At 38.0% G+C, this 230,686-nt stretch carries 208 protein-coding genes, 6 tRNA genes, 1 other RNA gene and 3 pseudogenes (2 of these 218 only partly in view); 111 read left to right on the plus strand and 107 right to left on the minus strand.

From position 1 onward, the window contains the following. Window positions 1–2,220: the 5' portion of a TonB-dependent receptor gene (locus BN8061_RS06015; protein WP_068597362.1), read on the minus strand. It extends 345 nt beyond the left edge of the window; the window shows 2,220 of its 2,565 coding nt (coding positions 1–2,220); it begins with the start codon at window positions 2,218–2,220; its stop codon lies beyond the left edge, outside the window. Between the two features lie 137 nt (window positions 2,221–2,357). On the opposite strand from BN8061_RS06015, the gene BN8061_RS06020 reads away from it, so the two are divergent. Further along, window positions 2,358–2,669, plus strand: coding sequence for a hypothetical protein (locus tag BN8061_RS06020; RefSeq protein ID WP_068597364.1), 312 nt, complete (start codon window positions 2,358–2,360; stop codon window positions 2,667–2,669). A 68-nt stretch (window positions 2,670–2,737) separates the two neighbouring features. Here BN8061_RS06020 and tpx read toward each other — a convergent pair whose 3' ends face one another. After that, window positions 2,738–3,271: a thiol peroxidase gene (tpx, locus tag BN8061_RS06025; protein WP_235802693.1), complete on the minus strand. Its 534-nt coding sequence runs from the start codon at window positions 3,269–3,271 to the stop codon at window positions 2,738–2,740. A 168-nt stretch (window positions 3,272–3,439) separates the two neighbouring features. On the opposite strand from tpx, the gene BN8061_RS06030 reads away from it, so the two are divergent. Next, on the plus strand, window positions 3,440–4,624 hold the full coding sequence (locus BN8061_RS06030) for a pyridoxal phosphate-dependent aminotransferase (RefSeq protein ID WP_068597367.1): 1,185 nt from the start codon (window positions 3,440–3,442) through the stop codon (window positions 4,622–4,624). Between the two features lie 194 nt (window positions 4,625–4,818). Then, window positions 4,819–4,892 (plus strand) — tRNA-Met (locus BN8061_RS06035). Window positions 4,893–5,058: 166 nt separating this feature from the next. On the opposite strand, the gene BN8061_RS06040 is transcribed toward BN8061_RS06035, so the two are convergent. The 5 genes from BN8061_RS06040 to BN8061_RS06060 all read right to left on the minus strand — a co-directional run bounded on the left by BN8061_RS06040 (window position 5,059) and on the right by BN8061_RS06060 (window position 7,863). Further along, window positions 5,059–5,526, minus strand: a complete 468-nt coding sequence (locus tag BN8061_RS06040; RefSeq protein ID WP_094745872.1) for a S24 family peptidase — start codon at window positions 5,524–5,526, stop codon at window positions 5,059–5,061. After that, a complete protein-coding gene (locus BN8061_RS11760) occupies window positions 5,523–5,672 on the minus strand; it encodes a DUF4113 domain-containing protein (protein ID WP_094745873.1) in 150 nt (49 codons plus the stop codon). Before BN8061_RS11760 ends, BN8061_RS06040 begins: the two co-directional genes overlap by 4 nt. A 90-nt stretch (window positions 5,673–5,762) precedes the next feature. Further along, window positions 5,763–6,677, minus strand: coding sequence for a Y-family DNA polymerase (locus tag BN8061_RS06045; RefSeq protein ID WP_154662268.1), 915 nt, complete (start codon window positions 6,675–6,677; stop codon window positions 5,763–5,765). A gap of 103 nt (window positions 6,678–6,780) precedes the next feature. Then, window positions 6,781–7,446, minus strand: a complete 666-nt coding sequence (locus BN8061_RS06055; protein WP_068597372.1) for a hypothetical protein — start codon at window positions 7,444–7,446, stop codon at window positions 6,781–6,783. A 57-nt stretch (window positions 7,447–7,503) separates the two neighbouring features. Then, the gene (locus BN8061_RS06060) at window positions 7,504–7,863 is read right to left on the minus strand and encodes a hypothetical protein (protein WP_068597374.1); all 360 of its coding nucleotides are present in this window, start codon (window positions 7,861–7,863) and stop codon (window positions 7,504–7,506) included. Between the two features lie 867 nt (window positions 7,864–8,730). On the opposite strand from BN8061_RS06060, the gene BN8061_RS06065 reads away from it, so the two are divergent. The 6 genes from BN8061_RS06065 to BN8061_RS11880 all read left to right on the plus strand — a co-directional run bounded on the left by BN8061_RS06065 (window position 8,731) and on the right by BN8061_RS11880 (window position 12,108). Beyond that, window positions 8,731–8,997 carry a hypothetical protein gene (locus tag BN8061_RS06065; protein WP_068597376.1) on the plus strand — a complete coding sequence of 89 codons (267 nt, stop codon included), beginning with the start codon at window positions 8,731–8,733 and terminating at the stop codon, window positions 8,995–8,997. Between the two features lie 53 nt (window positions 8,998–9,050). Further along, on the plus strand, window positions 9,051–9,296 hold the full coding sequence (locus BN8061_RS06070) for a hypothetical protein (RefSeq protein ID WP_068597378.1): 246 nt from the start codon (window positions 9,051–9,053) through the stop codon (window positions 9,294–9,296). 11 nt (window positions 9,297–9,307) lie between these two features. Beyond that, window positions 9,308–9,709, plus strand: coding sequence for a hypothetical protein (locus BN8061_RS06075; RefSeq protein ID WP_068597380.1), 402 nt, complete (start codon window positions 9,308–9,310; stop codon window positions 9,707–9,709). A 494-nt stretch (window positions 9,710–10,203) separates the two neighbouring features. Then, entirely contained in the window at window positions 10,204–11,544 is a 1,341-nt protein-coding gene (locus BN8061_RS06080; protein ID WP_068597382.1) for an RHS repeat domain-containing protein, read from the plus strand. Beyond that, window positions 11,541–11,945: a hypothetical protein gene (locus BN8061_RS06085; RefSeq protein WP_068597384.1), complete on the plus strand. Its 405-nt coding sequence runs from the start codon at window positions 11,541–11,543 to the stop codon at window positions 11,943–11,945. Before BN8061_RS06080 ends, BN8061_RS06085 begins: the two co-directional genes overlap by 4 nt. Window positions 11,946–11,955: 10 nt before the next feature. Further along, complete coding sequence (locus BN8061_RS11880; protein WP_154662269.1) at window positions 11,956–12,108, plus strand: hypothetical protein; 153 nt, start codon at window positions 11,956–11,958, stop codon at window positions 12,106–12,108. A gap of 1,004 nt (window positions 12,109–13,112) precedes the next feature. Here the strand turns inward: BN8061_RS11880 and BN8061_RS06095 are convergent. The 7 genes and pseudogenes from BN8061_RS06095 to BN8061_RS06125 all read right to left on the minus strand — a co-directional run bounded on the left by BN8061_RS06095 (window position 13,113) and on the right by BN8061_RS06125 (window position 20,133). Further along, window positions 13,113–14,006: pseudogene (locus BN8061_RS06095) on the minus strand (transposase). A 120-nt stretch (window positions 14,007–14,126) separates the two neighbouring features. Then, a complete protein-coding gene (locus tag BN8061_RS06100) occupies window positions 14,127–14,444 on the minus strand; it encodes a hypothetical protein (RefSeq protein ID WP_068597388.1) in 318 nt (105 codons plus the stop codon). 3 nt (window positions 14,445–14,447) lie between these two features. Beyond that, window positions 14,448–15,533, minus strand: a complete 1,086-nt coding sequence (locus BN8061_RS12355) for an RHS repeat-associated core domain-containing protein (protein ID WP_068597390.1) — start codon at window positions 15,531–15,533, stop codon at window positions 14,448–14,450. 6 nt (window positions 15,534–15,539) lie between these two features. After that, window positions 15,540–15,821 (minus strand): hypothetical protein, encoded by a 282-nt coding sequence (locus BN8061_RS06110; protein ID WP_068597391.1) that lies wholly within the window; start codon window positions 15,819–15,821, stop codon window positions 15,540–15,542. A gap of 522 nt (window positions 15,822–16,343) precedes the next feature. Then, window positions 16,344–16,754 (minus strand): hypothetical protein, encoded by a 411-nt coding sequence (locus BN8061_RS06115; protein ID WP_068597393.1) that lies wholly within the window; start codon window positions 16,752–16,754, stop codon window positions 16,344–16,346. Then, window positions 16,735–17,802 (minus strand): RHS repeat-associated core domain-containing protein, encoded by a 1,068-nt coding sequence (locus BN8061_RS12360; protein WP_068597395.1) that lies wholly within the window; start codon window positions 17,800–17,802, stop codon window positions 16,735–16,737. The genes BN8061_RS06115 and BN8061_RS12360 overlap by 20 nt, the downstream gene beginning before the upstream one ends. A gap of 6 nt (window positions 17,803–17,808) precedes the next feature. Further along, window positions 17,809–20,133: a DUF6443 domain-containing protein gene (locus BN8061_RS06125; RefSeq protein WP_154662271.1), complete on the minus strand. Its 2,325-nt coding sequence runs from the start codon at window positions 20,131–20,133 to the stop codon at window positions 17,809–17,811. A 117-nt stretch (window positions 20,134–20,250) separates the two neighbouring features. Between BN8061_RS06125 and BN8061_RS06130 the strand changes: the two genes are divergently transcribed. The 3 genes from BN8061_RS06130 to polA all read left to right on the plus strand — a co-directional run bounded on the left by BN8061_RS06130 (window position 20,251) and on the right by polA (window position 24,655). After that, window positions 20,251–21,303, plus strand: coding sequence for an NAD(P)/FAD-dependent oxidoreductase (locus BN8061_RS06130; protein ID WP_068597399.1), 1,053 nt, complete (start codon window positions 20,251–20,253; stop codon window positions 21,301–21,303). A 122-nt stretch (window positions 21,304–21,425) separates the two neighbouring features. Then, entirely contained in the window at window positions 21,426–21,758 is a 333-nt protein-coding gene (locus tag BN8061_RS06135; RefSeq protein ID WP_068597401.1) for a 2Fe-2S iron-sulfur cluster-binding family protein, read from the plus strand. A gap of 71 nt (window positions 21,759–21,829) precedes the next feature. Next, window positions 21,830–24,655, plus strand: a complete 2,826-nt coding sequence (gene polA, locus BN8061_RS06140) for a DNA polymerase I (protein ID WP_068597403.1) — start codon at window positions 21,830–21,832, stop codon at window positions 24,653–24,655. Window positions 24,656–24,658: 3 nt separating this feature from the next. Here polA and BN8061_RS06145 read toward each other — a convergent pair whose 3' ends face one another. The 4 genes from BN8061_RS06145 to BN8061_RS06160 form a co-directional block, all read right to left on the minus strand. Continuing rightward, window positions 24,659–25,099 carry an OsmC family protein gene (locus BN8061_RS06145; RefSeq protein WP_068597405.1) on the minus strand — a complete coding sequence of 147 codons (441 nt, stop codon included), beginning with the start codon at window positions 25,097–25,099 and terminating at the stop codon, window positions 24,659–24,661. Window positions 25,100–25,332: 233 nt separating this feature from the next. Continuing rightward, the gene (gene gyrB / locus BN8061_RS06150; RefSeq protein ID WP_068597983.1) at window positions 25,333–27,270 is read right to left on the minus strand and encodes a DNA topoisomerase (ATP-hydrolyzing) subunit B; all 1,938 of its coding nucleotides are present in this window, start codon (window positions 27,268–27,270) and stop codon (window positions 25,333–25,335) included. Between the two features lie 151 nt (window positions 27,271–27,421). Next, entirely contained in the window at window positions 27,422–28,051 is a 630-nt protein-coding gene (rsmG, locus tag BN8061_RS06155) for a 16S rRNA (guanine(527)-N(7))-methyltransferase RsmG (RefSeq protein WP_068597407.1), read from the minus strand. A gap of 5 nt (window positions 28,052–28,056) precedes the next feature. After that, entirely contained in the window at window positions 28,057–28,503 is a 447-nt protein-coding gene (locus BN8061_RS06160; RefSeq protein ID WP_068597409.1) for a GAF domain-containing protein, read from the minus strand. 90 nt (window positions 28,504–28,593) lie between these two features. Here BN8061_RS06160 and xrtF point away from each other — a divergent pair, with 90 nt between their 5' ends. Both xrtF and BN8061_RS06170 read left to right on the plus strand, forming a co-directional pair. After that, the gene (gene xrtF, locus BN8061_RS06165; protein WP_235802694.1) at window positions 28,594–29,142 is read left to right on the plus strand and encodes an exosortase family protein XrtF; all 549 of its coding nucleotides are present in this window, start codon (window positions 28,594–28,596) and stop codon (window positions 29,140–29,142) included. Further along, window positions 29,126–29,569, plus strand: a complete 444-nt coding sequence (locus BN8061_RS06170; protein ID WP_068597411.1) for an exosortase F system-associated membrane protein — start codon at window positions 29,126–29,128, stop codon at window positions 29,567–29,569. Before xrtF ends, BN8061_RS06170 begins: the two co-directional genes overlap by 17 nt. Here BN8061_RS06170 and BN8061_RS06175 read toward each other — a convergent pair. Together BN8061_RS06175 and rlmB are read right to left on the minus strand one after the other, a co-directional pair. Continuing rightward, entirely contained in the window at window positions 29,561–29,821 is a 261-nt protein-coding gene (locus BN8061_RS06175) for a hypothetical protein (protein WP_068597413.1), read from the minus strand. The two genes, BN8061_RS06170 and BN8061_RS06175, sit on opposite strands and share 9 nt — an antisense overlap. A 1-nt stretch (window position 29,822) precedes the next feature. Next, window positions 29,823–30,572 carry a 23S rRNA (guanosine(2251)-2'-O)-methyltransferase RlmB gene (gene rlmB / locus BN8061_RS06180; protein ID WP_068597415.1) on the minus strand — a complete coding sequence of 250 codons (750 nt, stop codon included), beginning with the start codon at window positions 30,570–30,572 and terminating at the stop codon, window positions 29,823–29,825. 150 nt (window positions 30,573–30,722) lie between these two features. Between rlmB and BN8061_RS06185 the strand changes: the two genes are divergently transcribed. Together BN8061_RS06185 and BN8061_RS06190 are read left to right on the plus strand one after the other, a co-directional pair. Beyond that, window positions 30,723–31,517, plus strand: coding sequence for a thymidylate synthase (locus BN8061_RS06185; RefSeq protein ID WP_068597417.1), 795 nt, complete (start codon window positions 30,723–30,725; stop codon window positions 31,515–31,517). A 73-nt stretch (window positions 31,518–31,590) separates the two neighbouring features. Further along, window positions 31,591–34,122: a M1 family metallopeptidase gene (locus BN8061_RS06190; RefSeq protein ID WP_068597419.1), complete on the plus strand. Its 2,532-nt coding sequence runs from the start codon at window positions 31,591–31,593 to the stop codon at window positions 34,120–34,122. A 96-nt stretch (window positions 34,123–34,218) separates the two neighbouring features. Here the strand turns inward: BN8061_RS06190 and proS are convergent, their stop codons facing one another. Beyond that, window positions 34,219–35,697 carry a proline--tRNA ligase gene (proS, locus tag BN8061_RS06195; RefSeq protein ID WP_068597421.1) on the minus strand — a complete coding sequence of 493 codons (1,479 nt, stop codon included), beginning with the start codon at window positions 35,695–35,697 and terminating at the stop codon, window positions 34,219–34,221. A 102-nt stretch (window positions 35,698–35,799) separates the two neighbouring features. On the opposite strand from proS, the gene BN8061_RS06200 reads away from it, so the two are divergent. Both BN8061_RS06200 and BN8061_RS06205 read left to right on the plus strand, forming a co-directional pair. Further along, window positions 35,800–37,017, plus strand: a complete 1,218-nt coding sequence (locus BN8061_RS06200) for a hypothetical protein (protein WP_154662272.1) — start codon at window positions 35,800–35,802, stop codon at window positions 37,015–37,017. Between the two features lie 21 nt (window positions 37,018–37,038). Beyond that, complete coding sequence (locus BN8061_RS06205) at window positions 37,039–38,415, plus strand: OmpP1/FadL family transporter (protein WP_154662273.1); 1,377 nt, start codon at window positions 37,039–37,041, stop codon at window positions 38,413–38,415. 244 nt (window positions 38,416–38,659) lie between these two features. Here BN8061_RS06205 and mscL read toward each other — a convergent pair whose 3' ends face one another. The 5 genes from mscL to BN8061_RS06230 form a co-directional block, all read right to left on the minus strand. Next, window positions 38,660–39,028 carry a large conductance mechanosensitive channel protein MscL gene (mscL, locus tag BN8061_RS06210; RefSeq protein WP_068597426.1) on the minus strand — a complete coding sequence of 123 codons (369 nt, stop codon included), beginning with the start codon at window positions 39,026–39,028 and terminating at the stop codon, window positions 38,660–38,662. A gap of 68 nt (window positions 39,029–39,096) precedes the next feature. After that, the gene (lgt, locus tag BN8061_RS06215; protein ID WP_068597429.1) at window positions 39,097–39,984 is read right to left on the minus strand and encodes a prolipoprotein diacylglyceryl transferase; all 888 of its coding nucleotides are present in this window, start codon (window positions 39,982–39,984) and stop codon (window positions 39,097–39,099) included. Window positions 39,985–39,987: 3 nt separating this feature from the next. Continuing rightward, entirely contained in the window at window positions 39,988–40,215 is a 228-nt protein-coding gene (gene yidD, locus BN8061_RS06220; RefSeq protein WP_068597431.1) for a membrane protein insertion efficiency factor YidD, read from the minus strand. 4 nt (window positions 40,216–40,219) lie between these two features. Beyond that, window positions 40,220–40,726 (minus strand): thioredoxin family protein, encoded by a 507-nt coding sequence (locus BN8061_RS06225; RefSeq protein ID WP_068597433.1) that lies wholly within the window; start codon window positions 40,724–40,726, stop codon window positions 40,220–40,222. A 56-nt stretch (window positions 40,727–40,782) separates the two neighbouring features. Continuing rightward, a complete protein-coding gene (locus tag BN8061_RS06230; protein WP_068597435.1) occupies window positions 40,783–41,127 on the minus strand; it encodes a hypothetical protein in 345 nt (114 codons plus the stop codon). A gap of 101 nt (window positions 41,128–41,228) precedes the next feature. Here BN8061_RS06230 and BN8061_RS06235 point away from each other — a divergent pair, with 101 nt between their 5' ends. From BN8061_RS06235 to BN8061_RS06250, 4 genes are all read left to right on the plus strand, one after another. Next, entirely contained in the window at window positions 41,229–42,503 is a 1,275-nt protein-coding gene (locus BN8061_RS06235) for a replication-associated recombination protein A (RefSeq protein WP_068597437.1), read from the plus strand. Between the two features lie 175 nt (window positions 42,504–42,678). Beyond that, window positions 42,679–44,799, plus strand: coding sequence for a TonB-dependent receptor plug domain-containing protein (locus BN8061_RS06240; protein WP_068597439.1), 2,121 nt, complete (start codon window positions 42,679–42,681; stop codon window positions 44,797–44,799). A gap of 2 nt (window positions 44,800–44,801) precedes the next feature. Further along, complete coding sequence (locus BN8061_RS06245) at window positions 44,802–46,202, plus strand: HmuY family protein (RefSeq protein ID WP_068597441.1); 1,401 nt, start codon at window positions 44,802–44,804, stop codon at window positions 46,200–46,202. Between the two features lie 39 nt (window positions 46,203–46,241). Then, window positions 46,242–47,483 carry a T9SS type A sorting domain-containing protein gene (locus BN8061_RS06250; RefSeq protein WP_068597443.1) on the plus strand — a complete coding sequence of 414 codons (1,242 nt, stop codon included), beginning with the start codon at window positions 46,242–46,244 and terminating at the stop codon, window positions 47,481–47,483. A gap of 154 nt (window positions 47,484–47,637) precedes the next feature. Here the strand turns inward: BN8061_RS06250 and BN8061_RS06255 are convergent, their stop codons facing one another. Genes BN8061_RS06255 through BN8061_RS06270 form a run of 4 tightly spaced genes read right to left on the minus strand, consistent with a single transcriptional unit; the run spans window position 47,638 to window position 51,394 of the window. Beyond that, entirely contained in the window at window positions 47,638–48,672 is a 1,035-nt protein-coding gene (locus BN8061_RS06255; RefSeq protein ID WP_068597985.1) for a hemin-degrading factor, read from the minus strand. 13 nt (window positions 48,673–48,685) lie between these two features. Further along, the gene (locus BN8061_RS06260) at window positions 48,686–49,459 is read right to left on the minus strand and encodes a heme ABC transporter ATP-binding protein (RefSeq protein ID WP_068597445.1); all 774 of its coding nucleotides are present in this window, start codon (window positions 49,457–49,459) and stop codon (window positions 48,686–48,688) included. Next, window positions 49,456–50,490, minus strand: coding sequence for a FecCD family ABC transporter permease (locus tag BN8061_RS06265; protein ID WP_068597447.1), 1,035 nt, complete (start codon window positions 50,488–50,490; stop codon window positions 49,456–49,458). The genes BN8061_RS06260 and BN8061_RS06265 overlap by 4 nt, the downstream gene beginning before the upstream one ends. A 28-nt stretch (window positions 50,491–50,518) precedes the next feature. Further along, window positions 50,519–51,394 carry a heme/hemin ABC transporter substrate-binding protein gene (locus BN8061_RS06270; protein ID WP_068597448.1) on the minus strand — a complete coding sequence of 292 codons (876 nt, stop codon included), beginning with the start codon at window positions 51,392–51,394 and terminating at the stop codon, window positions 50,519–50,521. Between the two features lie 140 nt (window positions 51,395–51,534). Between BN8061_RS06270 and BN8061_RS06275 the strand changes: the two genes are divergently transcribed. After that, window positions 51,535–51,960 carry a type II 3-dehydroquinate dehydratase gene (locus BN8061_RS06275; protein ID WP_068597450.1) on the plus strand — a complete coding sequence of 142 codons (426 nt, stop codon included), beginning with the start codon at window positions 51,535–51,537 and terminating at the stop codon, window positions 51,958–51,960. Here the strand turns inward: BN8061_RS06275 and yihA are convergent. Further along, on the minus strand, window positions 51,957–52,568 hold the full coding sequence (gene yihA / locus BN8061_RS06280) for a ribosome biogenesis GTP-binding protein YihA/YsxC (protein WP_094745901.1): 612 nt from the start codon (window positions 52,566–52,568) through the stop codon (window positions 51,957–51,959). The two genes, BN8061_RS06275 and yihA, sit on opposite strands and share 4 nt — an antisense overlap. 4 nt (window positions 52,569–52,572) lie before the next feature. Then, entirely contained in the window at window positions 52,573–53,355 is a 783-nt protein-coding gene (locus tag BN8061_RS06285) for an alpha/beta fold hydrolase (RefSeq protein WP_068597452.1), read from the minus strand. A 393-nt stretch (window positions 53,356–53,748) separates the two neighbouring features. Here BN8061_RS06285 and mraZ point away from each other — a divergent pair, with 393 nt between their 5' ends. The 14 genes from mraZ to BN8061_RS06355 all read left to right on the plus strand — a co-directional run bounded on the left by mraZ (window position 53,749) and on the right by BN8061_RS06355 (window position 69,692). Further along, entirely contained in the window at window positions 53,749–54,216 is a 468-nt protein-coding gene (gene mraZ / locus BN8061_RS06290; RefSeq protein WP_068597454.1) for a division/cell wall cluster transcriptional repressor MraZ, read from the plus strand. After that, window positions 54,203–55,099 carry a 16S rRNA (cytosine(1402)-N(4))-methyltransferase RsmH gene (rsmH, locus tag BN8061_RS06295; RefSeq protein ID WP_068597456.1) on the plus strand — a complete coding sequence of 299 codons (897 nt, stop codon included), beginning with the start codon at window positions 54,203–54,205 and terminating at the stop codon, window positions 55,097–55,099. Before mraZ ends, rsmH begins: the two co-directional genes overlap by 14 nt. Before the next feature lie 3 nt (window positions 55,100–55,102). Continuing rightward, a complete protein-coding gene (locus BN8061_RS06300) occupies window positions 55,103–55,456 on the plus strand; it encodes an FtsL-like putative cell division protein (RefSeq protein ID WP_068597458.1) in 354 nt (117 codons plus the stop codon). Further along, window positions 55,443–57,413 (plus strand): penicillin-binding protein, encoded by a 1,971-nt coding sequence (locus BN8061_RS06305; protein ID WP_068597460.1) that lies wholly within the window; start codon window positions 55,443–55,445, stop codon window positions 57,411–57,413. Before BN8061_RS06300 ends, BN8061_RS06305 begins: the two co-directional genes overlap by 14 nt. Before the next feature lie 2 nt (window positions 57,414–57,415). Further along, window positions 57,416–58,882 (plus strand): UDP-N-acetylmuramoyl-L-alanyl-D-glutamate--2,6-diaminopimelate ligase, encoded by a 1,467-nt coding sequence (locus BN8061_RS06310; RefSeq protein WP_068597462.1) that lies wholly within the window; start codon window positions 57,416–57,418, stop codon window positions 58,880–58,882. 1 nt (window position 58,883) lies between these two features. Beyond that, window positions 58,884–60,119 (plus strand): phospho-N-acetylmuramoyl-pentapeptide-transferase, encoded by a 1,236-nt coding sequence (mraY, locus tag BN8061_RS06315; RefSeq protein ID WP_068597464.1) that lies wholly within the window; start codon window positions 58,884–58,886, stop codon window positions 60,117–60,119. Beyond that, window positions 60,119–61,450 carry a UDP-N-acetylmuramoyl-L-alanine--D-glutamate ligase gene (gene murD / locus BN8061_RS06320; RefSeq protein WP_068597466.1) on the plus strand — a complete coding sequence of 444 codons (1,332 nt, stop codon included), beginning with the start codon at window positions 60,119–60,121 and terminating at the stop codon, window positions 61,448–61,450. The genes mraY and murD overlap by 1 nt, the downstream gene beginning before the upstream one ends. A gap of 4 nt (window positions 61,451–61,454) precedes the next feature. Continuing rightward, complete coding sequence (locus BN8061_RS06325; RefSeq protein WP_068597468.1) at window positions 61,455–62,654, plus strand: FtsW/RodA/SpoVE family cell cycle protein; 1,200 nt, start codon at window positions 61,455–61,457, stop codon at window positions 62,652–62,654. Then, a complete protein-coding gene (murG, locus tag BN8061_RS06330) occupies window positions 62,629–63,735 on the plus strand; it encodes an undecaprenyldiphospho-muramoylpentapeptide beta-N-acetylglucosaminyltransferase (RefSeq protein ID WP_068597470.1) in 1,107 nt (368 codons plus the stop codon). Before BN8061_RS06325 ends, murG begins: the two co-directional genes overlap by 26 nt. 2 nt (window positions 63,736–63,737) lie before the next feature. Then, window positions 63,738–65,078, plus strand: coding sequence for a UDP-N-acetylmuramate--L-alanine ligase (murC, locus tag BN8061_RS06335; RefSeq protein ID WP_068597472.1), 1,341 nt, complete (start codon window positions 63,738–63,740; stop codon window positions 65,076–65,078). Beyond that, window positions 65,068–65,805 (plus strand): cell division protein FtsQ/DivIB, encoded by a 738-nt coding sequence (locus BN8061_RS06340; protein ID WP_068597474.1) that lies wholly within the window; start codon window positions 65,068–65,070, stop codon window positions 65,803–65,805. Before murC ends, BN8061_RS06340 begins: the two co-directional genes overlap by 11 nt. Continuing rightward, window positions 65,798–67,225 carry a cell division protein FtsA gene (ftsA, locus tag BN8061_RS06345; RefSeq protein ID WP_068597476.1) on the plus strand — a complete coding sequence of 476 codons (1,428 nt, stop codon included), beginning with the start codon at window positions 65,798–65,800 and terminating at the stop codon, window positions 67,223–67,225. The genes BN8061_RS06340 and ftsA overlap by 8 nt, the downstream gene beginning before the upstream one ends. Window positions 67,226–67,261: 36 nt before the next feature. Then, window positions 67,262–69,058, plus strand: coding sequence for a cell division protein FtsZ (ftsZ, locus tag BN8061_RS06350; RefSeq protein WP_068597478.1), 1,797 nt, complete (start codon window positions 67,262–67,264; stop codon window positions 69,056–69,058). 178 nt (window positions 69,059–69,236) lie between these two features. Beyond that, window positions 69,237–69,692, plus strand: coding sequence for a GatB/YqeY domain-containing protein (locus BN8061_RS06355; protein ID WP_068597480.1), 456 nt, complete (start codon window positions 69,237–69,239; stop codon window positions 69,690–69,692). Between the two features lie 69 nt (window positions 69,693–69,761). Here the strand turns inward: BN8061_RS06355 and BN8061_RS06360 are convergent. Beyond that, window positions 69,762–71,276: pseudogene (locus BN8061_RS06360) on the minus strand (catalase). A 225-nt stretch (window positions 71,277–71,501) separates the two neighbouring features. Further along, window positions 71,502–74,039: an ATP-dependent Clp protease ATP-binding subunit gene (locus tag BN8061_RS06365; protein ID WP_068597988.1), complete on the minus strand. Its 2,538-nt coding sequence runs from the start codon at window positions 74,037–74,039 to the stop codon at window positions 71,502–71,504. Between the two features lie 197 nt (window positions 74,040–74,236). Here BN8061_RS06365 and BN8061_RS06370 point away from each other — a divergent pair, with 197 nt between their 5' ends. Together BN8061_RS06370 and BN8061_RS06375 are read left to right on the plus strand one after the other, a co-directional pair. After that, entirely contained in the window at window positions 74,237–75,220 is a 984-nt protein-coding gene (locus BN8061_RS06370) for an ATP-grasp domain-containing protein (RefSeq protein ID WP_068597482.1), read from the plus strand. Between the two features lie 68 nt (window positions 75,221–75,288). Beyond that, entirely contained in the window at window positions 75,289–76,080 is a 792-nt protein-coding gene (locus BN8061_RS06375) for a rhomboid family intramembrane serine protease (protein WP_068597484.1), read from the plus strand. 15 nt (window positions 76,081–76,095) lie between these two features. Here BN8061_RS06375 and BN8061_RS06380 read toward each other — a convergent pair whose 3' ends face one another. From BN8061_RS06380 to BN8061_RS06395, 4 genes are read right to left on the minus strand one after another with little or no spacing between them, the layout of a single operon-like run. Continuing rightward, window positions 76,096–77,244, minus strand: coding sequence for a cytochrome-c peroxidase (locus BN8061_RS06380; protein WP_068597486.1), 1,149 nt, complete (start codon window positions 77,242–77,244; stop codon window positions 76,096–76,098). 4 nt (window positions 77,245–77,248) lie between these two features. Beyond that, a complete protein-coding gene (locus tag BN8061_RS06385; protein ID WP_141743552.1) occupies window positions 77,249–78,751 on the minus strand; it encodes a DUF6850 family outer membrane beta-barrel protein in 1,503 nt (500 codons plus the stop codon). Between the two features lie 13 nt (window positions 78,752–78,764). Next, window positions 78,765–79,976 (minus strand): DUF4876 domain-containing protein, encoded by a 1,212-nt coding sequence (locus BN8061_RS06390; protein ID WP_068597491.1) that lies wholly within the window; start codon window positions 79,974–79,976, stop codon window positions 78,765–78,767. 36 nt (window positions 79,977–80,012) lie between these two features. Then, a complete protein-coding gene (locus BN8061_RS06395) occupies window positions 80,013–82,772 on the minus strand; it encodes a TonB-dependent receptor (RefSeq protein ID WP_068597493.1) in 2,760 nt (919 codons plus the stop codon). Window positions 82,773–82,974: 202 nt separating this feature from the next. Here BN8061_RS06395 and rnpB point away from each other — a divergent pair. Beyond that, window positions 82,975–83,296: RNase P RNA component class A (rnpB, locus tag BN8061_RS06400), an RNA gene on the plus strand. 4 nt (window positions 83,297–83,300) lie between these two features. Here the strand turns inward: rnpB and BN8061_RS06405 are convergent. Then, window positions 83,301–84,332, minus strand: a complete 1,032-nt coding sequence (locus BN8061_RS06405; protein WP_068597494.1) for a quinone-dependent dihydroorotate dehydrogenase — start codon at window positions 84,330–84,332, stop codon at window positions 83,301–83,303. Window positions 84,333–84,436: 104 nt separating this feature from the next. On the opposite strand from BN8061_RS06405, the gene obgE reads away from it, so the two are divergent. Both obgE and BN8061_RS06415 read left to right on the plus strand, forming a co-directional pair. Continuing rightward, window positions 84,437–85,423 carry a GTPase ObgE gene (obgE, locus tag BN8061_RS06410; RefSeq protein ID WP_068597496.1) on the plus strand — a complete coding sequence of 329 codons (987 nt, stop codon included), beginning with the start codon at window positions 84,437–84,439 and terminating at the stop codon, window positions 85,421–85,423. Between the two features lie 11 nt (window positions 85,424–85,434). After that, the gene (locus tag BN8061_RS06415; RefSeq protein ID WP_068597498.1) at window positions 85,435–85,746 is read left to right on the plus strand and encodes a YbaB/EbfC family nucleoid-associated protein; all 312 of its coding nucleotides are present in this window, start codon (window positions 85,435–85,437) and stop codon (window positions 85,744–85,746) included. A gap of 118 nt (window positions 85,747–85,864) precedes the next feature. On the opposite strand, the gene BN8061_RS06420 is transcribed toward BN8061_RS06415, so the two are convergent. Continuing rightward, window positions 85,865–87,394, minus strand: a complete 1,530-nt coding sequence (locus tag BN8061_RS06420) for an IS1182 family transposase (protein ID WP_068597500.1) — start codon at window positions 87,392–87,394, stop codon at window positions 85,865–85,867. Window positions 87,395–88,099: 705 nt separating this feature from the next. Between BN8061_RS06420 and BN8061_RS06425 the strand changes: the two genes are divergently transcribed. The 4 genes and pseudogenes from BN8061_RS06425 to BN8061_RS12180 all read left to right on the plus strand — a co-directional run. Continuing rightward, the gene (locus tag BN8061_RS06425) at window positions 88,100–88,657 is read left to right on the plus strand and encodes a transposase (RefSeq protein ID WP_154662274.1); all 558 of its coding nucleotides are present in this window, start codon (window positions 88,100–88,102) and stop codon (window positions 88,655–88,657) included. Between the two features lie 102 nt (window positions 88,658–88,759). Further along, on the plus strand, window positions 88,760–88,930 hold the full coding sequence (locus BN8061_RS11890) for a hypothetical protein (protein ID WP_154662275.1): 171 nt from the start codon (window positions 88,760–88,762) through the stop codon (window positions 88,928–88,930). Window positions 88,931–89,094: 164 nt separating this feature from the next. Next, window positions 89,095–89,481 (plus strand): hypothetical protein, encoded by a 387-nt coding sequence (locus BN8061_RS06435; RefSeq protein WP_162270408.1) that lies wholly within the window; start codon window positions 89,095–89,097, stop codon window positions 89,479–89,481. A gap of 153 nt (window positions 89,482–89,634) precedes the next feature. Continuing rightward, a pseudogene (locus BN8061_RS12180) lies at window positions 89,635–89,985 on the plus strand (transposase); the annotation flags it as partial. Between the two features lie 434 nt (window positions 89,986–90,419). Here BN8061_RS12180 and BN8061_RS06450 read toward each other — a convergent pair. Next, window positions 90,420–91,532, minus strand: a complete 1,113-nt coding sequence (locus BN8061_RS06450; RefSeq protein ID WP_068597509.1) for an ABC transporter permease — start codon at window positions 91,530–91,532, stop codon at window positions 90,420–90,422. A gap of 4 nt (window positions 91,533–91,536) precedes the next feature. Then, complete coding sequence (locus BN8061_RS06455) at window positions 91,537–93,690, minus strand: carboxy terminal-processing peptidase (protein ID WP_094745877.1); 2,154 nt, start codon at window positions 93,688–93,690, stop codon at window positions 91,537–91,539. Window positions 93,691–93,820: 130 nt separating this feature from the next. Here BN8061_RS06455 and surE point away from each other — a divergent pair, with 130 nt between their 5' ends. After that, window positions 93,821–94,588, plus strand: a complete 768-nt coding sequence (gene surE / locus BN8061_RS06460; protein ID WP_068597511.1) for a 5'/3'-nucleotidase SurE — start codon at window positions 93,821–93,823, stop codon at window positions 94,586–94,588. A gap of 116 nt (window positions 94,589–94,704) precedes the next feature. Here the strand turns inward: surE and BN8061_RS06465 are convergent, their stop codons facing one another. Both BN8061_RS06465 and gyrA read right to left on the minus strand, forming a co-directional pair. Next, window positions 94,705–95,889, minus strand: coding sequence for a tetratricopeptide repeat protein (locus BN8061_RS06465; protein ID WP_068597514.1), 1,185 nt, complete (start codon window positions 95,887–95,889; stop codon window positions 94,705–94,707). A gap of 17 nt (window positions 95,890–95,906) precedes the next feature. Next, window positions 95,907–98,471 carry a DNA gyrase subunit A gene (gene gyrA, locus BN8061_RS06470; protein ID WP_394330294.1) on the minus strand — a complete coding sequence of 855 codons (2,565 nt, stop codon included), beginning with the start codon at window positions 98,469–98,471 and terminating at the stop codon, window positions 95,907–95,909. A 291-nt stretch (window positions 98,472–98,762) separates the two neighbouring features. On the opposite strand from gyrA, the gene rpmH reads away from it, so the two are divergent. Together rpmH and BN8061_RS06475 are read left to right on the plus strand one after the other, a co-directional pair. Continuing rightward, entirely contained in the window at window positions 98,763–98,921 is a 159-nt protein-coding gene (gene rpmH / locus BN8061_RS11770) for a 50S ribosomal protein L34 (RefSeq protein ID WP_094745878.1), read from the plus strand. Between the two features lie 83 nt (window positions 98,922–99,004). Then, window positions 99,005–99,703: a cell division ATP-binding protein FtsE gene (locus BN8061_RS06475; RefSeq protein ID WP_068597518.1), complete on the plus strand. Its 699-nt coding sequence runs from the start codon at window positions 99,005–99,007 to the stop codon at window positions 99,701–99,703. Between the two features lie 94 nt (window positions 99,704–99,797). Here the strand turns inward: BN8061_RS06475 and BN8061_RS06480 are convergent, their stop codons facing one another. Continuing rightward, on the minus strand, window positions 99,798–100,916 hold the full coding sequence (locus BN8061_RS06480; protein WP_068597519.1) for a glycosyltransferase: 1,119 nt from the start codon (window positions 100,914–100,916) through the stop codon (window positions 99,798–99,800). 245 nt (window positions 100,917–101,161) lie between these two features. Between BN8061_RS06480 and kdsA the strand changes: the two genes are divergently transcribed. The 4 genes from kdsA to BN8061_RS06505 all read left to right on the plus strand — a co-directional run bounded on the left by kdsA (window position 101,162) and on the right by BN8061_RS06505 (window position 104,727). Further along, complete coding sequence (gene kdsA, locus BN8061_RS06490; RefSeq protein WP_068597523.1) at window positions 101,162–101,971, plus strand: 3-deoxy-8-phosphooctulonate synthase; 810 nt, start codon at window positions 101,162–101,164, stop codon at window positions 101,969–101,971. A 189-nt stretch (window positions 101,972–102,160) separates the two neighbouring features. Then, a complete protein-coding gene (gene hemN, locus BN8061_RS06495) occupies window positions 102,161–103,522 on the plus strand; it encodes an oxygen-independent coproporphyrinogen III oxidase (RefSeq protein ID WP_068597526.1) in 1,362 nt (453 codons plus the stop codon). Window positions 103,523–103,585: 63 nt separating this feature from the next. After that, complete coding sequence (gene hpt / locus BN8061_RS06500; RefSeq protein WP_068597528.1) at window positions 103,586–104,125, plus strand: hypoxanthine phosphoribosyltransferase; 540 nt, start codon at window positions 103,586–103,588, stop codon at window positions 104,123–104,125. A 14-nt stretch (window positions 104,126–104,139) separates the two neighbouring features. Then, the gene (locus BN8061_RS06505) at window positions 104,140–104,727 is read left to right on the plus strand and encodes an adenylate kinase (protein ID WP_068597530.1); all 588 of its coding nucleotides are present in this window, start codon (window positions 104,140–104,142) and stop codon (window positions 104,725–104,727) included. A 62-nt stretch (window positions 104,728–104,789) separates the two neighbouring features. Here the strand turns inward: BN8061_RS06505 and BN8061_RS06510 are convergent, their stop codons facing one another. The 3 genes from BN8061_RS06510 to BN8061_RS06520 form a co-directional block, all read right to left on the minus strand. Beyond that, complete coding sequence (locus BN8061_RS06510; RefSeq protein WP_068597532.1) at window positions 104,790–105,509, minus strand: hypothetical protein; 720 nt, start codon at window positions 105,507–105,509, stop codon at window positions 104,790–104,792. Between the two features lie 50 nt (window positions 105,510–105,559). Next, window positions 105,560–106,750: a C1 family peptidase gene (locus BN8061_RS06515; protein WP_068597534.1), complete on the minus strand. Its 1,191-nt coding sequence runs from the start codon at window positions 106,748–106,750 to the stop codon at window positions 105,560–105,562. Between the two features lie 79 nt (window positions 106,751–106,829). Then, window positions 106,830–108,464: a BamA/TamA family outer membrane protein gene (locus BN8061_RS06520; protein ID WP_068597536.1), complete on the minus strand. Its 1,635-nt coding sequence runs from the start codon at window positions 108,462–108,464 to the stop codon at window positions 106,830–106,832. 119 nt (window positions 108,465–108,583) lie between these two features. On the opposite strand from BN8061_RS06520, the gene BN8061_RS06525 reads away from it, so the two are divergent. Beyond that, window positions 108,584–108,892 carry a DUF3817 domain-containing protein gene (locus tag BN8061_RS06525; protein WP_068597538.1) on the plus strand — a complete coding sequence of 103 codons (309 nt, stop codon included), beginning with the start codon at window positions 108,584–108,586 and terminating at the stop codon, window positions 108,890–108,892. Between the two features lie 28 nt (window positions 108,893–108,920). Here the strand turns inward: BN8061_RS06525 and BN8061_RS06530 are convergent, their stop codons facing one another. From BN8061_RS06530 to BN8061_RS06540, 3 genes are read right to left on the minus strand one after another with little or no spacing between them, the layout of a single operon-like run. Further along, the gene (locus BN8061_RS06530; RefSeq protein ID WP_068597540.1) at window positions 108,921–111,761 is read right to left on the minus strand and encodes a M16 family metallopeptidase; all 2,841 of its coding nucleotides are present in this window, start codon (window positions 111,759–111,761) and stop codon (window positions 108,921–108,923) included. A 1-nt stretch (window position 111,762) separates the two neighbouring features. Next, window positions 111,763–112,128, minus strand: coding sequence for a fluoride efflux transporter CrcB (gene crcB, locus BN8061_RS06535; protein ID WP_068597542.1), 366 nt, complete (start codon window positions 112,126–112,128; stop codon window positions 111,763–111,765). Window positions 112,129–112,131: 3 nt separating this feature from the next. After that, window positions 112,132–113,700 (minus strand): NAD(P)/FAD-dependent oxidoreductase, encoded by a 1,569-nt coding sequence (locus tag BN8061_RS06540; protein WP_068597544.1) that lies wholly within the window; start codon window positions 113,698–113,700, stop codon window positions 112,132–112,134. 216 nt (window positions 113,701–113,916) lie between these two features. Here BN8061_RS06540 and prfA point away from each other — a divergent pair, with 216 nt between their 5' ends. The 4 genes from prfA (at window position 113,917) to BN8061_RS06560 (ending at window position 117,680) form a co-directional block, all read left to right on the plus strand. Beyond that, window positions 113,917–115,008, plus strand: a complete 1,092-nt coding sequence (gene prfA / locus BN8061_RS06545; protein WP_068597546.1) for a peptide chain release factor 1 — start codon at window positions 113,917–113,919, stop codon at window positions 115,006–115,008. 99 nt (window positions 115,009–115,107) lie between these two features. Beyond that, window positions 115,108–116,394: a DUF2851 family protein gene (locus tag BN8061_RS06550; RefSeq protein ID WP_094745879.1), complete on the plus strand. Its 1,287-nt coding sequence runs from the start codon at window positions 115,108–115,110 to the stop codon at window positions 116,392–116,394. Beyond that, window positions 116,384–116,605, plus strand: coding sequence for a PspC domain-containing protein (locus tag BN8061_RS06555; protein WP_068597548.1), 222 nt, complete (start codon window positions 116,384–116,386; stop codon window positions 116,603–116,605). The genes BN8061_RS06550 and BN8061_RS06555 overlap by 11 nt, the downstream gene beginning before the upstream one ends. Window positions 116,606–116,699: 94 nt before the next feature. After that, on the plus strand, window positions 116,700–117,680 hold the full coding sequence (locus tag BN8061_RS06560; protein ID WP_068597550.1) for a helix-hairpin-helix domain-containing protein: 981 nt from the start codon (window positions 116,700–116,702) through the stop codon (window positions 117,678–117,680). A gap of 41 nt (window positions 117,681–117,721) precedes the next feature. On the opposite strand, the gene BN8061_RS06565 is transcribed toward BN8061_RS06560, so the two are convergent. The 8 genes from BN8061_RS06565 to tamL all read right to left on the minus strand — a co-directional run bounded on the left by BN8061_RS06565 (window position 117,722) and on the right by tamL (window position 123,150). After that, a tRNA-Gly gene (locus BN8061_RS06565) sits at window positions 117,722–117,794 on the minus strand. A gap of 263 nt (window positions 117,795–118,057) precedes the next feature. Next, window positions 118,058–118,141 (minus strand) — tRNA-Leu (locus BN8061_RS06570). 21 nt (window positions 118,142–118,162) lie between these two features. Then, a tRNA-Gly gene (locus tag BN8061_RS06575) sits at window positions 118,163–118,235 on the minus strand. 28 nt (window positions 118,236–118,263) lie between these two features. Continuing rightward, window positions 118,264–118,347, minus strand: a tRNA-Leu gene (locus tag BN8061_RS06580). A 32-nt stretch (window positions 118,348–118,379) separates the two neighbouring features. Continuing rightward, window positions 118,380–118,452: transfer RNA gene (locus BN8061_RS06585), tRNA-Gly, on the minus strand. 88 nt (window positions 118,453–118,540) lie between these two features. Then, window positions 118,541–119,389: an acetyl-CoA carboxylase, carboxyltransferase subunit beta gene (gene accD / locus BN8061_RS06590; RefSeq protein WP_068597551.1), complete on the minus strand. Its 849-nt coding sequence runs from the start codon at window positions 119,387–119,389 to the stop codon at window positions 118,541–118,543. Window positions 119,390–119,413: 24 nt separating this feature from the next. Beyond that, window positions 119,414–120,481 (minus strand): class II fructose-bisphosphate aldolase, encoded by a 1,068-nt coding sequence (gene fbaA / locus BN8061_RS06595; protein WP_068597553.1) that lies wholly within the window; start codon window positions 120,479–120,481, stop codon window positions 119,414–119,416. Between the two features lie 41 nt (window positions 120,482–120,522). Then, the gene (gene tamL, locus BN8061_RS06600; RefSeq protein ID WP_068597555.1) at window positions 120,523–123,150 is read right to left on the minus strand and encodes a translocation and assembly module lipoprotein TamL; all 2,628 of its coding nucleotides are present in this window, start codon (window positions 123,148–123,150) and stop codon (window positions 120,523–120,525) included. A 6-nt stretch (window positions 123,151–123,156) separates the two neighbouring features. Between tamL and BN8061_RS06605 the strand changes: the two genes are divergently transcribed. After that, on the plus strand, window positions 123,157–123,891 hold the full coding sequence (locus BN8061_RS06605) for a TrmH family RNA methyltransferase (RefSeq protein WP_068597557.1): 735 nt from the start codon (window positions 123,157–123,159) through the stop codon (window positions 123,889–123,891). Between the two features lie 88 nt (window positions 123,892–123,979). Beyond that, complete coding sequence (locus BN8061_RS06610) at window positions 123,980–125,251, plus strand: serine hydrolase domain-containing protein (protein WP_068597559.1); 1,272 nt, start codon at window positions 123,980–123,982, stop codon at window positions 125,249–125,251. Between the two features lie 54 nt (window positions 125,252–125,305). Here BN8061_RS06610 and BN8061_RS06615 read toward each other — a convergent pair whose 3' ends face one another. The 4 genes from BN8061_RS06615 to sucC form a co-directional block, all read right to left on the minus strand. Then, the gene (locus BN8061_RS06615) at window positions 125,306–126,004 is read right to left on the minus strand and encodes a response regulator transcription factor (RefSeq protein ID WP_068597560.1); all 699 of its coding nucleotides are present in this window, start codon (window positions 126,002–126,004) and stop codon (window positions 125,306–125,308) included. Window positions 126,005–126,006: 2 nt separating this feature from the next. Then, window positions 126,007–127,563, minus strand: a complete 1,557-nt coding sequence (locus BN8061_RS06620; RefSeq protein ID WP_068597562.1) for a sensor histidine kinase — start codon at window positions 127,561–127,563, stop codon at window positions 126,007–126,009. Window positions 127,564–127,567: 4 nt separating this feature from the next. Then, window positions 127,568–128,176, minus strand: coding sequence for a dephospho-CoA kinase (coaE, locus tag BN8061_RS06625; protein ID WP_068597564.1), 609 nt, complete (start codon window positions 128,174–128,176; stop codon window positions 127,568–127,570). A 93-nt stretch (window positions 128,177–128,269) separates the two neighbouring features. Continuing rightward, window positions 128,270–129,460: an ADP-forming succinate--CoA ligase subunit beta gene (sucC, locus tag BN8061_RS06630; RefSeq protein WP_068597566.1), complete on the minus strand. Its 1,191-nt coding sequence runs from the start codon at window positions 129,458–129,460 to the stop codon at window positions 128,270–128,272. 146 nt (window positions 129,461–129,606) lie between these two features. Here sucC and BN8061_RS06635 point away from each other — a divergent pair, with 146 nt between their 5' ends. The 3 genes from BN8061_RS06635 (at window position 129,607) to BN8061_RS06645 (ending at window position 132,793) form a co-directional block, all read left to right on the plus strand. Further along, entirely contained in the window at window positions 129,607–131,241 is a 1,635-nt protein-coding gene (locus BN8061_RS06635; RefSeq protein WP_162270409.1) for an ArnT family glycosyltransferase, read from the plus strand. A 17-nt stretch (window positions 131,242–131,258) separates the two neighbouring features. Beyond that, a complete protein-coding gene (locus BN8061_RS06640; protein ID WP_068597570.1) occupies window positions 131,259–131,939 on the plus strand; it encodes an ABC transporter ATP-binding protein in 681 nt (226 codons plus the stop codon). A gap of 95 nt (window positions 131,940–132,034) precedes the next feature. Continuing rightward, a complete protein-coding gene (locus BN8061_RS06645) occupies window positions 132,035–132,793 on the plus strand; it encodes a TIGR02757 family protein (RefSeq protein WP_068597572.1) in 759 nt (252 codons plus the stop codon). A 27-nt stretch (window positions 132,794–132,820) separates the two neighbouring features. Here the strand turns inward: BN8061_RS06645 and BN8061_RS06650 are convergent, their stop codons facing one another. The 4 genes from BN8061_RS06650 to BN8061_RS06665 are packed head-to-tail and all read right to left on the minus strand — an operon-like array spanning window position 132,821 to window position 135,034. Then, window positions 132,821–133,414 (minus strand): TlpA family protein disulfide reductase, encoded by a 594-nt coding sequence (locus BN8061_RS06650; RefSeq protein WP_068597574.1) that lies wholly within the window; start codon window positions 133,412–133,414, stop codon window positions 132,821–132,823. A gap of 22 nt (window positions 133,415–133,436) precedes the next feature. Further along, on the minus strand, window positions 133,437–134,066 hold the full coding sequence (locus BN8061_RS06655; RefSeq protein WP_068597576.1) for a Crp/Fnr family transcriptional regulator: 630 nt from the start codon (window positions 134,064–134,066) through the stop codon (window positions 133,437–133,439). A 1-nt stretch (window position 134,067) separates the two neighbouring features. Further along, on the minus strand, window positions 134,068–134,481 hold the full coding sequence (locus tag BN8061_RS06660; protein ID WP_068597578.1) for a DUF6691 family protein: 414 nt from the start codon (window positions 134,479–134,481) through the stop codon (window positions 134,068–134,070). Window positions 134,482–134,485: 4 nt separating this feature from the next. After that, window positions 134,486–135,034: a YeeE/YedE family protein gene (locus tag BN8061_RS06665; RefSeq protein WP_068597581.1), complete on the minus strand. Its 549-nt coding sequence runs from the start codon at window positions 135,032–135,034 to the stop codon at window positions 134,486–134,488. 257 nt (window positions 135,035–135,291) lie between these two features. On the opposite strand from BN8061_RS06665, the gene BN8061_RS06670 reads away from it, so the two are divergent. Beyond that, window positions 135,292–135,969, plus strand: coding sequence for an alpha/beta hydrolase (locus BN8061_RS06670; protein WP_235802695.1), 678 nt, complete (start codon window positions 135,292–135,294; stop codon window positions 135,967–135,969). 25 nt (window positions 135,970–135,994) lie between these two features. Here BN8061_RS06670 and BN8061_RS06675 read toward each other — a convergent pair whose 3' ends face one another. Continuing rightward, complete coding sequence (locus BN8061_RS06675) at window positions 135,995–136,510, minus strand: hypothetical protein (RefSeq protein ID WP_068597586.1); 516 nt, start codon at window positions 136,508–136,510, stop codon at window positions 135,995–135,997. Window positions 136,511–136,816: 306 nt separating this feature from the next. On the opposite strand from BN8061_RS06675, the gene BN8061_RS06680 reads away from it, so the two are divergent. Together BN8061_RS06680 and BN8061_RS12290 are read left to right on the plus strand one after the other, a co-directional pair. Next, on the plus strand, window positions 136,817–137,968 hold the full coding sequence (locus BN8061_RS06680) for a glycosyltransferase (RefSeq protein WP_068597588.1): 1,152 nt from the start codon (window positions 136,817–136,819) through the stop codon (window positions 137,966–137,968). 289 nt (window positions 137,969–138,257) lie between these two features. After that, on the plus strand, window positions 138,258–138,785 hold the full coding sequence (locus tag BN8061_RS12290) for a septal ring lytic transglycosylase RlpA family protein (RefSeq protein ID WP_068597589.1): 528 nt from the start codon (window positions 138,258–138,260) through the stop codon (window positions 138,783–138,785). Between the two features lie 78 nt (window positions 138,786–138,863). On the opposite strand, the gene mqo is transcribed toward BN8061_RS12290, so the two are convergent. From mqo to miaB, 9 genes are all read right to left on the minus strand, one after another. Next, on the minus strand, window positions 138,864–140,339 hold the full coding sequence (gene mqo, locus BN8061_RS06690) for a malate dehydrogenase (quinone) (RefSeq protein ID WP_068597591.1): 1,476 nt from the start codon (window positions 140,337–140,339) through the stop codon (window positions 138,864–138,866). 271 nt (window positions 140,340–140,610) lie between these two features. Beyond that, on the minus strand, window positions 140,611–142,239 hold the full coding sequence (groL, locus tag BN8061_RS06695; protein ID WP_068597594.1) for a chaperonin GroEL: 1,629 nt from the start codon (window positions 142,237–142,239) through the stop codon (window positions 140,611–140,613). Between the two features lie 31 nt (window positions 142,240–142,270). Further along, window positions 142,271–142,549: a co-chaperone GroES gene (locus tag BN8061_RS06700; protein ID WP_068597596.1), complete on the minus strand. Its 279-nt coding sequence runs from the start codon at window positions 142,547–142,549 to the stop codon at window positions 142,271–142,273. Window positions 142,550–142,707: 158 nt separating this feature from the next. Further along, entirely contained in the window at window positions 142,708–144,966 is a 2,259-nt protein-coding gene (locus tag BN8061_RS06705) for a reprolysin-like metallopeptidase (protein ID WP_068597598.1), read from the minus strand. 81 nt (window positions 144,967–145,047) lie between these two features. Then, entirely contained in the window at window positions 145,048–145,371 is a 324-nt protein-coding gene (gene secG, locus BN8061_RS06710; protein WP_068597600.1) for a preprotein translocase subunit SecG, read from the minus strand. A gap of 1 nt (window position 145,372) precedes the next feature. After that, window positions 145,373–146,335 (minus strand): hypothetical protein, encoded by a 963-nt coding sequence (locus tag BN8061_RS06715; protein ID WP_068597602.1) that lies wholly within the window; start codon window positions 146,333–146,335, stop codon window positions 145,373–145,375. 2 nt (window positions 146,336–146,337) lie between these two features. Further along, on the minus strand, window positions 146,338–146,850 hold the full coding sequence (lptE, locus tag BN8061_RS06720; protein WP_068597604.1) for an LPS assembly lipoprotein LptE: 513 nt from the start codon (window positions 146,848–146,850) through the stop codon (window positions 146,338–146,340). Next, window positions 146,850–148,112, minus strand: a complete 1,263-nt coding sequence (locus tag BN8061_RS06725) for a sigma-54 interaction domain-containing protein (protein WP_068597606.1) — start codon at window positions 148,110–148,112, stop codon at window positions 146,850–146,852. The genes lptE and BN8061_RS06725 overlap by 1 nt, the downstream gene beginning before the upstream one ends. Before the next feature lie 61 nt (window positions 148,113–148,173). Then, window positions 148,174–149,619, minus strand: a complete 1,446-nt coding sequence (gene miaB, locus BN8061_RS06730) for a tRNA (N6-isopentenyl adenosine(37)-C2)-methylthiotransferase MiaB (protein WP_068597608.1) — start codon at window positions 149,617–149,619, stop codon at window positions 148,174–148,176. Window positions 149,620–149,739: 120 nt separating this feature from the next. On the opposite strand from miaB, the gene BN8061_RS06735 reads away from it, so the two are divergent. From BN8061_RS06735 to BN8061_RS06825, 18 genes are all read left to right on the plus strand, one after another. Further along, entirely contained in the window at window positions 149,740–150,546 is an 807-nt protein-coding gene (locus BN8061_RS06735; protein WP_068597610.1) for a YciC family protein, read from the plus strand. Window positions 150,547–150,636: 90 nt separating this feature from the next. Further along, window positions 150,637–153,159, plus strand: a complete 2,523-nt coding sequence (gene topA / locus BN8061_RS06740; RefSeq protein WP_068597613.1) for a type I DNA topoisomerase — start codon at window positions 150,637–150,639, stop codon at window positions 153,157–153,159. Further along, window positions 153,159–154,292 (plus strand): arginase family protein, encoded by a 1,134-nt coding sequence (locus BN8061_RS06745; protein ID WP_068597615.1) that lies wholly within the window; start codon window positions 153,159–153,161, stop codon window positions 154,290–154,292. Before topA ends, BN8061_RS06745 begins: the two co-directional genes overlap by 1 nt. Before the next feature lie 110 nt (window positions 154,293–154,402). Next, window positions 154,403–155,863: a T9SS ring complex lipoprotein PorK/GldK gene (gene porK / locus BN8061_RS06750; RefSeq protein WP_068597616.1), complete on the plus strand. Its 1,461-nt coding sequence runs from the start codon at window positions 154,403–154,405 to the stop codon at window positions 155,861–155,863. A 45-nt stretch (window positions 155,864–155,908) separates the two neighbouring features. After that, window positions 155,909–156,586, plus strand: a complete 678-nt coding sequence (gene porL, locus BN8061_RS06755; RefSeq protein WP_068597619.1) for a type IX secretion system motor protein PorL/GldL — start codon at window positions 155,909–155,911, stop codon at window positions 156,584–156,586. Window positions 156,587–156,635: 49 nt separating this feature from the next. Beyond that, entirely contained in the window at window positions 156,636–158,192 is a 1,557-nt protein-coding gene (gene porM, locus BN8061_RS06760; protein ID WP_068597621.1) for a type IX secretion system motor protein PorM/GldM, read from the plus strand. Between the two features lie 40 nt (window positions 158,193–158,232). Next, window positions 158,233–159,111: a type IX secretion system ring subunit PorN/GldN gene (porN, locus tag BN8061_RS06765; RefSeq protein WP_235802696.1), complete on the plus strand. Its 879-nt coding sequence runs from the start codon at window positions 158,233–158,235 to the stop codon at window positions 159,109–159,111. A gap of 498 nt (window positions 159,112–159,609) precedes the next feature. Beyond that, window positions 159,610–160,659 carry an acyltransferase family protein gene (locus BN8061_RS06775; RefSeq protein ID WP_068597626.1) on the plus strand — a complete coding sequence of 350 codons (1,050 nt, stop codon included), beginning with the start codon at window positions 159,610–159,612 and terminating at the stop codon, window positions 160,657–160,659. Then, window positions 160,656–161,450: a hypothetical protein gene (locus tag BN8061_RS06780; protein ID WP_068597628.1), complete on the plus strand. Its 795-nt coding sequence runs from the start codon at window positions 160,656–160,658 to the stop codon at window positions 161,448–161,450. The genes BN8061_RS06775 and BN8061_RS06780 overlap by 4 nt, the downstream gene beginning before the upstream one ends. A 5-nt stretch (window positions 161,451–161,455) precedes the next feature. After that, the gene (locus tag BN8061_RS06785; protein WP_083299071.1) at window positions 161,456–162,079 is read left to right on the plus strand and encodes a T9SS type A sorting domain-containing protein; all 624 of its coding nucleotides are present in this window, start codon (window positions 161,456–161,458) and stop codon (window positions 162,077–162,079) included. Between the two features lie 27 nt (window positions 162,080–162,106). Further along, a complete protein-coding gene (locus tag BN8061_RS06790) occupies window positions 162,107–168,733 on the plus strand; it encodes an RHS repeat-associated core domain-containing protein (RefSeq protein WP_068597632.1) in 6,627 nt (2,208 codons plus the stop codon). After that, a complete protein-coding gene (locus BN8061_RS06795) occupies window positions 168,717–169,460 on the plus strand; it encodes a hypothetical protein (protein WP_068597634.1) in 744 nt (247 codons plus the stop codon). The genes BN8061_RS06790 and BN8061_RS06795 overlap by 17 nt, the downstream gene beginning before the upstream one ends. Before the next feature lie 754 nt (window positions 169,461–170,214). Next, the gene (locus tag BN8061_RS06800) at window positions 170,215–170,772 is read left to right on the plus strand and encodes a hypothetical protein (RefSeq protein WP_068597635.1); all 558 of its coding nucleotides are present in this window, start codon (window positions 170,215–170,217) and stop codon (window positions 170,770–170,772) included. Then, on the plus strand, window positions 170,773–171,318 hold the full coding sequence (locus BN8061_RS06805; RefSeq protein WP_068597637.1) for a hypothetical protein: 546 nt from the start codon (window positions 170,773–170,775) through the stop codon (window positions 171,316–171,318). Then, the gene (locus BN8061_RS06810; protein WP_154662277.1) at window positions 171,302–172,024 is read left to right on the plus strand and encodes a hypothetical protein; all 723 of its coding nucleotides are present in this window, start codon (window positions 171,302–171,304) and stop codon (window positions 172,022–172,024) included. The genes BN8061_RS06805 and BN8061_RS06810 overlap by 17 nt, the downstream gene beginning before the upstream one ends. After that, window positions 172,021–172,587, plus strand: a complete 567-nt coding sequence (locus BN8061_RS06815; protein ID WP_068597642.1) for a hypothetical protein — start codon at window positions 172,021–172,023, stop codon at window positions 172,585–172,587. Before BN8061_RS06810 ends, BN8061_RS06815 begins: the two co-directional genes overlap by 4 nt. 27 nt (window positions 172,588–172,614) lie before the next feature. Continuing rightward, window positions 172,615–173,394, plus strand: coding sequence for a hypothetical protein (locus BN8061_RS06820; protein ID WP_068597644.1), 780 nt, complete (start codon window positions 172,615–172,617; stop codon window positions 173,392–173,394). After that, window positions 173,391–173,786 carry a hypothetical protein gene (locus BN8061_RS06825; RefSeq protein ID WP_068597646.1) on the plus strand — a complete coding sequence of 132 codons (396 nt, stop codon included), beginning with the start codon at window positions 173,391–173,393 and terminating at the stop codon, window positions 173,784–173,786. The genes BN8061_RS06820 and BN8061_RS06825 overlap by 4 nt, the downstream gene beginning before the upstream one ends. A gap of 473 nt (window positions 173,787–174,259) precedes the next feature. Here BN8061_RS06825 and deoD read toward each other — a convergent pair whose 3' ends face one another. The 6 genes from deoD to BN8061_RS06855 form a co-directional block, all read right to left on the minus strand. Continuing rightward, the gene (deoD, locus tag BN8061_RS06830; RefSeq protein ID WP_068597648.1) at window positions 174,260–174,967 is read right to left on the minus strand and encodes a purine-nucleoside phosphorylase; all 708 of its coding nucleotides are present in this window, start codon (window positions 174,965–174,967) and stop codon (window positions 174,260–174,262) included. Window positions 174,968–175,076: 109 nt separating this feature from the next. Continuing rightward, on the minus strand, window positions 175,077–176,024 hold the full coding sequence (locus tag BN8061_RS06835) for a transketolase family protein (protein WP_068597650.1): 948 nt from the start codon (window positions 176,022–176,024) through the stop codon (window positions 175,077–175,079). A gap of 69 nt (window positions 176,025–176,093) precedes the next feature. Beyond that, window positions 176,094–176,966, minus strand: a complete 873-nt coding sequence (locus BN8061_RS06840) for a transketolase (protein WP_262509370.1) — start codon at window positions 176,964–176,966, stop codon at window positions 176,094–176,096. Window positions 176,967–177,045: 79 nt separating this feature from the next. Then, the gene (locus BN8061_RS06845) at window positions 177,046–177,288 is read right to left on the minus strand and encodes a hypothetical protein (protein WP_068597654.1); all 243 of its coding nucleotides are present in this window, start codon (window positions 177,286–177,288) and stop codon (window positions 177,046–177,048) included. A 61-nt stretch (window positions 177,289–177,349) separates the two neighbouring features. Beyond that, a complete protein-coding gene (locus BN8061_RS06850; protein ID WP_068597656.1) occupies window positions 177,350–177,772 on the minus strand; it encodes a CBS domain-containing protein in 423 nt (140 codons plus the stop codon). A 123-nt stretch (window positions 177,773–177,895) separates the two neighbouring features. After that, window positions 177,896–179,422 carry a sodium:solute symporter gene (locus BN8061_RS06855; protein WP_068597657.1) on the minus strand — a complete coding sequence of 509 codons (1,527 nt, stop codon included), beginning with the start codon at window positions 179,420–179,422 and terminating at the stop codon, window positions 177,896–177,898. Between the two features lie 54 nt (window positions 179,423–179,476). On the opposite strand from BN8061_RS06855, the gene recR reads away from it, so the two are divergent. The 3 genes from recR to BN8061_RS06870 are packed head-to-tail and all read left to right on the plus strand — an operon-like array spanning window position 179,477 to window position 182,376. After that, window positions 179,477–180,094 (plus strand): recombination mediator RecR, encoded by a 618-nt coding sequence (recR, locus tag BN8061_RS06860; RefSeq protein ID WP_068597659.1) that lies wholly within the window; start codon window positions 179,477–179,479, stop codon window positions 180,092–180,094. 20 nt (window positions 180,095–180,114) lie between these two features. Further along, a complete protein-coding gene (locus BN8061_RS06865; RefSeq protein ID WP_068597661.1) occupies window positions 180,115–181,317 on the plus strand; it encodes a glycosyltransferase in 1,203 nt (400 codons plus the stop codon). A gap of 6 nt (window positions 181,318–181,323) precedes the next feature. Further along, complete coding sequence (locus tag BN8061_RS06870) at window positions 181,324–182,376, plus strand: glycosyltransferase family 2 protein (protein ID WP_068597663.1); 1,053 nt, start codon at window positions 181,324–181,326, stop codon at window positions 182,374–182,376. 14 nt (window positions 182,377–182,390) lie between these two features. Here BN8061_RS06870 and BN8061_RS06875 read toward each other — a convergent pair whose 3' ends face one another. The 6 genes from BN8061_RS06875 to rsfS all read right to left on the minus strand — a co-directional run bounded on the left by BN8061_RS06875 (window position 182,391) and on the right by rsfS (window position 187,294). Beyond that, window positions 182,391–182,636, minus strand: a complete 246-nt coding sequence (locus BN8061_RS06875; protein WP_068597664.1) for a hypothetical protein — start codon at window positions 182,634–182,636, stop codon at window positions 182,391–182,393. A gap of 81 nt (window positions 182,637–182,717) precedes the next feature. Continuing rightward, the gene (locus tag BN8061_RS06880; RefSeq protein WP_068597666.1) at window positions 182,718–183,371 is read right to left on the minus strand and encodes a phosphatidylserine decarboxylase family protein; all 654 of its coding nucleotides are present in this window, start codon (window positions 183,369–183,371) and stop codon (window positions 182,718–182,720) included. Beyond that, on the minus strand, window positions 183,368–184,225 hold the full coding sequence (locus BN8061_RS06885; protein WP_068597668.1) for a phosphatidate cytidylyltransferase: 858 nt from the start codon (window positions 184,223–184,225) through the stop codon (window positions 183,368–183,370). The genes BN8061_RS06880 and BN8061_RS06885 overlap by 4 nt, the downstream gene beginning before the upstream one ends. A gap of 3 nt (window positions 184,226–184,228) precedes the next feature. Continuing rightward, a complete protein-coding gene (locus BN8061_RS06890) occupies window positions 184,229–184,879 on the minus strand; it encodes a hypothetical protein (RefSeq protein WP_235802698.1) in 651 nt (216 codons plus the stop codon). A gap of 15 nt (window positions 184,880–184,894) precedes the next feature. Continuing rightward, window positions 184,895–186,865: an ATP-dependent zinc metalloprotease FtsH gene (ftsH, locus tag BN8061_RS06895; RefSeq protein WP_094745903.1), complete on the minus strand. Its 1,971-nt coding sequence runs from the start codon at window positions 186,863–186,865 to the stop codon at window positions 184,895–184,897. 66 nt (window positions 186,866–186,931) lie between these two features. After that, window positions 186,932–187,294, minus strand: coding sequence for a ribosome silencing factor (gene rsfS / locus BN8061_RS06900; RefSeq protein ID WP_068597674.1), 363 nt, complete (start codon window positions 187,292–187,294; stop codon window positions 186,932–186,934). Between the two features lie 104 nt (window positions 187,295–187,398). On the opposite strand from rsfS, the gene BN8061_RS06905 reads away from it, so the two are divergent. From BN8061_RS06905 to BN8061_RS06920, 4 genes are read left to right on the plus strand one after another with little or no spacing between them, the layout of a single operon-like run. Next, the gene (locus BN8061_RS06905; RefSeq protein WP_068597676.1) at window positions 187,399–188,121 is read left to right on the plus strand and encodes a biotin--[acetyl-CoA-carboxylase] ligase; all 723 of its coding nucleotides are present in this window, start codon (window positions 187,399–187,401) and stop codon (window positions 188,119–188,121) included. A 20-nt stretch (window positions 188,122–188,141) separates the two neighbouring features. Next, entirely contained in the window at window positions 188,142–188,663 is a 522-nt protein-coding gene (gene idi, locus BN8061_RS06910; protein WP_068597678.1) for an isopentenyl-diphosphate Delta-isomerase, read from the plus strand. Window positions 188,664–188,672: 9 nt separating this feature from the next. Next, the gene (locus tag BN8061_RS06915) at window positions 188,673–189,083 is read left to right on the plus strand and encodes a 6-pyruvoyl trahydropterin synthase family protein (RefSeq protein WP_068597681.1); all 411 of its coding nucleotides are present in this window, start codon (window positions 188,673–188,675) and stop codon (window positions 189,081–189,083) included. A 3-nt stretch (window positions 189,084–189,086) separates the two neighbouring features. Next, entirely contained in the window at window positions 189,087–189,533 is a 447-nt protein-coding gene (locus BN8061_RS06920; protein ID WP_068597682.1) for a peroxiredoxin, read from the plus strand. A gap of 5 nt (window positions 189,534–189,538) precedes the next feature. On the opposite strand, the gene BN8061_RS11975 is transcribed toward BN8061_RS06920, so the two are convergent. Beyond that, window positions 189,539–189,700: a hypothetical protein gene (locus BN8061_RS11975; RefSeq protein WP_162270410.1), complete on the minus strand. Its 162-nt coding sequence runs from the start codon at window positions 189,698–189,700 to the stop codon at window positions 189,539–189,541. A 16-nt stretch (window positions 189,701–189,716) separates the two neighbouring features. Beyond that, the gene (locus tag BN8061_RS06925) at window positions 189,717–190,415 is read right to left on the minus strand and encodes a YiiX/YebB-like N1pC/P60 family cysteine hydrolase (protein ID WP_094745881.1); all 699 of its coding nucleotides are present in this window, start codon (window positions 190,413–190,415) and stop codon (window positions 189,717–189,719) included. 103 nt (window positions 190,416–190,518) lie between these two features. On the opposite strand from BN8061_RS06925, the gene gcvT reads away from it, so the two are divergent. Continuing rightward, a complete protein-coding gene (gene gcvT, locus BN8061_RS06930; protein ID WP_068597997.1) occupies window positions 190,519–191,595 on the plus strand; it encodes a glycine cleavage system aminomethyltransferase GcvT in 1,077 nt (358 codons plus the stop codon). 65 nt (window positions 191,596–191,660) lie between these two features. Here gcvT and BN8061_RS06935 read toward each other — a convergent pair whose 3' ends face one another. After that, window positions 191,661–192,257 (minus strand): ribonuclease HII, encoded by a 597-nt coding sequence (locus BN8061_RS06935; protein WP_068597684.1) that lies wholly within the window; start codon window positions 192,255–192,257, stop codon window positions 191,661–191,663. A gap of 382 nt (window positions 192,258–192,639) precedes the next feature. Between BN8061_RS06935 and BN8061_RS06940 the strand changes: the two genes are divergently transcribed. From BN8061_RS06940 to BN8061_RS06960, 5 genes are all read left to right on the plus strand, one after another. Further along, the gene (locus tag BN8061_RS06940) at window positions 192,640–193,419 is read left to right on the plus strand and encodes an SDR family NAD(P)-dependent oxidoreductase (protein ID WP_068597686.1); all 780 of its coding nucleotides are present in this window, start codon (window positions 192,640–192,642) and stop codon (window positions 193,417–193,419) included. A 281-nt stretch (window positions 193,420–193,700) separates the two neighbouring features. Beyond that, window positions 193,701–196,904 (plus strand): SusC/RagA family TonB-linked outer membrane protein, encoded by a 3,204-nt coding sequence (locus tag BN8061_RS06945; RefSeq protein ID WP_068597688.1) that lies wholly within the window; start codon window positions 193,701–193,703, stop codon window positions 196,902–196,904. An 11-nt stretch (window positions 196,905–196,915) separates the two neighbouring features. Further along, a complete protein-coding gene (locus BN8061_RS06950) occupies window positions 196,916–198,526 on the plus strand; it encodes a SusD/RagB family nutrient-binding outer membrane lipoprotein (protein ID WP_068597690.1) in 1,611 nt (536 codons plus the stop codon). A gap of 121 nt (window positions 198,527–198,647) precedes the next feature. Beyond that, window positions 198,648–201,704 (plus strand): SusC/RagA family TonB-linked outer membrane protein, encoded by a 3,057-nt coding sequence (locus tag BN8061_RS06955; RefSeq protein WP_068597693.1) that lies wholly within the window; start codon window positions 198,648–198,650, stop codon window positions 201,702–201,704. Window positions 201,705–201,708: 4 nt separating this feature from the next. Continuing rightward, the gene (locus BN8061_RS06960) at window positions 201,709–203,172 is read left to right on the plus strand and encodes a RagB/SusD family nutrient uptake outer membrane protein (protein ID WP_094745882.1); all 1,464 of its coding nucleotides are present in this window, start codon (window positions 201,709–201,711) and stop codon (window positions 203,170–203,172) included. 112 nt (window positions 203,173–203,284) lie between these two features. Here BN8061_RS06960 and BN8061_RS06965 read toward each other — a convergent pair whose 3' ends face one another. The 9 genes from BN8061_RS06965 to BN8061_RS07000 form a co-directional block, all read right to left on the minus strand. Beyond that, entirely contained in the window at window positions 203,285–203,722 is a 438-nt protein-coding gene (locus BN8061_RS06965; RefSeq protein WP_068597696.1) for a hypothetical protein, read from the minus strand. Continuing rightward, the gene (uvrC, locus tag BN8061_RS06970) at window positions 203,700–205,508 is read right to left on the minus strand and encodes an excinuclease ABC subunit UvrC (RefSeq protein WP_068597698.1); all 1,809 of its coding nucleotides are present in this window, start codon (window positions 205,506–205,508) and stop codon (window positions 203,700–203,702) included. The genes BN8061_RS06965 and uvrC overlap by 23 nt, the downstream gene beginning before the upstream one ends. Next, window positions 205,508–208,600: a UvrD-helicase domain-containing protein gene (locus BN8061_RS06975; RefSeq protein ID WP_068597699.1), complete on the minus strand. Its 3,093-nt coding sequence runs from the start codon at window positions 208,598–208,600 to the stop codon at window positions 205,508–205,510. The genes uvrC and BN8061_RS06975 overlap by 1 nt, the downstream gene beginning before the upstream one ends. Before the next feature lie 78 nt (window positions 208,601–208,678). Continuing rightward, window positions 208,679–208,819: a hypothetical protein gene (locus tag BN8061_RS11895; protein ID WP_154662278.1), complete on the minus strand. Its 141-nt coding sequence runs from the start codon at window positions 208,817–208,819 to the stop codon at window positions 208,679–208,681. Window positions 208,820–208,845: 26 nt separating this feature from the next. Further along, on the minus strand, window positions 208,846–209,889 hold the full coding sequence (locus BN8061_RS06980; protein WP_068597700.1) for a M56 family metallopeptidase: 1,044 nt from the start codon (window positions 209,887–209,889) through the stop codon (window positions 208,846–208,848). After that, the gene (locus tag BN8061_RS06985; RefSeq protein ID WP_068597702.1) at window positions 209,825–210,289 is read right to left on the minus strand and encodes a hypothetical protein; all 465 of its coding nucleotides are present in this window, start codon (window positions 210,287–210,289) and stop codon (window positions 209,825–209,827) included. The genes BN8061_RS06980 and BN8061_RS06985 overlap by 65 nt, the downstream gene beginning before the upstream one ends. 2 nt (window positions 210,290–210,291) lie before the next feature. Next, window positions 210,292–210,663 carry a BlaI/MecI/CopY family transcriptional regulator gene (locus BN8061_RS06990; protein WP_068597704.1) on the minus strand — a complete coding sequence of 124 codons (372 nt, stop codon included), beginning with the start codon at window positions 210,661–210,663 and terminating at the stop codon, window positions 210,292–210,294. 107 nt (window positions 210,664–210,770) lie between these two features. Further along, the gene (locus tag BN8061_RS06995) at window positions 210,771–211,385 is read right to left on the minus strand and encodes an outer membrane beta-barrel protein (protein ID WP_068598002.1); all 615 of its coding nucleotides are present in this window, start codon (window positions 211,383–211,385) and stop codon (window positions 210,771–210,773) included. Window positions 211,386–211,522: 137 nt separating this feature from the next. Then, complete coding sequence (locus BN8061_RS07000; protein WP_068597706.1) at window positions 211,523–212,761, minus strand: 3-deoxy-D-manno-octulosonic acid transferase; 1,239 nt, start codon at window positions 212,759–212,761, stop codon at window positions 211,523–211,525. Window positions 212,762–212,834: 73 nt separating this feature from the next. Between BN8061_RS07000 and BN8061_RS07005 the strand changes: the two genes are divergently transcribed. Together BN8061_RS07005 and galE are read left to right on the plus strand one after the other, a co-directional pair. Continuing rightward, window positions 212,835–213,950, plus strand: coding sequence for a DegT/DnrJ/EryC1/StrS family aminotransferase (locus BN8061_RS07005; protein WP_068597708.1), 1,116 nt, complete (start codon window positions 212,835–212,837; stop codon window positions 213,948–213,950). Between the two features lie 68 nt (window positions 213,951–214,018). After that, window positions 214,019–215,044, plus strand: coding sequence for a UDP-glucose 4-epimerase GalE (galE, locus tag BN8061_RS07010; protein ID WP_068597710.1), 1,026 nt, complete (start codon window positions 214,019–214,021; stop codon window positions 215,042–215,044). Between the two features lie 104 nt (window positions 215,045–215,148). On the opposite strand, the gene BN8061_RS07015 is transcribed toward galE, so the two are convergent. After that, window positions 215,149–215,616, minus strand: a complete 468-nt coding sequence (locus BN8061_RS07015; protein ID WP_068598004.1) for a copper resistance protein NlpE — start codon at window positions 215,614–215,616, stop codon at window positions 215,149–215,151. 113 nt (window positions 215,617–215,729) lie between these two features. Between BN8061_RS07015 and lipA the strand changes: the two genes are divergently transcribed. The 3 genes from lipA (at window position 215,730) to BN8061_RS07030 (ending at window position 218,341) form a co-directional block, all read left to right on the plus strand. Further along, window positions 215,730–216,599, plus strand: a complete 870-nt coding sequence (gene lipA, locus BN8061_RS07020; RefSeq protein WP_068597712.1) for a lipoyl synthase — start codon at window positions 215,730–215,732, stop codon at window positions 216,597–216,599. Between the two features lie 71 nt (window positions 216,600–216,670). Further along, entirely contained in the window at window positions 216,671–217,030 is a 360-nt protein-coding gene (locus BN8061_RS07025; protein ID WP_154662279.1) for a hypothetical protein, read from the plus strand. A gap of 57 nt (window positions 217,031–217,087) precedes the next feature. Beyond that, window positions 217,088–218,341, plus strand: coding sequence for a CinA family nicotinamide mononucleotide deamidase-related protein (locus tag BN8061_RS07030; protein WP_068597717.1), 1,254 nt, complete (start codon window positions 217,088–217,090; stop codon window positions 218,339–218,341). 29 nt (window positions 218,342–218,370) lie between these two features. Here BN8061_RS07030 and BN8061_RS07035 read toward each other — a convergent pair whose 3' ends face one another. Beyond that, complete coding sequence (locus BN8061_RS07035) at window positions 218,371–219,462, minus strand: RluA family pseudouridine synthase (RefSeq protein WP_068597719.1); 1,092 nt, start codon at window positions 219,460–219,462, stop codon at window positions 218,371–218,373. A gap of 1 nt (window position 219,463) precedes the next feature. After that, window positions 219,464–220,423, minus strand: a complete 960-nt coding sequence (locus BN8061_RS07040) for a PASTA domain-containing protein (RefSeq protein ID WP_068597721.1) — start codon at window positions 220,421–220,423, stop codon at window positions 219,464–219,466. 90 nt (window positions 220,424–220,513) lie between these two features. On the opposite strand from BN8061_RS07040, the gene BN8061_RS07045 reads away from it, so the two are divergent. The 7 genes from BN8061_RS07045 (at window position 220,514) to ftsY (ending at window position 225,502) form a co-directional block, all read left to right on the plus strand. Beyond that, window positions 220,514–221,503 (plus strand): D-alanine--D-alanine ligase, encoded by a 990-nt coding sequence (locus BN8061_RS07045; protein WP_068597723.1) that lies wholly within the window; start codon window positions 220,514–220,516, stop codon window positions 221,501–221,503. Then, window positions 221,491–221,961 (plus strand): pantetheine-phosphate adenylyltransferase, encoded by a 471-nt coding sequence (coaD, locus tag BN8061_RS07050; RefSeq protein WP_068597725.1) that lies wholly within the window; start codon window positions 221,491–221,493, stop codon window positions 221,959–221,961. The genes BN8061_RS07045 and coaD overlap by 13 nt, the downstream gene beginning before the upstream one ends. Before the next feature lie 146 nt (window positions 221,962–222,107). Next, a complete protein-coding gene (lnt, locus tag BN8061_RS07055) occupies window positions 222,108–223,754 on the plus strand; it encodes an apolipoprotein N-acyltransferase (RefSeq protein WP_068598006.1) in 1,647 nt (548 codons plus the stop codon). A gap of 90 nt (window positions 223,755–223,844) precedes the next feature. Next, on the plus strand, window positions 223,845–224,081 hold the full coding sequence (rpmB, locus tag BN8061_RS07060) for a 50S ribosomal protein L28 (RefSeq protein ID WP_068597727.1): 237 nt from the start codon (window positions 223,845–223,847) through the stop codon (window positions 224,079–224,081). Window positions 224,082–224,093: 12 nt separating this feature from the next. Further along, window positions 224,094–224,276, plus strand: a complete 183-nt coding sequence (gene rpmG, locus BN8061_RS07065) for a 50S ribosomal protein L33 (protein ID WP_068597729.1) — start codon at window positions 224,094–224,096, stop codon at window positions 224,274–224,276. Window positions 224,277–224,290: 14 nt separating this feature from the next. Then, window positions 224,291–224,440 carry a DUF4295 domain-containing protein gene (locus tag BN8061_RS07070; protein WP_068597732.1) on the plus strand — a complete coding sequence of 50 codons (150 nt, stop codon included), beginning with the start codon at window positions 224,291–224,293 and terminating at the stop codon, window positions 224,438–224,440. A gap of 99 nt (window positions 224,441–224,539) precedes the next feature. Further along, window positions 224,540–225,502: a signal recognition particle-docking protein FtsY gene (gene ftsY / locus BN8061_RS07075; RefSeq protein WP_068597734.1), complete on the plus strand. Its 963-nt coding sequence runs from the start codon at window positions 224,540–224,542 to the stop codon at window positions 225,500–225,502. A 105-nt stretch (window positions 225,503–225,607) separates the two neighbouring features. Here the strand turns inward: ftsY and BN8061_RS07080 are convergent, their stop codons facing one another. After that, window positions 225,608–226,666 carry an acyl-CoA reductase gene (locus tag BN8061_RS07080; protein ID WP_068597736.1) on the minus strand — a complete coding sequence of 353 codons (1,059 nt, stop codon included), beginning with the start codon at window positions 226,664–226,666 and terminating at the stop codon, window positions 225,608–225,610. A gap of 59 nt (window positions 226,667–226,725) precedes the next feature. Between BN8061_RS07080 and BN8061_RS07085 the strand changes: the two genes are divergently transcribed. After that, a complete protein-coding gene (locus BN8061_RS07085; protein ID WP_068597738.1) occupies window positions 226,726–227,076 on the plus strand; it encodes a 4Fe-4S dicluster domain-containing protein in 351 nt (116 codons plus the stop codon). A 111-nt stretch (window positions 227,077–227,187) separates the two neighbouring features. Next, window positions 227,188–228,717: an IS1182 family transposase gene (locus BN8061_RS07090; RefSeq protein ID WP_068597740.1), complete on the plus strand. Its 1,530-nt coding sequence runs from the start codon at window positions 227,188–227,190 to the stop codon at window positions 228,715–228,717. Between the two features lie 153 nt (window positions 228,718–228,870). On the opposite strand, the gene gldG is transcribed toward BN8061_RS07090, so the two are convergent. Both gldG and BN8061_RS07100 read right to left on the minus strand, forming a co-directional pair. Beyond that, window positions 228,871–230,538, minus strand: a complete 1,668-nt coding sequence (gene gldG, locus BN8061_RS07095; protein WP_068597742.1) for a gliding motility-associated ABC transporter substrate-binding protein GldG — start codon at window positions 230,536–230,538, stop codon at window positions 228,871–228,873. Next, a protein-coding gene (locus tag BN8061_RS07100) for an ABC transporter permease subunit (protein ID WP_068597744.1) crosses the window boundary here: on the minus strand, window positions 230,538–230,686 show its final stretch. Its footprint extends 586 nt past the window's final position; the window shows 149 of its 735 coding nt (coding positions 587–735); its start codon lies off the right edge, out of view; it ends in the stop codon at window positions 230,538–230,540. Before BN8061_RS07100 ends, gldG begins: the two co-directional genes overlap by 1 nt.

The following is a 230,686-nucleotide window of genomic DNA, read 5'->3' on the forward strand; positions in this document are numbered from 1 at the left end:
CAATTGCGTTTTGAAATCTTTTGGCAATGTGAAATTAGAAGATAAACGCCCTCTCATGCTGAATCCGTCCCCAGAAAAATCTTGAGAATCGGTGATGCTCTCTAAGTTGTTAAGGGCAGGATGATAGGTGTTGGGGTTTACATAATCGTTGTTGACCTCTGTCCAAGTTCCCGATCTTTTGTACCCAAAAAGATTCACATTCATCATCAAATTCCACCATCTGAATGGTCGATACGTCGCAGTAAGATCTAGACCGTACTTGTCTTCTTCGCCAGCATTTACAGGTCTTGTAATGTAGATGCTTTGGAAATCTGTTTCTGGATTTGGCGATTGCGTTGTCGGCATATTTTTGTCTCCGCTGAAAACATTTCCTCTACGTTGAAACTGATTGATCATATCGGTTGTTTTTTGGTAAAAAATACTCGGCGTGATCATCAATCGACCAATATTGGTGATGTAAGATAGTTCTAATGAATTGGTGTAGGTAGGATTCAGATCTGGATTTCCGTAGCGGATGTTTCGGTCATCGGTACTGTTGAAAAACGGCATCAACATAAAGCCCATCGGACGGCGAATTCTTCGCGAATAGCTCAATTGTATTTGATTCTTATCGGTAAACGAATAATTCAACGTAGCAGAAGGGAAGAAGTCGGTGTACGATTTTTTGATTTTATTATTTAGCGTAAAATTTTCGATATTAATGTCGGAATGCTCTACCCGAGCACCTAAGAAATATTGGAAATTTCCGATGGCGTTACCGTATTGGGTATAAGCCGCAAAAATATTTTGCTGATTATCGACATTGGCAAAATAACGCTCATTTGGTGTAAGTGAACCATCAGTATTGATGATGTGGTTTTTACTATCCGTTTTGGTGTCGGCAAAATCTGAACGAAGTCCAGCTTCAAACTTACCTTTTTCGCCAATAGGTCTTACATAGTCGGCAGTGAAAACCGCTGTTGTTTGTTTTTCTAAGCTCAATTCTTGTTCGTTCAGTCCGTTCAAACGATCGGTAAAGATAAATCCGTCTTCGTCTTCTTTTTGATAAGAAAAACGACCAGTAAAACTAAATTCGTGACCTTTCTTGTCGAATTCGTGTTTATAATTCAGGTCCAAATCGAAGTTATTTTCCAATTCCTTTTCCGACTGATGACGACCTTCGCGCGATAGAAAATTCATTTGCTGATCGAAATTTTCGTAAATGATCGAGCTGTAATTATTTCCGTTGTTGTAACGATATCCGGCAGATAAGCCAATGGTATTAAAATCGTCGATATAATATTCTGTTCCTAATCTGATGTTGTAATTTCTACGGATTCGCTCGCTATTTCTGTTGGTTGCTCGGTTGTTTCCGCCTGGCACATAAGAGGTTTCGAATGCCGAGTTTTCTCCTTCGCGATTTGTATATCGCCAACCCAAATTCGTAAACCAATTGAATTTTCTAGTTTTATAATTCAGGTTTGCATTGATACCCAACATTTCGGGTATGCCGCCATTGGCGGTAATAGAACCGTTGAAACCTGTATTGGCTCCTTTTTTCAAAACAATATTGATGATTCCTGCCGATCCAGATGCTTCGTAGCGAGAAGACGGATTGGTGATGACCTCGATTCGCTCTACGTTCTCTGCCGGAATGTTTTTTAGTGCTTCGGCTGGGTCAGAGATTCCGAGCATTCCAGAAGGTTTCCCATCGACCAAGAATTTCACGTTTTCGTTTCCGCGCAAAGAAACATTTCCTTCTGCATCCACTTCTACAGATGGTACATTAGACAAAGCGTCTGATAGCGATAAACCTTGCGACATGGGATCGTTTGCCATGTCGTAAACTTTTTTGTCGAGCTCTACTTTGTAGATGGGTTTTTCTGCAACAATTGTAGCTCCTAGTAAGGCAATTACGGCTTCTTTTTCGAGTGCGATTTTTCCGAGATTGGTATTCGTCTCTTGTATATTAAAGGTCTTCTCGGCAGAGGTATAGCCCAATGCTTCGAAAATGAAAACCAAATTGCCATTAGGCGTTTCGATCGAAAAATTTCCATTTTCATCTGTGATAGCTTCGCCTATGAAGCCGTCGGTGTCGTTTTCTACCATTACTGAAGCATATTGTATGGCTTGCTCACTTTCCGAGTCGGTAACTTGTCCGGTTACTTTTATGTCATTCTGAGCCAGTACATTAATTGTGAAAAGACTCAAAATCATTAAACCTAAATTTTTCAAACTCATTTCTGTTATATTTATCTTGAATCTTTTAGACAATGAAAAGCAATAAAGGTTTAACCACATTAAAAATAATTTTTTATAAATTAAACCTTTCGAGTGGCAAAATGTCTAATGTATACGAACACATAAAATAAGTGAATATGAAAACGATAGGAAAAGTAATTTTGGTGTTGGGGTTTGCGATCGGAAGTGTTTCTTTGAAGGCGCAGCACAACGACCACGGAAAGAACGTTCTAGAGCGAATGAAAAAAGAGCTGAGATTGACAGATGATCAAGTTGCGAAAATACAAGCGGTGCATGATTCTTATGCGAATGATAAGATGGAGTTGAGAAAAAGAATGGACGATATTCGTGCAAAAGAGAAAGCTGAGATAAAGAAAATTCTTACCGACGAACAGTTGAAAAAACTGAAAGCTTTGAAAGAAAAAAACAGAGCGGTAAAACCAAGATGATAGATTATAGATAATATAAATAGTGTAAAAGCCCTTTCGAACTCGAAAGGGCTTTTAAGTTTTTTAGCTTATTCAATTTCCTTTAAAACCGCTAAAGCTTTCTCATAATCGGGTTCTTGCTCTATTTTTGGTACCACCTCTTGATGAAAAATTTCGTGTCGACGGTTGAGCACAATCACCACGCGGGCAAACAAACCTTCTAACGGTTCGGTGGTTATGCCCACACCATAGTTCAGCTCGAAATCGTTATCATTCGCAGCAGAAAGCGTATAGACATTATCGATGCCTTCTGCGGCACAGAAATTTGCAATTTCTTCTTGCGAGTCTTTCGAAATGTTGATGACAACAGTATCGGTTAGTTTCGTTGCTTCTTCGTTGAATTTTCGTACAGATGCCGCACAAACAGGCGTGTTGATTTTCGGAAATATGTTCAGCACTACTTTTTTACCTTTGAAATCAGACAGCGAAATCATTTTTCCGTTGCTATCTGGCAAGCTAAAGTCATGAGCAAAGGCTCCTACTCGTGTAAAAATACCTTTGGTTCTTACCTCTTCTCCTTTGAAGGTGATTTGCACATCGATTGGTTGTTCCATTTCTTCCATGTTCGTTTTGTTTTTTTACGTTTTATATAAAAGTACTAAATCTTGAAAGAAGTAGGCGCATTGCCGTCGATAAATTTTTAATTAAATTTAGATAAGGGATAAAAAACTAAAATCCTCGCATAAAAATACACAAATTCCTATCTTCGCAAGAAATATGCAACTACACACATGGAACAATTATCGAATCGTTTGAAAAACTTGAAGCCTTCGGCAACCATTGCAATGACGCAAAAAGCTCGTGAATTGAAGTCTCAAGGTTTAGACATCATCAGCCTAAGTATTGGCGAACCAGATTTCAATACACCAGATTTTATAAAAGAAGCAGCCAAAAAGGCAATCGACGAAAATTGGTCGGCATACACGCCAATTGCAGGTTATCAAGAGTTGCGAGAAGCCATTGCAACAAAATTCAGACGCGATAATCATATCGATTACAAACCCTCGCAAATTGTGGTTTCTACAGGGGCAAAGCAGTCGATCTATAATGTGTTGCAATCGATTGTATCGAAAGGCGATGAGGTATTGGTGCCTACGCCTTATTGGGTGAGTTATTCTGATATTATCGAGTTGTCTGAGGGCGTTCCGGTTTTCATCAATACCACAATCGAGAACGATTTCAAGGTTACGGCAAGTCAAATCGAGGCAGCAATTACACCAAAAACCAAGGCGATAATTTTCAGTTCGCCCTGCAATCCTTCGGGGAGCGTGTATACTGCCGAGGAGCTGAAAGCAATTGCGCAGGTGTTGGCAAAACACAAAAATATTGTCATCATTTCAGACGAAATTTATGAACATATTGTCTACGGAGATAAGATTGCCAGCATGGCATCTTTTCCAGAAGTTTACGACCAAACGGTAACCGTAAACGGATTGGCCAAAGGATTTGCGATGACGGGTTGGCGAATCGGATTTATTGGAGCGCCAGAATGGATTGCCAAAGCATGCGAGACTTTACAAGGGCAGGTTACCTCTGGGGCCAACTCAATCGCACAGCGAGCTGCCATTACAGCCTTGTTGGCAGACCCCAAAGAAATTCGTTATATGGTGGATGCTTTTGCAGAGCGTCGGGCAAAGATGATTCAATGGGCAAATGAAATAGCCGGTTTCAAGGTGAATGAGCCCCAAGGAGCATTTTATTTGTTTCCTGATGTTTCGGCGCTTTTTGGTAAAACCTTTCAAGGGATTACGTTGCACAATGCCGATGATGTTGCCATGTATTTGCTCGAGAAAGCATTGGTTGCGGTGGTTTCTGGGACGTCTTTTGGTTCGCCCAATTGCATACGCATTTCGTATGCGGCAGCTCTTGATGAATTAGAAGAAGCGATGAAACGAATAAAAAAGGCGTTGGAATAAAAATGAGCTTCATAAGGCTCGAGTTACAGTATTGATATGCCCTGGCAAGAAGTATTACTTTTGCTTTGGGCATTTTTTATTGTAATAATTGTCCAGTTATCAATTGGTTAGATTTACGTTACGAAATTGGACGATTTTTTTTAATTTTTTTCTTGTATTAGTTCAAAATAAGTTTTTATATTTGCACTCCAAACGGCGAGGTAGCTCAGATGGTTAGAGCGCAGGATTCATAACCCTGAGGTCGGCAGTTCGATTCTGCTCTTCGCTACAAAATAATTGATAATCGATAGATTATTGATTTAATGGACTAAAAAAGGGACTAAATCATTATGTTAGTCCCTTTTTTTTATGTAATAAACCTCAAATTAATTAAATTCTTTATAACCGAAATATTGAAAAATTTTAGCTTCAATTACTCTTTAGATCATTGTAATTTACAACCTTCTCAAATCGTTTCTTACAATGGCAACCCACTTACCTAGAGAAACAACTGTGTCTTCATCTGAAAGTTGAATTTTTGGGAAATCCTTATTGTCTGAAATTAAAGAATTGGATTTCAAGTCTAATCTTCTGGTGGTGAATTTTGAATTATTTACAGAAAACACCCCTAATTCATCGTGGTCAATATTAAGATCTGATCGAATGATTAATAAATCTCCTGTAACGATTGTTGGATAATTTGAATTTCCTTTCGCTTTTGCAATGTAAGTACATTCGGGTTTGCTTAGAAATCGTTCGTCTAAACTTAATTTTTCACCCACAAAATCCGAAGCAGGAGAGGGAAAACCATTCTCTACACTTTCGTGAATTTCGACATAAAATATTTCGCCATCATTTTTGATGTCTAATAATTCCAAATCTTCAAATTTTAGTTTGGTATCTAACTTAGTTATCTTCATCATTCTATTTCTAAAAGTTCGTTCCAATTCGTTGTATATCGAGGAGATAAGTGTTCTTGCTTCATTTTTTCTCGTCTGCCAAAATCTTGACTTCCCAATTTTACAACGGGATTAGGCAAAGATCGGTTCAATTTATCCATTGTTTTCATCAAGGCTTTATGTTTTTCATCTTCCTTATAAAATAAATTTAATTGCTTGAATGGTTCGGGTGATATTTTACCCAAAATTACACCTGCTTTTTAATATTCATAACCCTCTCTATAAATTAAATTTAAAGCATATGTTGCTGTTTTAGATAGTGTTATACTTGAATTTGTAGGTTCGGGTAAATCTATTGTGATTGAATTGTTATACTGCGGTTTATGTTGAGTGAAAAAATTAGTTCTAATGAAAACCGTTATTTGCTGACAATATGATTGTTGATTTCTTAACTTTTCGGCACATCGACTTGAAAACGTACTTATCCTTTCATTTAGTTCAGATTTTTTAATAAAACTTTTATCAAAACTTCGGGTTGTAGCAATGTTTTTTTTCTTTTGTACCGCTTCTAGTTCAAGACATTCAAGCCCTAAAAGTTCTTTTTTTATTCTTAATCCTACGATACTCATTTCGGTTTGAATAAAAGAATCGGGAAGTTGTTTGAAATCAAATGCAGTTTTCACACCTATGTTTTCTAATCGTGTACGATGTTGTCTTCCAATACCCCAAACATCACCGATTTTTAACCATTTGAGTGCTTTGATTCTTTTTTCATCTGAATCAATACTATATACACCATCTAATTCTTGGGAAAATTTTTTGGCAATACGATTGGCTACTTTTGCCAATGTTTTATTGGGTCCAAAACCTACCGATACAGGAATCAACGTTTTTTTTAGTACATCGGCTTTCATTTTTAGACCATATTCTTTCAAATTATAGTTTTCAAATCCATTGAATTTTAAAAATATTTCATCAATAGAATACACTTCAATTTCGGGTGTATAATTAGATAAAATCGTCATTACACGCCAACTCATATCACCATACAAAGCAAAATTGGTTGAAAAGATTTCCACCTTCGTTATTTTGAAAACTAAAAAAACCATTATCGTTAACAGAATATTTACTTTCATTGGCTTTAAAAAAGAAATCCCTTCCTTTTTTGGTTTCAAATTTTACTTTTCCTTTTTGTTCAAGATATAAGAAGTGATCTAAGACAGAAACACTGTTTGAAATTCGGTCGACTTCTTCTTTCGTGTATGAATGGTTCATGTTTTATTTTACTTTTTTTGCATAATCGTTGTAATTGAAAAATTCTTCGGCTTCATCATCCCAATTCTTTCTTGGAATTATCTGAAGAGTGACAAATACATCTGTGTTTTTATTATAGGTGTCAATTCTTTCTAATCGACCTTCATAATCTTTTTCAACATGTTTGTACAGCGAATAAGGCAAAATTGTATCGGTTTGATAGATGTAAAAACGTGAGTACAAATCGGGAGAATTTATCTCGAATCGTTTGTATTTTTTTTTGAAAAGAATAGTATCAGGTAAAGGTCTTCTATGGTCGTAATTCGGAATTTCTTCATTGGTATAAATAGCACCATTTTCTTTTTGAAAAACCGAATAAGCTTTGCTTTCTAATAAATCTGAGATTAAGGTTTGTTCAGCATTGGTACTTATTGGATAATAAGCGGTATCTAAAATAAAATTACTTTCAATATTGATTGATGGAAAATTAATGTCTGGAATCAATTCTAAAATGGAATCATTCGAATAATTGATTTTTGTAACATAATATGTTTGAATTTCATCCAAACCTTTTGAAGCGTTAAAATAGACGTTTGAAATCATGTCTATTCCGCCTTTGGATGATTTTATTTTGTTGTCACAAGAAATTAATGCAGAAAGAAAAACAGGTATTAAAATTAGCTTTTTCATATTTATTTGATTGATTAAAAAAAACGGCAACTTTCGAGTAGTGCCGTTTATAAAGTTTTAGATGCCTCTTGAAGCACTTTGTTGTCTGACATTGGCTTTATCCTGTCCGTTGTCTTGTTCTAATCCTTGAATGGGTTTATTTGTGTTGATACGATTCATATCTGCATCATATAAATTAAGCGTTTTGTATTGAGGGTTCAGAAATGCTTTACCTTCGATTACATTATCATCCAATTCAAACTTCACTTTGACAATATTTCCTTTTTCAAGCGATTTGATTGCATCATCTTTCCATTCGGGTTTATCAAAAATCAAATTTGAATTTTCTACAATTTTTTGAGTATCGACTCCGTAATTTTTATAAAATGTTTGATAGTTATAATTCCCAAATTCATTTTTTTCTTCTTTGAGATTCAACTTTACAAATGCATCTTCTTTCAGTTCTGTTTTAGGGTTGACAAATTCTATTTTAACTGACCTACCTTCTAGTAGATTAACTGCTTCTTTTGCCGTAAAAGTGTTTTCTTTGCTGACTTTGAAATTCTGCGTTACCTCTTCCCCTTTTTGATTGTGTAGTTTTGCTTCGTTAGAATTAAAAAAAAACTCCGCCCTGTTCTGATTTGCTAAATTTCAACGTAAAATCGACCATATTCCAAGGCAACGCTTTGTCTGATTTAGTTTGAATTTCAAACTTTTGATCTGTTGAGTTGATCCCAGCTTCTAAATCGTGATGAAGTTTTTCATCTTCTCCAAACCCTCAATATTTTAATTGGTCTTTTAAATATTTTAACTGGTCAAATTCTTGGTTGTTTACCATGTTGTTGGTGTTTTGATTTTCTTCCATATTGCTTAGTTTTAAAGTCTAAAACAAATTTGACAAATGGAATGCCTTAAAACAAGATAACAAGCTGTGGTAAAACTAATTACTATCAATCTGGACTAAAAACTACATGTGCAGTTTTTAACTTTTTTAATATTTTAATTTTATGCAATAGTCAAACAACGCTGTGATAAAATGTCGGAACAGAATTTTAGCACTGTGTTGTAGAAAAGTGCGGATATCAAAATGAAAAGCCACAATCCAGCTGCAAGAAACTAAATGAATTGTGGCGATTGTGAAATGAATTTTTGAAATTGGCAAAGGAAATTTGGAAACTAATGGATGTATTGTCTAAAACAATAAGCTACACAATATTAATTACATGTAAATAAATTTGACAATAGTTTTTTATTTAAGAAAAACTTAATAATTTTAACGCAAATTAACACTAAAATCTATTTTTGATGAAAAGAATATTTCTACTTCTTTTCTCTGTTGGTACGTTTTTGCAGGCACAAGAATATGCGTATGATGTTATTCTTTGGCAAAAAAATATTTGTCGAAATGATAATTACGGAGTTGATGTACTTGTAAATACTGTTGAGAATGCAATGACAGACCAGCTTAAAGAAGGCGATTATGATTTTTGGAAGTCTTTGACAGGAGGGTTGATAGAAGCTGGGGTTGGAAAAATAATTCCAATGAAATATGTGGATAAATTGGAAAATTAATTAATGAGGAAGATGAATGTCAGTGCCAATAAAATGAACAAGTACAAAAACGAATGGCGGATAAAAACAGAAGTAAAAAGACAAGGCAAAGAAATAAAAACAAATATCAGGAAGCTAAGAAAGAACATGACAGTTATAAAAATGCTTACCAAGGCGTGAAAACTGTAAACGATGCTTTTAAAGCTGGGGGAACAAGTGCTTTGACAGATTCATTATTTAAAAAAGACTCTGCACCGGCTGAAGACAAACCAAAAGGAACTATTACTACAGGTGAATTAGAAGTAATTGGGGTTGAGTAAATTTATAAGGTATGCGTGATTATTATTATAAAAACCAATGGTTTTATTTACTTGTAGCAATGGGCTTTTTCATATATGCTTTATTTTTTTTCATCCAAAATAATAACACTGAAAAGAATTTTATAATTGAGCATCATGTCATTACACAAAAGCGCTGTAGTGCAGCACCTCGCATAAACTCCTTTATACAAGTGGAAAAAAAAGGGAAAACATATACGGTTAATTTGCCAGAAAAAGAGTGTATCAATTATTCTATTGGAGATAAAATTAAAATTTATTATAACTATAAATACGATTATTTTCATCTACTCAATAGAAATCAAGCTGAAATATCTCGTGTTACAATATCAGGAATAGCTTTTATATTACTACTACTTCCTTGGAAGTATATTAAACGAAAAATATCAAAATAAGGTACAAGTTTACATCAGAAAAATGTCCGCCTCCTAGCGGGCATTTTTATATTTATAGTGTTGCTACATTTTTCTGAAAGAAGTCTTTAAATTTTTTCTTAGTCAGCATAGTTTCAATCATACCAAAAACAATCGTTTTGTCTTTTTCTTCAAGCTCAGAAATAAGTCAAACCTGTTCGTTTGCAGTTTTATCTTCAAGCGTTATTTCTGTAGGAACTTCATTACCCATGTGTACAATTTGGTCAATCGTAATTCCATAAAATTTAGCGAGTTTATCTAACAAATCAACAGCGAGGGATTTACCGATGGCACGAACGCCGGTGATGACTATACGTACGATGAAAACGATTTTCGAGAAAAAGTTTTAATAAAAGTTTTTAGAAGAAACCGAACGAAGTTCTTTAATACAAGATTTAAACAAAAACATTTCCGAAATCAAATACAATCACTTAAATTTACCTACAGAAGTTCTTTGGACAAATGGTAACAAAATCGTGTACACCTATGATGCCAGTGGTAGTAAACTAAATAAAACGGTAACTGAGGGAAGTAAAACTACTACCACAGAATATATAGGTGGGTTTCAGTATGAACAAAACAAACTACAATTCTTTCCTCATGCAGAGGGGTATGTGAATGTTTTAGGCAATTTATTGAATGACAACAAAACCTTTCATTATGTGTATAACTATGCAGATCACTTAGGGAATGTACGGGTGAGTTACGCTTGGGATGAAAGGGGAAAATTAGAAATTCTAGAAGAGAACCACTACTACCCTTTTGGATTGAAACACAGAGGTTATACCGATTTGGTACAAGTACCTGTGGAAATAGGTGTGGGTGTAGGAGTTGAACCTGGAGGCATAGGTGTTATATCTACCGACTATTCGGGGTCTCGTTCTTATAATTATAAATACAATGGTAAAGAGTTAGAAGATGACCTTGGTTTAGATTGGTACGCCATGGATATGCGTATGTACGACCCTACAATTGCTCGGTGGATGGTGCATGACCCTGTGGTGCATCATAATATGTCGCCTTACAATGCTTTTGACAACAACCCTGTCTATTGGGCAGACCCGAGTGGGGCGGATTCACAAGGAGGTGGTGATGAGAGTAATATAGGAGATACCAAAATAGCTTTTGGTGTTACTTTAGGACAGTTAGGACAAGTATCTAAAATAGAATACTGGTCTGCCTCTGGTGATACAAGTAGTGGGAATGGGAATAATTCTAAAAAAAATGACAATAAAGGAGGTAGTAATAATAAAAAAGGAAGTAATACTAGTTCAACAGAAAATGATATACCCCCATTTGAAGGATTTGTCGAATTAGAGGAAATTGTTATTACAGCACTAAGCCAATTAGAAAGTAAATTAGAAGAGGCTACAAGTTTTTTATGGGAAGGATCGTTAGATAAATTTGTTAATTCTAACTTTGTAAAAGGTTCAACTATAACAGGATCTCTAATAAGCGAAAGTGGTAGGCAATTACAAAAAGCAGTAGAAAAAAGAGAAGGGATTTATCTAACAGATGGAAAATCGAAATTACAAAAAGGTAAGTTAAGTATTCGAGAACTTAACGGTACAACATACCGTAATATTAAATTAATTAGTAGGGGGCTAACTGTTGTTGGTTATGGTGTAACAGTCGCTACCATTTATAATGATTTTAACAATGGCAATGTTTATACAGGAATGACACGTCTTGCAGTCAATGGTATTATAGTAGGAGTTTCTGTAGCGTGTCCTGTTTGTGGTTTGGGATTGTCCATAGCAGAAGCAACTATGGGTAATTATTTGTATAATTATGTAGAAAATAATTTTGATAAATGATGATAGTTTTTGATTTTGTAGCCTATAAGGTTTATAAATGGGTCGTAAAATATAAACAATATGAGGGGATAGAATATTTACCAACCGCAGGTGCTATGGGATTTGCGATTATACCACTAATCATGTTGATTGTAACAAAAATAGAGCAATATTTTTCTGATAAAAGTATTGTTAGTAAAATAGTGGATTTAGGTAAAATCCCTGCTTTTATAATTATAACATTACCTCTTATGGTTCTTATCTACTACTATTTAAGAGCAAATCTCTACAAAATAGAAGATAAAATAGCTAAGAGTAAGATCCTCCAAATTTTAGATAGAATCCCAAATTTTATAGTATATTATATCTTTCTAATGTTTAATTGTGCTTTAATGATTTTTGTTGTAAAAATAATAGTTTAATAGTAGTAACATGTTGGTAATTTTTGATTTTGTAGCATATAAAATGTATAAGATGGTTGTAAAATATAAACAATATGAGGGGATAGAATATTTACCAACAGCAGGTGCTATGGGATACCCTGTTGCTATTCTCATTGCAATAATACTAACGGAAATAGAGTAACATTATTTTTGCAAAAGTATTATAAGCAATATAGCAGATATGGGGAAAATTCCTTTTTTCTTAATAATTACTTTACCAATCATGGTCATTATTTACTTTTATTTAAGATCTAATCTCTAAAAAAATGCTTTTCAAAACTTATTTCGTGTAGCAGTAACAATGATGCACGAAATACAACACGTTAGAGATTACAATTCGGGTTACTACACTAAAATTTATCAAAATTATAAAAATCATCCTCAGCACGAACAAATCGTAGATCATCTTATGGAAATGAGAGGATATATGATGGGTATAATAATGGGTGATTCACGACAAGAGCTAGGTTTTATTAATAATAAACGACTTTTATACAGAATATTTGGATTATGAAAAGATTCGTTATATTAAGTTTTTTAATCATTTTTATTTCTTGTAAAAGAGAGAAATGTACAACTGTTTATGATTTTGTGATTGGCGATAGTCTTAGCTATCAATATTAGTTCTTTAACTGGCTATCTATATTATTTCAATATGGAAAAACAAAATGAAGATTCTATTTATATTTTTTTGGAATGTTCTGATTTTAAAGAGTTAGATAGTGTATTTTTTCTCTCTCGGATTTAGGCAATTTATCTCCAAAAAAAAATAATCAACAAGCTTATTCAGGTAATCCATTCATAAGGTATATCATATTAAATCATAAAGATTCAACCTCTATTTATAAAATGTCTAAAAATGAATATTATGGTATAAATAATGATGAGTCACAAAGATTTAAAAAAGTATATGAATATGTTGTTAATCAAAAGATATTAAAAAGCAAAAAAACACGGAAAAAACTAGAAGAGGAAGTGTTTTGGTAAACTTCCCCATTTTTGTAGCCTTCCCTATTTTCAGACAGTGAATAAATATAATTTTACCACTCCTTTAAATCTAACTCACAAATAGAAGAATTATTTGTGAGTTAGATAATTTTGACACTATCCTATAAAGTGTGTAAGTTAAAAAGTTGGGCTTAGATTTTATAATCTGAGCCTTTTTTCAAAAATAAGCATAAATTGGTTAAGAACAATACCCCAATTATGAATAGGCATTGTCCATTTTTTAGTTGATTCCTTGAGTGCTAAATAAACAGACTTCAATACCGCATCGTCAGTAGGAAAAGACATTTTGTTTTTGGTATATTTTCTGATTTTTCCGTTCAGATTTTCAATGAGATTAGTCGTATAAATGATTTTACGGATTTCCATTGGGAAGTCAAAAAACACAGTTAATTCGTCCTAGTTGTTTCTCCAGGATTGGATTGCGTAAAGATATTTCCCTTCCCATTTTGTGGCAAAATCTTCTAAAGCGGCTTTGGCAGCGTCTTTGTTGGGTGCAGTATAAATATGTTTCATATCGGCAGAAAACTCTTTTCTATCCATCCAAACAATCAGATAAACATCGTCTAACGGTCGATTCTACCAAGCTACAACTTCACTGGCTACTGCGTTTGTTATTCTGGAAATTGTCGAAGTGGAAACATCAAAATCATACATTTCTTTAATCTGCTCTTCAATGTCCGAAACACTCATTCCTTTGGCATAAAACGAGATGATGATGTTTTCTAAACCATCAATGATGTTGTGCCTTTTCGGAACCAATGCAGGCTCAAAACTACCTTCACGATCTCTTGGAACTTTTATCTCGGATTCACCGAATGAGGATTTTATCTTTTTGGTTCCATGTCCGTTTCGATAATTACCATCGATGCTTTTATCATGTTTTTCGTTGTCCAGATGGCTATCCAGTTCGGCATCAAGCATGTGTTCTACGGCCTTCTTGTGGAGTTATTTGAAGAAAGATGTTAAATCATCTCCATTCTTAAAGGATTTGAAAAAATCCTTGTTGTTTAATAAATCTTCTTTGTTAATCATAACTGTATAATGTTTAAAAATAATAAAAAGTTAGTGGGATACTACCAACCTCGTTTGCCTTTTATTGTATTTTGAATGTTGGGTTTTTTAACAACACATTTGGAACACTACCCTATTTCTTTATAGTTTATAAAAAAATGATTTTTCATAAATATATTTATTCTTCTGTTTTTTATATATTTTTAATTCTTCACTTTTTTTTTCTTTGAAAACAGAATCTCCTATTTCTAAATAATGTGAATATCTATTTTCAAAATATTCGTCATCTGTAAAATATTTATTCTTATCATAATAATAGTGATTTCCTCCTCTTCCTTCTTTTATTTGAAAAATAATTCCTGCAATATTTTCCTCTTCATTATTAAAATAACGATCTATAGTAAATATTGAAAGTATAATACTAGAAATTAGAAAAAATGATATAGTCGTCTTTTTCATTTATTATTTTTTTAAAGCATCAGAATAATTTATTTTCCCAGTTCCTGTATGGATATTTAACCAATTATAATTAACAAATCCTTTGATATTTGCTGCTGTAGCTCCAACTTCTAAACCTAATCCTACCCCTGCGTTCACTTGATGCCACCCATATTTACCATCATTAGAGTATGAATAGCCAATATCTCCTCCTACAATTATTTTTCCACCAATACTAACTCCATATTCTGGACCAGGTAATGAAGATGCTCTTACATCATTAACTCCTCCTGAGTGCCTTGCTTTTGAAAAAGTTAAATCTACTGAACCGTTTACACCATCAACTATATTTGCTGAAGTATTGATTCCTAGATAGGGGAAAAATGATTTGTCGGAACCTTTAGTTATCCAATCAAAACTTATTGAAAAAGATGATCCAACAACTGCTGTACCATCAACACCTATAGAACAACCAAATTTATCTCCTGTAAGATTTCTTCTTAAGTCACTATTCCATGCATAGCTAGCACCACTTTCTGTAGCAGCATCGCCTATTAATGCTTCTTTATAATAATCTTCTGTTGTAGTATCATAAACTTGTGAAGTATCTCCAACAATATTTACATATGAATTATCAATATTATTAGCATACTTCATATAAATACCAGAAGTATCAATCCACAAATTACCATTAAAATCTCTTGGCGGTTCCGCCATCATCCCATCGGGATCTATGAAGAAAACAGGATTATTAAAAGCGTAGTTGTAAGGAGAGTGGCGTCTCATTTGTTCCGCCAACGGATCTACATTCATCCATCTACCAATAGCAGGGTCATAATTTCTTGCACCATAGTCGTATAAGTTGATGTTGAATTCCTCTTGTAATTCTTTACCATTGTACTTATAATTATAAGAATGAGACCCCGAATAGTCGGTAGATATAACACCTATTCCTCCAGGTTCAACTCCCACACCCACACCTATTTCCACAGGCACTTGTACCAAATCGGTATAACCTCTGTGTTTCAATCCAAAAGGACGAGTGAGATTTTGGAAATTGAGAATTTCCAAATCGAAACTTGCCAGCGTAGCTGTGTGGTTTTGCCTCATATCACTTTATTTTTTATTGGTATTCGGCGAACCTCGTTCCTCGGTTTCTTCTATTACTTTTAGTTTACTTTCGGTATCATCCCAAGCGTAGCTTACCCGCACGTTCCCTAAGTGATCGGTGTAATTGTAAACATAATTATAAGTTCTGCCGCCACTAACTTTATTGGTCACCACATTTACATAGCCTTCCGATGTTGGGAAAAATTGTAAATCATTGTTTTTGTATTGAAATCCACCTAAATAATCTGTGGTGGTCACTTTGGTACCATCGGTTACAATTTTTCTCAACTTTACACCGCTTGCATCGTAGGCGTAATGTATCCTTTTGTTGCTGTTCCAAATAACTTCTGTAGGTAAATTTAGGTGATTGTATTTTATTTCGGAAATTCCTTTGTTGATATCTTTTGTTAAAGAACTTCGTTCGGTTTCTTCTAAAAACTTTTATTAAAACTTTTTCTCGAAAATCGTTTTCATCGTACGTATAGTCATCACCGGCGTTCGTGCCATCGGTAAATCCCTCGCTGTTGATTTGTTAGATAAACTTGCTAAATTTTATGGAATTACGATTGACCAAATTGTACACATGGGTAATGAAGTTCCTACAGAAATAACGCTTGAAGATAAAACTGCAAACGAACAGGTTTGACTTATTTCTGAGCTTGAAGAAAAAGACAAAACGATTGTTTTTGGTATGAGTGAAACTATGCTGACTAAGAAAAAATTTAAGGATTTCTTTAATAAAAATGTGGCAACCTTATGAAATTACAAAAGGCAAACAAACATTTGCCTTTTGTGGTATTGTGAATTTATTTATTTTGCCCAAGTAGGTAATTCTTTCCACCCTTCTGATGGAGCTTCTTTTATACTATCTGGAACAGGTTTATTAGCATATAATTTATAAGTGAAAAATATTCTATTAACCCAATGTTTATCACTCATTTTTACTAAAAATTTATTTCCTACTTGTGATTCGTAGTACCTTGAGCTATCATTTGGAAAATTATATCTGCCAATGTTTATTTCGGAGTTATAATTGTAAGTAAACATAGCTCTATTAGTAGCACTTCTCCCTACATATTCAACTTTAGTTAAAGTTGCTATAGAATATTTATACTTTGTTTTAAAATTTGTTCTATAGATATATCCAACTATAAAATAAGATATAAATATGCTTATAAAAATACTTATAAATAGTTTAGTTTTATTTATTTCGATATTCATTATATGATTTATTAGCTTGTTGTTCTATTATTGCAGTTGGTAAACTGATCATTGCTTCAGTAGCTGCTTGTGTTGTAGTTGGCATTTGAGATACAGCCGAATTAAATCTTGAACCCATACCTCCTGAAATTAAACTTGTTCCACTATTGATAATGATGGTATTAGTATCTGTGTTGAATTTAAATTGCATTTCAGAAGCTTTAAAATCTACAGCCCCACCAACAGCCCCTGACACTCCTGGTATAAGAAAAGAATCTGCGATTACATCTATGGCATCCACATCTTGATTTATTGCAATTTGTGCAGTTGTACTGACAATCGCTTTTGCAGCAACAACTTTAATAGATCCGTAGACAACAACTTCTCCTAATACCGCAGGTGCAGCCATTACTCCAAAGAAAGCTACTACAGCTTTTTCTCCATCTCTTTTAGCTTTCTGCATTTTACCATATTTTTCTCTACCATCTTCTGTAGATAGTATACGTTTATAAGCACCATCGACATGGTTACCAAAAAAAGCAGATTTTATATCAATTTGAGGAATATTAATGCTGATTGGAAAAAAGCTAGAGCTTTTAGATTTTGACCCCAAAACTAGTGCTTCATGAAGTTCTATAGGATCTTCCTCTGTGCCAGTCCCATCACCAGGACCAGCAATTTGCTTACCGTCAGGATCTATAAAGTAAACTGGATTATTAACAGCATACGAATAAGGAGAATCCATTAAATACTTCTCCGTCAACGGATCCACAACGACCCATCTACCAATAGCAGGGTCATAATTCCTTGCGCCGTAATCATACCAATCTAATCCCAACTCATCTTGAAGTTCTTTTCCATTGTATTTATACTTATAACTATCACTACCCGAGGTTTGCATATTTATTACACCTATACCCACACGAACATCACTACTATTTACAATTTCTACACCCAAGGTCAAATCATTGTAACCTGTATGTTTCAAACCAAAAGGACGAGTGAGATTTTGGAAATTGAGAATTTCCAAATCGAAACTTGCCAGCGTAGCTGTGTGGTTTTGCCTCATATCACTTTATTTTTTATTGGAATTCGGCGAACCTCGTTCCTCGGTTTCTTCCAATATTTTTAATTTGTTTTCGGTGTCATCCCAAGCATAACTCAATCTTACGTTACCCAAATGATCCGTGTAATTGTAAACATAATTATAAGTTCTGCCGCCACTAACTTTATTGGTCACCACATTTACATACCCTTCCGATGTTGGGAAAAATTGTAAATCATTGTTTTTGTATTGAAATCCACCTAAATAATCTGTGGTGGTCACTTTGGTACCATCTATAACTATTTTTCTTAGCTTTACACCGTTTGCATCGTAGGCGTAATGTATCCTTTTGTTGCTGTTCCAAATAACTTCTGTAGGTAAATTTAGGTGATTGTATTTTATTTCGGAAATTCCTTTGTTGAAATCTTTTGTTAAATTTCCGTTTTCATCGTAAGCATAATCATTCCCCGTGTTTGTTCCGTCTTTGAAACCGCTTGCATGCGAGACTTGGTCTTTTACTTTCAGCAATTTGTTGGAGTTGGCTTGATAGGTATATTCCAAATCATCAATGTAAACCGTGTTATTGTTAAGATCTTGATTGCCAGAACGTAAGACGCTTTTGATGTTACCGTTGTGGTCATATTGCAATCTCTCGTTATAGGCATTTACCACTTGGTAATTTCCTTTGGTGTAAGCAACATCCAATAATCGGTTGAGTCCATCGTAAGCATAATCATAGCTTCTCACCGTTGGATTGTTGGCTGATTTCCATCTGGTTTCGGAAATGTTTCCGTTGTAGAGAAACTTCTTACCATAAGATTCATCCGTATAAAGGTCTTTTTTATCATACCCAATTTTGAAGGCAAACAAATCTTTGTATGTGCCTGTTTGGTTTTCTGTAATATTGTTGATGTCGGTTAACCAACCTCTGATGTTATAGGTATAATCTACCGTTTGGTAAGGCGTTGATGTACTGTTGCCCACTTTTTTCTGACTGAGTTGTCCAATCGCATTGTAGGTGTTTTGCGCAATGACTTCGACCTTACCGTTGTTTACTTGATGGGTCTGATTTTTCAATCGTTCGAAATGATCGTAGCTAAAGGTTTTTTTGACCGTGATTTCGGTATCTGTGCTTTTTCGTTTGTGTTTGGTAATGGTTTGGAGAGGTTTACCTCTGAAGTCTAATTGGTTTTCGACAATGGTATGACCGCCCAAATAGTTTACCTTGTGGCTTTTAACGACATAGAGGTATTGGGCATCGTACAGGGTATAGGCATATTCAAAATTCCATGTGTTGTTTTCCCAGGTATCTAAACTACGGGTCACGGTAAGAGTTGGTAATCCTTTGAGTTTTGTACCCTTTGCCAACGCATGCCCTTGTACATCGGCAGTGGTGTTTACACCCAAAGGATAGCTCGGATAATCGTCGTAATAATGAACGCTTAGAACATGATTATTTGCTCCAAAACCGTCTGTATTGTAATAAATTTGAATATTATCTTGTTGATATCCAGACCCCCTTGAGACGTTGTTGCTGCCTAATTGGTTGATGTAATTTTGAACATCAGTTCGTGTGCCTGGATCCCATGCCTTACCCGTAACGGCAATTCTACCAAACTTATCGTATTTGGTAAACAGCCAAACCCCTTCGGTTCTTTGGTTGGCATCTTGTGTGCCCACCAATCGGTCTTGGTTGTCATAGACCATATACTCCCATCCTTTACCAGGTAGTTTTTTCTCGACCAAACGGTTTTTGTCATCGTATTTGTATTGATAACCTAATTCATTCAATCGGTTGATGTACGAAGATGCCGTGCTGCTATTGTTGGCATTTTTTATCAATAGAGGAGGTAACACAAAAGTCAGATTCCCATACACATCATAGACATAATAAGTATCGTGATTTCCGTTAGAATTATTGCTCCCTGTACTGACAATATGGATGCGTTTGAGCAGTACTTTTCCTTCTTTGTCTTTGAACTCTTGGATGGGTTGCCCGTTCTCATCGGTGGTCACCGTTTTATAAAGTTGATTGGCAGCATATTTACCACTCAAGGTAAGGGTAGGTGTTGTGGTAGGATTGCTAACACCAAATTTCAGCACCTCACTTGCTGTATTGGTTTGGTAATCGAACTTAATTTCGTGTCCACTTCCTAATTTCCAACTGTTTCCTGGTGCAGCTTGTTTCAATACCCGATTTAGCGGTGAGTTTTCGTATTCCTTCTGCGAATAGGCATTGCTAGCTTCTGGTCCATATGCAGAAAGAATGGGTTCCCCAAAATTGCAGGGCCTTTTTTGTCCCGCTCTCTCAGATTTACAAACCATGAACAAAACTCGGTTTGGGATATTTTGCAAGCCAAGCAATTTTCAAAATCGTTTTTTCTAAACACTTCTGATGTTAATCATCAATTATTCTGTCCGAATTTCCTAAATTTGTAATCCTATTTAGGTTTAATCTAAATTTATAATCTCATGATCGAAACAGATATTGTAATTATTGGGGCTGGTCCAACAGGATTATTCGCGGTTTTTGAAGCAGGTTTGCTCAAAATGCGTTGTCACTTGATCGATGCTTTGCCACAACCAGGCGGACAGTTGACAGAGTTGTACCCCAAAAAACCAATATTCGATATACCAGGATATCCATCTGTTGGCGCAGGTGAATTGATAGACAATTTGATGGAGCAGATCAAACAATTCGAGCCTACATTTTCTCTCAACGAAGTTGCAACAACCATCGATAAACAAGAAGACGGTAGTTTTGTGGTAGGAACAAATCGCGGTACCCAAGTCCATGCAAAAGCAGTAGCAATTGCTGGTGGTTTGGGATCTTTCGAGCCGCGCAAACCGCTCATCGAAAACATTGCACAATACGAAGAAAACGGCGTGGAATACTTTGTTCGAAATCCCGAGATGTTCCGAGACAAACGCATTGTAATTGCAGGCGGAGGAGATTCTGCACTGGATTGGTCGATTTTCTTGGTCGATGTTGCTGCCGAAGTAACCTTGGTGCACCGTCGTAATGAATTCCGTGGAGCATTGGATTCGGTAGATAAAGTAATCGAACTAAAAAAGCAAGGAAAAATAAACCTCATCACACCTGCTGAAGTTGTCGGTATTTCTGGTGATGAAAAAGTAGAACGTTTGACCATAGAAAAAGAAGGCGAAACCTTCGAAATCGAAACAGATTTCTTTATACCACTGTTCGGTTTGACCCCAAAATTAGGACCAATTGCCGAATGGGGATTAGAAATCGAAAAGAATGCTGTAAAAGTCAACAATGCATTAGACTACCAAACCAACATCGAAGGGATTTACGCAATTGGCGACATCAATACCTACCCAGGAAAACTGAAGCTGATTTTATGCGGTTTTCATGAAGCAACGCTTATGTGCCAATCGATTTACAATAAATTGAATCCGGGTAAAAAATTCGTACTCAAATACACCACCGTTTCTGGAGTAGACGGTTTCGATGGCTCGCGCAAAGAAGCCGAAAAAGCTGTTGTAAAAGCAATTGATTAGAACCGTAATAATAAAAAAAATACAAAGCGTTTCTTTGAGAGACGCTTTTTTTGACTCAAATGAAGAGGATAATTTCTGATAAAGATTAATATTTAGTAAATTCGTATATCATATAGAATAGTATGTCAGATATCAAAATTACCATTATAGACCGCGAAGGGGTACATCACGAAGTCGATGCGCCAACCGATATGAATATGAATCTGATGGAAGTGGTTCGAGCTTACGAATTGGCGCCAGAAGGGACAATTGGTGTTTGTGGCGGCATGGCAATGTGTGCATCTTGCCAATGCTATGTTTTGACGCCCGAGATTCCGCTACCCGAAATGTTGCCCGATGAAGATGCCATGTTGGCCGAAGCTTTCAACGTTCGAGAAAACTCGAGATTGAGCTGCCAACTCGTGATCAATCCAGAAATGGAAGGACTGATGGTAGAATTGGCACCAGAATATTAATTGAGTTTTCGTGCGCGAAATGATCATCATAAATCAAACTGCGTAAAACTTAGAACCTTAGATCCATCAAAATGAATCAAGATAAAAGACTTTTCTTGCTCGATGCTTACGCCCTCATTTTCAGAGGTTATTATGCATTCATCAAAAATCCAAGAATCAATTCCAAAGGTTTCAATACCTCGGCAATTATGGGCTTTATGAACTCCTTGTTCGATGTCATCAAACGCGAGCAACCAACGCATTTGGCAGTAGTTTTCGATGTCGGACAAGCAACGGTGCGTACCGTGGATTATGAAGCCTACAAAGCAAATCGCGACGAAACACCAGAAGCGATAAGAGAGGGAGTGCCTTACATTCAAGAAATTTTGCGAGCGTTGTGCATACCGGTTTTGTATGCAGAAGGCTATGAGGCAGACGATGTTATCGGAACTTTGGCAAAAAAAGCAGAAAAAGAAGGATTCACCACCTATATGGTGACGCCAGATAAGGATTTTGGACAATTGGTTACAGAGCATATCAAAATCTATCGCCCAGCTGCCAATGGTAAAGGAGTCGAAATTTGGGGCGTAGAAGAGGTGAAAGAAAAGTTTGGTGTCGACGATCCTATACAGGTGATAGATTATTTGGGGATGATGGGTGATACAGTCGATAATATTCCAGGTTTGCCAGGTGTTGGTGCAAAAACCGCAAGCAAGTACATCAAAGAATTTGGTTCGTTGGAAGGTTTGTACGAAAACCTCGATAAACTCAAAGGAAAAACTAAAGAAAAAATCGAACAAAACAAAGAGTTGGGGATTTTGTCGAAAAAACTCGCCACAATTCTTTTGGATGCGCCTGTCGAATTTGACGAAGAAGAACTCACGGTTTGTGCACCGAATTTGCAGAAGGTCACCGAACTTTTTGATGAGTTGGAGTTTCGTCGAATGTTGGAAACAGTATATAGAATTTACGGTCTAGACGCCTCTGGCATTATCCAAGAAGCTCAAGCAGAATTGTCAAACGCTAGCGCTTCGGCTACAGAAACTGCGCAACAATCGTTGTTCGATTTTAGTAGTGATGAAGAAATTTTACCTACACAATCTATATATCAAACCATCGAAAATACCCCACATTTTTACCAGTTGATAGAAACGCCAAAAGCGAGAGAAATGCTCATCCAAAAACTGAATCAGCTCGCAAGTTTCACCTTCGATACCGAAACCACTGGGCTAGATGCATTAGAAGCCGAATTGGTAGGGATTTCATTTTCGTGGGAAAAAGGGAAGGGCTATTATATTCCGTTTCCCGATGATTTCGAAGCAGCCAAAAACATTATTCAAGAATTTAAATCGGCTTTAGAAAATGAAAATATTGTAAAAATCGGTCAGAATTTAAAGTATGACATCAAAGTGTTGCACAAATATGGAGTAGCGGTAAAAGGTCAAAACTTCGACACCATGATTGCGCATTACCTGATCAATCCAGATATGCGTCACAATATGGAGGTGTTGAGTGAAACTTACTTGCGTTATCAGCCAATTTCTATCGAAAAATTAATCGGTAAAAAAGGTAAAAATCAAAAGAATTTTCGAGAGGTAGACCAACTGCAACAAACCGAATATGCGGTAGAAGATGCCGATGTAACCCAGCAATTAAAAGAACTCTTCGAGCCAGAACTCCAAAAAACCAATACCTACAATTTGTTTCGGAATCTCGAAATGCCTTTGATGCAAGTTTTGGCAGAAATGGAGTTGGAAGGGATTAACCTCGATATTCCTTTTCTCAACGAATTGTCGATTCGCCACGATGCAAAAATTCGAGAATTGGAGCAACAGATTTACCAAGATGCAGGAGTAGAATTCAACCTGAATTCGCCTAAACAATTGGGCGAAGTTTTGTTCGAAAAATTACAATTGGATCCTAAAGCTAAAAAAACAAAAACTGGACAATATGCCACAGGTGAGGAAGTTTTGTCGAAACTGAAAGACAAACATCCCATCATTTCCGATATTTTAGAGTACCGTCAATTACAAAAACTAAAATCAACCTACATCGATGCTTTGCCAGTTTTGGTGAATCAGAAAACCAAGCGTTTGCACACCACATTTGCCCAAACCGTAGCAGCAACAGGGAGATTATCGTCGGTAAATCCTAATTTGCAAAACATCCCAATCCGGTCAGAAGAAGGACAATTGATCAGAAAAGCTTTCATTGCCAGAGATCAGAATCATCAAATCATTTCGGCAGATTATTCGCAAATCGAACTCAGGTTAATCGCCCAAATGTCTCAAGACCCGATCATGGTCGAGGCGTTTCGAAATGGCGAAGATATTCACGCATCGACGGCTGCAAAAGTGTTCAACGTTCCTTTGGAAGAGGTTACTCGCGAACAGCGTTCGCATGCCAAAACAGTGAATTTTGGGATTATTTACGGAGTTTCTTCGTTTGGATTGAGCGAACAAACCGGATTGTCGCGTTCGGAAGCCAAAAAATTGATTGATGCGTATTATGAAACCTATCCGACCTTGAAAAAATATATCGAAAATCAGATAGAAATTGCGCGCAAGCAAGGATATGTAGAAACGATAATGGGCAGAAGGCGCTACTTGAAAGACATCAACTCGAGCAATGCCGTCGTGAGAAGTCATGCCGAGCGTAACGCCGTCAATGCGCCTATACAAGGCTCTGTAGCAGATATTGTGAAAATGGCAATGATTCAAATTCAGAAAGAATTGAAAAAGAATTTCGAAACCAAAATGCTCTTGCAAGTACACGACGAACTGATTTTTGATGCGCCAAAAAGTGAAGTTTCAGAAGTGTCTGAAATGATCAAAAACATCATGGAATCGGTGATGCAAAAAGAAGTTCCGCTCGTAGCCGAAGTTGGCGTAGGAGACAATTGGTTAGAAGCCCATTAATGCCTATTTTTTGTTGATGAATACTTCATACGCTACCTGCGCGCCAGCTCTGCGTAAAGTCTCGAGTACCGAACAGTATTTCTCGATCGAGAGTTTTGCTGCTCGTTCTGCTTTTTCGGGATCAAAATCTCCAGTCAAATAGTATTCAACTTTTATGCGTTCCCAAACAGCAGGCGTTTTGTCTTTTTCACGTTCACCAAAAACTTTGATGCGTAAACTGTCAAAGGTCTGGCGTTGCTTGTCCAAGATCATCACAATGTCGATTCCGCTGCATGCGCCGCAGGCCATTAGCAAACTCAGCATTGGGCCAAGGCATTTTCCTTTTGATTCTTGCGCAACTTCATTGTTCTCACGATCTGCTTTGTAAGTGATGATGTTGCCATTCAAATCATCGGCGATATACGTATCGCTCGCTTTATGATAATCAATAATTACTTCTACCATTTTCGGTTTTTAGTTGCAATTTAGCCATTCTATTTCATATATGATGAATGATTCAAGATATTAAAGTCTGATTTTTTTTCGTTTCACGCTTGTGGTTTTTGTCTAATTTTTATCTGAATTAGAAATCATTTATGTTAAAATTTGAACAAACTTTTGTTTATAACCAACGAGCTGAATTATTTTAATAAAAAAATCCGTTCGAACGAACGGATTTTCTATTGAAGTGTAATTATTTATGCATCGATATTAGCATATACCGCATTCTTCTCGATGAATTCTCGTCTTGGTGGAACGTCGTCTCCCATCAACATCGAGAAAACTCGGTCGGCTTCTGCTGCATTGTCGATGGTTACTTGGCGCAAGGTGCGCTGAGCAGGGTTGAGGGTGGTGTCCCAAAGTTGTTCTGCGTTCATTTCTCCCAAACCTTTGTAGCGTTGTACCGAAACACCTTTGCCATCGGTTGCGAATTCTTCCGTAATTCTTTCGCGCTCTTCATCGTTCCATGCGTATTCAGATTTGTTTCCTTTCTTTACCAAATACAATGGCGGCGTCGCGATGTAGATGTGCTTGTTTTCGATCAATTCTTTCATATAGCGGAAGAAGAAAGTCAAAATCAAGGTGGCGATATGCGATCCATCGACATCGGCATCGGTCATGATGACAATTTTATGGTAGCGTAATTTCGATAAATTTAGTGCTTTTGAGTCTTCTTCAGTACCTATTGTTACCCCTAAAGCGGTGTAGATGTTTTTGATTTCTTCGCTATCCAAAACTTTGTGCGCCATTGCTTTTTCTACGTTCAAGATTTTACCACGCAACGGTAGAATTGCTTGGAAGTGGCGATCGCGTCCTTGTTTAGCCGTTCCGCCTGCCGAGTCACCCTCGACCAAGAATAGTTCTGATTCTTCTGGATTTTTTGAAGAACAATCCGCCAATTTTCCTGGTAAACCGCTACCGCCCATCGGGCTTTTGCGTTGCACCATTTCGCGCGCTTTTTTTGCAGCCTGTCGAGCTTTTGCAGCCAAAATTACTTTGTCTACAATGAGTTTGGCTTCGTTCGGATTTTCTTCTAAGAAATTCGTCAGCATCTCTGCTACGATTTTGTCCACCGCTGGGGATACCTCAGAGTTTCCTAATTTGGTTTTGGTTTGCCCTTCGAATTGTGGCTCCATCACTTTTACCGAGACGATAGCCGTGAGTCCTTCGCGGAAGTCATCGCCTACGATTTCTACTTTTTCTTTTGCAAGATTGAAGTTTTCTTCTGCGTATTTTTTCAAAGTGCGTGTCAAAGCTCTACGAAAACCGGTGAGATGTGTCCCACCTTCGTGCGTGTTGATGTTGTTTACGTACGAATGCACATTTTCGTTGTACGAGGTGTTGTAGCGCATGGCTACTTCAACCGGAATTCCATCGCGTTCACCTTCCATGAAAATTACATTGTCCATAATCGATTCGCGGCTACCGTCGATGAATTCTACGAATTCCTTCAAACCTTCTTCCGAATGGAAGTTTTCTTGTATGGGATTGCCTTCTTCGTCTTTTTCGCGATTATCAATCAGGGTGATGTTGATTCCTTTATTCAAGAAAGCCAATTCTCGTAAACGGTTGGCTAGCGTTTGATAGCTGTAAACCCTCACTTCTTGGAAGATGGTATCGTCTGGCGTAAAAGTAACGGTTGTTCCTTGTTTGTCTGTTACTCCAACCTCTTTTACATCGTACAATGGTTTTCCTTTAGAATATTCTTGGATGTATTTTTTCCCGTTTTTGAAAACTTCAGCGGTCAAATGCTCAGACAAGGCATTCACACAAGATACGCCAACACCGTGTAGACCTCCAGATACTTTGTAGGTGTCTTTGTCGAATTTACCTCCAGCACCAATTTTGGTCATGACAACCTCTAGAGCCGATTTCCCTTCTTTTTTATGAAAATCTACTGGAATTCCTCGTCCATTATCTTCTACTCTGATCGAGTTGTTTTCTAAAATTGTAACCTTTATGGTGTCGCAATAACCAGCCAATGCCTCATCGATCGAGTTGTCGACCACCTCGTAAACCAAATGGTGTAACCCTCTCACTCCCACATCTCCGATGTACATAGACGGACGAAGACGTACGTGCTCCATACCTTCTAATGCCTGGATATTGTCTGCTGTATAGTTGTTCTGACTCATCATATATTTTTCTTCTTCTTTTTGATCTGAAATAACTTTCAAATATACGAAAAATAAATGACTTGTTTGTGTTGGGATGGCTATAAAACAAAAGAGTTTTCAACATTTGAAAGAGGAAAACTCTTGAACATTTATCTTGATTGACAGGGAACTAGAGGTCTTTTTGGTCGAGGTAAACGACTTTTTTGGTTTCGAAAAAATCTTCTTCAAAATAGTCTGAAATATCGAAGAGTTTTGCTTTCGGAAAATTGGTCAGCTCTTCGGTGAGATCTCCACCTTTGAGGTACAAAACGCCATTAGGGAATGGATTTTTGTTTTCTTTTTCGAATTTTCCTTTTATCCATTCTACAAACCTTGGCATTGCCGTAACGGCTCTCGAAACTACAAAGTCATATTTTGATGTGATTTCTTCTGCGCGTTTTTGTTCTCCTTTTACATTGTTCAGCCCTAAGGCTGAAGCGATTTCGTTAACAACTTTAATTTTTTTTCCGATCGAATCGACCAAGTGGAAATCAACCTCGGGATACAAAATTGCCAACGGCAAACCCGGCAAACCTCCGCCAGTTCCTACATCCAAAATTTTCGAACCAGGCGCAAACTCCATTACTTTGGCAATGGCAAGAGAATGCAAAATGTGGTTGGTGTATATTTCGTCGATGTCTTTGCGTGATACCACATTGATTCGGGCATTCCACTCCTTGTACAAATCGCCGATTTGGGCAAATTGTTCTTGTTGTTTGGTGGTAAGCGCTGGGAAATAGTTGAAAATGATTTGATGCATGTGGTTTAAAGAATTTCTGAAACCCGTTCACAAACGTAGTTCAACAACTGCGTGTCTTTTTCGGTAAATGGGTCGATATGATGACTATCGATGTCGATTTGTCCTATATTATTTCCTTCTTTGAAGATGGGAACTACAATTTCGGCTTTTGTCTCGATCGAACATGCCAAATAATTGTCTTGATTGCTAACGTCGGGCACCACAAAAGTTTCGTTCGATACAGCAACTTGTCCGCAAATTCCTTTGCCATAAGGTATAATGGTATGATCGGTTTCTGCTCCAACGTATGGCCCTAGCTTCAATTCTGGGCGATCTCCATTTTTGAAATAAAATCCAACCCAATTGTAATGCTCGATTTCGTCGGATAGCAATTGACAGATTTTTTGAAGTTTTGCGTTGGTTTCGATGCTACTATCAATAATCACATCGATGCGCTTATGTAAATCTTCCATTGTTCAATTGTTTAGAGGGCAAAGTTAAGAAAGTTTTTCGGCATCCAATATTTAATAGAAAGCGAGTATATTTGTTTTACTAATTTTACCATGATGAAGGATTACAAACCATTGCTCTTGTTTCTACTAAAATTTCTAGGTACCTACATTGTGCTGATTTTGCTGTACAATCTATACCTACAACAGTATTTGCCGCATGATGTGGCAGATCCTTTCACCGCGTTTACATCAGATTCGACCAAAGTTTTACTCGATGCTTTGGGGTTTGAGACCAAAAGTTACCAAAGCCTCAATATGCCTTATTATCATTTTTGGATGGAAGGGCAAAACACCTCGATTGTGAACGAAGGTTGCAATGCGCTTTCGATCATGATTATTTTTGTTGCTTTTATTGTTGCTTTTAGCACAACGTTCAAGCAAACATTGCTTTATATTTTTGGTGGTTTACTCGTGATTTTTATCATGAATATTGCTCGTATTGCTTTGCTCAATTGGATTTTTCGATATCATTTTGAATACGGTAAAATGGCTCACGATTATCTGTTTCCTGCGATTATCTACGGTACCATTGTCGTGTTGTGGGTGATATGGATTCGAAAATTTGTGGTAAAAAAGAAATCCAATGAACAAGTGGCTTAAATTTGGAATTGTTTCGGTTTTAATCTTAGGATTAATTCTGGTTCGTAAATACGAAGAAGTTTTGTTTTACGATCCATTTTTGTGGTACTTCAAACATTCGGAGCGCACCATCTTCCCGGTTGTCGATTTTCCTCGTTTATATGCTTCGCTATCATTTCGTTATGCGCTCAATGCTTTGTTGTCTGTCTTGATCATCGCCGTGTGGTTCCAGAACAAACAATACACCAAATTCACCATTGTTACGCTTATTGCGGGTTTTGTGGTTTTATTGCCGCTTTATCATTTGGCAATCCTCGACAAGTTCGAGCTTGGAGCGAATATTGGGTTTTACATTCGTCGATTTCTCATCCAACCGATGTTTGTATTGATTTTGATTCCGGCTTTTCTCTACCAGAACTATCAAACAAAAAACTCCGAATTACAGTAATCCAGAATCATCAACTTCTTGATTGATATCGCGAGCTTGTTGCGATTCTTTGGCAATCTGCCGTTGTATTTTTCGTCTTTTGTACATCCAACCAAGGATTCCGCCAAATATCATCCCAAAGCCCAATCCACAAAAAACTCCGACCAAGAATTCTTTATCCAAAGTCAAGCGATCGAGTTCTAAATTGGTGAAATAAAAAATCGAAACTCCGATTGCGAAAAGTAATATGCCGATGACCGTTGTGTATTTCATATTAAAAAAGATTTGCGTTGATTCTTTGTCTTACGGCTTCGTACAAAATTGCGCCACATGCAACCGAAACGTTGAGCGATGCTGTTTGCCCAGCCATTGGTAATTTAATAATATTATCCGAGATTTTCAATAAATTATCAGAAATTCCGTCTTCTTCGCTTCCCATAATAATCGCGACCGGATTCGTAAAATCTGCTTCGTACAAATAAGTGTCCGATTTTTCTGAGGCTGCAATCGCAACGATACCAGATTGTTGCAGGTATTCTACTGTCTTTCTGAGGTTGTGTTCTTTGCAAACGGGAATATTGTATAAGGCTCCAGTAGAGGTTTTTATAGCGTCGGCATTTACCGAAGCCGAGCCTTTACTCGGGATGATGATGGCGTCTATGCCCACGCATTCTGCTGTACGAGCAATGGCGCCAAAATTTCTGACATCGCTTACACGATCCAAAATCAATAGAAACGGAGTTTTTCCTTTTTCATAAATTTGAGGTAAAACATTTTCGATCGAATCGAAATCGATGGGTGAAAGAAAAGCATAGACTCCTTGGTGGTTTTTACCAGTCAAACGATTCATTTTTTCGACCGGAACGTAACTCGTTGGAATATCATATTCGGAAATCAATTTTCTAAGTTGAGCAAAAATTTCGCCTTGTAAACCCTTTTGTACAAAGAGTTTGTCTATCGTTTTTCCAGATTCTATTGCTTCGATTACAGGACGAAGTCCAAAAATTCCACCTTCTCTTTTCATAATTACAAAGATACATTTGTTATGAAATATTGTTTAAATTTTATGATGGATTATTTAATAGATTGCAATAGAAGTTCTAATTTCGTAACTTCAAGACGTGAATAATGGATAATTATTCGACATAAGTATAACTCAATTTTCTAAACAATCATGCAACAATATCTCGAATTATGTAAAAAGGTAATGATCGAAGGTAGGATGAAAGAAGACCGCACGGGCACAGGAACCAAGAGTGTTTTTGGGCATCAAATGCGTTTTGATTTGAATGAAGGTTTTCCTTTGGTGACGACCAAAAAATTGCATCTGAAATCGATCATTTACGAATTGTTGTGGTTTCTGAAAGGGGATACCAACGTGCAATATTTACAAGAAAATGGAGTGCGAATCTGGAATGAATGGGCAGATGAAAATGGCGATCTTGGTCCCGTGTATGGTCATCAATGGCGGAGTTGGGGAAAACCAAATGGCGAGGTCGTAGACCAAATTTCCGATGTCATTCATCAAATCAAAACCAATCCAGATTCAAGACGATTGATTGTTTCAGCTTGGAATGTTGGTGAACTCGATCAAATGGCGTTGGCGCCTTGTCATGCCTTTTTTCAGTTTTATGTAGCCGATGGTAAATTGTCTTTGCAACTGTATCAGCGCAGCGCCGATATCTTTTTGGGTGTGCCGTTCAACATGGCTTCGTATGCATTGCTTCAGATGATGGTTGCGCAGGTTTGTGGTTTAGAGTTGGGAGATTTTATCCATACCTTTGGCGATGCCCATATCTATAAAAATCATTTCGAACAAATAGAATTGCAGCTTTCGCGCACGCCATATCCGTTACCAAAAATGAAAATCAACCCAGCGGTGAACGATATTTTCGATTTTCGATTCGAAGATTTCGAACTCGTCGATTATCAAGCACATCCGCATATTAAAGGAATTGTTGCGGTATAAATCGCACTACGACAGTTAGAAGATTGTAACATTTGAAACTTTAATATCGACCTATTTCGAAAATAAATTCAGCATGAAAAAAAGCATTTTTTTACTGGCTTCTGTTTTTCTTTTGAACCATTCATTAGAAGCACAAGTTCAAACTCTTCCACCAAGTTATCGAGAAGATCAAACCAATAAAATGGATATTTATCGTGCCGAGGCAGAAAAAATAAATGCTTTGGTGCACACCAAATTGGATTTGAAATTCGATTATGCCAAACAACATGTTTTAGGAGAGGCTTGGCTTACCCTAAAACCCTATTTCTATCCGACCAATCGATTGGTGTTGGATGCAAAAGCTATGGTGATTCACGAAGTGAGTTTGGTGAGTGGAAATAGCAAAAAGAAACTAAAATTTACCAACAACGACTTTCAATTGTTTATCGATTTGGATAAGGAATACCATCGAAATCAGGAATATACTTTATACATCAACTATACCGCTCGCCCGAATGAAGTGAAACAAGAAGGAAGCGCCGCGATATCTGATGCAAAAGGCTTGTATTTCATCAATCCTGACGGAAGCGATGCGACCAAACCTACTCAGATTTGGACACAAGGTGAAACCGAATCCTCGTCTTGTTGGTTCCCGACCATCGATAAACCAAACCAAAAAACATCGCAAGAGATTTATTTGACCTATCCAGAAAAATACGTTTCGCTGTCGAACGGTTTGCTAAAATCGACTAAAAAAAATAACGACGGAACCAAAACAGATTATTGGAAATTCGATTACAAACACGCACCTTATCTATTCTTTATCGGCATTGGCGATTACGCCATCATCAAAGACAAATGGAAAAACGTTGAGGTTAACTACTATGTAGAGCCAGAATATAAAGATTATGCAAAAGATATTTTTGGCAATACGCCAGAGATGATTGAGTTTTTCTCGAACAAATTAGACTATCCTTTCCCGTGGGACAAGTACCACCAAATCACCGCGCGCGATTATGTTTCGGGAGCAATGGAAAATACAGGTGCGGTTTTGTTTTTAGAGCAAATTCAGCAAAAACCTGGACAATTGATCGATGAGAATAAATTCGAATACATCATAGCACACGAATTATTTCATCATTGGTTTGGAGATTTGGTCACCACCGAAAGTTGGTCTCATCTCACGGTAAACGAATCGTTTGCAAACTATTCTGAATATTTGTGGTACGAGCACAAATACGGAAAAGAAAAAGCAGAAGAACACCGATGGGGTGAAATAGAAGGGTATAACACACCAGAAAACTTCGATAAAATTTTGGTTCGAATGCACTACAATTCGCGCGAAGATATGTTCGACGGCGTTTCGTACAACAAAGGTGGAGCAATCATACACATGTTGCGAAATTATTTGGGAGATGAAGCGTTTTTCAAAGGTTTGAATCTGTATCTGAACGAAAACAAATTTGGAACAGCAGAGGCTGTGCAATTGCGTTTGGCTCTGGAAAAAGTTTCGGGTCGCGACCTGAATTGGTTCTTCAATCAATGGTACAACGACAGCGGTCATCCGAAACTAAATTTAGCTTATGATTATAATCAATCGACCAAGAAAATAAGTGTGAACGTAAAACAAGAAGGAACAAAATTTTTCGAATTTCCTTTTGCGATCGATGTCGTTGTCAATGGAAAGGCAACTCGTCATCAGGTATGGGTCAGCAAAAAAGCCATCAACACTTTCACTTTCGACGCTTCTCAGAAACCAGATGTCGTGATTCCGAATGCAGATGAAGTTCTGCTTTGCGACCTGAAAGATAACAAATCGATAGAAGAATTTATTGCTCAATACAAAGCCGGCACTGGAAATTACGGTGTGAGAAGACGCGCGATAGAAGCCTTGGCAGACGCACAAAACACCAACGACAAAGCTTTGGATGCGTTGCTTGCTGCTACCGCAGATTCGTTCGACGGTTTACGAATGGTTGCCCTCAACAATTTAGACGCTCAAAGTCTGAAGATAAAAGAAAAGGCAATTCCGGTACTGAAAAATTTGGTTCAAAACGAAGCAAAAACAAAAGTGCAAGCACTAGCTGTTGAGATGCTGAATTTTATGGATGCAGTAGACGCTCCGATGTACGAAAAATTAACGAAAAGTAAATCGTATGCCGTACAAGCAGCAGCGATAAACGGAATCTTGAAAAATAATCCGAATCGTGTCGCAGAATTTACCCAAGTAGATGATGAGGTAATCGCCTCTAGTAATGCTTTGGTGGTTGCCATGTTGCCGAGTTGGATTGCCCAAAACGATTTGAAAAAATCGAATTTAGTTGCAGAAAGTGTTGCATTTTATGAATTTGCAAAATTTCAGAATCCAGCACAAGCTGAGGTTTTAGAAAAAGGATTCAATTGGGTGATGAGCCACGATACCCCATCGGCTACCAAGAAAATCGCTCAACTTTACTCGAGTTATTATACCTATTTGCAAAATAATCAGCCACAAGCGGCTCCTTTTATCAAACGAATGGCAGAAAATGCTTTGCGATTGAAATCGGATGCTTTTGCCTCTACCAAAAGTTCGGCTTTGGAAAAACAAATGAAAGATTTGCAAAATGTAATCGATAAGATGAAATAAGCAGAGAATTATTTGGATGAAAAACGAAACGCTTCTCAAGGCAAGCGTTTCGTTTTTTTTTACATTCGAACAAACGTTGTTTGCAATTGCTCAACATCAATAGGCTTTTGCGTAAAGCACACGGAATTTTGCTGGTTTGCCCGAATAGAAATCAACTCCCTCGGTAACCTGGTCAAAATGTTGCGGTATACAACGAATGGTGGCTTTGGTTTCGTTTTTTATAGCTTCTTCTGTTTCTTCTGTTCCATCCCAAAGAGCCGAGACGAAGCCGCCTTTATTTTCTATAATATCTTTGAATTCGTCGTAACTTGTAACCGTTGTGGTATGTTCGTCACGGAATTTTTTTGCACGGTCGAACAAATTCTTCTGAATTGCATCCAACAAGTTTTCTAGGTGAGCTGCAGCACCTTCCATCGGAATGCTGTTTTTCTCCAAGGTATCGCGACGAGCAACTTCGAGTTGTTTGTTTTCGAGATCTTTCGGTCCGATGGCAATACGTACAGGAACGCCCTTCAGTTCGTATTCAGCAAACTTCCATCCTGGTTTGGTAGTTTTGTCATCGTCAAATTTTACAGCAATGCCTTTGGCAGTCAGTTCTTTTTGAAGATTTTCGGCCACGACTCGTATTTCGTTCAGTTGTTCGTCGGTTTTATGAATTGGCACAATTACGACCTGTATAGGCGCGATTTTTGGCGGCAGAACCAAGCCAAAATCATCAGAATGTGTCATGATCAGTGCACCCATCAAGCGTGTAGATACGCCCCAAGACGTAGCCCAAACGAATTCCTGTTTACCTTCGTTGGTAGTGAATTTCACATCGAATGCTTTGGCGAAATTCTGGCCTAAGAAATGCGAAGTTCCAGCTTGTAGAGCTTTTCCGTCTTGCATCAATGCTTCTATGGTATAGGTTTCGTCTGCGCCGGCAAATCGTTCGCTTGGTGTTTTGTATCCTTTCACAACAGGAATTGCCATGAAATTTTCTACCACATCTCGATAAACTTCTTGCATCTGAATTGCTTCTTGTTCTGCCTCTTCTTTTGTTGCGTGTGCTGTGTGACCTTCTTGCCATAAGAATTCGGCAGTTCTTAAGAAAAGTCGGGTGCGCATCTCCCAGCGAACAACATTGGCCCATTGATTGATCAAAATTGGTAAATCGCGGTAAGATTGAATCCAATTTTTATAGGTACTCCAAATGATGGCTTCTGAGGTTGGTCGTACGATCAATTCTTCTTCCAATTTTGCGTCTGGATCTACCATTAGTTTTCCAGGCGCGTCTGGATCGTTTTTCAGGCGATAATGCGTAACCACGGCGCATTCTTTTGCAAAACCTTCTGCGTTTTTTTCTTCAGCTTCAAAATAACTTTTGGGTACGAAAAGTGGGAAATAAGCATTTTGATGCCCAGTTTCTTTGAATCTTTTGTCCAGTTCTGCTTGTAGTTTTTCCCAAATTGCATATCCGTATGGTTTTATTACCATACAGCCTCTCACACCAGAGTTCTCTGCTAAGTTTGCTTTCACTACTAACTCATTGTACCACTTAGAGTAGTCTTCTGATCTTGAAGTAAGTTTTGCCATAAAAATTTTGTATATTTGTGTTACATAATGTTATTTCGATTGGTATAAATTTTGCCAATAGAAATACAAAAATAGAACAACATTAATTTATTAAAAATAAAAATGATGAAACTTTATACAATATCACAAACTATCCTAAAAGTTTCTGCCTCGCTCTTGGTGGTTTCAGGCTTAGTTTCTTGTGCATCTACCCAGACTGCAACTGGGGTGGAGACAGATGGGATATATTATAATCCTTCGACAGATAAAACCATTGCGCAGGCCGAGACCGAGGAGCAAGTAAATGACGGAATGATTCGAATTGGAGGGGCTTATTTTGACGCGAATGGTAATGGAGCAGAAGATATGTTTTATGCTGATGCAACCGAAACTTCTAAAGCAGAAAGTAGCAAACCTACCAATGTTTATATTCATCCTGGATATACATCGCAATCGATTTCTTTAGAACCAACCACCGATTGGGGGCGATACGATGGGGTAAATATCAATGTGAATTATTTTGGTAGTTCGTTTTACGATCCATGGTATTGGGGGTACGGCAGAGGGTTCTACTCTTGGTATAGACCTTGGGGTTGGAATCCATGGTATAGCCCATACTATTCTATCGGATGGGGATGGAATTCTTGGGGTTGGAACCCATGGTATAGTCCGTACTATGCTTATGGTTGGGGATATCCATACTATTACGGATCATATTACGGTTATGGAGGATGGTATAACGGTTGGTACAACGGCTATTACTATACACCGCGTTACCTACAAAGAGCTACTCCAGGTACACGACCAGGTGTTATGACTTCTCGTAATGCAGTGTTCGATCGTAATAGATCTACTTTGGTTCGTGAATCAAATGCAGTGCGCAATACGACGATTAGATCGAATACCGACCGAAACGTCAGAACAAATGTGCGTTCTACCAATGCCAACAACCCAACAAACAATACACGTGTAATACGTGAAGTTCAATCGAATAACACCACCAGACCTGTTCGCGAAGTTCAAGGCAATGATTCGAGAACCATGCGTGAGGTACAAACTAATGACACAAGAGTGGTGCGTCCTACAGTAGACCGCACACAAATCCGTACCAATGCACCGTCTACGCCAAACGTAAGACCATCTAACAACTCTCGTGTGAATCAAAATTCGAATACACAACGTTCTACGCCAACCCGTACGAACACAAGATATAGTCAACCAACGCGAACCAATTCGAGCTATTCTCAACCAACACGTTCGTCGATGAGCACTGGTAGCATGAGCAGTGGCGCAGGTCGAAGTTCAGGAATTTCGGGAGGATCTCGCGGTACAAGAAGATAAAAAGTAAAATCATAATACTGAATGAAAAGGATAACTTTAAGCCTATTTGTATTAATAGGCTTTTCAAATGTTTGGGGTCAAGATTATAATTTGCAATACCCAACCAACGCCGTGAAACTTTATGGACAAAGTATCGATGCTGGGTCTGCACGGTATACAGCAATGGCTGGAGCATTGGGTGGATTGGGCGGAAACCTAAATTCTACCGAGCAAAATCCGGCAGGTCTAGGAGTAGCAGTAGCATCCGAAGTGGCGTTCACAGCATCTGTTGATGGCTATAAAAATCTGTCTGAATTTGGAGCTTCTGCCAAAGCAAAAGATAATTTTTTTGATGTAAAACAGGCAGGAGGTAGCTTTGTTTTCGATAAGGAAGGTTCGAATTGGAATCGTTTTGTGATTGGAGTAAACTTTCTGAACGAACAATTGGATGATCATGCATTGATCGGAGCCAACGAAAATGTATTTACAACCGATCAAGATAATAATCGTTATACGATGAATGGTTTTTCGAACTATTATAACGGTTATAAAACAAAATTTTCGGTGAATTTTGCCACATCTTATGCCGATAAAATTTACCTCGGTGCAAATGTGAACTTCCATGAGACCAATTACACCAACGAAATTCTATACAGTGACCGCAGTCCAAGTGGAATGACTCATGTCTACGATTTAGAGGGTTCACCGTATGCAGAAATCGGTCAAGGTTTCTCTTTTGGCTTAGGGGTAATAGGTAAAGTAAATCAAAATGTTCGATTAGGAGCCGCTTTCCATAGTCCCGTTTGGTATAAGGTAGATGAAGAATTTCATGCCCTCAACAACAACGGAAATTACGAACTGTATGCTTCTAATTACAAACTGAAATCAGGAGGGAGATTGGTTGGTTCTGCTGGGTTTGTGGTAGGAAAATCGTTGGCATTAGGTCTCGATTATACCTATCATTTGAACAAAATGACTGATTTTAGAACAAACGGTTTTGATGGACCAAACTCGTTCATAGACGATTATGTCAACAATAGCAGTGAGTTCAGAGTTGGTGGGGAATATCGCTTAGATCGCGTAAAATTGCGAGCTGGTTATAGCTTTGTAGAATCTCCGATGAAAGATGTTACCGTGATGGGATACGATTATTCTGATCCAAATGCGGTAGTGAGAGTGCCAAATTCTTTCAACGATTTTTATGTGGGCAACGTCAACAAATATAGCCTTGGTGTTGGTTACGATTTTGGTGGATTTTACCTCGATGCAGCTTACCGATTTGCTACGCAAAAATACCATATGCCGATTACGGGTTATTTCGTAGGAAGCAAAGAAAATGTAGCAATCGATAATGTGTATAATGCAGAGGTAGAACGCAAAAACAATCTGTTTTTGTTAACCTTTGGTTGGCAATTCTAAACCGTATTTCGTTGCTGAAAGAAGCAGATTTTTTCGGTTTGACTTTCTTAAAAAAGTTAAAACAGCTTAAAATTTAATTTTTTATAACCATGATAATTATGGGTTCGACCAAGTGCCGGACTCATTTTTTTGTGTTCGATTTATTCCTTCTGATGGTCATGCAAAAAAACTGCCCCAAAAGTAAGAGACTTTTGGGGCAGCGAACATTAAAATCACTTTTTTAAAAGAAGGTGAAATTCGATTATTATTTTTGTTTCAATAAATCACGGATTTCTGTTAACAACTCCTCTTGCGAAGGTCCAGCTGGCGCTGCTTCTGCTGGTTTTACAACTTTGTTAGCCGCTTTTATCAACCAAAACAATACCATTGCAATACAGAAGAAACTGATGATGGCAGACAAAAAGTTACCGTACGTTACCCCATTCCAGCTGAGTTGCGCGATATCTTCTGCACCAGCAGCTTTCAAAGTCGGATTTAATAATAATGGTGTAATCACATCTTCTACCAATGAAGATACGATGCTTCCGAATGCACCGCCGATGATAACACCGACAGCTAAATCGATTACATTCCCTTTGAATGCAAATTCTTTAAATTCTTTAATAAATCCCATAAGTTTTAAATTGTATATTTAGTTATAAACGTCAAAAATAATTTAAATTATTTAAATACAACAAAATATTATGCTTTTACAAAAATTCTTTGTTTAGAACTGATGTACAGGTAAACACCAATCAACATGAATGGGATGCTTAGAAGTTGCCCATTGTTCAATCCGACATTGAGCGCTTCGGCTACGGCTTCCTTTCCTTGGTCTTCTTTGAAAAACTCTACCACAAACCGAATGAAGAATAAGCAAAATAGAAAAACTCCAAGCAAGTTTCCAAGGCGTTTTCTGTTTTCTTCTTTGCTATATAGGATCCACATGACTATGGCCAAAATCACATACCCAATGGCTTCGTACAATTGTGCAGGATGTCGAGGCACAATATTGCCATAAGAGGCGCTTTGTTGCACAAATTTCACAGCCCAAGGCAGGTCTGATGCTTTACCAACGATTTCTGAATTGTAAAAATTTCCAACGCGCACAGCAGCTCCACCCAAAGGAACAACTACGGCAATACGGTCGAGAATCCAAAGAATGCTTCTTTTGAGGTATTTCCGACTGAAAAAATACATCGCGATAATAATTCCCAAAGCTGCACCATGACTCGCCAAACCTTGAAAGCCAACAAATTCATAACCATCGAGCCCCAAGAATGTACTTCCCGGACTTTTGGCTATGGGTAATAAAACCTCGAGTGGGCGCTCGACAAACGCCTTCGGGTCATAAAAAAGAAATTCGCCCAGTCTCGCTCCCAAAATACATCCGACAAAAACATAGAGAAACAATGGATCCAATTGGTTGTTGTTTTCATTTTCTCGTTTGTATATCGTAGACATTAAATACCAGCCCACTACAAACGCAATGATCCAACAAAGGCTGTAGATGTGAATTTTTATAAAACCTAATTCGAAAAGGATGGGATTGGGATCCCAAGTAATGAAATTGAAAATCGTATTGATCATATATTATTTTTTTGGTACAGGGTCATAACCAGATCCACCCCAGGGATGACAACGCAATATACGTTTTATCCCCAAATACAATCCCATGAAAAGCCCATGAATTTTCAATGCCTCGATCATATACTGTGAACAGGTAGGTTGATATCGACAATTGTTACCCATAAATGGCGAGATCGCCACTTGATAGAAGCGAATCATAAACAAAAAAGGCGAAATCAACAGCTTTTTCATCAATCTATTTTTTATATGAATTGGGGTCCAAAGCGGTATAAGTCCAGCCTTTCAGAAAGTCTAAAACTAATTTTGGGTCATGACCAGTTGATCCGTCTTTGTTTTCTAAGTATGCCGAGTTTTGGGTATGCAATAAATTGCCATCGCCATCAACAATCAAAAAAACAGGAAATCCAAAGCGTTGAGGATTTTTCAATTCGGCTAAAATCTCCAAATTTCGATTTTCTTTACTATGGTTGAGGTGTACGACTTCGTAATTATCACCGATAAATTTTGATAATTCCTCGTTGGTCGTGGTCAAATGGTTGAAGGTAATGCACCACGCACACCAATTGCCGCCAACTTGCACCAAAACATGTTTGTTCGATTCTTTTGCTTTTGCCACTGCATTTGCCAATTCGGTTTTGGCATCAGCCTCTGGGTTGTAGACTCTTTTGTTCATCGTCTCCTGTGCTTGCACCAACAAAGGCAAGATGCTCATCCAAAATCCAATCATCAATTTCCACTTCATCGTCATAATATTTTAGACAAAGGTAAATTTTTTTTTGATGATGAAGTTTTGTTTCGTCAATTCATTGCCTGTTTATTGAATAATTTTTTGTGTTGCGATAAAATTTTTATAGGATGTGGAGACAGTTGCCTGCGGATGATCTCCATGACGTCGATTTCCTCTTCTTCGGTATAATATTCCATCAAAAAAGTGTAAGTTTCATAAAGCGATTGATCCAAAATGATTGAAAATTTATGAGCCGTAACATCATTCAAAAATGAATTCATTTGCCGTTCGATGTTCAATTTTTGCGAAATTTTCTTTGCCTTTATGGCAGAATCGATGTGGTGAGAATTAATATCAAAAACCAATTGCGTATGCTTTTTGGTAAGAATAAGGGCTTGTTCTAATGCTTCTTTCATGATTTGTAATTTTATAAGACAAAGATCAAGGATTGGAGCGACGAATTGTGTCGCGATATTTTTTAATTAGAATCATTAACTTTGATAAAAATATATTTTAAATGATAGCACCTCTGGCCGAGCGAATGCGCCCCAAAACCTTGGAAGAATACATCAATCAAAAACATTTGGTTGGCGAAAACGCGCCCATCAAGATGATGTTGGAACACGGAATGGTATCTTCGATGATTTTTTGGGGACCTCCTGGCACAGGAAAAACAACGTTGGCTCAACTGGTTGCCGAATTGTCGGGTCGACCTTTTTATACCCTTAGCGCCATAAATGCAGGGGTGAAAGAGGTGCGCGATGTGATTGACAAAGCAAAAAGTCAGAATTTATTTTCTTCAGAAAAAAATCCTATTCTTTTTATAGATGAGATTCACCGATTCAATAAAACACAGCAAGACAGCCTATTGGGAGCGGTTGAGCGAGGTTTTATTACCCTCATTGGTGCTACAACCGAGAATCCGAGTTTCGAAGTTGTGCCTGCTTTGTTGTCGCGAGCTCAGGTTTATGTTTTGAATGAGTTGAATAAAGAAGACCTCGACGCTTTGTTGCAGCGGGCGATTAGAGAAGATGAACAATTGAAAAAACGAGAAATTGAATTAGTTCAAACCGATGCACTTTTGCGTTATTCTGGAGGTGATGCACGCAAATTGCTCAATGGCTTGGAATTGGTTGTCAACAGTTTCGCATCGAACGAATCGATCACCATTACCAATGAGGTGGTACACGAACGCATACAACAAAATATGGCTCGCTACGATAAAACGGGCGAACAACATTACGACATCATTTCAGCGTTTATCAAATCGATAAGAGGATCTGATCCCAATGCGGCGGTGTATTGGTTGGCTCGAATGCTCGAAGGTGGCGAAGATGTGAAGTTTATTGCGAGAAGATTACTGATTTTAGCATCCGAGGATATCGGCAATGCCAATCCCACAGCGCTCATTTTAGCAAATAATACGTTTCAGGCGGTAAGCGTGATTGGGCATCCAGAGAGTAGGATAATTCTTAGTCAGTGCGCCATTTATCTTGCCAATTCGCCCAAAAGCAACGCTACCTATATGGCGATAAATAAAGCCCAACAGCTCGTAAAACAAACGGGCGACTTAGCTGTGCCGCTTTGGTTGCGAAATGCTCCAACCAAATTGATGAAAGATCTGAATTATGGGCAAGATTATAAATATGCTCACGATTTTCCGAATAATTTTGTAGAACAAGAATTTTTACCTCAACAAATTTCTGGAACAAAATTTTACGTCCCAGGTGATAATAAACGAGAACAGCAGGACGAACAAATGATAAGGTATCGATGGAAGTCTAAATATTGAACTACAATCTCAAATAAAAAAGGCTTAATTACAATCTCTTAAAGCTCGGTTATTGTTAGCTGAGCTTTTTTTATGAAAAAAATCAGCTGTGATATTTTTAAAATTAATTTAGAATAAATAAAAAATAGGGATATCTTTGCGTAAATTAATATAGACTAAATATAAATAAGAATACATGAGGATTTTATTCTGGATGATAACTGCTTTCGGTTGCACACCTGCACTGGCCCAGACACAAGACTCCATTATCCTTGATACCGATCGAATAGAGTTGGAGCAGACAGTAGTTTCTGGACAATACAGTAAACAATCTGTAAAAAAATCCATCTACGAAGTCAAGGTGCTCAACCGAGATGTTTTAGAAAGATTGGCAGCAAATAATCTTGCCGATGTGCTCAATCAGACGCTAAATCTCACGGTAATAAACAACCCAAGTACTGGAAAATCGTCTATGAGCATGTTTGGCATGGGTGGACAATATTTTAAAGTTTTGGTCGATAACATTCCGCTTCTCAACGACGAAAGCTTAGGAAACCATACCGACCTCACCCAACTCAGTCTAGAAGATATAGAGCAGATCGAAATTGTGGAAGGCGCAATGGGGGTAGATTATGGCGCAAACGCTTTGGCAGGAATCATCAACATCATCACCAAGAAAAGAGGAAGAGCCAAGGTGGATATTTCGGCTTATATACAAGAAGAAACCATAAACAACGAGTACAACTTGAAAAACAAAGGGCGCCATATACAATCGCTGAAAATCGGACACGGTATCAATCCGAAATGGTATACAGAATTTAATTTTAATCATAATGATTTCAAAGGGTTTTGGGACAAAAAATTGGGGAAACACCATGCCGAAAACGATGGTAAAAGAGGTTATTCTTGGTTGCCAAAAACACAAAACAGTAGCAAGTTTTTGATGAGGCATTTCACCTCTACGCATCAGTTTTTTTATAGATTAGAATATTTTGATGAGAAGACAAATTACTACAATCCCATCGTACAGTTGAACGAGCAACCTTCTACGGCAACCAACAACGCACTCTCAGAAGACACCCAATTCAATACGCGACGCCTTTATAATTTGTTCAATGCCAACGGAAGTTTTTCTGATGCTTGGCAATACGATTTTAGTTTATCTTATCAGAACCAAAAAAGAAAGCAGAAAAATTACCAATACTATATAGCATCGCAAACCGAAGACAATGTGCGTACTTCTATCTACGATAGCAGAGAGGCATTTTATTCTAAAGCTACCATGAGCAATATTGTACGAGATTCTAAATTCAATTTTCAGTTTGGGTACGAAATCAATTCGATTTTCGGTAAGGCAGCTCAACGAAAAGATATTTATGTAGAACCCATAGATCGCCAAGTGAATTCGTACGATTTTTTTGTGTCGTCTGAAGTTAATTTCACCCCAAAATTTTCTGTCCGACCAGGCTATAGAGCCATGTTTTCTAATCTTTTTCAGACGCAACATGCGGCAAGTTTGAGTGCAAAACTGATGTTGCCACAAGATTTCGAGTTTAGAGTGATTGCTGGGACAGCGCCAAGAAATCCCGATTACGACGAACTGTTTACTTATTTTGTAGACGTTAACCACGATTTACAAGGAAATCCAGACCTGAAACCCGAAAGCGGAAATTCGGTCTTTTTACACCTGAAAAAAAATTGGTACAAAGAACACTCGTCTTATGTTCAAAAACTATCGGCATGGAAAATTCATCTGCACGATAAAATAGAACTCATGGCGGTGAGTTTGTCTCCACTCAAATACAAGTATATCAATGTGGATCAATACGATACGCAAGGTTTGACCTATAGCTCAGACTGGAATTACAAATCGTTTCAGTTGAGTGCAGGGCTTTCTGTAACCGGCATAAAACAAAGTCTTGCCGAGGAAGCCAACGTAGACGAAAAATATTTTTATACCACGAATTTCAATATCAGTGCTTCATATCTCATCCCGTCTATCGAAACTACGTTTTCTGTTTTTTATAAATTCAATGGGAAACAAGAACTCTACAGAGAAGACGGACAACTTGGGTCGCAAGTCTCTTATGTAAAAGGGATACAAGGTGCCTACAGTTGGATGGATGCGTCGATTCGTCAGAAATTTTTCGATAAAAAATTAGAATTGGTTTTAGGTGCAAGAAACCTTTTCGATGTGACAACCATTACCAATACCACGCAGGCTGCCAGCGGGCACGCCGCAGCGAGTAGCTCTATCATGCTTGGTTATGGACGATCTTACTTTTTAAAAATACTTTATAACTTGAAATTCAATTAATTATGCCTAGATATTTTTGGATATTGCCACTTTTTACCATGCTGTTGTTTTCGGCTTGTATCGATGACGAACAGCCTTTGCTAGAGCCTTTTGTGATTGCTTTTGCAGACCAATCGCTCAACTATTCGAAAATTCAGAACGAACAAATCATCAACTTAGATTTCTCTAAACCTGCCAGTAAAAGCGGAGCAGTAGTCATCGAAATCATTGAAGAAAATGCAACTTACGACAGCGATTATACGACCTCGCCAAAGGCAGAAAACTTGCAATTGCGTATACCATACGAGAAAAATACCACTAGCCTTAGTTTTTCTTTTACCAACCTTATTTATCCATTTGATAGAGCCGATAAGCGAGTTCAATTTAAAATAAAAAATGTAGAAACCGCTGAAACTTTTTCTATACAAGGGTATAACACGCTTGTCATTTCTTTCGAGGCTTCGATTGGAGCTACGTTGTCGCCAAACGTTGGCGGACCCAACGAACCCAACCAAGTTTATTTAGACCTGAGCGAAGAGCAAATGTTCGCCTTTAGACGAGACCAATGGGATTTGGGATTCTATAGCGGAGACGATTTTCGGGTTATCATCAACGGTTCTATTTATATGGCAACCAAACAGTTATCGGTTACAGATATAGATCAGGTGACCGAAAATCAGGTGAGAATTTTCTATTCAGAAGTTGCAGTAGGAACATTTGATGCGCAAAATGCCGCTTATGTCGATCATCCGTCTGGCGATCTCAGACAAACTGCTATTGCAACCATAGCAGATGAAGACGAAGAAAACAAAGTCTACCTCTTGAACTTGGGTTACGAAGTAGGAACCATTACGCCGCCATTAGGTTCTGTTGCCGTTACGGGTGACCATAGAGGTTGGATGAAAATAAGAGTGCTCAAAAGAAACGGTAATTATCTTCTGCAATATGCAAAAGTAAACGAGACCACGCATCAAGAAATTGAAATCTCTAAAGCATCTGCAACCAATTTTAGTTTTGTAAATCTCTTGACAGGAAAAATGGTTGAAGCTCAACCCGAATCTTCAAAGTGGGACCTCTGTTTCACGGTATTTACAACGGTGATAGATGGAAACGGATCGTACGGAAACTCAGATTATGTGATTCACAACCGATTGGGTGGTGCAAAAGTGTATGTGGTAAACGAAACCAACGAAATGACTTTCTCTAATTTTTCTAGAACGATGATCGACGAGTCTAAATTTTCGGAGGACGTACGAACCATTGGCAGTACCTGGCGAAATGTTTTCGATGGTACAGTGGTGAATAATAAATTCTACGTGCTGAGAGATCCTGACGGATATTATTACAAAATAAGATTCTTGAATCTGAAAAGTTCGACAGGCGAGAGAGGTTATCCGAGATTAGAATATCAACTTATACCGTAAAAAATATCAGACAGTAAACTATCATAAAATTTATAAATCATGAAAAAAAAGTATACTCTTTTTAGTGCAGCTTTTCTAATGGTTCTTAGCCTACAGGCTCAAACAGTAAATGGTGAAATTACCATGGGACAAGGCTACCAAAACGACGTATTTTTTGGATTAGAAAACCAATCAAAACTCGAGGTTAATCGCAATGATTGGGATTTAGCATTTTTCAGAAAATCGATGTTTGGCTTGGGAATCCGTGTAAACCACGGCAAAGGAATTCAGGTTTTCGAAGCCTCTAATTCTTTGTCAGACTGGGCATCCATCCAACCATCCAACGAGGGTTCTTGGGAAGAGCTTTTCAATAGTGTAGAAAACTGGGAAAACGGCGCACTCAACCAAGGATCTGCAACCTATGGTTGGGGTGAGTATGATATGACCACGCACCACGTAAACGGAAAAGTAATTTTTGTTCTGAAATACGACAATGGTGATTATGCAAAATTGCGCATCGATAAATTGGCTTATGGAACTTACACTTTCACCTTTGCTAAGTGGGAAAATGGAGCTTGGGGCGCAGACCAAACCGTAAGCATCGAACAGAATACAACGCAAAATCGTATTTTCAACTACTATAATCTTTCTACCCAAACAATTGTAAATGCCGAAGCTGAGGATAGCCAATGGGAAATGAAATTTACCAAATACCTTACGCCGATTGCTTATCAGGGAGGAACAACGATGTATCCTGTAACGGGCGTTCTACATTCAGATTTGGTGATAGTAGCCAAAACAGAAAGCGGAAATCCTGCCAATGAAGACGTTTACAAAGCGGCAATCAACACTATCGGTTACGATTGGAAAACTTTCAACGGCGCGACTTACACTTTGAGCAACGCGAATTATTTTATAAAAAATACCAAAACAAACAAAATCTATCGTTTGAAATTCACAGGATTCGAAGGAAGTTCAACTGGTAAGGTAAGTTTTGATTACGAAGATGTTACAGACGCTTTAGGTGTTTCTGATGTGCAAACTACCAATTTCGATGTGTATAGCATTCAGAACGAGCCAAAAACGATTCAGATAGCATTTAATAGTCAATTTTCATCCAATGAAAATATTTTGCTCAGCATTTTCAACATGAACGGACAAATGGTACACCAAGAAAACTATCGTCCAACTTCGCAATTTGCAACCAAGAAAATAAACCTTTCGAAGTTGCCAGCCGGAGTTTATTTGGTGAATGTAGAAAGTAACGGCATTAAAAAATCTAAGAAAATCGTTCTGCGATAATTTCTGTGTGTTTAATCTCTATTATCTTGTGAAGGTTGTCTTTCGTTGTAAAAGACAACCTTTTTTTGTGCGATTTGTTTTGATTCAATAGCATAAAAAACCCGATTCTAATTATCGATAGAATCGGGCTTGGAAAAACAATTAATATGGAAGATTACAGTTCTGCAACGGTTTGTTGCCAATCTTCCAATTCGGGAATGCCGGGTTTTCGCTGTCCGAAAAATTGAACAATAAGTTCGCCTTTTTTATTGAAAGCTTCGATAGAGGTCACCACGCCATCTTCGGTTGGTTTACGCACAATCCATGCACTTTCTATTTTGTCCATAGCCAAATGCATATTGAAGTCTGCATCCATTATATTATACCATTGTTCGTGCCACATCAATTTATTGATTTTCCCAGAATGTATTTGTATCATGCCTTTATTGCCAATGAATACCATGATTGGTATTTTTTTTTCAGCTGCTTTTTCTAAGGCATTTATAATTTTATTTGATTCAATTTTTTGAGCATGATAATCCGATGGTGCCAAGCGCATGGCTTGCGTTCTGCTGACATCAAATTTTTTCAGCATCATAAAAAAATCATGAGTATCCTTTAAATCCAACCAAGCTTTCTGAAAAGCTGCTACTTCTATTTGCTGGTCTGGTTTTTCCTCAGTAATTGTTTCTTGATAGTTTATTTTTTCTGCTGAATTTTGGTCTTCGCTTTTGAATTTTTCTACCAATTTTTCGTACGCAATCACGCTACTTTGTGGCGTGAGATAGATTTTGTGAACCGCCGAACCGTCTTTCCCGAAAAATTGTAAACTTCTTCGGTCTCCGTTTTTCGTAGCTTCTACCACAGCGAATGCGCTTTGCCAAAACGCCGGGAAAATCCTAAGGTCGATGTCTTCGCCCACAAAAAGATGTGCGTGCGGCGAGCTGAAGTCAGGGTTTAGGTAAACACCTTTTCGTTCGTGTACAGCCTCGTCGTTGCGAGTAAGTGCCATTACTTTCCCGAGGCTTTCTATCTCAAGTAAAATCTCGGAGAATTTGGGTTCTAATCGGGTAACTCCTTTGCCCAATTGCAGGCAAAGCAATTCTACTTCGCTTACGCCAAGCGCTTTTGCAACGTTTCTTATGCGTAAATTGGGTTGCTCTTTTTTCAGCAAATCCCACTGTTCTTGTAATGAAATGGTTGAGTTCATATTTTTTTTTTTTTTATCCAAAGACGATATATGGTCTGTTGGTTACAGGGTTAGCGATTATTTTACAGGGAAATTGATATACATTTTCTATATTTTCTTGCCGAAAAACTTTTTCGGGCGTATCGTACATTTTTATTTCACCGTTTTGCATGAGCACTACATCGTCGGCAAATTGTGCAGCGAGATTGAGGTCGTGCAAGACGGCAATTGCGGTGTTGTTGTTTTGGGTAAATTCTTTAATGGTTCGTAGAATTTTGAACTGATGGGCTATATCGAGGTTGTTCAACGGTTCGTCTAAGAAGACTAATTTTTCTTTGGTTTTATTTTCTACTTGTGCAAAAATTCTCGCCAAGTGTACCCGTTGTTTTTCACCACCAGAGAGCTGATTGTAGTCACGGTTTGCTAAGTGGGCAATTTCGGTTTTTTGCATCCAAAAATTGGCAGCTTCAACATCATCTTTGTTGGGTTGATGATGAAAATAAGGATAACGCCCCATGAACAAAATATCTTTCACTTTCAATGGGATGTCGTTTTGTTGCTGTTGAGAAAATTTTGCTTTCTGACACGCCAAATCGTTTATACACCATTCTTTGTAGGATTTCCCTTTGAAGCAGGTGCAGTTCATTTTCGGATCGATTTCGTTTGCCAAATAGTTGAGCAAAGAACTTTTGCCAGCTCCATTCGGGCCGATAATTGCGATCATTCTTCCTTTTGTTGCACTGAAATCTATATTTTTCAGGATAGAAGCAGTTTTAGATGGGAAACGAATATGTTCTGCTCGAATCATGATAAACTTTTTTTGTATTTAAATAATATCGACATGAAAACTGGAGCACCCATCAACGAGGTCAGGATGCCAATCGGTATCTCTGCTGGGGCAACGATAATTCTGCTCAAGGTGTCTGCGACGATTACCAATAAAGCTCCTAAAATTGCAGATAGCGGAAGCATATAAGTAAAATTGGATAGAAACTTTAGTCGTAAAATATAAGGAACAATCAGTCCTACAAAGCCTATAGTCCCTGTAAAAGACACTATACTGCCCACAATGAGTGCAGAGAATAGGATGATTTTTTTCTTAGACGATTCTATATCGATGCCAATATGCATGGCATTTTTTTCGCCCAAAAGCATGGCATTCAGTGTTTTTCCCATTGGCATAAGAAAGATGAATCCAAAAAACAAAATCGTGCTGAGGATTCCAATCGAATACCAATTGGCGGCTGCCAAACTCCCCAACGTCCAAAAAGTAAGATTTCTCAACTCGTCTTCTGTCGAAATATAGGTGAGCAATCCAGTACCAGCCCCACAAAGTGCCGAAATGGCGACTCCCGAAAGTAAAAGCAGCGAAATATTGGTTTGCCCATTTTTCGATGATATTTTATACACTAGCAAGATGGTGAGCAAAGCACCAATAAACGCCATGATACTGAGTAGAAAATAGTGTAAAACTTTGGGTAGGAAAGTATAAAGATGCTGCCCCAATACGATGGTAATTGCGGCAAACAAAATAGAGCCAGAAGTAATACCGATAAGGTCTGGAGAAGCCAACGGATTTTTGAAAATTCCTTGCAAACATGTCCCCGTTACCGCCAAGCCACTTCCTACCAAAATAGCCATCAATATGCGAGGCAATCTCAAATCGAACAAAACATAAGCGTCGCTTTCGTTTGTTATTTTCTTCATCGAAAAAAGACTTTTTATATGTTCTGTAATCGGGATATTGAACTCGTATACGCCGATGAATAGCGCGGTAATAGAAACTAGCAGCGTGATGAGACTCAAAGAAATGATGTAAAATCTTAGCTTTTGGTGCATCTTTTTTTAGCTTTTATTTTATTGGGCTTTATTTCCCTTGTAACAACTTGTTAAGTTCTAGCGTTGCTTCGCCCAATCTTGGTCCAAAACCTGATAGAAGTTGTCCGTCCATCGCAATGATATTTTGTTTTTTTCCTGCGTTTGTGGTCATTACACCTTCTATTTTCTGCACGCCTTCTTTTCCGCCTACACTTTGCAATCCGCTATCGAACATCAAAATATAATCGGGATTTGCGTTGATAAGTGCTTCTGGTGTCAACGGTTTGTATTCGTCTACATCATTTATTGCGTTTTCACCTCCCGCCATTTCGATGATGTTCTTTATCGGGGTGTTTTTTCCAGCGATCATCAGTGTTCCGGCTCCTCTTGCATAGATAAATAGCACTTTAGGTTTTTGTGCCAAAGGTGTAACTTGTTGTAATTTCTGATCGATTTCGCTAAGATATTTTTCGTAATGATCATCGTTTAAGTCTTTCGCTATCGATCTTATCATTTCTTTGGTTGTTTCTGCAGTCATTGGTTGCTCTATCAATCTCACCGTGATATTGGCTTGCTCCAGCTGCTTTTGCAGTTCTGGTTTCATTTCTTTTTTTGTAGCATACACCAAGGTTGGTTTCAGAGCGAGAACTGGCTCTGCTGTAACGCTCATCATATGACCCAAATTGGTGGTGTGAGCTTTTATCGACTCTGGGTATGTACTGGTGATGTCTACCCCAACAATGTTTTTTTCTTTGCCCAAAAGAACCAAAGTTTCTGTAATGGATCCGTTCAGCGAAACGATTCTTTCGTCACTGTTTTTTACCGATTGTTCGCTCACAACTTGGTCTGCATTTTCTGTTTTTGTTTCTTTGTTACAAGCAAACATCATGGCTAGTGTGCACCCTAAAAGAATAACTTTTTTCATATATTATTTATATTAAGACTAAATAAAGTGCAAATATTAAAAAAAATATTTAGTTGACAATACATATTTAGAATTATTTTAAATAAAATATTTTGATGCTTTTTTTTGATGGAATATGAAGTAACTTAGTCGTCAAAAAAATGAAAAGGATACAAATCATCAATGGTCCAAATCTCAATTTGCTAGGCGTTCGTGAGCCCGAAATTTATGGGTCGCAAAGCTTCGAAGATTTTTTTGAAGAGCTCCAAAAGGAAAATCAAGATTTTGAATTGCATTATTTTCAGTCGAACCACGAAGGAAGCCTGATTGATAAGTTGCACGAAGTCGGATTTAGTTTTGACGGAATTGTCTTAAATGCTGGTGCGCTCACGCATTATTCGTATGCGCTAGCCGATGCCATAAAAGCAATCGCCACACCCGTAATCGAGGTGCATATTTCTGATATTTTCGCCAGAGAAGATTTTAGAAAAATCAGCATAACGGGAGAAAATTGTCTTGAAATAATTTCGGGTAAAGGATTGCCAGGGTATCAGTTGGCAATAGACCGTTTCAGGAATATTGATTAATGAAAATGATCTTTCAGTTGTTCGTTCAAAGAATCGATATAATTCAGCAATTCTAGTTTTCCGATCTGACTGGTAGATGAGGTTGAAAAAATCATAGGCAAGTCTTCCCATTTCTTCAACAGTTCGCGTTTGTACACCATCAATTTTTTTTGGAATTCGGTACTGGTCAATTTGTCGAGTTTGGTGAAGATAATGGCAAAAGGAATGCCTTTGGTGCCCAGCCATTCAAAGAATTTTAGGTCCAGTTTTTGAGGTTCGTGTCGGCAATCGACCAACACAAAAGTGCACACCAAATTCGACCTGAATTCCAAGTAATCGTAAATCATTCTTTCGAATCCTTTGCGATTCGATTTTGACACTCTCGCATAGCCATAACCAGGCAAATCGGTCAAGAACCATTCTTCGTTGATGGCAAAGGTATTCAAAAGTTGAGTTTTCCCAGGAGTCCCAGAGGTTTTTGCCAAATCCTTCTTGTTCGTCAACATATTTATCAACGAAGATTTTCCCACGTTCGAGCGTCCGATAAAAGCATATTCTGGCTTGTTGGGCTGTGGACAATCGGTGTAGGTTTGAGAACTCTTTAGAAACTCAGCTTTTCGAATAATCATTTTTTTACTTTTTTGTGCTCGGATCGATTTCAACTTTTACCAGCCAATCTCCTAAGATCTGATTGAATAAATCGGGGTGTTCCATCATCGGAGCGTGACCGCATTTATCTATCCAATACAAGTCAGAATGTGGCAAACCTTCATGAAATTCTACGGCAACTTCGGGTGGCGTAACATGGTCTTGTTTTCCCCAGATAAGACAAACTGGCATCTCGAAATTTTGCAAATCGTCTTTCATATTGTAATGGATTGCATCTCGTGCGATGTAGAGCGTTTTTATTGCTTTGTTGCGGTCGTTTACGGTTTCGAATACATCGTCTACAATTTGTTTTGTCGCAACTTTCGGGTCGTAAAAAACTTCTTCGGTTTTACGTTTTACATAATCGTAGTCACCGCGTTTAGGGTAAGTTTCGCCAAAAGATTTTTCGTACAAACCAGAACTTCCAGTAAGGCACAGCGCTCTTACTTCCGATGGATGAAATTTACAAACGACCAATCCAACATGTCCGCCCAAAGAATTTCCGACCAATACAACTGGCTCTTGTGCAACTTCTGTAATGAATCGGTGTACAAAATCTGCAATATTCTTTACGTGGGTTTCTTCTGGCGAAAGAGAGTATAAGGGCAACTCGGGAGCAAATACTTTATAACCTCGGGTTGAGAAATATTGCGTAAGTGCATCAAAATTGCTCAATTCACCCATTAGACCATGCAATAATACAATAGGAATTCCCTCTCCAACTTCTAAATAAGAAAATTCGCCTTTCTGTTTTAAACTTATTGACATCTATTTAAACTCGATTAAGTGTGCAAATTTAAAATAAAATATTGACGCAAAGTCAATATATAATTCATTTTACACTAATATAATCCAAATTCAATTCAAAATCAACGCTTTGATGCCTCCAACCGGATGCAAATTCAGATGAATTTTCTACCGATAAGTAGAGAAAAGGTATTTTCGAAAAAAAAGATAGAAGGCTTCAATTTTAAGTGTTTGAGCAACAAAAATCTTCAGAAAATCGCTCAAGCTCTATCGTAGGTCATTATTGCAATAGATTGTATACTCAACTTAATCATGTCAATTTTGATAAAAAAGTGCAAAAAGTTTTCAACAATGTGGTAAAAAATGGTAAATTGTGGTAAAATAATTTCTAATTTTGAAAAAAAATAAGCGCTTTTGGATTCTTTGTTCGGAACATATGAGTGTAAGGTAGATACGAAAGGTCGCCTTCCGTTGCCCGCAGGTTTGAAAAAACAAATCGCAGAGGTGATGGAGGATGGATTTGTCGTAAAACGAGCAGTTTTTCAGAATTGTTTGGAGATACACCCTATGGTCCATTGGAAAAGAATCATGGCAAAATTGGCGAAGCTCAATCGCTTCAATCGCAAAAACGATGAGTTTATTCGTCGTTTTACTGCGGGAGCCAAGGAGGTAGAAGTGGATGCCAACGGACGAATCCAAATCTCTAAAGATTTGGTAACGTTTGCAGGTATAGATAAAGAAGTGGTGTTGGTGCTGAATGTCGATGTTATCGAAATTTGGGACAAACAATCGTACGAAAAGGCTATTGCTATCGATATGGATGATTTTGCAGATTTGGCCGAAGAAGTAATGGGAGATCGAGAAGAAGATGAGTTATCATAATCCAGTTTTGTTGAAAGAGAGTGTAGATGCACTGGTGCTGAATCCGTCTGGCGTCTACGTAGATTGTACCTTTGGTGGTGGCGGGCATTCTCGTGAGATTTTGTCACGCCTCGATGCAGAAGGCAGGTTGTTTGCCTTTGACCAAGACGAGGATGCAAAACAAAATCTGATTGATGATCCTCGTTTTGAGCTGATCGATCAGAATTTTCGTTACCTGAAAAATAATTTAAGAGTAAGAGGGTACAAATCGATTGATGGTGTTTTGGCAGATTTGGGTGTTTCTTCTCATCAGTTCGATACGCCAGAAAGAGGTTTTTCTACTCGATTCGATGGTGAATTGGATATGCGGATGAATGCCCATGCTAACGTTACGGCAAAGAGCGTGGTGAATTTTTATGAGGAAGAAGATTTGGTCAGAATTTTTTTCGAATACGGCGAATTGAAAAATTCGAGAAGACTGGCGTCCGAAATTGTTAAAAATCGCGCAAATCAACCGATAGAAACCATAGAGCAGTTGAAAGGAATTTTTTCCTTTATACCTAAAAATAAAGAAAATAAGTTTTTTGCTCAACTGTTTCAAGCGCTTCGAATAGAGGTGAACGACGAGATGGCGGCATTGAAAGAGATGCTTACGCAAACGGCAGAAGTGATCAAGCCCGAAGGGCGATTGGTGGTGATTTCGTATCATTCGTTAGAAGACCGATTGGTGAAAAGATACATCAGAAACGGCATGTTTGACGGAGAGCCAGAACGCGACTTGTACGGGAATTGGTCGGCACCATTCAAGCCCTTACAATCTAAAGTGATTGTTCCTGCGGAAGAAGAAGTGTTGAACAATTCTAGAGCTCGAAGTGCAAAAATGAGAATAGCAGTAAAGAATTGATAGATGGCTAGAAAAAAGAAAGTAACCAAAGTAAAAAAGAAAACCTTAGGCGGAATTCTTCGTGGAGAATTTCTGACGAAAGATGGCGCTGAACAGAATTGGAAGTTCATGCTGTTTCTGGTTGGTTTGGCTTTCATAAGCATCACAAGTGCGCATCTGGTCGATAAAAAAGTAGTGCGAATAACCGAACTCAAAAACTCGGTAGATGATCTCAAAACGCATTACACCGACAAGCATAGCGAGTTGATGCAGATGCAGTTAGAGTCGTCTGTCATCGAGCATACCAAAAAATACGGTTTAGAGCTTCCGTTGTCTCAGCCGTATGTAATTGTAGAAAAAGTATATGATCAAGAATAGAAAAAGTGTAGTTATCCGAGGTTGGATTTTTGCCGCATTTTTATTGTTTTGGGCAATGGCTATTCTATTCAGTATGTTCAAAATAAAAGTGGTCGAGGGCGAGGTGTTGGATGAGTTTGCTAAAGAAAACAACTTTCGTTTGGTAACAGCAGAAGCAGAGCGAGGCAACCTTTATGCTTCAAACGGTGCTTTGTTGGCAACCACGGTGACCAAGCACAATATATTCGTCGATCTCAAAACGATCAAAGAGGAATTGTTCGAGACGGAAATCAAAAATTTAGCCGATTCGTTATCGAAAATGTTTGGACAGCCAGCTGCCGAATACGAAAAGAAATTCAGAAAAGAACGCCAAAAAGGGAATCGATACATGAAGTTGGTAAAAGGATTGGATTATGAAGATTATCAGCGGATTAAAAAATTCCCGATTTTCAATAAAGGACAGAACCGAGGTGGTTTTATCCATGAAACCGAAAACAAACGCGAACTGATCGTTCGTGACGTGGGAGCAAGGACCATTGGTTTTGATGATGCTCGAGGCAAAACAGGCTTAGAAGGGGCTTACAGCGAATTGCTTCGCGGTAGAGAAGGTAAACGAATGGAGCAATTCATGGGAAGAGGTAATTGGAAGCCTTTCAAAAATTGGGAGCAAGAACCCATCCCAGGCGCGGCTGTTTATACCACAATCGATGCTGATTTGCAAATGATCGCTTATGATGCGCTACACGATCAGTTGTCCGAATTCAACGCGCAACACGGATGCGTGGTGGTGATGGAAGTCGCAACGGGTAAGGTGAGAGCAATCGTGAATTTAAGTCGGATGGAAGACGGAACCTACCTCGATGTCTTCAATCATGCGGTGGGCGAAGCTGCAGAACCTGGCTCTACCTTCAAACCAGTTTCGATTTTGGCGGGTATGGACGATGGTTATTTCAACCCAGAAACTACCGTGGTTGTAGGGAATGGTTCGTATAAATTATACAATAGAACCATCACTGATAGTCGCGGATACGGCACCTTGACGGTAGATGGAGTAATCAAAAAATCATCCAATATTGGTACCGCAAAATTAATCAATGCGGCCTACGGAGCCGAGCCAGAGAAGTTCTTGAAAAAACTTAAAGATTGGAAACTCGATGACAAACTCGGGGTTGATATACCGGGCGAAGCAATGCCTCGGATCATTACTCCCAAAGATGAAACATGGAGTAAGTTGACCTTGCCTGTAATGTCTTATGGGTACGGATTTAGAATTACGCCAATTCAGATCGTGACCTTTTATAATGCCATTGCCAACAACGGTAAAATGTTGAAGCCACTTTTTATGGATAAGGTGGTGAAAAAAGGAGAATCCGAAATTGTTTACGAACCCGAAGTGTTGGTGGAGCAACTCTCGACACCAGAAAATATTAAGGCGATGCAACAGATGTTGACGGGAGCGGTAGAACAAGGTGGAACGGCGTCTAATATCTTTACCGATAAGTATTCTATAGCGGGTAAAACGGGAACGGCTCGTGTCGAGTATTGGATAAAAAATCAACCCATGCAATATCGAGCTTCGTTTGCAGGATATTTCCCAGCAGATAAGCCAAAATATTCTTGTGTGGTGATCATTCACAAACCAGATCGCAGCAAAGGATATTATGGTGGACGAGTTACTGCTCCAGTGTTCAAGCGGATTTCGGATTGGGTGTATTCGAAAACTCCTCAGCCAATGCCTGCTAAAATTGGCGAAAATAAAATCGAAACCCAAATCGTTTCGAATTCCAAACTCGATGTCGATATGCGAAAAAATATCGTGCCAAATGTCGTGGGGTATTCGGGGTCAGAAGCGGTGCCTTTGTTAGAAAATCTCGGTTTGGATGTGCGCTATACTGGAATCGGAAAAGTGATGAATCAATCTCTACCCAAAGGAACACGCTTCAAAAAAGGTGAAACTATTTATTTAGTATTAAAATAAAAATGAAAACTTTACAAAATATCATAAACGGACTGAATATCACTCAAATTTTGGGTGACCATCAACACGCGATGATTGCCAGTCTAGAATTCGATTCGCGAAAAGTGAATGTGAATGATATTTTTGTTGCGCTCAAAGGTACGCAGGTCGATGGGCATCTGTACATAGATGAGGTTATCGAGAAAGGAGCGAAGGTGATTGTTTGCGAAGTTTTACCTTCAAACCTGCATGCCGATGTCGTGTATATTCAAGTGGAAGATACCACTATTGCGCTAGGAGTTTTAGCGTCTAATTATTACGATAATCCTACCAAAGACCTCAAACTTGTTGGAGTTACAGGGACAAATGGTAAAACGACAACCACAACTTTGTTGTACCAATTGTTCGAGAAACTGGGCTATCCTTCGGTTTTGGTTTCAACCATCAGAATTTTGATCAACGGCGATGTTTATCCGACCAACAATACCACGCCCGATATTGTAACTTTGAATCGAATCTTCAAAGAGGCGGTAGATCGCGGTTGCGAATATGCCTTTATGGAAGTGAGTTCTCACGGAATAGATCAAAACCGAATTGCTGGATTGCATTATGTTGTGGGCGCTTTTACCAATATTACACACGATCATTTAGATTATCATAAAACCTTTCATAATTACATTCAAGCCAAGAAAAAGTTTTTCGATCAATTACCCGAAACCTCTTATGCAATATCCAATCTAGACGATAAGAATGGGCGAGTGATGTTGCAAAATACCAAGGCAAAAAAGAAGTTTTTTACCCTGAAAGGTGATGCGGAATTCAAAGCGAAAATTTTAGAATCACGCTTAGATGGTATGCTGCTCGACATCAATAAAAATGAATTGTGGACGAGCTTAATCGGGGAGTTCAATGCTTATAATTTGCTCACGGTCTATGCTATTGCAATGTTGTTGGGACAAGATGAAACAGAGGTGCTGACTTCGTTGAGTACGCTTTCGAATGTAGACGGACGCTTTCAATCCTTTCGAACCGATGCCGGAGCAGTGGTCATTGTAGATTATGCGCATACGCCAGATGCCTTGCTCAATGTAATCAACACAATCGAAAGCATCCGTACCAAAAACGAGCAGTTGATCACCGTTGTAGGATGTGGAGGCGATCGTGACAAAACCAAACGCCCAGAGATGGCGAGAATAGCATCGAGCAGATCAACCTTGGCTATTTTTACATCAGACAACCCAAGGTCAGAAGATCCAGAGGCTATTCTATCTGACATGGAAAAAGGGGTAGAACCTCAATTTTTCAATAGAACGTTAAAAATTAGCGATCGTAAAGAGGCGATAAAAACAGCCTTGAAAATGAGCAACAAAGGAGATATAATCCTGATTGCAGGAAAAGGACACGAAACCTATCAGGAAATAAAAGGAGAGCGTCATCATTTTTCTGATGTAGAAATTGCACATGAATTAAGTCAACAACTAAATAAATAACATGTTATACTATTTATTTGATTTTTTACACGAACAATACCAGTTGCCAGGAGCGAGAATATTCCAGTACACATCTTTCAGAGCGGCTTGTGCAGTGCTCATGGCAATGGTAATCAGTTTGTTCTATGGTAAAAAAATTATTTACTATTTGCGTCGCGAGCAAATGGGCGAAATTGTGCGTGACTTAGGACTCACTGGGCAAAAAGAAAAACAAGGCACTCCCACAATGGGCGGAATCATCATCATCTTGGCGATTATTATTCCCACCTTATTGTTTGCCAAATTAGAAAATATTTACATCATTTTGTTGTTGATCTCAACGCTTTGGTTGGGAGTGATTGGCTTCATCGATGATTACATCAAAGTCTTCAAGAAAAACAAAGAAGGACTCAAAGGAAAATTCAAAGTCTTGGGGCAAATAGGTCTTGGTGTTTTGGTCGGATTGACCTTGTATTTCAGTCCGCAGGTCACCGTAAAACAACAAGCAGTAGAACAAAAAAATACCGAAGACGTTTACCGAATTGTTCGATTTGGCGAAGAAGAAAAAAGCTTGAATACAACAGTGCCATTCCTCAAAGGAAATGAATTCAACTATGGGGATATTCTATTCTTTATGGATGAGCAACAAAAAGAAGATTACGCTTGGGTGGTCTTGCTGATTTTTGTATTCGCGGTCATCTTTATCATCACAGCCGTTTCGAACGGTGCAAACCTTACCGATGGTATAGATGGGTTGGCAGCTGGTACCTCTTCGATTATTGTCTTGGCGTTGACCTTGTTCGTCTTTGTATCGGGTAACATTGTTTTGGCAGATTACCTCAACATCATGTTCATCCCGAGGTCAGAAGAAGTGGTGATTTTTTGCGGTGCTTTTCTTGGGGGGCTTATCGGTTTTATGTGGTACAATACCTATCCTGCACAAGTGTTTATGGGCGATACCGGAAGCCTTACCATTGGCGGGCTCATTGCGGTTTTGGCGCTCATTGTAAGAAAAGAACTCATGTTACCTGTGTTGTGCGGGGTTTTCTTTGCCGAGAGCCTTTCGGTCATGATGCAGGTGTCGTATTTTAAATATACCAAACGAAAATATGGAGAAGGGCGCAGAATTTTTCTAATGTCGCCTTTGCATCACCATTTTCAGAAGTTGGGATATCACGAGAGTAAAATAGTGAATAGAGCAATTATAGTCGGAATTTTCTTGGCGATAATCGCTATCGTAACACTCAAGATAAGATAATGAAAAAGTTGATTGTTTTAGGAGGAGGCGAAAGTGGAGTTGGAGCTGCAATTTTAGGAAAGAAAGAAGGTTTTGATGTTTTTCTTTCAGATAAAGGATTGCTTAAAGATCACTATAAAAACACACTCGAAGAGCATCAGATTCCATTCGAATCCGAACAGCATACCGAAGAGCGCATTCTGAATGCAGATTTGGTGGTGAAAAGCCCTGGAATTCCAGAGAAAGCCCCTTTGATCAAAGCATTGAAACAAAAGGGTGTAGAAGTGATTTCCGAAATCGAATTTGCTTCTCGTTTTACCCAGTCCAAAATCATTGCGATTACTGGTAGCAACGGTAAAACCACGACCACCTCGCTCATGTATCATATCATGAAACAGGCAGATTTGGATGTGGGTTTGGGCGGAAATATAGGAAACAGTTTTGCTCAAATGGTGGCAGAAGATCCGCACGAGTATTATGTGTTGGAGATCAGTAGTTTTCAGTTGGATGATATCAAAAGTTTCAAACCGTATATCGCTATTTTACTGAATATTACGCCAGATCATTTGGATCGATACGAATATGATTTTGATAAATATGCACTTTCTAAAATGAAAATTGCAGAAAATCAGACCGAAAACGAATACTTGATTTACAATCAAGACGACGATAAAACAAACAAATTAATAGACAAATTAAAATTAAAAGCCAATAAAATATCTTTTTCTATGAGAGACGAGAACCAAAAAGGATTTGCGAACGACAATATTTTCGAAATCAAAGGGAATGAAGAGGGATTTCAAATGCCAACAAACGAATTGGGATTGATGGGAAAACATAACATTTCCAATTCACTGGCAGCAGCAACGGCAGCGAATATATTGAAAATTAGAAAAGATGTTGTAAAACGTAGTTTAGCTGATTTCAAATCGGTAGAACACCGTTTAGAAACAGTTTTGAAAGTCGGCGGAATCGAATTCATCAACGATAGTAAAGCGACCAACATCAACGCAACGTATTTTGCATTGGAGAGCATGAAAAACCCTGTGGTATGGATTGTTGGTGGCGTAGACAAAGGAAACGATTACCAAGAATTGATGCCTTTTGTGAAAAAGAAAGTAAAAGCAATCGTGTGCTTGGGAGTAGACAACCATAAGATTGTAGAGACATTCGAAGGTGTGGTAGACCATATCATCGAAACCAATTCGATGAAAAACGCCGTGAGAGCAGCTTATATGTTGGGTAGAAAAGGCGATGCGGTATTGCTTTCGCCAGCATGCGCAAGTTTCGACTTGTTCGAGAGTTATGAAGATCGAGGAAACCAGTTCAAAAAAGAAGTAAAAGGATTATAAAATCATGTCGAATCTTATCCAAAAATACCTAAAAGGAGATAAGTCATTGTGGGCATTTATCATATTGCTCGCCTTGTTCTCGTTCTTGCCTGTATATTCGGCAAGTTCCAATCTGGTATATACGGTAGGATCTGGAACTGTAGCAACGCACATCATCAAACATGCTGCCTTTCTTATCGGAGGCTTGTTGATTATTTTTACCATACAACGTGCAGATTATCGTTGGTTTGGATTGTTTGCACTTGCGGCAGTAATTATGTTGTCGATTGTGCTGTTGATTACCAATCTCACCGGGTCGCAAATCGACGGGGCAAATGCTGCTCGTTGGTTAACGATTCCCGGGTTAGGCGTCGGAATTCAGCCATCGATGTTGGCATCGCAAGCATTGCTCATTTATATTGCACGCTATCTGACCAAAACACGCGCAAAAGACCTCAAACTGAATGAGACCATCATCCCGTTGTTTATTCCAATTGTGGTCGTGGTAGGACTTATTTTACCTTCCAACGGTTCTACGGCAATCATGTTGGTATTTATGTGCGTAGTGTTGTTGTTCATTGGCGGATTTCCAGTAAAATATCTACTCATTATCGGAGTGGTAGGTATAGGACTTATCGGTACGTTTGTGTATGTTGCGTATCATTTCCCAGATTTGATTCCCAATTCGCGTGTTCATACTTGGATTTCACGTATTACCAAATTTGCCAACGACGATGGAGTCGAGGGCTATCAAGTGTTGCGTGCCAAAGCAGCGATCGCAAGAGGCCTCAACGACATGACAGGACCAGGAAAAAGTGTTTTCAAACAAACCTTGCCCCAGTCTTCTTCCGATTTTATTTTTGCCATCATTGTAGAAGAATACGGCGTGTTCGGTGCCTTGTTTTTGATCGGAATTTTCGTGCTGATTTTAATTAGAATTTGCATCATAGGCTCAAAAATTCATACCATATTCGGAACCTTGTTGGTATTTGCCGTAGGCATGCCCATCATCATACAAGCCTTCGTTAATATGGCGGTGGCAGTCAATCTTTTTCCAGTAACTGGTCAGCCTTTACCTCTGATAAGTTACGGAGGAACATCCTTGTGGATGACCTGCATATCGTTTGGGATAATTTTGAGCGTAAGTACCAAAATCAAGTCGAAAGAAGAAATAGAACAAGAGAAAAAATTAGTAAGTGATGAGGTCATTGAAGACATCGCCTAAAATATTAATCAGTGGCGGCGGAACAGGTGGGCATATCTATCCAGCAATTGCCATTGCAGACGAGATCAAAAGACGTTTGCCAGAGGCAGATATCTTGTTTGTTGGTGCTGATGGTCGAATGGAGATGGAGAAAGTACCCAAGGTCGGCTATGCGATCAAAGGTTTGCCAATCGCAGGTTTCGATCGTTCGGATATGAAAGCCAACCTCAAGTTTCCGTTCAAATTGATTCGTTCACTTGCTTTGGCAAAGAAAATTTATAAAGAATTTCAACCAGATATTGCGGTTGGTACAGGAGGATACGCATCGGGACCGATGTTGTGGATAGCTGGAAAGAATCGCGTTCCTTATGTTTTACAAGAGCAGAATTCATTTCCTGGGGTAACCAATAAGATTTTGATGAAAAAGGCTTCGGCGATTTGCACGGCTTATAGCGAAGCGTCGCAATTTCCAGCAGAAAAAGTTCATCACACTGGCAATCCAATTCGAGTAGATTTGTTCGAGGAGTTACCTTCAAAAGCGGTTGCTATTGAGCAATTCAACTTAGATCCGACCAAACCCACAATCCTCAGCGTTGGCGGAAGTCAGGGTTCGCGAATGATCAACAATTCTTGGTTAGAAAAAATAGAAGAGTTTGCCGCTTCGGGCGTGCAGTTGATTTGGCAGACAGGGAAGTTGGATTATCAGAAAATAAAAGAAAAATTGGGTGATCGTTATCCCATGATCCATCTCACCGAATTTATTTACAATATGCAAGACGCCTATGCAGCCGCAGATATCATTGTTTCGCGAGCAGGCGCCATGGCAATTTCTGAATTAGAGATGATCGGTAAGGCCGTGATTTTGGTTCCTTTGCCTACAGCGGCAGAAGATCATCAGACCAAAAATGCTTTGGCATTGGTGAAAGAAAATGCTGCGGTCATGGTAAAAGACGAGCTTGCTAAAGAAAATTTGGTGAAAGAAGCTGTTGCGTTGGCAAAAGACCGCTCGAAACAACAGCTCTTGGGAACAAATATTTCTAAATTGGCAAAACCCAATGCAACTAAAGAGATTGTAGATATTATTTTGGGATTGATAAAATAGACATGAACGTTTTAGATTATACATATTATTATTTCATTGGTGCTGGCGGAATTGGAATGAGTGCTTTGGAGCGTTATTTCAAATCGCTTGGCAAAAACGTGTTGGGCTACGATAGAACTCCAACCGAATTGACTGATGAATTGATAACGGAAGGAATCGAAATCCATTTCGAAGATCGAATCGATTTGATTCCCAAAGAATTGTATAAAGAAAATACCTTGGTAATTTTCACGCCAGCAGTTCCAAATGACCATGCAGAGCTGAATCATTTTATAAATCATGGTTACAAAGTAATGAAACGTTCTGAAGTACTGGGCGAGATTACCAAACATACCTACAGTATTGGGGTTGCCGGGACTCATGGTAAGACGACAACTTCGTCTATTTTGGGGCATGTGTTGAAGTTTGCAAACCTGAAAAGCACAGCTTTTCTCGGTGGAATTTGCGAAAATTATCATTCCAACATCATCCTCAATGGTGGGGAGATTACCGTTGCAGAAGCCGATGAATTCGACCGTTCTTTTTTGCGTTTGTCACCAAAATTGGCGATCATCACTTCGGTAGATGCAGACCATTTGGATGTGTATGGCGAACGGGACGAAGTCGTAAAATCGTTTCATGAATTTGCCAATATTGTATCAGAAAAACTATTCGTTCGCAAAGGCTTAGATTTTCCAGATGCAATTACCTACGGGGTAGACGAAGAGGCAGATTACGCCGCTTTCAACGTGCGTATAGAAGACGGTCATTATATGTTCGATGTGAAAACGCCTACGGCAACCATCAACAACGTGGGGATTTTGTTACCAGGTCGGCACAACATGGAAAATGCACTTGCAGCGTTGGCGGTGGCAGATTATATGGGCGTAGAAGCCGAGACGATTGTAGCAGCCTTAGCCGAATTTAAAGGAGTGAGAAGACGTTTCAACCGTTTCGAGTCGAATGGTAAAATCTACATCGACGATTATGCTCATCATCCTAGCGAATTAGACGCGGTGATTGGTTCGGTAAGAGAGCTGTATCCTACCAAAAAATTATTGGTTGTTTTTCAGCCGCATTTGTTTACCCGAACAAGAGATTTTGCAGATGAATTTGCAAAGAGTTTGGCAAAAGTAGATGAGTTGATTTTGATGGATATTTATCCCGCAAGAGAGCTGCCAATTGCTGGCATAACATCTGATTGGTTGCTCGAGAAAATTGAACTGGATCGAAAGGAAGTAGCTTCGCTGTCGACCACGCTCGACGCAATAAAAACAAAAGATTTCGACGTGTTGTTGACGGTTGGGGCAGGTAATATCGATACGTTGGTAAAACCCATAAAAAAATGGTTGGATGAAAACTAAACTGAAAGTACTCAAAGCATTTTTAGGACTAATACTTTTAGGCGTATTGGTTGGTTTTTCGGTACAACGAAATGCGTGTCGCAAAGTGAAATCGTTTCATATCAATATCGCGCATCAAAACAATAATTATTTTCTAAACGATAGCGTGGTAAAAGATATTTTAGACGATCCAAAACAACCAATTTTGAAAACACCTATTGGCAATTTGGACCTGTACAAATTGGAAAAAAAAATCAATGCAAGTCCGTACATCAATTCGGCACAATTGAGCAAAGATGTGTACGGGAATCTCAATTTGGAGATCGAACAAAAAGAACCCATTGCTCGTGTAAACACAGCGCGAGACGAATTTTACATCACGAGAGACGGAAACCGCATGCCGCTTTCTGCCGTGTATTCCGCTCCAGTAATGATGATTGCAGGAGATGTGAAAGAAAACGAGTACCAAGGTTTGAGCGATTTGGTGCAGTTCATCAATGCGGATAACTTGTTGAAAAATCATATCATCGCTATACAAAAAGTTGGGCAAAGATCATTTAATTTAATCGTCAATAAAGGAGACTATATTATTGAGCTTGGCACACTTAACAACTTTGATGTAAAATTGAAAAATTTGAAACTTTTTTATACCCAATTTCTCAATTTAGAAGAATTGAAAATTTATAAAAAAATAAGCATAAAATTTGTAAATCAAGTCGTGGCAACCAAAATAAACGAAAATGAATAATAATAAAATCGCAGTAGGTTTAGACATCGGTACAACAAAAATTGTAGCACTTGTCGGGAAGAAAAACGAAAACGGAAAAATTGAAATTCTAGGTTACGGTCAAGCACCAAGTTTGGGCGTACATAGAGGTGTGGTGAACAACATTACACAAACCATCAATTCGATCAAAGAAGCTATTTCTGAAGCAGAAGCGTCTTCTGGTGTGAAAATAGATGAAGTAACAGTGGGTATTGCAGGGCAACACATACGATCTTTGCAACATAGTGATTACATCACAAGACCAAACTCAGAAGAAGTCATCGATGAAGAAGATCTGCGTTTGTTGACCAATCAAGTTTACAAATTGGTGATGCTGCCGGGTGAAGAAATTATTCATGTATTACCGCAAGAGTTCAAAGTCGATAACGAAGGCGAAATTAAAGAGCCAATCGGAATGTATGGAAGTCGTTTAGAGGCAAACTTTCATGTCGTAGTAGGGCAAGTCGCATCTATTCGCAATATTGCTCGTTGTGTAAAAAGCGCTGGACTCAAATTGGCAGGGATTACACTAGAACCATTGGCGTCTGCAAATGCCGCGCTTAGTATAGAAGAAAAAGAAGCCGGAGTTGCTTTGGTTGACATCGGTGGTGGTACAACCGACATTGCGATTTTCAAAGACAACACCATTCATCATACTTCTGTCATTCCGTTCGGGGGAAATGTCATCACAGAAGACATCAAAGTAGGATGTTCGATTATTGGTCGTCAAGCACAATTGCTGAAAGAAAAATACGGCTCTGCTTGGCCAGGCGAAAACAAAGAGACCGAAATTGTTTCGATTCCAGGTCTGAAAGGTCATGCAGCCAAAGAGATTTCGCTCAAACGTCTCTCACAGATTATTCATGCACGAGTGCAAGAAATTTTCGAGCAAGTGTATCTCGAGATGAAAAATTATGGATGCGAAGATCAACACAAAAAACTTATCGCAGGTATAGTCCTCACAGGTGGCGGATCGAAATTAAAACATATTCGTCAACTCACCGAGTATATTACAGGTATGGACGTGCGTATTGGTTTTTCTAATGAGCATATCGTAGGGGCAAAAGCAGAAGAATTATCTGGTCCAGAATTTGCCACTGTAGTCGGATTGCTAATGCAAGGGATAGACGTGTTGGAAAATCGTTTGATAAAAGAGCTTTACGAAAATCCAGTACGCGAAAATATTTTTGGCGATATGGAAGGTGCAACTGCTGTTGCGACCACAACTGTGCAACAAGAGGAAGCAAAAGAAGAAGTCATAAATGCAGAAAACAAACGAGACGAGTTATTGGATGCTGAGCTTGGAGAGAAAGTAAAATCGGATAAACAGAAACCAAAAAAACCGAGTATTTTCTCTAAATGGACAGATAAATTCATCCAAATGATCAACGAAACCGAATAATAGCAATAGCATAAAGAGAATTAAAAAAGAATTAATATGAGCGATTTATCAGAAGGATTTATAGAATTCAACTTACAAAAACATAATTCCAACAGCATCAAAGTGATCGGTGTTGGAGGAGGCGGAAGCAATGCCGTAAATTACATGTTCTCGCAAGGGATTACAGGGGTCGACTTTGTGATCTGTAATACCGATGCTCAAGCATTACAAAACAGTTCAATTCCTTCTCGCGTGCAATTGGGTGAGGCCATTACCGAAGGTTTGGGAGCAGGAGCAAACCCCGAAGTTGGGGAGCAAGCAGCTTTAGAAAGTATAGAGCAAATAAAAGCCGTGCTAGGCGACAATACCAAGATGGTTTTCATCACCGCAGGTATGGGAGGTGGTACCGGTACAGGAGCAGCACCAGTAATTGCCGGTGTAGCCAAAGATTTGGGTATCTTAACTGTGGGAATAGTGACAGCTCCATTTTATTTCGAAGGCAAAATGAGGTTAGAACAAGCCGAAAAAGGAATCGAAAAACTACGCAGCAATGTAGATTCGCTTATCGTTATCAATAATGATAAATTGCGCGAATTGTACGGAAACTTAGGATTCAAAAGCGGATTTGCAAAAGCAGACGAAGTCTTGGCAACTGCAGCCAAAGGTATTGCAGAGGTAATTACACAACATTACACCATGAACATCGATTTGCGCGATGCTAAAACCGTGCTAGCAAATAGCGGAACAGCAATTATGGGTTCTGCCAAAGCAAGAGGCGAAAACAAAGCAAAAGAAGCAATTGTCGCTGCATTAGATTCGCCATTGTTGAACAACAACAAAATTACAGGGGCGAAAAACGTCTTGTTGCTCTTGTTGTCTGGTGATAATGAATTGACGATGGATGAAATAGGAGTAATCAACGATTATATCCAACAAGAAGCAGGTCATAGTGCCAACATCATCATGGGTATAGGCGAAGATCCAAATCTTGGCGAAGAAATCTTGATTACTGTGGTGGCAACAGGTTTCCCAATGGAAGATCAGATTTATACTGGTAAAGAAGAAGAAAAAATCATTCATGCCTTGGAAGATGAGCAACCGATTACCAAAAAATTATCGATCGAAGAGCCGTTGACGCCTAAAGTAAATCCGATCAATTTCGAATTCAATTTTAGTAAAAAATCTAATGAATCTTTGTCAGACGACTACGAATCCGATCACAATGCACCTAAAAATGAATTGAGAAATGAGCCAACAGAGGTAAAAAAATATGTTTTAGAAGATGATGAACTTTCTTACGAAAGACCACAACCAAAATCATCTGTAGACGAGTACGAGCCACGTTTGAAGTCTGAATATTCAGCAGAAAAACCAACTCAAAATCCTTCTGCGCAGCCGTTTCAAGATACGAAAGGTTCGTCAAACTACAATCAGCCAGAGAATTCGTTTCAAAGCTATCAAGAGCCAGTAAAAGAAGAAAAACCAAATACCGTGATTTTTTCTTTAGACCAAGAGAAAACACAGCCTTATTCACCGTTTTCAGAAACACAACAAACGATGACGGCGGTAGAAAAGCTGAGAGAAGAGTCGGTTTCGAATACCGATTTTCACAAGCCAATTTCAGAAACTTTGAATTCGACCATAGAAGAAAGACGTAATCGTCTGAAACAATTCAATTTCAAATTCAAAAACACCTTAAACAGCGCTCAGGTTGATGAGTACGAAAATGTACCAGCATACAAAAGACAAGGATTGAATTTGTCTGAACGTGAAGAAAATAGACCTTCTGATTTTGTTGTTGGAACAGATTCGAAAATCAAACCAAACAATTTTTTACACGATAATGTAGATTAATCGCTATATTATATTCTTATTAATTCAAAAAGAAGCCCTGTCGATCCGAGAGGGCTTTTTTGTTTTCAGAACATTTCCAAAGCCATACTAAATATTTAACACAAGATTCGAAAAGTTCACTTTTTTATCAATAAACTTTTAAATGTTGTAAATTTGAAGTTCAAATACCAAGAATACGATGAGTTTAGAAACACAAATCATGGACCAGATGAAAACGGCCATGAAAGAAAAAAATACTATCGCGTTAGAAGCCTTACGCGCGATCAAGTCTGAAATAATCTTGGCAAAAACTGCAGGAACTCAGACTGAATTTACAGAAGAAAACGAAATTGCTTTGTTGCAAAAATTGGTGAAACAACGCAAAGAAGCAGCCGAACAATTTGGTGCAAACAATCGCCCAGAATTGGAGGAAAAAGAATTGAAGCAAGCCGAAATTATCCAAAGTTTTTTACCGGCACAGCTGAGTGCAGAAGAGCTAGAATCTGCTCTAAAAACCATTATTGCCGAACTTGGAGCGAATTCTGCCAAAGATATGGGCAAGGTGATGGGAACAGCATCGAAACAATTGGCTGGTAAAGCTGAAGGTAAGCTGATTTCTGAAACAGTAAAAAAGCTGTTGAATAAAGAAGCATAACGCCATTTTTCGATTAAGAAATTGATAAGAAAAACTAACCCCTCCTAGAAAAAGAGGGGTTTGTGCATTTTACGAGTTTGTAGGTTTTGGAGCCCAACGGTCGTAGGGACTCATATCAAATTGGTTTACCTCATCCATAGTGAGTCCTAATGCTTTGGCTACACCTTCGCCATATTCTGGGTCGGCTTTGTAGCAATTTCTTATATGACGAATTTGTATGAACTTCTCTGCTTGCCCCACTTGAGCAGCAGTATTTTTGAACAATAAGTCAGCTTTTCCGTCGGCTTTAATGATACGAAATAGATCTCCGGGTTGTGTATAATAATCGGTGTCGTAATCTCTAAAATTGTATTCATAGGCATCGCCTTCTATACCCAAAGCCGGTTCTTTTACCGCAGGGTTTTCTTGCCACTCACCAAAACTGTTGGGTTCGTAGTGAATTGTAGAACCATAATTTCCGTCTACTCGCATCGCACCATCTCTGTGGAATGCATGATATGGGCATTTGGGTTTGTTGACAGGAATCTGAAAATGATTCACCCCCAATCTATAACGTTGAGCATCACCATATGAAAACAAACGTCCTTGCAACATTTTATCTGGCGAAAAACCAATGCCTGGAACAATATTGGTCGGATTGAAAGCAGCTTGCTCTACATCTTGAAAATAATTTTCTGGATTGCGGTTGAGTTCAAACTCGCCTACTGGAATAAGTGGATAATCTTTTTTAGACCAAACTTTCGTCAGATCAAAAGGATGGAAACGGTATTCCTTGGCTTGATCTTCCGTCATGATCTGGATGTACATTTTCCATTTCGGGAAGTCACCCCTTTCTATAGCTTCATACAAATCTCGTTGAGAGGATTCTCTATCCATACCCACCTCTTTTGCAGCCTCCTCGTCCGAAAGATTTTCGATTCCTTGTTGTGTTACAAAATGAAATTTCACCCAATGCCTTACATTATCTTTGTTGATGAAACTATAGGTATGACTACCAAATCCGTGCATATGGCGGTAACCTCTTGGTATTCCTCTATCGCTCATGATGATGGTTATTTGGTGCAAAGCTTCTGGCAGAAGGGTCCAAAAATCCCAGTTGTTGTTTGGACTTCGCATGTTGGTTCTCGGGTCGCGTTTTACAGCGTGGTTGAGGTCTGGGAATTTCATAGGATCTCTGAAAAAGAAAACTGGCGTGTTGTTTCCTACCAAATCCCAAATTCCTTCGTCGGTATAAAATTTTAGAGCGAAACCTCGTATATCTCGCTCTGCATCGGCCGCACCGCGTTCTCCTGCTACGGTAGAAAACCTTGCAAACATCTCTACTTTTTTGCCTACTTCACTGAAAATATTGGCTTTTGTGTAGCGTGTAATATCATGGGTTACCGTAAAAGTTCCGAATGCGCCCGAACCTTTGGCGTGCATTCTGCGCTCTGGAATTACCTCTCTATCAAATTTGCCATTTTTTCTAAGAACCAAAAATCTTGCATCAGTAGTGGACCTCTCGGACCAGCCGTTTGCACATTTTGATTGTCTGCTACAGGAGCTCCTGTTTTATCTTGTGAGTTTCGATTTATTTTCTCCCATCTTCTAAAAGTTTAAATTTTTTAGAAATTTACATAGCTTTTATGTATTGTAAACAGTTGAAACGATAGTTAATATCTATACTACAATAAATCGTTTTTTCGGAAAAAGTTTTATCTATTCTTAGACGAATGCAATATTGCTGGAAGTAGAGCAAAAAAAAACCGCCTTTCAAAATAATTTTAAAAAGCGGTTTTGACTATGAAAATTATGAAAACACACTGCGTATTAAGAATTTTGTTCTTTGGCTTTTCCTTTCACGCGAATGACCACATTGTCTTTGGTCTCATTCAGGTCGAGTAAAATCTGGTCGCCTTCCGATACATTAGTGTTGATGATTTCCTCTGCCAACGGATCTTCTATGTATTTCTGAATTGCTCGTTTCAAAGGGCGAGCGCCATAATCTTTATCAAATCCTTTTTCTGCAATGAAATCTTTAGCTTCGGCAGTCAATTCTAGATGGTAATCCAAGGCTGCTAAACGTTGGACTAGGTTTGCCAACTCGATGTCGATGATCTCCATTATATTTTCTTTCGATAGCGAATTGAAGATGATAATATCATCGATTCGATTCAGGAATTCTGGGGCGAATGCTCGTTTCAAGGCGCTTTCGATAGTGCTTTTTGCTCGCTCATCGGCAGAATCTCTCTTGGCAGACGTTCCAAATCCTACGCCATCTCCAAAATCTTTCAATTGTCGGGTCCCGATGTTCGAGGTAAGAATAATAATCGTATTACGGAAATCTATTTTTCTACCCAAACTATCGGTCACGTGCCCGTCATCTAAGATTTGCAACAAAATATTGAACACGTCTGGATGTGCTTTTTCGATCTCATCCAATAGGATTACTGCATACGGTTTGCGACGGACGGCTTCGGTCAACTGTCCGCCTTCTTCGTAGCCTACATAGCCCGGAGGTGCCCCAACCAAGCGAGAAACCGCGAATTTTTCCATGTATTCCGACATGTCGATGCGAATCAGTGCGTCGTTAGAATCGAATAATTCTTTCGCCAATATTTTGGCTAATTGAGTTTTACCAACACCTGTCGTACCCAAGAAAATAAACGATCCGATTGGTTTGTTCGGATCTTTGAGTCCGGCACGATTACGTTGAATGGCTTTCACCACTTTTTCTACCGCTTGATCTTGACCGATGACTTTTCCTTTCATCAGGTCGTTCATCTGAGCCAATTTTTTCAGTTCACCTGCCGCTACACGCTGTACAGGAACGCCGCTCATCATCGAGACAACCTCTGCAACGTTGTCTTCGGTAACGGTTTCGCGATGTTCTTTAGATTCTTGTAACCATTGTGATTGTGCACGTTTTAGTTCTGCTTCGAATTGTTTTTCTGAATCTCGTAAACGGGCAGCTTCTTCGTATTTCTGACTTTTTACGACTTTCGTTTTTTCTTCACGTACTTCTTCTAATTTTTGTTCAAGGTCTAAAATTTCTTGTGGAACTTTTATGTTTTTGATATGAACGCGTGATCCAGCTTCATCCATCGCATCGATTGCTTTATCGGGCAAAAATCGATCGGTGATGTAACGTGTAGTCAAATTCACACAAGCTTGCAAGGCTTCTTCGGTATAATTTACGTTGTGATGCGCCTCGTATTTGTCTTTGATCTGATTCAGAATTTGCAAAGTTTCTTCTGGCGAGGTAGGTTCTACCATCACATTCTGAAAACGTCGCACCAAAGCTCCATCTTTCTCAATGTACTGTCGGTATTCGTCTAGCGTTGTTGCGCCTATACATTGCAATTCGCCACGCGCCAAAGCTGGTTTGAACATATTTGATGCGTCTAAAGAACCAGTGGCACCTCCGGCACCAACAATGGTATGCAACTCGTCGATGAATAGAATGATATCGTCGTTTTTCTCGAGTTCATTCATGATGGCTTTCATGCGTTCTTCAAATTGTCCGCGGTATTTGGTGCCCGCAACAAGAGAAGCCAAGTCCAAGGTTACGACACGTTTGTTGTACAATACGCGAGAAACTTTTCGTTGGATGATGCGCAGTGCCAAGCCTTCTGCAATTGCCGATTTACCAACGCCAGGCTCGCCAATCAACAACGGATTGTTTTTCTTGCGGCGCGATAAGATTTGAGAAACGCGTTCGATTTCTTTTTCTCTTCCCACCACAGGGTCGAGTTTTCCTTCTTGCGCAATAGCCGTAAGGTCTCGTCCAAAATTATCTAAAACAGGAGTTTTACTTTTCGAGGTTGATTTTCCAGTCGGACGGTCGAATTCGCTGCGCGTACCTGATGTCTCATCTTCATCAAAAGAAGAAGATTCTGCTCGTGGTGCCTCTTGCGAAGCGTCGTCGCTCTGAAACTGATATTTGAATTCTTCTCGAACATTGTTGTAATCAACATTCATGTTTTTCATAAGTTTCGTGATTGGGTCATTTTCGTTACGCAGAATGCATAGCAACAAATGCACGGTAGTTACCGTACCACTTTTGAAGAGTTTAGCTTCTAGAAATGTTGTTTTCAATGCTCGTTCTGCTTGTTTGGTCAACGTAAGGTTTTTAGAAGCATGCGAAGGATCGACTTCTTTGGCAGGCGAAAGGTTCTCTATCTTGGTCTTCATCTCGTGTAAATCTACCTGAAGTGCATCTAAGATAGAAATCGCTTTCCCTTCACCATCTCGTAGAATGCCGAGCATCAAGTGTTCGGTACCGATTTGGTCGTGTCCAAGGCGCAATGCTTCTTCTTTACTATAAGCGATGACATCTTTTACTTGTTGTGAGAAATTATCATTCATTAGGGTAGTCTCTTCTTTTAAAATAATTCTATTCCATTTGTACATAAACTGTGCCGATAGCTAAGTTAGGATTTTAATCGCGTTGCAAAAGTTATTCTGTCTGTTAAAATTAAACTATTTTATTAAAATCATACTCAATATTCGAAATAATTGCCAAATTGTCAGGATTAGTAAAATAATAATTAAATTAGCAGGCTATGTGGAAAATTAGTCTTCAAAAGTTGATCAACTATGAGTTTTGGCCTTTTTGGATTTTTTATGGAATGCTTACGCCATTTTATCTTTACTATGTTTTGAAGACCAAAGCGCCAGCCTACTTTTGCAACGTTAATCCGCTCATGCGATTCGGTGGTTTTTATGGTTATTCTAAATTTGATTTGTTAGAAAAAATTGAGCCGCATTGGATTCCAAAAACAACACTCGTTCACCAGAAAAATGTTTTGGATTTCGAGCCGAATTCTTATCCATTTGTTGCGAAACCCGATGTTGGAGAGCGTGGCAAACAAGTCGCTGTAATCCGAAATCGTGAAGAATGGAGCTGCTATCGAGGAGGTATAAAAACCGATGTAATCATTCAAGATTTTGTAGATTTTCCTCTGGAGTTTGGATTGTTTTATGTTCGTTATCCGAAAGAAGAAAAAGGTAAAATCATCGCCATTACGGCTAAAGAATTTTTAACGGTAAAAGGTGATGGTAAAGCGACTTTAGCCCAATTGATTGCTCGAGATTTAAGAGCTTCGCAGCAGCGAAAATTCCTCAAAAAACGCTTTGCAAACCATCTCGATGAGGTTTTGAAACGGAATGAAGAATTGTTGCTTTCAGAAATCGGAAATCATTACCGAGGTACAAAGTTTTTAGACGCAAGTCATTTGCATTCGGGTAGATTAGAGAATTGCGTAGATGAGGCAGTGAAAAATATTCCGCATTTTTATTACGGTCGGTTGGATGTGAAAGCCCAATCGATAGAAGATTTGCAGAACGGCAATTTTGTCATACTCGAGATCAATGGAGCAAACTCAGAAGCTACGCAATTGTACGATCCTAAATACTCTGTATTCGAAGCCTGGAGTATTGCTCGCCAGCAATTGGCGGTACAGTATCGAGTTGCAAAACAAAATAAAGAAAACGGATTCGATTATCCGCCAGCAAAACCATTGGTAAAGGCATTATTTGGATGCTAAATCAGCCGATTTGTCTTGCTTTCTTCTTTGGTTTGATTTGTGACGATACTCAAACAAAGTGATCACTCATGAATGAATTTCCTAAAAAAGCCATCATATTTCCGCTCATTATTCTTATTCCGATTTGGAGTGTTTTTTTGTTGAATTTGAACGGAGCTTTTGGGCATTATTGTCCTGGCGTCATACCGAGAAGCCTTTCGGGCTTGAAAGGTATTTTCACCATGCCGCTTTTCCATTCGGGATGGCAACATTTGTTGAGCAACACTTTTCCCTTGTTGTTCCTCATCGGGCTGAGTACCTTGTTGTATGATCGAATCACCTATTGGGTGGTATTTCTGGGCTGGATATTTTCTGGTATATTGCTTTGGTTTATTGGCGACTTGGAGTTTTTAGATCAAACCTTAGGATGTCATATTGGGGCAAGCGGATTGGTCTATGTCATGGCGAGTTTCTTGTTCTTTAGCGGACTGATTCGCAAGGATCGTGGCACTATGGCTGCGTCTCTCATTGTGATTTTTCTTTACGGAAGTTTTATTTGGGGAATGTTGCCCGAAGAAATTTTGCCCACCCTGAAGATGAATGCCAATAAAAATCCTATTTCCTGGGAAGGGCATTTGTCTGGTTTTTTGGTGGGATTAGTTTTAGCGCTTTATTTCAGAAAATTAGGCCCGCAGAAACAAACCTATTATTGGGAAGATGAAAATGTGTACGACCCTAAAGCAGAAGCGCTTTGGCAAGCTTATTTGGAACAAGAGGAGCTGAAACGAGAATATGAAGAAATGCAAGAAAACCCAATAAAGATTCATTATTACTTAAAGAATGATGATGATACCTCAGAAGAAAAAACCTTAAAACAATAATGGTTCGAGGTTTTTTTATTTTGTAGGAAATTCTGGTCTTCTCATTTTGTATTTGGTACCCGTCATGGATTCTAAGAAGGATACCAAAGCTTTTTTTTCTACTTTTGATAAATTCAGAGGTTTCAATAAAGAATCTGTTACAGGATGCATTGGGTCTGCAATTTTTTGTTCTGGTGTGGGACTATTCATTTGCATTCCGCTGTTGTAAATATTTACAATTCCTTCTAAAGTATCAAACAATCCGTTGTGCATCCAAGGTCTTGTAATCATCAAATCTCGTAAAGATGGAGTTTTGAATTTTCCAGTATCATCTGGATTTTTAGTGATTTCGTACAAGCCTAAATCTTCGTATTCTCTTTTGTAATAGGTAAGTCCAATGTTATGAAAAGATTCGTCTGTTAAATTCTTTCCGAAGTGGCAATTCATACAACGAGCTTTCGTTCTGAAAATATGCATACCGTAGATTTCTTCATCGGTAAGAGCTGTGTAGTTTCCATCAATAAATTTATCAAATCTACTCGGTTGACTTTTTATCGTTTTTTGAAATTCTGCTAAAGCATTGAAAATTCTTTCTGTGGTTATTTTATTATCACCAAAAGCATCTTCAAATAGTTTTAAATAATCTTGATATTTGCTTAGTCTTTCTGGTAATAAATTTAGATCCATTGCCATTTCGTTATGCGCAGCGATAGGTCCTGAAGCTTGCTGTTCTAGTGTTGTTGCTCTTCCATCCCAAAAGAAACTTGTTCGGTCTGCAATATTAAGAAGTGACATGGTATTGCGTTTGCCTTGTAAATGATCATTCCCTAAAGCTACTCTACGTGCATCTGTCCATCCAAATTCTGGTTCGTGGCAAGAGCTGCAAGAAATTTGTTGAGAACCCGAAAGTTTTGGATCGAAGAACAACATTTTTCCTAATAAAACTTTTGGTAAAGCTTGTGTGGTGAAATAAGCGGTATCTGTTTTTATAGACTGAAATTCTTTCCACTCTACACCATGATCAATCGTAGGTTTTGGCCAATCTACAATTGCTTTTTTATAACTGTTGACAATATCTTGCACTTTTGGGTCTTGAATCTTTTCTAATGACTGTTTTACTTTTGGTGTAAAACCGACCAAAATAGATAAAATGATGCCAATTACAAGTAATGTGAATTTTTTCATTTCTTTAGAATGTTATTCCAAGGTTTAGGCTTGTAAAATTATTGTTTTTATTTTGTATTTTCTGTGATTGATATTGGGTTCCGATAAATATTGCCGGGATTTTATCTAGTTCTAGATGATAACGTAAAGATGCTCCAACGGTTGTGATATCACTTGTGAGAAATGTATAATCTCTTAGAACCATATCATTCAAAAAGTCGATATTGTTTAGATTAAGAGCATTTGTTACGTTGATTACTTGTCGTTGAGAATAATAAGGTTGAAATTCTAAAACTTGATTATTTTTTATCTTTTGTTTAAAATCTAAGTTTATACCAAATTGTATACAATCATATTTCTGTCCATTAAATGGGTATAATCTAGATTCTTTAATGGTTTGATAATCTGTAAACGGAATAATAGCAAGGCTGTATTTGTCTTTTTGTAATTCGTAATAAAGTTGAATTTTACTTGTGTTGGTTTCTTTCCTGTAAGCTTTTCTTTTGAATATAACTTGTGTTATTTCTGTATTATTGGTATAGCCGTATTCTTCCCCAGTTCTTGTTTGGTTAGCCAGTTGTGCAATAAACCCAATACGGTTCTGATTAAAACTATAAAATTTTCCTATTTCGATAGAGTTGCTTTCGGTTGTCAAATCAGAAATATCATAATAAGCGTTGGTTACTTTTTTTGTGTTTTTTGATTTTTCTAATGTTGCATTTAAATAAAAATCATGTTTTTTATTGATGATTTGTCCTCCTGCGGTGTATCCATACTCTTCGTGTATGCTAGAATTAGTATTACTAAAGAAATAATTGTAAGCACCGAAACCATTCATATTATACAAATATGGATTGATAATGTCGCTTATGAATTTTACAGAAATTTTTTGGGTGTATTTGTTTACGTTAGCAAAGACTCCTATAGTCCAATCTTTGTATAGGTTGAAATTAAAACCTATTTTCATAGATAGGTCAGAAGTGGTTGTTACATTTCTAGGATCCCGTGGTCTGCTTCCTTGTTGTGCAGAATAGTCTGCTTGTAAACCTAATGTCCATTTGTTGATTTTTTGATTATATCCACCTCCAAATTTATATTGTTCTATGTTCATGTTTCCACCAATACTATCAGCAATGATATAGGGTGCTATACGATCAAAGTCTAGATTTTCATTCCATTTGATATTGAAAATATCTTGGTTTTGATAGTTTGCATTTCCCCATATGGTTTTGTTTTCGTTTAGTTTTTGAAACGAATTGGTGAGAATCGTAAAACCTTCGGATTTAGAGCCCGTCTGCTGACGAAATAATTTTTTGTCGTCTTTTAGATAGTTAAGAGAAAAGTCAGAGAATGAAGAAGAACTATAATCCGACATAGTTGCCGGATTATAGAATAAATTGTTTTTTAAATCTCTTTCTGTATTGTATTGATTGTAGATTTTAGGATACAAATCAATACTGTCTTGTGCTTGCAATATTGTGTAACCTAAACTAATCAAAACAAAGCCAAGAAAATTTAATATTTTCAATTTTAAAATATTTTTAATGAACAATACCGTTTGCTAATGAAGAATCTGAATTAGCGATAAAATCTTCTGTAGAGTTATTGGTATCTTGGTAACGTGTTTTTCCATTTTTCAATTTACCTGCTTCTTTACGTCGGATTGTTTTGCCATTGTATCCTGGCCAAGCACCTGTCCATCCTGAATCTATAGATTTAGAAGTAATTAATCTTAAGAATTTGTCGGGATTGCTTACATTTACTCCATCTATAATCCATGAGTTTGGAATTTGGTAAGATGATCGATTAATGACATTTCCAGCTGCATTTGTATAAGAGTAATTGTATTTGTTGTTTTCTAGAAAGTTTTCTGCATTTTGTCCTTCAGGGAAGCGAGCAATTACATAAGACTCTTGACTAGTTGTGTATAAGAATATCATATTGTAATTCATTTTTGTATAAATGATATTCATATTTGGTACATTAGGATTATCTACTTGCCCTAAAGATGGATTTTCATTCGGGAACTCAAAATCAGCATTAATTAAATTATAAGCATCAGGTGCAAATTCTGTATGATCTATGGCATTATCTGCTACTACAATAAAATCACCAGGCTGTACTGGGTGTTCTGTTCCACTACCAGGAACAGTCATGATTGCGGATATAGCAAAAGCTTTATTCGGGTGAAATGGTGTTACATGCTGATCGGTTGTTGTAAAGAATTCAGACGTGGCAATAATTAAGTTATCAGCATACAATACTTTTTCTGTATTATTGGTAATTTTGAAATAACGACTATTGTTGTAATTTTTATTTTCTGCAGTTTTTATTCCTGTAAAGAAAACTTCTTCTATAATGAAATCTTCACCAAACTGTTTTACTAATAAATCTATTGTAAGGTTAGATGATAAGGTGTTTATAACAATTGTATTTCCTCCTGCAATTGCAACGTGGTCTCCATTGTTATCAATCCCTAAGCCGTTTGCAATGATGTTGTATGATCCGTAAGGTAGTTCTAATGAGTAAGTAGTTTGGTTTTCTAGTGATATGGTTTGTTTAGTTCCAGTGTTGGTTTCGATAATCTCAATTTTTAAGGAATTGATTTTTGATACGTTTTCTCCCTTAAAATTAAGTGTTAAAACACTGTTTTGTGTAACTTCTACTCCGAAGTCGTCATCACTATTACAAGAAAAAAGATTGAAAGATGCAAAAAGTGCTGCAATTCCTAAAATAATAATTCTCTTTTTCATATTAAAATATTTGTTTTTTACTTTTGACTGATATTGTTAATAATTGTACTTTAATTCCATTCCGAAATAAGGCGCAATACCGTTTCTACGCTCTATTTTTCGTCCATGAAATGTATAAGGATGTGCATAACTAAATAATCGATTTACAAACATAGATGCGCTAAGAGATTTATAGATGCTCTTGGTAACTTTTAGATTTGTATTGAAAGTAAAAGTATAGTTAGTTTGTATATTATCAGTTACTGAGGTGTTTCTTACTAGCCATTGTAAAATTGCATCTGATTGTTCTATTTCTGTGTATGGAAAAATATTTCCGTTCGGATCTACATAGTAATCTGGCTTTGCTATTCGTTTGTCTCTTTTTTCTCTATTAAATAAAGAGCCCTGAAAAGATGCTGAAAAAGTAAGGTTTAAATTAGGGATGTACGTATCTATAAATAGGTTGTAATTCATGTTTCTAAAATCATAACCCATATCATTTTTATAAATTCCTACATATTGATAATCATTTCCTACTAATGAAACTTGTGGTTTCTCTTGTACAGGAATTGTATTTCTGTATTGAGTTCTGAAGTAAGAACCTGTAAATGTAAAACGAGTGTTAATGGTTTTGATTCTTGGTGATGAATAACCGAATTCTACACCATTTTTAGTAGTCTCACTTCCGTTTTCTGTGGTTGTATAAGAAGCCCAAACTTTTCTTGATTCAAAAGGAATATTTGTTAAATCTGGTCCATTATTCCAAGTACTAAGATCCACTTGTGTATTATCATATCTTTTATAAGAATGGACTGTATAATTGCTCACGGCACGAAAACCATTTTCTAAATTTTCTTTGTAAAAGTTGACAAAAAGATTGTGGTTTTTGTAGCTTAAATCGACTCTCAATTCTTTTTTTATGTTTTTTGCAGCTACTAAATTCTTGTTTACCGTATTTTGTTTATAGGTCATAAAATAAGCATAACGATAATCTGCATCTTTATGAAAAAAACTTAATTGTGTATAATCCCAAAATCGATCATTCGGATAAAGGTTATTCAAAGTTGGCATTTTGTAAAACTCTCCATAACCCATGGTCAAATCTATTAGAAAAGGAGAGTTGTTAAGTATAAGTTTAGGGAGGTTGTATTGTAAATTTACACGAGGCTCTGTATAGATTTTGTTGTTGATTTTATAATCAGAACCCACGTTAAGCATAGAAGAAAAGCGTAAACCGGCATAAAGTGTAAACCTGTGATTGTTGATTTTATATGCTATTTCATCACCCAGGAAAGTAGCAACTAATTGGTAAGCAGGGATATCATCAAAACGTCGAGGCCTTGTAGTCATCCCTCCAGTAACAGGTCTTAAGATGTCGTATTTATGCCCGGTACCATAATTTTTTGCCAAACGAAAATCCAATCCAGCTTCGTATTTATGATTAAAAGCCCCGATTGTTTTACGTCCATTTGCTTGGAACATAGCAGAAATGTTGAGTGGCTTGCCGTCAGTCTCAAAATCTGAAATGTATCTTGTTTCAGGAAAATATCCTACATTCTCTCCTTGTTCAGTTGCAATCGAAACGGCTCTAGGTCCTGATAGTTGAACAAATTTGGTTTGTTCTAATTTTTCAAAACCTTGTCTTGCAGATGTATTTAAGATAAATTTATTGAAGAATAAGTTTTCATCTTTCAAATTGTAAATAAAATTATTACTCAATGCAATATTCTGATTAGAAGATTTGTATTTGTCTACTAAATCATATCCTGTATCAGGATCAGCTTTTTGTTTATCTAAGTTGTTTGAGTAATCTAAGTTTGATCGCCATTCTAAAGAATTTTCACCAATCTTAAATTTTGCTTTTGAACGTAAAGATGAAGTTAATCTTTGGTAATTGTTAAAATCGATATCGGGTGTAGACTTCGCATCAAGTAAGTCTAAGCTAGCAAATAAATCCCAGCTATCTTTAATTCTAAACCCTTTTCCTGTATAGTATTGTTTGCTAAATCCGTCAGATTTAAATCTCACTTGAATAGGAGTATGCCTTATCTTTCGATCTATTTTTATCAAACCAGAAGTTAAATCTCCATAACCAGCAGAAGGAATTCCTCTTATAATTTCTACCTTTTCGATATCATTCGTAGAAAGAGTTCGCATATCTACACCAGTACTTGTGGTGTATCTATTTTCCGCAGCTTTTAATAGATGGTCAGCATCTAGAGAGGTTTGAAGATTTGCTCCAGAGTTAATTACATTATCATCAATCATAAACTGAATACCTAGAGATGTTGTATTGTAATCTGATGGTCTACGGCTTTCCCTTAATGATGCGCTATTATTTGATGTTAGAGAAGGATCACGTGCCAACCCTCCTGGAAGTAACTCCATGAGATCTGTAAAACTAGAAGGTTGCAAATGTTGCATAGCTTCTTTGGTGATGATTGATTTACTTGTAAGTCCTTTATCTTCTTTTGCAGTGATTACAACTTTTTGTAATTGATTATAATCCGATTTTAACTCTATGTTGAAAACTGTGTTCTTGGAAAGGTTAATACTTATTTCTTGAGGCTGATACATGAAATGATTAATCAATAAAGTATACGAACCTTTCGCTAAAACAATACTAGTCCTTCCTTCTTGATCACTGATTCCTAATATCTTTTCGTTAGAGATAATTTCTACATCACTTATTTTTACTTTATCAATATCAGAAATATCAAAAGTAACGATGTAATCCTGAGCTTGTATAGAATAACAAACGACTAATAGAATGATTAATGAAAGCTTTTTGATTGAAATAGAATGGTTTATTAACATCGAGCTTCTAAATGGGTAACAAAATTAAGAAGCGTTTAACAAAATAACTAATTTTATTTAGAATAAATATAAATAATATGACTAAAATCATGTTTTCCTGTACTATTGTAACCGATCAATTATTATTTATAAACAGAATTTTTTAGGGAAGATATCTTTTGTATAATCAAAATTATAATTAAAAAACTATCTACCTTTGTACCGAGCAAGTCGCTTTGTCGCTGCGATGAAAATCGGAGAGGAAAGTCCGGACACCAAAGGGCAAGCATAGCGGATAACATCCGTCCGTCGAAAGGCGAGGACAAGTGCAACAGAAAGCAAGTACAGTTCGGCTGTAGTGAAAACAGGTAAACTCTATGCGGTGAAATGCCATGTATACCAACAGTTAAGTGCTGCTCGTGCGTTGTTGGGGGGTAGGCAGCTTCATGTTTTGGGTAACCAAAATAGTAGATAAATGACAAAGGCTTTGCTTGGTTATCATACCAAGCAAAGTACAGAATCCGGCTTATAGACTTGCTCTTTTCTTTCTTATTTTTGGGTAGAAATCCAGGCTTTTTTTATAGATTGTATCAATTGTGGTCCTTCATAAATAAAACCCGTGTATAATTGTACCAAAGATGCTCCAGCTTCTTGTTTGCAGATTGCATCTTTCGCAGTATGGATTCCTCCAACACCAATCAATACTTTGTCTTTTTGTATTTTGGTATGAAGATATTGAAGTATTTCAGTTGACTTTTCCATCAGAGGTCTACCACTCAAACCGCCAATTTCTTGGGTTAATTCTTGCTCTGATACAAGACCATCACGAGAAAGTGTCGTATTGGTAGCTACAATACCTGCAATATTGGCTTGTTCTACGATTTCGATAATATCATCCAACTGATCGGTAGATAAATCAGGAGCAATTTTTAGGAGAATAGGCTTTGGTTTATTCTTTTGTTCGTTTTCTTTTTGTAGGGTTTGCAATATATACAGTAAGGGTTCTTTTTCTTGTAATTCTCGTAAACCAGGCGTATTGGGCGAACTCACATTCACTACAAAGTAATCAACATAATCAAATAATTTCCTGAAACAGATAAGATAATCCTCTACCGCTTTATCGTTCGGGGTAATTTTATTTTTGCCGATATTGCCACCAACAATCAACCGATTTCGTTTGGTTTTCTTTAGTTGTTCTACCGCATAATCTACTCCATTGTTGTTGAAGCCCATTCGGTTAATCAGTGCTTTATCTTTACGTAAACGCATCAATCGTGGCGCAGGATTTCCGGGTTGTGGCAAAGGCGTTACCGTCCCTATTTCAACATACCCAAACCCTAAAAGAGCCAGCTCTTCAATATACTCTGCATTCTTATCAAAGCCAGCTGCAATGCCAACAGGATTTATAAAATCTAAACCCATCACATGAATTGGCTTTTGGTTGGATGAAGTTTGTAGAGTTGATTGAAGTAGTGTCTGAACCAAAGGAAAGTTTTTCCATCGTTTCAGATTATTCATCACAAAATAATGAGCCGCTTCGGGTTCTTTTCTAAATAGAAAAGATTTGATAATATCGTACATAGCTACAAAAATAATCAATCAAAGGCGGATATTTAGCAAAATTTTCGTTTTATAATCCAATAGAGTTCTTGTATCTTTGCAAATTAGCTATACAAGGAAAAACTATGCAGACGAATTTTGTTGATTATGTAAAAATACATTGTACAAGTGGACACGGTGGTGCTGGTTCTGCTCATTTGCATCGAGAGAAATTTATCGATAAAGGAGGTCCAGATGGTGGAGATGGAGGACGTGGCGGACACATCATCATGAAAGGAAATCGTAATCTTTGGACGCTTTTAGAATACAAATTCAAACGCCATTTCAAGGCAGAACGTGGCGGCAACGGTGGTAAATCGAGATCTACCGGAAAAGATGGCGATGATATTTACCTCGAGGTTCCAATCGGTACAATTGCCAAAGATGAAGAAGGCAATGTAATCGGTGAGATTGTAGAAGATCTGCAAGAAATAATTTTGATGAAAGGCGGAAAAGGCGGACTGGGGAACTGGCATTTCAAGTCGGCAACGCGTCAGACGCCGCGCTATGCTCAACCCGGATTGGAAGGCGAAGAAGGACAAATCACCTTAGAATTGAAAGTTTTGGCCGATGTTGGTTTGGTCGGATTTCCGAATGCTGGCAAATCGACCTTGTTGTCAGTGGTCTCGGCAGCAAAACCAAAAATTGCCGACTATGCTTTTACCACGCTTTCACCCAATCTAGGAATTGTATCGTATCGTGATCATCATTCGTTTGTCATGGCCGATATTCCTGGGATAATAGAAGGAGCAGCAGAAGGCAAAGGACTTGGACACCGCTTCTTGAGGCATATCGAACGAAATTCAACCTTGTTGTTTATGATTCCGGCCGATGCCGATGATTATAAAAAAGAGTATGAAATTTTATTGAACGAATTACGAAAATTCAATCCAGAATTGTTAGACAAAGCAAGGGTTCTGGCAATTTCGAAAAGCGATATGCTCGACGACGAACTGAAAGCTCAAATCAAAGCGCAGTTACCAAAAGATATCGAAACGGTTTTCATTTCATCGGTAGCCAATCAAGGGATTACAGAATTGAAAGATTTACTTTGGAAAAAATTAAACGAATAAAATAGCGCGATATGTTTGGAAATTTGATGGGAATGATGGAAAAACTGAACGGACTGAAAGATAAGTTTAGCCATCTGAAAGAAGAATTAGACAACGATTTTTTTATTGCCAAATCCACTTCGGGTAACGTAAAGATTACGCTGTCTAAGTTTGCTACTATAAAAGATATAGAGTTGGCAGAGGGCGTAGAAAAAGAACAGCTCGAAGACGAATTGGTGCTTACGCTGAACAAAGCTTTGGAAAAAGTGAAAAACGAAGCAATGGAAAAGGCTAAAAAAACCGCAACCGAAAACATGCCGAATATCCCAGGCATGCCTTTCTAAAAAGAATAAAGAAGCCGTCTCGTTTATAAAATCGAGACGGTTTTTTTATGATAAAAAAAATGAGGTCAAAAACCAACTCAATTTAATAATTTAGAAAAAGATGAGTTATTATTCTTGTTTACGCACTCATCTTTTTCAGATTATGAGCTAAAGCATGCAATCCGAACTCTAATTCCACTTTTTCAATTCCTTTTAGGGTAAATCTTTTGAAGTTTCGGTTGTGTTTGAGTTGGGCAAATGTAGGTTCGACATCAGCAGTTCTTTGTTTTCTTCTTATTTCTCCGATATCGGATGTGAGAAGTTCTCTTGTTTTTTGTTTGTGGTATTCTAATTTATGGTTCCTTTCTACTGTCCTGTTGTTTTTCCCCTTGAAGCACTGGCTTCTGAGCGGACATCCATTGCAGTTTTTAGCGGTATAACAACTATAGGTTTGCTTATATCCTGACTTTGTTTGGACTTTTCGCTCACCGCGCTTTTCCATACGTTGTCCCATCGGGCATACATAAAAATCTTGCGCTTCATTATAATAGAGTGAGTCTCGTTCAAAGGGTTTGGGATTTTTTCTTTTCTTTGATTTACCTTGTTCTTGGTCAAAGGTGTTGAACTTTACAAAGGCTTTGATTGCTTTGTCCTCCAAAAGTTCGTAATTTTCTTCACTTCCGTATCCTGCATCTGCGGTGAGTTCTTCGGGAAGCTCATTGTAGAGTTTTTTATGGTTTTCTAAATGAGGTTTTAAAGTATGAATGTCGTTGGTGTCTTGATGTAAGGTATAGTTGACGATGATTTGGTTTTCGGTGCTGATTTGTGCATTGTAGCCGGGTTTTAATTGTCCGTTCTGCATGTGGTCGTCCTTCATGCGCATAAAGGTCGCATCGGGATCGGTTTTGCTGTAGGAGTTGCGTTCTTGTAGTAACTTTTCTTGTTCTTGGTATTTCTTTAAGTTTGGCGCAAAATTCTTTTGGATGTAACGGGATTTGGCTTTTTTCTTTGGATCGTCAGACTTTTCTTTTAGGATTCGGTTGATTTTATCTGCGGCTTGTTGGACTTTTTCAGGATCAAGTTTTTTGAACTCCGGTGGCTCGGGATCTTGGTCTTCTTCATCAGCAACGCACTGCGCGTATTGCCACATATCCTCTAATTGTTTGATCATTTTCTCCCGATTGGTCTTGATGGAATTTCCCCAGACAAAGGTGTATCTTCCAGCTACCGATTCTATTTTGGTGCCGTCTGTATAAACTCGTTTGAGACTCACTAATTTTTCTTCTGCCAAAAGCAATACCACTTGTTTGAAGATGTCTTTGAATACGGCTTTTAACTTATTGCTTCGAAATCGGGCTATCGTATTATGGTCGATGCTTTCTCTACCAGAAAGCCACATAAAGTTTATGTTCTCATTGAGGGCTTTTTCGATCTTTCTACTGGAATAAATATTGTCCATATAAGCGTAAACCATCACTTTGAGCATCATTTTAGGATGATAACTAGGATGACCTTCCCGACTGTAAGTTTCTAAAAGAGGTTTTAAGTCTATCTTCTCAACTACGTTGTTTAAGATTCTTACTGGATGATTAGTCGGAATTAATTCTTCTATCGAAGGTGGAAATAACCAGTTTTGGGATTGGTTATATTCTTTAATTCTATAGTTCATTTCGCTGAAAATTAAGTAGTTAAATATAGTGAATTCTATATTAATCACCTAATAATCAATCCATTATTTATATAAAAAAACCGCCTCAGTTGTGAGACGGCTTCTTTTTTTATTTCTGTTCCAATTTTTTCATCAGAAAATAAACAACGATGCCAATTATTATACTTGATGCAAGTCCTCCGATAATAAATTCGGTAATGGCATCACAGCTTGCCCAATACGGTCTATTGTGACCGCAAATGTTGTAAATATAGCGCAAAGTGTGAGAAATATAAGTTATCGCTACGATGATCGATAATTTCTGCCACGGCTTTGCAATATAGCGATTGAGTAAATAGTATATAATGATAATGGGGATGATATAAAAAACGCCAAGTGCAAAATAAATCCAAATAAAACTGCTGAAAGGCGCGAAACTAAAATCATCAAAGATTGATCAAAAATATAATTGCAATGGCGCTACAAAAAGCAACACCATTATAATCAGAATATGAATAAAAATTTTTCTATCGTGCATTTTTACAAAATATATCGAACGAATTAAATGATTTTTAAAAAGATACCTAAAAATTTGACCCTCAATTGCAGAATGATTATACCAGCAAAAAGCTTTTTGTATTTTAGTTAGCTGAAAAACAATGGCTTTTTTTGAAGCTCGGACTGAATAGGAAATCGAAAAAAATGAATTAAAATAAAAACTAAAATATGAAGCAATTATTTACGCTTTGGCTAATGTTGATCTCGTTTTTTGGAAATGGACAAACCAATGCAGAACTAATGACGGAAGTCGACAAAATCAAGTCTGAATTAAATGTACTGAAATCAGAAATACAATCTGTAAAAACGCAAAACCTCTATTTGAAAAAAGTTTTGGATATAAATGCGCCTGTTTTAGAAGTGAAAAGTAACGATAATGAGTACCGAATAACAAAAGTGGTGGGAAATAAAAAAGATAAAACGATTTCAATTACACTTTTAGCTGAAACAAAAGGCGAAAATAAATCAATGGAATTATCAGATTTGCATATTGTTGATTTAGAAGGAAATAAATACAAGGTCGATTTGTACAAATCTTCTGTGCCATATCCTAAATTATCAACAAATATTCCTCTCAAATTAATCTATACCTTTAAAGATATCATCGATGAGCCAAAGCTCATAAGACTTTTTAAATATAGTGCTTCGAGTAGTCTCGAAAGAAATTCGTTTGAAAAAGCGTGGTCAATTGTAGAATTCAGAGATTTAAATGTGACTTGGGAATAAATGAAAAATTAGCATTTTTTTGTTGTAACAGTTGCGTCGGGGGAGAGGAAATGGTATTGAACAACTGTTAATTGAAAATAAAATTCATAATAAAAAATATAAATGAATAAGAATATTTGGGATCTGTTTAAACATTCTGAAAAAGGTAAAAACGCAATTTCTTTATTTTCTTTCGATTCTGAAGAGGATGATTTTGAGACGAAAGCCGAAGAAATTTTTAAAAAATTCAGTGAATATTTAGGAGGTTTGGGAAGATGTAGAAAATTTTATTAATCGTTGTTACTTGATCTTAGATAATATATATTATCAAGAAATTTTTATAGAAAAAGACGAAACGAATTCACGGCATTTCGAGAGGCTTATCGATACTTTGGAGCTGAACATGCTAGAGGTGAACGACGATGATAAACTCATTAAAATCACAGATTTTCCTCCATTTGTTAAGCAAAAAGATTATAAAACATTTAGGATTTGATACTTCAATTCTACCACAGTTGTACAGCCCCAATTTAGAAATTGAAGGTCAACTAAAAAATGAAAAAGATGTCGAAGAACAATTGTTGATTCCTGTTTTGCTGAAGTTAGGTTACGTAGAAAATGATTGGAAAAGACAATTGTCTCAAAAGGCAGGAAGAAAGGAAAAAGCCATACCTGATTTTGTGTTTTTACCCAAAGACGAAGTTCGTTTTCAGAATGCTCCATTAGTAATCGAATCAAAGTTCGATTTTAGTTCGAATATAGAACGGACGAAATCATACAACCAAGCTTTGTCCTACGCAAGTGCCTGTTGCACAACGAAAATATATAAAAATTTTGTAAATTAGCCTATGCAAGGCAAGAAAAACTTTAGCCCACAACTATTTTATGAACTCAGTTTAGATAGGCTGGTTCCAGAGGATAATTTTTACAGAAAAACAATGAAAGTTTAGATTTTAGCTTTCTCTATAAGGCGACAAAGCATTACTACGGCAAAGACGGACAGCATTCACAAGCCGCTGTATGACGAGATGCACGAGAAATTGACCAAGGACAAGAACTATACCCGCTTCCTCACCAAAAGGCGTAGCAGTACAGTAGAACCGGTTTTGGGAACGCTCATCAACCATCACAATATGAAACGCATCAACTCCAGAGGAATGGCACAAGCGAACAAACACGTCTTGATGGCGGCTTTGACCTATAACCTGAAGAAATACCTGCGTTTTGTGGTGAAAAAACCAAGTGTTTTAGCCCAAATTCTATCCCTGAAACAAAGGGAAGTACACAGTTTTCTAAAAACGCATCTCCACGAGCTCAAAGGCTTGTTTTTCACGTTACCCGAATTCTAAGATTCTGCACCACAACTAAAACAACAACCTCCTTTAAATCGCTTTAAAAGAGGTCGGTTTTTTTATTGGTTTTTATAAAAATGGGGGTTGTGCAACGGTTACGCAAGTCTAATGCAAGCGCCTATTTTTGGTAATTGTGATAAAGACAGAATAATTATATATAAAGAGAATAAAGGTCATTTTGATAGATTCAAACCTAGTTTCGAAAAACATTGGCAAAACTTGCATGATCCAGAAACTTTCAGTCAGTTGAAAAAAATAATAGGAAAAGAAATAATTCAGACAATAATTTAAGTTTAATCAAAATCAAAAACACTTTTAAGAAAAGGACCATTTAGAAGCTGAGCGATTAGAAAAATATTTTTGATGATTTCCTACACATCAACCAAGATTCAGATAAATCTATTTTTGTATTGAATGTTGATTTTTCGACGTTAGTTTTTGATATCCATCACATCTCGCAAGACATTGCCAAAAATATTAAAACCTAAAACCAACAGCATGATGGCCAAACCAGGTAAAATAGCCAGATGTTGCTTGCCAAGAATGATATGACTGTAATGCTCTTTGATGATGTTTCCCCAAGAAGGCGTAGGCGGTTGCGCCCCGATTCCTAAAAAGCTTAGTCCGCTCTCTACCAAAATCGCAGAGGCAAAATTGGCTGCCGAAATCACAATAACTGGCGCCATGACATTGGGCAAAATTTGTTTGAAAATTATGCGATAATCTGAGAACCCCAAAGCTCTTGCCGCCTCTACAAATTCTTTTTCACGATACGATAAAAATTGTCCACGGACCACGCGCGCAACTTCTACCCACATGGTGAGTCCGACCGCAATAAAAATTTGCCAAAAACCTTTGCCAATTGCCAAGGTAATGGCGATAACCAACAAGAGTGTTGGGATAGACCAAACCACATTGATCACCCACATGATAAAATTGTCTATTCTACCACGATAGTACCCTGCGATAGCACCCAAACCAATTCCGACGACAAGCGAGATAAAAACAGCTATGAAACCGATGAGGAAAGAAATACGCGTGCCAATGACCAAACGCGAAAAGAAATCGCGACCGTAACTATCGGTACCCAAAAGATAGGTTTTGTCGAAAATAAATTTTTTCTCGATTTCTGATTTCGAGATGTGGTGTTTGGTCCACAAGCTGAGCGGTACAGTTACATTCTCTCCTGCAACGCCATCGCCAATATTTGGGGTGTAGGTAAGTGCTTCGTTGTGAATAGTGTAATGCAGAATACCAATATGCTCCGTGTCGATTTCTTTACCAAAAAATAAATCTTCTAGAGAATAGCCAGGGCGGTAATTGCTTAGCGGTATCTCGATGGTTTTTTGAGTGTAGCCAACAGGGGCATAAGCAATGGTAAGATCTTGTCGATTTGCATTTTTCGTTTTATCGGTCGCAATGCAATAGGCAAAAATGGTGATAAAAGCCGCACAAATGATAACAGCAAAAGAAAGAACCCCAAGAGGATTCTTTCTTAATTTTTTTATGGTACTATGTGTAAGTGAGCCTTGATGATCGACCATTTTATTATCTTCTTATATCGCGCAACACATGGATAGACTCTTCTAAATACAAGTCTTTTTCTAAAGATTTGTGCCAATTTTCTCGGCGTGTTTTCAGCACGGTGTCATTTTTTATTTTTTGCAATTCGCGTTGTGTGTTGCTAAATTTCAACTTGTTTTTGTATTTGTCCAAAACCTCAAACTTTTCGATGTTCTTTTCGCGGCCATCTCTGAATTTTTTATAATCTTCCAAGTTCAACGGAATCGATTTGGTGTCTTCCAACGACTTCATAAACTTAGCACTTTCATCAATCAATCTCAGGTTGGCGTTATCAGAAAGTCGAGCTTTACTTCTTTCGATAATGGTTTGCAAATTGATTTCTGGTTTCCAACGTTCGATATTCAGTGCCGCGATTTGATCCCAAGGGAGTGATTCTTTACGAGAACCTTCATTTATTTCGCTATAGGTGTATTGATCTACCATCGCGATATCAGAATTTACGCCTCGCAACTGTGTCGATCCACCATTTACACGGTAGAATTTTTGAATTGTTAATTTCAGCGCGCCTAACTCTTCCGAGCGGTTTTGTTGATCTACTGGAAAAATGGTTTGCACGGTTCCTTTACCAAAAGATTGTGGGCTACCCACGACAACGGCTCTGCCATAATCTTGCATGGCAGCCGCTAAGATTTCAGAAGCAGATGCCGACAATTCGTTGATCATCACCACCAAAGGTCCGTCGTAAGCAATCATCGGGTCTCGATCTTCGTGTATTTTCATCATACCGTCGCTTCTTTTTACTTGTACGATTGGTCCGTTTTTAATAAACAATCCAGCGATTTCGATTACTTCTTCCAACGATCCTCCTGGGTTGTTTCGAACGTCCATCACAAGCCCTTTGATGTTTTCTTTTTTCAGTTCGTTTATCTCTCTCAGAATATCATCCGAAGGATCTCGGCTTTCTGTGCCATTCATACTGGTATAGAATTCTGGGAGGTAGATGATGCCGTATTTGTCGCCTTTCTCGTCGGTAATCACAGCCGATCTTGCAAAGGTTTCATCGGTTTCGATAATGTCTCGGATCAACGAAATTTCTTGTTGCGAACCATCTTTTTTCTTAACGGTAAGGATAACTTCTGTTCCTTTTTTACCTCGAATCAGGCGAATGGCTTCGTCTAAGAGCATGCCTACAATATTCACGGCTTCGCCTTTCTTACCTTGGGCTACTTTTATGATTTGATCACCAACTTGCAATCGTCCATCTTTCCAAGCGGGACCACCAACCACAAGGCTGGCAATGGTTGCATAGCCTTTTTTGTCTTGCAATTGCGCTCCGATTCCTTCTAATTGTCCAGACATGCTGATGTCTAAATCTTCTTTATCTTGAGGTGAAAAATATACGGTATGCGGATCGTATTGTACCGTGAAACTATTCATATACATCGAGAAATAGGTCTCGCGTTTGCGTTGCTTCAGTCTGCGGAAATAATCTAGGATTAAATCTTTCACTTCGTCTCGTGCGATTTTTTCTACCTCGTTGAATGGCGTGTCCTTGGTAATTTTTTTCTTATTATCGCTGTCGTCAAGTGTATTTTCTTTGGTTTCGCCGATAGAATCTTTTTGTTTTTTACGCTCGTCCAATTCGTCTTGCATCGAAATGATTTCGAGCATGATGTTGTACTTCAAATATTTTCGCCAACGATCTTTTAGTTCGGCTTTGTCTTTGGCATAATCGATGGTTTTGGGGTCGATTACAAAATCTTCTTTTACCGTGAAGTCCATCGGTTGCTCAAAGATTTCTTTCGAAAAAGCTTCAACCTCTTCTATGCGTTTGTAGATGGTGTCTACGGTAGCAAAATAGAAGGTAAGGTCTTCGTTGTTGAAAAAATCGTCTTGATTGTGAATGTCTTTTTTGAAGTAATCATAATCCGATTTCAACAACAATCGTTTTGCAGGGTCGATGAATTCTAAATATTTGGCAAAAACTTTTTCCGAAAAATTATCATTGATTGTTGCCGGTTTGTAATGAATGTATTTTAGCGTAGTGCGTGTATTACGCATGATTTTTTTGTAATCATCTTCATTTTCTTTATCGCTTGCAAATGGTTTACAAAAGCAAAATGCTAAGAAACTCATCGATAAAAATGCAAGGAGGATATACGTTTTCTTTATCAGCATATGTTTTCTTTATCTATGGATTTTGAAATAAAAATTTAAATTTTATTTAATCTTCAAATATAAAACCAAAAAATCGGATTTCGATTCTATTTTTTACATTTGTAATGAAACCGATAAAAGTAATTAGAAAATGAAAAGACCGCTAATTTTAGTCACCAACGATGATGGGATTACGGCTCCTGGTATACGAGCGCTAATCGATATGGTAAAGGATTTTGGTGATATTTATGTGGTAGCACCCGATAGTCCGCAAAGCGGAATGGGGCATGCTGTTACCATACACTCGATCATCAAACTAGAAGAGATTGTGGTAGAAGATTCTACCCGCAAAGAATTTTCGTGCTCTGGTACTCCAGTAGACTGTGTGAAATTGGCGGTGAGCAATATTTTGCCAAGAAGACCAGATTTGTGTGTTTCTGGTATCAATCACGGCTCCAACTCGTCGATCAATGTAATCTATTCTGGTACGATGTCTGCCGCGGTAGAGGCGGGGATAGAAGGGATTTCGGCTATTGGTTTTTCGTTAGATGATTTTTCGTACAATGCCGATTTCGAGCCTGCGCGCGAATACATACAAAAAATAGTGAAAGAAGTCCTCGAAAAAGGCTTGCCAAGAGGCGTAGTGTTGAATGTGAATATTCCGAAGTTACCAAAAGAAGAGTTGAAAGGGGTGAGGGTGTGTAGACAAGCCGATGCCAAATGGTACGAGGAGTTTGATAAACGCACAGATCCACGAGGTAGAACTTATTATTGGATGTCGGGCGAGTTTAAGAATTTGGACAAAGGCGAGGATACCGATGAATATTATTTGTCACAGGGGTATATTTCGGTCGTGCCAATTCGCTACGATTTGACTGCCCATCATGTTTTATCTGAACTGAAAAATTGGGATTTGTAATTCTTGAAGAGTGGTTTTTTTTGAACGCTTTTCGCGAAATTTGTCCTTGAATTGAATCGATAAAAAAAGCTTAGATACCACGATCTAAGCTTTTTTTGTTATCACAAAAAATGTTATTACTTACCAATCAAAGATTTTTCGAGCGCTCTGAACTCGTCTTCTTTTGTTTGATTTTCGGTAGCACGGTAAGCATTGATTAAATATCGTACATACTGAACATTTTTCTTGTCCAACTCATATGCTTTCTGTAAATATGGCAAAGCCTCTGTGTAAGCGTCTTTACGTTTTTTGGTGTACTCGTCGTAAATCGCTCGTTGATTTTTAGAATTTCCGAGGTTGTTGTTGATTTTTTCGACATACTCTTTCTCGTTATTTAAAATCGTCAATGCCATGTTCACGTTTGATTCTAAGTGATTCGGATTCAACGCTAACGATTTCTTGAAAGCCTCTTTTGCTTTGTCGACTTCATTGTCTTGTAAATAAAGTGTTCCTAAATTATAAAGGCTCGCTTGATCGTTCGGGTTGATTTTGATCGACTCTTCCAACTGTTTTTTCATTTTATCTCCGTTGCCCGTAACTTGATAGATTGCGGTGGCAAGCGTCGAGATGTCGCTATCGTTCGGATATTTTTTCAACGCTTCTTCCAAGATTGGGTCAAACGTTTTGCTGGTGTACAAGTTGTTCAACGCCAATACGTACAAATCTCGGTTGTAATCTTTGGTTTGGGTTTGCGACATACCCGTAAAGTTGGCTGCAGCTAATTCTTTGATGATTTTGAGTGAGTTGGTAAAATCTTTTGCGTTGTAATATGTAATTGCTGCTTGATATTTGTATAATTCATCGGTTGCGCCTAAAGCTTTGGTTAAATTGTAGATGTCTAAGAATTTTGGTGCAGCAGTTTTATAATCTTTTTTGTCTAAAGCTGTATTGGCTTCATCCAAGACTTTGTTTGCCAAAGCAGAGACTTCAGAGTTCAGAAGAATGCCGAATTTCTGCGTCAGTTCTTGCGTTTTTGGTTTTGCATAATTACCATTTGCAATTGCTTTGTTTAGCTCTTCTTCTGAGTAATAGTATTCTTCTTTTTTGGTGTCTTTATTGCGTATAATGTAGACTTTCCCATTTTCATATTTTCCTAATGCTGCGAGTTCTGTCGCTGCTTTAGAAGCTTCACCAATAGAGAGCAGACGTTTTGCTTCGTTGTAATGTTTCTCTGCTAATTTCGATGGTTCGGTTGTCAATTCTTGGGCAAAAGAAACTCCGATAGCTAAAACCAATCCTAATGATAAAACGAATTTTTTCATGTTTTTTTGTTTTATTTTTATTCTTCAGTCGAATGATCTTCGGCTGGATTTTCATTATTAGACTCTGAATTGTTTTCAAGGATTGTACCATTTTCATCGGTCAACTCCTCGTTCTCATCCTCTACTTCTTCTTCGATTTCAACTTTTGCTATGGCTGCAATTTCATCATTGTTTTTCAGGTTGATGAGTCGAACACCTTGTGTTGCTCGTCCCATCACGCGAATCTGATCCAATCCTGTACGAATGGCAACACCCGATTTGTTGATGATCATCAGATCGTTGTCGTCGGTTACAGATTCTATGGCAATCAATTTTCCAGTTTTCTCGGTAATGTTCAGCGTGGTTACGCCTTTTCCACCACGATTGGTTTCGCGATAGTCTTCTATAGAGGTGCGTTTTCCGTAGCCTTTTTCAGAAACGACCAAAACGGTTTCGTTTTCGATATCCGACACGACAATCATACCGATTACTTCATTGTCTGGTTCTTCACCGAGATTGATACCTCTTACTCCAGAAGCTGTTCGACCCATTGGGCGTACTTTTTCGTCGTAGAATCTGATGGCTTTACCGTATTTAGAGGCGATCATGATTTGCGATTTTCCATCGGTCAGCAAGGCTTCCAAAAGCGTATCGCCTTCGCGAACTGTAATCGCATTGATTCCGTTGGCGCGTGGTCGAGAGTAGGCTTCCAAAGAGGTTTTCTTGATGATACCATTTTTGGTAACCATGATGACGTAGTTGTTGCGTACGTATTCTTCATCCATCAAATCGTGGGTGCGGATGTAGGCTTTTACTTTGTCGTCTGGTTCTATATTGATCAAGTTTTGGATGGCTCTACCTTTCGAGGTTCTCGATCCTTCTGGAATTTCGAATACTCTGAGCCAGAAACATTTTCCTTTTTCGGTAAAGAACAGCATGTATTGGTGATTGGTCGCCACCACAATGTATTCTAAGAAATCTTCGTCACGTGTTGTGGCTGCTCGGTTTCCAACTCCGCCACGCGATTGTTTTTTATATTCTGATAATGAGGTGCGTTTGATGTAGCCCATTCTAGAGATGGTGAGCACTACATTTTCGTCTGGAATCAAATCTTCCATGTTGAAATCTCCTCCAGAATAGTCGATGTCCGTTCTTCTTTCATCTCCATACTTCGACTTGATTTCGAGCAACTCTTCTTTGATGATGCTGTATCGCAAGTTTACATCGTCTAAAATGCTTTGCAAGTAGTTGATGGTTTTCATGATTTCTTCGTATTCTGCACGAATTTTATCAATTTCAAGTCCAGTGAGAGTTCTGAGGCGTAACTCTAAGATTGCTCTTGCCTGAATCTCCGACAAATCGAATGCCGCCATCAATGCTTCTCGAGCGACATCTGGAGTTTCGCTTTCGCGAATGATTTTTATTGCTCTGTCCAAATCGTCTTGCGTGCCCACCACTTTCATGTATCCTTCTAAGATGTGTGCACGTTCTTTGGCTTTTTTCAATTCGAATTCTGTTCGGCGAACCACCACATCATGACGGTGATTTACGAAGTGGATGATGATGTCTTTCAGGTTCAATTGTTCTGGTCGACCATTGACCAAAGCAATGTTGTTGACGCTGAAAGATGATTGTAATTGGGTGAATTTGAATAGCTTGTTCAGTACAACGTTGGGTACTGCATCCATTTTCAACACATAAACAATGCGCATTCCTTTACGATCCGACTCGTCGCGAATCTCCGAAATTCCGTCGAGTTTTCCATCCTTTACCAAATCGGCAGTTTTGGCAATCATGTCTGCTTTGTTTACTTGGTATGGAATTTCGTTTACGATGATGCAATTGCGTCCGTCCACCTCTTCAAAAGTAGTTTTTGCACGCAAAACAACTCGGCCACGTCCTGTTTCGAATGCTTGTTTTACGCCATCATAACCATAGATAGTTCCTCCCGTAGGGAAGTCTGGTGCTTTGATATGTTGCATCAATTCTTCTATGGTGATGTCGTTGTTGTCGATATAAGCGATGGTACCGTCTATGGCTTCGCTCAGGTTATGCGGTGCCATATTGGTCGCCATTCCTACTGCAATACCCGCCGCACCGTTCACCAACAAGGTTGGGATGCGCGATGGCAATACGGTTGGCTCGTATATGGTATCGTCGAAATTGAGTCTGAAATCTACTGTTTCTTTGTCTATATCTGCCAACAATTCGTCAGATATTTTTTGTAGTCTTGCTTCGGTATAACGCATTGCTGCAGGTGGGTCACCATCAACAGAACCGTAATTACCCTGTCCGTCTACAAGTAGATAACGCAGAGACCATGGTTGCGCCATGCGGACCATGGTGTCGTAAACAGAACTGTCACCATGCGGGTGAAATTTACCTAAAACCTCTCCAACAATACGAGCAGATTTTTTATAAGCACGATTTGAAAATACCCCTAATTCGTACATTCCAAATAACACTCTTCTGTGTACAGGCTTCAGCCCATCGCGTACATCTGGGAGTGCACGAGAAACAATCACCGACATCGAATAATCGATGTAAGCTGATTTCATTTCGTCTTCAATGTTAATGGGAATTAGTTTTTCTCCTTCAGTCATATTCATATATTATATAAGGGTGTAAAATTACAAAATTTTAATCGAATAAGGTGACTGATTGATGATAGAATTATCAACAAAATATTATTGAAACTTTGTGTTTAATTCATAAAATAATTATAAATTTGCCCCCAATAAAACTGTGAGTGAATATTATTAATCCTTCAGAAGTTGCTTCCCGAAAGGCTTTTGAGGTTAATTTGCTAAAATTCACAGATGTTTTAAATTTTAATAGAAAAAATAATTATATTTGCAACCCCATTCGTGTAATGGATTCCAAACTTTGTAAAGATGAGTAAGAGAACATTTCAACCAAGTAACAGAAAGAAAAGAAACAAACACGGGTTCCGTGAGCGTATGTCGACTAAAAATGGTCGTAGAGTATTAGCAAATCGTAGAAGAAAAGGCAGAAAAGCATTGACGATTAGCGAAGTTAGAGCTAAACGATAATAGCTACTATTTAATAATTTTAAAGCTTGAGAGGAAACTTTCAGGCTTTTTTATTTATATTTGTTTTACAAAGAATAGAGAAAATGTCTGAATTGAATAATGTCATCGAGCTCAATAGCGCATCAGTTTATCAACGTAGTCACCTGGTTTTGAGTGGTGTAAATTTCCAATTGAAAGAGGGTGAATTTGTCTACCTCATCGGGAAAACTGGTAGCGGAAAGAGTAGCTTGATGAAGGTCTTATATGGTGATTTGCCTTTGGAATCGGGTAAAGGATCGGTTGTGGGTTATGATCTGAAGAATCTAAAAATTGGTAAAATTCCAGATCTCCGTCGTCATCTCGGAATTGTGTTTCAAGATTTTCAGTTGTTGACAGATCGTACCGTAGAGCAAAATCTCAGCTTTGTCTTGAAAGCAACCGGTTGGAAGAATTCGCAAATGATAAAAGATCGTATCGATCAAGTGTTGGATAGCGTAGGAATGCTGTCGAAAAAGAAAATGATGCCATTTCGTCTATCGGGTGGTGAACAGCAAAGGGTGGCTATTGCGCGTGCTTTACTGAATTCGCCAAAGTTGATTTTGGCCGATGAACCTACTGGAAATTTAGACCCAGAGACCTCCAACGAAATCATGAACCTTCTTTTGTCGGTATCGAAACTCAACAACTGTGCGGTAATGATGGCAACACATGATTACGACATCATTCGAAAATTTCCGGCACGCATGTTGAAATGCGAAAACGAAAAGGTAGTAGAATATTTTCCAGAAATGTTAGAAAATTAATAGCATTTCAGCGGAAATTTAAAATATAAAAAACTTGATTGCACTGCTCCAAAAAAGTTAGATTGGGTCGGTGCAATTTTTTTTGTTCTCTTTATTAAACCTTAAACCGATCGAAAATTTCTTTTAATTTCTGCTCTTCATTTTCCCAACAAAGTTTACGCGAGGCAATGGTAAGATTCTCTCGATAGTGCGTTTTTCCGTTTGCGAGCATTTGTTCTATTTTCGATTTTATTTCGTCTGGTTCATGATTTCGAATCACTTCACCAATGTCGTAAGTATTGATGATCTTTTCGATTTCTGGCAGATTCGACCCGAGAACCGGAACCCTCGCTTGGATATAATCGAACAGTTTGTTGGGCAAAGCATAACGATAGCTCAGACCGTGATCTTCTTCTATGCTGATGCCGATGTCTGCCAAAGGCGTGATACTCTTCAGAAGATCTGCATTTACTCTTCCTAAAAAATGAACCCTGTCTTGTAGTTGAAGATTGTGGCGTAGTTTTTCGATTGTTGCTTTATTTGGTCCATCGCCAACAATCCACAATTGAGCAAAATCGATAAATTGAAAAGCAGCAATCATCTTTTCTAGTCCGCGACTAATGTTTACATCGCCCTGGTACAAAACAATGGGCTGATCTAAGGGATTGGGTGGTAAAGGAAAAAAAACGGTTTCTTCTGTTTCATTCCATTTTATCAGTTTCGGGAGGTTTCGAATCACTGCGGGTTTTACCTTGTATTCTTGCTCGAACCACGTTGCATATCCTTCGCTTACGGTATAAAAATGTTTGATTTTCGGAATTAAAAATCGCTCGAGCATTTTCCAGACTTTTTTAGTCCGAGGTCGAGCACTCAGCGAAGGCATTTCAGAATAGATTTCGTGGCTATCGAAAACCAAAGGTCTTTTCTTTAGTTTACTGATGAGGTAATAAGGCAAAAGCGTGTCCAAATCGTTGGCAAGCAAAATGGTTTGTTGGTCGGTTCTCTCCCATAAAACCCAAAACAACTTCCAATTATATTCCAAATAAAACTTGTACGAATCTTTGTAATGAACATGGATGAGGTGTGTACGAAAAGGTTTGTCCAACTTTCGACTTCCTCGATGATCCGACCCAATGAGTTCGACATCGAAACCAAACTTCAATAAAGAACGGCAAACCTTGTCTAATCGTTGATCGTTTTCGATATTATTGATAACAGCTGCGAGAATTTTCAAAACTAAGCGATGTTTTTTTGATGAATAGATTGTGAAACTCAACCCAAAATAAAAATGCCAAAACGAATCGAATCTCGTGTGCGTTGTTCAAAACAAATGGCATCACGATAAAAATCGTGACCGAGTAACCGATGATTTCAGCAAGTTTTAATTGGTAGAAAGTAGCCATCTTGTGAATGTTGTGTTCGATAAAGTATCGTTCAAAATTAATAAAAATTACATAATAAGTTTCTTATCTTTGCCTAATGATACAGACACTTCCAAAAATTAAGAATCAAGATTCTAGAAATTTCTTTTTAATAGCCGGACCTTGTGCCATCGAAAGCGAAGAAATGGCATTGCAAATTGCCGACAAAGTGGTGAATATTACATCGAAATTGAATATCCCATACATCTTCAAAGGTTCTTTTAAGAAAGCAAATCGTTCTCGTATTGATAGTTTTACTGGAATTGGTGATGAAAAAGCGTTAGAAATTATTCGTAAAGTTGGTGAAACTTTCGATATTCCGACGACCACCGATATTCACGAGCCTTGGCATGCAGAAATGGCTGCCGAATATGTAGACGTTTTGCAGATTCCGGCATTTTTGGTCCGTCAGACTGATTTAGTGGTTGCTGCAGCAAAAACAGGCAAACATGTTACCCTGAAAAAAGGGCAATTTCTCTCGCCAGAAAGCATGAAGTTTCCGGTAGAAAAAGTAACCGATTCAGGTAATCAAAATGTTGCGATTATCGAACGAGGAAGTATGTTTGGTTATGGAGATTTGGTGGTGGATTATCGTGGAATCCCGGTGATGCAAAATTATGCACCGGTAATTTTAGATATCACACATTCTCTGCAACAACCGAATCAAGCTTCGGGCGTAACCGGGGGAAAACCAGAACTGATAGAAACCATTGCCAAAGCAGGAATTGCAGTTGGTGCAGATGGCTTATTTATAGAAACGCATCCTGACCCAAAATGTGCAAAAAGTGATGGTGCGAATATGTTGCAATTAGATTTATTAGAAGGACTATTGACAAAATTGGTAAGAATTCGTCAAGCTATTTTATAACATAATAATCTTCATCCAATCATTTAACTATCCGGAAAATAGAAAAAGCTTATTTAGTTTTTTATGGATAGGATTTTTTTTGGATTGATTTTATAGAATAGAATAATGAACAGAAAAACAAGAAGATTGAAACTTTTTTCTGTTTATGTACGATTTTTTATTAAATGAATGTGATAGAAAATATTGAAAATGAATAATTTAATTCAAAAATATAATATTCCAGGACCTCGTTATACAAGTTACCCGACCGTTCCGTTTTGGGACAATGATGGCTTTACTAAACAAGGCTGGATAGAAACTTTTCAGCGCGCTTTTGATGAAAGTAATGAAGAAGAAGGAATCTCGATTTATATCCATTTACCTTTTTGCGAATCACTTTGTACATTTTGTGCGTGCAATAAACGGATAACCAAACAACACAGCGTAGAGCAACCTTATATAGAAACCTTGTTGCAAGAGTGGAAGTTGTATGTTGACTTGTTGCCTGCTCGACCAAAAATCAAAGAAATACACTTGGGCGGAGGAACGCCAACGTTTTTCTCTCCAGAGAATTTAAGCCTATTGATAAACGGAATTTTTGAGCTTGCAGATCGAGCAGATGATTATGAATTCAGTATAGAAGGGCATCCCAACAATACCACAAAAGCTCATTTACAAGCACTGTACGACGTAGGATTTAGACGCATTTCGTATGGTGTACAAGATTACGATTACAAAGTACAAAAGGCAATAAACCGAATTCAGCCTTTCGAAAACGTAGAAAAAGCAACCCTTGAAGCGCGCGAAATAGGTTTTACCTCTGTCTCTCACGATTTGGTGTTTGGCTTACCGCATCAGACCCTAGAAGGGATGATCGATACCATCAACAAAACCAAATCTCTGAATCCGGACCGCATTTCTTTCTACAGTTATGCCCATGTGCCTTGGATAAAAGGCGTGGGGCAACGCGGATTTGAAGATGAAGATTTACCTTCGCCCGAGTTGAAACGTGAATTGTACGAAGAAGGAAAACGCCTGTTCGAAGAAATGGGATATGTAGAAATTGGGATGGATCATTTTGCTTTGCCAACAGATAGCATGTACCAATCGATGGTTGCACATACCTTGCATCGCAATTTTATGGGGTATACCTCATCAAAAACCCAATTGATGATTGGCTTAGGCGTGTCATCGATTAGTGATTCTTGGTACAGTTTTGCTCAGAACGAAAAAACAGTAGAAGAGTACGAAACCACGATACGCAACGGCGAATTGTCGGTTTTCAAAGGTCATATCCTTAGCGAAGAAGATTTGATTATACGTCGCCATATCCTAAATCTGATGTGCAATTTGGAAACTTCGTGGAAGGACGATTCGATGAAATTTGATCATTTATCGAATTCGCTCGAAATGTTACAAGGAATGCAAGATGATCAGTTGATAGAAATTTTCGACGACCGTTTGGTGGTAAAAGAAGAAGGTCGACCATTTGTGCGAAATGTATGCATGGCTTTCGATTTGCACCTGTTGAAAAATGCACCAGAAACGCGAATTTTTTCAATGACGATATAATTCAATAGAATAAATTTTAGAATAATTATTCAAAATACTATATTTGAAGTGGACAATAACTCAATGAAAGAAATAGATATTTTAGGGAAAACATTTATTCCGTACATCGCATTCGAAGAAATAGAGCATGCTATCATCAATATGGCCAACAAAATCTACGAGGAATACAAAGATGAAGTTCCGGTATTTGTTGGGGTATTGAATGGTGTGGTCATGTTCATGAGCGATTTTTTGAAGAATTACCCAGGCCAATGCGAAATCTCGTTTTTGAAATTGGCTTCTTACGAAGGCACAGCTTCTACCGGAAAGGTATGCGTGCAAATGGATATTCCAGTTTCATTAGAAGGTCGTCACGTGATTATCTTAGAAGATATCGTAGATACAGGCAACACTTTGGTAGAATTGCATCGAATCTTGACTGAGAAAAACGTAAAATCGCTGAAGATTGCGACCTTGTTATTCAAACCAGACGCTTATAAAAAAGATTTGAAAGTAGACCTTATCGGTCTGTCTATTCCAGATAAATTTGTACTGGGTTACGGCTTAGACTACGACGGTTACGGAAGAAATCTTCCAGATATATATCAAATTAAATCATATTAAAACACCATAAAACAATGCTAAACATCGTACTGTTCGGCCCTCCAGGTAGTGGGAAAGGAACTCAAGCGCAATTTTTGGAGCAGAAATACCAAACGCCTCAAATCTCAACAGGAGAATTGTTTCGTTATAATCTGAAAAACAATACCGAATTGGGACAACAGGCACGCGAATATATGGACAAAGGTAGTTTGGTTCCAGACGATATCACAACCAAAATGCTGGTTCAGGAATTGGATAAAGGCAAAGGTCCAAACGGATACATCTTCGACGGTTATCCACGAACTACATCACAGGCAGAAGCCTTAGACGTGATCTTGGCCGAAAAATTCGACGACGAGGTTACCGTGACCGTTGCTTTGGTTGTTGATGACGAAGTGTTGGTGCAACGCTTACTCGAAAGAGGAAAAACGAGCGGACGCAGCGATGATGTCGATGAATCGATTATTCGTCATCGTATTACCGAATATTACGCCAAAACTGCCGAAGTTGCCGAGCATTACAAGGCGCAAGGCAAATGGGTAGAAATTGATGGGATAGGTGAAATTGATGAAATTACCACCAAACTAATCGAAGCCATCAACAAAGCAATGATAAAAGAATAACGATATTTAACGAAAGCTATACACCAAAAAAACCTCCATTTTCGGAGGTTTTTTATTTAGCATTACTGATAAGTAACGGTTTGTGTAAAATTGTCTTCAGGTCCTACGGTGCTGATCTTTTTAGGGAATAGATTCCCAACTTGATAGTCAGAATAACTCAAAGTAGTAGGCGACATGTTGGCATGCTTTATCGACTTCAATTGATTTTTGTTCTTTGCCTCAGGAGAAATTTTGAAGTAAGAAAACACCCAAGATTCTGTTTTGATGTTTTTGTACAACGATTCTTCGGCTAAGTATTCGTAATTCGTTGCATTTCCTGCTTCGAATTTTTGAACCAAATTTCCATCGCTGTAGCTGAAAGAGGTGGTGTCATAACTCCTCAAAGTTCCATCAGCATTTACTTTAATATAGTCGATCTTTACACTCGCATTATTCTTTTTTTGCTCAATCTTTATGTTGTCCGATCCTTCGTAAGAAATGATGTATTCGTAATCTTCATCTGTACCAGGATTGTCTTCGATTACTTTTGACAACTTGTTGCTGATATACGAAAACTGGTATTGCGAAATACTCGCATTCAAGGTAGACGTAATTTTTGTGAGGTATAGGTTTGTGTTGTATTCGTATTCTTCGAATCCGTTCTCAGAACCAGTATAAACAAATTTTACAGGAACCAAGGTTTGTTCTGGCGAATTTCCTCTGCCGTTGTCATCATCTGATGAACACGAAAGAAAAGACAAGGTCCCGGTTGCGAATAAAGCGATTAAAGCTAATTTTTTCATTGGTTAAACTATTTTACATTTTGTTTATGTACAACGTCGAAATGGCAGAATTATTTCAGTTTGTTCAAAATATTCTTTGGCACGGCGTCTTTATGCACCAAAATGTTCAGCGTTTTATAATCGACATAGGCTTTGGTTACATACATATAGCCTTTGTAATCGTTGCTTTCGCCCCAAGAATTTTTGATGATGTAATATTCTTTGCCATTTTGGTCTTTTGCCAATCCCACGATGTGCATTCCGTGATCGTCTGTGGTTTCGTAATTGTCAAAAGCTTGTTGTCTCATTTCTTCGGTAATTTTTCGCTCAGGCTTCGGGCCGTTGAACATATCTTTTCGTTCTTGCTCGGTCATATCGGCATATTCTTTTTCTGGTATGTACGCCACGCCGTTTTTCCAACTGAAAGATTTTTCAGAAACATCTTGCGCCCAAGCAACGGTATAACCATTTTTCAATGCATTGTCTATGATCATCGTGAGTTCGTTCATTGGTACATTCCAATATTGCCCCAACGCCCAGTTGTCTGGAATCATGAGGATGAATTGTTTGTAATATGGATGCTCTTTGAACGATGAAATGGCTACGTAATCGCTGGCCTTGATTCCGATACGTTCGTTTGCAAAAGTTTTTGGCGTGTATTTTTTACCCTCATAAGTAAAAGTTGCGGGATATTTGCCCAAATACGCATCGAGAATTCCGGCGTATGCCGAAGTCCAATTGGGCGTAAGTTTTCCGTTTTTGTTCTGCACGATTCCGCTAAGAAAGCCTTCTAATGCAGCGCTCATTTCACCAAACTGATTTTTATTTGTTCCGTAATTTAGGCCAGTGTAGGCTTCGTAAGGGACAGCTCCGTATTTTTCGTAAACGTTCAACACGTCATGAAATACACCGCCTTCGCCCAAAGCCAAATTTCCGTGCATTTTTACATATTGTACCGCTCGGTCTTGGTAGGCGTGTCGAGCAGTGAAAACCTGTGATAAGACAATCGGTTTTTTGCCCATTCTTATCATTTCAGATTCGATAAACGAGTTTCCAGAATACGACCAACAAGTACCCGAAGAGGCTTGATTTTGTACTGGAGTTTGAGATAAATTGATGATTTCTGTGAACTGAAAAGACGCTTTGCTGTTGTCGCTAACATTCTTGCTGAGTGAATTGACCAAATTGTCTTGTGCGTGGAGCGAGCCTCCCATTCCAGCCAAAAAAGAAATGGTAATTACCGATAAAACTATTTTTTTCATGTCTTGATATTGATTAAACTTTAATTTACTTGTCTGAACTAATGTTCGAAAGTTACAAAAGCTTTTGATTTTTTTAAGCTTAAAAAGTGCTCAAAATACCAAAATGAATTTTAGATTCTTTGAAGTCGAACGATTGTTGCGCTGTTTTTCCAACCGCATAACTCAGGTTGAAAATTCCCATTCTAGTCAAAAAAGAGATGCCAGTACCCAAACTCAACAGGTTTGTTTTGATGTCCATACGTCTATTGTCGATAGAACCGTAATCGCCAAACAAGGCAACATAAAAGGCTTCGTTGGGTACAAAACGATATTCTGCACCTAGAATTCCGTATTGATTGGCGGTGATACTTTCTTCGTTAAAGCCACGAATCGAATTGAATCCGCCAATCCTATAAAGTTCATTTTCTGAAAATTCATTCGCTGCATCAAACAATCCGTAATAGGTCAACGAGGCTTTGGCATAGTGTTTTTTGCCAAGGTGAAACAGGCGATAAGTTTCGAGTCCGACTTCGTACTGATGCGTTGTTTCATTCTCGATTTCTTGCGTTGGAGCGTAATTTTTTTCTTTTCTTCTGATCGAATTTGCCATAACAAATAATCGTTGTTTGCCTTCTAATATTCGGAATGCTGATCCTAAAAAATATTCGTAGGTTATTCCAAAATAGGTTTTCTGAAAGTCGTCATAATTTCTTGCAATTTCGGGATATTCGTCGAGCACAAAATTGGATGATTGCAAACCGAGGTTGAGTCCAATATTCGAATTAGAATTTAGCTGATAAAAGAATCGTTGATTGAGGTGCGAATTGACAAATACGCTATCTTGTTTGAAGAGTTTGAAATTGGTTTCGCTGCCAATGCGCGACTTCAACAGATAAGGGAAACGCAAACGCAAATCGAGCGTGGTATTTTTGTTTGCCGTTCCTATCCAATTCAACCGAATTTGCTCCATGGCGTTGAAGTTGTTGTTGAGCTCCAATGTCACATTGCCATTCAACTTGAATTTTCCTTCTTCATCCGACCCAAAACCAAGGATTCCATCAAACAGATTAGCATTCACTTTTTCGGTATAGAGGTAGAGGTAAGTCGAATCTTCTCTGAACAAAATATTGGGTGATCGGGTCTGCTGTATAAAAGGATTTTGAGCGATTTTGGTACTGAGTTCTGCCAGCTTGTTTTCGTTATAAATTTCACCATTTCTCAGCTCGAGCTGTTGTTTGATATAACTTGGCGAAAGCTTTTGATAACCGACCAATTTCACCCCATCGATGGTTCTCGTCTTGCCTTTTTGCAAAAGCAATTCAACTTTTGTTTCATTGTTCAGCTGTCCTTTCGGGATGATTTTTACGCTAGAAAAAGGGCGACCGTTTTCAATTTCTTTTTGATTGATGGTTTGGATGATAGAATCCAAATTTTTGGTAGGAAAATAATCGTGCTGATTTTGGAAAAGTTCGTTATTTTTTACCCAAATATTACGGTATAATTTTCCTCGATTCAGGTAAACTTTTCGATCTGTAATCGAATCGATTTCTAGGGTGTAATATCCCATTTGCTGCAGCGAATCAAAAACAAGTGAGAGCTCGTATGGCGTTATATTTTTATCAAAAATTTTAGCATTTCCGGCAGATTGCAGGTCGTAGAATTCGTACATTTTCTTTTCTTGTGCCCAACTATTCAGGCAAAGAAACAACGTGAAAAGCGTAAGTATGTATTTCATTCCGATAAAAATCAATAACTACAACGTGATTAAGTTACCTTTAAGTATTTAGATTTTGGTTTTTCTATAGCTAAACTAATGATTTATCCTATTATTTTTGTAGAAAATAAAAAAAACGTATGTTGAAACTTTTCAAAATCGTCGGTGTTTTAGAAGCAATTTCTGCTGTGTTGTTGTTTTTCTTTGCCATGCCAATGAAATACATTTGGCAAGATCCAACCTATGTAACTCATGTGGGTAGAGCACACGGATTGTTGTTTGTAGTCTATGTTGTGTTGTTGTATTTATTGAAAGATAAATATAATTGGAGTTGGACAATTTTCGCGATCTTCTTTGTTTCAGCCGTTATTCCAGGTGGAACAATTTGGGCTGAACGGAGGTTGTTAAACCCCAAAAGATATCAAAACAATCATTTTGGACGTAACTAATATTGGTTTGATCTGAGTTTCTAATATTTCAAAAATTGAACAATTCCTCATTCGATAATTCTACTATGGGCATACCCAAATTTTCTAAAACAGGCATCACCTCTTCTCGCTTACCAATGACGGCAAAATTTTGTTTTTTGTGACTGATGTGTTTTCGATAAAAATCGGCCATATCTTCCAACGAAATATGTTCAATTTCGGATAGGATTCGTTGGTTAAAATCTTCGTTCAATCCTTTATCTTTTACCGATAACCAATAGAAAAACAAATCGGTGTTCACGTAGCGTTTACTCGATATTTTTTTGATGATAGAGGTTTTGGCAGCGTCAAACTGTAATTGCGATCGCGGAAACTCATCGAGGATGTGGTTCATCGTATCAATTGCCAACTTCATTTTATCGGGCTGTGTGCCCAATACTCCACTCAAATAGCTGTAATCGCTCGCCGTATTGCCCAAGTCGTAACTTGCTCTTACCGAATATGCTAATGATTTTGCTTCTCTTATTTCCTGAAAAACCACCGACGATAAACCGCTTCCGATGTATTCATTAAACAATAGGGCATAAACGATATTTTGAATATTGAATAATTCATCGCGTGATACAAAGCGAATTTCGGCTTGCACCATATCGTAAGGGGTAAAATATATAGTCTGATTGGCTTCGGGTTGTGGAAAATGATATGGAGTCGGAATATCAGTCGATTTGCCGAATAGCATTTTTTCTTTCGTCCACTTTTTCACCAATTCTTTCTCACGTGCATACACCAAAATAGCGGGTTTGATATTTAAGAAATTTCGGATGCTATTTTGGATGTCTTTCGGAGTTTTTGCTAACAATTCTTTGCTTTTTACCAAAGTTCTTTGTCTATTTTCTGCTCCGTATTTTGCATACAAGAAAAGAGCTTGGGCGATTTTCGTCTTGTCAACAACGGCTGTTTCTCGAGATTTGATGATGTTTTCGATATAAGATTCGAGGATGCTTTCTTCCACAAGAAAATCTTGTAACAAGTGATTGAAGAGCATTAAACCTTTTTCGATGTTTTCTTCTAATCCCGAAAGATAAAGAAACGTTCGTTCGTTTTGTGTTCGTACTCTAAAATCGATTCCGTATCGGTAAAATTCTTTTCGAAGTTCTTCGGCAGAATAGCGAGACGTACCGGCATAATCTAAATAGCCCAAGGCCAAACTCAAAAATCGGTCATGATCTTTGCCCATTTCGGTTATGAAATAGAGATTTACCAAATCGTTGTCTCGGTTGGGAATATAGTAGAAATCGACGTCCTGTATGCTTTCTTTTACAATTTCGGTGTCAAAATCAACCAAGACTGGGGCAATGGCTTCACTTTTTTGCTGTTTGAAACGCTGATAAAACTTCGATTCGTCTTTTCGATTGATTTGGATTGGAGTGATCGCCGGACTTTTGACATAGACCAATGATTTGTTTTCGCCTTGTCGTTTGTAGACGGTGACTGGATTGGTGTAACGTTGCTGGGCAAAAGACACGATGTCTGCTTTGCTGATTTTTGCCATGCTGTCGATTTCGTTGACTACATTTTCCCAAGGAATATCGTTGATAAATGAGCGATAGAGCCAAGTACCCAAACTCGCAGGTTTTATAATAGTGTTGAGCCTGTGTTTTTTGTAATCATTGACAACCGCTTCGATCAGCCACTCGTCAAAATCCCCTTTTTTTATACGGTCGATCTCGTGTAGGATGAGTTTTTGTACGTCCTCCAACGTTTGTCCGTCTTTTGGCGTACCAGCAAAAATGTGCATTCCGTATTCTCGGTAGAACGAAGTTACGCTACTTGCAGCTTGTGCTTTTTGAGGTTGATTGATATTCAGGTCGATCAATCCTGCAATGCTATTGTTCAGCATTACATCAATCAATTTTATATAGACAGCGTCTTCAGAATTATACCCGCCGAATCGATAGGCAAATTGCAAACGCTCTGCCGAAGGTGAAAAAACTTCTTTCACCACAGGCTGTTCTATTGGAGGTTCTTTGGCGATGTATTGTGTTGGTTTTTCGACTTTTGCAAATTGTCCAAAAGTATTGTCAATCAATTTGATCGTCTTGTCAAAATCCAAATCTCCAACCAAGATGATCGCCATATTGCTCGCTACATAGTAACGATTGAAATATTCGTAAATGGCTTTCATCGAAGGGCTTTTAAGGTCTTCTGGTCGTCCCAACACGGTTTGATTTCCGTAATTCGAATTGGGAAATAAGCCTTGCATCATGGCGTTGAAAATCAAGCGTCCATCATGGTCTTGGCTTCGGTTGTATTCTTCGTAAACGGTTTCGAGTTCGGTGTGGAAAAGCCGAAGAGCGACGTCGGCAAAACGGCAACTTTCCAATTCGGTCCATTTTGCAAGTTCGTTCTTGGGGATGTTGTTGTAATAAATGGTTTCGTTGTACGAGGTATGCGCATTCACGTTGTTGGCTCCGATAAGCGAGGTGAGTTTGTCGTACTCATTCGAGATGGCATATTGCGAGGCTTCGAACGACAAACAATCTATTTCTTGGTACAATTCAGCCTTGCGATCGGTATTTTTTTCGTTCCGATGCTCCTCGAATAATTGAGCTAAGCGTTGGAGAATTGGTTTTTCTTTTTCCCAATTCAGTGTGCCAATATCCGAATTGCCCTTGAACATCATATGCTCGAAATAGTGCGCGAGCCCTGTGGTGTCGTTCGGGTCGTTGTTAGATCCCGTTTTTACGGCGATATAGGTTTGAATTCTTGGTTCGTCAAAATTTTGACTCATATAGACCGTCAGCCCATTGGCTAAAGTATAAATTCTTGTTTTAGACGGATCGTTTGCTACGCTTTCGTAAGAATATGTTTTGGTTGAATTTTCGATCATTTTATTTTATCAGTTTTAGACCCAAAAAGGTGAATCCTACACCCAACACTAGACTGGCAAAGGTGTAAAAAATCAAGACCAGATAATTTTGATTTTGGTATAATTGTATATTTTCTAACGAAAAAGTAGAAAAAGTTGTAAAACCACCACAAAAACCAGCAATCAATAAAAAATATAAGGTCTGATTTGCCTGTTGTTTTCCTAAATAAGTAAATAACAAACCAATGAGGAAACAGCCGAGCATATTGACCAAAAAAGTCCCAAACGGAAAATCATAATTCCATAGATTCACCGTAAAGCGAGAAATCATGAATCGAAGAGCCGACCCAATTCCGCCACCCAAAAATACGAGCAATGCTTGTTTCATTTTTTATTTTTTTAATTGCTTGGCAACCGAATGCGCGACTTTTGCACCGTCCATCGCTGCAGAAATGATTCCGCCCGCATATCCAGCACCTTCGGCACAAGGGTAAAGTCCTTTTACTTGCGGATGAGCCAACGTGACTTCATCTCTCGGAATGCGAATCGGCGAGGAGGTTCTGCTTTCTGTTGCGACAACATTCGCTTCTTCGGTAAAGTATCCTTTCATTTTTTTCCCAAACGATTTAAATCCGTCTGCTAATGCCCGATAAACTTCTTTGGGTAAAACTTCGCTCAACAAACAACTTTGGATCCCGGGTAGGTAAGAACAATCGTTCAAATTATTAGAGAGTTTATTTTCAACAAAATCAGTCATGCGTTGTGCAGGCGCTTTCAACTTTCCGCCGCCCAAATTCCAAGCCTTTTGTTCTACCATTTGTTGATAATACATCCCAGCCAATTCTCCTTCGAATCCATAGTTGGCAAAGTCTTTTTCATCTACCGTTACCACCATTCCCGAATTGGCAAAAAAACCATCACGTTTCGACGGCGACCAGCCGTTTACCACCAATTCGCCTTCTGTTGTAGAGGCTGGCGCAATGATTCCGCCCGGACACATGCAAAATGAAAAAACGCCGCGATTGTTCTCTTGACTCACCAAACTGTACGAGGCAGCAGGTAAAAATGATGACCGTTTTTGATTGACGGGACAATGATATTGCGCCGAATCGATGATGTGTTGAGGATGTTCGATACGAACGCCAAGCGCAAAAGGTTTGGTTTCTAAAGCAATCTTTTTTTGATGCAACAATAGAAAAATATCACGAGCCGAATGACCTGTTGCTAAAATCACTTGATGCGTTGTGATCCAATCGGTATGATTAACTTGTATTCGTTGCATTGCGCCAAAAGAAAAATCAATGTCTGTGAGTTTGGTATTGAAGCGAATTTCACCGCCGCAATCCAAAATCGCTTCGCGCATTTTGGCAATTATTCCAGGTAATTTGTTGGTTCCGATGTGCGGATGCGCGTCTTGCAAGATGCGTTCTGTAGCTCCGAAATAGACAAACCATTGCAACGATTTCAATACATTGCCACGCTTGGTCGATCGCGTGTAGAGTTTGCCGTCAGAATAGGTTCCTGCGCCACCTTCACCAAAACAATAGTTCGATTCTGGATTTACAATTCCTTCTTTGTTCATCGCAGCCAAATCACGTCTTCTTTCTCGTACATCTTTTCCGCGCTCGATGATGATCGGTTTCAAACCCAATTCAATCAACTCCAAAGCAGCAAACAAACCAGCAGGTCCAGCACCGATGATGTAAATTTCTTGCGCATTCGTAATGTTTTGTAATTGCGGATGAAATTCAAATTCATCAAAGAACGCTTCATCTACAAAAACATTTACCTGCAATTGCGCCATAATGGTTTTACTTCGGGCATCCATCGATCGTCTCGTAATCTGATAAGAAGAGATTTGATGAGGTTTTACCCCAATCGATTTCGAAAGTTGCTGTCTGATGATCTGATCGTCTTGAATGTGTTGATATGGGATGCGAATGCTTACTTTTTGCGGCATTTAGTCAATAAAATTTTTACAAAATTACTCGTTTGATTTAAGTTTGAAACTCATCGGGTTCACTATTTTTCTGAAAAGTTATAAATAATCAACACAAAAACCACTGATTTTCGCTTAATTATTAAACATTGCTCACATCGGTTGTTGTTTTTTACCCATTATTTTATACAGGTTAAATAACGAAAATCAATTATCTTTGCCAACCAAATAGATAAAATGGCAGATATAGGATTATTAGATAAGTTGAGAGCGATAAAACAACGATTTGATGAGGTTGCAGATTTAATTATTCAGCCCGATATCATCAACGATCAAGCTCGTTATGCCAAATTGAACAAAGAATATTCTGACCTCAAAGATTTCGTCGAAAAACAAAAAGAATACGAAGGACATCTCAATGTAATCGAAGAAGCCAACGCCATCATTGCCGATGGTTCGGATGCCGAAATGGTAGAATTGGCAAAGATGGAAAAAGACGAAGCCATCAATGCAATTCCGGCTTTGGAAGAAGAGATAAAAATGATGTTGATTCCGAAAGACCCAGAAGACGATAAAAACGTAATCGTAGAGTTGCGATCGGGGACAGGAGGAGACGAAGCTGCAATATTTGTAGAAGACATTTACCGCATGTACACCATGTATTTCAAAGATAAAGGTTGGCGACATGAGGTGTTGAATACTTCTGAAGCCTCTGGAAAAGGATACAAAGAATTGGTGATGCAAGTTGAAGGCAATGCAGTTTACGGAACTCTAAAATACGAATCTGGAGTGCATCGAGTGCAACGCGTACCCGAAACCGAATCGCAAGGACGTGTACACACTTCGGCGATTACCGTGGCAGTATTGCCCGAGGCAGAGGAGGTAGATGTAGAGATCAATCCGGCAGATTTGGAGTATCAAACCGCGCGCTCATCGGGTGCAGGAGGGCAGAATGTGAACAAGGTTGAAACTAAAGTACAGTTGACGCATAAGCCAACCGGAATTGTTATTGTGTGTCAGGAAGCTCGTTCGCAACATAAAAACCGCGAAAAAGCATTGCAATTGTTGCGCACCAAATTGTACGAAATTGAATTCGAGAAGAAACACTCAGAGCGTTCTGCGCAACGCAAGTCTTTGGTCTCGACAGGTGACCGTTCGGCAAAGATTAGAACCTACAATTATCCGCAAGGTCGTGTAACCGATCACCGCATCAACAAATCGATTTACAATTTAGACAACTTCATGAATGGTGATATTCAAGAAATGATAGACGCATTGAAAGTTGCCGAAAATGCAGAAAAATTAAAAGGCTCAGAAGAAGATTTATAAAATCAGCTACCATATCCCAATTGTACAAAACCTTCCATTCGGAAGGTTTTTTTGTGCTGTTGTTTTTGTAACGAAATAGTTGTAACTTCCTAGAAACGAATGATGATGAGAGAAGAACTGTTGCATCATATCTGGAAATTCAAACTTTTTCGGTTCGATAATCTTAAAACCATTTCTGGGAAATCGATCGAAATTTTGCACGCTGGCGTACTCAATACGAATGCTGGTCCAGATTTCAACGAGGTCAAAATTAGGTTGGAAAATCTCATTTGGTATGGTGCCGTAGAATTGCATGTAAAATCTTCCGATTGGCATTTGCATCATCATTCATCCGACCCAAACTACCACGCAATTATTTTACACGTCGTCTACGAATACGATGGCGAGATCGAAATTTTAGCCAATAAGAATATCGAAACCCTAGAACTGAAACCGTATATCGACAGTCAGATCCTGTCCAATTATCAACATTTTATCCAACCCAAGCAAGAATTACCCTGCAAATCTTTTGTGCCAGAAATCGACTCTACCAAAATATTTCATTGGAAAGAGCGCTTGCTCATCGATCGATTGCATCAGAAATCGGAGCGAATTTTTACAGAATTGCATAATGCAAACAACGATTGGGAAGCCCTATTTTTTCATCAACTGTCGTATAATTTTGGTTTGATGAATAACGCCGAGATATTTCTCCTATGGAGCAAATCCTTTCCTTTTTCGGTTTTGCAGAAGATTCAGCATCATCCTCAAAAGATAGAAGCGCTGTTTTTCGGACAAGCCGGTTTGTTGGAGGCAGAACCCCAAGATGAATATCAAAAAACACTGAAAGAAGAGTACGATTTTATTCGACACAAACATCAATTGCTTGCATTGTCGCATCATTTGTTTCACTATTTCAGAATGCGACCCGTGGGTTTCCCAACAATTCGCTTGGCTCAATTGGCAGCTTTCTATGCCCGATTTCCACAGCCTTTTTTAGAAATGATTCAATTGCGCAATTTCGATTCTATACAAGATGCGTTTCAACAAATCGAAGTGAATTCGTATTGGAATACGCATTACAAATTTGGCGTAGAAAGTAATTTTTCTAGCAAAAACATTGGGCACAATAAGATCGTCAATATTTTGCTCAACACCATCATTCCCCTGCGATATGCCTACATGCGCTACCATGATTTGGATATTGATGATGATTTTTTTGAGTTGTATTTTGGTATAAAGGCAGAAAAAAACAAGATTACAAAGCTATTCGAAGAAGCCAATTTTTCGCACCGAAATGCTTTCGACTCGCAGGCGTATTTAGAAGCTCATCGAGTTTTATGTTTACCAAAAAAATGCTTAAATTGCAACATCGGACACGAAAGTTTGAAAATTCATGCTAGATAAATTCAGAAATATCACCGAAATATCATGGTTCAACGTTATCGAGCGCATTGCAGACCGCATTGGGGTTCGCGTAACCAAGCTTCGGTTGATCTATATTTATCTTGCTTTTGCTACCTTGGGAGGTGCATTTGTTGCGTACTTCATCATGGCTTTTGCTCTTTGGGTAAAAGATTGTTTCGTTATCAGACGCAAGTCTGTTTTCGATTTGTAACACGCTTTATTCGCCACTTTTCTCTCTACTCAGAAGGTCAACGAATATTATTCGTAGGTGTTGTTTTGTTTCATTTTTTAAAAACTCACATCGTATGAAAAAATCTATTTTACCTTTTTTGATGCTCACGAGAAATCAACGAATTGGGTTACTGGTTTTCGGTTTGTTGTTATTATTGACCGAAGGTTTGCTCGCCTTCAACTTTTCGAAGAAAACCTCGCCCCAAGATCTCGACAGTTACGATCGTTTGGCAAAGTTAGAAACGCTTTTCGATAGTCTCAATCGTGTACAAAACAGTGGCTATACCGCCAAGGTAAAAACAATTCGGAATGCCAATTCAGAACTCAAACCTTTCAATCCTAACGATTTGAGTCAGCTTGGTTGGGTGAATCTCGGTTTCAGTCCGAAACAAGCCGAAGTAATCTTGAGGTATAAAAGTATGATTGGCGGAGTTTTCACTTCCAAAGAGCAAATACGCAAATGTTTTGTGATCAGTGAAGAGAAATATGCTGAGCTCGAACCTTTTATTCTCTTGCCACTAAAATCTAAGATCGACGAACGATTGGCGAAGCAACAAACCAAAAAACCGGTTCATTATACCAAATTCAATCCCAATCATTATACCGATAAAGATTGGATAAAAATCGGTTTCAGTCCAAAACAAGCCGAAACCATACTCAAGTACAAAAGAATGGTGGGTGGCGAGTTTGTATCAAAAGAACAATTGGCAAAATGCTATGTGATTTCCCAAGAGAAATTTGATGAAATGAAAAGTTTTATTGATTTGCCAGAGCGTGCAGAATCCGTTGTAAAGCCAAAGAATGAAAAAACCATTGTCTCGAACGAAAAGCAATCGGTCAACGAAAAACCAGATATTGTTTACGAAAAATTTAATCCAAGCACCTTGGACAAAGAAGGTTGGATGAAATTGGGATTCTCTGAAAAGCAAGCCACAACGATCATCAAATACCGCTATTCATTAGGAGGTAAGTTTACAGCCGAGACGTTGAAAAAAAGTTATGTAATTTCTGAAAAGAAGTATGAAGAAATGGAGCCTTATCTGGTTTTTGAGTAAAGAAAAAAAGGTTGTCTTTTCTAGGCAACCTTTTTTTGAAGAGCGGGAAACGGGACTCGAACCCGCAACATTCAGCTTGGAAGGCTGACGCTCTACCAATTGAGCTATTCCCGCATTTTGTGGCGCAAATATACTGTGAAACATTTCTATTTTCCAAACAAAATTTAGAAAAATCTAAGAGGAAAAATGTAACAATTTGAAGCACTTTGAAATAAAAAAATACAGGTTTAAAATTTTTCGCATACGATTTATTGCAAAGGTGAAATAGAGGCGTGTTTTTCTGTATTTTGCAAGATGAAAAAAGTAAAAGTAGAGGGAGAGGGGAGGGTAGGGCAGTTTGATATAAAAAAACCGAACCAAGAACGATCCGGAATTAGTACCTCAGGCGGGACTTGAACCCGCACGTCCTAATGGACACAGGATTTTAAGTCCTGCGTGTCTACCAATTCCACCACCAAGGCGTCCAACTTCTGAGAAGTAAGAGCGGGAAACGGGACTCGAACCCGCAACATTCAGCTTGGAAGGCTGACGCTCTACCAATTGAGCTATTCCCGCAGAAATTGATTTTATAAATTAAAAAAAGTACCTCAGGCGGGACTTGAACCCGCACGTCCTAATGGACACAGGATTTTAAGTCCTGCGTGTCTACCAATTCCACCACCAAGGCAAAATTTAATTTATAATTTCAGCATTTCAAAGAGCGAGAAACGGGACTCGAACCCGCGACCCCGACCTTGGCAAGGTCGTGCTCTACCAACTGAGCTATTCTCGCGATTGGAGTGCAAATATAAAAAATGTAATTCGACAAATGCAAATCTTTTTATCTAAAAATTTTGAATATTTTGCACTTCATTTTTTAACTAATTGATAGGCATCAACATATCGGTCACTTCCTTCAATTTATTTTTTAGTTTGGTTCGATGTACAATCATATCAACGAAGCCTTTCTCTAATAAAAATTCTGATGTTTGGAATCCTTCTGGTAAATCTCGACCGATTGTTTCTTTGATTACACGAGGTCCGGCAAAGCCTATCAATGCTCCTGGTTCTGCCATAATGATGTCGCCAATAGAACCGAAAGATGCTGTAATCCCACCAAAAGATGGATTGGTGAGCAAGGTGATGTATGGAATTTTGTGTTCGGCAAGTTGAATTAATTTGGCTTCTACTTTGGCTAATTGCATTAGCGAAATTGCTGCTTCCATCATTCGGGCTCCACCAGATTGTGTGATGATGAGCAAAGGGGTTTTGTGCTTGATTGCATAATCTACGGCACGTGCTATTTTCTCACCCATTACAGATCCCAACGAACCGCCAATGAATTTGAAATCCATACAACAAATCGTCATTTCTCGACCATGAACCTTACCTACGGCTGTACGTATAGAGTCGTTCAGTCCGCTTTTGTTGCGCAAATCTTCAAGACGTTCTTTATACGGTTTGGTGTCTACCCAATTGAGTGGATCTTCGCTCAAAAGTTTAGCGTCTAGTTCTTTGTATTTTCCTTCGTCAAAAAGGATTTCGTAATATTCCTGACTTCCTATTTGCACATGATGATCGTCTTCTGGACTTACATAGGCATTTGCTTTCAGCTCTTCTGTTTCTATAATTTTGCCAGAAGGCGTTTTGTACCATAGTCCTTTGGGTACATCTTTTTTAGCTTCTGTTGGCGTTGTAATCTTTTTTTTACGTCTTATAAACCAAGCCATATATTTTGTGTTTGTAGGATTAGTTTAACCTAATCGATTAATATTATTTAAATCTTCAAAAGCTTTGATTAATCGCTCTTTGAAAGAAACTTCTCCAGCTCTCAACCAAACTCTTGGGTCATAGAATTTTTTGTTTGGTTTGTCTGCCCCATCCGGATTTCCAATTTGCGATTGAAGATAGCCTGCATGTTGGTCGAAGTATTGACGCACGCCCTCCATAAACGCGAATTGCAAATCGGTATCGATGTTCATTTTGATCACGCCATAGCTGATTGCTTCTCTAATTTCTTCTAACGTTGAACCCGAACCTCCGTGGAAAACAAAGTTCACCGCTTTTTCGATTCCGTATTTTTCTTGAATGAATTTTTGTGAGTCGTCTAGAATTTTTGGGGTCAATACCACATTCCCAGGTTTGTAAACACCATGCACGTTACCAAAAGCTGCTGCAACCCAAAAATTATCGCTAACCTCTTTCAACGTATCGTAGACGTAAGCCACTTCTTCTGGTTGGGTGTATAGCAAAGCGTTGTCGACATTCGAGTTGTCTACTCCGTCTTCTTCACCACCAGTAATTCCCAACTCTACTTCGAGGGTCATGTTCATTTTAGTCATTCGCTCGAAATATTTTTTTGAGATTTCCATGTTTTCGGTCAGTGGTTCTTCAGACAAATCCAACATGTGCGAACTGTACAGTGTTTTTCCTGTTTTGCTGAAGTGTTCTTCGTTTGCTTTTAAAAGTCCATCGAACCACGGCAACAAATTTTTTGCACAATGATCGGTATGCAAAATAATGGTTGCGCCGTATGCTTCTGCCAATTCGTGAATGTGTTTTGCTCCAGCGACTGCCCCAGCAATTGCTGCTCTTTGGTTGTCGTTGTTCAAGCCTTTACCAGCGTTGAAACTTGCTCCGCCGTTCGAAAACTGGATGATCAGTGGAGAGTTTACTTCAACTGCAGCTTCCATGGCTGCGTTTATCGTGTCGGAACCGGTAACGTTACAAGCGGGTAACGCGTATTGATTGGTTTTAGCGTCTTGTATTATTTCTGATACTAGTTCACCTGTAGCCACACCGGCAGGAAATTTTCTACTCATCGAATTTGTTTTTTGATTAAACAAAGATAGTAATCTATTCTTTAGAACGGATAATTTATCCCAAAATGTAAACGCGGTTTGTTGGTTTTGAAATCGACAAACTGCCATCTTTGGCCTTCGGGAAGCGAAGGATCGTGAAGTTTGAAGGCAACATCTAAACGCAAAATCGCAAAATTACCGATATGATAACGGGCTCCGATACCTGTACCAACACCTAACTGACTGAGGAATTTATCGAAATGAAACATGGTTTGCGGTCGTTCTTTGCTCGTCCCCCAAATATTACCAGCATCAATAAAATAAGCACCTTCTACGCTGCCAAAGAATCGTTTTCGGACTTCGATATTCATCAAAACCTTCATACTTTCAAAAGATAAACTTTGGTTTTTTGAATTTGGAATTTTTGGCTGGTCGGCTGGCCCTAAAGTGAGCGGAGCCCAACCGCGAACATCGTTCGATCCACCGGCAGAATAGCTTCGGATGAATGGGATGAATTTAGAATTACCGTAGGGTTGTGCAAATCCGAACATTGCTCTGGTAGCCAAAACGGTTGACGAATCGAGGTTCCATTTTTTTCGAACATCAACATCTACCTTCACAAATTGTGAATAGGGTATTTTGAAAACAGTTCCGACTTCATCTCCAAGTTCATCTTGCCCTTTCAAGAATCCGAAAGCCTTGTCCAAAGCGCCCAAGAGATTCCCAGCTAGTTCTAATCTTGTATTGATGAACCATGGATTTCGATTGGTGGCACGAGGGGCATTTTCTTCGTTGAACGTAAATTGATAGATCATAGAGTTGATGAGGGCATCTTGCGAGATACTCGCTTTTCGATACATCAAATTTTCGAATAAAATAAAATCTTCTGCCATACTCTGATCCATCCAATTTCGATAACCGAGATCGTTTTGTATAATATCACCCAATTCGTCGTAGGTAATCAGACCGTTTTCGAAATCGGATTCGTAGGTATTATCGTAAAAGAAATAATTGCTTGCGTTCTGATTAAAAATTTCGCGGTCTAGCGTAAAAATTTCATAATAGCGGTGTTTGCTTCTGTTTCGGATGTATTCGGTATTGAAAATCGATAGCTTGTGTTGGAATTCGCGGTACGAAATGTCCATGTCGAACCCGAATGTATACGAGTTGCGATCCAAGCCAACATTGCGTTGAATGCTCGTTCCCATTCGCAACACCGATTCTGCTGCGAAGCGTTTTGGCAAAATCTTTTCGGTATTGAAAGGCAGCGCCAAATAAGGCATCCTCAAACGATTCTCCAACGAGATTTCGTACGCATTGAAAAATCCACTAGAATTAGCGGCAAATCCTTCTGTTACATTCCCCAAAGTTCCTTTGAAAGTGGTCTCGAGATTTTCACCGCCGCCAAAAAGATTTCTAGAGGTGAGGGTAACCCCGGGCGAAACGGCATAGTTGAGGTATTTTGCCCAATATCCTTCGAAAAAGACACTCAGATCGTATCGTTTTTTTGGAAAATAGGTGATGTAATAATTCAGGGCGGTATCGACGCGTTCTGGAATAAAACCTCGAAAATTCATGTTTTCTTTTTTCAAGATATTCCGTTTGGTTTGAGTTTCTTGACGCAAGCGATACAGCTGACCTTCTTCCAACACCATACCATCGGTAAAATATTTTGGACGATAGCGAGGTTTCTGCTCATAATACAACTCATATCCATTATACTCTCTCATAAATGGATAATTGCTAGGGTCGAAATTATCTGCCGTAACGGTGTTTTCTGAATCTGGAAAGATTCTGATTTTGTTGATGGTAAATTGCCTGAATTGTTTCTGTTCTAGACTGTCGACGTTCACGATAGTGGTGTCTTTTATATAACGATCGATGAACATAGTTACATCTAATCGTTTGTTGCTTTTCAGGGTGTCGGCCTCAAAATAAAGGTCTTCGCCAGTATTGTTGAAATCGTAGAAACCTCTATTTTTCAAATACTCTTCTATACGCGTTTTTTCATTTTCGAAATTGGTATAATTGTACTGATCTCCTGCAAAAATCTTCGACTGGTCGGCAATCGAGCTCACGTACCGTTCGATCAGCGTATCTTTGATGTTGTGGGTGTAGGTCTCGATGTACGAAGGCTCGTTCAGCGTTATATTGTATTGGATTTGCGCTTTTTTGTTCGCTGAATCTAATTTGATGTCTGGGTCGACTTTTGAATCGAAAAAGCCTCGATCTTGTAAATAAATTTCAATATTGTTTGCCGAAAATTCCGTCTGCGACGTATCGAGAATTACGGGCGGTTCGCCTTTAGAAAACAAAAATCGTTGAAACCATTTGCTTTGTCCCACATATTCCTCCAATTCGTTGGCAATGAATAAGCTATCCAAGGTTTTTTTGTTCTGACGAGATTCTGGATAACTGTAATAAATCTCGAAAACTGTATCGAATTTAGGATCCGTCATGTTGTACATCTGCAAGCGCAATGGGAAACCTAATACCTTTGCATTGGGCTTTTGTTTCACATGCGATTTGAAATCGCTGTTGATATTCTTTTTGTTCTCTTTGTCGGTAATTACAAATTTGTTTTTAGTCAATAAATAGTCGCCATCTTGTACTTTTTTGGTGGTGTTACACGACCAAATGATTAAACCAACACTGAATAATAGTGATATATTTGTAGTGAATTTACGCATGAGTATATGTTAACTAAAAACGCTATTAAGATAATTACTTCTTTGGGTTCTAAAAAAATTAGACAAAAATATAATTTGTTTGTGGTAGAAGGTGTTAAAAATGTAAAAGAAGTTCTAAAAAGTCCTATAAAAATCCAAGATCTCTATACCACCAACCCAAATTTCGAGTCAGAAGGGGTAGCGAATATTTATCATATAAGCGAAGCCGAGCTGAAGAAAATTAGTTTTTTGACCTCGCCAAACGAAGTGTTAGCAGTTTGTCGCATTCCAAGTTTTGATGCGTCAATGTCCTACGAAGGACTCAAAATAATGCTCGATACAGTAAACGATCCAGGGAATTTGGGCACCATCATTCGGTTGGCAGATTGGTTTGGTGTTTCCGAAATTATTTGTTCCAAAGAAACCGTTGACCTATACAACCCAAAAGTCATCATGTCTACCATGGGTTCTTTTACACGCGTCAAATTGTGCTATACCGATTTGTCGACTTATCTAAAAGATTATCCCTATCCGGTTTTGGGAACTTTCATGGAGGGCGAATCGATTTATGCGTACGATTTTCCAGAAGATGTAATGATTTTGATGGGCAACGAAGCCAACGGAATTTCTGAAGGGTTGATGACGGATATCGACCATAAAATTGGCATTCCTTCTTTTGGGCAATCGACCGAAAGTCTAAATGTTGCCATGGCAACCAGCATTGTTTTGGGAGAGATTTTTTCACAGAAATGTAGAAAATAGAGTGTTATAATTTTCTTAAAGTGCCTTTTCTCAGCTTGTTTTTAGCCGAATCCTTTTAGTTTTGTATCCTGGGCTGAGTCAAGTAAACATGAAAAATTTTTTAATTACCTTAATCCTAATCACCTTCGCCACTATTTTTTATCAATGCAAAAAGCAAGAAGAAAATCAGCTTGTAACGCAAGAAAACACCGAACCTCGTTTCGATTCGATCAATTGGTTCGAAGCAGCAAAATTCAAATCCATATCCTCAAAAGATCTGAGCTTTTATCGGCAAAGCATACAAGCTTTTTATGACGAAAATTGGGCGTCGCAACCAGTAAGTGCAGGATTGTTGGTTGCGAAAGACGGAAAAATAATTTTTGAACGTTATAGCGGATATGCCGATGTAGAACGAGGCGATACGCTTACAGAACAGACGCCCTTGCATATTGCATCGGTCTCGAAAGTGATGACTTCCTTGGTGATTTTGAAGTTGGTAGAACACGAGCGACTGGCGCTCGATCAGACTGTGAAATCGATCTTGCCCAGTTTTCCTTATCCCGATATTACGGTCAGGCATTTGCTCAATCATCGCAGCGGTTTACCAAATTATTATAATGTAATCGACGAGTTGAAATTAGGCGAATTTCGTGCTACTCAAATTTCCAACGACGATGTGTTGAGGTTGTTTGCAGAGCATGATGTTCCTCAACTTTCTCCAACCAATACCAAGTTTTCGTACTCGAATACCAATTTTGCCCTGTTGGCACTTGTGATCGAAAAACTCACCCAAAAATCATATCCAGAAGCGATGGATTATATGCTTTTCAAACCATTGGGGATGAGTCAGACCTTTGTTTTTGAGTTTGATAAGCATCAAAATTTTGTCTCTTCATCGTACGGATTTGGAGGTAAAAAATGGGAATGGGACCACTTAGATAAAGTCTATGGTGATAAAAATATTTATTCGACTCCTCGCGATATTTATCGAATGGATTATGCCATGTATTCTGATAAATTTTTGCCCAAAAAATTATTGAAAGAAGCCTTTTCGGGTTACAGCTACGAGTCTAAAGGCGTAAAAAATTATGGGTTAGGTTTTCGTATGATGGAGTACGATAACGGAAACAAATTTCTCTATCACAACGGTTGGTGGCACGGGAATTACAGTGTGTATGTGCACGATCCGAAGCATCATGTTGCGATTATTGCACTGGGGAATCGCCAGAACCGGAAAATCTATGATGCCTTTTCTTTGGTGTCTATTTTTAGTGACGATTATCCGATTTCGATGAAAATCAAAGATTCGGTTACGGTTGCATCCAAAATCAAACAAAAAGAGCAACGAGATAGTTTGATTACCAACAAAAAAGTCCAGTAATTGCTGGACTTTCTCTGATGTTTTATGCTCGAATAGTGAGGTTTGTGCCCGATTTTAAATCTCTTGAATCAACAATCGGAAGCCTTCACCATGAATGTTTACAATTTCTACATTTGGGTCTTTCTTCAAATATTTGCGTAGTTTGGCAATGTAAACGTCCATGCTTCGCGAGGTAAAATAATTATCGTCGTGCCAAATGCGGGTAAGTGCAATTTCGCGCGGCATCAAATCATTTTTGTAGATGGCCAACAATCGCAACAATTCATTCTCTTTTGGCGATAGTTTTTGCGATTTCCCATCAAAGGTTAATTGTCTTAACTTCGCATTGAAATGGAATTTCCCAATCTGGAACTCCTCTTGTTCGAATTTTTCTTCTTCGCCAAAGTTGCGTTGCAACACGGCTTTTATTTTGTACAACAAAACTTCAGAATCAAAAGGTTTCAAAACATAATCGTCAGCTCCAATTTTGTATCCACTCAACACGTCTTCTCGCATATTTTTAGCGGTCAAGAAGATCAACGGTTGGTCTGGCTTCAGTTGTTTTATTTCTTTCCCCAGGGTAAAACCGTCTTTTTTAGGCATCATGACATCCAAAATACAGAGGTCGTATTCCCCTTCTTTGAATTTTTCTAAGCCGTCTTCACCGTCTATTGCATGCGTTACATCGAAGTCGTTTATCAATAAATAGTCTTTCAAGACGCTTCCAAAACTTGGGTCGTCTTCAACTAATAAAAGTCTTTGTTTTTCGCTCATCTTTATTTTTTTAAAGGTAGTTTGACATAAAATGTACTTCCTTCTCCCAGTTTGCTTTCTGCCCAAACGTTGCCCTGATGAAGTTCAACGATTTTCTTCACATAAGCCAATCCTAGACCGTGTCCTTTCACATTATGTACATTTCCAGTTTCTTCTCTATAGAATTTTTCAAATATTTTTTTCAATACGCTAGGCGACATTCCCATCCCTTTATCTTTCACTTCTAGCACAAAATTATCACCTTGGTTATAGGTTTTGATAGAAATTTCTGGTCTATCTATCGAATATTTTCTAGCATTATCTAGAATGTTGATGATGATATTTTCTAGATGAAAAGCGTCTCCATGAACGATTGTTCTATCTGCTTGGTATGTTTCAAAAATTGTACCACTCCGCTCAGATACAATAAATCGTATGGGTTCCAACGCTTTTTCGATAATGCTATCCATTTCAACATCTTGCAGGTTCATATCCATTTGATTTCGCTCTAGTTTCGACATTCTCAAAACCATTTCGACATGCGAATTCATTCGTTTGTTTTCTTGCTTTATCAGGTCGGCGTAGTATTTAACTTTTTCGGGATCGGTGGTCACTTTTTCGTTTTTCAAGGCGTCCGACGCAATGTTGATCGTCGCAATCGGAGTCTTGAATTCGTGCGTCATATTGTTGATAAAATCGGTTTTGATTTCTGAGATATTTCGTTGCAATTGCATATAATAGATTGCCAAAGAGAACACCGATATGATGATGATGGTCAAGATAAAGGTGAGGGCAAGAATCGGAACCGAAGAACCTAAAATAGCAATATTTTGCTGCGGAAAATAAACATTGAAATAAAAAGCCGGATGTTCATCTTTGTCATAAAACAACGGGATAGAGAAACGCGTATTCTCGTTTCTGAAGTTTTTTGATCTGATGTTGGTCAGCGCAGAATCTCCTTTCAGGATTCCGATTTCGGGCGTGGTATGAATTCCACGATTTTTCAATTCTTTTTTGAAAATAGAATCGATCAGTTCGATCGAAATACGCTTATCAATAGGTTTCGAGCCTGCATCCAATCTAGCAAAACGCTCGATAGAGTAGGTCGAGTTTTTGAATGCTTCTTCGTAGTTGAGGCTCAGCGGCGTGATGCCCAAACCTTGTGCCGAAGAGTCTTTGGGTATTTTTATCAAACTTTCTTGTTTGTATACATCGGCTTTGGTGATGCTGTCGTTGTATTCGCCCGAAATTGGGACTTCGGTTTTGTCTAAGATATATCGGGTAAACAAGACGTAAGTTACATCAACAGAATCTTTTATAGCCTGTGTCGAAACCACTTCGGGTTTGTTTTTATTGGCTTCGAAATCTTGTTGTACATTGGCAAATTGTTGATAATAAGTGTTGAGCTCGTTTTTGTTGATTTTATCTGCCGTATTGTTCATGGCCTGATAAACGCTGGTATTGAAATTCTCTTTGCTCGAGTCGAAGGTCAATTTCAACCAATAAAATTGGATGATCATCAACCCGATGAGGGCAACACTCATCACACTTATCAATACTTTGTAGAATCCTTTTTTCATGCAGTTATGCGATGTAATATTTTGTTTTGATTTCTTGATAAACGCGCTCTACTTCTTGTGCCAACTCCGTTAGACCTAAATTATTTTCGATGATATAATCGGCGTATTTCAACCGTTCTTCTTCAGAAAGTTGATTGTTGATGCGGGCTTCGACAGCCTCTCGAGAGGTGTTGTCTCGTTCCAAAACGCGTTGGATTCTCACCGCTTCATTTGCCGAAACCACAATGAGTTCGTCTAGCAATCGGTACGATCCGCTTTCGATCATAATGGCGGCTTCTTTCATTACAATTGGCGAATGTTGAGCTTTGGTCCACTCTTCATTATCGCGAAAGACGGCTGGGTGTACAATTGCGTTTAGCTTTATTAATTTTTCGGGATTGCTGAACGTCATCGAAGCTAAATATGCGCGGTCTAAACGTCCGTTTTTATAAACATCTTCTCCAAATTCGGTTTTCAGTTGGTCGATCACCTCGATGTTTTCATTCATCAAGGCTTTTGCACGATCATCGGCGTAATAGACAGGAATGCCTTTTTGTTCGAATAGTTTTGCTACGGTCGATTTACCAGAGCCAATTCCGCCCGTGATGCCGATAATGATTTTTTCTTTTTTCATGGATGAAATAAAGTCGATGGGAAAGGTACAAAAAGTAAAGAGCAAATGTTAAAACATTTGCCCTTAAATATTTTTAAAAGTATATTAAAATTTTTATAAAATCTCTGCTACTTTATCTGCTGCATCTTGTAAGGTTTCCACAGCATGAACTTGCAATCCAGAATCACTAATCATCTGACGAGCAAGTTCTGCATTGGTTCCTTGTAATCGTACAATGATTGGCACGTTGATCGAGTCTCCCAAGTTTTTGTAAGCATCCAAAATTCCTTGTGCAACTCGGTCACAACGAACGATTCCACCAAAAATATTGACCAAAATACCTTTTACGTTTTCATCTTTCAAGATGATGCGGAATGCTTTTTCTACACGTTCTGCGTCTGCTGTACCCCCAACGTCTAAGAAGTTTGCAGGGTTACCACCCGATAATTTGATGATGTCCATGGTTGCCATTGCCAAACCAGCTCCGTTCACCATACATCCTACATTTCCGTCGAGTTTTACGAAGTTAAGACCAGCTTCATCAGCTTCAACTTCGGTTGGGTCTTCTTCACGTTTGTCGCGTAATTCAGCCAAATCTGGATGACGGAAAAGTGAATTGTCGTCCAACGTAACTTTAGCATCTACCGCCATGATTTGGTTGTCAGACGTTTTCAATACTGGGTTGATTTCGAATAAAGAGGCGTCGATGCTTGTGTATGCTTTATACAAGGCTTGGATGAATTTTACCATTTCTTTGTAAGCTGTTCCGCTTAGTCCAAGGTTGAATGCAATATTTGCAGCTTGGAAACCAGTAAGACCTACAGCAGGATCGATTTCTTCTGTAAAGATTTTATCTGGTGTTTCTTCTGCTACCGTTTCGATGTCCATTCCACCTTCTGTAGAATACATGATCATATTTCGACCTTTTGCACGATCCAACAAAACCGAAACATAGAATTCCTCGGTTTCAGATTCACCTGGATAATAAACGTCTTCAGCGATTAATACTTGGTGTACTTTTTTTCCTTCTGCCGAAGTTTGTGGGGTGATCAATTGCATTCCGATGATTTCGCTCGCTTTTTCTCTTACTTCGTCCAAGTTTTTCGCGAGTTTTACTCCACCACCTTTACCGCGACCACCAGCATGAATTTGTGCTTTTACCACATGCCATCCACTACCAGTTTGCTCTGTAACTTTTTTTGCTGCTTCTACTGCTTCTTCTGGCGTTGATGCCGTAATACCACGTTGTACTTTTACACCGTATTTGCTTAAAATTTCTTTTGATTGATATTCGTGAAGATTCATTTGCTTTTGTTTTTCAGTTTACAAAAATAGTAATTAAGTCGAGTTTAAAGAATTTTAAACTATGATTTTTTATTATTTGATAATTTTTTAATCTTTTTCATCCAGTTGATGTTTTGATTGTGTTAATTTGAATGATATTTGAGGATATGTCGAAAAGGGTATATGTTTTTTGTGGAATGATTCTCATTCTCAATATGATTCAGGCTTTTTTTACGCCATTGGCAGATGACGAAGCCTATTATTGGGTGTGGTCTCAACATCTACAAATTGGGTATTTTGACCATCCGCCTGCTGTAGCATGGCTTATTCACGCAAGTGATTTTTTGTTTGATGGCGAAATTGGCGTTCGTTTTTTTACCGTAATTTTCAGTGCGCTTTCTGCTTTTTTATTTTGGAAAATTGTTGAACCTCGAGGCCGATATCAAGAAAACTTAGCGATGGTGCTGTATCTCGGATCGCTGATGATTCAATTGTTTGGGTTTGTAACGACGCCCGATGCGCCCTTGTTGTTTTTTACTTTTTTGTATTTGTATGCGTTGAAATGTTTTATGGCTCGCAGTACCATTTTTTACACCTTGTTGTTGGCTGTTTCTTTGGCAGGGCTTATGTACAGTAAGTTTCATGGTATATTGGTGATAGGCTTTACCTTGATTCCGCTACTGAAAATAATTTGGAAACGTCGCAATTTTTATCTTGCAGTCTTTTTGTCGTTGGTTTTGTACTCGCCTTATCTGTATTGGCTGTTCGACACTGGTTTTATTCCTTTTCGATATCATCTGATCGATCGTAATTTTGTTGCATTCGAGGTTTTTCCTCTTGTCGGTTTTGTAATTGGCGCACTGATTTTGTCTACCTTATTTTTGTCCTATCATTTATGGAAATCCTTTTCTAAATCAAAACCCGAAGATGATTTTCTGAAAAGTATCGCTTCTTTAAGCCTTTTACCATTTGTGTTTTTGGTATTGATGGCATTCAAAAATAAACCTCAAGTACAATGGTTGTTGATTGCGTTCGTAGCTCAGATCATTTGGTTTTATTTCACCTATCGAGATTCGAACGACAAAAAAATCATTCAATTAGGATTAGCCAATGTCGGGTTGATTTTTTTGATGCGTATTGCGTTATTATTTCCTTCAATTTCACCATTTTTCGATTATAAATCAAGTGCCATCAGAATAGGGGAGCGATTGGCTGCTGAAAAATATGTTGTTTTTGAAAAGTACCAAGAAGCGTCTCTTTTTTCGTTTTACAACCAAAAACAAGCGTTTACGTATAGAACCATTGGCAATCGTCGGTCGCAGTTTGATGTTTGGAATGTGGAGGAAGCGTTGAGGTCGAAAGATTTTGTGTTTTTGTCACGTTGGAACGAAAAAAATGATTCGGTTTTGGGTTGGAAAAATAAGCAATACTACCTCAAAAAAGTGAAGAATTTTTCACCCTATCATGCAGTAAAATTTCAGTTCGTTAACCAAGATCTAAAGCTTGCACCTGGTGAAAATGTATTTGTTGAATTTGCGATAGATTATCCTTATTCACAAATCTTTGGCGAAGAATTTGACGTGTTTTTGGTCTTGACCCAAGGCGAACAATTCAATATTCTGAAGACGATTCAAATTACTGTAAATCAGCTTGTATGGTCGGATGCTCATCATGCAAAAGGCAAGGTAGAACTCGGTGCTGAGTGGCAAACGGGCGATTATGTGCTCTATTTGGGCGTGCAAACGCATCAAATGCCATTGAAATATTTATCGAACGGATTGAATATGAAAATTACAGAATAAAAGACTAATTTTACCCCATGATAAAAGCGGTAAATATTCATAAAAAATTTGGCGAACTCGAAGTGCTGAAAGGAGTTACCTTGGACATCTCACCAAAAGAAATCGTGTCGATAGTAGGCGCATCGGGTGCTGGTAAAACTACCTTGTTGCAAATTCTGGGAACTTTAGAAAAACCTTCAAATCCATCGGAATATCAGTCGTCGATATTGATAAAAGGCGAAGATATTACGAAACTTACAGATGTGCAATTGTCGCAATTTCGAAACGAAAATATTGGGTTTATTTTTCAGTTTCATCAATTGTTGCCCGAGTTTTCGGCTTTAGAAAATGTAATGATTCCAGCTTTTATAAAAAAAACAGCTCGCTCGGAAGCCGAAAAAAGAGCAAAAGAATTGTTGAATTTGCTCGGTTTATCGCACAGAATTGGGCATAAACCCAATCAACTTTCTGGTGGTGAACAGCAAAGAGTTGCCGTTGCAAGGGCGTTGATCAATCAACCTTCGGTTGTGTTTGCAGACGAGCCTTCGGGGAATTTGGACTCTAAGAACGCAGAGGAATTGCACCAATTGTTTTTCAAGCTTAGAAACGAATTGGACCAAACCTTTGTGATCGTTACTCACAACGAAGAATTGGCGAATATGACGGATCGAAAATTAGAAATCCAAGACGGTTTGTTGGTCAAAGAAACAGTGCAGTAAGAACGTTTCATCCTCTTCCAAGATGTAAAAAAAGATAAGGACTAAAACTGTATTTTTGGTTTGCTTAAAGGTCAAAATCATCAAATCGTTATTTTATGACAGATTTACAAGATTTCTTAGAAGAAAAAGTACGGCAATACAATACCTTAGATTTTATCGAGACCGATCCCATTCAGATTCCTCATCGGTATTCGCTGAAAGAGGATATAGAAATTTCGGGATTTCTTACCGCAACTATTGCATGGGGAAATCGGAAAATGATTATAAAAAACGCCAATCAACTAACGCAACTGATGGGTAATTCACCCTACGATTTTGTTATGAATTTTTCTGATCGCGATTTAGACAAAATGCAAAATTTCGTTCATCGCACTTTCAATGGAACCGATTTGCAATTTTTTATGAAATCGCTGCGCAATATTTATCAACGACACGGCGGTTTAGAAGAAATTTTCACACAGCATCAGACTCCTACATCGATGCAAAACGCCATTGCTGCTTTCAAAACTATATTTTTCGAGTTAGAACACGCGCCTCGAACGACAAAACATATTTCGGATCCGTTGAAAAATTCGGCAGCCAAACGCCTCAATATGATGCTGAGGTGGTTTGTACGAAAAGATGCACAAGGAGTAGATTTCGGAATTTGGAATTCAATTCCGATGTCGATATTGAGTTGTCCGCTCGATGTGCATTCTGGGAATACCGCTCGTGATTTGGGATTGCTTACGCGAAAGCAAAACGATGCCAAAGCTTTGGCCGAATTGGATATGAATTTACGCCAATTGGATGCTCACGATCCGGTGAAATACGATTTTGCTCTTTTTGGGTTGGGAGCAATTGAGAAATTCTAAAGAAAAACTGCAAATTGTTCTTCAAAATTATTCGTTACGAGCTTTCAAGCTATTCAGGAAATTTACAATTTCATCACCAGAATAGTCTGCCATTCCCAAAGTGGAGTGCACTATATTGCCTTCTTTGTCGAGGATGATGGTCGTGGGTAAATTCCCGTTAAAAAGTTCGGTCGGAATCGCTGAGTTCGGATAGAAAATCGGGAGATTGAGCTTCTTCCGTTTCATGAATTCTTGGGCTTTTTTTTGATTTTTTTCTATTTCTATGGTCAAAATCAATACCTCGTCATCTGTTGTGAATTTATCGTGTAGAACTTGAATCGAGGGCATTTCTGCTACACAAGGCGGACACCAAGTTGCCCAGAAATTAAGGAAAACAACTTTACCTCTCAGATCTTCCAAAGAAAAGGTCTCGGCTTGGTCGTTGATCAGCTGAAAATTGAGGTAATTTTTGTGGAGAGTTTTGGGTTCGAATTGTTCTAATTTAGGTTGAAAAAATCCAAGTTTCATTAAGCATTGATGCACAAAAGCTTTGGCATCTGTAGAGATCAAAAGGATCAACCCTATCCCAAAGAAAACTAAGTTGGACAGGTTGTTTTTGATGATTTGGATTAATTTTTTCATGGATGACGAACTATAAATTAGTTTATAATATTCTGATTTCGTTTCGGTTTAATTCTAAAAAACCTTCCTTTTCTAAAGCCTTCAACAATCTAGAAATTACAACCCTCGAAGTGTTGAGTTCGTAAGCGATTTCTTGGTGTGTTTTGATAACCAGATTACCATTGTTGATGCCTGCAACAACCAATAAATATTTTTTCAGGCGAGCATTCATATTATTAAATGCCAAATTGTCTATGGCGGCGAGCATTTCATCTAAACGTTTGTTGTAACTGTCGAAAATGAATTTCCTCCAACTCGGATATTTCGCTAACCATTTGTCCATCTTGGTAATCGGAATCATCACCATTTCGCCGTTTGTTTCGGCAATGGCACGAATTTTACTCTGCTTATCGCCCAAACAGCATGCCATGGTCATGGCGCATGTATCGCCTTTTTCTAGGAAATAGAGCAACAATTCTCCTTTGTCAAAATCTTCTCGTAAAATTTTAACCACTCCGCTAATCAAAATGGGCATTCCGTCTATGATCTGATTCAGGTCGATCAACAAATCGCCCGCTTCGAATTTGATCAGTCGTCCGAGCGAATCGAATTCGTTCAGCAAATCATCTTCAAACCAATGCGGATAAGTCTTTTCTATTTTCGTTCTCACCATTTTAATGCGGAATTTTATCTTTGACAACACCGTACAAATAGGTGCCAAGCAAAGCGCCCACAATTACAATGATCATCGCATATACTCCTGTGCCAAGAAGAACGAAAATAGGGCCAGGACAGGCTCCGACCAACGCCCAACCTAATCCGAAAAATGTACCTCCGACCAAATAGCGAACGATCGATTTTGCTTTGGGCTGAATTTCGATTGGTTTGCCGTTGATGTCTTTTGCTTTTTTCTTTTTCATCATCTGTACGCCAATCAGTCCGATAATCAGTGCCGAACCTATAAAGCCGTACATATGGAAAGATTGGAAGTTGAACATTTCGTAAATTCTAAACCAAGACGCGGCTTCTGCCTTGTACATGGTAATCCCGAAAACTATTCCTAAAAGGATAAAACTAAAATTTCTCATGATCTTAGAATATTAATGGAAAAATGAGGTGCGTCATGATTAGTCCACCAACAAAAAAACCAATGACTGCAATCAAAGAGGAAATTTGTAAATCGCTCAAACCCGAAATGGCGTGGCCAGAGGTGCAGCCACCAGCATAGCGCGTTCCAAAACCAATGAGCAATCCGCCTACCAACAAGATGATAAAATTTTTCACCGATATTGTTTCGAAGATTTCTGTGGGCGAATAAGCTTTACCCGCACTGTCGAAGCCCAAATCGTTTAGTTGAGCAATGGTTTGCTCGGATATCGCTGGAATTTGTTGGTCTGATAAAAAATGCGCTGCAACAAAACCGCCTATTATTGCTCCTACCAGAAACCATAAATTCCATCGCTGATCTTTCCAATTGAAGTCAAAAAAATCACATGATTTACCGGCTCCCATCGCTGAACAAATTGTTCTGAAATTGGACGAAAATCCGAAACTTTTTCCTAAATAAATTAATAACAACATCACGATTGCGATGATTGGCCCGCCAATATACCATGGCCATGCTTGTAAGATAAATTCCATTTTCAAATTTAATATTTTAATACGTTTGATTGACAAACACAATCGGTTTTAGAAATTCGAGTTTCTACAATAGCTTTGAAACCACCTTCGATTTGCGAGGCAAAATCTTACGGTGTCGATTTCCTTTTCAACATTTTTTATAGTAAACATCTTGCGTTAAACATGTGGTAAATATTTGTTCTACTTTCATTTCTTTGTACTTTTACAAGGACGAATTTCGGGCAAATGAATCGCTCGGTTGGTAACATCTGTTACATTTGAAAAAGTTAAGAAAAGAATTTATGAAAGAATTGAAAGGCATACATTATATAGAACGCAAGCCAACTGTAGAGACCAACAATCCATTTTTGTACCTGCTGATACACGGCTATGGTAGCAACGAAGAAGATCTTTTTAGCTTTGCCAACGACTTGCCAGCAGCGGCACATGTGGTGTCTGTAAGAGGGAGGTTTCCGTTGATTTTCGGCGGATTTGCTTGGTATGAATTGGATTTCAGTAGTGGTATAAAAATGACAAACTATAGCGAAGGGATTGACTCTAAGAATGCTTTGATCGATTTTATTGATGCTTTCAACGAGCAGGAAAATTTAGATCCTTCGAATGTCTGGATAAGTGGTTTCAGCCAGGGGGCAATCCTCAGTTATGCAATCGCCTTATCTTTCCCCGAAAAAGTGAAAAACGTGCTGATACTCAGTGGTTATCCCGAACGAGAATTCATCGATTTCAGTAAAGATAATGCTGCGTATCAACATCTGAATTTCTTTGTTTCGCATGGGACAGAAGACGTGGTTTTACCAATAGAAGGCGCCAGAATGGGGAAAAAACTTCTCACAGATTTAGGAATTGCGCACGAGTATCATGAGTACCAAAGTGGTCACGGAATTGTACCGCAAAACTATTTCGATATGATGAATTGGATAAAAAAAGAGCTGTGAAATGTGTTTGTTTTCATACCGTTATCTAAAGAAATTTCACCTCAATTGCGTCGCCATGATATTCTTTGAAATTGGCGTCGTAGAACTCCAAATTGGTGTAGCGATATAATAAATTGATGAGTTCTTTTCTCAGAATTCCTTTTCCAAAACCATGAATCAGAATAAGCCTTATTTGTTCTTCGTTCATGGCTTTTTCTATTTCTTCTCGCGCAGTATCGAGTTGGATTTGCAAAATTTCTGATTGGTTGAGTTGATGAGGTTTTTGGACCAGAAACTCGATATGCAAATCTATTTCTCGCGTGAGGTAAGGCGTTCTATGTGATTTTCTAAAAGTTCTGAATTTTGGTTTCGTGAAAGTCTTTTCTTCTTGCTCAACCACAATATCAATACCCATAGTTTTATCAAGAATCAACTCATTTTGCAAAAAAACATATTCGAAGCCATGTTCATCTTTTACCCAAATTTTTGGCAGCTGAATCTTGGATATCGTACCTCGAATATCCTCGTCTATCGCTTTCACTAAGTCGCCTTTCTGAAACATTTTACAGCTTTGTTGCAAAAGTAATTATTTTCGATAAAATATAAGGGTCTTCAAACAGTCTAAAACTTTGTGTTTTTGTGATTGAAAGCTAAGCTATGCAAACCAAAAGTCAGAAGACAAAAGCACTGTTTAGACTACGATCATTAGAAATGGGTGGTGTACAAAAAGTGATGTTGGATTTTTTAGTGCTTTTATCAAGAATTTTGTTAGAAATCAGATGAACTTTATATTTTAAAAATAATATTTTTACTTATCAATGATAGATTAGAGCAGTATCAATTATCGTATACTCAACTATAATTAAGAATGGAACAAGCAAGCAAAAGAAAAAGAATTTTATTGGTTTATTATAAACTTTTCAAGGCAAGTGGTGTTGCTCGCGTAATGACCAATCTTGACAATGAATTAGTGGAACAAGGATATGAGGTCTCTATTTTGTTGATGGTAAAAAATACCGATAGTTTTTTCTATTTAGACAAACGTGTAAAAATTGAGGCGATAGACATTTTTTCACACTGGGGATTTCAAAAAATCAATGTGAATTTGGATAAATACGCCCCTCGATTGCCCTATAGAAATAACATAAAAAATTATGTTTATGATTTTGGACAATGGCAAATGTTGCATAACTGGATGAATAAATATCATGAAAATTATGATTTGATTATTAGTTGTTGGTATAAGTTATCGTCACAGTTAGCAGTCCATAAAAAAGTTAGAAGCAAAACAATTGCTTGGGAGCATGCGAATTTCCATGTTGGTGGGGCTTGGTGGAAAGGAGTAATGAGAAAAAACTACAAAAAACTTAAAGCAATTGTTTGTATTAACTCAGATTCATATAATCACTATAAATTATTAAATTCGTCAACTTGGCACATTCCGAATATCATTGGATTACCATTTGAATCGTATGACTCTATACAAAATTCTCAAAAAGAAAACACATTAATCTATGTTGGTCGTTTAGATGAGGATAAAAATGTAGGAGAACTATTAACGATACTTGAAAATATTAATTTTGAAACGTTTCAATTTAAAATTATTGGAGACGGACCATCTAAAGATAAAATTGAAAAGAGAATAGAAGAGAACTCTCATCTAAAACAGCATGTTCAATTCTTAGGTTTATGTAGTATTGAAGAAATTTATAAAGAGCTTTCCCAAAGTAAAATTTTTCTTTTTACGAGTAAAACAGAATGCTTACCAACTGTTTTGATTGAGGCTAATTTGTGTTCCAACGCTCTGATAGCTTACGATTGTCCGTACGGACCCTCGGATATTATCAATGAAAAGAATGGTTTTTTAGTGCCGCTTCACGATCGAGAAACCTTCCAACAAAAATTAACTTATCTCATCCAAAACAAAGAAAAACTCGATCATTTGATGAAAACTTCTTACCAAGAATCCAAAAAATGGAGAAAAGACGCAATCATCGAGCGATGGAAAAGAATACTTTAAGCACAAAGCTGCACTCTCTATAATGTTTTTTCTTCTTCGGTTAAATCAAAGTTTTGTGTCTGATTATAAAACATTGATAATAAGTGTTTTATGTATTTTTAGTGATAATTTCTTAACAAAATTAAGAAATGGCAAAAATCTTAACTGTTTTTTAACGAATTCGATTTTTCCCTAATAATAGGGGGTTTCGGAGATAAATTTAATCGCAATCATGTTTTGTGCGCGACTTCTAATTTTCTATTTATATCCCTTTTAAATTTGCAGCGTATTAATCAGAAAAATCTAAAGGATGAAGAAAGGCATAATATCATTACTATTGATGCTGACCATATTTCCAATAGCCAATGCTGATGGTAAAATTAGAGTAAACGATGAATCGGTATTACTCGAAGTTTTGAAAACAGAAATTGTACCAAATCACGAAAAACAATTCGTAAATTTTGTAGTGGAGGATACAATTGAACAGAAAAAAGAAGAAATCTCGTTGGAAGAGAAAAAAGAATTGGATGATCTTATCGATCGTTCTGCTTCTATCGCGACAGGTGTTGTTTCTTGGTACGGTGAGAAATTTCACGGTAGAAAAACAGCAAGCGGGGAGGTTTATGACAAGCATGAACTCACTGCAGCGCATAAAACATTACCATTTGGAACAAAAGTTCGGGTAACGAACATCAAAAATGGGAAATCGGTTGTGGTTACGATCAACGACCGTGGACCTTACGTAAAATCGCGTGTTTTAGACTTGAGTCAAGCAGCTTTCAATGAGATTGGGCATACGTCTACGGGTGTAATGCACATCGAATACGAAGTGTTGTAAGAAACCGTGACGATTAGAAATAATAAAAGGGATTTCAAATTTTTGAAATCCCTTTTTTCATGTGAATATTATTGCATTTTATCTATTTAGTTTTAATGTTGCAGATGTCCAGTTGCGACTTCTCTCAACCGATTCTTCGGTGTCGAAAGTCTCTTCGAGCGAAGGAATCATTTCTTTGATGGCAGTTTTCCATTCGTTTTTCATCAGTTCTGGGAAACATTTTCTCAGAACGTTCAACATGGCGTACACCGATGTAGAAGCACCAGGAGAAGCGCCTAACAGTGCCGAAATGCTTCCGTCTGTAGATGAAACAATTTCAGTTCCGAATTTCAAAACTCCTTTCGAACCATTTTTTTCGATAACTTGTACGCGTTGTCCGGCAGTTTGTTCGAACCAATCTTCTGCTTTTGCTTCTGGATAATAATCTTTCAACAATTCTACTTTTTTATTTTTAGACAACATCACTTGTTCGATTAAGTATTTCGTCAAATCCATATTATTCCAACCGCAATTCATCAAGAAGCCTAAATTGTTCATATTCACCGATTTGAATAGGTCTAAAGGAGAGCCGTGTTTGAGGAATTTGGTAGAAAATACGGCGAAAGGACCAAACAGCAACGATTTTTTACCGTTGATTACGCGCGTATCGAGGTGCGGAACAGACATTGGTGGAGCACCAAGTTTTGCTTTTCCGTAAACTTTTGCTTGATGTTGTTGGATAACAGCTTCGTTTTGGCAGATTAACCATTGTCCGCCCACTGGGAAACCGCCGTACAGCTTAGATTCTGGAATTCCAGATTTTTGTAATAATAAGATAGCGCTACCGCCAGCACCGATGAAAACAAAATCGGCGTTGACCGCTCTGGATTGTTTTTGTTTCAGATCTTCGACTTTTACAGCCCATTTTTGGTTCGATAGTCGTGTAAGGTCTTTCACTTCGTGCTCGGTATGCAATTCAATTTCGCCTTTATCGACCAGACTTTTGAAAATAAAACGAGTCAATTGACCAAAATTCACATCGGTACCCAAGCCCATATGCGTTGCAGCGATTTTTTGATCGGCTTTTCTGTTTGCGACAATCAACGGAGCCCAAGATCGAATGGTTTCGATGTCTTCGGCGTATTGCATCGCGGCAAATAATGGATGCTGACTTAAAGCTTGATGACGTTTTTTCAGGAAATTTACATCCTCTTCTCCCCAAACAAATGACATGTGTGGCGTGGTTCGAATGAAATTTTCTGGTGAAGGTATGTATTGATTTTCGACCAAATAAGACCAAAACTCTTTAGAAATCTCGAATTGCTTTGCAATATTGATTGCTTTGGAAATGTCTATACTTCCGTCTTTTGCTTGCGGAGTATAGTTCAACTCGCAAAAAGCAGAGTGACCTGTTCCTGCATTGTTGAAAGCTTCTGAACTCTCGAAACCTAAAGTTTCTAACTTTTCGAAAACACTTATTTTTACCGAAGGATTTATTTTCTTAAGAAGAATGCTCAAGGTGGCGCTCATGATTCCACCACCAATCAAGACAACTTCTTGTGGCTGTTTTTCCATTTTATTTTAATAGTATTTTTACTTGCAAATTTACATCAAAATCGGTATAACCAAACGTATTTATTTTATGATATTCGTCTGTTTGTTCAGAAAATTTTTAATGAAATCAAGTATTCTTTAAAATCTTTATTGAAATTCAGATGAATTGTTATTGATTTTCTGTTGTAAATCGGTCGTTTTTATCGAAAGAACATCATGTTTTTTTAATATAAAAAAATAGCGTTCCGTGAAAGAAACGCTATTTGTTTTTATGATTTGGATGCGTTGATGATTACATCATTCCTGGCATTCCTCCACCCATTGGTGGCATTGCAGGTTCATCCTTTTTAATTTCGGTTACAACAGCTTCAGTCGTGATCAACATTCCGGCAACAGAAGCAGCGTTTTCTAGTGCTACGCGCGCCACTTTTGTCGGGTCGATTACACCAGCTTCGATCATGTTGACGTACTCTTCGGTTTTGGCATTGTATCCGAAGTCAGCTTTTCCTTCTTTTACTTTAGCCACTACTACAGAGCCTTCGCCACCAGCGTTGTGAACAATTTGGCGTAAAGGTTCTTCTACTGCACGCGTAACAATTTTTACACCTGTAGCTTCGTCGGCATTTTTCGTATCGATGTCGTTAAGCGTAGTCAAAGCTCTTACAAATGCAACACCACCGCCAGCAACGATACCTTCTTCTACAGCAGCACGAGTTGCGTGTAACGCATCGTCTACGCGGTCTTTGATTTCTTTCATCTCTACCTCAGAAGCAGCACCAACGTATAGTACGGCTACACCTCCTGCCAATTTTGCCAAACGCTCTTGCAATTTCTCGCGGTCGTAATCAGAAGTAGTTGTTTCGATTTGTGCTTTTATTTGGTTTACACGAGCTTTTATTTGCTCAGCATCACCTGCTCCGTTTACGATTGTTGTATTGTCTTTGTCGATCACCACTCTTTCGGCAGTACCCAACATTTCTAAGGTTGCGGATTCTAGCGTAATACCTTGTTCTTCAGAGATTACAGTACCGCCTGTAAGGATGGCGATATCTTGTAACATTGCTTTGCGACGATCTCCGAAACCTGGTGCTTTTACGGCAGCGATTTTTAAAGATCCTCTCAAACGGTTTACTACCAACGTAGCCAAAGCTTGTCCTTCAACCTCTTCTGATATGATAAGGAATGGACGACCAGATTGTGCTACTGGCTCTAAAAGTGGTAAGATTTCTTGTAGGTTAGAAATTTTTTTCTCGCACAATAGAATGTAAGGATTTTCTAATTCTGCAATCATTTTATCGGCATTCGTTACAAAATAAGGAGATTGGTATCCACGGTCGAATTGCATTCCCTCAACCACGTCAACGTAGGTTTCGGTTCCTTTTGCTTCTTCAACGGTGATTACGCCTTCTTTTCCTACTTTAGAGAAAGCCTCTGCGATCAACGCCCCGATGTTGTCATCGTTGTTTGCCGAGATAGACGCTACTTGTTTTATTTTTTCTGATGAATCACCAACTTCTTGTGATTGCTCTCGTAGATTCGCTACGATTCCGGCAACTGCTTTGTCGATTCCGCGTTTCAAATCCATCGGATTTGCACCTGCAGCTACGTTTTTCAATCCTTCGCGTACAATAGCTTGTGCCAGAACTGTTGCTGTAGTGGTACCGTCGCCCGCTACATCATTGGTTTTAGAAGCAACTTCTTTTACCATTTGTGCTCCTAAGTTTTCGATCGCGTCTTCTAATTCTATTTCTTTTGCTACCGATACACCGTCTTTTGTTACATGTGGTGCTCCAAATGATTTTTCTAAAACTACATTTCGTCCTTTTGGTCCTAAGGTTACTTTTACGGCATTTGCCAATGCATCAACTCCTCTTTTTAATGCGTCTCTTGATTCAATATCGAATTTAATATCTTTTGCCATTTGAATTTGTTTTTTATTCGTTTAAAGTTAATTAGATGATTGCTAAAATATCAGCCTCACGCATGATTAAGTAATCTTTTCCTTCTAATTTCAATTCTGTACCAGAATATTTTCCGTAAAGAACTTTGTCACCAACTTTTACGGTCATGGGTTCATCTTTTTTTCCATTACCAACCGCCACTACGGTTCCTTCTTGAGGTTTTTCTTTTGCTGAATCGGGAATGATGATTCCAGAAGCGGTTTTAGTTTCTGCAGGTGCAGGTTCAATTACAACTCTGTCTGCTATTGGTCTGATGTTTAATGCTGACATATTTTAAATGTTTTTGTTTTTTTGAATTAGTAAATGTTTTGTGATGTCGTATATGTCGAAAAGTATGCCACGGCAAATTTTATGACAAAATGAAATGCTTGTCGGATATAAAAAATGCCATGCTGTCAGCATGGCATTTAATTATAAAAATAACAAGTTTATTTTTTGATGATTAACTTGTGGGTTTCTGTACCAGCAGTTGTTTTTACTTGTACCATGTAAACGCCGTTGCTCAATTGATTTACATTGAACTTATTATATTTCACATCGGTAGTTTCGTATACTTTGCGTCCGGCTGTATCAAAGATTTCTAACGAATGGATTTTGTTGTTCTTAGCTGTTATTACTTCGAATTCACCTCTAGAAGGGTTCGGTGTAAGTTGAACAGCTTTTACAAGATTAACATCATTGATTCCTAAAGAATTTACGATGCTGAAGTTGGCACTGTTTACCGCTAAGAATACATTGTCAACAGCTTTGATCATAATTCTAGCAGTGTTTGTGTCTACATTTGCTGGAATTGTAATGGTAGCAGAACCGTTGTTCGGAACATTTGATGCCAACACCGTTTCGAATGTTGTACCACCATCTTTTGATAATAAGATGTTTACAAATTGAGTGTCGATGCCTCCACCGTCTGTACCAGCAACATCCCAAGTAATTGTAGCCTCTGGCGAAACGTTTACATCCCAAGTTTCTGCAGTTGTTTGCGATGTTACTTTGAAAGGTCCTGCAGATCCTACCACTTTCAACATTACGTTTTTACGGTCTGTTTGTCCTCCTGCCGGATTGTTGTCTCTTACAAGTAAAGAGAAATTGAGGTTACGAGTTACCGAAGGAATAACTTCCCAAGTAAAAGGAAAGTTGTTGGTGGTAAGGGTTAATTTACCTTGTAATATTTGCGGTAATGCTGGGAAATAACGGTAAGATTCAGTTTTCGGATTCAACGATCTGAAAGTTGGTCCACCGGTGTTGGTCGAAATTGGTGCTTGCTGAGCAATTTGCACATCGATTTGTTCCCAAGCATAAGTAAGCGCATCGCCATCAGCATCTGTGGCAGTTGCATCTAACACAAACGCTGTTGAGTGTGGAATAGAGTAGGATGTTTTTTCTAATGTAATTACCGGTGCAGAGTTTCCACTGTTGGTATTTACCGAACAAGATCCTACGTTAGATTTAATAAAGTTGAAAATATTGTTGACACTCACCGCATGGAAATAAGGGTCACTATTAGATTGTACATTTGGCGAACATATCCCTGCATAAGCCATAATGGTACTACCACTTCCTGGCTCTGCTGCGGTTCCACCACTTCTATTTCCACCACAAGAGTTGTTGAAGGTGTGAGGTGCACCATATTGATGTCCCATCTCGTGTGCTACATAATCGATGTAGAAAGGATCGTTGATAGGCGCTCCTTGTCCTGTAACTCCTCTAGCTTTGCTCCCTGTTCTACAAGGGCTTTGCAATTGCGCAACTCCACCACCACCTGTAGAGAATACGTGTCCGATATCGTAGTTTGCATCTCCGATTACAGAATCGATAAATTGTTGATTTTCATTCAAAAGCAAGTAGCCACTGTTGTTGGTAAACGGATCGTCAGAAGTGAGGTGTACAAGCAAATCATTGTTTGGAACCAACTCCATTGTTACCCCAACTTCTTTCTCATAAACACCATTTACACGAGTCATTGCGACATTCAATGCAGATAGTACAGCAGCTAATTTTTCTTCGTCTGTTCCTGTTCCTACACCTGCTCGTACATAGTGGTATCTAGAATATTCGAAAGTAGTCGAAAGTGCCAAACGGTATTTTCTTAGTTTACCATCGTTTACGGTAAGGGCAGCCGTGTCTACGTTGTTTAGATGTTCTGCCAATGCACGTTGTTCGCTATCATCTGTATGACATACAAAATCGGTATGCGTATTTTCAACATTTTTTCTGCTATACGTGATATAGGTTTTCAAATCTGTAGTATAAGCATCGATATAGTCTACAGTATGATTTTGGTTGAAAATCATAGCGCTCAAACCGTGATAAGGTGAATGGCTGAATCTAATGGTTGATTTTCCGTCTAAAGAAGTTCCAACATAAGACCGAATATCTTGAAATTTGGCTTGAAGATCTGGATGAAAAGTCGATGCTTCTTTTACAGTATATTTCACCATTTCACCCTCTGCGTTCGGAATCTGAATGGTTTTGCTGATTGCTTTACCATTCACCTCTTTTAGATCAGCAAGAATTGCATCTGTATTCAGATTATACAATTTGAATTCTTTTGGCACACTGCTACGCTCAACTTTTTCTAAACTTTTCGTTGCTTGGTCGTTGATCGGTTTCCAGTGATTTTGTTGTGAGAAAGCGTAATTGAAATTCAGCAATGCAAAAGCTGAAAGTAGTAAAATTCTTTTCTTCATTGTATTAATTTTTTATAAAAATATAAAAAAAGTCTTACATCACGTAAGACTTTGAAAAAAAATATATTTTCGGAATAATGATTATTCTTGTGTCGGAGCTGGTGCAGGAGCGGGCTGTGAGGACGGTACTTCTGTCTTGGGAGCTTGCTTGATTTTTGGACGAGCATTTGGATTTTCTTGCAATACATTTGCAACAATCACCAATACGGTAATCAGAATTGCAACTGTCCAAGTCGCATTGTCCAAAAACTTGTTTGTTCTCTGTACTCCAAACATTTGGCTTCCGCCACTACCACCAAAGGTAGAAGAAAGTCCTCCTCCTTTTGGGTTTTGCGATAAGACGATAAGGGTTAATAATACACAAAGTGCAACTATAATGACCATGAATAATTGAAAAGTTCCCATGTTATTTTTTGTTTATTAATTTTTCGATTTCTGAAATTCGGTCTGCAAAGTAACTATTTTTTTTTGGATATTTCAAACTTAATATCTTATAAGCTCGTATAGCTTTTTCATATTTATTTTGTTCCAAATAAATTTGAGCCAAAGTCTCGGTCATCAATTCTGTAAATTCTGCCTGATGATGTTGTGTGTTTTCTGCCAAAGGAGTGGCTGTCGTTTCTTTAGTGAGCGGACTTATTTTTGGGGTATTTGCCAAAAAAGTATCAATTACTCTCTGTTTGTCCAATTTGGCAGGATCTACCTTTGTGTTTTCTTGTTTTGGAGTAGAGGCATTGCTCGTTCCTTTTTTCAACCATTCACCGAATGAAAGATTGACGGTCGCCTCGTTCGATGCGGTGGTGTGTACAGTTTCTGAGTCGGTTGTGTCTTGTGCAGTGAGTTCTGTCGTCGTTTCTTCCAAAAAAGCTTCAGGGTTTTCTACATGCTCGTTTACCGGCAGTATATTTTGCTGTTCGACTTCCGATTCAATTTTTTCTACCGTTCGGAATGGCTCTGCAAGGTCTGCATCAAAAACTTCTTCGAGCACAGCGATTTCCAATTCTTCGTTTTCGGTTGAGGCTTGTTTTTCGAATTCTTCTTCTACGAGGTCTATTGGCTCCGAAGCAATTGCTTTTTCTGAAATAATTGGTTTCAGAATGCGTTCGTTGGCTTGACTAGAGCTTTTGTTTTGTGCTTTTTCAGAATGGTGAATATAATGGTAAAGATTTTCTCGATCGTAACTGTAGGCCGCAGTCGAATGCAAAACATCATCAAAAGATGGATGATTTTCGTTTTTCAGTCCAAAGAGATAGAGGGCACGTAAATGATAAAAATAAGGTTGCTGTTCGATGGCTTTTTTCAGCATCGACAAATCAGAACTTATCACCTCTAAAGGGTTTTGCAACAAATATTCTATGCGATTTTCCATAATTACCAATCCATTGCAATATCGTTAAAAATTTGTAATTTCAGTCGGTCGATAATCTCTGGCACAATTGCTCCTTCGACTTCCAACAAGGTTTGGTTGCCGTCGAATTCTTCGTAGTCTGAATAGGTTTTGTTGAAGCTTTTTTCTTCATCTTTGTTGTTGATGTACCGAACGCTCACCCCTATCGTAAGCCTACTTTTTGCAGCTTGTTCTGTGTTGTTGCTGGCTGTAATTTGTGTAGATGCAACTTGATAGTTGGTGATTTCGCCTTCGATAATCAGGTCGGCATCTTCGCTATCGGTGAGGTTCAGTTTTGTACGATTTCGAAAAACATCTTGCAGCGCAATGGTGAAATCTTGTGAGAGATTCGGATTTTGCTGAGGCGCAAAGTTAGGAAAAGTTGGCACGTACAAGGTGTTCCAATCGGGTTGGATAGACGATCCAGAGAGGGTGTAACATGCATTCAGCACCAAAACGCAAATCGTAAATATCGTGTAGATGAAGTGCTTTTTCATTACAAATTGTATTGTTTAATTTTTCGGTATAATGTTCGTTCAGAAATGCCCAATTCGTCTGCAGCCATTTTACGTCTTCCGTTGTATTTTTCCAAAGCCAATTTTATCAATTCTTTTTCTTTTTCTTGTATCGATAGGCTTGCGGGTTCTTCGTCTATATGTTCTACTTCGTAGAAGTCATCCTCGCTTTCGAAATCATAAGGTTGTGCCAAAGACGAGGTGTTGATCGACGAGTTGGTCAAGATTCCTAATTGATTTTGAAATCCTTCTGAGGCGTTTTCTTGGTAAACTTTCTGTATCAATTCTTGTGTGTTCCCCGAGAAGCTTCCGTTGTCTTTTTGGTTGATCAGATCCAATGTAAGAGCCCGAAGATCGTTCAAATCTTTTTTCATATCAAACAAAACTTTATACAACAGGTCTCGTTCTCTGAAATCGGTAGTTTCTTGCTCGGCATCTTTTTTCATCAAAACGGGCAAGGTGTTTTGTGGGAGATAGGTTTTTACTTTTTCTAAAGAAATTACCCGATCTTTTTCTACCACCGAAACTTGCTCGGCAAAATTGCGCAATTGTCGAATGTTCCCCGGCCAATAATAATTGGTAATGTATTGTGCCGCTTCGGGCGAAAGCTCGATATGAGGCATTCGGTATTTTGCGGCAAAATCTGAAGCGAATTTTCTGAAGAGCAAGACGATGTCTTCTTTACGCTCGCGCAACGGAGGCATATCGATTTGTACGGTGTTTAATCGATAATATAGATCTTCTCTAAATTTTCCTTTTTCAATCGCTTCGATCAATTTCACATTGGTTGCTGCAACGACTCGTACATTGGTTTTCTGAACCTCAGACGAGCCTACTTTCATGAATTCACCAGATTCTAAAATTCGCAATAGTCGAACCTGCGTCGAGAGTGGTAGCTCGCCAACTTCATCTAAAAATATCGTACCACCATCGGCAACTTCGAAATAGCCTTTGCGGGTTGAGGTTGCTCCTGTAAATGCTCCTTTTTCGTGCCCAAACAACTCCGAATCGATGGTGCCTTCGGGGATGGCGCCACAGTTTACGGCGATGTAATTGTTGTGTTTTCGAGCCGATTGATTGTGGATGATTTTGGGTATAAACTCTTTACCAACTCCACTTTCACCAATGACCAGTACCGAAATGTCGGTTGGGGCAACTTGTATTGCTTTTTCTAAAGAGCGATTGAGGGCTACGTTGTTCCCGATAATTCCGTATCGTTGTTTGATGGTTTGTAAAGAATCCATGTGATTTGCTGTTGATTGTTTTCTAAAAAAAAAGAATTTCTAAAAACTTTGTTTACTATTATTATGCCTCAACCATTTCTCCGATCAAAGTGGCAGTGGTACACGAGTGTACTTTTACGTTGACAAAATCACCAACATTGGTTCCTGCTGTTTTCGGAAAAACGATGACTGCGTTTTGGGTGTTTCTTCCGTACCAAAAATTTTCATCTTTCTTACTGTTGCCTTCAATCAGCACTTCGTGGGTTTTACCAACGTAAGAATTCATGCGAATTTCTGAATGTTTTTGTTGTAAAGCGATGATTTCTTGTAGACGACGTTTTTTGGTTTCGGTGGGTACATCGTCTGGCATTTTTTTGTGTGCTGGTGTGCCAGGTCTGTCAGAATAGGCAAACATATAGCCAAAATCGTATTTTACATACTCCATCAACGAGAGGGTGTCTTGATGTTCTTCTTCGGTCTCGCCACAGAATCCTGCAATCATATCGTGCGACAAGGCACAATCTGGCACAATGCGACGTATTCTATCGATCAGATCAAAATATTCTTCTCGTGTGTGCTGTCTGTTCATTCGTTCGAGAACGCTTGTGGAGCCCGATTGTACTGGCAAATGGATGTATTTGCAAATGTTGGAATGTTTTGCCATCACCATCAATACATTTTCTTGCATGTCTTGAGGGTTGGAGGTCGAGAAACGGATGCGCAATTTTGGGAATTGTGTAGCGACCATGTCCAACAATTGTGCAAAATCTACAGCCGTTGCTTTCTGGATTTCGGTTGCATTTTTGAAATCTTTTTTCGGACCACCACCATACCATAAATAGGAGTCTACATTTTGCCCCAAAAGCGTCACTTCTTTATACCCCGATTCTACCAATTCTTTCACTTCGTCCAGAATAGAATGTGGGTCTCTAGATCGCTCACGTCCACGGGTAAAAGGGACAACGCAGAAGGTGCACATGTTATCGCAACCTCGTGTAATGGTCACAAAAGCCGTTACGCCATTTCCGCCTAAACGTACGGGGGAAATTTCGGCATAGGTTTCTTCTTTAGATAACTGAACGTTGATGGCATCTCGACCATCTTCTACATCGTTGAGCAAGTTGGGTAAATCTCGATAAGCATCGGGCCCAACTACAAGGTCGACCAAATGTTCTTCTTCTAAAAACTTATGTTTCAGTCGCTCTGCCATACAACCCAAAACACCGATTTTCAGGCTTGGGTTTCGTTTTTTGATGGCATTCAATGTTCCCAAACGTTTTCGTACCGTTTGTTCTGCTTTTTCTCTAATAGAGCAGGTGTTGAGCAAGATGAGGTCGGCTTCGTCAACTTGCGTGGTGGTTTGGTAGCCTTCTTCATTGAGGATAGAAGCTACAATCTCGCTGTCAGAGAAATTCATCTGGCAACCGTAACTCTCTAAAAATAATTTTTTAGTAGCATTCGTTGTCGGTAACGTCATCAGGGCTTCTCCTTGTCTTGCTTCGTCTATATATTTGTCTTCTTGATGCATTTTTTATCTAAAATAACTGCTGCAAAAATATGAAATCTTAATGACATATTGACAGTAAAAAAAAATTTGAGATCATCTTAACATTTATTAGTTTTGAAATGAATCAGAAAAATATTTTTAATGAAAGCAGATGTTCAGAATAAATTAGCTCAACTTACGGTAGATGCAACGAAATTTAGCGTACAAAACGTCGTCAATAAATCGTGGAATATTTTCGGAAGAGTGGCTTTGTTCGCAATTCTTGCCCTTCTAATCTATTTGGTGCTTGCATTTGTGATTCAGACCTTGGTCGGTTTTCTTTTCCCAGTTGATGATACAGAACTTATCATTTTATCACAATCATCCAATCCCGATATTGATGAAATGATGGAGGCTATTCAAAATATCGCAACTTCGCCCAATTATATGATTTCGTCTTTGTTATCGATGGTTGTGGTTGCATTGGTTAGCCCAATATTGTATGGCATTATCTATTTGGCCTATAAGGCAGATCATAACCAAACGATATCCTTTTCCGATGTGTTTTATGCGTACCAAGATGGACGATTTGGCAAATCGGTAATGTTGGCTTTAATCAGTTCGCTTATCATTAGTATTGGGATGGCGTTGTGTATTCTACCAGGTGTTATCATCGCTATAGGTCTTACCTTGGCTATTCCGTTTTTGTTATTTGCAGAGGCATCGCCAATCGAAGCAATGAAAGCAAGCTTCAGGATTGTTTTTAAAAATTTTGGTGGTTTTATCCTGATCTTTTTAGTGTTTGTCTTATTGGTACTTTTAGGAGCTTTGATGTGTGGAGTGGGTTTGCTAGCAACAATACCGCTGATATACATCATCGTCTACGTGTTGTATAAAGAAGTGATCGGTTTCGAACTCAGGCCTGATTCTGTAGATATCGGGACGATAAATCGTAATCCGTATCAATAAAATACAATCAAGAATAAAGCAGTCAGGAATAAGTTTTTGGCTGCTTTATTTTTTTGTCTTTATTTTTGCACAAATTATTAACTAAAAGCGATGTCAAAAAATCTCGTTATAGTGGAGTCTCCTGCAAAGGCCAAAACGATTCAAGGATTTCTAGGAAATGATTTTATTGTAGAATCCAGTTTTGGTCATGTGGTAGATTTGCCCAAAAAAGGGATGGGAATAGAAATAGAGAATAAGTATCAACCTGTCTACGAGGTTACACCCGATAAAAAAGAGGTGGTAAAAAAACTCAAAAATTTATCCAAAAAAGCAGATACCGTTTGGTTGGCATCCGATGAGGATCGCGAAGGAGAGGCGATTGCGTGGCATTTGTATAATGTGTTGGATCTCAAAGAGAAAGATACGAAACGAATTGTCTTTAACGAAATTACCAAAAAAGCAATTCAGCACGCCATAGAAAATCCAAGAACAATCGACGAAAATTTGGTAGATGCACAACAAGCAAGGCGTGTGCTCGATCGATTGGTCGGTTTCGAGATGTCACCAGTGCTTTGGCGCAAGATAAAACCTGGTTTGTCTGCTGGTCGAGTGCAGTCGGTTTCGGTACGATTGATTGTAGAGCGCGAAAAAGAAATTCAGCAATTCGAGGCCGTTTCATCTTATAAATTTACGGCTCAATTTATCACGCCTGAAGGCAAAGTCATAAAAGCAAACCTTACAAAAGAGTTCGAAAATCTAGATGAAGCACAACGTTATTTAGAAAGTTGTTTAGGAGCCGATTTCAAGGTGAAAAATTTGCAAAAGAAACCTGCCAAACGCACTCCTTCTGCGCCATTTACAACTTCTACATTGCAACAAGAAGCGTCGAGAAAATTAGGGTTTTCGGTATCGCGCACCATGCGTGTGGCTCAACAATTGTACGAATCTGGGCATATCACTTATATGCGAACCGATAGCGTCAACCTTTCAGACGATGCCATTGCTGCAGCTTCTGCGACAATTCAAAATGTATTCGGAAAAAAATACCTTCAAACCAGAAAATATACCAACAAAAATTCTGCTGCCCAAGAGGCGCACGAAGCCATTCGTCCGACCCATTTCGAAAATCAAACCATTGGAGGAGACGTGTCGATGCAAAAGTTATACGACCTTATTTGGAAACGCACTGTAGCATCGCAAATGGCAAATGCCGAGCTAGAGCGCACTATTATCGATATCGAAACCGATAAAAACAATTTTCTTTACCAAGCCAAAGGAGAAGTTATCGTTTTTGATGGTTTTCTAAAAGTTTACCAAGAAAGTGTCGACGACGATGATGCAGACAACGATTCGGTTTTGTTACCTTCGGTAACTGTAGGGGAGCATTTGGGCGTGAAAACCATCGAAGGTCAAGAGCGTTTTACCAAGCCTGCTGCTCGTTATACCGAAGCCTCGTTGGTCAAGAAACTAGAAGAATTGGGCATTGGTCGACCATCGACTTATGCGCCTACAATTTCTACAATTCTCAATCGTGGTTATGTTGAAGTTGGTGAATTGGAGGGTAAAGCTCGAGATTATAAAGTGTTGACCTTACAAAACGATCGCGTGAACATCGAAACAAAATCAGAAACTTACGGAGCAGATCGTCGAAAATTGATGCCAACCGATATCGGGATTGTGGTGAATGACTTTTTGGTCGATTATTTCGAAAATGTATTGGATTATGATTTTACAGCGCATGTAGAAGAAAGCTTCGATAAAATTGCCGAAGGCAAAGAAGATTGGACCAAAATGATCGATCGTTTCTATAAACAATTTCATTCGACAGTAGAAGATGTGCAAGAAAATGCCGAGCGCGCCACAGGCGAAAGAGAATTAGGGATCGATCCGGCTAGTGGCAAAAAAGTCTATGCACGTATAGGAAGATTCGGTCCGATGATTCAGATTGGTGATGCAGAAGACGAAGAAAAACCTCGTTTTGCCAGTTTACAAAAACATCAATCCATCCATCAAGTTACCTTGGAAGAGGCCTTGAAGCTGTTCGAATTGCCTCGACATTTGGGCGAATACAAAGGCTATGAAATCGAAGTGAATATTGGACGTTTTGGACCTTATGTAAAATTTGATGACAAATTCGTATCCATTCCGAAAGAAGAGGATCCGATGGGTATAACCTTCGCTCGCGCTGTAGAATTGGTAGAAGAAAAACTGAAGGCCGACGCACCAATTGCACAATACGAAGGACACGATGTGACCAAAGGAAGTGGGCGTTTTGGACCTTTTATCAAATGGCAAGAATGGTTCATCAACGTGCCTAAGAAATACGATTTCGATCATCTTTCGGCAGCCGATATTGCTGAGTTGATAGAGGCGAAAAAGCAAAAAGAAAGCGAAAGGGTAGTGCGCGAATGGGCAGAAGAAGGAATACGCATAGAAAAAGCCCGTTGGGGAAGGTTTAATCTGATAAAAGGTAAAACCAAAATAGAATTGTCTAAAGAGACACCCGTAGCCGATTTGAAGCTGGAAGAAGTTCAGAAATTGATTGAAGAAAACACCAAGAAAACAACGAAAAAAACAGCTACAAAAAAGGCTACAACAAAGACAACGACAACCAAAAAAACGAATAATAAATAATGTTCGAAGAGTTTTTGAATCCGGTGAGTGAGGAGTTGCAAAGTTTTGCCTTTTCACAAGATCAATTCAGTGTTGGGCATCATGTCTCGTTTTATTTTGACGAAGAAAACCAAACGTCACCCCTGAAAATTGCCATTCTCGGACTGAAAGAAAAATCGGAAGATTACGATGTCGATTTCAATCTGATTCGTAAAGAATTGTACCAACTCAAGGTAGGCGATTGGACTTCAAAAATTATCGATTTTGGCGATATCGAAGCTGGAGCAACATTCGAAGACAGTTGTTTTGCATTTCAAAAGGTTCATCAAGCCCTGCTCAAGAGAGGGTTCAAAGTGATTGTTTTGGGGCATTTACCAGAATTTACTTATTTTCAGTATCGCTCATTCGATTCGGTGAAAACGAATGTGAATTTGAGTTGTTTCGATTTCAAATTCAGATTTGGTGATGAAAGTGAATTGTTGAATGCCAACAATTTTTTGAGTAAAATCATCAGTCAACCACCGCATAACCTATTCGAATATACGCATTTTGGGCATCAGGCGTATTATGTTGCGCAAGCAGAATTGGATTTGATCGAACATCTGAATTTCGATGTGATTCGGTTGGGCGAATTGATGAAATCGATAAAAAAAGTAGAACCGTTTACACGAGAAACCGATTTGGTCGCCCTCGACTTGGCTTGTATCCAAGCAAGCGATTTTTCTTCTACGCCAACTCCGTTACCAAACGGATTCAATGCTCGAGAAATTTGCGCCATTACCCGTTATATCGGAACAAGTCATACCGTGCAATCCATCTATTTATACCATTATATCGAACGTTACAAAATGGCAGATCATCTTTTGCTAACCCAAATGATCTGGTATTTCATCGACGGGCAAAACCACAAACCGCTCTTGGTCGATTTTGAAGATGAATTGCATTTCGAGAAAATTCACGTGCCAACCGTAGAGCAAGATTTGGTTTTTTATCATAACCTGTATTCTGACCAATGGTGGATCGAAATTAAAAACTTGAACGATCATTCGCCAGAAGGCGTGCACATCGTACCTTGTCACAAAAAAGATTATTCACAAGCCATTCGTGGCGAGGTTCCGAATAGATTTTGGAAATCTTTTAAAAAATTTTATTAAAATATAATAATAGCATAATCTATTCGTTAGTACTATTGCAATAAATATTTTTTTTTGTAAATATTAAATAATTAAATAGTTTTACACTTGTTAAAAAAAACAGAAGTATAATGAGAATATTTTTGGTTACAACCATATTGTTATCGCTTACAGCAACGACTTTCACTTCGTGTGGATGGTTGAAAAACAAAGGAGGAAGAAGCGGTAATAATGATGGTCAAATCGTTTCGAAACCATCTTCAGCTTGGAATCCTGAACGTCCAAAAGGTATGGTTCCGATTCCGGGAGGATCATTTGTTTTAGGACAAACTGATTATGATTTTACATTTGAAAATGATGCTCCAGTGCGAACAGTTTCTGTAACCGGTTTCTTTATGGATGATACCGAAATTACCAATTCAGAATACCAAATATTTGTCAATTACGTAAAAGATTCCATTGCGCGTACTCGTTTGGCAGAAAGAGCAGAACAACTAGGGTACAATTCAGCAAATCCAGGTGCAGGAAATTCGGGAATTGCAGCCTATAGTTTTGTATCGGGGTCTCGTGATGGGCAAGGAACACCGTATGATGAATTTTTACAAATGAACTCTACTGGTCGTTCAGGAAGCGCAACTTCGAACGCAGATGCTAGACGATTGAACTATGATGTTCCGTTGATATGGGAAAAATATCAGTATCCAGATGTTGATTATGCTGAGGTGATGGAAGGATTGTATTATCCGCCAGAAGAACGATTCAATGGAGAACGCCTTATCGATACGCGTAAACTTAACTTTAGTTATGTTTGGGTAGATCAAGAAGCAGCAGCTAAGAAACAAGGTGCTTATCGTATAGACTTCCGTAGAGAAGAGGTGGTAAATGTTTACCCAGATACCACTGTTTGGGTGCGTGACTTCAACTATTCTTACAACGATCCAATGCATCAAAACTATTTTTGGCACGAGGCTTATGCAGCCTATCCGGTAGTAGGTGTAAATTGGAATCAGGCCATGGCGTTTTGTGCCTATCGTACGAAACGACATAATGATTTCTTGAGTAGAAAATCGCGTAGAGGAAAATCGAAAAAAGTAATCGATTATCGTTTACCAACAGAGATCGAATGGGAATATGCGGCAAGAGGTGGTTTGCAAGATGCACCTTACCCATGGGGAGGACCTTATCTTACCGATGATAGAGGATGCTATTTAGCAAACTTTAAACCTAAGCGTGGTGATTATATGGAAATTCTAGAAGGTAACAAAACAGGTTATATGTACACGGCACCGATCAAAACCTTCAAACCCAACGGTTACGGATTGTACGATATGGCAGGTAACGTAGCAGAATGGACTTTGTCACCATACAATCGTGCATTCTATCAGATGTCCTCTACATTAAACCCGAGTATCGGACGTAATGGAGATGATAGAATCGCAGTACGCGGAGGTTCTTGGAAAGATATCGGATACTTACTGATGGTTTCGTCTCGTGATTGGGAACATAAAGATTCAGCTCGTTCTTATATCGGATTCAGAACAATTCAACCATTCCCAGAAGGAGCAAAAATTAATTTCAAAAAACGAAAATAACGAACTTAGGTCTAAAAAATTAAACAATTAATACACTAAACAATTATGGCAGTACAAGCGTCAAAACAAGAAAAACTAACCAATTTTCTATATAACTTTTTCGCCGCAATAGTAATCATTGGGGCACTATGTAAAATTACGCACACCAATCCGCTTGGGATTAGTGCAAACTTAATTTTAACCGTAGGTCTTGTAGCAGAGGCTTTTGTCTTCATGTACTCTGCATTTTTTGACAAGCCAAAAGGTGAATACGAGTGGGAGATCGTATATCCAGAATTGCTATCTGGTGAAGTGGTACAACGCAAAACCGCTACAGTAGCTGCAGCAGGTAATAATTTAACAGCCGAATTAGACAAAGTTTTAGCCGATGCTAAATTAGACAAAGAAGTATTCGAACGTCTACGCAACTCGCTAGACAAGTTTGGATTAGCCGTAAACGAACTCAATACCACCACAACAGCAGTCGCTTCTACACAACAATACAGCACAGAAATTGCAAAAGCGTCTGCAAACATCAGTGCGTTGAATGCAATTTATGAACAACAAATTGAAAACAGTAAAAAACAAGTAGATATTAATCGCCAATTCATCGAAGAGATGCAAAAATCATCAGGTAGCTCGGAACAATTCTTGAAAGAAATGCAAGAGCTTTCTGCTAACATCAACGCGTTGAATAAAGTGTATGGTGGAATGCTGAATGCAATGCGTTTACCAAACCAATAAATACCAAACACTAAGTGATAAAAAGTATTAATTCTACTAATCAATAAAAATGGCAGGAAGAAGACTAACTGGTCGTCAGAAGATGATCAACCTGATGTATCTAGTGTTCATTGCAATGATGGCATTGAACGTGGATCGTGAGGTATTGAGATCTTTTGAGAGTATCAATATAACATTAGAGGAATCAGCAAAATTGACCTCAGAAAATAATGGCACATTCTATCAACAAATAGAAAAGAAAGTTGCCGAAGATCCGTCTTACGCTGAAATCAATGATAAAGCGAAAAACATTCAAACCAAAACCAACGAGTTTGTTACCTATATCGATGGTTTGAAAAGAGAATTGATGGGTACCGACTATGTTTCTGGAGCAGAAGAAACCGACTACAATGCTTTACAAGACACCGAGCCTTTGGTAAGATTATTATTCAAAGGAGGTAAAGGTGATAAAGGAAACGAAAAAGGACAAGAATTGGTAGAGAAAATCAATGAATATAGAAATTTCCTTCTAGGATTCGTTGGAGTAGATGGTACTTCAAAAAATCGTGTCAATTCAATATTCAATACCGAAGCCTCTCGTAATAAGAAAAATTGGTTGACCGAGAAATTCTATGAACAACCAATGGTTGCAGGTCTTACCAATTTAACCAAACTACAAGTAGATGCCCGCACAGAAGAAGGGAATATCGTGCGTGATCTATTGGCAGGAAAACTGCAAGAGAAAATCGAGCTGAATGCCTTCGAAGGCTTGTTCTTATCACCAGGCGTTGTAGAACAAGGTAAAGACGTAGCGTTGAATGTTGTTTTAGGTGCTTATGACAATAGCATCCAAGGAAATGTATCGACATCGGCAGGTTCTGCACCTATCGTAAATGGTAAAGCTACACTGAAGTTGAACACCTCGTCTGTAGGTATTCACAACCTCACTGGTAAGATTACTTACAATACCCCTGCAGGACCAAAAACTGTAGAGATTGTACCTTCTACCTACCAAGTAGTAGCCCAAACCTTAAACGTAAAAGCAGCTGAAATTATCGAGAAAGATCCAACAGGCGGGTCTATCGTTGCAGACAACTTACGTGTGGTTTATCGTGGTGTAGACAACCCAATTTCTGCAACCATCAACGGAGCAAACGGACCAGTAAGTTTATCAGGATCATCGGGTAGCACTTCGGGTGCAGGTGCAAACAAATGGATTCACCGCCCTGGAGGAGGAAACGAAGTGGTGTTTACCGCAACAGCCAAAGCAAGTTCGGGTAAAACACTTACGGTACGAGAAACCTTCCGCATCAAACCTGTTCCGCCAGCACGAGGTAACATCCTAGGGCAAACCTCACAAGCAATCCCTGCAAACGGCTTAGCTTCGCAAACTGTTCGTATCGATTGGCCAGACTTCTTATTCCCAATCTCGGGTGAGGTAACCTCGTTCAACGTAAAAGTTCCAGGACAACCAACCGTAAGAGTCTCTGGAAACAAAATGAGTGGAGCAGCGGGCGCATTGAGCAAAGCTCAGAAAGGAGATGTCGTAGGTGTATTTGATATTAAATACAAAACAAATGGTGGTCAAACAGGAGAAGCATCGAGTGTGACCATTGAAGTAAGATAAAATATAGAATAGAATTATGAAAAATCTTTTGTTTGGATTAATGAGCTTATTTTCTGTGGCAACATTTGCACAAAGCGTGTTGAATGCCAAGAGTCCAGAAGAATTAAGACAACAAAGAGCAAATCAATTTAAGGTTGATGTAGCAGGTGATACGATCAGCACAGCAGAGAAACCATTAGAATATGGTTATACCGAAGATAAAGATGTGATCTGGTCTAAAGTCGTATGGGAAGTGATTGATCTAAACGAAAGATTGAATCAGCCCTACTATCGTCAAACCGATGGATTGGTTCAAGAGTCGGCATCCTTGTACGATGCTTTGGTAGAAGGAATACGCTCTGGTAAAATTACAGAAGTCTACGATGACGAGTTCTTCAAAGAAAAAATGACTTATGAACAAATCATGGCTCGTGCCGAGAAAGTAGACACGCAACAGTTCTATTATGATATGATAGAAGCTGGCGAAACACCCGACGAGGGCGCTATTTTCCGTTTCAATATAGATACGCAAGATATCAAAATGTTGAAGGTAAAAGGGATGTGGTACGTAGACAAACGTATTGGTGAGATGCGTTATCGCTTACTAGGACTTTCGATTATGGGACCAGATGCACAAACTTTGGGAACGGAGTTCAACGATGGGGAATATGTGGATTTGTTTTGGATTTGGTACCCAGGTGCCCGAGACGTATTGGCAAATTACAAAGTCTTCAATCCAAATAATTCATCGTCGAGTATCTCGTACGACGATATGTTGAATGCTAGACGATTCTCTTCGGTAATCTACAAGGCACAAACTGCATATGGTAACCGTCCGATCGAAGATTATATACCAAAAGATGCCAAAGGTCAGCTAGAAGAAAATGATCGAATCAGAGAGAGTATTCTACAATCAGAAGCCGATATGTGGCATTATTAATGAAATAATAAAGTATTCATCTATAAAAAAAATCGTGAACGGTTAGCGTTCACGATTTTTTTATTAGGTAAGGGAGAATAATTGAAATCAATATGGTACCTAATCAATCGGGTGTTCAGCGATATGTTTTTGCTGGACTATATGACTCTAAAACCATGAGTGTTTATAGTACGGGTAAGATCACTATGGGAACCGATAAGTATTATCTTTCTGGTTATCGCCTTTTTGTGAAAGATGGAATAAAAACAATACACCTATACGTTGAAGTTGCATCTGTCAATCAGTCGGCATATCCAATTTTCATGTTCTGTTACATTAAACTTATTGATGGTGAATTTATTAAATTTTGTTTGCTGATACAAGTTTTTGAGAATACAAATAAAAGAAAAAAGTGGTCGAATTCGACCACTTTTAAAATCTCATTATACCACCGTTATTATAAATATTAGATTTTATTTTGGTTTATTTTAACTTTTTTTTACATTTGCCTAATACGTTATGAACCAACTACCTAACCTAACTCAATTAAGATTCTTTCTTGCTTCTTTGGTTATATTATTTCATATGGCTGAATTTTGTAAAAGTAGAGGTTTCCCATATTATGATGGATTGTCTATATTCTTTAAGGGTACAGAAGCCGTATATGTATTTTTTGCTCTAAGTGGATTTTTAATTATCAGAAATCTTATTCAAGAAAAAACAAAAACGAATACTATAAATTTAAAACAATTCTATAGAAATCGAATTTTAAGAATATTTCCTTTATACTATTTAATCCTATTTTTTGGATTTGTTTACTACAATTTTATTATTCAATTATTCGGATACTCAAATGATAGTGATTATAATTTATTAAAAGGCTTGTTTCTTGGAATTACTTTATTCGCAAATATTTTAGCGACATTCAAACCTGGTGGAATTTTAGAAATTTTATGGTCTATAGCTATTGAAGAACAATTTTACTTATTTGTTGCGCCTATATTCTTATTGATCAATAAAAACAATATTTTAAAATTCTTGATTTTATTTACCATTATTTATTTTATAATTTATCATATTCCAGTATTAGAATTATTTCGAAAATATAGCATGTTATTTTATTATTTTTCTGCCGGAGGTGTTTTTTCTTATATTTCATTATTCTCTCGTTTCAAAATAAATAATTATCTAAAAGCTATTATTTTAATTCTTTTTATAACTTTATTAACGACGGATTTTTTTGTAAAAAGCTTAGACACTTTATTCTATCATTTAATATGTACAGTAATTTTTTCAAGTTCTATCTATATTTTATCATTACAGCCATATAAATTTTTAAATAATTCTTTATTAAAACATCTTGGCAAAATATCCTATGGATTATATATGTACCATGCGATCGTATTCCAAGTTTTAGGGTTTGTATTTTTAAAATTCACTCATTTAAATTCGAACTTATTTATTATCCTTTTCTATTCTCTAGTCTTTATTCTAACAATTGTAGTGTCTGCAATTTCTTATAAATATTTTGAAAAACCATTTCTTAAGTTAAAAATCAAATCAATATGAAAAACCTTTACTTCTCTTTTTTTATTTTTTTAGCATTAAATCTTAATGCTCAATATTTTTCAACAACTAGTAGTTCTACTAATTATAATTCTACTATTAATCATGCGGGGCAAATCAACATTGGAAATCGCCCATTGAACAATACCTGGTTCACGGCTACTTTGCAATTAGGTAAAAGTAACAACGAAATGGTAACTATGAATATAGCTAACTCAGTAGGAGCTTTACAATTTTTCTTAGCAGGAAAACAATGGGAGGGATCTGATAAGGCCATGCCTGGAGATGCTGTTTGGAAAATGATGAGTGGCAAAAACATGATTTTCAATTTCAGTGGCCAACCTTCTTCAAGTTCATTATATAATGCAACAAACGTACAAACATATTCATTCAGTGCTGATAATAACTTCAATATTTTAAATGTTTATAACACAGGTAAAATTACCATGGGGACAGAAAAATATGATCTTTCAGGGTATCGCCTTTTTGTTAAAGATGGAATAAAAACAGAACGCTTAAAAGTTGAAGTAGCTTCTGCTAATCAGTGGGCAGATCACGTTTTTAATGACGATTATAATCTAATGCCATTAAATGAGGTTAAAAGTTTTATAAATGCAAATAAACATTTACCTAACATTCCTTCAGCTAAAGATGTTGTTGCCGATGGAGGTATAGAACAGGGCGAGTTGAATGCTAAACTCTTAGAAAAAATTGAAGAGTTAACACTTCATTTGATTCAGCAAAATGAAAAGATAGAATTACTACAAAAAGAATTAGAAATGCTTAAAAAGTAAATTCTATGAAGTTTTTATTTTCTTTTACAGCTCTTTTGCTGACCTTTTCTATGTATGCTCAGAGAGTAATTAATAGCACCCAAACTCCTAATCAAAATGTACACGATCGTCAATCTGTAAATTTCGAAAACGGGGCACAGATAACGGCATCAGGTACATCTACGTATTTTGCTTTTACAGACTCCAATACAGATGGTGTTCCTGATTATGATGTTGAATTGACTTCCAATAAATTGAATTTTGAATATGATGAGGCCGGAAATCAAATAAAGAGATTTTTAACGATTGTTATTGTTTCTCATAGACCAAATGATGCAGGAGAAGAAGATATAGTTTATGATGAAATAGCCTTTCTTAATGAACCTGACGAACTAAACATTATAACATTTGATGTCTTTCCTAATCCAACAACTGGTCCTCTTACAATAAAATGGAATAACACAAATGTTAAGATTACAGACGTTCAAATTTATGATTTAACAGGAAGTCTGATGTCTAATATTTCAAAAAACAATAGAGGGGATTCTAATGTAGAATTGAATATTTCTAACCTTTCAACTGGAATCTATATGTTACGATTTGTCACCTCTGAAAATGAGGTTATCAGCCGAAAAATTATAAAAAAATAATCTATCTAAACCATAGACCTTATTATTATGAGAAAATATTTTATTTTCTTACTTGCTTTTGTTTTGTATTTAAGCAATGTTTCTGCCCAACAAACTTTTCATGATACGACTGGAAATATTGAAGTAGATGGAGGTGGACAATTAAATTTCACACTTCCTATCGCTCTACCTCCAGGTATTAAAAAAGTTGCTCCACAAATTAATTTGGTATACACCAGTAATTCTGCTAATGGAATCGCTGGTTATGGTTGGAATTTATCTGGATTGACCAATATATCAAGAACTGGAAAAAATTTAGAAAAAGACGGAGAATCAAAATCATTTGATTTGTCCTATTCTGATTTTTACCAATTTAATGGACAAAGATTGATTCTAAAATCTGGAGAATATGGTAAAGACGGAGCTCTATATACCACCGAGAATTTTTCAAATGCTTTAATCAAGTCACACGGTACAATAACTGGAAAAAATTGGCAAGGACCAGAATACTTTGAAGTTACTTTCGAAGACGGTTCACAAGCTTGGTATGGTGCCACTGCATCAGGAGAAAGTACTGCTAGAACTCCTGTAGAATATAATATCGTAAAGTGGATTGATGCACAAAGCAATTACATTACCTATACTTACACGCAAAGTAATAATGTTTCTTTAATAAGTAAAATTAGTTGGGGAGGAAATGAATCATTGGGTAAAGCACATTTTAACTCTATTGTGTTTGTTTATGACACTCGTAAACTTCCAGAAACTACAATTTTGAATGGAAATGGACAAGGCATTAAATTAATACAAAATAAAATACTGAGTTCTGTAACAGTAAACGCTGTAAATAAGCAATTTAAAAAATATGCTATAGAATATGGAGAGTATCCATATACAAATTATCAATATATAAAGACGATTAAAGAGTTCAATGCTCAAAATGAAATAGCTAATCCGATCGAATTTTCATATCAAGATTTAGAATCCAAAACATGGAAAACAACCAATATTAAAGATGCTAACCATGACAATAAAAAGGGTGAATTATACGGAGATTTTGATGGAGATGGGGAATTAGATTTAATTATAAATGATAATAAAAACATTTACTTATATAAAAGTGTTTTTAAAACAAGCAATCCTCAGAAAGTTTTAATTGGAAATTTAAGTAATTTAAACACCGTTAATCTAAAATTAGCTACTACAGGATCAATAAAATCTCTAGATAACAATGTAATTCCTAAAACGTCTATTGTTTTGTTAGATCAAGTTCCAGCGAACGGTTACAATAAAAGAGATTTAGATATCTATGTGTACACTTTAGATAATGTTACAAATCAATTAAAATTAGAATTCAAAAAGGTTTTATCTGCATCCCATTATGATATGAGTGGGGAATTTGGAGACCCTACTGTTCCTATTGAGCCAGGAATGGTCAATTTATACACTACATACAATTCCTATTTAGACTCTTTAGGCTCAATTGATGTTGACGGAAACAGTTTATCGGAATTAATGTTGCAAGTAAAAACCATAACTTGTGAAACTCAATACGGTAATACAATTGAAGGTCCTGGAGGTATAGGTATAGGAGGTGTAAATATACAAGGACCTTTATGCACAGATTATAAATCTACATATGTTTTAAATATAAATGAAGATGTCAATCTCAATATTGGTCAAGCATACAATAATTTATTAAATGAATATATAGAAGGTGATTTCGACGGAGATGGAATTACAGATTATTTAAAAATAAACAACAATACTAAAAAAGCTAATCTAGCATTCTTCACTAAGTCAAATAATAATTCCACCAGATATATGACTTCCCAATCATTCAATCCTATAATTGGAAATTTTGATGGAGTCGTTTCTAATGCTGTTGCTGGAGATTTTAATGGGGATGGAAAAACTGATTTATTGATCCCTAAAGAAGATAAAAAATCTGATTGGTATTTGTTTTTATCTAATGGAAAAGGATTTGAACCCGCTGAACTAAAGTCAAATTTAACTTATTTTTCTAAAGAATATGTTGCGACTGATGTTGGGAAACATAATCGTTTTCCTGAAAGTACATGTGTTTTCCATACAGGAACGCACTATGAGTATAAAACATTAGACCTAAACAATGATGGTCGAAGTGAATTAGTAGTTAATAAAATTATAGTTAAAAATCATGAATGGCGAAATCACTACGATCAAGAACATACCCAAGTATTAACTTCAGTATATTCAACGATTGAATCCTCAAACCATTCATTAACATTCAACCTTATTTCACAAAAGTCGCATAATTTTGATAATATGGTTGTACCTTTTAGCATCTCACATATCGAAGGGGAGTTGGTAGTTCTAGGTAAGCCTGATGATTGCGGAAAATATGATTGTGAATCTTTTATTTACATCAAAGTAGGTGGGTATAATGATTTAGCTCCTATGCGTCGCATGAGTAGCATCAAACAAGGAGGTATCATAACAAACGCTGTCTATAAACCTCTAGATGCCAGTAGTGATAGCAATTTCTACAAAGCTGAATCGTTGACTTATCCTTATTTTGAGCCTCAACGCATGCCAGAAAACTATGTTATAGCTCAACTACAACAAGATAATAAAAAGCAAGATTTCTTGTACAGAGGCATGATGGTTCATTTACAAGGAAAAGGTTCACTAGGTTTTAGACAAATGGCTCGTTCTTCTTGGTACACCAATGGATTCGAAAATACAAAAGTCTGGTCAGTTATAGAACGAGATTCTAATATAGAAGGAAATGAGTCAAAAAATTGGGCAATAAAAACCAATAACGATCCAAGTAAAATTTTCACTACAAACTTTACAACATCAAATGCTGATCTAATTTCATATTCTACCACTGACTATTTATTCGAGTATTACAAGGATGGAGTAAAATTAAGTGTTAAACCCACTGCAGCCACACCCAATCTTATCACAGCGATTGTTCCGAAAAAAGTAACCTCTTTAGATAACCTAACTAAGGTAAATACAGTAGAAACATTCGAATACAACCAATATTATTTACCTACTAAATCGGTTACAAACGTAAACAATGGTTATAGCTTAACTACTAAAAACTTCTACTATGCGAATAACCCTAATGGTATAGGTAAAGATTATTACATTGGCAGACCAACAGGACAAGTAATTGAAACTACAGCGTATGGTAATTCTATGAGAAATGGAGAGTTTTATTATTACACAAATAATTTACTCACTAGAATTGAGAAAGAAGATCGAAATGCAGAATATTATATAATAGAAAACTTTGTATACGATGGTTTTGGAAATGTAATTCAAAAAACAATCTCAAATAATGAAGATGGTCTAACTAAAACCACAAAATCAAGTTATGATGCACGTGGAAGATTTGTTATACGAGCAACAGACAATCTAAACATCTCAACTAATTTTACTTTTAATGATTGGGGACAATTGTTAACAGAAACCGATACGTATGGTAACAAAACAACCAATACCTATGACAATTGGGGGAAATTAATTACATCACATCATAATTTAACTGGAACCACAAGTTATAGTTATGAAAAAGATTCTAATGGAAATATTATTGTCACAGAAAATGATCCTATCGGTAATTACAAAAAAACTTTTACTAACAAATACCAACAACAATATAAAGTAGAAACCAAAGGGTTTAACACGAATTCAATTGTTAATAAGGAAGTTCATTACGATGCAATTGGTCGGAAAATAAGAGAAAGTGAACCTTATTATAATGGCGAAACTATTAAATACAACACCATTGTCTATGATGACAGTGTTTACCCCGCAAAAATAACAGCCACATCTTTTACTGGAAAAATAGTATCAACCTCTATTAATGGTTTAGTGACAACCACAAAAGAAGAAAATGGATACAATAGAACCACAACCCAAGAAACTGATGCTTTAGGAAATGTAATAAAAACTACCGACCCAGGAGGAACAATAACGTATAAATACAATGCGGTAGGACAACAAATATCTGCTACGTATGGTAATAATATTGTAACTACTAAATATGATCACTGGGGACGAAAATCAGAATTTCATGATCCGTCAAATGGTTTGTATAAATATACCTATAATGGTCTAGGTGATGTCATAAAATTAGAAAGTCCCAAAGGAATTAAGACCTTTACTTATAATACCAAAGGACAATTAACCAATCAAAAGGAAGTCGCTAACGATAGTAGCACCAACAAAAACATCAATTTCACCTACAATACCAAAGGTGCATTGACCCGTAAAACAGGTACTATAAAAAATGCTAAAGGTACAAATGAAACCTATACCACCAACCTTACGTATGACACCAACGGGCGATTAGCTTCATCAACACAATTACATAACAGCAGGCAATTTATAGATAAAGGATTTGTCTTTGATGAATTTGGTCGTGTGACGAGTTATAGAAAAGAACTTGTTTCTGGTTCAACAATAACAGCTGTTGATATCGAAAACGTATATCATGCGTGGAGCGGTGCTTTGTATCAAATAAAAGATAAAAACACAGGGCGTATTTTGTGGCAGTTAAACGAAGTTCTTGCTGGAGGACAAGTGACCAAAGCAAAACTCGGACACACTTCTATCACCAATCTTTACGATGCTAATAATTTTCTGAGTTCTACTAAACATTTATCAAGTGGATTGAATATGGGAGGTAACACGGTAATTGACATCAACTATCAGTTCAATGCTATCAAAAATGAATTGAATTGGAGAAAAAGAGCAGGTGATTTTAATATAGAGGAATCGTTTGTGTATGATGATAATAATCGACTGACCAATTGGACCAACCCTACCAATGGTCTAATGCATTTCAACGCTTACGATGAAAAAGGACGAATCATCGAAAACAACCAATTGGGTAAAATAGCGTATCCATCAAGTGGTAAAATCTACCAACCTACCGAAGTGGAGTTGAACAACGAGGGTAACAACTATTATAACCGTGAACTAATCCAACAAATCAGCTACAACGAAAACAACGATCCCGTGTATATAGACGGTGTATTGGGTGATGCTGTATTCTCTTACGGTTTGAGCAATATGCGTCAAAAAGTTACCTATGGTGGTAACTTTACCCAAGCGACAGATGGTAATTTTACCAAGTTGTACGACGAAACAGGAAGTTTCGAAGTAGTTATTGACCACCAAACGGGACAAGAAAAACACATCATTTACATAGGCGGTTCTCCTTATGAGTCAAACATTCTCTATGTGAAAAATTTCACCCAAACCGCTGGTGAATACCATTTCTTACACAAAGATTATTTGGGCAGTATTTTGGCAATTACCAACCAAAACGGTACCAAGACAGAACAACGCCACTATGATGCATGGGGTAATTTTACCCACCTCAAATTGGGTAACAATGCAACTGTGACAGATCCTAATGCCATGATGCAATTGGCAGACCAGCTATTGATCGACCGAGGATATACCAGTCACGAACATTTCTTAGAATTGGGCATCATTCACATGAATGGTCGCTTGTACGACCCTATTCTTAGAAGATTCCTCAATGCAGACGAAAATATACAAGACCCAACCAATACCCAGAATTACAACAAATACGGGTATGTATTCAATAATCCATTATTATTCAATGATCCAAGCGGAGAGTTTGCATTTTTAATACCAATGATAGGTATATTTGCTGCAAAGCTGGTTGGGGCGGCTGTGATTGGAGCAGCTATTGGCCTTGCAGCTTATAGTATAGGTGTTGCAATCAATGGAGGTAAATGGCAGTTAAAGGCTGCTCTAAAGTCCACTATGTGGGGTGCAATATCCGGGGCGGTAACGTTTGGTATAGGCAGTGTATTCTCCAGTGCAGGAACTGGTGCGTTTACTGCAATTGGAGATGCTCTTAATAATGCAGGTGTTTTAGGCTTGGTAAAAGCCGGTACGCATGCCGTAGCACAAGGCGTGATGTCTTTGGCACAAGGAGGTAATTTTTCTCAAGCTTTTATTTCTGGTGCTTTAGGTAGTTTGGGTGCAGCTGCTTGGACCAGTACCATGAATGCAGCCAACTTATCTCAATTTGCACAGAGTACCGTTGGTATGGTGAGCTTTGGTGCCATTAGCGGTGGTGTAGGTTCTGCCTTATCGGGTGGTAATTTCTTTGAGGGTGCGCTTATTGGCGGTGTCGTCGCGGGGCTAAATCATGCGTTGCATAAAGAGATTTATAAAAAACAACTTAAAAATTTAGAAGCAAAAATAGATAGAGACATTATTGATGCTGAGTTGAATCCAAATTTAGAAGCCGAAAAATCAGATCAATTTGTAAAAACATTAACCTCTAAAGTAGAGGTTTTGAATGAATTACTTAAATCTGTAAAAAAAAAATGGAATGTAAAATTCGGATCTTTTGATAATAACACAAAAAGAGGAGACTTATTAATTCTTAGAGGGAGTGGTGATAAACTATCTTTTAATCTAGGTATGGGTATCGGTAATGGTTATGTATTCCCTGGTACAATTATATTATCTGACCCTGCCTTTTCCACAATTAGAGAACTTGCTTTAACTATTGGAAGTGGTTTGATTTATCATAAGGATATTTCTGTAAATTACGGACAAATTGTTTCAAGATTAAAAAGAATAGAACAAAATAATAAAGCATTAAATTGGTACAATGAATGGGGCTATTAAATATTTTTTAACTTTAGGCATTTTTAATGCCTTAATTTCTTGTTCAACTTATAACAAAAAGTTGAACAAGAATCAATTATCAATTAATATTCTGAATGAATATTTGAATTATAATCCCAATTTTTTTGAATCTTATGATCAAATTGTACAGTACGAAATTATTAATCATTCCAATGAAACAATCGTTTTATATATAGATGATTCTTATTTCAATGTTACAAACTATGATCAATATCTTAACGGTTCAGAACATATAAAAGTATATCGTAATTTGTCTTTAGGTCTAATATTCTATACAGAAAAAGAGGAGAATATAGAGGTGATTCCTATCCCAGAAATAAGAAAAAGGAAAGATTGTTGGAGTTTAACAGACGACAAAGCTAAATTTTTAGTTCTCAATCCATTCAGCAAAATACAACTGGCAACCAGAATCAGTTTACCCATTTACCATGTTGATTGCATGTTTGTGCAAAGAGAAGGTGAATTTGAAAATATAAATAACTATATAAAGCTCTATGACGTAAACTCTACAAATGTTGGGATAATCTTCAATAATATAAGTTTTGATAATACTTCTATTCAAAAGGAACTAAACGAATTCAAAAGAAAAGGATTCAAAATTTTCAGAGGTGAAATAAAATCTAATTTTATACCAATTAAATTAACTCCTGTATTAAACAAAAGAGACTCAATAGACCCAAATAAAATTCAACTTTTTGAAAACTAGGGGTTAAAAAGTTATATAAAAGGTTTTTTAGGAGGAGAATCATTTCCTGGAGGAACTAGATCTTGGGGGAAGGAAAGAGTATGGATTACACCTGATTCTAATACAATTATATATGGGAGATCTGGTTTTACTATTCATGGAGGCGATGTTTATGGTTCAGCAGGGTGTATTGATTTAGGACCTAAAAGTAGCGTATTTTTCAAAGCCTTAAGAAGTTTTAAATTTCAAGAAATTATACCATTAACAGTAAAATATTAAACAATGAAACTTATATTGAGTGCAATTATTTTTTGTTTATCGATTATTTTTCTCTTTCTTTTTTATGAAGATGTTTTTAATTTTCAATATATAAGAGAATCATATTTGGCTGTACAATCACAAAGTAATTTTTTTACTCAAAGTTATAGATTATTTTATGGACTAAATGTTACAGTATTCTTGTTATCTTTCTTTTGCTCGTTATCATTTATTTTATTCATATGTACCTCTAAAAAATATTTTATCGTGGTATGATTTATAGTTTTGCTTTTATAGTTTTGATATTCTTAATACGTAATATTAACTTTTAATCTAATATTATATGAGTTCAACATAAAAAAACAATATTAATCTTTTAATAATCACAAAGATTTGTGGTTTAGAATGTGGCGAAACATATTTTTATTTCTTTAGAAAAGAGCAAAATAATCTTTGGAAACTTTTAAGAAAAGAAAGAAAGTGTAATCAAATATTAGAGAATGAGAATTATTAATAATTGGATTCCATTAGCGGTGGCGTAGGTTCTGCCTTATCGGGTGGTAATTTCTTTGAGGGTGCGCTTATTGGCGGTGTCGTCGCAGGACTCAATGATGCGATGCATAAACATTTGAATGGAGGTGATCCTCCAAGAAAAAGAAGAAAAATTCTTAGTAATAGTAGCGACGCTGTAGATCATTATTATAATGGTAATGGTGAGGATGCGGAGATTGGGATGGGAGCAAAAAGGAAATTAATATCAAACTCTGAAACTAAAAGAGTTATAAATAGATTGATTAGTGGAGAAGCTAACAGTTTATCTAATACCTTTGATGTTGATTTAACTAATAGTTATGAAGGTTTCCATATCGGTGATACTAACGTTGATTATTCAACTAGCTGTACTATTAGTAAATGTACTACATCTTTCAAAGCTTTTGTTAGAGATGGTTTTTGGGATCCTCTTGATATTGGTATTGAAATCGGAGGAAAACCTTATAATTATGTTCCTTGGGAATTCAAAATTTCATATAAAAATCCAGGATATCCTAAAGGTAATAATATAAAAACAAAATAAATGAGAACAAGATTTTTAATCACTTTAATATTTGGTTTAGCATTTCTATTAATAGATACTCAAACGTATTATTATGGTATTGGTAAAGGCTTTTTAGCTACTAAAATTTCACCAACACTTAAAATTAAGTTTGGAGGTTCTGACTTAGGTAATACCGGACCAATAATTGAAGAAAATGACGTGTCTGGGGTTTATTTAATTGCAAAAGGATCTGATATTTCAACAAAACCGAATAATGATTTTATCGTGTCAAAATTTAAATCTTACTATTTCAAAGAAAACCAACTAATTGCAGAAGTAGTCAATGAATCAAATATTACTAAATATATAAGTATTGTACCAATACAATCAAATAATGAGTATCCTAACTATACTATTGAAGAAGTTTTACTCAGAGATTTTAAAACAACTGATTATAAGTATGTTAACTTAGATTATTCTATTCAATATTTCAAAAAATTAAAATCATTAAGATATGTAATAGTTATTTGTTTTATATTAACTATTGCAAATATTATTTACTATTGGTATGTCAATAGAAATTAGCATATCAAGTGCATTAGGTAGCTTAGGCACAGCTGCTTTTGGTGGTGTTATGGAATCAGTAAATCTTGCCCACTTTGCTGAAAGTACTGCAGGAATGGTTACCTTTGGAGCATTAAGTGGTGGTGTAGGTTCTGCTCTCTCTGGTGGTAATTTCTTCGAGGGCGCGCTTATTGGTGGTGTAGTCGCAGGACTCAATGATGCGATGCATAAACATCTTAATGGAGGTGATGGTAGGAGAAAAGTTAGAGTAACGAAAAGACAAAATGGAAATTCACTTAATCCAAAAGGCAGTTATGTTGAAACATGGAATAATAAAAATGTTAAAAGAGGAGTTGAAGTTTCTGGATTTAGCTCAGAAGTTACCACGTATTATGAAGTAAACAATGATAATAAGACGGCTAATGTAGAGGTCACCATCTCTGGCCGTGTGATTAATAAAACGAATCCTAAAGGATATCTCAATTATAACATAAGCGGGGAAAATTATTCAGTTGGAGAGATTCTGATTACACCTATTGGAAATGTAAATAACCCCCGATTTGACTTTCAAACAATAACTTCCTCTTATGACTTACCTGTTGTGTCCACATTGCGTTTTAATAATGTGCCTTTAGATTCTATCTTAACTATTAATATTGGATTGGATACAGGTACTATTTTAGGAAATAGTGTAATATCAAATAGTTATAAATTTTATATACGATGAAATTAATTAAAATTTTATTTATAATTTCAGTTCTACTTTTAGTTAGTAATTGTAAAAAATCAAAATACAAATCAGATGAATTGCATTTCTATAATTATATGATTGCAACTTCTCATGTAAAGAATGTAATGATCAATGGGGAGTATATCAATCCGTATGATTCAGCATTATTCTATTTGAATAAAATGGAAAAATCTCATCCTGACCAAGTGATACATGATGTTTATAAGCTAAAGCTTTTTATTTTGTCGGGACAATATAAATTGGCTTATGAAATGGAGAATAATACTGAGTCCTTCAGTATAAATTTTTTAAAAGGAATTGCTTATGCAAGAGATCAACAACTCGCAAAATCCAATCAATATTTCAGAAGCGCATTAGAAATTGCTAAATCAAAAAAAGATGAGATACAAACAATATTGGTTCAGTATTATATTGATAATGATATAGAAAGGTATAGGAAAAGCATGGTAAAATATGACAAGTCATTGTCTTCTTTCACCAGCAAATCAGATTTGACAGAGAATTTACTCATTGACTTTAATCATTATTTATATCAATGATAATCTTTCCACTATAGTCTTTAATCATTGGTAAAAGCCGGTACGCATGCCGTAGCACAAGGCGTGATGTCTTTGGCACAAGGAGGTAATTTTTCTCAAGCATTTATATCTGGTGCATTGGGTAGCTTAGGTGCTGCGGCTTTTGGTGGTGTTATGAAATCTGTAAATCTTAGTCAATTTGCTGAAAGTACTGCAGGAATGGTTACCTTTGGAGCATTAAGTGGTGGTGTAGGTTCTGCTCTCTCTGGTGGTAATTTCTTCGAGGGTGTGGTGATTGGAGGTATGGTCGCAGGGCTTAATGATGCAATGCATAAGGTTGATTTTAATCCTAAACCAAAGAAAACTGCATACGAAAAATTGAAGTCAGTATTAGATGGATTGGGTGTAAACAATGCTACAAAAGGAGCAATTCTATCCTTAGTTAAAAATCCAGATGATTTAGGTAAGATAGGATTAAAGTTTAAGAAAATTATTGGTGTTGCGGGTAAATCATTAGGGGCTGCATCAGTTGGATTGGCTATAAATGATTATATCCAAAATCCTACAACAGCAGGCTTGGTTAAGGTTATATCAACAATTAGTGTGTTAGGTACTACTACAGTTGTTTCAGGCGGAGTTGCAACGTCTGTTGCCGGTTGGGTGTTATCAATTAGTGACGCGAGTGGAGCTTCAGACTTCATTTATGGTAAAATTGGAAAATTTATAGATACTAATTTTTACAATGGTAAATCGTTAGGGAACGAAGTTTATAAAAATATAAGTAATTTTTTAACGCCGCCATCTCCGATAAATAATTTTGTAAAATGAAAAAGTTAATATTATTCTTGCCATACACCATTTATCAATTTTTGAAAAAGTATAGTAAAACAGAATATGTTGCATATACTAATAGTTTGATGTGGTTTATAATTTTGATTTTGATATATTTAGAATTTTTATTTCCTCAGTTTTTACATTTTGTATTAGTCAAACCCATTGAAAATATTTTAATGCATTTTAGATTCTTAAATAATCTTCGTTTAGCGAAATATATTGGATATTTTTTATTTGCTATCTCAATATTTGTTTTTTTAAAAAAAACCACATTAGATAACTTAAGATATAATGAGTTTCAAATTAGAGTCATTTATATTTTATCAACAATTATAATATGGTTACCACCAATATTATTAATTATTTCGCTTGTTAAAGCTTTTTAATTTGGTTGTGGACATGTCGGTTTGTCATAATTATGGGATTTAGGGATAAAATAAGGAACCGATATCTCAATTGATAATTCTAAAATAGATTGGACAGGATTGGAAATACCAGAAGGATATAAAAATGGAGATATATTTTCTATAACCTCTGTTGATGCTTTTTGGGATTTCCGCCGAACGGTATTGTGCAATGATATTCAAATTCTTCCAGATATAGTTATAAATATTTTTCGTCCAAAAAATCTCTTGAGAAACGCAATAATAATGATGGGTTCGAGCTTCGTCTTTTAATGCCAATGATCCAACTTTCAATTCGAACTTGCAGTTAAGCTTTATTAAATTGATTTGATGAGTGTATAAAAAAAATCCTCATTCACCGAATGAGGATTCTTTTGTCTGTTGAGTTATCGACGTATTGTAGCGATGATAAATTCAGCATCGAATCGAGCGAAAAGACTTATTCTCAACTCGAGTTAAAGCTTGATGGCTGCATCCAAAGCCAATTCCATCATGCGATGCAAAGCTTTTTCGCGTTCTTCAGCAGAAATAAATTCGCCTGTAGGGATGATATCCGACACGGTAAGAATAGTTGCGGCTTTTTTGCCTAAATGTTGCGCATTCGCAAACAACGCAAAAGCTTCCATTTCTACTGCCGTACAACCATATTTTGTAGCAACGGCAGGTACATCTTCACTTTTTCTGTAGAAAATATCGCTGGTATGAACGTTGTGATTCTTGACGACAATGCCGAGTTCCTTAGCTGTTTCGTTGATAATATCGTAGGCATTACCCTGATGTTTCATCAAATCACCTGGGATTTCCCAAGCATATTGCGCATAGGTGCTTTCGCTGGCAGCGTTGTCTACATTGATGATATCGAATATTTTGAGATCTTTTGAATAGCCACCACATGTACCGATGCGGATGATGGTTTCTACCCCGTACTCGGTATACAATTCGTACGAATAAATCCCGATGCTCGGACAACCCATACCCGAAGCGCCAATTGTAATTTCTTTGCCTTTATAGGTTCCGGTATAGTACAGGACGTTTCGCGTTTTGCTTACCAATTTTGGATTTTCTAGATAATTTTCTGCAATAAATTGTGCTCGTAGCGGATCGCCTGGTAACAAGACTACCTTTGCAATTTCTCCTTTTGTCGCACTGATGTGTACACTCATAATATTGATATTATATTTTTATAACGTTATTCGTCAGGTAAATTTAAGCATAAAAAAATAGAACCAAATTGCTTCGGTTCTATCTTTTATGAAGATTTTATGAAAATAATTAGTCGATGAGTGATTTTACTTTTTCGATTACTGCATTAGAATCTATTTCATATTTTTTCATCAGTTCGGCAGGTGTTCCACTTTCGCCAAATGTATCATTTACCGCTACAAAGGCTTGTTTGGTTGGATGCTTTCTTGCCAAAAGTCCAGCTACAGACTCGCCCAAACCTCCCAAATAGTTGTGTTCTTCACAGGTAACGATTTTGCCTGTTTTCTTTACCGAATTGAGTATGATTTCTTCATCCAACGGTTTGATGGTGTGGATGTTGATCAATTCGCAAGAAATACCTTCTTTTTCTAACGAATCGATGGCAACCATGGCTTCCCAAACCAAATGTCCGGTTGCTACAATGGTAACGTCTTTTCCTTCGTGCATCAAAATACCTTTTCCAATCTCGAATTTTTGATCTGCTGGCGTGAATACTGGCACGGCTGGTCTTCCGAAACGCAGATAAACAGGACCTTCGTATTCTGCAATGGCAAGGGTTGCGGCTTTGGTTTGGTTGTAATCACACGGGTTGATAACGACCATGCCCGGCAACATTTTCATCAAACCGATATCTTCTAATGTCTGATGCGTAGCGCCGTCTTCGCCCAAGGTGAGTCCGGCGTGCGAAGCGCAAATTTTCACATTCTTGTTCGAATACGCTATCGATTGGCGAATTTGATCGTAAACTCTTGCTGTAGAAAATTCTGCAAAGGTACCGGTAAATGGAATTTTCCCTCCGATGGTAAGCCCTGCTGCAATTCCCATCATGTTGGCTTCTGCAATTCCAATTTGGAAAAATCTTTCTGGATTTTCTTTGATGAATTGATCCATTTTCAACGAGCCTACCAAATCGGCACAAAGCGCTACAACGTTAGGGTTTTTGCGACCAAGCTCGGTGAGTCCGTCTCCGAATCCGCTTCGGGTATCTTTCTTTTCAGAATACGCTAAGTTTATCATTTTATGTGTTTGTTTTTTTGTCTTTTTTACCTTGAACTAAGTTTTATTATGATCAATCGTATCAAAATATTAGTAATCTCCTAATTGTGTGATGGGGTTCTGTAGCAAAGCTTTTTCCAATTGTTCATCGTTTGGTGCTTTACCGTGCCAAGCATGGGTTCCCATCATATAATCTACGCCATTGCCCATTTCGGTGTGTAAAATAATGGCTACTGGTTTTCCTTTTCCTGTTGCAGCTTTGGCTTGTTCCAAGGTGGTTATTATTTTTTCGAGGTCGTTTCCGTTTTCTTCATTGATTACTTCCCAACCAAAAGCTTCTAATTTGGCTTGTAAATCTCCCAAAGGCAAAACATCGTCGGTGTCACCATCTATTTGGCGACCGTTGTAATCGATGGTAGCGATGAGGTTGTCTACTTTTTTACCTGCAGCGTACATCAAGGCTTCCCAGATTTGTCCTTCTTGCAACTCTCCGTCGCCATGAAGTGTGTAGACAAGGTGTTGGTCGTTGTTTAGTTTTTTGGAGTGTGCAGCTCCTATGGCAACCGACAAGCCTTGTCCGAGCGAACCAGAAGCAACGCGTACGCCAGGTAGATTGTCGTGTGTAGTAGGATGACCTTGTAATCGGGTGTTTAGTTTTCTGAAAGTTTTCAATTCTTCTACTGGAAAGAAACCGTTACGTGCCAAAACGCTATAAAAAACTGGAGAGATATGGCCGTTCGAAAGGAAGAAAAGATCCTCGTTTTTTCCGTCCATTTCGAAGTCAGTCGAATAATCCATGATTTTACCGTACAATGCGACAAGGAATTCGGTGCAACCTAAGGACCCTCCTGGATGTCCGCTGTTTACGGCGTGTACCATGCGTAGAATGTCGCGACGAACTTGTACAGCTTGATTTTGTAATTCTTGAATTGTCATGTTGTGTTTGTTGTTTTTATCTTGCAAAAATATAGTTTTTTTGGCGTAGTTAAAAGCTATTATGGCGTTGTTTTTTTCTTGTTTCGTTCCCTTACAAGAAGTGCGATCAGTCTTCTGATTCGTGCCAGAACGCTCGATGTGGAATCAACTCGTCTCGAACTTTCAGCATGTCTTTTTCGTTTATTATCATAAAAGCAAAGGCATGGAGGTCGTTTTGTTCGATAAAACCTGTCGTGGCTTGCAAATGTTCTTTTTGGATATATTCTTTCAGATGAATTTCGTGATGTTCTGCTGTTTTGAGTGCGTCTGGACCTCTGAAATCCCAAACCATTTTTAGTTGTCTGTTCATGGATTAAATTTAAACAAAAAGATCAACCAACTGGTTGACCTTTTGTTGTTTTTTTAGAATTTTAGTATTGTTCTAATAAGTAATTCAATAAATCGGTTGTCGTTACAATTCCTATTAAATCACCATTCTCATCAACCACTGGTAGAGAGTGAAACGTTTGGTTGGCAAGGATTTCTGCAACTTCTTTGATGTGGGTGTCTCCAGTTACAGTTACTGGGTTGCTCACCATTACATCTCGCAAAGCGAAGTTGTCGTACAATGCTCTCAACATTTCTTCTCCTATTTCTTGGTTTGGATCGCGGAAAACAAGTTTTGCTAAGTCAGATTTACTCATCACACCGATCAATTTGCTACCGTCTGTTACCGGAATGTGGCGAATGTTGTATTCTTTGAACAACGAATCTACCTCGCTGAGTTTTTTGGTTGGGTTAACAGCGATTACGTTTTTCGACATGATTTGTGCAACTGGAACTCTTTGTTTCATAATTAAATTTATTTGATTATTAATATTTTTTTATTCTTACACTAAGATCATTAGAAAAAGTGAATTCTGTAATGACGGAAAACATTGGGAAATTAATAAAATATTTGTAAATTAATTAGATTTTCATTCGATCAATGTTCTACGATGACTGATCAACCACAATCCTACAAAGGTCAAGAAACCATTGAGGATAATCAATTCTACTCCAATTCTGTAATCGGTATGGTTGGTTACTAAATAATTGATGAGATAGGTAAGGATAGGAGCAAACAAAGTGATACCAAGGATTCCATAGTTGAGGTTGATGTTTCTTCTGGTCAAAATACCAAATGCAAAAAGCCCCAAAAGAGGTCCATAGGTATAACCAGCGACTTCCATAATAAGGTACACGATAGATTTGTCATTGATCGCTTTGAAAATTAGAATCAGAATAAAGAAAACAACCGTAAAGGTAAGATGAACAGTGAGTCTTGTGCGTTTCTTTTGTTTTTCGGTTTTTGTTGTGTCTTCATTCATTTTCAATAAATCGACACAAAAAGAACTGGTGACCGCGGTCAACGCTCCGTCTGCCGAAGGGAACAAGGCAGAGATCAATCCGATAATGAATATGACCGAGATAAACAGTGGGAAATATCCTTCTTGTAAAGATAGAGCAGGGAAGAGGTCGTCGCCCATTACATTTCCTGACTCGGCTTTCAAGAAAAATCCACCATCTGCATAGAATCCTCCGTTTTTTATAGCATACAAATACAACAATCCGCCCAAAAATAAAAAGGCTAAATTCACAAAAAGTAAAGTGCCTGCAAAGGTAAGCATATTCTTTTTCGAATTTTTCAAGTTATCGACCGAAATGTTTTTTTGCATCATTTCTTGATCCAAGCCCGTCATCGCAATGGTGATGAACATCCCACCTAAAACAGTTTTTAGGAAATAGGTTTTCGAATTGACGTCGGTGTTGAGCAAATGTGTATAATTCTGCGCCTGCAACTGATTGAAAGCCTCACCAATCGACAGATTGAGATGAGAAAGAATGAACCCAATACAAGCAATAAGACTGATAATCATAAACGAGGTTTGCAACGTATCGGTGATGACAATGGTTTTCACGCCACCTTCGAAAGTGTACAATAAAATCATCAATAATAGGATGAAGGTGGTAATCCAAAAAGGAATGCCCAACTGTCCCAGTAAAAATATTTGCAAGACATTGACCACCAAATAAAGGCGTGCAGTTGCCCCAATACTACGTGAAATGATGAAGAAAATAGAACCAATCTTATGCGCTTCTACATTGAATCGTTTGCCGAGATAGGTATAAATAGAGGTTAAATTCATTTTATAATAAAGCGGCAATAAGACAAAGGCAACAATGAAATAACCCAAGAAAAACCCAATAACCATCATGTAATATTCGAAACCTCCATAGAGGTATTCTGTGCCCGTGAGTTTCCCCACCGTGCCCGGAACCGAGATAAAGGTAACGCCACTGAGCGATGTCCCAATCATTCCGAAAGCCACCAGCCACCATTTACTTTTTTTATTCCCGATGAAAAATGATTGGTTATCAGAATTACGACTTGTGAAAAATGCGATGATCAATAATCCAACAAAATAGACTATTACGCACAGCAAGATAAATGTTGTATTCATGTGTATCCAAAATATGCCCAAATTTAGTATTTTTGGAGTAAGTTTTTCATCAACATGACAAATTATCCTAGTAAAGTTTTAGAACGAGCAGTAGAAGAAATGGCACAATTGCCTGGAATTGGGAAAAGAACTGCTCTGCGCTTGGTGCTGCACATGTTGAATAGACCCAAAAATCAAACCCACCGATTGGCAGAATCTCTGCATCATTTGGTAGATGATGTCCAATATTGCCAGACTTGCCATACCATTGCAGATCAGCAGTTGTGCGAGATTTGCGACAATCCCTTGCGCGATCATTCGGTCATTTGCGTGGTCGAAGATGTGCGCGATGTCATGGCGATAGAAAACACCAGACAATTCAAAGGAGTCTACCATGTCTTGGGAGGTCGAATTTCTCCTATGGACGGCATTGGCCCTTCGCAATTGAAGATCGAATCTTTGGTCGAGCGAGCAAAATCTGATACTTGCAAAGAACTCATCTTCGCGCTGAGTTCTACCATGGAGGGCGACACCACCGTGTTTTATATCTACAAACAACTAAAAGACGTTGACGTGGTTTGCTCTACCATTGCACGCGGCATTGGCGTTGGTGATGAGTTGGAGTATGCAGATGAGGCAACTTTGGTGCGTTCTATCCAGAATAGAATTCCGTATACCGAGACTAAATTTTAGACCAATTTTCGATTATAATCATGACAAAAAAAATCCTTATTGTAGGTTTCGATACGCCCTATCCAGATAACTATGGCGGCGTTGTTGATGTCGTAAGGAAGTTTCAATTTTTCAAGAAAAAAGGCTATACTCTGGATGTTGTTTGTACAAGTTTTGATGCCAATCGGACAAGCTTTTTCGAAGAATTCCTGAAGTCGAACAATTCGCTCATCGAGCATTATTACATTCAACCCATTCAACCAAAAAATCAACTCGTCAAACTCTTTAGTCGAATTCCGTTTTCGGTGAAAATCAGATCGATAGATTTCAATCGAATCGATTTCCTGAAAAATACTCGCTACGATTTGGTTCTTGTTGAACATCTCAAATCGACGCAAAACATTGGCTCACTGAAGAAATTTTTAGCCCCTCAAAAGTCCCCTTTTTGGTTGCGATTGCATAACGACGAAGCAGTCTATTATCGTAATTTGATGAAAGTGGAACCGAATTTTCTGAAAAAAACATTTTTTTGGCTCGAAAGTCAGAAATACAAATCCTACCAATCGCTGCTTCTTACCAAAAACGATTTCGACGGTTTCTTGTACATTTCCGAAGCCGATAAAGCACGCTTGTCACCGTCAGATTTGCCGCATCATCTGGTATTGCCAATTTACCAAGAAACGCTTGCTACACGCACAACTGACAAGCAATTTGAATATGATTTTTTGTATGTGGGCAATCTCGATTCTAATGACAATTGGGATGCGTTGAAGCGAATGCTCAATTTTCTGAAAAATAAATCTTTAGAAAGTGCAAAAATTGCCATTGTCGGACGTTGCACTGATAAAAATCGGGAAGAAAATCTGCAAACATTGTTTCAGGATTTCGAAAATCTGAGTCTTTTTTTGAATGCGACAAACGAGGAGTTGAAAGAATTTTATGCAAAAAGTAAATTTTTTCTGAATTTTTCATCCAATTCGGGTGGAATAAAAACGAAATTGATCGATGCTGTAAATCATCTAATCCCAGTCATCTCCGACGAAAATGGAGTGGTAAATAGTGGATTCGAGTTGGTGGTTTTACACGCCAACAAATTGGATGCACAGTGTTTGAATCAACTGTTACAAAATCAAACGCTATATTTACAGTATCATCAAAAATATAGCGCAATGGTTTTGGAAAAAGTTGCAGAAACAAAAAAAATGTATGAGTTTTGGTATTCTGAATTTGCAAATAAAATGTAAAGCAAAATGCAGTTTTCTATCGTTATCGTGAGTTACAACGCTGTTGATCATTTGCAATTTTGCTTAGAAAGTTGCGAAAAGGCAATCCTGCATCACGATGCCGAAATATTGGTCATCGATAATCATTCGCCAGATCGCCGGATAGAAGATTTGCAAAAGCTTTTTCCTTCGGTGAAATTTTATTTTTTAGACGAAAATTTAGGTTTTTCAAAGGCAAATAATTTTGGGGTAGATAGAGCAAAAGGCGAATTCGTCCTGATTTTGAATCCGGATACCATCATACCAGAAAATCTTTTCGACGAATTGATTCCGTTTTATAAAACCACGCTGCAAATCGGAATTGTAGGAGTACGTTTGGTCGATGCTAATGGCAAATTTCATCCAGAATCTAAGCGTAATTTACCTAACGTTCGAAATTCATTTTCTAAACTTTTCAACTTCAGAAAAACTGCTACCAATAGCTATTACAAAGAAGAAGTGTCAGTCGATGAAACAGCTCCTTGCAATATTTTGGTCGGCGCATTCATGTGGATGAAAAAGGCTACTTTTTTAGGAATTGGCGGTTTCGACGAGCGTTATTTTATGTACGGTGAAGATATTGATCTGAGCTATTCTTGCGAATTGCATGGGAAGGTGAATTATTACAAAGGCGATCAGATTGTTTTGCATTACAAAGGCGAAAGCACTCCAAAAGATAAGCGTTATTATCGCATTTTTTTCGATGCTATGAAATTGTTTGTAGCCAAATATTACGGCGATAATTTTTTCGAAAAAATGCTGTTGTTGCTCGGTATACGAACGAAATATTTCCTCTCATTGTTGCAACATCGTCGGCTGAAAAATGTTGCTAAACATCCAGAAAAGAAAGCGTTGGTTTGGTTAGAAAAAGACCACGATGTGCAGCTGACTCGAGGGCATTATGTGTTGAGTACTTCAGAATTTAGCTATCTCGAAATTTTAAATTTCATTGCTACACATCATGCAGAAGATAGGAAGTTTTATATACACAGCCATCGCTCCCAAAAAATTATTGGCGACGAAGGTGTCATGATTGTGTAAAAAAAGCCAGAAAATTAATTTCCGGCTTGTTCAGTATCTTGTTTTACAGCCACCGAATCTTTTGTAATTACCGTAACTGTATCTTTTACCTCTTCATGTTTTGCATGTGAGTTTTGGGTGTCGTGTGCTGCATGGGCATCGTGCGAAGGTACTTCTACAGGCTCATGAACTACGGGTAACACTTGGTGATTGCCAGTTGGTTTTTTGTTACAAGCCACAGTCAAGACCAATACAGAAGCTACGAAAACTATTTTTTTCATGGTAATATGTTTATCTGTCTAATGAGTTATTATTTGCAAATTTAATTAAACCTAAGTTTAGAAAGCTTATGAATTATCATATTATTTCAATTCGGCAATTTTTTGGAGTCCTCCTTTTGTTTTGTCGCCAACTTTTACCAGAATTTCGGTGTCCAGCGGTAAAAACAAATCGAGACGCGAACCAAATTTTATGAATCCATATTCTTGTCCGGCTACAGCGCTGTCATTTTCTTTTGCATACAATACAATTCGTCGAGCAACAGCTCCAGCAATTTGTCTGAACAAGACGCGTTTGTTTTCTGCAGTTTCTACAACCACGGTGGTGCGTTCGTTCAACTCGGAAGATTTTGGGTCAAAAGCGACCAAAAATTTACCTTTATGGTATTTCGAGAAAATTACTTTTCCGCTTACGGGATAACGCGTAACATGTACGTTGAGGGGCGACATAAAAATCGATAGCTGAATGCATTTTTCTTTCAAAAATTCGGCTTCGTAAACCTCTTCCAAAACCACAACTTTTCCGTCTACTGGTGCAATCACGCAACGATCAGAGGAGTTGGAGTTTCGAGTAGGATTTCTGAAAAACCAAATCATGAATCCGTACAATATCCAAAGTGAAAAACTCAGCATTGCCCCAAAAGGATGAGGAAAATACGAGCAAAAAACATAGCTCAAGCCAATGAATAAAACTAGCGCTATGAGCAGTATAATGGTTCCTTCTCGGTGAAGTTTCATAACGTATTTATTAATAAGAAATAACTGTACACAAACGGTACGACAAATATATAACTATCCAGTCGATCTAAAAACCCTCCATGACCAGGAATTAATGTTCCGCTATCTTTCACCTTGAAAAATCGCTTCAGTTTAGACTCTGTTAGATCGCCCAAAGGAGCAGCCGCCGCAATCAAACACCCGATGATGATCCAATTTCCTTGCAACGGTAAATCGATATAATGTTCGATGATAATTCCGCCGAGAATCGTTCCGATGTGTCCTCCAAAAAAACCTTCCCAACTTTTGGCTTGCGAAATTTTCGGTGCCATCGGATGTTTTCCAAATAGACTGCCAAAAATGTAGGCAAAAGAATCGCTTATCCAGATGAGAATAAACACAAATAATACTTCGTAATGCATTTGATTTTCACCCAAATGAAGGGCAAATGTAGGCAAGGTGAGGCTTAGCGCAAAGGGCAAAACGACATAGGTTACTGCCAAGGTTGCTTTGCCAAAATCGTTTAATAATTCATTGTTGGAGAAAAAAATGACGAAAATGGAAAATAGAAACAATACTGGTCCCGCAAACGCCATGGTATTCAAATAGAATGGATAAACGCCTGGCGATTGGTTGAGGTCGTAAACGTTCAAAAATTCTTTTCCAAAAATGTAAAACAGTGCCGCGTATGCCACAAAGGTAGCAGCGAGGTAGAGCTTATCTTCAAGCCTCGTTATTTTTTGATATTCTATCAGACATAAAAAGGCAAAGAATGCCATCAGTGCAATCAGACCATAAGGATGCATTGTGGTTCCTGCAAAAATAATCGCCGCATAGAGAATGCCAGAAAACAATCTTGGGAAAAAGTTTTTCATGTGTTAAGCTTCAACCAAAAGCAAATATATGTTTTTCGCGTTTGGAATTGCACTAAAATCGTGCATATTTTTACCCCTTATACAAGTAATATTGTTGGGTAAACTCTCTTTTTTGGCAAGTCTTATATTTTGCAAAGCCTCGCTTACGTTGTTTACCAACTGGTAAGGAGTCGCATAAATGATGAAATTATCGGGGAAATCATCAATTTTTCGTCCTCCAGTTTGGTCAGACGAAAGCATGATACTACCATCATACCCGATGAGGTATTCGCAATTGAGTAGACTGAATTTCACCTCTGGTGTTGGCGATATTTGATAACTGATATTGAGTTTTTCTAAAATTTCTTGAAGCGAATCATCAATGCAAACCAGATTATGGATGCGTTCGTGTTTCACGATTGCTTGTAAATTCTCCAACATTTCAGACCGATCACTACAATACAAGAAATGCCCGCCTCCAGCATTAAAGTTAGAAGCAAACAGCTCATCTACCGAAACACTTTTTTTGAAAATCAACTCTGCATCATTGACTTCGGTTTCAGGCGGTGTAGTCTGATTGATTTTATTCAGAAATTTTTTGATTGCTTTCCACATCAGCAATACTTCGTTTAACTGGTTTGATAGGAACGAAGGTAATAACTTAAATTTTAACATACAAAAAAATCGCTGTTATTCAGCGATTTTTTGTTGATCAGAGGTGATGTTTTCCTCTGTATTTTGATCTTGTTTACGATCTTCTATGGTTTCTTCGATGATATGATCGGGATTGGTAAATGGTCGGGGTCCGAAAATTTCTTCTAAATCTTCTTTGAAGATGACTTCTTTTTCGATTAATTTTTCGGCAAGTCGATCCAGTTTGTCACGATTTTCTACTAAAATTTGCTTCGCTCTATCGTACTGTCCTTCAATCATTTTCTTTATTTCTCTATCGATAGTTTGGGCTGTTTGTTCAGAATAAGGCTTGCTGAATCCGTATTCATTTTGCCCGGTTGAATCATAATATGAGATATTCCCGATTTCTTCATTCAGTCCATAGATACTAATCATGGCGTTGGCTTGTTTGGTAACTTTTTCTAAATCGCTCAAAGCTCCTGTCGAAATATTTCCAAAAACAACTTCTTCTGCTGCTCGTCCGCCCATCGTCATGCACATCTCATCTAGCAATTGCTCGGTTGTGGTAATTTGACGCTCTTCTGGTAAGTACCAAGCTGCTCCCAGCGAGCGACCTCGGGGTACAATGGTTACTTTTACAAGTGGTGCCGCATGTTCGGTTAGCCAACCAATGGTGGCATGACCCGCTTCGTGATAGGCAATACGTTTTTTCTCTTGTGGTTTGATGACTTTACTTTTCTTTTCCAAACCTCCAATGATACGGTCTACAGCGTCTAAGAAATCTTGTCTTTCTACGACGTCTTTGTTTTTACGTGCAGCCACCAATGCTGCTTCGTTGCACACGTTGAAGATGTCTGCACCCGAGAACCCAGGGGTTTGTTTTGCTAAAAACTCGACGTCTACATCTTCGCCTAATTTTAAAGGACGCAAGTGTACCTTGAAAATTTCTTTACGCTCGGTAAGTTCTGGCAAATCAACATGGATGATGCGGTCGAATCGACCTGGGCGCATCAAGGCTTTGTCTAGAATATCGGCACGGTTGGTTGCTGCAATCACGATGACATTAGACTCGGTTCCGAATCCGTCCATTTCGGTCAACAACTGATTCAAGGTGTTTTCGCGTTCGTCATTAGATCCTGTAAAATTATTTTTTCCTCGAGCTCTACCAATGGCATCGATTTCATCGATAAAGATAATCGAAGGTGATTTTGCTTTGGCGTTAGCAAACAAATCGCGTACACGAGAAGCTCCAACTCCTACAAACATTTCGACGAAATCTGATCCAGATAAGGAGAAAAAAGGAACTTTAGCTTCGCCTGCTACGGCTTTTGCCAATAAGGTTTTACCTGTCCCAGGAGGGCCAACAAGTAAGGCTCCTTTTGGGATTTTACCTCCCAGTTTGGTGAATTTTTCTGGATTACGCAAAAATTCAACGATTTCTACAATTTCTTCCTTGGCACCTTCCAGTCCGGCTACATCTTTAAAGGTTGTTTTTATTTGGTCGTTTTCGTCAAACAATTTGGCTTTCGATTTTCCGACATTGAAAATTCCGCCTTGTCCGCCTCCTGCACCAGCTCCCATGCGTCTGAAAATGAAGTAATACATGAGTCCAAACAATCCTACCCATAATAAGATAGACAAAATTGTTCCGCTCCAAGGGTTGGAAACGTTGGTTTTTAATTTGGTTTTGATTGCTGGATTTTCTCCTAAAACGGTATTGAATTCCTTTTCGAAATTTCCTGGATCTGCAATATTGAACGAGAAATCGCTGCCGCTGCCAAAACTACTTGCAAACGATTGGTCGTCTTTTTTGTATTGTTTGAATGCGTCTAGGTTTCTCGCTTCATCGGTGAGTCTTGCATTTACAGAACGTTCGTCAACATTGAGGTCAACTTTTTCGATATAGCCTTGTTTCAGGTAATTGAAGAAGGTATTTTGGTCGATTGATTTTACCGATGAGCTTGCGGCTCCTACGGGGTTCAACCAAATTCCTATCAAGATAACACCGATGATACCATAAATCCACATCGGATTAAATCCGCCACTCGGTTTAATGTTTTTATTTTTCAATTTTAATTTACTTTTTTATAAAAATTAGATTTCAATTCGGGTTTCGATTGCGTCTCCCCACAAACTTTCGATATCGTAAAATTCACGTACTTCTTTCTGGAAGATGTGTACGATAACATTGGTGTAGTCCAACAAAATCCATTGTGCATTTTGTGTTCCTTCTGTATGAAAAGGACGTTCGTGCATGTCTGTTTTTACTTGTCGTTCTACAGCGTTCGCAATGGCGTTTACTTGTGTATTGGAGTTCCCGTTGCAGATAACGAAATATTCGCAAAATGCATTGTCTATTTCTCTTAAGTCCAAAATGGTAATGTCTTCACCTTTTACATTCGAAATTCCGTCAACTATACTGTCTAATAAGTCCTTTGAATACTGATTATCTGCCATTAATATGTTTTAAAATAAAGTTTTCAAATTTAAGCATAATTATTAAGATTTAAGAATTTTTAAAATAACTTTAACCTCCGAAACCCAGTAGTTGAAAAATGTCTATGAAATTTGAAATCCAGACCTTCGAAACTTTGCCGAGTACGAATAGTTACTTGACCGAATTGACCAAAAAAAATGCCAAGCCTTGGACTGTCATCTATGCGAAAAATCAGACCAACGGAAAAGGATATGCCGGAAATGTGTGGAAAGTTGAAAAGGAGCAAAATCTGACCTTCAGTTTTTACCTGAAAACTTCGTTGGATTTTCGTGAGCTCATCTTTCTCAACGAGTGGATTTCGGTTACCTTAGCTCAATTTCTGAGTCGTTATCTTACTGATATTCATGTGAAATGGCCCAATGATATTATTGCGTCTGATAAGAAAATTTGTGGGATTCTTACCGAATCCTATAAATCCAATCAAGCCATGCATTCGATAATTGGAATCGGACTCAATGTGAATCAAATCGACTTTAATGCTATGCCTCGGGCAAGTTCGTTAAAATTATTAACTGACAAAACGTTCGATTTAGAAACCTTGTTGCATGACTTAATGACTGCTTTTTGTGAGCAATATAATGTAATCGATAATGGAAATTTTCTCGAAATTCACGAAGCCTATCAAGCCAAACTTTACAAAAAAAATGAATGGGCAGATTTTGTCGTAGATGGTGTGCAATGCAAAGGTTGCATCAAAAAGTCTGACGAGCAAGGGCAACTTTGGGTTGCGTTTGAAGATGGAAATATTCGAGCATTTCAACACAAAGAAATACAGCTTATTTATTAAGTTTGCCTAATTTTGTATCTATGGAAGAATTTGTGGTTTTGGTGAACCCGAACGATGAAGTTTTAGGGTTGATGGAAAAGCAACAAGCGCATGTAGCAGGATTGCTGCATAGGGCTTTTTCGGTTTTTATTTTCAACGACAAGGGCGAATTGCTCTTGCAACAAAGAGCCGCCGATAAGTATCATTCGCCAAGTTTATGGACCAACACTTGTTGCAGCCATCCGCGCGAAAACGAAACTTATCTCGAGGCGGCAAATAGAAGACTTTTGGAAGAAATGGGGTTTGAAACTTCGTTGGAATACAAATTTCATTTTATCTACAAAGCAAATTTCGAGAACGGACTTACCGAGCACGAGTTGGATCATGTTTTTGTGGGGACCTTCAACGGCGAGCCTAAACCTAATTCAGAGGAAGTAATGGCGTATCGATGGATTTCGATTCCAGATCTGATCTCAGAAATGGAACAAAACCCAACGATTTTTACCGCTTGGTTCAAAATTATTTTCGATCAATACCTCGCTCAACTTCAAGAAAATTATTAATTTGCCGGTATGAAAGTTACGGTAAGCAGAAAAGCACATTTCAACGCAGCACATCGTTTGTTCAACCCCAAATGGAGCGACGAAAAAAATAAAACGATTTTTGGTAAATGCTCCAATCTCAACTACCATGGACACAATTACGAACTCATTGTAAGCGTGCGTGGCGAACTGGATCCGGAGACTGGATTTGTGATGAATTTAGACGATTTACGAAAAATTATCGAAGTCGAAGTAGAGGAATATTTGGATCATAAAAATCTGAATCTTGATGTGGAAGAATTCAAAACCTTGAATCCGACCGCAGAAAATATCGTCATCGTGATTTGGAAGAAAATAAAAGCTAAATTGGAAAATCATCTCGATCTGAAGGTAACCTTGTACGAAACGCCCCGTAATTTTGTTGAATTTTCTGGAGAATAAATCATGGAAATTGGCACACATTTACCAAGCTTTTCGCTTGTCGATCAAAAACAAAATTGGTTCAATTCTGATGAGTTTTTGTACAAAAAAAACATGGTTATTTTTTTCTATCCAAAAGATTTCACCTCCGTTTGTACCCAAGAGGTTTGCGGTTTTCGAGATTGGAAAGAAGAATTCGAAAAACTCGATGCCATCTTGATCGGAGTCAACAACCAATCGCCAAAAACACACGAGAAATTTGCAACAAAACACCACCTCAATTTTCCGTTGTTGAGCGACAAAAAAGGTTATTTGGCAAAGCGCTTCAACCTCAAAAAGAAATTTCTATTTTTTTACCCAAGAGAAACTTATGTTTTCAACAAAGAAGGGTATTTGGTCGAAAAGATTGTCGATTTCAAAGACGGTCATCTGCACATCAACAAAGCTTTAGAAACGTTGAAAAAACTGTAATTCGTTCAGTTTTTGTTTTTTCTGAAAATCATCCGGAATGCAAGAAAAGCAACGGTTGCGATGGTACTGTGAAGGATTTGTATGCCGAGTTCGTGTTGATCAAAAATCAGTTTCAGACCCAAGAAAATGACGAAGAAAAGCGCCGCTAAAATTAGATTTTTTCTCATAAAGCCAAGGATAATATTATAAAATCAATTCGCCAATTTGGATTAATTTCTCTGAAGAGGCAATTTGGTTGGGATTGGTGCCAGGCTCGTCTTGCGGAACTTTTTTTCCTTTTTCGGAATAAAATTTTATCCAAAAATCATCAACTTCTCCCGTTTTTAGATTTTTGAAATTCATTGGAATCAGCTCAAAAATCTCATCCTCCCTGAAAGCTCTTTCTATAAAATCTGAACAATACAATTGCTCGTCGTCCAAGATATAGAGCCAATTGTATGGTTTTCCCAACATCGTTTTAGCGTTTGCAATTGCTCGCGGAATGCTTCGCTGGTAATCGTTTTTTAGTCGATAAATTGCAATTATGTTTTTCTTTTTGGTCTGCGTAGAATAGAACTTTTCTATACTTTCTCTTTGCGACCCGCCCTCTGGAGCAGCATGCAAAACAAAGAAAGAATGCCCGTCTTTTTCTACCAAACCTACGTGGTCGTAGTTGACAAGCTCAGAGATTTTGGTAGACCTACTTATAGCGCCCGAAAGTTCTTTGGTGTTTGCACCCACAAATATCAGGTCGCCGTTTTGCAAATCTTTCATGCCAATTTTTTTGATGTGAGCAGCAAGGGTGTTAGGCGAAGCGCGCTGAATGTCTTTCTGATGATGACATTGAAAAAATAAACCTAAAATCGATCCTACTAAAAATATTTTTATAACGTTCCTATTCATTGAAATAAAGAATTCGAGCAAATTTAATTCATCATGACAAAAGAAAGGCTAAAAATCTTTTTATAATTTGCTATTTTTGGAAAAACAAAATAAACAAAAAGAAATGAAAAAAACGGCACTCAATCAAAAACACAAAGATTTAGGGGCAAAAATGGTTCCGTACGCAGGTTTCGAAATGCCAGTGCAGTATGCAGGTGTGAATCAGGAACATTTTATTGTGCGCGAAAAAGTAGGCGTATTCGATGTCTCGCACATGGGACAATTTTTTGTAAAAGGTGAAAAAGCGGCTGATTTTTTACAACATATTCTTTCGAACGATGTGCCGAAAGTTGCCATTGGACAAGCACAATACAACGCGATGACCAACGAGCAAGGTGGCATTGTAGACGATTTGATAATTTATCGTTTGGCAGAAAACGAATGGATGGTGGTGGTAAACGCTGCGAATATTGATAAAGATTGGGATTGGATGAACAAAAAAAATACATTCGGGGTAGAGCTGACCAACCGTTCGGACGAAATGTCGCTATTGGCGATTCAAGGTCCTAAAGCGGTAGAAGCAATGCAATCGTTGACCGACCTCGATTTGAGTCAGATTCCTTTTTATCATTTCAAAGTTGGGGATTTTGCTGGTTTCGAAAACGTTATCATCTCGTCTACAGGTTATACTGGCTCGGGCGGATTCGAAATTTATTTTGCCAACGATCAGGCAGAAGGTATTTGGGAAAAAGTTTTGGCGGCAGGTAAAGATTTTGGGATAGAGCCTTGCGGATTGGCTGCGCGCGATACTTTGCGATTAGAAAAAGGATATTGTTTGTACGGCAATGATATTAACGAAGAAACAACGCCGCTTGAAGCTGGTTTGGGTTGGGTAACCAAGTTGGATACCGATTTTATAGGATCGGATAAACTCAAAATTCAGAAAGAGAATGGCATTGAAAAGAAATTGGTCGGATTCAAAATGATTGAAAGAGGAATTCCACGCCAAGGATATAAAGTGGTAGACGACAACGTGAACACCGTGGGCGAAGTAACCTCTGGTACGCAATCGCCAATGCTGAAACAAGGAATAGGATTGGCTTATGTGCATACCGATTTTGCAAAGGTAGGAACCACCATTCGCATTCAAATCAGAGACCGAAATCTACTGGCAGAGGTTGTAAAAACTCCGTTTGTCTAAATTTTAATCAATCTTGAAAAAATAAAGAAAACGCTCAGCTGAAAGGTTTGAGCGTTTTTTATCGATTAAAAAGTTAGTTCCAATTGGGTATCGAAGAGTTTGAAACTTTTCCGATGAAAAGGACTGATGCCGTATTTCTTAATAGCCTCTCGATGCTCTTTGGTCGGATATCCCTTGTTTTTGTCCCAATGATACATCGGGTATTTTAAATGAATCTTTTTCATGTATTCATCTCTATAAGTTTTCGCCAAAATTGAAGCCGCTGCAATCGCAATGTATTGGGCATCGCCTTTCACAATGCATTGGTGCGGAACATCTTGATAGGGAATAAAACGGTTGCCGTCTACAATAATAAAATCTGGCTTCACGCTCAGTTTTTCTATGGCTCTATGCATGGCAACAAAGCTGGCGTTCAAAATATTCAGCTCGTCGATTTCGTGGTGATCTACAAACCCGATGGCCGACGAAAGCGTTTTTGTACCGATAAGCTCACGCAGGAAATTGCGTTTTTTTTCTGTGAGCATTTTAGAATCGTTGATAGCCGAATCGAAAAAATCGTTCGGAAAAATTACCGCTGCTGCCACTACCGGTCCAGCAAGGCAACCTCTTCCGGCTTCGTCGCAACCGCATTCGTATTGATGATGGGTGAGCTTTTTTATCATGACAAAAAAATTTTTTCCTATCCTAAAAAAAAATCGAGGCGCAATTTAATCTTTTTAGAATTTTTATTTTAAAAAACTTCCTGATTCGTTTCGTCGAACAAGTTACACAAAAAGATCAAGGCATGTTTTTTTATCATTTGTTCGCTTCAGCGATTCAATCAAAAAAAAAAATAGAAAATTTTTAACGCTTTTATAAAGTTTAATTAGCTTTTAAAACTTTTATTTCACTCGATTTTTAAGTAAATTAGTAGTGATAAAAGTAATTCGGTTTAAAACATTTTTGGAATAGATTTCTGACAAGAATAATATCGATTTGATAAAATTAAGTTTTTGAGTTCTCAATCGAACTGTACAAGTTGGTCATTTTAAAATTTTGAAACATATGGAAAAATTAAAAGGAAAAGTAGTTTTCATCACAGGAGCAGGCGGAGGAATCGGAAAAGCCATTGCCGAAGCCTTTGTGAAAGAAGGAAGTAAAGTAGCCATTGCCGATATCAAAAAAGAATTGGTAGACGAAACGGTGAAGTCTCTAGAAGAGCAAGGAGCCGATGTTATGGGGCTTGCTTTGGATGTGACCGATTACGATTCTGTGAAAACTGCACTCAATGATATTGTGAACAAATGGGGAACGTTGGACATTGCGGTAAACAATGCCGGCGTTGTAGGAATCGGCGGAATAGATGAAATTTCGCCAGAAGAGTGGGATAGGGTAATGGATATCAATGCCAAAGGTGTTTTCTTGTGTACCAAGGCAGAGTTGGAGATAATGAGACCCAAAAAATCGGGAGCTATCATCAACACGTCGTCGATTGCTGGAAAAATGGGGATGGCGCATATTTCGCACTACGTAGCATCTAAATTTGCGGTAATCGGATTCTCTAATAGTATTGCAAAAGAAGTTGCTTTGGAAGGAATCACCGTTAATTGTATCTGCCCAGGAATTGTCGGAACGGGCATGTGGCGAGGCGAAGGCGGAATTGCAGATCGTTGGAAGCTACCAGGCGAAACCGAAGAAGAATCTTGGGAAAGAAACAAGAAAACAATCATTCCGCAAGGTGTGGATCAATCAGAAGAAGACATTGCAGAAGGCGTGTTGTTTATTGCAAAATCGCCTAAGGTTACGGGGCAGGCAATTGCGGTAGACGGCGGGATTACCATGTAAATTGCATTTCATAATTTCTAGATTTTGATATTGTTCGTCCTTTGTGTAATGGTTTTAATAAGCCATACGCAAAGGATTTTTTTGAAAAAAGCCTTCTAAAAAAATCTTCAAACAAGCCTGAAATTCTACTGCAAATACGGTTAAAATACCGCTGATTTCTCTCTGTTTCTTTACTCATCTACGACTTAATTTATAACTTTAACAAAATTTTTTTTAAAAAAAGTTAATTAATATTAAAAAAGTTTGTTAACTTAGAATTAAGTTTTTAAAAATATTAGCAAATGAGGAGAAATTTAAAAAACTTGTTCTTGATTGGATCGCTACTTTTAGGGTCGACAATTTTTGCGCAAGTAAAGACTGTTACGGGTACGGTAACAGATGCTGATGGATTTCCAGTAGCCGATGCGGTTGTAAAAACTGCAAGTGGCGCAGAAGTTTATACAGATGAGAACGGAAGATTTAGTATTGAAGCTAACGAAGGTGAAAGCGTAACAGTAGAATCGTTCGGCTTGCAAACACAAACGTTTGTAGTAGGTTCGAATGCTTCATACAACGTTTCTTTGCGATCAGGTTTTGGTGAAGAAATCGAGCTCGAAGGTGCGGTGGTAACTGCATTGGGAATCACCCGCGAAAAGAAATCTTTGGGGTATGCTACACAAGAAGTTAGTGGTGATGTGTTGACGGCATCGAGACAAAACAACGCCTTGAATGCCTTGTCGGGGAATGTTGCAGGTTTACAAATCTCCAACAACTCTGGTAACCTAGGAGGGTCTACAAGAATTATACTTCGTGGTATTCGCTCTGCGACAGGGGAGAATAGACCGTTGATTGTAGTGAACGGTGTTCCGATGTCGAATTCGAACAACAATAGTACGGGTACAGCTCGTGGTTCGGGAGGACGCGATTACGGTGACGGTGCATTTGATATCAATCCAGACGATATCGAATCGATCAACGTGTTGAAAGGTGCTGCTGCATCTGCGTTATATGGTTCGCGCGGTATGAATGGAGTGATCATGATTACCACCAAAAGATCTAAAAGAAACCGTGATAACTTAACCGTGAATACAGGAGTAACTTTCGAACGAGTGGCGACAAGCCCAAAACTACAACGCATGTACGGGGGTGGATCTTCTAACACCTTTCAAACGGTGAACATTGGGGGCGTAGATTACCAAATTGTGAACTACTCGATGGACGAGTCTTGGGGGCCAAAATTCGAAGGGCAACAAGTGTTGCATTGGGATGCATTTGACCCTGAGTTTCCAAAAGATTACCTGAAAACAAGACCGTGGATTGCGCCAGAAGCCGATGTAGAGGATTTCTATAACACCGGATTTGCATTCAACAACTCGTTGAGCTATTCATCGGCAAACGAATTCCTTGGTGCAAGATTCTCTATTGGGAATGTTCATCAAACAGGGGTAATTCCGAATAGTAAATTAGACAAATCAAATTTAAGTTTGGGTATCGATGCTACTTTCGCTCAAAAATTTAAAGTAGAATCGGATATCAATTATGTGCGTACAAAAGGTTTCAACCGACCTGAATTTGGATACGGAGACAACTCGGTGATTCAAAAATTCTACCAATGGGGTCAACGAAACCTCGATATGAACCGTCTGAAAAATTATCAGTTACCAGATGGTACTCAACGTTCATGGAACCGGGTGTCTTGGAGCAATGGAACTCCGCTTTATTCTGATAATCCATACTGGACAATTAATAAAAACACCTCAGACGATTTACGAGATAGATTCTTTGGTAACTTCAAATTACGATACGATATTTTACCAGGCTTGTATGCCCAAGCCGCAATCTATGGTGACCATTATGATCTGAGCATCGAAGAGCGTGTTGCGATTGGTTCGCAAGCAACTTCTAGCTACCAACTTACCGAACGAAAATTCACAGAAATGAACTACGAAGGTAGATTGCATTACGATAAGAAATGGGATAGCTTTAGTGTAAGTGCTTTTGCAGGTATGAACCGTCGTGATGTAAAACAAGACAGAATGTTCGGGATGACAGCCGGAGGATTGGTGGTAGACGGATTGTATAACCTATCGAATTCGACCGAAACACCAGTTATAGAAAATTATAAATCTCATAAACGTGTAAATTCGGTATTCGGAGGGGCGTCTTTTGGATTTTATGATCTATTCTTTGTAGATGTAACGGCAAGAAACGACTGGTCGTCGACGCTACCAGCTGATAATAATTCTTATTTCTACCCTTCTGTTACCGGATCATTCGTTTTCTCTCAAGCATTGAAAGCAGATTGGTTGAATTTTGGTAAAATACGCGGAGGATGGGGACGTGTAGGTAGTGATACCGATCCTTATCAATTGATCGATACTTATACCAACTCACTTTCATTCAATGGTGCAAATGCAGGCTTAACCTTTAATGGTGTGCCACACTATTTGTTGAACATTAATAAAAACAATCCGAATCTGAAACCAGAAATGGTAGATTCTTGGGAGGTTGGTATTGAAATGAGTATGTTCAAAAACCGATTTGGATTTGATGTGACTTATTACGATCAAAAAACTAAAGACATCATCTTGTTGAACTCAGTTTCGCCATCGACAGGGGTAAATGCTAAATGGTACAATGCCGGTGTGTTGAGAAACAAAGGTATTGAAGCCGTTGTCCGAGTGACTCCAGTGCAAACAGCAGATTTCTCGTGGGATGTGGTATGGAATTTTGCTACCAATGACAACCGTGTAGAATCTTTGTATGAAGGATTGGACTTGATCACAATTGGTACAGCACCATTCAAAGTTGGTGTGTATGCGGTGAAAGGTGAAAAATACGGTCAGATTCGTGGTACAGACTATATATACGATGACCAAGGAAACAAAGTGGTAGGAGCAAACGGAAGATACGTAGCATCTGATGTTAAAAACTTAGGCTCGGTATTGCCAGATTACAACATGGGATTCCGTAATACCTTTAACTATAAATCATTCTCACTTGGTGCGTTGATCGATGTTCAAAAAGGAGGAAAATTCTTCTCAACAACTCACATGTGGGGGATGTACTCGGGTATGCTAGAAGAAACTGCAGCAAACGGTATACGTGAAAACGGAATCGTTTTAGATGGGGTAACCGGTAGCGTAACGCGTAATGCAGACGGAACCTACACCGTAACCAATACCGCACCAAACACCCGAAACATCTCGGCAGTATCTTGGGCATCTGGCTTCTATTCTGGACCAGATACACAGAACATATTCGATGCATCTTATGTCAAGTTGAGAGAAGTAACGCTTTCTTATACCTTCCCAGATCGATTGAGAGGTCCTTTTTCTGATGTTACCGTTTCGATATTCGGAAGAAATTTAGCGACCTGGGGATTAGACAGAGACGGATTTGACCCTGAGATTGCAACAGCAGGCTCTGGAAACATCCAAGGAATTGAAGGTGGATCTGTTCCATTAACAAGAACAATCGGTATGAATTTGAAACTTTCATTTTAAACTAAGTAAACATGAGAAAAAAAATAAATAAAATAGCAGTGTTTGGTTTGCTTCTCTTAGCGTCATCTCCTATGATTACTTCATGTACAAGTGACTTTGAAGAAATAAACACCAATCCAAACAGTCCAGAGGTAGTGCCGACCTATACCATATTCAATGGTGCAACTCGTCATTTGATGTACAACACCCGCGATGGTTGGTGGTCTGGAAGAATGACCCTGCCATGGATGCAGTATTCGACACAATACAACTACCTCGAGGAAGATAAATACCAATATCGCGATTCTCAAACCAGCAATGGTTGGTTGAATATCTACAGAGATTTGATGAACTTCAAAGACATCATCCTCAAAGCAGAAGACTCTTCGTTTAATATGGAATTGTACGGTGATATAGATAACCAGATTGCGGCGAGTAGAATCATGATGACTTATGCATTCGATCAATTGGTTACGCATTTTGGCGATGTACCTTATTGGTCTTATAGCGGAAGAACCAATCCTAACTTCCAAGCATTAGATGTAGACAATTACCCAAGACCAGTTTATGCAACACAACAAGAAATTTACGAAAACATGTTGCTAGAGCTTCAGGAGGCTGCAGAACAATTGAATCTTAATGCGTCTGTTTTCTCTTCGGGTGACAACATCTATGGTGGCGATGCAGCCAAATGGTACAAATTTGCCAATTCATTACGCTTGCGTATTGCCAATCGTGTAAAAGCTAAAATTCCATCTGCCAATACCCATATAACAGACGCCATTGCGAAAGGGGTTTTTAGCTCAAATGATGATAACGCAACCTTGGCTTTCGGTTCAGGATCGTCTCAAGGATCACCATTCTGGGGAACTTTCTACGTGAGTTCACGTATCGACTTTATGGTCAACAATCAATTCATCAAGTTGTTGAAAGGAGAATCTGCTAAAAACTTTGGATTGGATCCACGCTTATTCAAGTATGCTGCACCAAAACAAGCATCAACATTAATGAATGTGCAAAATCCTGGATTGTTTCAATCTTATACAGAATCTGATAATCCGGCAGATTACGAAGGAATGCCTTATGCGCTTACCGATGATTTGTTAGAAGATAATCAAGATTTAGAAAACACATCGTTTGCCTCTAAAATTGTCATTAAAGATACTTATGCAGAGGTGTTGATGGAGTATGCAGAGGTAGAATTCATCTTATCGGAAATTAACGGATGGAGCCAAGCAAACTACATCAATGGGGTGCAAGCTTCTATGGATAAATGGGGAGTACCAGCGGCACAAGCAGCAGCTTATATCGCAGCTTTGCCAGCAGCAAATATGGAGAATGTGCTTACGCAAAAATACATTGCGTTTTACATGCAGGCAGATCAGGCTTGGGCAGAGTATCGCAGAACAGGATATCCAAATGGTAATGTCTTGTTGTTACCAGGAGCCTCAACCGTAGATCGTAATGGCAATACCTATGTATTTACACCAAACCAATCTGGAAGTGTAGTTGCAACCGATCTACCAGATCGAGTTCGTTATCCGATAACAGAAGCCTCTATCAACCAAGCGGCATATAGAGATGCGATTAGTAAATTATCGAATGGAGATGAAATTGATTCTAAATTGTTATTTTCACGATAATTTCTAAAGTTAATCGTTTAATTTATATAGAATACGTGTTGAACGCAGTTTTAACACGTATTTTTTTTGTCAATGTTAAAAATAAGTTATATTTGGCGAAAACTTTTTAAAATAAACTTAAATGAGGAGAAATTTAAAAAGCCTTTATTTTGTGGGAGCATTCCTCTTAGGGTCTGCTTTGTTTGCGCAAGTAAGAGGTACAGTAAATGACGGGAATGGTTTCCCTGAATCTGATGTAGAAGTTTCGGTGAAAGGTACAGACAAAGTAGTCTATACCGATATGGATGGTAACTTCGATATTGATGCACAAGTAGGAGATACCTTAATTGTAAACGGAAAAGAAGTAAAAGTTACTTCTTCTAATTTGGGAGTGATAAGCTCAAGCATAGACCTAGAAGAAGTGCTGGTTTCTGTTGCATATGGTAAACAGAGAAAAGAAGCAATAGTTGGATCTGTAGCAGTAGTAGATGAAAAAGTGTTGGAAAAACAATCTGCAACTAATGCTTTGACCGCTTTACAAGGGTCAGTTCCAGGGGCTAATGTGATTGTTTCTGGTGGACAACCAGGTACAAAACCAACTATACGAATTAGAGGTATTGGTTCAATCAACGCCTCTTCAGAACCACTAATCGTTGTAGACGGAGTTCCTTTTAATGGAGATATTTCAATGATCAGCCAAGATATGATTCAATCTATCAACGTGTTGAAAGATGCTGGATCAACTGCGCTGTATGGTGCTCGTGGAGCAAATGGTGTGATCTTGATTGAAACTAAAAAAGGTAAATCTTCTGGTAAGCCACAAGTAAGTTTTAATACACAATTTGGTCTTGCAAACCAAGCAGTGAAAATGCATAACACTGTAGGAGCAGAAGACTTCATGAAATATACTTGGGAAGCAATCAAAAATACTTCAGATGCAGCAACAGCTTCTAGTTCATTAATTTCTCGCCTTGGATACAACCCTTATGGTTCTGTAGAACAGCCAATCGATCAAGATGGTAACGTAGTACCAGGAGCTTCTCTATTGTGGGATACTAACTGGAGAGACTTCATCGTAAATGATATTGCTACTAGACAAGAGTATGGTATCAATGTTGACGGTGGTAATGAAAATGCAATCTATAACTTTGGTGCTACCTATTTGAACCAAGAAGGATCTATTCAAACTTCAAAATTTGAGAGAACTACAGTTAAAGGTAACGTAACAAGTTTTGCTACAGATTGGTTAGAATTAGGAGTAAGCACATTGGTTGGTGTGAGTAGATCAAACAATCCTACACAGGATGCAAACTCTTACCAATCTCCAATCCAGTGGATTTATTCTGTCGCTAACATCTATCCATTATATAAAAGAAATGAATTGGGAGAATTATTAACCGATTCTAACGGAAATTATATTTATGACTACGGACAAGACGGAGCATATTTAGTTAATGGTACAAGACCTTTGTTGAGTAACGAAAGTGCACCAGGTGCATTATACCAAGGTTATGTAATCAGAAATACACGTACCAACATGAATGTTAACGGTTACGCAAAAATTAACTTTACAGATTACTTATCATTAAAATCGTCATTGTCTTACCAACATTATATGTATGACCTTAGTGAATGGTCTAGCAATAGATATGGTAACGCAGCAGGAGTAGGTGGAAGAATCGGTAAACAAAGAAACACTTCTACAACAAGAAGTATGATCAATAGCTTGAACTTTGATAAGCGTTTTGGTGATCATGGATTGAGAGTAGATGGGATTATGGAAACCTACGAGTACAAGTACGAGTATGTAAATGCTAGAGGTACAGGTTTCTTAGATGGAATCCATGTTTTAGATGGAACAACTACACCTGAGTTAATCGGTGGTTATATTTCTAGCGAAAGAAACGTAGGTTACATGGCGCGTGTAGGTTACGACTATATGAGAAAATACTACTTAGAAGCATCTTATAGAAAAGAGGCATCTTCTCGCTTTCATAGAGATGTGAGATGGGGTGATTTCTTTGGAGTTGGAGCATCTTGGGTTATTAGTAATGAGAATTTCTTGAAAGATTCTGATGCCGTTAATAACTTAAAATTAAGAGCTAGTTACGGTGAAGTTGGTAACAATGTTACATCATCTTACTTCCCTTACAACCAAAGCTACTATGCTGGATGGTCACAACTTGATCAACCTGGTGTAAATATCGGGAACTTACCAGATGTAGGAATTACATGGGAGAAAACAGCTTCTACAAACGTTGGATTAGATTTTGGTTTCTTGAAAAATAGAATTTCAGGATCGGTAGACTTCTTCAACAAAGAATCAATCGATTTGATTATGGGTGTTAATGTTCCTTGGAGTGGAACTGGGCAAGCATCTATATTGTCGAATATTGGATCTGTACGTAACTACGGTTTAGAGTTCAATTTGAACACTATCAACGTTAATACCGAAAACTTTGAATGGACAACCAATATCAACTTAGGTTTTGTGAAAAACGAAATTACAAAATTGAACGGTGTCGAATCAATGATCAACGGTACAAAACTATGGGAAGTAGGAAACTCACTCTATGACTGGTATATCCAAGAATGGGCGGGTGTAGACCCAGAAGACGGTATGCCAATGTGGTATAAAGATGATGCTAATGGAAATAAAGTTACAACCAAAAAGTATGCAGAAGCTAAACGCTATTTGCAAGATAAATCATCGTTACCAGATTTCGAAGGAGGTTTCTCGAACTACTTCAGATACCGAAACGTTGACATGAATATACTTTTCAACTTCAGTGTAGGATCATATATCTACGATAGTAGCTATGCTGGATTGATGAACGGTGGTAATAATGCAGGATACCAATGGTCAACAGATATCAAAGATAGATGGCAAAAACCTGGAGATGTAACAGATGTTCCAAAATTATCTACTGTAAACAATAATGTGAATTCACAATCGACAAGATTCTTATTCAAAAATGATTATCTAAGATTGAAAGCATTGAACGTAGGATACAATTTACCAGCATCTGCAATCGATCAGATTGGAATTAAAGGATTGAGAGTTTATTTCCAAGGAGATAACTTGTTAACTTTCCAATCACACGAAGGTATTGACCCTGAACAAAGTTTAGCAGGTACCACAAATAGTAGATCTTATCAACAAAGAATCTTTTCTTTAGGATTAAATGTAAAACTATAATAAAATGAAAATGAAAAAATATATAATATTATCATTAGCGTCGCTTACAATGCTTGCCTCTACAGCTTGTATGGATGACTATTTAGACGGTCCTTCTCCAGCCGAAGAAGGGGCTATCACACCAAACGAAGCGTATGCATCCTATGATGCTGCAAATGCTGTAATGGCGGGTATGTTAAGATTCCAAAGATCACAATGGACAGAAAACGGTCAACTTAGTGGTCCAACTACAGATGTGGGTGGACTATATTCAATGTTCTTTGCTCGTTCTGTAAAAGGTTCAGACATACAATTGAGTGGTAGCTGGTATGGTGCAGATTATGAGCACGATAACCGCGAACCTACCTACCGTCGTACAGGGTTTACATGGAAGTTCCCTTACACGATGATTGCTAAAACAAATCAATTCATCAATGGTGTAAGTTCATCTGATAGACTTTCAGATGATGAAAAAAGCAATTTGATAGCTCAAGGTAAAGCACTAAGAGCATTCTATTACTTCCAATTAGCTCTTGAATTTAATCACGCTTATAAGTTTGATACTCAAGCTGTAGCGCCACCTGTGTACACAGAGATTAACTTCGATGGTAAGCCAATGGGAACTTTGCAAGAGTTATATGCACAGATTGTTGCAGATTTAGAAGATGCTGTAGCAAATGCACCAACAGCAAGATTTGATAGCTCATGGATTAATAAACAAGTGGCTGCAGCAATGTTAGCAAATGTATATTTGTCTATGGAAGAGTGGGCTAAAGCAGAATCAATGGCAAAACTTGCTTACGGTAACGACGTAGCAGCTGCATTGCATACAGTTGACACATTCAAACCTTCTGGATTTGATCTTTATACAGACAAAGAATGGTTATGGTCTTTACCTCAAACTGGCGACCAGACAAATTATTACTACATGGCACCACACGTGTTTATGGACTATGGGGTAGGGTATAACAATGGTTTCTTAAATTCAGATTTTGTAGCGAAATTCGCTGATAACGATCTAAGAAAGCAAGCTATTACTAAAACATCTTCTCAATTACCAGAAACTGATGTGCGTTATTGGAAAACTACCAAGTTTAAATTTGCATTTACTGCATCAGCTCCAGTAATCAGAACGCCAGAAGCAATATTAGTTGCTGCTGAGGCTGCGTATAGACAAGGGAAAACTTCTGAAGCACAAAGTATCCTCAATGCTTTCAAAGCTACTAGATATACTGGTTTTGCAAATGAAAGTTTATCAGGAGATGCCTTGTTAGAAGAGATCTTATTAGAAAGACGTAAAGAGTTATATGCTGAAAACGGAGTAGAATGGTTTGATGCAAAACGTTTACAAAGAGGAATTACAAGAACAGGTAATCATAGAAAAATATTGAATATTGCTCCAAATGATAAACTATTAATCTTGAAAATTCCACAAGTTGAAATCGATAGTAACCCAAATATTGACGCTTCAGTAAATGCCAATAGATAATATTATCTAAATCAACTATAAAAATTCCCCTCGAGCTTGCTCGAGGGGAATTTGTTTTTTAGTCAACTTCGACAGTGAAGTGCTATGCTATTCTATTTTTTTTTTGGTTTGTTTAATATTCCTCTGCAAACAAATCAATGATCGGTCTTGGATTCTTCTTTTTGATTTGCGTCCACCAATAAATCAGCGTACCCAATCCCATCCCAAATACAACCCCAACAATCCAAAGCAAACGTTGATCTTGTTGATGCAATTGCGGATTTTTTACCACATGAAAAATATAATAGATAAAGGAAATAACACCCGTAAAAAAACTAAAAAATGCCAAAATCATAAAAATAAACAAGTTGCCCAACAAACTGTTGATAAGACTTGTAGAGGTTTCGATCGCCTTTTTCTCCCCAATATAATTGAACAAAGAATAATAAATCGCAAAATAACTGATGACCGTGAGAATGAACAATAAATTTGGCACCAAAGCCAAAGCGGTTTGTAGCCTGTAATTGTTCATCAATGCCGACAAATCTTTATCTAAGATGATTTTCTTCATTTTCGAAATGATTTTTGATGATTCGCGCTCTCGATTTCCCGATAAGCTCTTCGAGTTCCAACAAAGATGCAGATTTTATCCGTTCAACACTTTTAAAATGTGTTAATAATTCCTCAATTGTTTTCTTCCCAATCCCTTTAATATCATCCAATTCTGTCTTGAAAGAAGCTTTACTTCTTCTGTTGCGATGTCGCGTAATTCCAAAGCGGTGAGCCTCGTCGCGTACCTGTTGCAAAATTTTTAAGGTTTCAGAAGTCTTGTCGAGGTATAAGGGATAAGGATCGTTGGGATAAAAAATTTCTTCCAACTTTTTGGCGATGCCAATGATGCTCACTTTGCCACGCAATCCCAATCGATCAAGGCTTTTTAGTGCAGAAGAGAGCTGCCCTTTACCGCCGTCTATTAGAATCAGCTGAGGCAATTCGCCTCCTTCTGCAATGATTCTTGCGTATCGTCTGTAGATCACCTCTTCCATGGTGGCAAAATCATTAGGTCCTTCGACCGTTTTTACATTAAAAATTCTATAATCCTTTTTACTCGGTTTCCCGTTTTTGAATACCACACAAGCCGATACAGGATTGCTTCCTTGAATGTTCGAATTGTCGAATCCCTCTATATGCCTAGGTTCTTCGGGTAATCTGAGGTCTATTTTCATCTGATTCATAATCCGATCGACGTGGCGGTCTGGATCTACAATCTTTGTTTTTTTCAATTGTTCTAAACGATAATATTGTGCATTTCGCTCAGACAAATCGAGGATGTGTTTTTTATCACCGATTTTCGGTACAGTGATTCTAACTCCCGGAATCTCGATATCCAATTCAAATGGCACATAGATTTCTTTGGAGTTGAGGTGATAGCGTTCACTGAATTCGATAATGGCTTTTTCGAGTAATTCCTCATTGGTTTCGTCCATTCTTTTTTTCCATTCTTCGGTGTGTCCTTGTATGATGGCACCGTTTTTTATCCGTAGAAAATTGAGGTAGGCATAATCGGCATCCGAAACAATGTTGAACACGTCTACATTGGTTATGGACGGATGCACCACCATAGATTTGGTCTGATAACTCGTGAGGGCGTCTATTTTTTCTTTGATAATTTGTGCCTGCTCGAACTCCAAATTTTCGGCATGTTGATGCATCAAATCGGTGAGGTGTTTTTTACCCTCGTTGTAATCGCCTTTGATGATGTTTCGTATAGCCTGTATTTGTTTTTGGTATTCTTCTTCGGTTTGCAAACCTTCGCACGGACCTTTGCATCGCCCGATATGGTATTCCAAACATACTTTATATTTTCCTTTTTGTATGTTTTCTTCGCTCAGGTTATAGTTGCAGGTGCGAATAAAATACAGTTCTCGTATCAAATCTAGAAGCGTTCTCATCACCCGAATGCTAGAGTATGGACCAAAATATTCCGAACCGTCTTTGATGACTTTTCGGGTATAAAAAACTCTCGGGAAGGGTTCTTTTTTTATACAAATCCAAGGATAAGTTTTATCGTCACGCAACAAAATGTTGTAGCGTGGTTTGTTTTTTTTGATCAGATTATTTTCCAACAACAGCGCATCGTACTCGGTGAGTACATTGATTGTTTCGATGGCGTCTATGTTGTTTACCATCATCTGTATACGCCTCGAATCGTGCGTTTTGCTGAAATAAGAATTGACTCTTTTTTTCAAGCTTTTAGCTTTTCCAACATAGAGTAAATCTCCTTTTTTGTTGTAGTATTGGTAGACGCCAGGAGAATCTGGCAATGCTGCCAATTGTAATTTTAGATGCTCTTTCATTAGTTCACTTCTACAATATCGAGATCATGGGTTTCATGATTCAGATAAACCAAAATTTTCTTTTCGACTTCGTACCCCAAAGTTCTGAAAAAGTTGGCATAATGATCGATCTGACTTTGGTGATGAATGTTTTTTGCTCCAGTTTTGTAATCGAGAATGCTCACTTTGTTTTGGTCGATAATTACGCGGTCTGCACGAAATATTTCGCCATTGGTATCGATAAAATCTCGTTCGTTCAATAGCATCAGCTTTTTATCAAAATATTTTTTCAGGGTCGGATGTTCGACAATCGAGGAGATAAGGTTTTTAGTATTTTCAATCTCTTCGGGTTTTATCAATCCTGTTCTCACTTCTTTTTCTAGGGCATCGGCAAGATCATCTTTGTCTTCGATGTTCGCCAAAATTTCGTGTATTGCATTGGCATAGACGGTGAGGTTTTCTTGTTTTTGTACTTTTTCAGAATTGGTACTGATGTTCAGATTCCGTGTCCAATCGTTCGATTGAAAAACAATTTCTTTTACGTTTTCTTGCACTATTTCTGGAGTTGAAACTCGCTTTGGTTCACCATAAACGTCTATATCCAACGATTCGTTGAGCATGTTTTGTGCATCGAGAAATTCATATAAATATTTACCCATATTTACTGATGTTGATTTCTTAGCAGGAGGGTCACTTATTATGTACAATTGCTCAATTGCTCTTGTGGTTGCAACATATAAGGTATTGAAGGCATCGAGTAGAATCAAATTCTTCTCCATCATGATTGCCTGTTTGATGTTTTCTTCTTCTATCGTTTGCAATTCAGCAGATAAATCAACAAAAAACGAATCGAATGGTTGACCTTCTTTCTTTTCCAACGGTATCCATATGCTGTTATTTTTCAAATACCAACTGGCAAAAGGTAAGATAACAACAGGAAATTCGAGTCCTTTCGATTTGTGGATCGTCATTATTTGCACCGCGTCTACTCCTTTCGGAGTTTTGATGCTCACCTTTTCGCGTCTTTTGTTCCAATGTTCCAAAAATTGTTCGAGATTACTTTCGTTCTTCGAACTGTAATCCAAAACTTCGTCCAGAAAAGCCAGCAAATAGGCGTTGGCAGCTTGATCAAAAGGAAATTGTCTGATAACTTTTTCGATAAAATCGTACAAAGCTAAATTTTCGTCGTGTAGAAAGCCGAGGTCGTAACCCAATTGCTCAAATGTACTGATGAAGCTTTTGGGCGAATGCTCGATTGCTTGTTGTATAACCGCTGTAAAATCATCTGTGTCGATAAGACCAATCTGATTTGCCAAGATAATCGCCCTCGAAATGTATTGCTTCTCTTGCGGACGAAAAGCGATGTGCAAAAGGGTTTCGATCAATTGAATTTCGGGTGAATGCATCAAAATAAGCGAATCGCTCGATATAATGGGAATGTTGTTTTCTGCCAAAAAAGCTGCAACCGCACTTCCTTCCGAGTTTTTTCTTACCAAAATGGTAATTTCTTGTAAAGCAAAGCCTTGCGTTTGTAAGTTCTGTAAAATGAGCAAGATTTTCTCTAGATGGGATTCGTTTTTGGGTTGCGTTTCATTTTTCTCAACAAACTGCACATTGACATAGCCGCCAGATTTATGATTGGATTTTTGTTGGCTTCCCAACGCATATGCATCGCGGTATTTTTCATCACCTATCAAATTTCCAAGGTATTGATACAAACTGTTGTTGAAGCGGATGATGTTTTCATAACTACGCCAATTGGTTTCTAAATTTTCCAAAATCAATCCTGGCCACTTTTCGGCAATTTCGATCATTTGATTCGGATTACCGCCTCGCCAACGATAGATCGATTGTTTTACATCGCCAACCAGCATGATGGTATCGTCTTGGGCGTGTGCATTTTGGATCAAAGGTTTTAGATTTTCCCATTGTAAAGTCGAAGTATCTTGAAACTCGTCGATGAAATAATGACGAAATCGACTGCCGATTTTTTCATAAATGAAAGGCGATGGCTGATTTTGTATATTTTTGCTAATCAAGGTGTTGAACTCGTCGATGAGTAAAATATTGTTTTCGGCTTTTATTTCATCAAGGGCTTTTTTTATCTCATTTATTAGACTGATGCTCGAAATGTTTTTGAGAATAGCTTTTTTAAATATTAATTCCTGATTCAGTTGCAAAGCCTCTAAAAATAAGCTTTTCAGCTCGTCGAAAATGAAAGTCGCATTCGATTTTTTTTCTAGATATCCATTCTCCAACATATCTCTATTATTGGTTGGGCTTGGAGAAAAAGATTTTTTAACATCATATTCTTTAAATCTGTTGAAGAACGAAGCAATCCCTCTAGTTTTACCAGGTAAATCTTGTATCGTTAAGCCATTATTAGACAATATCGATTCGAATTTTTGGTATATTGCAGGGTGTTTCGCTATAATGTTTCGGTATTCTGCTAGGGTTTGTTTCCGAAACAAATTGAAATCTTCTAGGCTGAAATCGGCAAGTTTGCTGAGCTCATTTATATGCACATCGTTCGATAATATTGAAGCTTTGTCAATTATATTTCGTTTGACTTCCCACGATTTATCGTCGTCCATCTGGTCGAGCGCAATATCAATCATAGTCTGCGTGAGTTGTTCGTCTTCGCCAATTTTGCTGTAGAGAAGGTTCACCGCCTCTTCGATCAACTCTTTGTTTTCCAACTCCACATCAAAATTCATTGCCAATCCCAAATCTTGTGCAAATGCTTTGATTAATCTCAGGTTGAATTTGTCTATCGTACTGATCGAAAATTTGGAATAATGATGAAGAATATTGCTGAGGATAGACTTGGCTTTGATTTGGATTTCTTCTGGTTTCATCGCCAACTCTTCCGACAAGCCTGTCAAATAAATCGCATCACTTTTTGTAGGATCCGATAGCTGATATAAGGTCGCCAAGATGCGTTCTTTCATCTCATTGGCAGCCTTATTGGTAAAGGTAATTGCCAAAATATGTTCGAACCAATTGTCGCGTTTGCTTCGCAACAAAATGATGATGATATTTCGAACCAAAGTGTAGGTTTTGCCTGCACCAGCCGAAGCATTGTAAAGTTTAAATTCTCCTGGATTTATCATGCAAGAAAATTACTAAAATTCTGAGCATAAAAAAAGAAGTTCATCAGAACTTCTTTTTTCGCTTTATCGATCACGGCATTAACTATTCTGTTGAATGGTTACCGCAGTTTTCTTGCCGTTTTTGTATTTGAATTTCACGCGTGAATTGGTGTCTTGCTCAAATTTTCGTATTTCTTCATCCGACATTTTCATCAGATCTTTCACCGAATTCATTTTCATTAGATTTCTAGCTTTCTGAGACGATCTCATTTCCGTGCCATACTTGCCTGGAAAAATTCAATAGAAAAATCTTCATAATTTTTGTTCAATTTTTCGAGGTCGTCTGTGTTTATTTTAAAATTTGTTACTACTTTTCTAAAAGCTTCATTGTCAATTGATTTTAGTTTTTTTAGCGTAAGGCTATCATCTTTAAAGAATTTGTCCCACTCGCCGCTGTCTAGGTGATGAGTCAACTTTAGACTATCGTTGATGATGAAAACCTGACTGCCATCTTTGTTTTTCTGAACGAAAACTCTTTTGATCTGATGAGGTTTTAAATCCTCAATTTTGCTTAAATTTTCTTTAGATAAAACCAACGTTCTTTTGTCGCCATCTTTCAGGTCGATTTCGATGCTGTCGTTGAAGATGATTTTTTTGGCCAAACCGTCATTCGTAATTTTTATGGTCTTCAGCTGTTGAAGTTCATCTGTTTTTCTTTCCGTATCTTGACTTTCGATCATAATCTTGTCGATGTTAGACAAGCCTTTAATAGTTGTTGTCGTTGTTTTGGTTTTGGTGCGGATTGGCTTTTCGAGCTGTTGAGTGAGGTTTGTCGCAGCTGAATCATTTTTTTGCGCAAAGTTTTTTTGGCTAAAAAGTAAAAAGGCAAGCAAGAAAAACGGTAAAGTCGATACCGAAAGCATACTGATTTTTCTTTTATAAGTTTCTTTCGTCATCATAATCAAACGTTTTTTTGTTAGTTTGAAGCTGAAATTACTCGCAAGATCGTGTGTTTGAGCCTGCGTGATAAGGGTTAATATTTGATTTTGATAATGTCTGATGTCGCCAGTGTGTTTCAAAACCGATTGATCGGCTAAAAATTCATGATTCAGTTTTATTGCATATTTATACCACGCTAAAAATGGATTGAACCAATAAAAAATCTGAACAAGTTCTAGCAGTAAAATATCCCAAGTGTGGCGTTGGCTAGCATGTGCTTTTTCGTGTAATAAAATGTTTTGATGCTCAGCATTTAATTGTTTTTTTACTGATGAAAATATACTGTAGAAAACTAAAAGGCTGTACTTCATCCTTCAACAAAACATAGACCTGCTGGTCTTTTTTGACCTGTGGATTCGTCTTGATGAGCTGATTGATTTTTATAATATTACCGACGAATCGTAATCCAAAGCCAAGCGCTACGATGGCGTAAAGACTATACGCAATACTGCTCCATGTAAAAAAAGTTTCGTTTTGTTGTACATTTTCTGCGTGGTCTACAAGGTATGCCACCATTTCGGGTGGCAATGCGTGGTTATAGGTTTCTGCGGCAATGGTGATGCTGAATAAAGGGGCAACCAGAGAAAAAAGCAAGGCAAAGAGCAAATACCAACGGTTCGTCTTGTACATGCTTTCTTTTTCGAGAAAGAGTTTGTAAAATAGCAACAACAATCCCGAACATAAGATCGTTTTGATGAGATCGCTAATCATAACTAATTTTTTTTCTTATCGATTTCTTTGTCGATAATGTTTCGTAATTCTTCCAACTCTTCGATACTCAAATTGCTAGATTTAGCAAAAAATGAAGCAAATTGGGCTGTAGAATTGTAGAAAAAAGAGGCGATCATCCCTTTTACTTCTTTCGAAAAATAATCTTCTTTTTTTACCAATGGATAATAGCATCTGATGTTGTTCACGATATCATAGCCAATAATCCCTTTGTCAGAAATCCGCTTCAATAGCGTATAAACGGTAGTTGCAGCAGGTTTTGGCTCTGGCAATGCGTCTAAGATATCTTTGGCAAATACTCTTTTTCCTTGCCAGATGATTACCATTATTTCTTCTTCATTATGCGATAATTTCATATTCTATATATGTAGAACTACTACAAGTGTAGAATTAAAATTTTAAATTCAAAAAAAAACCTCGAAATTTTTAGAGGTTTAAAAAGTTTTTTTCTCTGCTTATGCAATTAGAATTTATAAGTCAAACCGAAAGTAGCAGTATCGAAGAAGTTGTCGAAAACATTGATTTTTCCGTTGAATTCTGATACAGATTTACCTCCGTCAACTTTTACAGAATTGTAAGAAATGATATCGGTCAAAGCAAAATTGATTGCCATTTTGTTGGTCAAGAAATAGTTGATTCCCAATCCTAAGTTAGATTTGAAACCGTCTGCCTTGATTTCAGATGTCCCCAACAATTCACGTTTTACGTTGTTGTATCCGAAGCCTACTTCACCGTATGTTTTGAATCTAGCGCCTAAATCCAAGAAATAGTAACGCCCAAATAATCCAGCATCGAAGGTGTTGATTTTTTCTGTTTCGTTCCCCGCCACTTCTGTTTTGTTGGTTCCAAAACCTAAATCAACTCCAACAGCAAATTTATCATTTACAAAATAGCCAACTTTCGGATTAATGTTGAATGCGTTCTCCTTTCTATCAATGTTTTTGTCATTGCTAGAACTCCATCCTAAGTTTCCTTCAACGATTACATCTCCAGTATTGAAACCAAAGCCTTCAACTTCTTGTGCATTTGCGTTCGCTCCTAAAACTATTAACGATGCTGCAAAAATTAATTTTTTCATAATTCGAAATTTTACTTTGTTTTTATTTAAAACGGACGCAAATGTAGGCAAGCAAGCATCACATAAAAAATGATATATGTTAGGATAATGATGAATTTCGGGAAAGTTTTTTTGATAAAAAAGGACAATTTACCGACTTAGCTATTCATAATATCAGCAATTTTATCGATGATTATAGAAGTGCTATTTTTCTGATGGTGCACGTACGAATAGGCCTTTTCGCTCATCGAAGTTCTTTTTTCAGGATTTGCGATTAGTTCGATCAAAACCTTATCGAATTCCCGCTGATTTTGCACCGAAATCAAATTTCCATTTTCGATTTGATCAATCGCTTCTTGAAATTTCTGATATTTCGGGCCGATGATGATCGGTTTGCCATAGGTTGCAGCCTCTAAAGTGTTGTGAATTCCTGCACCAAAACCGCCACCAATCATCACAATTTCGGCGTAGCGATAAAGTTTGCTCAGCATGCCTATCGTATCCAAAATCAATATCGGTCGGTCGAGCGTTGTTGCTTGCGTATAGCGGATAGCATCGGGAAATTTTTGATTGGTAGCTTCGATAGATTTCTCGGCTATATTGTGTGGAGCAATCATGATTTTCCAATTTTCGGGTAAAGGATTTTGCTGTAAATGCTGCTGAAGCAATTTTTCGTCTTGTGGCCAAGAACTTCCAAGAATCAAAACGGAATTTTTCGCTACAAATTGCTCAATCTTCGCATCATGAAACGCTTCGTTTATCAGCCCTTTCACGCGATCGAATCGGGTATCGCCAGCAACTGTTGCCTGTCGAATGCCAATTTGATTCAGCAACGATGCCGATTGTTCGTTTTGGACGAAGAAATGGTCGATCATCCTTAATTTATTGGCGAACCAATTCTTACCGCGATTTTTGAAAAAGTTTTGTGATTTTCTAAAAATTGCCGAAACCACAACGATCGGAATTCCGTTTTGATGCAAGGCTTGTATCAGATTGTACCAATACTCATATTTCACCAAAATAAGTAATTCGGGTTTCAGCAGCTCGACCAATTTTTCTGCATTTTGCTTGCTGTCCAACGGCAGGTAAAAAATATAATCTGCGCCTTTGTAATTTTTTCGAACCTCGTAACCCGATGGTGAAAAAAACGATAAAGCGATTTGATGTTTCGGGTAATATTTTTTCAATGCTTCGATTACGGGTTTCCCTTGTTCGAATTCGCCCAAAGAAGAACAATGAATCCAAAGGGTTGGTTTTGTATGGTCTAAAGCTTTTCTGAGTTTATTTTCCCAATCTTTTCGTCCGTCTATCCACAGTTTAGCCTTCGGATGAAAGGATGACGCCAAGCGTAAAGCAGCGCCATAAAAGAAAATAAATATGTTGTAAATCATCTGCATAGAGGGGCAAAGTTAAAAAATTAATGCCGATGTTTTTTGTACATTTGTTCCATAATTAGAATAAAAAAGACGAATGAAAAAAATTCAAATGGTTGACTTGCAAAGTCAATATCAAAATATCAAACCAGCGGTAGATCAAGCTATTCAATCGGTTATCGATTCGGCAGCTTTTATCAATGGTCCAGAGGTAAAACAATTTCAGACAGAATTAGAAGAATATTTGCAAGTGAAACATGTGATTCCATGCGGCAATGGAACCGATGCTTTGCAAATAGCGCTGATGTCTTTGGGCTTAGCGCCAGGTGATGAGGTGATTACAGCAGATTTTACGTTTGCTGCAACCGTAGAGGTGATCAATTTGTTGCGTTTACAATCGGTGTTGGTCGACGTAGACTACGACACGTTTACCATCGATCCCGAAAAAATAAAAGCTGCAATTACACCAAAAACCAAAGCCATCATTCCAGTACATCTTTTCGGGCAATGTGCCAATATGGATGAGATTTTGGCGATTGCAAAAGAACATAATTTATATGTAATAGAAGATACAGCCCAAGCAATTGGTGCAGAGTACAAAGGTAAAAAAGCAGGAACGATCGGTGATATCGGATGTACCTCATTCTTTCCGTCGAAAAATTTAGGATGTTATGGTGATGGAGGAGCGATTTTTACCAATGATGATGATTTGGCTCATCGTCTACGTGGAATTGTAAATCACGGAATGTACAAACGCTATTATCACGACGAAATTGGGGTGAATTCTCGATTAGATTCTATTCAGGCAGCAGTTCTTCTACAAAAATTACCGCGTCTAGACCGATACAATCAAGCGCGACAAGCAGCAGCAGCCTACTATTCTGAGGCGTTTGCAGGTATAGAAGAATTGATAACGCCAGTTGTTGGCGAAGATACGACGCATGTTTTTCATCAATACACCTTGAGGGTAACCAATGGAAAACGAAACGAGCTACAAGCCTATCTTGCAGAAAAAGAAATTCCGGCTATGATTTATTATCCTGTACCGTTGAGAAAGCAAAAAGCCTACGATACGGGCAATTATCGGGATGAAGATTTTCCGAATACCAATGCCTTGATCGATCAGGTCATTTCTTTGCCTATGCACACAGAATTATCCGAAAATCAATTGGCTTATATCACCCGAGAGGTAAGGGCATTTTTTGGTAAATAAAAAGATGCGGAGCTTCTATTTTTAGAAGCTCTTTACTGTTTATATTTAGCCAATCAAATCAACCCAATATGAAACACATTTTGGTTACTGGCGGACTGGGGTATATTGGTTCGCATACCGTTGTTGCGCTTCAGCAAGAAGGTTATAAGGTAAGCATCATCGATGATTGTTCGAATGCGGAAGAAAATTTTCTAGATCGAATCGCATCAATCACTCAGCTTAGACCTTCTTTTTCGAAAATCGATCTGAAAGACGCAGAAGCGGTGAACACCTTTTTTGCAACCGAGGCAATCGACGGAATTATCCATTTTGCCGCACACAAAGCGGTTGGTGAATCGGTAGAGAAGCCTTTGATGTATTATCGAAATAATTTGGTCGGATTGATTAATCTGCTCGAAGCAATGCAATCGCACCAAGTCGATCATATAATTTTCAGTTCGTCTTGCACGGTTTATGGTCAAGCCGATACGATGCCAATCGACGAGCAAACGCCTTTGAAGAAACCCGAGTCGCCTTATGGTAAAACCAAACAAATGGGCGAGGAAATTTTAGAAGACTTTGCCACGACCTATCAGAAAAATGTAATTTGCTTGCGCTATTTCAATCCGGTTGGAGCGCATCCTACCGCAAAAATTGGCGAATTACCAAAGGGAATTCCGAACAATTTGGTTCCTTATGTTACCCAAACAGCAGCTGGCATCCGCGAGTTTTTACAAGTTTGGGGCGATGATTATCCGACGCGCGACGGGACGGCTATTCGAGATTATATCGATGTGAATGATTTGGCAGATGCTCATGTAAAAGCGATTGCCAGATTGTTGCGAAAAGCTAACAAAACCAATTTAGAAGTTTTTAACCTCGGAACAGGCACAGGTTCTACGGTGCTCGAAGTTGTTCACGCTTTCGAAAAAGCAAACAATCTGAAGATAAATTACCAAATAAAAGAGCGCAGAGCGGGCGATATTGTAGAAGCGTATGCAGACAACAGCTTGGCAAAATCAGAGTTGGGTTGGGAGCCTAAAACAACCTTAGAAGATTCGTTGCGAAATTCGTGGCGTTGGGAGCAAAGCCTGCGCGAAGAAAACGAGAAATAAACAATCGCTTCTCGCTCGATACAGCTATGAATACGTATTTAAAACCTTTTTATCAATAAAAAAAATCAAACAAAACCGAATGAAAATTCGACTTTGTTTTTAGATTATTGTTTAAGCAAAATATAATAATCTTCAAGAGGTCCTTCTATTTTTACCCCTTCTGGACTGAGCATGAGCAACTGATTTTCTTGTACCTGAAAGAAATACCGTTCTTTATTCTCTGCATCGAAATAAAACGCATTTTCATCTTCCGTCCAAGTAATTTTACCTTTTTCGTGGGTTGCCTTGTTTTTACCTAAATATTCGGACTGTATTTCTATCGTTTCGTTTTCGTTTACAACAACTTGCATTTTTATACCTTCGCAATCGGCACAGGGTAAAACCCCGTCATAAGTGCCTGCCCAATCAAGTGAATTTCGAGAGGTATGATGATCTTTAAATTGCTCGGACTCCGAAATCGAGTCGAAAGTCTCCCTATTGTTTTCTGTTGGCACGGTAGTAGATTCTTTCGGCTTGTTGCAACTGAAAATTAGACCAATTAGTACAAGAAATGATATTCCTAAATTTTTCATATCGGCTATGTTTTTCATTCAAAAAAACATTTATTGTTCCGTGATTTATAGTTTGATGGACGAGGCGTGTGAATCAGAAATAAATCGTAAATTAGCCATCTTAAAATATAGCTATGAGTGTTGAACTAAAACCTGATGGAAGAGTAAAAAAACCAGAATGGTTGCGCGTGAAATTACCAACTGGTAAAAAACATCGTGAACTGAGAGGTTTGGTTGATAAATATAAATTGAATACCATTTGCCAAAGTGGTAGCTGCCCGAATATGGGAGAATGCTGGGGCGAAGGAACCGCAACGTTCATGATTTTGGGAAATATTTGTACGCGTTCTTGCGGATTTTGCGGTGTAAAAACGGGAAGACCAGAACAGGTCGATTGGGCAGAACCCGAAAAAGTTGCACGATCGATAAAATTGATGAAGATAAAACACGCTGTGTTGACTTCGGTAGACCGTGACGATCTCAAGGACATGGGCTCTATCATCTGGGCAGAAACGATTCAGGCTGTAAGAAGAATAAGTCCAGGAACTACCATGGAAACGCTAATTCCAGATTTTCAAGGGATTGAGAAGCATATCGATCGGGTAATCGAGGCTGCTCCAGAAGTATTGTCGCATAACATGGAAACGGTGCGTAGATTGACGCGCGAGGTGAGAATTCAGGCGAAATACGACCGATCGTTGGAGGTGTTACGCTATGCCAAAGAAGCTGGTCAGCGTAGAACCAAAACAGGCATTATGCTTGGGTTGGGTGAAACAGAAGAGGAGGTTTTCGAAACCATCCAAGACGTTGCCAATGCCAATGTAGATGTGATTACCATTGGTCAATACCTACAACCAACCAAGCAACATTTACCGTTGAAAGAATTCATTACACCCGAACAATTCAAAAAATACGAAGATTTTGCACGAGGCTTAGGGTTCCGTCACGTAGAATCTGGGCCATTGGTTCGTTCTTCGTACCACGCCGAGAAACACATTTTGTAGCATTGTTTGTGGTTGATCGGAAGGGAGTTTTTGGAAATGCTTTTTTTATTTTAGCTCAAAACGAATACATTATGAAAAGATTATTACTTTTTTCTTTTCTGATGACTTCCGCGATCAAAGCGCAGACTTATGAAGTGAAAATGAAATTTAAGCATCATACTGAATTTACGGATGAATATTTAGAAAAACATTTTGATCATATTCCAGATTTGGAAAACAGAAAATGGAACATCGAGCAAAATGCAAGTCCAGCTCCCATCGATTACGTGTTTTATTCTTCTAAAAACGAACAAAATTCTATCGAACAAGAAAAAGTGAACAACGAACAAGGTAGCATGGGCAGTGTGAAGAATTCGGTAGTGGGTTTACCTTTCGGATTTACGTATTCTAATTTCAAAATCGGTGAAAACTATCAAGAAGTAGATGTTTAAGGTAAAAAAATATATCATAAAAACTTGCTACCTTTATAGGAGCAAGTTTTTTTATGCATGAAAATCAAAGCGACTCTAATTACCATTGGTGACGAAATTTTAATCGGACAGATTGTCGATACCAATTCGGCTTTTATTGCACAACAACTCAATCAGACTGGGATAGAAGTAGAAGAAATCCTTTCTGTAAAAGACGAATTATTTACGATTGTCGAAGCTTTACAACGTGGGATAGACAGCTCTGATATCGTCATTGTTACTGGCGGACTTGGGCCAACGAAAGACGATAAAACCAAAAACGCTTTGTGTCATTTTTTAGATTGCGGCTTGGTTCGAGAAGCGCAGGTTTTAGAAAACATCAAGCAATTTTTTACTGCGAGAGGATATACCAAAGAGCTCAACAATTTGAATCAAGATCAAGCACTGATTCCAGCAAAATCAACCTTCATCCAAAACCGATACGGCACGGCTCCTGGTTTATGGACCAATTTTCACGGCAAAATTATCATCAATTTACCAGGCGTTCCTATCGAAATGAAAGGTTTGATGCGCGAAGAAATAATCCCACGCTTGCGTACGCAATTCAATTCAGTTCATGTGGTGCATCGCAATATTTTGGTCACTGGAATTCCAGAAAGTGATTTGTCGATTTTGCTCCAAGAATGGGAAAACGAAATTCCAGATTTCATCAGTTTGGCGTATTTGCCCAATCGAACTTCGATCAATCTACGTTTTTCTGCATCGGGTTATGATGAAAAATTCATGAAAGATGAAATTCAAAACCAGATCGAAAAATTTAAACAAATCGCGGGGAAGTATTTGGTTTCTGAACATTCCAATAAATCCCAACAAATTTTAGGCGATCTTCTAAAAGAAAAAGGCTTCACCATTTCTACAGCCGAAAGCTGCACAGGTGGAACAATCGCTTCGATTCTCACTTCGATACCGGGCAGTTCGAGTTATTTTTTGGGTTCGGTGGTATCGTATGCCACATCGGTCAAAACTTCTGTTTTGGGCGTTTCGCAGCAAACGGTGGAGGAGTATTCGGTCGTGTCTGAACAGGTCGCAGAGCAAATGGCGAGCGGTGTGCGACAGTTGATTAATACAGACATTGCTATTGCAACCACCGGAGTAGCTGGTCCTTGTAAAGGAGAAGACGGAAAAGAGGTCGGAACCGTATGGATCTCGGTGACAGATGGAAAATGTTTTTTGACGAAAAAGTATTTTTATCCCGATTTGGATCGAGAAGATTTTATCGCCATTGTCTCGAATAACGCTTTGAATTTGGTAATAAAATTTTTAACGTCTTAATTCCAAAACATTCAAGATTTACAAGATTTTTATTCTAACTCTTTTGCATTACGGTCAATTGCCGTATGATCTTCTAAGGCTTGCGTCGAATGGGTTGAATAATTTCGCCAACGTTCTAGCAGTTGTACCATATCTTGTGGCAGTGGCGATTCGAAATGCATTCGTTCTTCCGTCGTGGGATGAGTAAAACCGAGCGTTCTCGCGTGCAACGCTTGACGAGGACAAGTTGCAAAACAATTCTCTACAAATTGTCTGTATTTTGTAAAAGTTGTGCCTTTCAAAATTCTATCTCCACCATATCGAGCATCGTTGAAAAGAGGATGACCAATATGTTTGAAATGTGTGCGGATTTGGTGCGTGCGTCCGGTTTCGAGTTGGCATTGCACAAACGTAACATAGGATAAACGCTCCAAGACTGTAAAATGAGTGACCGCATGTTTGCCTTGCGATCCGTCTTCGAAAACGGCCATCTGCAAACGGTCTTTCAGGTGTCGCCCAATATGCCCTGTAATGGTGCCTTTTTCTTCTGCAACATTTCCCCAAACCAAGGCGTTGTACAAGCGTTCGGTGGTATGATTGGCAAATTGGTTTGCCAAATGATTCATTGCGTGTTCTGTTTTGGCAATGACCAATAATCCACTGGTGTCTTTGTCTATTCTGTGTACCAAACCAGGGCGTTCTAGCTCAGCAGACAAAGACGGTAAATTTTCGAAATGATATCGAAGCGCATTTACCAAGGTGCCAGTATAATTCCCATGCCCTGGATGTACGACCAATCCGGCGGGTTTGTCTATTACCACAACTTGATCGTCTTCGTAAACGATAGTCAGCGGAATGTTTTCGGGAATGATTTCATGCTCTCTTGGCGGATTCTCGAGCATAATCTGAATGTGATCATCGGGCTTTACCTTGTAATTTGATTTTACGGGTAAATTGTTGACCAATATATTTCCATTTTCTGCCGCTTGTTGTATTTTGTTTCGAGTTGCATTCTCGATTCGGGTCATCAAGAATTTATCTATACGCAATAACGATTGACCTTTGCCAACCGTTATTGCGAAATGTTCGTATAATTGATGTTGTTGTACTTCTTCTAAGTAATCTTCAAAATCTTCCTGCATCTTATTCAATTTCAATCCCTTCAGGTTGTTCTACTGGAGGTGTGTGGGTTTCTCTTGGGGTGACGACTTTAGGTTGCTCGACCACCGATTTTTCGACTTTGTTTTGCTCGAGATAATCATTAAACAAGCTTCCGCTAATGGTATCGTCTTTGAAGTTTTTATACTCCCGATCCAATGCTCTTATTTCGCTTGCAATTTCTGAAGAAGATTTGGTCGAAATCCATATATCAACTGGCAAACCTTGGTCGTAACGGTCTTTGGTCAATGGAAATTGATAAACTATACGTCCACTGATGGTGTCGTTGGTGCCTCCTAAAAATTGTATTTGTCCCAACTCGAAGAAATTTTGTTTCAAAATCTCACGAGCCGTTTGCAAATCCAATCCTATCAAGTTTGGCATGGGTACATTGTGCATCAATCCGCGGCCCAATACCAAATCGATTTTTGCAAAACGAGGCAAGACTGTTCCGGGTTTTATTTCTTTACCATTGTATAAAATACGCAAAACGGCATCTTTTGCCAAATCGGGTTCATAAATGATATCTTTGATCACCAAATCGGAGATTTTGAGTTGAGTAAACGCCAAACGTTTCGACTTTCCTAAAAGATTGGGCAACTCGACTGGAGCATAAGTTCTTGGGTTCGATTTGATGAATATTCTTCGCCCTTCCTTTACCTTAAAACCAGCGTTTGGGTAAAAATCCATCACAGCAAACGGTTTCACTTTCGGGTCGAAACGTACCGAGTCTACTTCATACGTCAAACCGAGGCTCTCCAAGCGTGCAGTGGCTTCTTTTATGTTCATATTTTTCAAATCAGGAACCTCAATGGCTTCGCCGTGATTGGTGTACGAGCTCAACCAAATATTAAAAATGAAAAAATACAAACCATAACTTATTGCACCGATAAGTACCAGGTTGAGCCAGAATTTCCAGCTGATTAAAATTTTTAAAAACTTCATTCAAAAACGAATTATGAGTACAAATATAAAATAAAAAACAGGTCCTGAATATATTCACGAAAGTTTTATCTTTGATAAAATTTTAGGAATATGTTGAAAGTGGCTGTTGTAGCAGGAGGATATTCTGATGAAAGCGTCATCTCGCTCAAGAGTTGTGAGCTTATTTATCAGAATATCGATCAGTCGAAATACGAACCCATCCGAGTTAGGATTCTCAAAGAAGGTTGGTATGCAGAAATTGATGGAGAAAAATACCCAATTCACAGAGGCGATTTTACTTTTGATCGTCATGGCGAAAAGGTGAAATTCGATGTCGTGTTCAATACCATACATGGTACACCCGGCGAAGATGGATATTTACAAGCCTATTTCGAAATGATCGGAATCAAATACAACGGTTGCGATTTTTATCAATCGGCCATCACATTCAACAAGAAAGACTGTATCGCGGTGCTTAGCAAATACGGTATTCCACACGCCCAATCGGTCTATGTTGCTGCAAATGAACAATTGAATCACGATGAGGTTTTGGCAAAAGTAGGATTGCCTTGTTTTGTGAAACCAAACAAATCGGGTTCGAGTTTGGGGATTTCGAAAGTGCATTCGAAAGAAGAATTACAGCCTGCGTTGGACAAAGCCTTTCGAGAAGATCGCGAAGTGTTGATCGAAAGCTTTTTAGACGGAACTGAAGTTTCAGTTGGCGTTCTGAAATACAATGGCGTAACCACCGTTTTGGGCATTACCGAAATCATTTCTGAAAACGAATTCTTCGATTACGAAGCCAAATACGAAGGAAAATCACAAGAAATTACGCCCGCGCGTCTGGATACCAAAACCGAACAAAAAGTGAGAAATATTGCAGCCAAAGCATACGATGCGTTGAACATGACTGGTTTTTCGCGATCAGAATACATTGTTGTAAACGGCGAACCCTATTTTTTAGAAATGAATACTTTACCCGGCATGTCGCCAGCGAGTATTTTCCCACAACAAGCTCAGCATGCTGGCATAAGCATGAAAGATTTGATAGAAAGTGAATTGAATTTTGCCCTTAATAAAACTTCTCCATGGAACGTATAGCTGTATTCCCCGGGTCATTTGATCCTATCACTATTGGTCATATGGATATCATCGAACGCGCTGCGCCATTATTCGATAAAATAATTGTCGCCATCGGAACCAATTCTGCCAAAAAATACATGTTCAGCTTAGAAGAGCGGAAATACTTTATAAGCAAAGCAATCGAACGCTTCGAAAACGTGGTCGTAGACACTTACGAGGGTTTAACGATAGATTATTGCCTGAATAACGATGCTCGCTATATTGTGAGAGGATTGCGCAACCCTTCGGATTTCGAATTCGAAAAAGCAATCGCACACACCAACAGGGCCATTTCGAATTACGATGTAGAAACCGTGTTTTTGTTGACAAATTCTGGAAAGGCTTATATCAGCTCGAGCATTGTGCGCGATGTGATGATAAATGGTGGAAATTACGAAAAACTCGTGCCGCCATCTGTTAAGTATAAAAAGAAATAACGGTTTTATTTTTAGAAATAAAACAAAAAATAGCTCGAGAGCATTGCTTATCAGTGAATCCGTTCCATTGTAGAGCGGATTTTTTTTAACGGCTTTGTAACGAAGAATCCGTATTTTTGCGATTACAAATGGATTATAATTTTATCATGAAAAAATATATAGCCTATGCGGTGCTTACCGGCTTGTTGTTGTCTTTGGCTTGGCCATCTTACGGATTTCCTTTGCTCGTTTTTGTAGGCTTTGTTCCGTTGTTGTTGGCCGAACATCAGCTCACACAGCGTCCGCAATATCAAAAAAAAGGAATCAAGATTTTCGCATTGAGTTTCCTATCGTTTCTCATTTGGAACGCCATTGTAATTTGGTGGCTGCATTACGCAAAACAGTACAACGCTCAGGGTGAATTGGCAAACTCGTGGATCGCCTATCTGATTCCGGTTTTTGCTAATACTTTACTGATGAGTGTGGTATTTTTACTCTTCCATTGGGTGAAAAAAACAGCTGGGAATCTGTACGGAATGTTGTTTTTACCAGCAGTTTGGATGGCTTTCGAAAAATTTCATCTCAATTGGGAAATGACTTGGCCTTGGTTCAACCTCGGGTATGTTTTTGCCGAATATTACCAATGGGTGCAGTGGTACGAATTTACGGGTACTTTTGGAGGAACACTTTGGGTCTTGATCGTCAATTTGATTGTGTTTTATTATTACACCGCATATCACAACAAAAAAGATGTGCGATATCTGAAAAAACTTGGTGTATATGCAGGACTTTGGATTGCAATTCCGATAGGCATTTCCTATGCGATTTATACCACTTATGAAGAACAAGGCGACGAGCTTGAAGCCGTGGTTTTGCAACCAGCATTGGATCCTTATACCGAAAAATATCAGAAAGATCGATTTACTATCTATCAAGAATTGATAGAACTTACAGACGGCGTAATTACCGAAAATACACAATTTGTCGTAGGTCCAGAAACTGCCATTCCAGGCTCGGGACCAGGATTTGTTTTAGATAAAATCTACGACGATGCCATCATCCAACAAGTTGAAGCTTGGGTAAAACAACATCCAAAGGTGAATTTTGTAACCGGTGCAGAGCTGATGCGAATCTATCCATTGCCCGAATTGGCGACCGAAACTGCCTCTCTTTATCCAAATACATTGTTGTATTACGACGCATTCAATTCGGCAATCCAACTCAATGTTCAAGATAGCATACAATTTTATCATAAATCCAAACTGGTGGTGGGGGTAGAGCATTTTCCATATCGCAAGTTCCTGAAGCCGATAATTGGTGAAATGATGCTGAATTTTGGCGGCACCATGAAAACCTTGGGCACACAGCCAGAACCTTCTGTTTTCAAAAATTCGTTGAACAAAGCAGTTGTTGCACCAGTGATTTGCTACGAATCGATTTTTGGAGAATACCTTACCCAATACGCAAAAAAAGGAGCGAATGTAATTTTTACCATGACCAACGATTCGTGGTGGGAAGACACAGAAGGGCATAAACAATTGCTTTTGTATGGAAATTTGAGGGCGATAGAACTACGCAAACCCATTGTGCGATCGGCAAATTCGGGTATTTCTGCGTTTGTCAATCAGCGGGGTGATGTGGTCGATTTTTTACCATACGGAATGAAAGGTGCCTTGAAAGGAAATGTTAAAATGAATGAAAAGTTAACTTTTTATGCTAAATTTGGCGATTATATTGCAAGGGTAGGCATCATGGTGATGGGAATTATATTGGCGTACACCCTCCTACAAATCCTACTATTCAAGCGAAAATAAAAATTATTTAAAAATAATTAACAAAATGGTTGTATAAGTGATAAATAATTCATTACTTTGCACTCCGTTTAAAATAAGACAAGAGAAAAGATGTCAAAGATTTGTCAAATTACAGGTAAGAAGAGATTAGTGGGAAACAATGTTTCTCATGCTAATAATAAGTCAAAACGCACTTTTGAAGTGAATTTGTTCAAGAAGAGATTTTATTTACCAGAAACTGAAGAGTGGATCACGCTAAGAGTTTCTGCACACGGCTTGAAAACCATCAACAAATTAGGTATTGAAGAAGCGGTGAGAAGATCTCGTAAAGAAGGTTTAATCAAATAATATTATACCACCATGGCAAAAAAAGGTAACAGAGTACAAGTTATTTTAGAGTGTACAGAGCATAAAGAAAGTGGTATGCCAGGAATGTCTCGTTATATCACGACAAAGAACAAAAAAAATACTCCAGATCGTATTGAGTTGAAAAAATTCAACCCAGTATTGAAAAGGTATACAATTCATAAGGAGATCAAATAATAAAATTGTAGACAATGGCAAAGAAAACGGTAGCAACCCTTCAGACTGGGTCTAAAAAAATGACCAAAGTTATCAAAATGGTAAAATCTCCTAAAACTGGAGCTTACGTATTTGTAGAGAAAGTAGTAAATGCAGATGACGCCAACAGCTTTTTTTCGAAATAAGCAACATCTTCATTATAGAAAAGTTTAAAAGCTACCGCAGAGGGTAGCTTTTTTTATTGTGTTTATTTAATTATATTCGTATCAAAATTTCGACGCTACATGAGTTGGTTCAAAAAAATTCTTGGTAAAGAGAGCAAAGAAAAATTAGATGAAGGATTAGAAAAATCTAAACAATCGTTTTTCGATAAAATATCTCGTACCGTTGTAGGAAAATCAAAAGTTGACGATGAAGTTCTCGATGACTTGGAAGAAGTGTTGATCTCTTCGGATGTTGGCGTAGAGACCACCATCAAGATTATACGAAGAATTGAAGATCGTGTAGCCAGAGATAAATATGTTTCTACCTCAGAATTAGACCGTATTCTACGAGAAGAAATCGCAGCCTTGCTCGCCGAAAACAAGACAGATGATACGCATGGTTTTCAAATCCCGAAACGCGACACGCCGTTTGTCATTATGGTTGTTGGGGTGAACGGTGTAGGGAAAACCACCACAATAGGCAAATTGGCGGCGCAGTTCAAATCACAAGGATTAAAAGTGGTGTTGGGCGCAGCCGATACATTCAGAGCAGCAGCAGTAGACCAATTGGTGATTTGGTCCGAAAGAGCCGACGTGCCAATCGTGAAACAAGCGATGGGTTCCGACCCAGCTTCGGTAGCTTATGATACGGTTGCTTCGGCAGTTGCACAAAAAGCAGATGTAGTATTGATCGATACCGCAGGCCGTTTGCACAACAAAATCAATTTGATGAACGAATTGACCAAGATAAAGCGTGTCATGCAAAAGGTAATTCCAGACGCACCACACGAAGTGCTGTTGGTTTTGGATGGTTCTACAGGTCAAAATGCGTTTGAACAGGCCAAGCAGTTTACACAAGCAACCGATGTTAGCTCGTTGGCGGTGACCAAACTCGATGGTACAGCCAAAGGCGGTGTGGTTATCGGGATATCGGATCAGTTCAAAATTCCGGTAAAATACATTGGCGTAGGCGAAGGGATAAATGATTTGCAAGCCTTTGATAAAATGGAATTTATCGATTCTTTTTTCAATCGAAATAAATAAAATAAGATAGCTTTATAGCAGAAAAAATCTCCTAACTTTTGGTTAGGAGATTTTTTTTGAGCCCAATTCAGCTGTTTTACTTTTCTACAGCAGCGTTTTTATTTATTACAATTCGACAAGAAATTGTAAAGTATCGATATTGTCTGCGTAATCATCCAAATTTGGTTTTTGGGTTTGCCCAAATGCGATTCCGTTTTTCAAGGGTAGATGCGATACAATACATTGGATATCATCGTGTTGCGAATCGAGACTTTCGAGAACGGCGTCTACTTCATCGTACAATTCGTAATGGATCACAGCAAGCGGACTGTGAAGTGAAGCGTCTTTCTTGAATAAAACAAAATTGTTATCGTAGAATTCATCTTTGCTCAGCAAGTAAATGGCTCGATTATAATCGTAGTTGTTGGCATATTTGGTTTGATGTAATAACTTTACGCCCCAAGGAAAAATCGCTTTGATAAGTTCTTGAAGCTGATTTTCGTCTCTCACATACAATTTGGTCACATTGCGACAGCCCAATCCGAAATACCGGAAGAGATCTTCCCCTAAAGATTGCAGTTCTTTTTCTGATTCGTTCCCTTCCAAGATGGCAACCGAAGTTCTATTTTTGCGAATGATATGCGGCACATGTTCGAAATATTGCTCAAAATACCTTGCCGTATTGTTGCTTCCGGTAGCAATCACCGCATCGAAATCCGATAACTTTTCTACCTTTTGTATCAAATCATCGAAATCTTCATGGATACTGTTGAGGTACAAACACACCAGTTGCAACAATTTTTCGTCTTTAGAAGAAGGCTTTATCAATGCTCGATGTCCCGCATCAACAACACAAAGTAAATCATGAAAACCCACCAACGGAAGGTTGCCTGCCATGATGATGCCGATGTTTTTTGGATGCTCTACCGCTCTTAAATTCAGCGTCCAATTTCGAAGATTGCTTTCAGCTAAGGCTTCGCCCCAGTTTTTTAATGCAAAAGAGATGTTTTCTTGTGTAAACCACGGATTTGAATTTTCTGCTGAAATCATCAACTGTTCAGCTTCGGCTTTCCAATAGTTGAATTTTGCAGCGAACTGATTGTCATTGGGCAAACGACCATCGGCTAAAAATAAAAAAAACTGACCTAACTCATCAAAGGCTGAAATCCTCTCTTCAAATGTCATATTTAATAAAAATTATGAGTAATTTTGTGATGCAAATTTAAGAATTAAATCTATAAGCTATGGCTATTATTATAACAGACGAGTGTATCAATTGCGGAGCTTGCGAACCAGAGTGCCCGAACAACGCAATTTATGAGGCGGCAGTAGATTGGAAATATGCAGACGGTACAGCGCTTAGTGGTACAATTGTAAATGTAGATGGAATAACGTTTGACGCAGATGCTGTGCAAGATCCGATAAGTGACGAGGTGTATTATATTGTTCCAGATAAATGTACCGAGTGTAAAGGTTTCCACGAAGAGCCTCAATGCGCAGCGGTTTGTCCGGTAGATTGTTGTGTGCCAGATGAAGATCATGTAGAATCTGATGAAAGACTTTTACAGAAAAAAGCATTTATGCACGCAGAATAAAATAAAAGAAGCCGTCTCACAACTGAGGCGGTTTTTTTATATAAATAATGGATTGATTATTAGGTGATTAATATAGAATTCACTATATTTAACTACTTAATTTTCAGCGAAATGAACTATAGAATTAAAGAATATAACCAATCACAAAACTGGTTATTTCCACCTTCGATAGAAGAATTAATTCCGACTAATCATCCAGTAAGAATCGTAAACAACGTAGTTGAGAAGATAGACTTAAAACCTCTTTTAGAAACTTACAGTCGGGAAGGTCATCCTAGTTATCATCCTAAAATGATGCTCAAAGTGATGGTTTACGCTTATATGGACAATATTTATTCCAGTAGAAAGATCGAAAAAGCCCTCAATGAGAACATAAACTTTATGTGGCTTTCTGGTAGAGAAAGCATCGACCATAATACGATAGCCCGATTTCGAAGCAATAAGTTAAAAGCCGTATTCAAAGACATCTTCAAACAAGTGGTATTGCTTTTGGCAGAAGCAAAATTAGTGAGTCTCAAACGAGTTTATACAGACGGCACCAAAATAGAATCGGTAGCTGGAAGATACACCTTTGTCTGGGGAAATTCCATCAAGACCAATCGGGAGAAAATGATCAAACAATTAGAGGATATGTGGCAATACGCGCAGTGCGTTGCTGATGAAGAAGACCAAGATCCCGAGCCACCGGAGTTCAAAAAACTTGATCCTGAAAAAGTCCAACAAGCCGCAGATAAAATCAACCGAATCCTAAAAGAAAAGTCTGACGATCCAAAGAAAAAAGCCAAATCCCGTTACATCCAAAAGAATTTTGCGCCAAACTTAAAGAAATACCAAGAACAAGAAAAGTTACTACAAGAACGCAACTCCTACAGCAAAACCGATCCCGATGCGACCTTTATGCGCATGAAGGACGACCACATGCAGAACGGACAATTAAAACCCGGCTACAATGCACAAATCAGCACCGAAAACCAAATCATCGTCAACTATACCTTACATCAAGACACCAACGACATTCATACTTTAAAACCTCATTTAGAAAACCATAAAAAACTCTACAATGAGCTTCCCGAAGAACTCACCGCAGATGCAGGATACGGAAGTGAAGAAAATTACGAACTTTTGGAGGACAAAGCAATCAAAGCCTTTGTAAAGTTCAACACCTTTGACCAAGAACAAGGCAAATCAAAGAAAAGAAAAAATCCCAAACCCTTTGAACGAGACTCACTCTATTATAATGAAGCGCAAGATTTTTATGTATGCCCGATGGGACAACGTATGGAAAAGCGCGGTGAGCGAAAAGTCCAAACAAAGTCAGGATATAAGCAAACCTATAGTTGTTATAGCGCTAAAAACTGCAATGGATGTCCGCTCAGAAGCCAGTGCTTCAAGGGGAAAAACAACAGGACAGTAGAAAGGAACCATAAATTAGAATACCACAAACAAAAAGCAAGAGAACTTCTCACATCCGATATCGGAGAAATAAGAAGAAAACAAAGAACTGCTGATGTCGAACCTACATTTGCCCAACTCAAACACAACCGAAACTTCAAAAGATTTACCCTAAAAGGAATTGAAAAAGTGGAATTAGAGTTCGGATTGCATGCTTTAGCTCATAATCTGAAAAAGATGAGTGCGTAAACAAGAATAATAACTCATCTTTTTCTAAATTATTAAATTGAGTTAGTTTTTGACCTCAATTTTTTAATCATAAAAAAACCGTCCCGATTTTATAAACGAGACGGCTTCTTTATGAAGTGAATGTTCGTTTTCTTTATGACGCTCGTAAGGCATTTACTTCGCAAAGCGTTTGCTGCGATAGAAATGAGCGCCAAATCCCAAGAACACAATGGCAACGATAGGGATCAATAGATTTTGCCACTGTATGGTAGATTTCTCAATAGCGATTGCCGATTCGCTCAATTTTGGGATTTCTAACTTTCGATTTCGAAGACTCAAAAATTCTTCATTCCCCAGTAAATAATCCATCGTATTCATCAAGAAAGTTTGGTTGGCATATGTTCGGGGTTGCATAGTCGCATTGTCTGGTCGCATAGAGAATTTATCTTCACCCAAACGCATGGGTTCTCCACGCCATAGCTGATTTCTCAAAACATCTCCATCAGAGATGACAACCATTTTACCTGCAGTGGTTTGTCCTTTGAAATTAGGAAATTCGTTTCGTTCGTAGCGCATGGCATAAGCCGACTGAAAATTGCCCTCTAACAAAACCGCCATCGGTATTCTACCCATGTTGTATGCGGCAGGATCTTCGATGTTTACTTCGTTCAATTGTATGAAGTTAAGCGCTGGTTTCAGCGATGTTTGGCTAGAACTGGCAAGCAAAACCGTTTGTTTTATATTTTTATTGTCTAATAATTCGATAGGATTTGCAAACTGAAATAACACTGGATCGATCGATTGCGTAATGATATTTTCTTCTGCTCTTGTGCCCAACTCGAAATAAGGCCAAGGATAATAATTATAGCTGATATTGCCTGCCGTTTCGCCATCAGCCAATACAATGGGCGCGCCATTTAGATCTTTTATGATCATGGGATGAAGTCGTATACCGTAAGAGAAAAAGAAATCATTCAACTTCAAATCTCGAGGAAACGCCAAAATCTTATCGCTTCGAAAGATAGAATCCATCTCTGCATCAACTGTTTCTACGGCCCAAAGCATTCGACCGCCTTGCATGATGTATTGATCCAAAACCAGTTTATCCATTTCGCTAAAAGGCAATGTAGGTTTGGCAACAACCAAGGCATCGAACTTCTTCAAACTGTCTAAATCGACAGGTTCTAACGACATTTTTTGGTTGATGATCGGATTCAAATAAACGCCCACATCGTATTTGTCGGCCAATGCTCGCCCGAATCCATCGATCTGATTTTCGGGTAATTCGTCATGATGAACGATGAGTCCTACTTTTTTTCGGTTTTTGGTTGTTATCTGTCCGATTTTATCGGCAAATAAATATTCTAATTTTTCGGTTGACGCCATTGGCAAATCTTCAAACTTTACCGATGGGTCGTTTACCAAAACCTCCATCCAACGCGTTTTACCAGCGTAATTTAACTTGGCGTATGGGTAGATATTGAGTACGCCTTTGTCTGTTTTTATCGGAGCTGGGCTCAGCATTGCCTCTTCTTTTTCTGCATCCGAAAATTCGCTCGGATCGATAAAATTATAGCTCAGGTTTTGATTTCGCTCTTGTAATTCATCCAACAGAAATTGAATTTCATTTTTCAGGTTTCGGTAATCTCCAGTGAGTTCACCACCGAGCAAAATGTCGATATGCAAAGGTTGATCGAGGTTTTGCATCAGCCGTTCAGAAGTTTCGCTCAGGGTGTAGCGTTTGTCTTGGGTAAAATCGAATCGTTGGTATAGGAAAAAAGAAAGAATCAACACGCCAATCAACGCGAGGAGAATTATGGTATAATGGACAGACTTTTTCATTATGCTATTTTTTTTCGTTCAACCATCATCATACTTCCGATCAAGAAAAGACTACAAACAACCACAAAATAGATGAGCGATCTGGTGTCTAAAATTCCTTTCAAGAATTGATTGTAATGGGAAAATGCGCCTGTTTTCTGAATGATGT

Origin of the sequence: Vaginella massiliensis, from assembly GCF_900089075.1 — a bacterium.
In the GTDB taxonomy this organism is placed as follows: domain Bacteria; phylum Bacteroidota; class Bacteroidia; order Flavobacteriales; family Weeksellaceae; genus Weeksella; species Weeksella massiliensis_A.

Bases quoted from the DNA above. Each gene is read 5' to 3' on its own strand.
- BN8061_RS06795 (WP_068597634.1), top strand. From the start codon at position 168,717: ATGAATGGGGCTATTAAATATTTTTTAACTTTAGGCATTTTTAATGCC.
- BN8061_RS06655 (WP_068597576.1), bottom strand. From the start codon at position 134,066: ATGGTGAGAACGAAAATAGAAAAGACTTATCCGCATTGGTTTGAAGAT.
- porN (WP_235802696.1), top strand. From the start codon at position 158,233: ATGAGCTTATTTTCTGTGGCAACATTTGCACAAAGCGTGTTGAATGCC.
- BN8061_RS06355 (WP_068597480.1), top strand. From the start codon at position 69,237: ATGAGTTTAGAAACACAAATCATGGACCAGATGAAAACGGCCATGAAA.
- uvrC (WP_068597698.1), bottom strand. From the start codon at position 205,508: ATGAAAGAGCATCTAAAATTACAATTGGCAGCATTGCCAGATTCTCCT.
- proS (WP_068597421.1), bottom strand. From the start codon at position 35,697: ATGGCAAAACTTACTTCAAGATCAGAAGACTACTCTAAGTGGTACAAT.
- BN8061_RS06665 (WP_068597581.1), bottom strand. From the start codon at position 135,034: ATGGAATTTATCTTACAAGCATGGCCATGGTATATTGGCGGGCCAATC.
- BN8061_RS06960 (WP_094745882.1), top strand. From the start codon at position 201,709: ATGAAAATGAAAAAATATATAATATTATCATTAGCGTCGCTTACAATG.
- hemN (WP_068597526.1), top strand. From the start codon at position 102,161: ATGAATAATTTAATTCAAAAATATAATATTCCAGGACCTCGTTATACA.
- BN8061_RS06775 (WP_068597626.1), top strand. From the start codon at position 159,610: ATGAACCAACTACCTAACCTAACTCAATTAAGATTCTTTCTTGCTTCT.
- BN8061_RS06845 (WP_068597654.1), bottom strand. From the start codon at position 177,288: ATGAACAGACAACTAAAAATGGTTTGGGATTTCAGAGGTCCAGACGCA.
- BN8061_RS11895 (WP_154662278.1), bottom strand. From the start codon at position 208,819: ATGAAAATGAATTCGGTGAAAGATCTGATGAAAATGTCGGATGAAGAA.
- BN8061_RS06475 (WP_068597518.1), top strand. From the start codon at position 99,005: ATGTCTGAATTGAATAATGTCATCGAGCTCAATAGCGCATCAGTTTAT.
- BN8061_RS06530 (WP_068597540.1), bottom strand. From the start codon at position 111,761: ATGATCGAAAATTCAACCAAAACATATTCTTACGAAAGCGTAGCAAAC.
- BN8061_RS06185 (WP_068597417.1), top strand. From the start codon at position 30,723: ATGCAACAATATCTCGAATTATGTAAAAAGGTAATGATCGAAGGTAGG.
- BN8061_RS06865 (WP_068597661.1), top strand. From the start codon at position 180,115: ATGACAAAAAAAATCCTTATTGTAGGTTTCGATACGCCCTATCCAGAT.
- BN8061_RS06980 (WP_068597700.1), bottom strand. From the start codon at position 209,889: ATGAAGTACAGCCTTTTAGTTTTCTACAGTATATTTTCATCAGTAAAA.
- BN8061_RS06745 (WP_068597615.1), top strand. From the start codon at position 153,159: ATGTTCGAAGAGTTTTTGAATCCGGTGAGTGAGGAGTTGCAAAGTTTT.
- rpmB (WP_068597727.1), top strand. From the start codon at position 223,845: ATGTCAAAGATTTGTCAAATTACAGGTAAGAAGAGATTAGTGGGAAAC.
- BN8061_RS06235 (WP_068597437.1), top strand. From the start codon at position 41,229: ATGATAGCACCTCTGGCCGAGCGAATGCGCCCCAAAACCTTGGAAGAA.
- mraY (WP_068597464.1), top strand. From the start codon at position 58,884: ATGTTATACTATTTATTTGATTTTTTACACGAACAATACCAGTTGCCA.
- BN8061_RS06680 (WP_068597588.1), top strand. From the start codon at position 136,817: ATGGAACAAGCAAGCAAAAGAAAAAGAATTTTATTGGTTTATTATAAA.
- BN8061_RS07045 (WP_068597723.1), top strand. From the start codon at position 220,514: ATGTTGAAAGTGGCTGTTGTAGCAGGAGGATATTCTGATGAAAGCGTC.
- BN8061_RS06650 (WP_068597574.1), bottom strand. From the start codon at position 133,414: ATGAAAAAATTAATCCAAATCATCAAAAACAACCTGTCCAACTTAGTT.
- BN8061_RS07005 (WP_068597708.1), top strand. From the start codon at position 212,835: ATGAAAAAAATTCAAATGGTTGACTTGCAAAGTCAATATCAAAATATC.
- BN8061_RS06890 (WP_235802698.1), bottom strand. From the start codon at position 184,879: ATGTTAAAATTTAAGTTATTACCTTCGTTCCTATCAAACCAGTTAAAC.
- BN8061_RS07035 (WP_068597719.1), bottom strand. From the start codon at position 219,462: ATGCAGGAAGATTTTGAAGATTACTTAGAAGAAGTACAACAACATCAA.
- BN8061_RS11890 (WP_154662275.1), top strand. From the start codon at position 88,760: ATGAATAAGAATATTTGGGATCTGTTTAAACATTCTGAAAAAGGTAAA.
- topA (WP_068597613.1), top strand. From the start codon at position 150,637: ATGTCAAAAAATCTCGTTATAGTGGAGTCTCCTGCAAAGGCCAAAACG.
- BN8061_RS06920 (WP_068597682.1), top strand. From the start codon at position 189,087: ATGGAAATTGGCACACATTTACCAAGCTTTTCGCTTGTCGATCAAAAA.
- lptE (WP_068597604.1), bottom strand. From the start codon at position 146,850: ATGAAAAAGCACTTCATCTACACGATATTTACGATTTGCGTTTTGGTG.
- BN8061_RS06245 (WP_068597441.1), top strand. From the start codon at position 44,802: ATGCCTAGATATTTTTGGATATTGCCACTTTTTACCATGCTGTTGTTT.
- rsmG (WP_068597407.1), bottom strand. From the start codon at position 28,051: ATGCATCAAATCATTTTCAACTATTTCCCAGCGCTTACCACCAAACAA.
- BN8061_RS06325 (WP_068597468.1), top strand. From the start codon at position 61,455: ATGTCGAATCTTATCCAAAAATACCTAAAAGGAGATAAGTCATTGTGG.
- BN8061_RS06260 (WP_068597445.1), bottom strand. From the start codon at position 49,459: ATGATTCGAGCAGAACATATTCGTTTCCCATCTAAAACTGCTTCTATC.
- deoD (WP_068597648.1), bottom strand. From the start codon at position 174,967: ATGAGTGTACACATCAGTGCGACAAAAGGAGAAATTGCAAAGGTAGTC.
- BN8061_RS06415 (WP_068597498.1), top strand. From the start codon at position 85,435: ATGTTTGGAAATTTGATGGGAATGATGGAAAAACTGAACGGACTGAAA.
- BN8061_RS06160 (WP_068597409.1), bottom strand. From the start codon at position 28,503: ATGGAAGATTTACATAAGCGCATCGATGTGATTATTGATAGTAGCATC.
- ftsZ (WP_068597478.1), top strand. From the start codon at position 67,262: ATGAGCGATTTATCAGAAGGATTTATAGAATTCAACTTACAAAAACAT.
- BN8061_RS06270 (WP_068597448.1), bottom strand. From the start codon at position 51,394: ATGAAAAAAGTTATTCTTTTAGGGTGCACACTAGCCATGATGTTTGCT.
- BN8061_RS06145 (WP_068597405.1), bottom strand. From the start codon at position 25,099: ATGGTAGAAGTAATTATTGATTATCATAAAGCGAGCGATACGTATATC.
- BN8061_RS06965 (WP_068597696.1), bottom strand. From the start codon at position 203,722: ATGAAGAAAATCATCTTAGATAAAGATTTGTCGGCATTGATGAACAAT.
- BN8061_RS06715 (WP_068597602.1), bottom strand. From the start codon at position 146,335: ATGGAAAATCGCATAGAATATTTGTTGCAAAACCCTTTAGAGGTGATA.
- secG (WP_068597600.1), bottom strand. From the start codon at position 145,371: ATGGGAACTTTTCAATTATTCATGGTCATTATAGTTGCACTTTGTGTA.
- prfA (WP_068597546.1), top strand. From the start codon at position 113,917: ATGGCAGATATAGGATTATTAGATAAGTTGAGAGCGATAAAACAACGA.
- coaD (WP_068597725.1), top strand. From the start codon at position 221,491: ATGGAACGTATAGCTGTATTCCCCGGGTCATTTGATCCTATCACTATT.
- BN8061_RS06455 (WP_094745877.1), bottom strand. From the start codon at position 93,690: ATGCTGATAAAGAAAACGTATATCCTCCTTGCATTTTTATCGATGAGT.
- BN8061_RS06640 (WP_068597570.1), top strand. From the start codon at position 131,259: ATGATAAAAGCGGTAAATATTCATAAAAAATTTGGCGAACTCGAAGTG.
- BN8061_RS06175 (WP_068597413.1), bottom strand. From the start codon at position 29,821: ATGAAATACACAACGGTCATCGGCATATTACTTTTCGCAATCGGAGTT.
- BN8061_RS06390 (WP_068597491.1), bottom strand. From the start codon at position 79,976: ATGAAAAAGAGAATTATTATTTTAGGAATTGCAGCACTTTTTGCATCT.
- BN8061_RS06660 (WP_068597578.1), bottom strand. From the start codon at position 134,481: ATGAGAAATTTTAGTTTTATCCTTTTAGGAATAGTTTTCGGGATTACC.
- BN8061_RS06825 (WP_068597646.1), top strand. From the start codon at position 173,391: ATGAAAAAGTTAATATTATTCTTGCCATACACCATTTATCAATTTTTG.
- BN8061_RS06370 (WP_068597482.1), top strand. From the start codon at position 74,237: ATGTGGAAAATTAGTCTTCAAAAGTTGATCAACTATGAGTTTTGGCCT.
- BN8061_RS06520 (WP_068597536.1), bottom strand. From the start codon at position 108,464: ATGAAATACATACTTACGCTTTTCACGTTGTTTCTTTGCCTGAATAGT.
- BN8061_RS06135 (WP_068597401.1), top strand. From the start codon at position 21,426: ATGTCAGATATCAAAATTACCATTATAGACCGCGAAGGGGTACATCAC.
- BN8061_RS06020 (WP_068597364.1), top strand. From the start codon at position 2,358: ATGAAAACGATAGGAAAAGTAATTTTGGTGTTGGGGTTTGCGATCGGA.
- porK (WP_068597616.1), top strand. From the start codon at position 154,403: ATGAGAATATTTTTGGTTACAACCATATTGTTATCGCTTACAGCAACG.
- BN8061_RS06230 (WP_068597435.1), bottom strand. From the start codon at position 41,127: ATGAAAGAAGCATTAGAACAAGCCCTTATTCTTACCAAAAAGCATACG.
- BN8061_RS06880 (WP_068597666.1), bottom strand. From the start codon at position 183,371: ATGAAACTTCACCGAGAAGGAACCATTATACTGCTCATAGCGCTAGTT.
- BN8061_RS06310 (WP_068597462.1), top strand. From the start codon at position 57,416: ATGAAAACTTTACAAAATATCATAAACGGACTGAATATCACTCAAATT.
- BN8061_RS06940 (WP_068597686.1), top strand. From the start codon at position 192,640: ATGGAAAAATTAAAAGGAAAAGTAGTTTTCATCACAGGAGCAGGCGGA.
- BN8061_RS07090 (WP_068597740.1), top strand. From the start codon at position 227,188: ATGAACTATAGAATTAAAGAATATAACCAATCACAAAACTGGTTATTT.
- BN8061_RS11975 (WP_162270410.1), bottom strand. From the start codon at position 189,700: ATGAGAAAAAATCTAATTTTAGCGGCGCTTTTCTTCGTCATTTTCTTG.
- rsmH (WP_068597456.1), top strand. From the start codon at position 54,203: ATGAGTTATCATAATCCAGTTTTGTTGAAAGAGAGTGTAGATGCACTG.
- BN8061_RS06735 (WP_068597610.1), top strand. From the start codon at position 149,740: ATGAAAGCAGATGTTCAGAATAAATTAGCTCAACTTACGGTAGATGCA.
- BN8061_RS07015 (WP_068598004.1), bottom strand. From the start codon at position 215,616: ATGAAAAATTTAGGAATATCATTTCTTGTACTAATTGGTCTAATTTTC.
- BN8061_RS06635 (WP_162270409.1), top strand. From the start codon at position 129,607: ATGTCGAAAAGGGTATATGTTTTTTGTGGAATGATTCTCATTCTCAAT.
- BN8061_RS06605 (WP_068597557.1), top strand. From the start codon at position 123,157: ATGTTAACTAAAAACGCTATTAAGATAATTACTTCTTTGGGTTCTAAA.
- BN8061_RS07000 (WP_068597706.1), bottom strand. From the start codon at position 212,761: ATGCAGATGATTTACAACATATTTATTTTCTTTTATGGCGCTGCTTTA.
- crcB (WP_068597542.1), bottom strand. From the start codon at position 112,128: ATGAAACAAGCATTGCTCGTATTTTTGGGTGGCGGAATTGGGTCGGCT.
- BN8061_RS06205 (WP_154662273.1), top strand. From the start codon at position 37,039: ATGAAAAGGATAACTTTAAGCCTATTTGTATTAATAGGCTTTTCAAAT.
- BN8061_RS06540 (WP_068597544.1), bottom strand. From the start codon at position 113,700: ATGCCGCAAAAAGTAAGCATTCGCATCCCATATCAACACATTCAAGAC.
- BN8061_RS06130 (WP_068597399.1), top strand. From the start codon at position 20,251: ATGATCGAAACAGATATTGTAATTATTGGGGCTGGTCCAACAGGATTA.
- BN8061_RS06985 (WP_068597702.1), bottom strand. From the start codon at position 210,289: ATGATTAGCGATCTCATCAAAACGATCTTATGTTCGGGATTGTTGTTG.
- BN8061_RS06505 (WP_068597530.1), top strand. From the start codon at position 104,140: ATGCTAAACATCGTACTGTTCGGCCCTCCAGGTAGTGGGAAAGGAACT.
- rpmG (WP_068597729.1), top strand. From the start codon at position 224,094: ATGGCAAAAAAAGGTAACAGAGTACAAGTTATTTTAGAGTGTACAGAG.
- BN8061_RS12355 (WP_068597390.1), bottom strand. From the start codon at position 15,533: ATGAGGCAAAACCACACAGCTACGCTGGCAAGTTTCGATTTGGAAATT.
- BN8061_RS06075 (WP_068597380.1), top strand. From the start codon at position 9,308: ATGCGTGATTATTATTATAAAAACCAATGGTTTTATTTACTTGTAGCA.
- BN8061_RS06255 (WP_068597985.1), bottom strand. From the start codon at position 48,672: ATGAACTCAACCATTTCATTACAAGAACAGTGGGATTTGCTGAAAAAA.
- kdsA (WP_068597523.1), top strand. From the start codon at position 101,162: ATGATACAGACACTTCCAAAAATTAAGAATCAAGATTCTAGAAATTTC.
- BN8061_RS06100 (WP_068597388.1), bottom strand. From the start codon at position 14,444: ATGAAAAAGACGACTATATCATTTTTTCTAATTTCTAGTATTATACTT.
- BN8061_RS06040 (WP_094745872.1), bottom strand. From the start codon at position 5,526: ATGATGAAGATAACTAAGTTAGATACCAAACTAAAATTTGAAGATTTG.
- BN8061_RS11760 (WP_094745873.1), bottom strand. From the start codon at position 5,672: ATGAAAACAATGGATAAATTGAACCGATCTTTGCCTAATCCCGTTGTA.
- BN8061_RS06340 (WP_068597474.1), top strand. From the start codon at position 65,068: ATGAAAACTAAACTGAAAGTACTCAAAGCATTTTTAGGACTAATACTT.
- BN8061_RS06950 (WP_068597690.1), top strand. From the start codon at position 196,916: ATGAGAAAAAAAATAAATAAAATAGCAGTGTTTGGTTTGCTTCTCTTA.
- BN8061_RS06885 (WP_068597668.1), bottom strand. From the start codon at position 184,225: ATGAAAAACTTTTTCCCAAGATTGTTTTCTGGCATTCTCTATGCGGCG.
- BN8061_RS12290 (WP_068597589.1), top strand. From the start codon at position 138,258: ATGAAGAAAGGCATAATATCATTACTATTGATGCTGACCATATTTCCA.
- BN8061_RS06305 (WP_068597460.1), top strand. From the start codon at position 55,443: ATGATCAAGAATAGAAAAAGTGTAGTTATCCGAGGTTGGATTTTTGCC.
- BN8061_RS06375 (WP_068597484.1), top strand. From the start codon at position 75,289: ATGAATGAATTTCCTAAAAAAGCCATCATATTTCCGCTCATTATTCTT.
- BN8061_RS06780 (WP_068597628.1), top strand. From the start codon at position 160,656: ATGAAAAACCTTTACTTCTCTTTTTTTATTTTTTTAGCATTAAATCTT.
- BN8061_RS06790 (WP_068597632.1), top strand. From the start codon at position 162,107: ATGAGAAAATATTTTATTTTCTTACTTGCTTTTGTTTTGTATTTAAGC.
- BN8061_RS06240 (WP_068597439.1), top strand. From the start codon at position 42,679: ATGAGGATTTTATTCTGGATGATAACTGCTTTCGGTTGCACACCTGCA.
- BN8061_RS06785 (WP_083299071.1), top strand. From the start codon at position 161,456: ATGAAGTTTTTATTTTCTTTTACAGCTCTTTTGCTGACCTTTTCTATG.
- BN8061_RS06870 (WP_068597663.1), top strand. From the start codon at position 181,324: ATGCAGTTTTCTATCGTTATCGTGAGTTACAACGCTGTTGATCATTTG.
- rsfS (WP_068597674.1), bottom strand. From the start codon at position 187,294: ATGGCAGATAATCAGTATTCAAAGGACTTATTAGACAGTATAGTTGAC.
- yidD (WP_068597431.1), bottom strand. From the start codon at position 40,215: ATGAAAAAGCTGTTGATTTCGCCTTTTTTGTTTATGATTCGCTTCTAT.
- BN8061_RS06525 (WP_068597538.1), top strand. From the start codon at position 108,584: ATGTTGAAACTTTTCAAAATCGTCGGTGTTTTAGAAGCAATTTCTGCT.
- mqo (WP_068597591.1), bottom strand. From the start codon at position 140,339: ATGGAAAAACAGCCACAAGAAGTTGTCTTGATTGGTGGTGGAATCATG.
- porL (WP_068597619.1), top strand. From the start codon at position 155,909: ATGGCAGTACAAGCGTCAAAACAAGAAAAACTAACCAATTTTCTATAT.
- BN8061_RS12360 (WP_068597395.1), bottom strand. From the start codon at position 17,802: ATGAGGCAAAACCACACAGCTACGCTGGCAAGTTTCGATTTGGAAATT.
- recR (WP_068597659.1), top strand. From the start codon at position 179,477: ATGACAAATTATCCTAGTAAAGTTTTAGAACGAGCAGTAGAAGAAATG.
- BN8061_RS06225 (WP_068597433.1), bottom strand. From the start codon at position 40,726: ATGAAGTGGAAATTGATGATTGGATTTTGGATGAGCATCTTGCCTTTG.
- BN8061_RS06835 (WP_068597650.1), bottom strand. From the start codon at position 176,024: ATGATAAACTTAGCGTATTCTGAAAAGAAAGATACCCGAAGCGGATTC.
- coaE (WP_068597564.1), bottom strand. From the start codon at position 128,176: ATGAAAAAAGAAAAAATCATTATCGGCATCACGGGCGGAATTGGCTCT.
- porM (WP_068597621.1), top strand. From the start codon at position 156,636: ATGGCAGGAAGAAGACTAACTGGTCGTCAGAAGATGATCAACCTGATG.
- BN8061_RS06850 (WP_068597656.1), bottom strand. From the start codon at position 177,772: ATGAAACAAAGAGTTCCAGTTGCACAAATCATGTCGAAAAACGTAATC.
- BN8061_RS06420 (WP_068597500.1), bottom strand. From the start codon at position 87,394: ATGAACTATAGAATTAAAGAATATAACCAATCCCAAAACTGGTTATTT.
- BN8061_RS06055 (WP_068597372.1), bottom strand. From the start codon at position 7,446: ATGAAAAAGCTAATTTTAATACCTGTTTTTCTTTCTGCATTAATTTCT.
- BN8061_RS06450 (WP_068597509.1), bottom strand. From the start codon at position 91,532: ATGGTCGATCATCAAGGCTCACTTACACATAGTACCATAAAAAAATTA.
- hpt (WP_068597528.1), top strand. From the start codon at position 103,586: ATGAAAGAAATAGATATTTTAGGGAAAACATTTATTCCGTACATCGCA.
- murC (WP_068597472.1), top strand. From the start codon at position 63,738: ATGAACGTTTTAGATTATACATATTATTATTTCATTGGTGCTGGCGGA.
- BN8061_RS06935 (WP_068597684.1), bottom strand. From the start codon at position 192,257: ATGATAAAAAAGCTCACCCATCATCAATACGAATGCGGTTGCGACGAA.
- fbaA (WP_068597553.1), bottom strand. From the start codon at position 120,481: ATGAGTAGAAAATTTCCTGCCGGTGTGGCTACAGGTGAACTAGTATCA.
- BN8061_RS06700 (WP_068597596.1), bottom strand. From the start codon at position 142,549: ATGTCAGCATTAAACATCAGACCAATAGCAGACAGAGTTGTAATTGAA.
- yihA (WP_094745901.1), bottom strand. From the start codon at position 52,568: ATGATTATTCGAAAAGCTGAGTTTCTAAAGAGTTCTCAAACCTACACC.
- obgE (WP_068597496.1), top strand. From the start codon at position 84,437: ATGCAGACGAATTTTGTTGATTATGTAAAAATACATTGTACAAGTGGA.
- BN8061_RS06975 (WP_068597699.1), bottom strand. From the start codon at position 208,600: ATGATAAATCCAGGAGAATTTAAACTTTACAATGCTTCGGCTGGTGCA.
- BN8061_RS06085 (WP_068597384.1), top strand. From the start codon at position 11,541: ATGATGATAGTTTTTGATTTTGTAGCCTATAAGGTTTATAAATGGGTC.
- lipA (WP_068597712.1), top strand. From the start codon at position 215,730: ATGAGTGTTGAACTAAAACCTGATGGAAGAGTAAAAAAACCAGAATGG.
- ftsH (WP_094745903.1), bottom strand. From the start codon at position 186,865: ATGTGGATTTATGGTATCATCGGTGTTATCTTGATAGGAATTTGGTTG.
- sucC (WP_068597566.1), bottom strand. From the start codon at position 129,460: ATGAATCTTCACGAATATCAATCAAAAGAAATTTTAAGCAAATACGGT.
- xrtF (WP_235802694.1), top strand. From the start codon at position 28,594: ATGATGAAGGATTACAAACCATTGCTCTTGTTTCTACTAAAATTTCTA.
- BN8061_RS11880 (WP_154662269.1), top strand. From the start codon at position 11,956: ATGTTGGTAATTTTTGATTTTGTAGCATATAAAATGTATAAGATGGTT.
- ftsY (WP_068597734.1), top strand. From the start codon at position 224,540: ATGAGTTGGTTCAAAAAAATTCTTGGTAAAGAGAGCAAAGAAAAATTA.
- BN8061_RS06675 (WP_068597586.1), bottom strand. From the start codon at position 136,510: ATGTTTCAGAAAGGCGACTTAGTGAAAGCGATAGACGAGGATATTCGA.
- BN8061_RS06855 (WP_068597657.1), bottom strand. From the start codon at position 179,422: ATGAATACAACATTTATCTTGCTGTGCGTAATAGTCTATTTTGTTGGA.
- BN8061_RS07030 (WP_068597717.1), top strand. From the start codon at position 217,088: ATGAAAATCAAAGCGACTCTAATTACCATTGGTGACGAAATTTTAATC.
- BN8061_RS06610 (WP_068597559.1), top strand. From the start codon at position 123,980: ATGAAAAATTTTTTAATTACCTTAATCCTAATCACCTTCGCCACTATT.
- BN8061_RS07080 (WP_068597736.1), bottom strand. From the start codon at position 226,666: ATGACATTTGAAGAGAGGATTTCAGCCTTTGATGAGTTAGGTCAGTTT.
- gldG (WP_068597742.1), bottom strand. From the start codon at position 230,538: ATGAAAAAGTCTGTCCATTATACCATAATTCTCCTCGCGTTGATTGGC.
- miaB (WP_068597608.1), bottom strand. From the start codon at position 149,619: ATGCATCAAGAAGACAAATATATAGACGAAGCAAGACAAGGAGAAGCC.
- rpmH (WP_094745878.1), top strand. From the start codon at position 98,763: ATGAGTAAGAGAACATTTCAACCAAGTAACAGAAAGAAAAGAAACAAA.
- BN8061_RS07085 (WP_068597738.1), top strand. From the start codon at position 226,726: ATGGCTATTATTATAACAGACGAGTGTATCAATTGCGGAGCTTGCGAA.
- BN8061_RS06365 (WP_068597988.1), bottom strand. From the start codon at position 74,039: ATGAATGATAATTTCTCACAACAAGTAAAAGATGTCATCGCTTATAGT.
- BN8061_RS06810 (WP_154662277.1), top strand. From the start codon at position 171,302: ATGTCAATAGAAATTAGCATATCAAGTGCATTAGGTAGCTTAGGCACA.
- BN8061_RS06285 (WP_068597452.1), bottom strand. From the start codon at position 53,355: ATGTCAATAAGTTTAAAACAGAAAGGCGAATTTTCTTATTTAGAAGTT.
- BN8061_RS06955 (WP_068597693.1), top strand. From the start codon at position 198,648: ATGAGGAGAAATTTAAAAAGCCTTTATTTTGTGGGAGCATTCCTCTTA.
- BN8061_RS06725 (WP_068597606.1), bottom strand. From the start codon at position 148,112: ATGGATTCTTTACAAACCATCAAACAACGATACGGAATTATCGGGAAC.
- BN8061_RS07070 (WP_068597732.1), top strand. From the start codon at position 224,291: ATGGCAAAGAAAACGGTAGCAACCCTTCAGACTGGGTCTAAAAAAATG.
- gyrA (WP_394330294.1), bottom strand. From the start codon at position 98,471: ATGACTGAAGGAGAAAAACTAATTCCCATTAACATTGAAGACGAAATG.
- BN8061_RS06550 (WP_094745879.1), top strand. From the start codon at position 115,108: ATGATGATGAGAGAAGAACTGTTGCATCATATCTGGAAATTCAAACTT.
- BN8061_RS06905 (WP_068597676.1), top strand. From the start codon at position 187,399: ATGAAATTTGAAATCCAGACCTTCGAAACTTTGCCGAGTACGAATAGT.
- BN8061_RS06465 (WP_068597514.1), bottom strand. From the start codon at position 95,889: ATGAAAAAATTCGTTTTATCATTAGGATTGGTTTTAGCTATCGGAGTT.
- BN8061_RS06995 (WP_068598002.1), bottom strand. From the start codon at position 211,385: ATGAAAAAATTAATTTTTGCAGCATCGTTAATAGTTTTAGGAGCGAAC.
- BN8061_RS06030 (WP_068597367.1), top strand. From the start codon at position 3,440: ATGGAACAATTATCGAATCGTTTGAAAAACTTGAAGCCTTCGGCAACC.
- lgt (WP_068597429.1), bottom strand. From the start codon at position 39,984: ATGATCAATACGATTTTCAATTTCATTACTTGGGATCCCAATCCCATC.
- BN8061_RS06425 (WP_154662274.1), top strand. From the start codon at position 88,100: ATGAAGCAATTATTTACGCTTTGGCTAATGTTGATCTCGTTTTTTGGA.
- murG (WP_068597470.1), top strand. From the start codon at position 62,629: ATGAGGTCATTGAAGACATCGCCTAAAATATTAATCAGTGGCGGCGGA.
- BN8061_RS06265 (WP_068597447.1), bottom strand. From the start codon at position 50,490: ATGCACCAAAAGCTAAGATTTTACATCATTTCTTTGAGTCTCATCACG.
- BN8061_RS07040 (WP_068597721.1), bottom strand. From the start codon at position 220,423: ATGAAGTTTTTAAAAATTTTAATCAGCTGGAAATTCTGGCTCAACCTG.
- BN8061_RS06115 (WP_068597393.1), bottom strand. From the start codon at position 16,754: ATGAATATCGAAATAAATAAAACTAAACTATTTATAAGTATTTTTATA.
- BN8061_RS06815 (WP_068597642.1), top strand. From the start codon at position 172,021: ATGAAATTAATTAAAATTTTATTTATAATTTCAGTTCTACTTTTAGTT.
- idi (WP_068597678.1), top strand. From the start codon at position 188,142: ATGGAAGAATTTGTGGTTTTGGTGAACCCGAACGATGAAGTTTTAGGG.
- galE (WP_068597710.1), top strand. From the start codon at position 214,019: ATGAAACACATTTTGGTTACTGGCGGACTGGGGTATATTGGTTCGCAT.
- BN8061_RS06990 (WP_068597704.1), bottom strand. From the start codon at position 210,663: ATGAAATTATCGCATAATGAAGAAGAAATAATGGTAATCATCTGGCAA.
- BN8061_RS06620 (WP_068597562.1), bottom strand. From the start codon at position 127,563: ATGAAAAAAGGATTCTACAAAGTATTGATAAGTGTGATGAGTGTTGCC.
- BN8061_RS06555 (WP_068597548.1), top strand. From the start codon at position 116,384: ATGCTAGATAAATTCAGAAATATCACCGAAATATCATGGTTCAACGTT.
- BN8061_RS06275 (WP_068597450.1), top strand. From the start codon at position 51,535: ATGAAAAGGATACAAATCATCAATGGTCCAAATCTCAATTTGCTAGGC.
- groL (WP_068597594.1), bottom strand. From the start codon at position 142,239: ATGGCAAAAGATATTAAATTCGATATTGAATCAAGAGACGCATTAAAA.
- BN8061_RS07025 (WP_154662279.1), top strand. From the start codon at position 216,671: ATGAAAAGATTATTACTTTTTTCTTTTCTGATGACTTCCGCGATCAAA.
- BN8061_RS06065 (WP_068597376.1), top strand. From the start codon at position 8,731: ATGAAAAGAATATTTCTACTTCTTTTCTCTGTTGGTACGTTTTTGCAG.
- gcvT (WP_068597997.1), top strand. From the start codon at position 190,519: ATGAAAAAAACGGCACTCAATCAAAAACACAAAGATTTAGGGGCAAAA.
- BN8061_RS06380 (WP_068597486.1), bottom strand. From the start codon at position 77,244: ATGAAAAAATTCACATTACTTGTAATTGGCATCATTTTATCTATTTTG.
- BN8061_RS06925 (WP_094745881.1), bottom strand. From the start codon at position 190,415: ATGAATAGGAACGTTATAAAAATATTTTTAGTAGGATCGATTTTAGGT.
- BN8061_RS06875 (WP_068597664.1), bottom strand. From the start codon at position 182,636: ATGAAAAAAATAGTTTTCGTAGCTTCTGTATTGGTCTTGACTGTGGCT.
- BN8061_RS06200 (WP_154662272.1), top strand. From the start codon at position 35,800: ATGATGAAACTTTATACAATATCACAAACTATCCTAAAAGTTTCTGCC.
- BN8061_RS06915 (WP_068597681.1), top strand. From the start codon at position 188,673: ATGAAAGTTACGGTAAGCAGAAAAGCACATTTCAACGCAGCACATCGT.
- rlmB (WP_068597415.1), bottom strand. From the start codon at position 30,572: ATGAAAAGAGAAGGTGGAATTTTTGGACTTCGTCCTGTAATCGAAGCA.
- BN8061_RS06945 (WP_068597688.1), top strand. From the start codon at position 193,701: ATGAGGAGAAATTTAAAAAACTTGTTCTTGATTGGATCGCTACTTTTA.
- gyrB (WP_068597983.1), bottom strand. From the start codon at position 27,270: ATGAGTCAGAACAACTATACAGCAGACAATATCCAGGCATTAGAAGGT.
- BN8061_RS06300 (WP_068597458.1), top strand. From the start codon at position 55,103: ATGGCTAGAAAAAAGAAAGTAACCAAAGTAAAAAAGAAAACCTTAGGC.
- BN8061_RS06705 (WP_068597598.1), bottom strand. From the start codon at position 144,966: ATGAAGAAAAGAATTTTACTACTTTCAGCTTTTGCATTGCTGAATTTC.
- mscL (WP_068597426.1), bottom strand. From the start codon at position 39,028: ATGGGATTTATTAAAGAATTTAAAGAATTTGCATTCAAAGGGAATGTA.
- BN8061_RS06395 (WP_068597493.1), bottom strand. From the start codon at position 82,772: ATGTTAATAAACCATTCTATTTCAATCAAAAAGCTTTCATTAATCATT.
- BN8061_RS06515 (WP_068597534.1), bottom strand. From the start codon at position 106,750: ATGAAAAAAATAGTTTTATCGGTAATTACCATTTCTTTTTTGGCTGGA.
- BN8061_RS06645 (WP_068597572.1), top strand. From the start codon at position 132,035: ATGACAGATTTACAAGATTTCTTAGAAGAAAAAGTACGGCAATACAAT.
- tamL (WP_068597555.1), bottom strand. From the start codon at position 123,150: ATGCGTAAATTCACTACAAATATATCACTATTATTCAGTGTTGGTTTA.
- polA (WP_068597403.1), top strand. From the start codon at position 21,830: ATGAATCAAGATAAAAGACTTTTCTTGCTCGATGCTTACGCCCTCATT.
- BN8061_RS06805 (WP_068597637.1), top strand. From the start codon at position 170,773: ATGAGAACAAGATTTTTAATCACTTTAATATTTGGTTTAGCATTTCTA.
- lnt (WP_068598006.1), top strand. From the start codon at position 222,108: ATGAAAAAATATATAGCCTATGCGGTGCTTACCGGCTTGTTGTTGTCT.
- surE (WP_068597511.1), top strand. From the start codon at position 93,821: ATGAAAAGACCGCTAATTTTAGTCACCAACGATGATGGGATTACGGCT.
- BN8061_RS06250 (WP_068597443.1), top strand. From the start codon at position 46,242: ATGAAAAAAAAGTATACTCTTTTTAGTGCAGCTTTTCTAATGGTTCTT.
- BN8061_RS06510 (WP_068597532.1), bottom strand. From the start codon at position 105,509: ATGAAAAAATTAGCTTTAATCGCTTTATTCGCAACCGGGACCTTGTCT.
- ftsA (WP_068597476.1), top strand. From the start codon at position 65,798: ATGAATAATAATAAAATCGCAGTAGGTTTAGACATCGGTACAACAAAA.
- BN8061_RS06560 (WP_068597550.1), top strand. From the start codon at position 116,700: ATGAAAAAATCTATTTTACCTTTTTTGATGCTCACGAGAAATCAACGA.
- BN8061_RS06615 (WP_068597560.1), bottom strand. From the start codon at position 126,004: ATGAGCGAAAAACAAAGACTTTTATTAGTTGAAGACGACCCAAGTTTT.
- accD (WP_068597551.1), bottom strand. From the start codon at position 119,389: ATGGCTTGGTTTATAAGACGTAAAAAAAAGATTACAACGCCAACAGAA.
- BN8061_RS06190 (WP_068597419.1), top strand. From the start codon at position 31,591: ATGAAAAAAAGCATTTTTTTACTGGCTTCTGTTTTTCTTTTGAACCAT.
- BN8061_RS06070 (WP_068597378.1), top strand. From the start codon at position 9,051: ATGGCGGATAAAAACAGAAGTAAAAAGACAAGGCAAAGAAATAAAAAC.
- BN8061_RS06170 (WP_068597411.1), top strand. From the start codon at position 29,126: ATGAACAAGTGGCTTAAATTTGGAATTGTTTCGGTTTTAATCTTAGGA.
- murD (WP_068597466.1), top strand. From the start codon at position 60,119: ATGAAAAAGTTGATTGTTTTAGGAGGAGGCGAAAGTGGAGTTGGAGCT.
- BN8061_RS06405 (WP_068597494.1), bottom strand. From the start codon at position 84,332: ATGTACGATATTATCAAATCTTTTCTATTTAGAAAAGAACCCGAAGCG.
- tpx (WP_235802693.1), bottom strand. From the start codon at position 3,271: ATGGAAGAAATGGAACAACCAATCGATGTGCAAATCACCTTCAAAGGA.